Origin of the sequence: Ferrigenium kumadai (assembly GCF_018324385.1) — a bacterium.
Classification (GTDB): Bacteria; Pseudomonadota; Gammaproteobacteria; order Burkholderiales; family Gallionellaceae; genus Gallionella; species Gallionella kumadai.
Genome location: NZ_AP019536.1, coordinates 456,544 through 684,774, shown reverse-complemented (window position 1 = coordinate 684,774; position 228,231 = coordinate 456,544). Strand labels below are relative to the sequence as shown.

222 protein-coding genes, 1 tRNA gene and 1 pseudogene (2 of these 224 cut by a window edge) are annotated in these 228,231 nt (G+C 60.7%); 86 read left to right on the top strand and 138 right to left on the bottom strand.

Translation table 11 applies throughout. From position 1 onward, the window contains the following. A protein-coding gene (locus FGKAn22_RS03220; RefSeq protein WP_212786545.1) for an AAA family ATPase crosses the window boundary here: on the bottom strand, positions 1-813 show its 5' portion. The gene continues 372 nt to the left of window position 1, outside the view; 813 of the gene's 1,185 nt are visible here — the first part of the coding sequence; its start codon is at positions 811-813; the stop codon falls past the left edge of the window. Between the two features lie 322 nt (positions 814-1,135). Between FGKAn22_RS03220 and FGKAn22_RS03215 the strand changes: the two genes are divergently transcribed. Both FGKAn22_RS03215 and FGKAn22_RS03210 read left to right on the top strand, forming a co-directional pair. Then, positions 1,136-1,561 (top strand): helix-turn-helix domain-containing protein, encoded by a 426-nt coding sequence (locus FGKAn22_RS03215; protein ID WP_212786544.1) that lies wholly within the window; start codon positions 1,136-1,138, stop codon positions 1,559-1,561. 296 nt (positions 1,562-1,857) lie between these two features. Further along, entirely contained in the window at positions 1,858-2,877 is a 1,020-nt protein-coding gene (locus tag FGKAn22_RS03210) for an IS1595 family transposase (protein WP_425513854.1), read from the top strand. Here FGKAn22_RS03210 and FGKAn22_RS03205 read toward each other — a convergent pair. After that, a complete protein-coding gene (locus tag FGKAn22_RS03205) occupies positions 2,825-3,442 on the bottom strand; it encodes a hypothetical protein (RefSeq protein WP_212786543.1) in 618 nt (205 codons plus the stop codon). The genes FGKAn22_RS03210 and FGKAn22_RS03205 overlap by 53 nt on opposite strands. Before the next feature lie 117 nt (positions 3,443-3,559). After that, complete coding sequence (gene msrA, locus FGKAn22_RS03200) at positions 3,560-4,171, bottom strand: peptide-methionine (S)-S-oxide reductase MsrA (RefSeq protein ID WP_212786542.1); 612 nt, start codon at positions 4,169-4,171, stop codon at positions 3,560-3,562. A 286-nt stretch (positions 4,172-4,457) separates the two neighbouring features. Here msrA and FGKAn22_RS03195 point away from each other — a divergent pair, with 286 nt between their 5' ends. The 4 genes from FGKAn22_RS03195 to FGKAn22_RS03180 all read left to right on the top strand — a co-directional run bounded on the left by FGKAn22_RS03195 (position 4,458) and on the right by FGKAn22_RS03180 (position 8,129). Beyond that, the gene (locus FGKAn22_RS03195; RefSeq protein ID WP_212786541.1) at positions 4,458-4,973 is read left to right on the top strand and encodes a cupin domain-containing protein; all 516 of its coding nucleotides are present in this window, start codon (positions 4,458-4,460) and stop codon (positions 4,971-4,973) included. A 112-nt stretch (positions 4,974-5,085) separates the two neighbouring features. Then, a complete protein-coding gene (locus FGKAn22_RS03190) occupies positions 5,086-6,147 on the top strand; it encodes an RNA methyltransferase (protein WP_246487445.1) in 1,062 nt (353 codons plus the stop codon). A gap of 85 nt (positions 6,148-6,232) precedes the next feature. Continuing rightward, positions 6,233-6,889 carry a 3'-5' exonuclease gene (locus FGKAn22_RS03185; protein ID WP_212786540.1) on the top strand — a complete coding sequence of 219 codons (657 nt, stop codon included), beginning with the start codon at positions 6,233-6,235 and terminating at the stop codon, positions 6,887-6,889. Positions 6,890-7,394: 505 nt separating this feature from the next. Beyond that, complete coding sequence (locus FGKAn22_RS03180) at positions 7,395-8,129, top strand: ZIP family metal transporter (RefSeq protein ID WP_212786539.1); 735 nt, start codon at positions 7,395-7,397, stop codon at positions 8,127-8,129. Between the two features lie 143 nt (positions 8,130-8,272). Here the strand turns inward: FGKAn22_RS03180 and ku (FGKAn22_RS03175) are convergent, their stop codons facing one another. The 5 genes from ku (FGKAn22_RS03175) to clpB form a co-directional block, all read right to left on the bottom strand. Next, positions 8,273-9,163, bottom strand: a complete 891-nt coding sequence (ku, locus tag FGKAn22_RS03175) for a non-homologous end joining protein Ku (RefSeq protein WP_212786538.1) — start codon at positions 9,161-9,163, stop codon at positions 8,273-8,275. Between the two features lie 8 nt (positions 9,164-9,171). After that, the gene (gene ku, locus FGKAn22_RS03170) at positions 9,172-9,948 is read right to left on the bottom strand and encodes a non-homologous end joining protein Ku (RefSeq protein ID WP_212786537.1); all 777 of its coding nucleotides are present in this window, start codon (positions 9,946-9,948) and stop codon (positions 9,172-9,174) included. A 112-nt stretch (positions 9,949-10,060) separates the two neighbouring features. Then, complete coding sequence (ligD, locus tag FGKAn22_RS03165; RefSeq protein ID WP_212786536.1) at positions 10,061-12,634, bottom strand: DNA ligase D; 2,574 nt, start codon at positions 12,632-12,634, stop codon at positions 10,061-10,063. A 23-nt stretch (positions 12,635-12,657) separates the two neighbouring features. After that, the gene (locus FGKAn22_RS03160; RefSeq protein ID WP_212786535.1) at positions 12,658-13,206 is read right to left on the bottom strand and encodes an HPF/RaiA family ribosome-associated protein; all 549 of its coding nucleotides are present in this window, start codon (positions 13,204-13,206) and stop codon (positions 12,658-12,660) included. Between the two features lie 111 nt (positions 13,207-13,317). After that, entirely contained in the window at positions 13,318-15,903 is a 2,586-nt protein-coding gene (clpB, locus tag FGKAn22_RS03155) for an ATP-dependent chaperone ClpB (protein ID WP_212786534.1), read from the bottom strand. A gap of 114 nt (positions 15,904-16,017) precedes the next feature. Between clpB and nadC the strand changes: the two genes are divergently transcribed. The 4 genes from nadC (at position 16,018) to FGKAn22_RS03135 (ending at position 19,302) form a co-directional block, all read left to right on the top strand. Beyond that, positions 16,018-16,860: a carboxylating nicotinate-nucleotide diphosphorylase gene (gene nadC / locus FGKAn22_RS03150; RefSeq protein WP_212786533.1), complete on the top strand. Its 843-nt coding sequence runs from the start codon at positions 16,018-16,020 to the stop codon at positions 16,858-16,860. A 3-nt stretch (positions 16,861-16,863) separates the two neighbouring features. After that, positions 16,864-17,676, top strand: a complete 813-nt coding sequence (locus tag FGKAn22_RS03145) for a class II glutamine amidotransferase (RefSeq protein WP_281411897.1) — start codon at positions 16,864-16,866, stop codon at positions 17,674-17,676. 50 nt (positions 17,677-17,726) lie between these two features. After that, positions 17,727-18,161, top strand: a complete 435-nt coding sequence (trxC, locus tag FGKAn22_RS03140) for a thioredoxin TrxC (protein WP_212786531.1) — start codon at positions 17,727-17,729, stop codon at positions 18,159-18,161. Positions 18,162-18,276: 115 nt separating this feature from the next. Continuing rightward, positions 18,277-19,302: a GGDEF domain-containing protein gene (locus tag FGKAn22_RS03135; RefSeq protein ID WP_212786530.1), complete on the top strand. Its 1,026-nt coding sequence runs from the start codon at positions 18,277-18,279 to the stop codon at positions 19,300-19,302. A 3-nt stretch (positions 19,303-19,305) separates the two neighbouring features. Here the strand turns inward: FGKAn22_RS03135 and FGKAn22_RS03130 are convergent, their stop codons facing one another. From FGKAn22_RS03130 to FGKAn22_RS03085, 10 genes are all read right to left on the bottom strand, one after another. Next, entirely contained in the window at positions 19,306-19,914 is a 609-nt protein-coding gene (locus FGKAn22_RS03130; protein WP_212786529.1) for a class I SAM-dependent methyltransferase, read from the bottom strand. 16 nt (positions 19,915-19,930) lie between these two features. Further along, positions 19,931-20,725, bottom strand: a complete 795-nt coding sequence (locus FGKAn22_RS03125; RefSeq protein WP_212786528.1) for a tetratricopeptide repeat protein — start codon at positions 20,723-20,725, stop codon at positions 19,931-19,933. 16 nt (positions 20,726-20,741) lie between these two features. After that, a complete protein-coding gene (locus tag FGKAn22_RS03120) occupies positions 20,742-21,662 on the bottom strand; it encodes an MlaD family protein (protein WP_212786527.1) in 921 nt (306 codons plus the stop codon). Beyond that, complete coding sequence (locus FGKAn22_RS03115) at positions 21,659-22,279, bottom strand: ATP-binding cassette domain-containing protein (protein ID WP_212786526.1); 621 nt, start codon at positions 22,277-22,279, stop codon at positions 21,659-21,661. The genes FGKAn22_RS03120 and FGKAn22_RS03115 overlap by 4 nt, the downstream gene beginning before the upstream one ends. 1 nt (position 22,280) lies before the next feature. Next, entirely contained in the window at positions 22,281-23,051 is a 771-nt protein-coding gene (locus FGKAn22_RS03110; protein WP_212786525.1) for an ABC transporter permease, read from the bottom strand. Positions 23,052-23,213: 162 nt separating this feature from the next. After that, a complete protein-coding gene (locus FGKAn22_RS03105) occupies positions 23,214-26,276 on the bottom strand; it encodes an efflux RND transporter permease subunit (protein WP_212786524.1) in 3,063 nt (1,020 codons plus the stop codon). A gap of 16 nt (positions 26,277-26,292) precedes the next feature. Continuing rightward, complete coding sequence (locus FGKAn22_RS03100; protein ID WP_212786523.1) at positions 26,293-27,216, bottom strand: efflux RND transporter periplasmic adaptor subunit; 924 nt, start codon at positions 27,214-27,216, stop codon at positions 26,293-26,295. Between the two features lie 95 nt (positions 27,217-27,311). After that, the gene (locus FGKAn22_RS03095; protein WP_212786522.1) at positions 27,312-28,217 is read right to left on the bottom strand and encodes an AEC family transporter; all 906 of its coding nucleotides are present in this window, start codon (positions 28,215-28,217) and stop codon (positions 27,312-27,314) included. Between the two features lie 16 nt (positions 28,218-28,233). Beyond that, on the bottom strand, positions 28,234-28,902 hold the full coding sequence (locus FGKAn22_RS03090; RefSeq protein ID WP_212786521.1) for a response regulator transcription factor: 669 nt from the start codon (positions 28,900-28,902) through the stop codon (positions 28,234-28,236). Positions 28,903-28,911: 9 nt separating this feature from the next. Then, positions 28,912-30,369 (bottom strand): PAS domain-containing sensor histidine kinase, encoded by a 1,458-nt coding sequence (locus FGKAn22_RS03085; protein WP_212786520.1) that lies wholly within the window; start codon positions 30,367-30,369, stop codon positions 28,912-28,914. 207 nt (positions 30,370-30,576) lie between these two features. On the opposite strand from FGKAn22_RS03085, the gene FGKAn22_RS12500 reads away from it, so the two are divergent. The 6 genes from FGKAn22_RS12500 to FGKAn22_RS03055 are packed head-to-tail and all read left to right on the top strand — an operon-like array spanning position 30,577 to position 35,895. After that, positions 30,577-31,023, top strand: a complete 447-nt coding sequence (locus FGKAn22_RS12500; protein ID WP_281411896.1) for a type IV pilin protein — start codon at positions 30,577-30,579, stop codon at positions 31,021-31,023. Positions 31,024-31,031: 8 nt separating this feature from the next. After that, a complete protein-coding gene (locus FGKAn22_RS03075; RefSeq protein ID WP_212786519.1) occupies positions 31,032-31,484 on the top strand; it encodes a pilus assembly FimT family protein in 453 nt (150 codons plus the stop codon). A 14-nt stretch (positions 31,485-31,498) separates the two neighbouring features. Next, entirely contained in the window at positions 31,499-31,966 is a 468-nt protein-coding gene (locus FGKAn22_RS03070; RefSeq protein ID WP_212786518.1) for a prepilin-type N-terminal cleavage/methylation domain-containing protein, read from the top strand. Next, a complete protein-coding gene (locus FGKAn22_RS03065; RefSeq protein WP_212786517.1) occupies positions 31,959-32,675 on the top strand; it encodes a PulJ/GspJ family protein in 717 nt (238 codons plus the stop codon). Before FGKAn22_RS03070 ends, FGKAn22_RS03065 begins: the two co-directional genes overlap by 8 nt. A gap of 51 nt (positions 32,676-32,726) precedes the next feature. After that, the gene (locus FGKAn22_RS03060) at positions 32,727-33,533 is read left to right on the top strand and encodes a hypothetical protein (RefSeq protein ID WP_212786516.1); all 807 of its coding nucleotides are present in this window, start codon (positions 32,727-32,729) and stop codon (positions 33,531-33,533) included. A gap of 19 nt (positions 33,534-33,552) precedes the next feature. Next, entirely contained in the window at positions 33,553-35,895 is a 2,343-nt protein-coding gene (locus FGKAn22_RS03055) for a hypothetical protein (protein ID WP_212786515.1), read from the top strand. 44 nt (positions 35,896-35,939) lie between these two features. On the opposite strand, the gene thrC is transcribed toward FGKAn22_RS03055, so the two are convergent. The 3 genes from thrC to FGKAn22_RS03040 form a co-directional block, all read right to left on the bottom strand. Next, positions 35,940-37,373: a threonine synthase gene (gene thrC / locus FGKAn22_RS03050; protein ID WP_212786514.1), complete on the bottom strand. Its 1,434-nt coding sequence runs from the start codon at positions 37,371-37,373 to the stop codon at positions 35,940-35,942. Positions 37,374-37,472: 99 nt separating this feature from the next. Then, positions 37,473-38,786 carry a homoserine dehydrogenase gene (locus FGKAn22_RS03045; protein ID WP_212787137.1) on the bottom strand — a complete coding sequence of 438 codons (1,314 nt, stop codon included), beginning with the start codon at positions 38,784-38,786 and terminating at the stop codon, positions 37,473-37,475. 20 nt (positions 38,787-38,806) lie between these two features. Continuing rightward, complete coding sequence (locus tag FGKAn22_RS03040) at positions 38,807-40,036, bottom strand: pyridoxal phosphate-dependent aminotransferase (RefSeq protein ID WP_212786513.1); 1,230 nt, start codon at positions 40,034-40,036, stop codon at positions 38,807-38,809. 139 nt (positions 40,037-40,175) lie between these two features. Here FGKAn22_RS03040 and FGKAn22_RS03035 point away from each other — a divergent pair, with 139 nt between their 5' ends. The 8 genes from FGKAn22_RS03035 to FGKAn22_RS03000 all read left to right on the top strand — a co-directional run bounded on the left by FGKAn22_RS03035 (position 40,176) and on the right by FGKAn22_RS03000 (position 46,360). After that, positions 40,176-40,538 carry an Mth938-like domain-containing protein gene (locus FGKAn22_RS03035; protein ID WP_246487479.1) on the top strand — a complete coding sequence of 121 codons (363 nt, stop codon included), beginning with the start codon at positions 40,176-40,178 and terminating at the stop codon, positions 40,536-40,538. A 9-nt stretch (positions 40,539-40,547) separates the two neighbouring features. Beyond that, on the top strand, positions 40,548-41,480 hold the full coding sequence (locus FGKAn22_RS03030) for an AAA family ATPase (protein ID WP_212786512.1): 933 nt from the start codon (positions 40,548-40,550) through the stop codon (positions 41,478-41,480). A gap of 4 nt (positions 41,481-41,484) precedes the next feature. Next, positions 41,485-42,441, top strand: coding sequence for a DUF58 domain-containing protein (locus FGKAn22_RS03025; protein ID WP_212786511.1), 957 nt, complete (start codon positions 41,485-41,487; stop codon positions 42,439-42,441). Further along, positions 42,438-44,393, top strand: a complete 1,956-nt coding sequence (locus FGKAn22_RS03020) for a transglutaminase TgpA family protein (protein ID WP_212786510.1) — start codon at positions 42,438-42,440, stop codon at positions 44,391-44,393. Before FGKAn22_RS03025 ends, FGKAn22_RS03020 begins: the two co-directional genes overlap by 4 nt. Before the next feature lie 15 nt (positions 44,394-44,408). Then, on the top strand, positions 44,409-44,852 hold the full coding sequence (queD, locus tag FGKAn22_RS03015) for a 6-carboxytetrahydropterin synthase QueD (protein WP_212786509.1): 444 nt from the start codon (positions 44,409-44,411) through the stop codon (positions 44,850-44,852). Between the two features lie 201 nt (positions 44,853-45,053). Next, positions 45,054-45,143: transfer RNA gene (locus tag FGKAn22_RS03010), tRNA-Ser, on the top strand. 98 nt (positions 45,144-45,241) lie between these two features. Next, complete coding sequence (locus tag FGKAn22_RS03005) at positions 45,242-45,931, top strand: Bax inhibitor-1/YccA family protein (RefSeq protein WP_212786508.1); 690 nt, start codon at positions 45,242-45,244, stop codon at positions 45,929-45,931. Positions 45,932-46,009: 78 nt separating this feature from the next. Further along, the gene (locus tag FGKAn22_RS03000) at positions 46,010-46,360 is read left to right on the top strand and encodes a HopJ type III effector protein (protein WP_212786507.1); all 351 of its coding nucleotides are present in this window, start codon (positions 46,010-46,012) and stop codon (positions 46,358-46,360) included. 81 nt (positions 46,361-46,441) lie between these two features. Here FGKAn22_RS03000 and rlmD read toward each other — a convergent pair whose 3' ends face one another. The 21 genes from rlmD to FGKAn22_RS02895 form a co-directional block, all read right to left on the bottom strand. Then, positions 46,442-47,764 (bottom strand): 23S rRNA (uracil(1939)-C(5))-methyltransferase RlmD, encoded by a 1,323-nt coding sequence (gene rlmD, locus FGKAn22_RS02995; protein WP_212786506.1) that lies wholly within the window; start codon positions 47,762-47,764, stop codon positions 46,442-46,444. Positions 47,765-47,773: 9 nt separating this feature from the next. Beyond that, positions 47,774-48,151: a VanZ family protein gene (locus tag FGKAn22_RS02990; protein WP_212786505.1), complete on the bottom strand. Its 378-nt coding sequence runs from the start codon at positions 48,149-48,151 to the stop codon at positions 47,774-47,776. Positions 48,152-48,153: 2 nt separating this feature from the next. Beyond that, positions 48,154-48,927, bottom strand: a complete 774-nt coding sequence (locus FGKAn22_RS02985; RefSeq protein ID WP_212786504.1) for a 3'-5' exonuclease — start codon at positions 48,925-48,927, stop codon at positions 48,154-48,156. Positions 48,928-48,988: 61 nt separating this feature from the next. Beyond that, the gene (locus tag FGKAn22_RS02980; RefSeq protein ID WP_425513848.1) at positions 48,989-49,405 is read right to left on the bottom strand and encodes a YdbL family probable chaperone protein; all 417 of its coding nucleotides are present in this window, start codon (positions 49,403-49,405) and stop codon (positions 48,989-48,991) included. Continuing rightward, positions 49,402-49,602, bottom strand: a complete 201-nt coding sequence (locus tag FGKAn22_RS02975) for a hypothetical protein (protein WP_212786503.1) — start codon at positions 49,600-49,602, stop codon at positions 49,402-49,404. Before FGKAn22_RS02975 ends, FGKAn22_RS02980 begins: the two co-directional genes overlap by 4 nt. Positions 49,603-49,612: 10 nt before the next feature. Further along, on the bottom strand, positions 49,613-51,589 hold the full coding sequence (locus FGKAn22_RS02970) for a translocation/assembly module TamB domain-containing protein (protein ID WP_212786502.1): 1,977 nt from the start codon (positions 51,587-51,589) through the stop codon (positions 49,613-49,615). Between the two features lie 93 nt (positions 51,590-51,682). Then, entirely contained in the window at positions 51,683-52,804 is a 1,122-nt protein-coding gene (locus FGKAn22_RS02965; RefSeq protein ID WP_212786501.1) for an HD-GYP domain-containing protein, read from the bottom strand. 120 nt (positions 52,805-52,924) lie between these two features. Then, positions 52,925-54,745: an HD domain-containing phosphohydrolase gene (locus tag FGKAn22_RS02960; RefSeq protein WP_212786500.1), complete on the bottom strand. Its 1,821-nt coding sequence runs from the start codon at positions 54,743-54,745 to the stop codon at positions 52,925-52,927. After that, complete coding sequence (locus FGKAn22_RS02955; RefSeq protein WP_212786499.1) at positions 54,742-55,956, bottom strand: GGDEF domain-containing response regulator; 1,215 nt, start codon at positions 55,954-55,956, stop codon at positions 54,742-54,744. Before FGKAn22_RS02955 ends, FGKAn22_RS02960 begins: the two co-directional genes overlap by 4 nt. A 12-nt stretch (positions 55,957-55,968) precedes the next feature. Beyond that, positions 55,969-56,715 carry a response regulator gene (locus tag FGKAn22_RS02950; RefSeq protein ID WP_212786498.1) on the bottom strand — a complete coding sequence of 249 codons (747 nt, stop codon included), beginning with the start codon at positions 56,713-56,715 and terminating at the stop codon, positions 55,969-55,971. A gap of 59 nt (positions 56,716-56,774) precedes the next feature. Continuing rightward, positions 56,775-57,797 (bottom strand): two-component system sensor histidine kinase NtrB, encoded by a 1,023-nt coding sequence (locus FGKAn22_RS02945; protein WP_212786497.1) that lies wholly within the window; start codon positions 57,795-57,797, stop codon positions 56,775-56,777. A gap of 11 nt (positions 57,798-57,808) precedes the next feature. After that, positions 57,809-59,131 (bottom strand): ATP-binding protein, encoded by a 1,323-nt coding sequence (locus FGKAn22_RS02940; protein ID WP_212786496.1) that lies wholly within the window; start codon positions 59,129-59,131, stop codon positions 57,809-57,811. A 58-nt stretch (positions 59,132-59,189) separates the two neighbouring features. Then, the gene (locus FGKAn22_RS02935) at positions 59,190-60,983 is read right to left on the bottom strand and encodes a PAS domain S-box protein (protein WP_212786495.1); all 1,794 of its coding nucleotides are present in this window, start codon (positions 60,981-60,983) and stop codon (positions 59,190-59,192) included. After that, positions 60,980-62,956, bottom strand: a complete 1,977-nt coding sequence (locus FGKAn22_RS02930; RefSeq protein WP_212786494.1) for an ATP-binding protein — start codon at positions 62,954-62,956, stop codon at positions 60,980-60,982. The genes FGKAn22_RS02935 and FGKAn22_RS02930 overlap by 4 nt, the downstream gene beginning before the upstream one ends. A 24-nt stretch (positions 62,957-62,980) precedes the next feature. Continuing rightward, the gene (locus FGKAn22_RS02925; protein WP_212786493.1) at positions 62,981-64,201 is read right to left on the bottom strand and encodes a porin family protein; all 1,221 of its coding nucleotides are present in this window, start codon (positions 64,199-64,201) and stop codon (positions 62,981-62,983) included. Beyond that, entirely contained in the window at positions 64,170-64,607 is a 438-nt protein-coding gene (locus FGKAn22_RS02920; RefSeq protein WP_246487444.1) for a type 2 periplasmic-binding domain-containing protein, read from the bottom strand. The genes FGKAn22_RS02925 and FGKAn22_RS02920 overlap by 32 nt, the downstream gene beginning before the upstream one ends. A 212-nt stretch (positions 64,608-64,819) precedes the next feature. Further along, positions 64,820-65,899: an acetate/propionate family kinase gene (locus FGKAn22_RS02915; RefSeq protein WP_212786492.1), complete on the bottom strand. Its 1,080-nt coding sequence runs from the start codon at positions 65,897-65,899 to the stop codon at positions 64,820-64,822. An 81-nt stretch (positions 65,900-65,980) separates the two neighbouring features. Then, a complete protein-coding gene (locus tag FGKAn22_RS02910; protein ID WP_212786491.1) occupies positions 65,981-68,350 on the bottom strand; it encodes a phosphoketolase family protein in 2,370 nt (789 codons plus the stop codon). A 132-nt stretch (positions 68,351-68,482) separates the two neighbouring features. After that, complete coding sequence (locus FGKAn22_RS02905) at positions 68,483-69,067, bottom strand: superoxide dismutase (protein ID WP_212786490.1); 585 nt, start codon at positions 69,065-69,067, stop codon at positions 68,483-68,485. A 111-nt stretch (positions 69,068-69,178) separates the two neighbouring features. Next, positions 69,179-69,643 carry a ferritin-like domain-containing protein gene (locus FGKAn22_RS02900; protein ID WP_212786489.1) on the bottom strand — a complete coding sequence of 155 codons (465 nt, stop codon included), beginning with the start codon at positions 69,641-69,643 and terminating at the stop codon, positions 69,179-69,181. A 96-nt stretch (positions 69,644-69,739) separates the two neighbouring features. Continuing rightward, a complete protein-coding gene (locus FGKAn22_RS02895; RefSeq protein WP_246487443.1) occupies positions 69,740-70,804 on the bottom strand; it encodes a PA0069 family radical SAM protein in 1,065 nt (354 codons plus the stop codon). A gap of 84 nt (positions 70,805-70,888) precedes the next feature. Here FGKAn22_RS02895 and FGKAn22_RS02890 point away from each other — a divergent pair, with 84 nt between their 5' ends. Together FGKAn22_RS02890 and FGKAn22_RS02885 are read left to right on the top strand one after the other, a co-directional pair. Then, a complete protein-coding gene (locus tag FGKAn22_RS02890) occupies positions 70,889-71,497 on the top strand; it encodes an alpha/beta fold hydrolase (RefSeq protein WP_212786488.1) in 609 nt (202 codons plus the stop codon). A 178-nt stretch (positions 71,498-71,675) separates the two neighbouring features. Then, positions 71,676-72,176 (top strand): DUF2242 domain-containing protein, encoded by a 501-nt coding sequence (locus FGKAn22_RS02885; RefSeq protein ID WP_212786487.1) that lies wholly within the window; start codon positions 71,676-71,678, stop codon positions 72,174-72,176. 124 nt (positions 72,177-72,300) lie between these two features. Here FGKAn22_RS02885 and FGKAn22_RS02880 read toward each other — a convergent pair whose 3' ends face one another. Next, entirely contained in the window at positions 72,301-72,648 is a 348-nt protein-coding gene (locus FGKAn22_RS02880; RefSeq protein ID WP_212786486.1) for a winged helix-turn-helix transcriptional regulator, read from the bottom strand. 110 nt (positions 72,649-72,758) lie between these two features. Here FGKAn22_RS02880 and FGKAn22_RS02875 point away from each other — a divergent pair, with 110 nt between their 5' ends. After that, a complete protein-coding gene (locus FGKAn22_RS02875; RefSeq protein WP_212786485.1) occupies positions 72,759-73,415 on the top strand; it encodes a nitroreductase family protein in 657 nt (218 codons plus the stop codon). A 49-nt stretch (positions 73,416-73,464) separates the two neighbouring features. On the opposite strand, the gene FGKAn22_RS02870 is transcribed toward FGKAn22_RS02875, so the two are convergent. From FGKAn22_RS02870 to fdxA, 3 genes are read right to left on the bottom strand one after another with little or no spacing between them, the layout of a single operon-like run. Continuing rightward, positions 73,465-76,731, bottom strand: coding sequence for a UvrD-helicase domain-containing protein (locus FGKAn22_RS02870; RefSeq protein WP_212786484.1), 3,267 nt, complete (start codon positions 76,729-76,731; stop codon positions 73,465-73,467). Beyond that, positions 76,728-79,376: a PD-(D/E)XK nuclease family protein gene (locus FGKAn22_RS02865; RefSeq protein ID WP_212786483.1), complete on the bottom strand. Its 2,649-nt coding sequence runs from the start codon at positions 79,374-79,376 to the stop codon at positions 76,728-76,730. Before FGKAn22_RS02865 ends, FGKAn22_RS02870 begins: the two co-directional genes overlap by 4 nt. Then, positions 79,334-79,657, bottom strand: coding sequence for a ferredoxin FdxA (gene fdxA / locus FGKAn22_RS02860; RefSeq protein ID WP_212786482.1), 324 nt, complete (start codon positions 79,655-79,657; stop codon positions 79,334-79,336). The genes FGKAn22_RS02865 and fdxA overlap by 43 nt, the downstream gene beginning before the upstream one ends. 169 nt (positions 79,658-79,826) lie before the next feature. Here fdxA and trxA point away from each other — a divergent pair, with 169 nt between their 5' ends. The 7 genes from trxA to FGKAn22_RS02825 all read left to right on the top strand — a co-directional run bounded on the left by trxA (position 79,827) and on the right by FGKAn22_RS02825 (position 85,125). Then, positions 79,827-80,153: a thioredoxin TrxA gene (trxA, locus tag FGKAn22_RS02855; protein WP_212786481.1), complete on the top strand. Its 327-nt coding sequence runs from the start codon at positions 79,827-79,829 to the stop codon at positions 80,151-80,153. A gap of 145 nt (positions 80,154-80,298) precedes the next feature. Then, entirely contained in the window at positions 80,299-81,555 is a 1,257-nt protein-coding gene (gene rho, locus FGKAn22_RS02850) for a transcription termination factor Rho (protein ID WP_212786480.1), read from the top strand. A 75-nt stretch (positions 81,556-81,630) separates the two neighbouring features. Continuing rightward, on the top strand, positions 81,631-81,942 hold the full coding sequence (gene rplU, locus FGKAn22_RS02845) for a 50S ribosomal protein L21 (RefSeq protein WP_212786479.1): 312 nt from the start codon (positions 81,631-81,633) through the stop codon (positions 81,940-81,942). A gap of 21 nt (positions 81,943-81,963) precedes the next feature. Further along, the gene (gene rpmA / locus FGKAn22_RS02840) at positions 81,964-82,221 is read left to right on the top strand and encodes a 50S ribosomal protein L27 (protein WP_212786478.1); all 258 of its coding nucleotides are present in this window, start codon (positions 81,964-81,966) and stop codon (positions 82,219-82,221) included. Between the two features lie 67 nt (positions 82,222-82,288). Further along, the gene (obgE, locus tag FGKAn22_RS02835) at positions 82,289-83,353 is read left to right on the top strand and encodes a GTPase ObgE (protein ID WP_212786477.1); all 1,065 of its coding nucleotides are present in this window, start codon (positions 82,289-82,291) and stop codon (positions 83,351-83,353) included. 7 nt (positions 83,354-83,360) lie between these two features. Next, positions 83,361-84,479, top strand: coding sequence for a glutamate 5-kinase (gene proB / locus FGKAn22_RS02830; protein WP_212786476.1), 1,119 nt, complete (start codon positions 83,361-83,363; stop codon positions 84,477-84,479). A 280-nt stretch (positions 84,480-84,759) separates the two neighbouring features. Next, complete coding sequence (locus tag FGKAn22_RS02825; RefSeq protein ID WP_212786475.1) at positions 84,760-85,125, top strand: VOC family protein; 366 nt, start codon at positions 84,760-84,762, stop codon at positions 85,123-85,125. Between the two features lie 20 nt (positions 85,126-85,145). Here the strand turns inward: FGKAn22_RS02825 and FGKAn22_RS02820 are convergent, their stop codons facing one another. The 14 genes from FGKAn22_RS02820 to FGKAn22_RS02755 form a co-directional block, all read right to left on the bottom strand. Then, positions 85,146-86,117, bottom strand: a complete 972-nt coding sequence (locus FGKAn22_RS02820) for a diguanylate cyclase (protein WP_212786474.1) — start codon at positions 86,115-86,117, stop codon at positions 85,146-85,148. Positions 86,118-86,169: 52 nt separating this feature from the next. Continuing rightward, positions 86,170-88,548: a serine/threonine protein kinase gene (locus FGKAn22_RS02815; protein ID WP_212786473.1), complete on the bottom strand. Its 2,379-nt coding sequence runs from the start codon at positions 88,546-88,548 to the stop codon at positions 86,170-86,172. 54 nt (positions 88,549-88,602) lie between these two features. Next, on the bottom strand, positions 88,603-89,097 hold the full coding sequence (locus FGKAn22_RS02810) for a hypothetical protein (RefSeq protein ID WP_212786472.1): 495 nt from the start codon (positions 89,095-89,097) through the stop codon (positions 88,603-88,605). A 51-nt stretch (positions 89,098-89,148) separates the two neighbouring features. Next, positions 89,149-90,030 carry a D-alanyl-D-alanine endopeptidase gene (pbpG, locus tag FGKAn22_RS02805; protein ID WP_212786471.1) on the bottom strand — a complete coding sequence of 294 codons (882 nt, stop codon included), beginning with the start codon at positions 90,028-90,030 and terminating at the stop codon, positions 89,149-89,151. Between the two features lie 57 nt (positions 90,031-90,087). After that, positions 90,088-91,884, bottom strand: coding sequence for an ABCB family ABC transporter ATP-binding protein/permease (locus FGKAn22_RS02800; RefSeq protein WP_212786470.1), 1,797 nt, complete (start codon positions 91,882-91,884; stop codon positions 90,088-90,090). Positions 91,885-92,311: 427 nt separating this feature from the next. Continuing rightward, positions 92,312-93,472, bottom strand: coding sequence for a cardiolipin synthase ClsB (gene clsB, locus FGKAn22_RS02795; protein ID WP_212786469.1), 1,161 nt, complete (start codon positions 93,470-93,472; stop codon positions 92,312-92,314). Next, complete coding sequence (locus FGKAn22_RS02790) at positions 93,469-94,215, bottom strand: endonuclease/exonuclease/phosphatase family protein (RefSeq protein ID WP_212786468.1); 747 nt, start codon at positions 94,213-94,215, stop codon at positions 93,469-93,471. Before FGKAn22_RS02790 ends, clsB begins: the two co-directional genes overlap by 4 nt. Before the next feature lie 14 nt (positions 94,216-94,229). After that, entirely contained in the window at positions 94,230-95,327 is a 1,098-nt protein-coding gene (gene nadA, locus FGKAn22_RS02785) for a quinolinate synthase NadA (RefSeq protein ID WP_212786467.1), read from the bottom strand. Next, positions 95,324-95,779 (bottom strand): dihydroneopterin triphosphate diphosphatase, encoded by a 456-nt coding sequence (gene nudB, locus FGKAn22_RS02780; RefSeq protein ID WP_212786466.1) that lies wholly within the window; start codon positions 95,777-95,779, stop codon positions 95,324-95,326. Before nudB ends, nadA begins: the two co-directional genes overlap by 4 nt. A 3-nt stretch (positions 95,780-95,782) precedes the next feature. Beyond that, a complete protein-coding gene (locus FGKAn22_RS02775; protein WP_212786465.1) occupies positions 95,783-96,181 on the bottom strand; it encodes a barstar family protein in 399 nt (132 codons plus the stop codon). Continuing rightward, positions 96,178-96,558, bottom strand: coding sequence for a guanyl-specific ribonuclease (locus FGKAn22_RS02770; protein ID WP_212786464.1), 381 nt, complete (start codon positions 96,556-96,558; stop codon positions 96,178-96,180). Before FGKAn22_RS02770 ends, FGKAn22_RS02775 begins: the two co-directional genes overlap by 4 nt. A gap of 3 nt (positions 96,559-96,561) precedes the next feature. Beyond that, the gene (gene aspS, locus FGKAn22_RS02765) at positions 96,562-98,364 is read right to left on the bottom strand and encodes an aspartate--tRNA ligase (RefSeq protein WP_212786463.1); all 1,803 of its coding nucleotides are present in this window, start codon (positions 98,362-98,364) and stop codon (positions 96,562-96,564) included. Positions 98,365-98,391: 27 nt separating this feature from the next. Then, positions 98,392-99,021, bottom strand: a complete 630-nt coding sequence (locus tag FGKAn22_RS02760) for a DUF502 domain-containing protein (RefSeq protein ID WP_212786462.1) — start codon at positions 99,019-99,021, stop codon at positions 98,392-98,394. 3 nt (positions 99,022-99,024) lie between these two features. Next, positions 99,025-99,264 carry an FmdB family zinc ribbon protein gene (locus tag FGKAn22_RS02755; RefSeq protein ID WP_212786461.1) on the bottom strand — a complete coding sequence of 80 codons (240 nt, stop codon included), beginning with the start codon at positions 99,262-99,264 and terminating at the stop codon, positions 99,025-99,027. A gap of 275 nt (positions 99,265-99,539) precedes the next feature. Between FGKAn22_RS02755 and FGKAn22_RS02750 the strand changes: the two genes are divergently transcribed. Continuing rightward, positions 99,540-101,090 (top strand): DEAD/DEAH box helicase, encoded by a 1,551-nt coding sequence (locus FGKAn22_RS02750; RefSeq protein WP_212786460.1) that lies wholly within the window; start codon positions 99,540-99,542, stop codon positions 101,088-101,090. Positions 101,091-101,095: 5 nt separating this feature from the next. Here FGKAn22_RS02750 and FGKAn22_RS02745 read toward each other — a convergent pair whose 3' ends face one another. After that, a complete protein-coding gene (locus FGKAn22_RS02745) occupies positions 101,096-101,638 on the bottom strand; it encodes an rRNA large subunit pseudouridine synthase E (protein WP_212786459.1) in 543 nt (180 codons plus the stop codon). A 43-nt stretch (positions 101,639-101,681) separates the two neighbouring features. Here FGKAn22_RS02745 and FGKAn22_RS02740 point away from each other — a divergent pair, with 43 nt between their 5' ends. Continuing rightward, positions 101,682-103,904, top strand: coding sequence for an NADP-dependent isocitrate dehydrogenase (locus FGKAn22_RS02740; protein ID WP_212786458.1), 2,223 nt, complete (start codon positions 101,682-101,684; stop codon positions 103,902-103,904). A gap of 227 nt (positions 103,905-104,131) precedes the next feature. On the opposite strand, the gene FGKAn22_RS02735 is transcribed toward FGKAn22_RS02740, so the two are convergent. Next, positions 104,132-105,484 carry an AsmA family protein gene (locus FGKAn22_RS02735; protein WP_212786457.1) on the bottom strand — a complete coding sequence of 451 codons (1,353 nt, stop codon included), beginning with the start codon at positions 105,482-105,484 and terminating at the stop codon, positions 104,132-104,134. A 186-nt stretch (positions 105,485-105,670) separates the two neighbouring features. Next, positions 105,671-105,874, bottom strand: a complete 204-nt coding sequence (locus tag FGKAn22_RS02730; RefSeq protein ID WP_212786456.1) for a cold-shock protein — start codon at positions 105,872-105,874, stop codon at positions 105,671-105,673. 241 nt (positions 105,875-106,115) lie between these two features. On the opposite strand from FGKAn22_RS02730, the gene clpS reads away from it, so the two are divergent. From clpS to gluQRS, 3 genes are all read left to right on the top strand, one after another. Beyond that, positions 106,116-106,424: an ATP-dependent Clp protease adapter ClpS gene (gene clpS, locus FGKAn22_RS02725; RefSeq protein ID WP_212786455.1), complete on the top strand. Its 309-nt coding sequence runs from the start codon at positions 106,116-106,118 to the stop codon at positions 106,422-106,424. A gap of 1 nt (position 106,425) precedes the next feature. Continuing rightward, positions 106,426-108,681, top strand: coding sequence for an ATP-dependent Clp protease ATP-binding subunit ClpA (clpA, locus tag FGKAn22_RS02720; protein WP_212786454.1), 2,256 nt, complete (start codon positions 106,426-106,428; stop codon positions 108,679-108,681). Between the two features lie 175 nt (positions 108,682-108,856). Beyond that, positions 108,857-109,753 (top strand): tRNA glutamyl-Q(34) synthetase GluQRS, encoded by an 897-nt coding sequence (gluQRS, locus tag FGKAn22_RS02715; protein ID WP_212786453.1) that lies wholly within the window; start codon positions 108,857-108,859, stop codon positions 109,751-109,753. Positions 109,754-109,801: 48 nt separating this feature from the next. On the opposite strand, the gene glmM is transcribed toward gluQRS, so the two are convergent. The 4 genes from glmM to rlmE form a co-directional block, all read right to left on the bottom strand. Then, on the bottom strand, positions 109,802-111,163 hold the full coding sequence (glmM, locus tag FGKAn22_RS02710) for a phosphoglucosamine mutase (RefSeq protein WP_212786452.1): 1,362 nt from the start codon (positions 111,161-111,163) through the stop codon (positions 109,802-109,804). A 110-nt stretch (positions 111,164-111,273) separates the two neighbouring features. Next, entirely contained in the window at positions 111,274-112,095 is an 822-nt protein-coding gene (gene folP / locus FGKAn22_RS02705) for a dihydropteroate synthase (protein ID WP_212786451.1), read from the bottom strand. A gap of 56 nt (positions 112,096-112,151) precedes the next feature. After that, on the bottom strand, positions 112,152-114,056 hold the full coding sequence (ftsH, locus tag FGKAn22_RS02700; RefSeq protein WP_212786450.1) for an ATP-dependent zinc metalloprotease FtsH: 1,905 nt from the start codon (positions 114,054-114,056) through the stop codon (positions 112,152-112,154). 142 nt (positions 114,057-114,198) lie between these two features. Then, a complete protein-coding gene (gene rlmE, locus FGKAn22_RS02695) occupies positions 114,199-114,816 on the bottom strand; it encodes a 23S rRNA (uridine(2552)-2'-O)-methyltransferase RlmE (protein ID WP_212786449.1) in 618 nt (205 codons plus the stop codon). A 34-nt stretch (positions 114,817-114,850) separates the two neighbouring features. On the opposite strand from rlmE, the gene yhbY reads away from it, so the two are divergent. Further along, complete coding sequence (gene yhbY, locus FGKAn22_RS02690; protein ID WP_212786448.1) at positions 114,851-115,207, top strand: ribosome assembly RNA-binding protein YhbY; 357 nt, start codon at positions 114,851-114,853, stop codon at positions 115,205-115,207. Positions 115,208-115,261: 54 nt separating this feature from the next. On the opposite strand, the gene greA is transcribed toward yhbY, so the two are convergent. The 3 genes from greA to carA are packed head-to-tail and all read right to left on the bottom strand — an operon-like array spanning position 115,262 to position 120,114. Next, positions 115,262-115,738: a transcription elongation factor GreA gene (greA, locus tag FGKAn22_RS02685; RefSeq protein WP_212786447.1), complete on the bottom strand. Its 477-nt coding sequence runs from the start codon at positions 115,736-115,738 to the stop codon at positions 115,262-115,264. 23 nt (positions 115,739-115,761) lie between these two features. After that, positions 115,762-118,980 (bottom strand): carbamoyl-phosphate synthase large subunit, encoded by a 3,219-nt coding sequence (gene carB, locus FGKAn22_RS02680; RefSeq protein ID WP_212786446.1) that lies wholly within the window; start codon positions 118,978-118,980, stop codon positions 115,762-115,764. 12 nt (positions 118,981-118,992) lie between these two features. Next, positions 118,993-120,114 carry a glutamine-hydrolyzing carbamoyl-phosphate synthase small subunit gene (carA, locus tag FGKAn22_RS02675; RefSeq protein ID WP_212786445.1) on the bottom strand — a complete coding sequence of 374 codons (1,122 nt, stop codon included), beginning with the start codon at positions 120,112-120,114 and terminating at the stop codon, positions 118,993-118,995. Positions 120,115-120,500: 386 nt separating this feature from the next. On the opposite strand from carA, the gene FGKAn22_RS02670 reads away from it, so the two are divergent. The 3 genes from FGKAn22_RS02670 to FGKAn22_RS02660 all read left to right on the top strand — a co-directional run bounded on the left by FGKAn22_RS02670 (position 120,501) and on the right by FGKAn22_RS02660 (position 123,571). Beyond that, positions 120,501-121,016, top strand: a complete 516-nt coding sequence (locus tag FGKAn22_RS02670; protein WP_246487442.1) for a manganese efflux pump MntP — start codon at positions 120,501-120,503, stop codon at positions 121,014-121,016. A gap of 277 nt (positions 121,017-121,293) precedes the next feature. Continuing rightward, positions 121,294-122,217, top strand: coding sequence for a cation diffusion facilitator family transporter (locus FGKAn22_RS02665; protein WP_212786443.1), 924 nt, complete (start codon positions 121,294-121,296; stop codon positions 122,215-122,217). Between the two features lie 10 nt (positions 122,218-122,227). Continuing rightward, on the top strand, positions 122,228-123,571 hold the full coding sequence (locus FGKAn22_RS02660) for a magnesium and cobalt transport protein CorA (RefSeq protein WP_212786442.1): 1,344 nt from the start codon (positions 122,228-122,230) through the stop codon (positions 123,569-123,571). 54 nt (positions 123,572-123,625) lie between these two features. On the opposite strand, the gene dapB is transcribed toward FGKAn22_RS02660, so the two are convergent. The 8 genes from dapB to FGKAn22_RS02620 form a co-directional block, all read right to left on the bottom strand. Next, positions 123,626-124,429, bottom strand: a complete 804-nt coding sequence (gene dapB / locus FGKAn22_RS02655; protein ID WP_212786441.1) for a 4-hydroxy-tetrahydrodipicolinate reductase — start codon at positions 124,427-124,429, stop codon at positions 123,626-123,628. Positions 124,430-124,439: 10 nt separating this feature from the next. Beyond that, positions 124,440-125,546, bottom strand: coding sequence for a L,D-transpeptidase Cds6 family protein (locus FGKAn22_RS02650; RefSeq protein WP_212786440.1), 1,107 nt, complete (start codon positions 125,544-125,546; stop codon positions 124,440-124,442). Between the two features lie 43 nt (positions 125,547-125,589). Continuing rightward, entirely contained in the window at positions 125,590-127,251 is a 1,662-nt protein-coding gene (gene recN / locus FGKAn22_RS02645) for a DNA repair protein RecN (RefSeq protein WP_212786439.1), read from the bottom strand. Then, a complete protein-coding gene (locus tag FGKAn22_RS02640) occupies positions 127,251-128,123 on the bottom strand; it encodes an NAD kinase (RefSeq protein ID WP_212786438.1) in 873 nt (290 codons plus the stop codon). Before FGKAn22_RS02640 ends, recN begins: the two co-directional genes overlap by 1 nt. 103 nt (positions 128,124-128,226) lie before the next feature. Then, positions 128,227-128,808: a YIP1 family protein gene (locus FGKAn22_RS02635; protein WP_212786437.1), complete on the bottom strand. Its 582-nt coding sequence runs from the start codon at positions 128,806-128,808 to the stop codon at positions 128,227-128,229. 122 nt (positions 128,809-128,930) lie between these two features. Continuing rightward, positions 128,931-132,020 carry an efflux RND transporter permease subunit gene (locus FGKAn22_RS02630; RefSeq protein WP_212786436.1) on the bottom strand — a complete coding sequence of 1,030 codons (3,090 nt, stop codon included), beginning with the start codon at positions 132,018-132,020 and terminating at the stop codon, positions 128,931-128,933. Beyond that, entirely contained in the window at positions 132,017-133,048 is a 1,032-nt protein-coding gene (locus FGKAn22_RS02625) for an efflux RND transporter periplasmic adaptor subunit (RefSeq protein ID WP_212786435.1), read from the bottom strand. The genes FGKAn22_RS02630 and FGKAn22_RS02625 overlap by 4 nt, the downstream gene beginning before the upstream one ends. Beyond that, complete coding sequence (locus FGKAn22_RS02620; protein ID WP_212786434.1) at positions 133,045-133,680, bottom strand: TetR/AcrR family transcriptional regulator; 636 nt, start codon at positions 133,678-133,680, stop codon at positions 133,045-133,047. Before FGKAn22_RS02620 ends, FGKAn22_RS02625 begins: the two co-directional genes overlap by 4 nt. Positions 133,681-133,847: 167 nt before the next feature. On the opposite strand from FGKAn22_RS02620, the gene FGKAn22_RS02615 reads away from it, so the two are divergent. The 3 genes from FGKAn22_RS02615 (at position 133,848) to hemH (ending at position 136,579) form a co-directional block, all read left to right on the top strand. Then, complete coding sequence (locus tag FGKAn22_RS02615) at positions 133,848-134,390, top strand: glycine cleavage system transcriptional repressor (protein ID WP_212786433.1); 543 nt, start codon at positions 133,848-133,850, stop codon at positions 134,388-134,390. Positions 134,391-134,458: 68 nt separating this feature from the next. Continuing rightward, positions 134,459-135,478: a heat-inducible transcriptional repressor HrcA gene (gene hrcA / locus FGKAn22_RS02610; protein ID WP_212786432.1), complete on the top strand. Its 1,020-nt coding sequence runs from the start codon at positions 134,459-134,461 to the stop codon at positions 135,476-135,478. A gap of 12 nt (positions 135,479-135,490) precedes the next feature. Beyond that, positions 135,491-136,579, top strand: a complete 1,089-nt coding sequence (gene hemH, locus FGKAn22_RS02605; RefSeq protein WP_212786431.1) for a ferrochelatase — start codon at positions 135,491-135,493, stop codon at positions 136,577-136,579. A 76-nt stretch (positions 136,580-136,655) separates the two neighbouring features. Here hemH and FGKAn22_RS02600 read toward each other — a convergent pair whose 3' ends face one another. From FGKAn22_RS02600 to FGKAn22_RS02580, 5 genes are read right to left on the bottom strand one after another with little or no spacing between them, the layout of a single operon-like run. Continuing rightward, positions 136,656-136,910, bottom strand: coding sequence for a YfhL family 4Fe-4S dicluster ferredoxin (locus FGKAn22_RS02600; RefSeq protein ID WP_212786430.1), 255 nt, complete (start codon positions 136,908-136,910; stop codon positions 136,656-136,658). 26 nt (positions 136,911-136,936) lie between these two features. Next, positions 136,937-137,407, bottom strand: a complete 471-nt coding sequence (coaD, locus tag FGKAn22_RS02595) for a pantetheine-phosphate adenylyltransferase (RefSeq protein WP_212786429.1) — start codon at positions 137,405-137,407, stop codon at positions 136,937-136,939. Then, positions 137,400-137,942, bottom strand: a complete 543-nt coding sequence (gene rsmD / locus FGKAn22_RS02590) for a 16S rRNA (guanine(966)-N(2))-methyltransferase RsmD (RefSeq protein ID WP_212787132.1) — start codon at positions 137,940-137,942, stop codon at positions 137,400-137,402. The genes coaD and rsmD overlap by 8 nt, the downstream gene beginning before the upstream one ends. Further along, the gene (locus FGKAn22_RS02585; protein ID WP_212786428.1) at positions 137,939-139,255 is read right to left on the bottom strand and encodes a M16 family metallopeptidase; all 1,317 of its coding nucleotides are present in this window, start codon (positions 139,253-139,255) and stop codon (positions 137,939-137,941) included. Before FGKAn22_RS02585 ends, rsmD begins: the two co-directional genes overlap by 4 nt. Further along, positions 139,245-140,600: a M16 family metallopeptidase gene (locus tag FGKAn22_RS02580; protein WP_212786427.1), complete on the bottom strand. Its 1,356-nt coding sequence runs from the start codon at positions 140,598-140,600 to the stop codon at positions 139,245-139,247. Before FGKAn22_RS02580 ends, FGKAn22_RS02585 begins: the two co-directional genes overlap by 11 nt. A 73-nt stretch (positions 140,601-140,673) precedes the next feature. On the opposite strand from FGKAn22_RS02580, the gene ftsY reads away from it, so the two are divergent. The 4 genes from ftsY (at position 140,674) to rpoH (ending at position 144,138) form a co-directional block, all read left to right on the top strand. Beyond that, complete coding sequence (gene ftsY / locus FGKAn22_RS02575) at positions 140,674-141,633, top strand: signal recognition particle-docking protein FtsY (protein ID WP_212786426.1); 960 nt, start codon at positions 140,674-140,676, stop codon at positions 141,631-141,633. After that, positions 141,630-142,307, top strand: coding sequence for a cell division ATP-binding protein FtsE (ftsE, locus tag FGKAn22_RS02570; protein WP_212786425.1), 678 nt, complete (start codon positions 141,630-141,632; stop codon positions 142,305-142,307). The genes ftsY and ftsE overlap by 4 nt, the downstream gene beginning before the upstream one ends. Next, positions 142,304-143,209: a permease-like cell division protein FtsX gene (gene ftsX, locus FGKAn22_RS02565; RefSeq protein ID WP_343214993.1), complete on the top strand. Its 906-nt coding sequence runs from the start codon at positions 142,304-142,306 to the stop codon at positions 143,207-143,209. Before ftsE ends, ftsX begins: the two co-directional genes overlap by 4 nt. A gap of 68 nt (positions 143,210-143,277) precedes the next feature. Beyond that, on the top strand, positions 143,278-144,138 hold the full coding sequence (gene rpoH / locus FGKAn22_RS02560) for an RNA polymerase sigma factor RpoH (RefSeq protein WP_212786424.1): 861 nt from the start codon (positions 143,278-143,280) through the stop codon (positions 144,136-144,138). Positions 144,139-144,185: 47 nt separating this feature from the next. Here the strand turns inward: rpoH and FGKAn22_RS02555 are convergent, their stop codons facing one another. From FGKAn22_RS02555 to FGKAn22_RS02530, 6 genes are all read right to left on the bottom strand, one after another. Next, complete coding sequence (locus FGKAn22_RS02555) at positions 144,186-144,575, bottom strand: ClpXP protease specificity-enhancing factor (RefSeq protein ID WP_212786423.1); 390 nt, start codon at positions 144,573-144,575, stop codon at positions 144,186-144,188. Continuing rightward, complete coding sequence (locus tag FGKAn22_RS02550) at positions 144,575-145,171, bottom strand: glutathione S-transferase N-terminal domain-containing protein (RefSeq protein WP_212786422.1); 597 nt, start codon at positions 145,169-145,171, stop codon at positions 144,575-144,577. Before FGKAn22_RS02550 ends, FGKAn22_RS02555 begins: the two co-directional genes overlap by 1 nt. Positions 145,172-145,292: 121 nt before the next feature. Beyond that, on the bottom strand, positions 145,293-146,018 hold the full coding sequence (locus FGKAn22_RS02545) for a cytochrome c1 (protein ID WP_212786421.1): 726 nt from the start codon (positions 146,016-146,018) through the stop codon (positions 145,293-145,295). Between the two features lie 24 nt (positions 146,019-146,042). After that, positions 146,043-147,281, bottom strand: coding sequence for a cytochrome b (locus FGKAn22_RS02540; protein ID WP_212786420.1), 1,239 nt, complete (start codon positions 147,279-147,281; stop codon positions 146,043-146,045). After that, positions 147,281-147,874 (bottom strand): ubiquinol-cytochrome c reductase iron-sulfur subunit, encoded by a 594-nt coding sequence (gene petA, locus FGKAn22_RS02535; protein WP_212786419.1) that lies wholly within the window; start codon positions 147,872-147,874, stop codon positions 147,281-147,283. The genes FGKAn22_RS02540 and petA overlap by 1 nt, the downstream gene beginning before the upstream one ends. A 306-nt stretch (positions 147,875-148,180) precedes the next feature. Continuing rightward, entirely contained in the window at positions 148,181-148,927 is a 747-nt protein-coding gene (locus FGKAn22_RS02530; protein ID WP_212786418.1) for a Nif3-like dinuclear metal center hexameric protein, read from the bottom strand. Between the two features lie 42 nt (positions 148,928-148,969). Between FGKAn22_RS02530 and FGKAn22_RS02525 the strand changes: the two genes are divergently transcribed. Further along, entirely contained in the window at positions 148,970-150,121 is a 1,152-nt protein-coding gene (locus tag FGKAn22_RS02525) for a Do family serine endopeptidase (protein WP_212786417.1), read from the top strand. A gap of 135 nt (positions 150,122-150,256) precedes the next feature. On the opposite strand, the gene tatC is transcribed toward FGKAn22_RS02525, so the two are convergent. The 11 genes from tatC to hisC form a co-directional block, all read right to left on the bottom strand. After that, entirely contained in the window at positions 150,257-150,988 is a 732-nt protein-coding gene (gene tatC / locus FGKAn22_RS02520) for a twin-arginine translocase subunit TatC (protein ID WP_212786416.1), read from the bottom strand. Continuing rightward, positions 150,988-151,329 (bottom strand): Sec-independent protein translocase protein TatB, encoded by a 342-nt coding sequence (tatB, locus tag FGKAn22_RS02515; protein WP_212786415.1) that lies wholly within the window; start codon positions 151,327-151,329, stop codon positions 150,988-150,990. The genes tatC and tatB overlap by 1 nt, the downstream gene beginning before the upstream one ends. Continuing rightward, positions 151,322-151,534 carry a Sec-independent protein translocase subunit TatA gene (gene tatA / locus FGKAn22_RS02510; protein WP_212786414.1) on the bottom strand — a complete coding sequence of 71 codons (213 nt, stop codon included), beginning with the start codon at positions 151,532-151,534 and terminating at the stop codon, positions 151,322-151,324. The genes tatB and tatA overlap by 8 nt, the downstream gene beginning before the upstream one ends. Positions 151,535-151,554: 20 nt before the next feature. Beyond that, the gene (locus FGKAn22_RS02505) at positions 151,555-151,902 is read right to left on the bottom strand and encodes a histidine triad nucleotide-binding protein (RefSeq protein ID WP_212786413.1); all 348 of its coding nucleotides are present in this window, start codon (positions 151,900-151,902) and stop codon (positions 151,555-151,557) included. Between the two features lies 1 nt (position 151,903). Then, positions 151,904-152,227, bottom strand: coding sequence for a phosphoribosyl-ATP diphosphatase (locus tag FGKAn22_RS02500; RefSeq protein ID WP_212786412.1), 324 nt, complete (start codon positions 152,225-152,227; stop codon positions 151,904-151,906). Next, on the bottom strand, positions 152,224-152,616 hold the full coding sequence (gene hisI / locus FGKAn22_RS02495) for a phosphoribosyl-AMP cyclohydrolase (protein ID WP_212786411.1): 393 nt from the start codon (positions 152,614-152,616) through the stop codon (positions 152,224-152,226). Before hisI ends, FGKAn22_RS02500 begins: the two co-directional genes overlap by 4 nt. 142 nt (positions 152,617-152,758) lie before the next feature. Continuing rightward, a complete protein-coding gene (hisF, locus tag FGKAn22_RS02490) occupies positions 152,759-153,520 on the bottom strand; it encodes an imidazole glycerol phosphate synthase subunit HisF (protein WP_212787130.1) in 762 nt (253 codons plus the stop codon). Further along, positions 153,517-154,275 carry a 1-(5-phosphoribosyl)-5-[(5-phosphoribosylamino)methylideneamino]imidazole-4-carboxamide isomerase gene (hisA, locus tag FGKAn22_RS02485; RefSeq protein ID WP_212786410.1) on the bottom strand — a complete coding sequence of 253 codons (759 nt, stop codon included), beginning with the start codon at positions 154,273-154,275 and terminating at the stop codon, positions 153,517-153,519. The genes hisF and hisA overlap by 4 nt, the downstream gene beginning before the upstream one ends. Before the next feature lie 10 nt (positions 154,276-154,285). Continuing rightward, positions 154,286-154,921 carry an imidazole glycerol phosphate synthase subunit HisH gene (gene hisH, locus FGKAn22_RS02480; protein WP_212786409.1) on the bottom strand — a complete coding sequence of 212 codons (636 nt, stop codon included), beginning with the start codon at positions 154,919-154,921 and terminating at the stop codon, positions 154,286-154,288. A gap of 6 nt (positions 154,922-154,927) precedes the next feature. Beyond that, positions 154,928-155,515: an imidazoleglycerol-phosphate dehydratase HisB gene (hisB, locus tag FGKAn22_RS02475; RefSeq protein ID WP_212786408.1), complete on the bottom strand. Its 588-nt coding sequence runs from the start codon at positions 155,513-155,515 to the stop codon at positions 154,928-154,930. 8 nt (positions 155,516-155,523) lie between these two features. Next, a complete protein-coding gene (gene hisC, locus FGKAn22_RS02470) occupies positions 155,524-156,618 on the bottom strand; it encodes a histidinol-phosphate transaminase (RefSeq protein WP_212786407.1) in 1,095 nt (364 codons plus the stop codon). Positions 156,619-156,743: 125 nt separating this feature from the next. Here hisC and FGKAn22_RS02465 point away from each other — a divergent pair, with 125 nt between their 5' ends. The 12 genes from FGKAn22_RS02465 (at position 156,744) to FGKAn22_RS02410 (ending at position 168,765) form a co-directional block, all read left to right on the top strand. Then, the gene (locus FGKAn22_RS02465; RefSeq protein ID WP_212786406.1) at positions 156,744-157,883 is read left to right on the top strand and encodes a sensor histidine kinase; all 1,140 of its coding nucleotides are present in this window, start codon (positions 156,744-156,746) and stop codon (positions 157,881-157,883) included. Beyond that, entirely contained in the window at positions 157,880-158,521 is a 642-nt protein-coding gene (locus FGKAn22_RS02460) for a response regulator (RefSeq protein WP_212786405.1), read from the top strand. Before FGKAn22_RS02465 ends, FGKAn22_RS02460 begins: the two co-directional genes overlap by 4 nt. Positions 158,522-158,619: 98 nt before the next feature. Next, the gene (locus FGKAn22_RS02455) at positions 158,620-160,428 is read left to right on the top strand and encodes a GGDEF domain-containing protein (protein ID WP_212786404.1); all 1,809 of its coding nucleotides are present in this window, start codon (positions 158,620-158,622) and stop codon (positions 160,426-160,428) included. A gap of 189 nt (positions 160,429-160,617) precedes the next feature. After that, entirely contained in the window at positions 160,618-161,760 is a 1,143-nt protein-coding gene (locus FGKAn22_RS02450; RefSeq protein WP_212786403.1) for a flagellin, read from the top strand. Positions 161,761-162,080: 320 nt separating this feature from the next. Continuing rightward, positions 162,081-163,244, top strand: coding sequence for a flagellin (locus FGKAn22_RS02445; RefSeq protein ID WP_212786402.1), 1,164 nt, complete (start codon positions 162,081-162,083; stop codon positions 163,242-163,244). A gap of 63 nt (positions 163,245-163,307) precedes the next feature. Beyond that, positions 163,308-163,706 (top strand): flagellar protein FlaG, encoded by a 399-nt coding sequence (locus FGKAn22_RS02440; RefSeq protein ID WP_212786401.1) that lies wholly within the window; start codon positions 163,308-163,310, stop codon positions 163,704-163,706. Positions 163,707-163,718: 12 nt separating this feature from the next. Continuing rightward, entirely contained in the window at positions 163,719-165,731 is a 2,013-nt protein-coding gene (gene fliD / locus FGKAn22_RS02435; protein ID WP_212786400.1) for a flagellar filament capping protein FliD, read from the top strand. Positions 165,732-165,746: 15 nt separating this feature from the next. Then, entirely contained in the window at positions 165,747-166,220 is a 474-nt protein-coding gene (fliS, locus tag FGKAn22_RS02430) for a flagellar export chaperone FliS (RefSeq protein ID WP_212786399.1), read from the top strand. A 4-nt stretch (positions 166,221-166,224) separates the two neighbouring features. After that, positions 166,225-166,548: a flagellar protein FliT gene (locus FGKAn22_RS02425; protein ID WP_212786398.1), complete on the top strand. Its 324-nt coding sequence runs from the start codon at positions 166,225-166,227 to the stop codon at positions 166,546-166,548. 91 nt (positions 166,549-166,639) lie between these two features. Beyond that, positions 166,640-167,665, top strand: coding sequence for a flagellar hook-length control protein FliK (gene fliK / locus FGKAn22_RS02420; RefSeq protein WP_212786397.1), 1,026 nt, complete (start codon positions 166,640-166,642; stop codon positions 167,663-167,665). Next, complete coding sequence (locus tag FGKAn22_RS02415; protein WP_212786396.1) at positions 167,662-167,964, top strand: EscU/YscU/HrcU family type III secretion system export apparatus switch protein; 303 nt, start codon at positions 167,662-167,664, stop codon at positions 167,962-167,964. The genes fliK and FGKAn22_RS02415 overlap by 4 nt, the downstream gene beginning before the upstream one ends. Before the next feature lie 45 nt (positions 167,965-168,009). Beyond that, a complete protein-coding gene (locus tag FGKAn22_RS02410; RefSeq protein WP_212786395.1) occupies positions 168,010-168,765 on the top strand; it encodes a flagellar brake protein in 756 nt (251 codons plus the stop codon). Between the two features lie 51 nt (positions 168,766-168,816). Here the strand turns inward: FGKAn22_RS02410 and fliE are convergent, their stop codons facing one another. Beyond that, a complete protein-coding gene (fliE, locus tag FGKAn22_RS02405; protein ID WP_212786394.1) occupies positions 168,817-169,137 on the bottom strand; it encodes a flagellar hook-basal body complex protein FliE in 321 nt (106 codons plus the stop codon). Positions 169,138-169,352: 215 nt separating this feature from the next. Between fliE and fliF the strand changes: the two genes are divergently transcribed. From fliF to fliR, 13 genes are all read left to right on the top strand, one after another. Beyond that, entirely contained in the window at positions 169,353-170,978 is a 1,626-nt protein-coding gene (fliF, locus tag FGKAn22_RS02400) for a flagellar basal-body MS-ring/collar protein FliF (RefSeq protein WP_212786393.1), read from the top strand. After that, positions 170,975-171,970, top strand: a complete 996-nt coding sequence (fliG, locus tag FGKAn22_RS02395) for a flagellar motor switch protein FliG (RefSeq protein ID WP_212786392.1) — start codon at positions 170,975-170,977, stop codon at positions 171,968-171,970. Before fliF ends, fliG begins: the two co-directional genes overlap by 4 nt. Continuing rightward, a complete protein-coding gene (locus FGKAn22_RS02390; protein WP_212786391.1) occupies positions 171,963-172,604 on the top strand; it encodes a flagellar assembly protein FliH in 642 nt (213 codons plus the stop codon). The genes fliG and FGKAn22_RS02390 overlap by 8 nt, the downstream gene beginning before the upstream one ends. Beyond that, the gene (fliI, locus tag FGKAn22_RS02385) at positions 172,604-174,004 is read left to right on the top strand and encodes a flagellar protein export ATPase FliI (protein ID WP_246487440.1); all 1,401 of its coding nucleotides are present in this window, start codon (positions 172,604-172,606) and stop codon (positions 174,002-174,004) included. Before FGKAn22_RS02390 ends, fliI begins: the two co-directional genes overlap by 1 nt. A 9-nt stretch (positions 174,005-174,013) precedes the next feature. After that, positions 174,014-174,478, top strand: coding sequence for a flagellar export protein FliJ (gene fliJ / locus FGKAn22_RS02380; RefSeq protein WP_212786389.1), 465 nt, complete (start codon positions 174,014-174,016; stop codon positions 174,476-174,478). A gap of 15 nt (positions 174,479-174,493) precedes the next feature. Further along, entirely contained in the window at positions 174,494-175,618 is a 1,125-nt protein-coding gene (locus FGKAn22_RS02375) for a flagellar hook-length control protein FliK (protein ID WP_212786388.1), read from the top strand. Positions 175,619-175,735: 117 nt separating this feature from the next. Continuing rightward, the gene (locus tag FGKAn22_RS02370; RefSeq protein ID WP_212786387.1) at positions 175,736-176,350 is read left to right on the top strand and encodes a flagellar basal body-associated FliL family protein; all 615 of its coding nucleotides are present in this window, start codon (positions 175,736-175,738) and stop codon (positions 176,348-176,350) included. A gap of 5 nt (positions 176,351-176,355) precedes the next feature. After that, a complete protein-coding gene (gene fliM / locus FGKAn22_RS02365) occupies positions 176,356-177,342 on the top strand; it encodes a flagellar motor switch protein FliM (RefSeq protein WP_212786386.1) in 987 nt (328 codons plus the stop codon). Then, positions 177,335-177,745 (top strand): flagellar motor switch protein FliN, encoded by a 411-nt coding sequence (fliN, locus tag FGKAn22_RS02360; RefSeq protein WP_212786385.1) that lies wholly within the window; start codon positions 177,335-177,337, stop codon positions 177,743-177,745. The genes fliM and fliN overlap by 8 nt, the downstream gene beginning before the upstream one ends. After that, the gene (gene fliO / locus FGKAn22_RS02355; protein WP_212786384.1) at positions 177,745-178,218 is read left to right on the top strand and encodes a flagellar biosynthetic protein FliO; all 474 of its coding nucleotides are present in this window, start codon (positions 177,745-177,747) and stop codon (positions 178,216-178,218) included. The genes fliN and fliO overlap by 1 nt, the downstream gene beginning before the upstream one ends. After that, positions 178,208-178,960: a flagellar type III secretion system pore protein FliP gene (fliP, locus tag FGKAn22_RS02350; protein WP_212786383.1), complete on the top strand. Its 753-nt coding sequence runs from the start codon at positions 178,208-178,210 to the stop codon at positions 178,958-178,960. Before fliO ends, fliP begins: the two co-directional genes overlap by 11 nt. Continuing rightward, entirely contained in the window at positions 178,957-179,226 is a 270-nt protein-coding gene (fliQ, locus tag FGKAn22_RS02345) for a flagellar biosynthesis protein FliQ (protein WP_212786382.1), read from the top strand. The genes fliP and fliQ overlap by 4 nt, the downstream gene beginning before the upstream one ends. After that, positions 179,226-180,008 carry a flagellar biosynthetic protein FliR gene (fliR, locus tag FGKAn22_RS02340; RefSeq protein WP_212786381.1) on the top strand — a complete coding sequence of 261 codons (783 nt, stop codon included), beginning with the start codon at positions 179,226-179,228 and terminating at the stop codon, positions 180,006-180,008. Before fliQ ends, fliR begins: the two co-directional genes overlap by 1 nt. On the opposite strand, the gene flgL is transcribed toward fliR, so the two are convergent. The 11 genes from flgL to flgB form a co-directional block, all read right to left on the bottom strand. Continuing rightward, the gene (gene flgL / locus FGKAn22_RS02335) at positions 179,999-181,234 is read right to left on the bottom strand and encodes a flagellar hook-associated protein FlgL (RefSeq protein WP_212786380.1); all 1,236 of its coding nucleotides are present in this window, start codon (positions 181,232-181,234) and stop codon (positions 179,999-180,001) included. The two genes, fliR and flgL, sit on opposite strands and share 10 nt — an antisense overlap. A 13-nt stretch (positions 181,235-181,247) precedes the next feature. Then, positions 181,248-183,176, bottom strand: coding sequence for a flagellar hook-associated protein FlgK (flgK, locus tag FGKAn22_RS02330; protein ID WP_212786379.1), 1,929 nt, complete (start codon positions 183,174-183,176; stop codon positions 181,248-181,250). A gap of 114 nt (positions 183,177-183,290) precedes the next feature. Continuing rightward, positions 183,291-184,184 (bottom strand): flagellar assembly peptidoglycan hydrolase FlgJ, encoded by an 894-nt coding sequence (flgJ, locus tag FGKAn22_RS02325; RefSeq protein ID WP_212786378.1) that lies wholly within the window; start codon positions 184,182-184,184, stop codon positions 183,291-183,293. Beyond that, positions 184,185-185,282, bottom strand: a complete 1,098-nt coding sequence (locus FGKAn22_RS02320; RefSeq protein WP_212786377.1) for a flagellar basal body P-ring protein FlgI — start codon at positions 185,280-185,282, stop codon at positions 184,185-184,187. It lies immediately after the preceding gene. 15 nt (positions 185,283-185,297) lie between these two features. Next, complete coding sequence (locus FGKAn22_RS02315) at positions 185,298-185,972, bottom strand: flagellar basal body L-ring protein FlgH (RefSeq protein WP_212786376.1); 675 nt, start codon at positions 185,970-185,972, stop codon at positions 185,298-185,300. Positions 185,973-185,982: 10 nt separating this feature from the next. Then, a complete protein-coding gene (flgG, locus tag FGKAn22_RS02310) occupies positions 185,983-186,765 on the bottom strand; it encodes a flagellar basal-body rod protein FlgG (protein WP_212786375.1) in 783 nt (260 codons plus the stop codon). A gap of 29 nt (positions 186,766-186,794) precedes the next feature. Further along, positions 186,795-187,541: a flagellar basal-body rod protein FlgF gene (gene flgF / locus FGKAn22_RS02305; protein ID WP_212786374.1), complete on the bottom strand. Its 747-nt coding sequence runs from the start codon at positions 187,539-187,541 to the stop codon at positions 186,795-186,797. A gap of 31 nt (positions 187,542-187,572) precedes the next feature. Then, entirely contained in the window at positions 187,573-189,177 is a 1,605-nt protein-coding gene (locus FGKAn22_RS12580; protein WP_281411894.1) for a flagellar hook protein FlgE, read from the bottom strand. 15 nt (positions 189,178-189,192) lie between these two features. Then, positions 189,193-189,882 carry a flagellar hook assembly protein FlgD gene (locus tag FGKAn22_RS02290; protein WP_212786373.1) on the bottom strand — a complete coding sequence of 230 codons (690 nt, stop codon included), beginning with the start codon at positions 189,880-189,882 and terminating at the stop codon, positions 189,193-189,195. A gap of 30 nt (positions 189,883-189,912) precedes the next feature. Next, entirely contained in the window at positions 189,913-190,320 is a 408-nt protein-coding gene (gene flgC, locus FGKAn22_RS02285; protein WP_212786372.1) for a flagellar basal body rod protein FlgC, read from the bottom strand. A 13-nt stretch (positions 190,321-190,333) separates the two neighbouring features. After that, positions 190,334-190,738 carry a flagellar basal body rod protein FlgB gene (flgB, locus tag FGKAn22_RS02280; protein ID WP_212786371.1) on the bottom strand — a complete coding sequence of 135 codons (405 nt, stop codon included), beginning with the start codon at positions 190,736-190,738 and terminating at the stop codon, positions 190,334-190,336. 153 nt (positions 190,739-190,891) lie between these two features. On the opposite strand from flgB, the gene flgA reads away from it, so the two are divergent. From flgA to FGKAn22_RS02265, 3 genes are all read left to right on the top strand, one after another. Next, positions 190,892-191,572, top strand: coding sequence for a flagellar basal body P-ring formation chaperone FlgA (flgA, locus tag FGKAn22_RS02275; RefSeq protein ID WP_212786370.1), 681 nt, complete (start codon positions 190,892-190,894; stop codon positions 191,570-191,572). Positions 191,573-191,693: 121 nt separating this feature from the next. After that, entirely contained in the window at positions 191,694-192,008 is a 315-nt protein-coding gene (gene flgM, locus FGKAn22_RS02270; RefSeq protein ID WP_212786369.1) for a flagellar biosynthesis anti-sigma factor FlgM, read from the top strand. Next, a complete protein-coding gene (locus FGKAn22_RS02265; protein ID WP_212786368.1) occupies positions 192,009-192,479 on the top strand; it encodes a flagella synthesis protein FlgN in 471 nt (156 codons plus the stop codon). It begins immediately after the preceding gene. Here FGKAn22_RS02265 and motD read toward each other — a convergent pair. The 25 genes and pseudogenes from motD to FGKAn22_RS02140 all read right to left on the bottom strand — a co-directional run bounded on the left by motD (position 192,476) and on the right by FGKAn22_RS02140 (position 221,643). After that, positions 192,476-193,261 (bottom strand): flagellar motor protein MotD, encoded by a 786-nt coding sequence (gene motD, locus FGKAn22_RS02260; RefSeq protein WP_212786367.1) that lies wholly within the window; start codon positions 193,259-193,261, stop codon positions 192,476-192,478. The two genes, FGKAn22_RS02265 and motD, sit on opposite strands and share 4 nt — an antisense overlap. An 11-nt stretch (positions 193,262-193,272) precedes the next feature. Then, positions 193,273-194,013, bottom strand: a complete 741-nt coding sequence (locus FGKAn22_RS02255; protein ID WP_212786366.1) for a flagellar motor protein — start codon at positions 194,011-194,013, stop codon at positions 193,273-193,275. A 4-nt stretch (positions 194,014-194,017) separates the two neighbouring features. After that, positions 194,018-194,728, bottom strand: coding sequence for an RNA polymerase sigma factor FliA (locus FGKAn22_RS02250; protein WP_212786365.1), 711 nt, complete (start codon positions 194,726-194,728; stop codon positions 194,018-194,020). Between the two features lie 5 nt (positions 194,729-194,733). Further along, a complete protein-coding gene (locus FGKAn22_RS02245; protein ID WP_212786364.1) occupies positions 194,734-195,669 on the bottom strand; it encodes a MinD/ParA family ATP-binding protein in 936 nt (311 codons plus the stop codon). Continuing rightward, positions 195,659-196,900 (bottom strand): flagellar biosynthesis GTPase FlhF, encoded by a 1,242-nt coding sequence (flhF, locus tag FGKAn22_RS02240; RefSeq protein WP_212786363.1) that lies wholly within the window; start codon positions 196,898-196,900, stop codon positions 195,659-195,661. Before flhF ends, FGKAn22_RS02245 begins: the two co-directional genes overlap by 11 nt. After that, the gene (flhA, locus tag FGKAn22_RS02235) at positions 196,897-198,984 is read right to left on the bottom strand and encodes a flagellar biosynthesis protein FlhA (protein ID WP_212786362.1); all 2,088 of its coding nucleotides are present in this window, start codon (positions 198,982-198,984) and stop codon (positions 196,897-196,899) included. The genes flhF and flhA overlap by 4 nt, the downstream gene beginning before the upstream one ends. A 129-nt stretch (positions 198,985-199,113) precedes the next feature. Further along, on the bottom strand, positions 199,114-200,295 hold the full coding sequence (gene flhB / locus FGKAn22_RS02230) for a flagellar biosynthesis protein FlhB (RefSeq protein ID WP_212786361.1): 1,182 nt from the start codon (positions 200,293-200,295) through the stop codon (positions 199,114-199,116). Between the two features lie 92 nt (positions 200,296-200,387). Beyond that, positions 200,388-200,963: pseudogene (locus FGKAn22_RS02225) on the bottom strand (chemotaxis protein CheB); the annotation flags it as partial. A 53-nt stretch (positions 200,964-201,016) separates the two neighbouring features. After that, on the bottom strand, positions 201,017-201,856 hold the full coding sequence (locus FGKAn22_RS02220) for a CheR family methyltransferase (protein ID WP_212786359.1): 840 nt from the start codon (positions 201,854-201,856) through the stop codon (positions 201,017-201,019). Then, a complete protein-coding gene (locus FGKAn22_RS02215) occupies positions 201,856-203,697 on the bottom strand; it encodes a chemotaxis protein CheA (protein ID WP_212786358.1) in 1,842 nt (613 codons plus the stop codon). The genes FGKAn22_RS02220 and FGKAn22_RS02215 overlap by 1 nt, the downstream gene beginning before the upstream one ends. A gap of 66 nt (positions 203,698-203,763) precedes the next feature. Then, complete coding sequence (gene cheZ, locus FGKAn22_RS02210; RefSeq protein WP_212786357.1) at positions 203,764-204,495, bottom strand: protein phosphatase CheZ; 732 nt, start codon at positions 204,493-204,495, stop codon at positions 203,764-203,766. Between the two features lie 8 nt (positions 204,496-204,503). After that, positions 204,504-204,893, bottom strand: coding sequence for a chemotaxis response regulator CheY (gene cheY / locus FGKAn22_RS02205; RefSeq protein WP_212786356.1), 390 nt, complete (start codon positions 204,891-204,893; stop codon positions 204,504-204,506). Between the two features lie 56 nt (positions 204,894-204,949). Beyond that, positions 204,950-205,897: a chemotaxis protein gene (locus FGKAn22_RS02200; protein ID WP_212786355.1), complete on the bottom strand. Its 948-nt coding sequence runs from the start codon at positions 205,895-205,897 to the stop codon at positions 204,950-204,952. A 31-nt stretch (positions 205,898-205,928) separates the two neighbouring features. Beyond that, positions 205,929-206,873 (bottom strand): chemotaxis protein, encoded by a 945-nt coding sequence (locus FGKAn22_RS02195; protein ID WP_212786354.1) that lies wholly within the window; start codon positions 206,871-206,873, stop codon positions 205,929-205,931. A gap of 109 nt (positions 206,874-206,982) precedes the next feature. Beyond that, positions 206,983-209,058 carry a methyl-accepting chemotaxis protein gene (locus FGKAn22_RS02190; RefSeq protein WP_212786353.1) on the bottom strand — a complete coding sequence of 692 codons (2,076 nt, stop codon included), beginning with the start codon at positions 209,056-209,058 and terminating at the stop codon, positions 206,983-206,985. Positions 209,059-209,067: 9 nt separating this feature from the next. Continuing rightward, entirely contained in the window at positions 209,068-210,672 is a 1,605-nt protein-coding gene (locus FGKAn22_RS02185; RefSeq protein ID WP_212786352.1) for a methyl-accepting chemotaxis protein, read from the bottom strand. A 39-nt stretch (positions 210,673-210,711) separates the two neighbouring features. Beyond that, positions 210,712-212,343, bottom strand: a complete 1,632-nt coding sequence (locus FGKAn22_RS02180) for a methyl-accepting chemotaxis protein (RefSeq protein WP_212786351.1) — start codon at positions 212,341-212,343, stop codon at positions 210,712-210,714. Positions 212,344-212,376: 33 nt separating this feature from the next. Further along, positions 212,377-214,002 (bottom strand): methyl-accepting chemotaxis protein, encoded by a 1,626-nt coding sequence (locus FGKAn22_RS02175; protein ID WP_212786350.1) that lies wholly within the window; start codon positions 214,000-214,002, stop codon positions 212,377-212,379. A gap of 296 nt (positions 214,003-214,298) precedes the next feature. Then, entirely contained in the window at positions 214,299-215,288 is a 990-nt protein-coding gene (gene motB, locus FGKAn22_RS02170) for a flagellar motor protein MotB (RefSeq protein WP_212786349.1), read from the bottom strand. Between the two features lie 18 nt (positions 215,289-215,306). Beyond that, complete coding sequence (gene motA, locus FGKAn22_RS02165; protein ID WP_212786348.1) at positions 215,307-216,152, bottom strand: flagellar motor stator protein MotA; 846 nt, start codon at positions 216,150-216,152, stop codon at positions 215,307-215,309. A 195-nt stretch (positions 216,153-216,347) separates the two neighbouring features. Further along, positions 216,348-216,896, bottom strand: coding sequence for a flagellar transcriptional regulator FlhC (gene flhC / locus FGKAn22_RS02160; RefSeq protein WP_212786347.1), 549 nt, complete (start codon positions 216,894-216,896; stop codon positions 216,348-216,350). 13 nt (positions 216,897-216,909) lie between these two features. Further along, positions 216,910-217,227 (bottom strand): flagellar transcriptional regulator FlhD, encoded by a 318-nt coding sequence (gene flhD / locus FGKAn22_RS02155; RefSeq protein ID WP_212786346.1) that lies wholly within the window; start codon positions 217,225-217,227, stop codon positions 216,910-216,912. 356 nt (positions 217,228-217,583) lie between these two features. After that, positions 217,584-219,506, bottom strand: a complete 1,923-nt coding sequence (locus FGKAn22_RS02150) for a diguanylate cyclase (protein ID WP_212786345.1) — start codon at positions 219,504-219,506, stop codon at positions 217,584-217,586. A gap of 185 nt (positions 219,507-219,691) precedes the next feature. Then, positions 219,692-220,084 (bottom strand): YkgJ family cysteine cluster protein, encoded by a 393-nt coding sequence (locus FGKAn22_RS02145; protein ID WP_212786344.1) that lies wholly within the window; start codon positions 220,082-220,084, stop codon positions 219,692-219,694. A gap of 149 nt (positions 220,085-220,233) precedes the next feature. Beyond that, positions 220,234-221,643 (bottom strand): hypothetical protein, encoded by a 1,410-nt coding sequence (locus FGKAn22_RS02140; protein ID WP_212786343.1) that lies wholly within the window; start codon positions 221,641-221,643, stop codon positions 220,234-220,236. Between the two features lie 371 nt (positions 221,644-222,014). On the opposite strand from FGKAn22_RS02140, the gene FGKAn22_RS02135 reads away from it, so the two are divergent. Continuing rightward, on the top strand, positions 222,015-222,641 hold the full coding sequence (locus FGKAn22_RS02135) for a prepilin-type N-terminal cleavage/methylation domain-containing protein (protein ID WP_212786342.1): 627 nt from the start codon (positions 222,015-222,017) through the stop codon (positions 222,639-222,641). A 44-nt stretch (positions 222,642-222,685) separates the two neighbouring features. Here FGKAn22_RS02135 and FGKAn22_RS02130 read toward each other — a convergent pair whose 3' ends face one another. Further along, positions 222,686-224,659, bottom strand: a complete 1,974-nt coding sequence (locus FGKAn22_RS02130; protein WP_212786341.1) for a monovalent cation:proton antiporter family protein — start codon at positions 224,657-224,659, stop codon at positions 222,686-222,688. A gap of 86 nt (positions 224,660-224,745) precedes the next feature. Between FGKAn22_RS02130 and FGKAn22_RS02125 the strand changes: the two genes are divergently transcribed. The 6 genes in view from FGKAn22_RS02125 to FGKAn22_RS02100 are tightly spaced (at most 32 nt apart) and all read left to right on the top strand, a layout consistent with a single transcriptional unit that may run on beyond the window. Further along, on the top strand, positions 224,746-225,732 hold the full coding sequence (locus FGKAn22_RS02125; RefSeq protein WP_212786340.1) for a KpsF/GutQ family sugar-phosphate isomerase: 987 nt from the start codon (positions 224,746-224,748) through the stop codon (positions 225,730-225,732). A 9-nt stretch (positions 225,733-225,741) separates the two neighbouring features. Then, positions 225,742-226,260 carry a KdsC family phosphatase gene (locus FGKAn22_RS02120; RefSeq protein ID WP_212786339.1) on the top strand — a complete coding sequence of 173 codons (519 nt, stop codon included), beginning with the start codon at positions 225,742-225,744 and terminating at the stop codon, positions 226,258-226,260. Further along, complete coding sequence (gene lptC, locus FGKAn22_RS02115) at positions 226,257-226,838, top strand: LPS export ABC transporter periplasmic protein LptC (protein ID WP_212786338.1); 582 nt, start codon at positions 226,257-226,259, stop codon at positions 226,836-226,838. Before FGKAn22_RS02120 ends, lptC begins: the two co-directional genes overlap by 4 nt. Further along, complete coding sequence (gene lptA, locus FGKAn22_RS02110; protein WP_212786337.1) at positions 226,819-227,409, top strand: lipopolysaccharide transport periplasmic protein LptA; 591 nt, start codon at positions 226,819-226,821, stop codon at positions 227,407-227,409. Before lptC ends, lptA begins: the two co-directional genes overlap by 20 nt. Before the next feature lie 2 nt (positions 227,410-227,411). Beyond that, the gene (lptB, locus tag FGKAn22_RS02105) at positions 227,412-228,134 is read left to right on the top strand and encodes an LPS export ABC transporter ATP-binding protein (protein ID WP_212786336.1); all 723 of its coding nucleotides are present in this window, start codon (positions 227,412-227,414) and stop codon (positions 228,132-228,134) included. Positions 228,135-228,166: 32 nt separating this feature from the next. Beyond that, positions 228,167-228,231, top strand: the start of a protein-coding gene (locus FGKAn22_RS02100; RefSeq protein WP_212786335.1) for an RNA polymerase factor sigma-54. It continues 1,369 nt past the right edge of the window; the window shows 65 of its 1,434 coding nt (coding positions 1-65); its start codon is at positions 228,167-228,169; the stop codon falls past the right edge of the window.

Sequence of the window (228,231 nt, the reverse complement as noted above, 5' to 3'; positions counted from 1 at the left end):
AATAGCTTGTTTGACAGCGGGCAGATCAGGAGACTCGAATTTAACTACCAAGTCGAAACGGCGCCACAGCGCCGGGTCAATCAACTCTGGATGATTGGTTGCAGCCAACAACAAACCAGTGGCGGGCCATTCGTCTACCTCCTGCAGGATGACAGTAACCAGCCGCTTCAGCTCACCTATATCTGTGTCGTCACTACGACGCTTGGCAATGGCATCAATTTCGTCCAGCAATAGGACGCAAGGGGTGCGTTTGGCAAAATCTAGCGCGGTACGTAGATTGCTGCCGCTACGACCAAGCAGACTACTCATAACGGCGGTCAGATCGAGCACGTATAGTGGAACGCGTAACTGAGCTGCCAACCACCGAGCTGTCAATGTTTTCCCAACACCAGGTTGACCAACAAAGATAGCTGAGCGAGTCGGATGCAGCCCTAATGACGTTAAGCGCTCAGCTTGGCGACGCTCTTGTATCAACTGGATCAAGCTCTCTTCTAAATCATGCGCCAACAACGGTTGTTCGCAATTGGGCTCATCCTTAAACACCTTCAGGAGCGACAAACGCGATTCATCGTCAACCGGGAATGCTGGCTGGTCGATCACGGGGGGGCGAGAGACTTTGCGCAACGGAGGACCGGACCTTGGTGTTTTTGCGCGCAAATACAAATCCATCTGCTCAGCCAGTTCTGGGGCAGCATTGCGGTACTTGCGAACTAGCCTGGCGACAAATAACCGAACATCTTCAGTTTGCTCTGCCAGTGCCAGCCTCACAAGCTGGGCTAAATCATTTCTAACTTCCTCTACTTCGTCCGACATATTTGTAAGTGGCTAATTATTATGGATATAATATTTTTAATTAATGGACGATTAAATTCTCTCACGTTTCCATTGCTTTGCGCAAGCGTGTGACATTAGCGCCGAGCCTACTCGAAAGAAATCAGAGGGAGCAGAATCTGTTGCTAGCGTGGTTAATGTGAGTGGATTTATTCAGGGGGCATTCAACAATGAAAGCGTATGGACTGATATAGATATTGCACATTTACACTATTAATCAATGTGTTATATTGTTATTTGCTCTTGACTTCCGGGCTTGCTACTTATAACCTTCGGGCATAAATATTTATCCGAATGGTTTTCCTTGAACCCTTTCTCAATTTATTTCCACGACCTGCGCAGGCGCTATCGCATCAGCCAGAGGGAGCTCGCTAACCTGATCGGCTACGAGCAGGGTTACATTTCCGGTTTGGAAATAGGCAGGAAGGGACCGCCTAACGAAGAGTTCGTCTCCAAGCTCATCATGGGATTAAATCTGGATGCCGAAGAACAGGCGGCATTACGTCAGGTAGTACAAGAATCCCAACGCAAATACGTACTCCCTAGTGACGCTTCGGCAGATGTGTTCAGGATGGTCTATGAGCTCTGGGGTGAAATGGAAAGCCTTCATCCTGCACAAATCAGGATGATCCGCGACGTTTTGCACTTACGGAATGACCTAAGCGCGCCAAACCGGGCAGAGTCTGGCCGCACCCTACAAAAGGGAAAAATACAGGGGGCGAAAATGTAAAAGGGACAAACCTTTCGGCTTGTCCCTTTTGTTGGGCAGCTGACGCCACCCGCTCTCGCAAAGCAAGTATCGTTCAGCCCCCCTCCAAGCGTCAAGCCAAATTTCATTTCCAGCATCGCCTGAATTTCGGTGTAACTACCCGAAAGGGGATTCTTTACGCCTAAAGCTGGTGATTTTTATTCACGGATCAAGTGAATCGTGGCCTGTTGTTTTTGAGGGCGAGGCCGCTTACGCCCCTGAAATGGCATGGCTGCAGGTACGCATGCTTGGTAGCGAATGGCTCAACACTTTCTTAAATCATCTGGGTTGCGCGACTTCACTGTCGCCGATGGGGAGATCGCGATAAAGTCGTGTGCCCGCATTGCGGTGTTATTGGACGCCATTATTACCGCAGAACAAGAAGGCAATGGCGTTGCGCAGATTGTGATGGTTATTTCTCGGTTACAACTGGCACTCCGTTCCAGGATCGGAAACTTGAATTCAAGCGTCTACTGCTAGGCATAACAGAATATATATCCAGCGCAAATGGAATTTCCCTGCATGCGCTGTCGAGCAAAATGAATGTTCAGGTTAAGACCGCGCAAGCCTTTGTGGGCAAACTGCGTGAAGTAATGTGGGCATCGCGCCCACAAGTTCAACTTACAGGTGTCGTACAAATCGATGGCGGACATTTTGGTGGGCGTCCGCGTCATGGCCGGCTTCGGACAAACTCCAATGCAGCAATCACGGCCCATGTGGAGGATAAACTTCTGAAAAAGAAAAAACGTAAAGGTAGGAGCTTGGCCAATGCTCGTCGTTTCCAGAAGCGTCGTGTCGTCATGGTGCTACGGGAATTACACCCGGATCCCAAGATCGGTGCCACAAAAACTATTGTGGCAATCAGCATGTCGGAGAATGAAGTCGATGCCATCCAGCTTGCCCGGACCTATATCAAGCCAGGTTCGCTAGTGATGACCGATGAAAATCCAGCGTACAACCAACTCTCCTGTTGGTACGAACATAAGACGGTTCAGCATGCAGTGGAGTTTTCTACCGTCGATGGTATCAACGATAATCAGGCGGAGAGTTATTTTTCAAGGTTGAGACGCCATGTCAAAGGTGTGTCGCACCGAATAGAACCGAAGTATATGGCGGATATTGCTGTCGAAATGGCGTGGCGGGAGGATGTGCGGCGCAAAACACATGGGCAGAAGTTCGAGTCCCTGTTAAAGGCAACTTTTTCGCACGGACTGTCCAAGTGGTGGCGCGGATACTGGCAAGGTTTTAAGCGCGACGGTGAGTTACTTTGGGCTGCCATGCAGGCACCGGCTGCGTAACATCTCTGGGAAGCGCCCATAGCCCTTCTTTATTTGGTCCTTTCGTTTCATTTACACGTTCAACTTTACCTTTTGCACGCAAATTTTTTAGCCGATGGCGGACGCAATCGCCTAACGTTCGGAAGCTTTCGCCAGATAGTTCCAAGTCATTATTAGATGCAATGAACGCCGCTATTTCGAGTGTTGATAGTGGACCGCCCCCGGCATACTTGAGACAGTCAAATACGCATCTCGTAATTTCGCCATAAGGCAAAATCCTTTTAGTACTATGGGAACGTATTGGTGGAATGCTCGCAGGATTTATCAGAATTTCATGCATTCCGATGGTGGTATCGATCGCCTGCAAGTCTGCATGTAACGCTTGGATAATTCTGGCTTCAACTGTTTTCTCGTAGGCCAATTGCTCCTTAGCCTGCGCTAATCTAATTTCTGCTTGCGCAACCTCGAGTTGTGCTTTTTCTAGTCGCTCGGGGAGCGACTTTTGCAATTTATTTATTTCTCCAAGCAATCTGGCTCGCTTGTTGATAAGCCAATTCAGAGATGGGGGAGTTCTTGTTTTGCCCATGCCCGGCAGATTAATAAATCTGCCGGGGTACGGAAAGTGCAACAGCTACCACATAGCGCCTTCCATGAGAAAGCCCGGCATCACCGGGCTTTCTCTTTGGCAAACGATACGAACGTCCTATTGATACAACCCCGGGTATCGTTTGCGCAATTGTTCCACCTTGGGTCTGTCGTTGATCACGATGTACGGCTGGTAGGGGTGCTGGGCAAAGTAGTTCTGGTGGTAGTCCTCGGCGGGATAGAACTGCTTTAGCGGCACGACCTGGGTGACGATGGGAGCGGCGTAGGTGCGCGCGGCGGTGAGTTGGCCGATGTAGCCTTGCGCGAGTTGCTGCTGGTCCTTGCCGGCGTAGAAGATCGCCGAGCGGTATTGGGTTCCGTAGTCCGGCCCCTGGCGGTTGAGCTGGGTGGGGTCGTGCGCCACGCTGAAGAACACTTCCAGCAATTTCCGGTAACCGATCTTCGCCGGGTCGAAACTGACCTGCACGGCTTCGGCATGCCCGGTGTCGCCCCTGCTCACTTGCTCATAGGTCGCGGTCGCCGCGCTGCCCCCGGCGTAGCCGGACACCACTTTCGACACGCCCTTCACATGCTTGAACACCGCATCCACACCCCAGAAGCAGCCACCGGCGAACACCGCCGTCTGTTCGGCAGGCGCTGCCCATGCCGGCCCCTGGCTGGCCATGAGGCAAACGCATCCGAGCAGGTAATGTTTGAAGGTACGGTTCATGATCGTTCCTTTTCATTCTGAAAAGTTCACGTATTAGAACGAAGGCGGATGCATAGGTTTCCGCCCACTCGCCTTAAGCGCGATCCCGGCGCCAGGTCGGGCGACAAGGTAACGACTCGAGTCACTTGCTGATTCCATATACATGACAATGCGAATTGATATGTTTGCCGGTTCAACTATATTTCACGGGTGCAATGGCGTTCAGCAAATGCTGGTTACGCAAAGCGGTTGCCTGACCATGCGAGCAACCTTCTCAACCGAATCTCTCATACAGGAGGGAAAAGAAATGACTAAATCAAACCAATGGTCGTTCCCCATGCTGGCCGTGTCATTGGCCCTGTGTCTGCCAGGTCTTGCGCATGCGCAGGTGTCCGCTACCGAACCAGCGGCACGTAACATGGCGGAGATGAAGTTCGGACCGCTCCCCCCGCTGCCGACCTGCGCCTCAGGCTCCGTGCAGGCCGGTGATCCAGCGAAAGGAGCGTTCATCATCCTCGCCAAATTGACTACAGGATGTTCGCTCCCCTGGCATTGGCATACTGCAGGTGAAAATCTGATGATCGTGAGCGGCACAGCCCGAGTGGAGATAAAGGATGGCCCGTCGCAAACACTCCGGGCTGGAAGCTATGTCCAGTTGCCATCTCGGCACGTCCACCAATTCCAGTGCAAGGAAAAGTGCACATTCTTCTTCTATTCTGACGGTGCCTGGGACATGCATTATGTGGATGCGAAGGGAACCGAGATCTCGCCCGACGACGCGCTGAAAGCGGTAAGGGAAATGCCGGCCAAAGCGATGAAGTAGGATCCGGCGCGGTAAGATCGCGTGGCCCCAACACGGGGTCACGCGCCGCACGGCCGGTTGTAGCTTCAGGTAAAATCAGCACTGTTTTTCCCGCAACCCTCTCCAAGTCACTTTGATTCCCGCTTCTCCTTCCCTGACGCGCATTTCCCAGCTTCGCCAGCGCCTGCGCGATCTCGGCGCCAAGCCTTGCCACGAGGACCGTGTGCTGCGCGGCTGGAGCCAAGTCTGCTCTTACGACAGGAAAGGCAGCCCCGCAGAGACTTTCTTTCCGGCGACGCTGCGCAACGAGCTGCCCGCCATCGAGGCGGAGCTGGACGGGCTGGCGCGGCTGCACGGGGAATATCCCGCCGACGACGAAGTGGCGCGGCTGCTGGTGGAGCTGCACGATGGTCAGATGGTGGAGAGCGTGCTGCTGCCGCGCGGCGGGCTGTGCATCTCGACGCAGGTCGGTTGTGCCGTGGGGTGCGTGTTCTGCATGAGCGGCCGCGCGGGACTCTTGCGCCAGCTCGGCAGCGCCGAGATCGTCGCGCAGGTGGCGCTCGCACGCAGACGCCGCGCCGTGAGCAAGGTGGTGTTCATGGGCATGGGCGAACCGGCACACAATCTCGACAACGTGCTTGAAGCGATCGAGGTGCTCGGCATACAAGGCAACATCGGGCACAAGAATCTGGTGCTTTCGACGGTGGGGGATTTGCGGGTGTTTGAGCGCCTGCCGCAGGAGGCGGTCAAACCCGCGCTCGCGCTCTCGCTGCACAGCACCGACGATGCGCTGCGCGCGAAGCTGCTGCCCAATGCGCCGCGCATCCCGGTGGAGGAACTGGTGGAGCGTTGCGAGGAATATGCGCGCGCCACGCACTATCCCACGCAATACCAATGGACGCTGATCGAAGGCGTGAACGACAGCGACGCCGAGCTGGAGCGCATCGTGCAGCTGCTTACCGGCAAGTACGCCATCATGAACTTCATCCCGTTCAATGAGGTGGACGGCCTCGACTATCGTCGCCCTTCCCCTGAACGCCTGGCACGCATCGTCGGCACGCTCAAGCAGCGCGGCATCATCACCCAGTTGCGCGATTCGGCGGGACAGGAGATCGAAGGGGCATGCGGGCAGTTGCGCGCGCGGGCGGTGAAGGAAATGCCGAACAAGTCAAAATCCGTCCAGATAATCAGATAGGCTGGATACCCGCTTTCGCAGGCATGACGGCCTATTCAGCATTGCTATTAAGTAGCCCACTCAATTCAACACAACTATCCCCCATATGAAAAAAACCGCCCCGAGCAAACCTGAGATCGCGCTGATGGAGCCGTTTGCCGGTCTCACGCTGGAGCGCATCCATGTGCCGGCGTGCACGGAAGAGTTCGCGTCCGCCGCGGCCGAGATCATGGCTGCAGGCATCGTCGGATTCGATACCGAATCCAAGCCGACGTTCGTCGCGGGCGAAGTGAGCAAGGGGCCGCATGTGGTGCAGTTCGCGCTGCACGACAAGGCTTACCTGTTCCAGCTGCATCAAGCGGACGGGCATCCTTTCCTGATCGAGTTGCTGCAATCGGAACTTCTGCTCAAGGTCGGCTTCGGCCTGAGATCGGATAGCAAACATATCCACGCGAAACTGGGCGTGAATTTCAACGCGGTGGTGGATCTCAATACGGTGTTCAGCATGGACGGCTACCACAAGGAAATGGGCGTGCGCGCGGCGGTGGGACTGGTGTTGAAGAAGCGCTTCGCCAAGTCCCGGCATGTGACCACATCCAACTGGTCGCAGCCCCGACTCACTTCGCAGCAAATGCTCTACGCTGCAAACGACGCCTACGCGGCGCTCAAGGTGCTGGAAGCACTCGACTTACCACGCGAAGAGTTGCCGATCATGGGCGTGAGCCAGCCCAAAGGACATCCGCGCAATATTGGAGTAGCATGAGCCTTCCTTAACCACGATAAGGAGTTCAATCATGCCCAAGTCACATCACTCCATTAGGGATAAAGACATGAAAAAGGAGCCTCTGATGACGCCGAAGGAAAAGAGGATGGCTAAACGCGCGAAGAAACATGCGCACGATGTCCAACCCCTGATCGCTCCCGAAAATACTCATCATTGAACGCTGATAGCGAAAGCGACCATCGAAGACGGACCATAGTCAGTCACAAAGGAACGAGAAAAAGCCCGGCACTGCCGGGCTTTTTCTTCGTCGTCCCCGCGAATAACCAGCGACTATGCTGGCGTTGAATTGTGTCCTTCGCGGCGAAGCTACCTTGCCCATTACCCCGCAATGAGCAGTAGTGTGTAGGCAAGACTACAGTGGCGGCGCAGGGTAGCCCTACTTCCGTAGCGCCTCCAGTCGCGTAAGATATGTTCGTCCCCATCAAGTGACGCGAGGGCATCAAATGGCATCAAGTCCCCCCCGGATAAATCACTCATTGGTTCCATGAGCGCCATACTGTTTTCAATAGCGACCTTCTTCTCGACTTGTGTCGGCGGTTTTTTTGCGCTCAAGTTCCACGACCGCTTGCACTTCATTCTCAGTTTCACTGCCGGCGTGCTCCTGGGCGTCGTGAGCTTCGAACTCCTTCCTGAGATCTTCAGGCTTTCTCGCGACTCAGGAATTGACGCGACAGGATCAATGGTTGCATTGGTTGTCGGCTTTCTTCTCTTTCACAGCCTTGAGAAATTTCTGTTGATCCACCACGTCCATGAAGCCGATTACGCCACACACCATCATCCCCGGGTAGGTGTTCTATCGGCCCTTTTCCTTGCCGGACACAGCTTCATGGATGGCGTCGGGATCGGCCTCGGATTTCAGGTTTCCCAATCGACCGGGGTCCTTGTTGCCATTGCCGTGATCTCGCACGACTTTTGCGACGGCCTCAACACGGTGAGCCTGATGCTGGTCAACCGCAATACCACTCGTCATGCGATCGCCATGCTTCTGCTGGATTCGGCCGCTCCTGTCCTGGGAACGGTCTCCACCCTGTTTATCCATGTGTCGCCGTCCATGCTGATGCTCTATCTGGGATTCTTCACCGGCTTCCTTCTGTATATCGGCGCCTCGGACATTCTGCCCGAAGCTCACTCTCACAAGCATGCGCCCGTTACCGCAATTCTCATCGGGCTTACCTGTCTGGGGGCGCTCTTTATATTCATTGCATCACGCCTTGCCTGATTGCCCGGCCTTTTGCGCCGTGCAGTCCACTACGGAGTTGGGCAGGCATGGCTGGCTGGAAAAACACGATGTGCTGAACACCCGCACTTTGAAAAAATTGCGCACGCTGCTCAAGAAGACCATGTGAACCTCTAGTTCCCGTACTACCGGCCCCGCGGTTTCCCCCGCGTCGGAGCACGCTCCGGCTTGGATACATGAGCCTGCCGCCCCTGCAGCCGCTCCTTCAACACCTGCATCAGGTCGATCACGTTGCCGGCGGCTTCTGCCGGTGCTGGTTCCTCCGGCGCTTTCAGCACATCGGTGCCGGATTTGAGTTTCGCCTCGATGCGCTGCCTGAGGTTCACGGTGTGCGGGTCGCTCAGCAGTTCGGGATCGAGCTGTTTGTGCATCAGTTTTTTGATTGCTACACGCATTTGCTCCACCGCCTTCTTGTCGGCATGTTGCAGCTTAGGCAGCCCCACCTGCTCAGGCGTGCGCAGCTCGTCGTGGAAACGCAGCGTCTCCGCGCGCAGAATGCCACCCTCGGCGATGATCGCTACCAGGTAATCCTTGCCGTGCATCACGAACGTCGCGATGCCGGCCTTGTGCTCATCCTCCATGCTTTTCGCCAACAGGCGATAGGCCTTGGTCGTATCGCCGTCGGGGACGAGGAAATAGGCGCGCTCGAAATACACCGGGTTGATCGAGCTGAGCGGCACGAAGCGCTTCAAGTCGATCTCGCGCGACCGCTTCGGTTCCAGCGCTTCCAGCTCCTCGTCCTCGACCACCACGTAGTGGTACTTCTCGATCTCGTAGCTGCGCACGATGTCGTCCGGTTCCAGCGGCCGGTTGTCGTGTTCGCAGTAGAACTCCCGCTTGAGCGGCGTGCCTTTGGCGTCCACCATCTTCAGCGCGAGCTTGCCGCTGTGCGCGGGATACAGGCTGACCGGCAGGCTCACCAGGCCGAAAGCGATGATGCCCGACCAGAAGGCGCGCGGCTGCTCCTGCTCCAGTTCCTCTTCTTCGATGTGGTTCGTGTCGTCGTCTTTTGCCATGTCACACCTCACGCTTGTTTGCGCACTTGCCGAATGCTGCTCTCCAGCGCTTGACTCAAATCAATACTCGGTTCGCGCGGTTTGGGCACGTGTTTCTTCACCTGCTTGCCCTGCGCCTTGGCCGCCAGCATCTCCAGCACATGGTCGCGGAATTCGTCGTGGTACTCCTGCGGCTGGAACTCGGACTCCAGCATCTCGATCAGCTGGTGCGCCAGCCCCAGCTCGCGCTTGTCCAGCGGCGGCCCTTCGGGCGGCTTCAATGCCTCCACCGGGACGACCTCCTCGGCGTGGTGCAGCGACATCAGCATGGGGCAGCCCTGATACAACTGCAGCGCTCCCATATAAGATTTGTTGCGCATCACCCAGCGTGCAATGCCTTCCACCTGCATCTCTTCCAGCGCATCGGCCAGCGCGGAGAATGCCGCATCGTTCTCGTCCGGCCCCAGATAATAGGGGCGGTCGTACCAGCGATGGTCGATCGCTTGCAGCGGCACGAAGCTCACGATCTCGATGTCGCGCGAAGGCTGCGGCTCCAGCGCCTCCAGCTCCGCCTTGTCCAGCAGCACGCGATCGCCGGCTTCGGTGATGTAGGCGCGGCGTATCTCCTCATAAGGCACCACCTCGTCTGTCTCCGCGTTGACCAGGTGCTGGTGCACCGGCTCCATGTCCTGTCGGTGCAGCAGCCGGAAGTGCACGTTGCGGTCCTCGACGGCGCCGTACAGCTTCACCGGCACGCGGACCGAATCGAAACGGATCACGCCTTTCCACATGGCACGGATACTCATCTTGCACCTCCTTCCCTGACAAATTCATTTCGCCACGGCTCCACCTTGGTTGAACGACCGTAGGAGCGGGCCCTGCCCGCGACCAGGCAAATATCGCGGGCAGGGCCCGCTCCTACAACTTGCGGTGGTTGCCCCCCGCCGCCTTGAGCATCCCCGCACTCAGCGGCACCGCCGCCTCGAAGAACCCTTCCCACGGGTCCGCCTTCAGCGCCCCAAGCCTGCGCGGCAGCGTCTCCACCGTGTAGTGGTCGGAGCGCAGCGCAGGACTCAGTTCATCCCAGCGCAGCGGCACTGCCACCGGCGCGCGCGGACGGGCGCGCGGCGAGTAGCTGGCGATGGCGGTCGAGCCTCGCGTGTTGCGCAGGTAATCGAGAAAGATCTTCCCGCGGCGTTTCGCCATGGCCACGCTGGTGGTGAGCAGGCGCGGCTCCTCGTGCGCATGCCGTTCCACTACCGCCTTTGCGAATTCCTTGGCCGTGTGCCAGTCCGCGCGGGGTTGCAGCGGCACCACAAGGTGCAACCCCTTGCCTCCGGTGGTGCGGAGGAAGGCGGTCAGCCCCAGCTGCTGCAATCGTTCGCGCAACTCGCGCGCCGTGCGCACCACCTCGCTCCACGCCACCTCGGGCGCGGGGTCGAGGTCGAACACCAGGAGGTCAGGGTGCTCGATGTCTTCCACCCGGCAGCCCCAAGGGTGGAACTCCAGCACGTCGTGCTGCACCAGCGCCAGCAGGTCGGCAAGCGAACGCACATAGGCATAGTCGCGAACTTCATCCTCTTCGCGGATCGCGATGCGCGGCACCGAACCGGCCTGCGTCCTGGGCAGATGCTTCTGGTAGAAGCAGCCTTTTTGTCCATCTCCTTGTGGGCGTCCCTCGGGGCAGCGCACCAGCACCAGCGGGCGCTGCGCGAGATAGGGCAGCACCCATTCGTGGATGGATTCGTAATAGCGAGCCAGCGCCAGCTTGGTCACGCCCTGTTCCGGGTAGAGGATGCGTTCGGGGTGCGTGAGCTCGGCTCCTGCGACATCCACCGCGCCGGTGCCTGCGTGCCGCGCTTGCGTAGTGCTCGCGCGCGCGGCCTCTTCCAGCGTGGCGCCGCCGATGGATTCGATCTCGCCGGGCTCCACATCCTCGCGCACCGCAACGAAGCTGGGCTGGCGCAGCAGGCCATCGCGCGTGCGTTCGACGTACTCGACCGCGACGACCAGCGTCGGCTTCACCCAGTGCACGCCGCGCGAACTGAGCAGCATGGGCGAGGAAGCGAAGGGCGAGTGGTCGATCTCATCGTGCTGCAGTTGCGCATGCAGCTGTTCGAGCTGACGGGCACTGAAGCCGGTGCCCAACCGCCCCGAATATTCCAGCAGTCCATCGCGCGGCGTGCCAAGCAGCAACGCACCGAAGCCGCTGCGCGCACCCGCGGGTGGCGTGTAGCCGCCGACCACGAACTCGGCGTTCTGCCGGCCGCATTTCGCCTTGAGCCAGAGCTTGCTGCGCCCGCTGCGATAGGGCGCATCGGCGCGCTTGGAGACGATGCCCTCCAGACCCAGCATGCATGCCTGCTCGAAGAACTCCGGCCCCTGTCCCTGCACATGGTCCGAATAGCGGACCACTCCGCCGGGCTCGAACGCTGCCGCCTGCAGCAGCTGCGCCAGCGCCTGCTTGCGCTCGGCCAGCGGCAACGCAGAGAGATCGTGCCCGTCCAGATAGACCAGATCGAAGAGTTGATAGGTCAGCTGCGCGCTTTGCTTGCGGCTCAGCGACTCCTGCAGCTCGCGGAAGCTGCTGGCGCCGCCCGCGTCGAGCGCCACCAGTTCGCCGTCGAGGATGGCCTGCTGCACCGGCAATGCTTCCAGTTGCTTGGCCTGAGTTCGCAATCGCGCAGTCCAGTCGTGGCCGTTGCGCGTCATCAGGCGCGCCTTGCCGTGTTCGATGTGCGCCAAGATGCGATAGCCGTCGAACTTGATCTCGTGCAGCCAGGTCTTGCCGGACGGCGCGCTCTCGCTGGGGGTGGCTAACTGCGGGGGCAGGGTGGCGGGGGGAGGTACCTTGCGGGCGCCGGGGAGTTCTTTTGCGATTGGTGGAGCTGGGCGTTGCGGTGGGGATGTTCCTGCCTCGTGAGGATCGCGGTTCGCGGCAATCTCCTCCATGCTGCGGCCGCTTGCCACGCTCAGGTCATCGGGGTGCAGGGTGTGCTGCGGGTGGTCGGTGCGCTTGATCAACAGCCACTGCTTGTTCTTCCCGTGCACATCCCAGTCGCGCATGCGCACCAGGGTCCAGGCTCCCTTGAGCTTAGCCCCGGTGAGGATGAAGTCGATCTGCTCGTCGTCGTTGCGGCCATTGAGTTGCCACAGCCCCACATCCCACAGCATCACCGTCCCGCCGCCGTATTCGCCCTTGGGGATGGTGCCCTCGAACTCGGCATATGCAAGCGGGTGATCCTCCACCTCGACAGCGAGGTGCTTCTCGCCGCTGTCCAACGGCGGACCTTTGGGCAGTGCCCAGCTGCGCAGCACCCCGTCCTGCTCGATGCGCAGATCGAAATGCAAACGCCGGGCGGCATGTTTGTGCATGACGTAGAGATGGGGCTGCACCGCCGGAGCCGCGCCTGCCGGAGCCGTAACAGACGGTTCGGGAGTGCGACGGAAATCGCGCTTGCGCTGGTATTCATTGAGGTGGGGAGTAGCCATCGCCGGCCCCGGCTTAACCGTTGCTATTCAGGCTCGTGGTGATGGCCGATGCTCACGCGCTTCGCCTGCGCCCCCTCGCCCGCGATCTCCTCGATGAACTTGACCTCGTCGCCCTCCTTCAGCTGCTCGAAGCGCGGGCTCACGACATTCGCGCGATCGAAGTAATGCTCGGTGCCGTCCTGTCCGGCGATGAAGCCGATGCCCTCCTCCCGGGAGAGCCGCAGCACGCGCCCAACGCGCTCAGGTGCGTGCACCTTGGTCTCGCGCCGGTTGCGGCGGGCATACTCATCAAGTTGGCGCTTGGCGGCATCGAAGCCGTCTCGCAGGGCGACGAACACGTCCTCGTGATGGTCGCGATTGACCACGATCTCGTGGCCGGGCACGCCGATGTCGATGCGCAGGGTGTATTGCTTGCCTTGATGATGGTGCTTGTGCGGCGCCTCCACCACCACCCGGCAGGAGATGATGTGGCTGAAGAACTCTTCGAGCTTATCCACCTTTTGCCGGATGCGCGCCTCGACAGCCTCGGATTGGGGAACGTCACGTACGGTGATTTGCAAAGGGATCTGCATGATGACCTCCTTTTGATCGTTACATGGACCGGCGACGGTTCCTCGTTTCCTTCTTCAATTCCAGCTTCGCCGGTCGGACTAGTTCGGCCAATTCCCCGGGCAGGAGTTCCCTCACGCCTTGTCGAACCGCATCACCCCGCCCTTGCAGTCCACTTTGATGGTGTCCTTCGCAGCGAACTTCCCTTCGAGGATGGCCTTGGCGAGCTGATTCTCGATCTGCGCCTGGATCGCGCGCTTCAGCGGGCGCGCACCGTACACCGGGTCGAAGCCCGCGTTGGCGACTTCGGAGAGCGCTGCATCGCTCACCTCCAGCTTCATCTCCATCGCGGCCAAGCGTTTCTCCAGGCCGTGCATCTGGATGCGCGCGATGGACTTGATGTTCTTCTCGTCCAGCGCGTGGAACACCACCACCTCGTCGATGCGGTTGATGAACTCGGGACGGAAATAGGTCTTCACCTCGCCCATCACCGCGAGCTTCACCACCTGGTAATCGTCGCCCGACATCTGCTGGATCATCTGAGAGCCCAGGTTGGAGGTCATCACCACCACGGTGTTCTTGAAGTCCACGGTGCGTCCCTGCCCGTCGGTCATGCGGCCGTCGTCCAGCACCTGCAGCAGCACGTTGAACACGTCCGGGTGCGCCTTCTCCACTTCATCGAGCAGGATGACGCTGTACGGCTTGCGGCGAACGGCCTCGGTCAGGTAGCCGCCTTCTTCATAGCCCACATAGCCGGGCGGCGCACCGATCAGGCGCGCGACGGAATGCTTCTCCATGAACTCGCTCATATCGATGCGAATGAGGTGCTCTTCCGAGTCGAACAGGAAGCTCGCCAGCGTCTTGCACAGCTCGGTCTTGCCCACGCCGGTGGGGCCCAGGAACAGGAACGAGCCATACGGACGGTTCGGGTCGGACAGGCCGGAGCGCGAGCGGCGGATGGCGTCGGACACCAGGCGCACCGCCTCGTCCTGACCCACCACGCGCTCATGCATCTTGTCTTCCATATGCAGCAGCTTGTCGCGCTCGCCCTGCATCATCTTGCTCACCGGGATGCCGGTGGCACGCGAGACCACTTCGGCGATCTCTTCGGCCCCGACCTGGGTGCGCAGCAGTTTGTTCTTCTGCGCGCTGCCTTCGGCCTCGCGCTGCGCGGCTTCTTTCAATTTCGCTTCGAGCTGAGGCAGCTTGCCGTATTGCAGCTCGGCCACCTTCTCCAGCTTGCCTTCGCGTTGCAGGCGAATGATCTCGGCACGCACGCGGTCGATCTCTTCCTTCACGGTGGCTGCACCCTGTGCCGCCCCCTTCTCCGACTTCCAGATCTCTTCCAGATCGGCGTACTCGCGCTCCAGCTTCTTGATCTCGTCCTCGATCAGGCCCAGACGCTTTTGCGAGGCCTCATCCTTCTCCTTCTTCACCGCTTCGCGTTCGATCTTCAACTGGATCAGGCGGCGCTCGAGCTTGTCCATCACTTCCGGCTTGGAATCGATCTCCATCTTCATGCGCGATGCGGCCTCGTCTATCAGGTCGATGGCCTTGTCCGGCAGGAAGCGGTCGGTGATGTAACGGTGCGAGAGTTCCGCCGCCGCGACGATGGCCGGGTCGGTGATCTCCACGCCGTGGTGCACTTCGTATTTTTCCTTCAAGCCGCGCAGGATGGCGATGGTGGATTCCACCGACGGCTCATCCACCAGCACCTTCTGGAAGCGGCGTTCCAGCGCGGCATCCTTCTCGATGTATTTGCGGTATTCGTCCAGGGTGGTCGCGCCGATGCAGTGCAGCTCGCCGCGCGCCAATGCAGGCTTGAGCATATTGCCCGCATCCATCGCACCCTCGGCCTTGCCCGCGCCGACCATGGTGTGCAGCTCGTCGATGAACACGATGTTCTTGCCTTCGTCCTGCGCCAGTTCCTTGAGCACGTTCTTCAGGCGCTCCTCGAACTCGCCGCGGTACTTGGCACCCGCCAGCAACGCGGCCATATCCAGCGACAGCACGCGTTTACCCTTCAGCGTCTCCGGCACTTCGTCGTTAATGATCCGTTGAGCCAAGCCTTCAACAATCGCGGTCTTGCCCACGCCGGGTTCGCCGATCAGCACGGGGTTGTTCTTGGTCCGGCGCTGCAGCACCTGGATGGCGCGGCGGATCTCGTCGTCGCGGCCGATCACCGGATCGAGCTTGCCCATGCGCGCGCGCTCGGTCAGGTCGAGGCAATATTTCTTCAGGGCTTCGCGCTGACCTTCGGCTTCCTGAGAGCCCACCGACTCGCCGCCGCGCACAGCGTTGATGGCAGTTTCCAGCGGCGCACGTGTCACCCCGTGCTGCTTGAGCAGCCGCCCGGTCTCGCCCTTGTCGTTAGTGAGTGCCAGCAAGAACATCTCGCTGGCGATGAACTGGTCGCCGCGTTTCTGCGCTTCCTTGTCGGTCAGGTTCAGCAGGTTGGTCAGATCGCGCCCGACCTGCACCTCGCCGCCGTGGCCTTCCACCTTGGGCAGGCGCGACACGGCATCGGTCAGCGCGTTTTTCAGCGCATTGACGTTGCCTCCGGCGCGCGCCAGCAGCGATCCCGCCCCGCTGTCGCTGTCGTTGAGCAGCGCCAGCAGCAGGTGCTGCGGCTCGATGAACTGGTTATCGCTGCCGACCGCCACGCTCTGGGCATCGGACAGGGCTTGCTGCAGTTTGGTGGTGAACTTGTCGAAACGCATGGCGACGCACTCCTCGTGTATAGATTCGAATGTGCCCTAGGTGGGGAGCCAAGCCGGAATTTCAACCCCGCCCCTTCATCTACTATACTGCGCCTATCTTTAGAGGAATGCACCATGCCACTCACGAACCTTGCCCACCACATCCAGGCCAATGTCCGCACCGCTCTCGAGGAGGATATCCGCGACGGCGACCTGACCGCGCAGCTGATCCCGCCCGCCCAGACTTCGACGGCGAACATCATCACGCGGCAGGAGGCTGTGCTTTGCGGCTCGCTCTGGCTGGAGGAATGCTTCCTCACGCTCGACCCGAACTGCGAGATCCACTGGTCCGCGCAGGAAGGCGACCTGGTGCAGCCCAACCAGCAGCTCTGCAGGGTGCGCGGCAACGCCCGCGCGCTGCTCACCGCCGAACGCTGCGCGCTGAACTTCCTGCAGACGCTATCCGCCACCGCCACGCTGACGCGCCGCTATGTCGATGCCGTGGCGGGCACCCAGGCCAGGATCATGGACACCCGCAAGACGCTGCCCGGCCTGCGCATGGCGCAGAAGTACGCCGTGCATACCGGCGGCGGGCACAACCAGCGTACCGGGCTCTATGACGGGGTCCTGATCAAGGAGAACCACATTGCCGCCGCAGGCGGTATCCGCGCGGTGCTGGAGCAGGCGTTCCGCATCACACCGTCGGTCTTCCCGGTCCAGATCGAGGTAGAGAGCATGGCACAGCTCGACGAGGCGCTCAGCGCGGGCGCGCGGCTGATCCTGCTCGACAACTTCTCGGTCGCCGACATGCGCCTCGCAGTCGACCACACCGCCAAGCGCGCCGAACTGGAAGCCTCGGGCGGCATCTCGCTGGAGAACGTGCGCCTCGTCGCCGAGACCGGCGTGGACCGTATCTCCATCGGCGCGCTGACCAAGGACGTGCAGGCGGTGGATCTGTCCATGAGGTTCGGGGACTGACCCATGTGCCAGCTATTGGGGATGAACTGCAACGTCCCCACCGACATCTGCTTTTCCTTCACCGGCTTCCAGAAGCGCGGCGGGGCCACCGACGTGCATGCCGACGGCTGGGGCATCGCGTTCTTCGAGGGCAAGGGAGTGCGCCTGTTCCTCGACCCGCAGCCTTCGGCGCAGTCGCCCGTCGCCGAGCTGGTGCGCAACTACCCCATCCGATCGCTGAATGTCATCGCGCACATCCGCAAGGCGACGCAGGGTATCGTGTCGCTGGAGAACACCCACCCCTTCCAGCGCGAGCTGTGGGGACAGTACTGGGTGTTCGCGCATAACGGCAACCTGCCGCAGTTTCAGCCTGAACTCGACGGCAGCTTCCTGCCCGTGGGCGACACCGATAGCGAGCGCATCTTCTGCTGGCTGCTGCAGAGCCTGCGGAGCCGCTTCGACGACGTGCCGCCCGCCCGCGAGGCTCTATTCGATGCACTGCATGAACTGACCACGCCGCTTGCGGGCATGGGCATCTTCAACTACCTGCTCTCCAACGGCGACAGCCTGTTCGCGCACTGTTCCACCGAACTGAGCTACATCGTGCGGCATGCGCCGTTCGCGACGGCGCACCTGAAGGACGAGGACGTGATGGTGGACTTCAGCGAGGTGACCACGCCGAACGACCGCGTGGCGGTGATCGCCACCCAGCCGCTCACCGACAACGAGCCCTGGATCACCATGCCACCCGGCAGCCTGTGGCTGTTCCATGACGGCGAAGTCGTGGCGCACCGTCTTACCCTACCCAGCCCGTTCAAGTCTCTCTCCGGCAGTTGAAACCGGCCGAAGTGTCCTCATTTACGGGGCATTGCCACGAAAGGAACGCCATGAACGACTCCCTGCATATCGCCTGCCCGCATTGCGACGCGGTGAACCGCGTGCCGGCGAGCAAGCTGAAGTCCCACCCCGTCTGCGGCAAGTGCAAGCAGGCGCTGTTCCAGGCGCAGCCGCTGGAACTCACTGCGGCGAACTTCCAGCAGCACGTCACGCGCAACGACATCCCCGTGCTGGTGGATTTCTGGGCGCCCTGGTGCGGCCCGTGCCGAATGATGGCCCCTGCCTTCGCGCAGGCCGCGCATCTGCTGGAACCGGAGATGCGCCTCGCCAAGCTGAACACCGAAGCCGAACAGGCACTGGCAGGGCGCTTCAATATCCGCAGCATCCCTACCCTGGCGATCTTCAGGGGCGGCCAGGAGATCGCGCGTCAGCCCGGCGCCATGGACGCAACGAACATCGTGCGCTGGGCACGCTCGCAGATTTGATTGGTTTTTTCCGGCTCTGCTGCATGAAAACCTGTTTACTTGCCGGCCCCCCGCGGATAAAGTAGTGACTCGAATGACCACGCCGCAAACAAGGTGATTTCCACTAAGGTTCATCATGAAATATTCCCGTGAACGCGCCGCAAGCGCCGAGATTCTGCGCCTGGCTCTCCAGAAGATGGCGAGCCATCCCGCGGCATTCACTCCGCCGAATTACGCGGTGTGGTATGACTACCTGACCGGCATCAACCCCGCACTGAGCGAAGCAATGAACAATCGGCTCAGCAGCGACACCAAGCTCGACGACGACACCATCGAGAAGTTCTACGCCCAATATGTCTCGGAAAGCGGCGCGGACGTTCAGCAGGTATTGCGCAAGGACATCAAGCAATTGTTGAGCAAACTGGCCGGTTTTACGGCAGAGACCGACCGGCAGGCACTTCACTTCGGCAGCAGCTTGCAGACGTACGGCGACGCACTGAAGGGCAGCCTGGGCACCGAAGAGCTGGACTCCCTGATCAATACCATGGCGGACGACACCGACAAGATGCGCGGCTCGATGCAGCAATTGCAGGCGCAACTGGAGGCCAGCAAGCAGCAAGTGGAGAAGCTGAACCAGGAACTCGAATCGGCGCGCGGAGAGGCGGTGACCGACCCGCTGACCGGCGTCCTCAACCGGCGTGGCTTTGAAATCCGGACCCAAGCCCTCTTTGCCGACGAGATCGCGATCGCCAAGGGATTGTGCCTGCTGATGATCGACATCGACCACTTCAAGAAGATCAACGACACCTATGGCCACCTGTTCGGCGACAAGGTCATCAGCGCGGTTGCCAACACCCTCAAATCGAAGGTGAAGGGACAAGACGCCGTCGCGAGGCTGGGTGGCGAGGAATTCGCCGTATTGCTGCCGGAAACCAACCTGGCGGGAGCACTCGTCGTCGCGGAGCATATCCGCCAGTCCATCGAGAGCGGCAAGATCCGCCGCGTCGACGGCAACGACCAGATCGGTGGCATCACGATATCCATAGGCGTCGCCGCACACGCAAAGGGGGGCGGCCTCGTGGAACTGATGAACCGGGCCGACAAGGCCCTGTATGTCTCCAAGCAAAGCGGCCGCAACCGGGCTACCGTCTTCGGCCAGTAGCACTCAACCGACGGGCTTGCGCGCCACGAGATCGATCAGCGCCGACATTCCGAGGTGTCCCGTACCTTCGCTGATGAAGTCGTCGTGCTCGCGCAGCTGCAGGATTTCCATGTCGGCGAACGCCTCGCGCAACATCTCCTCGGTGTAGAGATTCTCGACCTGTGACGGCCCGCCGGTGCGGTATTCGAGCTGGCGCGGCGTGTATCCCTGCACCAGTAACAATCCTCCCGGCTTGAGGCAAAGCTTGATGCGCGCGAACATCTGTTCGCGCATCCCCGGCGGCGCGAACTGGATGAAGATGGCGACGACCAGGTCGAAGCGGTTCTCACCCCACTCCCATCGCATCAGATCGGCCTGCTCGAACTGCACTTTCATGCCGCGCTGCTCGGCCAGTCTCTTCGCTTTTTCCAGCGCCACCGGCGACGCATCCACCGACAGCACTTCCAGCCCCTGCTGCGCCAGCCACACGCCGTTGCGCCCTTCGCCGTCCGCCACCGCCAGGCAGTTCATGCCGGGCTTGAGCAACTCATGTTGCGACGCCAGGAAGGCGTTCGGTTCGGTGCCGAAATGGTAATCATCTCCCGCGTAGCGTTCGTTCCAGACGTTATTCATGGGTCTCTGCAGGTAATCAGGGGGCTGACGGAATTGGAGCGGGCGCATTCTTGCGTGCGGCTTCATGCACGATGAAAGCGCGACGTGCATGGTGCGCCGCTTCCTCGTCACGCCCAAGACGGGTCAATACGCGCACCATACCGTTCAGATCCTCTTCTATCCGGTTGCTCAAACCGAGCGACTTATCCAATTCGAGTGCGGCCCGGTAATGCAGCAAGGCCGCGTCATGCCGCGACAATCTCTCTTCGGCGGCGGCAACGATCCGCAAAGCATTGGCCTGTTCTTCCTTGCCTGCTTCCCGGGCTGACGCGGCAGGTTGCGCCAGCTCCAGTGCGGCAGCCGCATCGCCTTTGAGCAAAGCCAGGCGTGCCTTCAATACATCTATGCTCAAGTGCAATGCGCAATTCCCTTCGCACTGCTTGTCGGCGAGGGCCAGCACCGGCACGGCTTCGTCGCTTCGCCCCAGGTCTGCGAGTATGACTGCCTTGCGGAAGGCAGCAGTGATCCGCCACTCCGGAGGATACACACCTGTCTGGTCAAGCAATATCTGATCGAGCAGTTTTATTGCGGCGGCATCATCGTGCAGCCGGTGAGAAACCGTTGCGAGGCTGACCAGGGCACTCGCCGAACCATCCGCGTCATCCAGCGACTGATGCAGTGCAACGGATCGGGCAAACAATATCCGCGCATTGACCAGGTCTCCCGTCTGCAATGCGCGCCGGGCATCCTTATCCGCTGTCTGCGCCCGCTCCAATGCCAGCGGCAGGCGCGGCGGCGGGCTGCCGCATGCGGCCAGCAAGATAACAGACATGATCAGCACGAACGATCTAATCATGGCTGTCCATCTTTACCGGGCCGCTTTCCGGTACCGGCATCATGTTTTTTACGGGCCAACTCGTGCTCACCCCCTCCACAATGTCATGCGTTTCTCCTATCAATCCCGGCAGCTCGGGTGCCGATTGCTCCACTGCGCTCCTGATCGTCTCGCTGGTCTGCTTCAGGTTGTCCAGGGTGTCATCCGCCTTGCGAACCAGAACCGGCAGAGACTGTTCGAGTTGCGTTGCCATACTTTCGGCGCGCATGCTCGTTTGTCGCAACGAGCGCAGCATGGGCACCACCTCCCCGGTCACGCCGGCGTCTGCCTGTTCGAGCAAACTATCGAGTCGATTGCGCGTGGCGCGGACCTCCACAGAGAATTCCCGCAGGTTCTTCAGTGTCTGGCGCACATCCCCTTCGGGATCGTTCAGCATCTGATGCAGATCACCGAGGATCGGCAATAACCGGTCGCGCAGCTCCAGTGCCACATCTTCCACTCCACCCGTCCGCTCAAAGCGGATGGTCCCGCCGGGCGCCAATGCATTTTTGCGTTCCGAGCCGCGGCTGATCTCCAGGATGACATCGCCGCCGATCAGGCCCCCTTTTGTCAGCCGCGCCACGGCATCTTCCTTGATCAGCGGAAGATATTTCTGCTCGATGGCCGCCTCGACCTGAACGCGCCCGACTTCATCCAGAGAAAGATCCTTGACGGTGCCGACCTTGAATCCGCTCAATTTCACCGGCATCCCTTCACTCAGGTCCTGCCCGCTGTCTGCGACAAAATATACGGAGGATTTCGGGGTGAAGACCCCCTTCTTCACCCCCGCCATCACAAAGGTCAGCGCAATACCCGATACGGCCAGCACCAGGAAAATGGCAGCCCTGCCGAACAGGTTTTTAAAACGCTTGTCCTTGTCCGCCAATAACGTCATACCGGCCTCTCGATCATCTTCCAGGGCAATTCGGTTTCACTATCTGCCACGACCAGCACTGCCCGCCCCTGTTCGGCATAAGTCTCCAATGCAGCCGCCCACCTGGCACCCAGGCCTGGCTCGATGCCTTTGAACAGTGCGGCATCCACAACCAGCACCAGCGGACTTTGCACCAGCCCGCGCAACAAACCGGCCAATTTGCGCTGCCAGGATGTCAGCCTGTCCGGTGGAGACTCCATGAATCCCACCCATTCAGCCTCGACCATTCCCAGCGCTGACAGCCAGTGAGCGACCATCTGCTCCGTCTCGGCCACCGCGTGACTGGCGTGATACCACAATGGCAGCGTTACGTTCTCCCAGACTTTCAGGTTGCTGATCAGTCCGCCATTCGCGGCGACCCAACCAACGCTGCCCGCTCTGTTTTCATCCAGCGGCACGCCTTGCAGCAGTACTGTACCCTCAGCGCATTTTCTCTTGCCTAGCGCCACGCCTATCACCGCGTCCTTTTCGGCCTCCGAAGCCACTCGCAGCAGGCGAGTTTCGCCCTCATGCAAGGTGAAGGAATACGGCCCCAAGTCTGCGAACATCACTGCAGAAAACTGGAAAAGGGCCGTCATATCAAAAGAACAACATCGTGATCACGCCATCACACGCGAACACGGCCAATAGACTTCGTATCACCGCACGGGAGGCCGCTTTGGGTATCTCTGTCAGTGCGCGCTTGACCGCCAGACCGTAGTAGCAGGAAACCACTGACACAATGACACCAAAACAGATGCTTTTCAGGAGAGCGGTAGCTATCTCGAGAAAGCTGATCGTGTCGAAAAAATTGGCGACCTCGTTCATCAACGCAATGTCGAGCATCCAGGCAGTCACCGCCATACCGGTGCCGATCGACACCACCTGAAAATAGAAAGCCAGCGCCAGGCTGGCGAGGGTCATGCCCAGTATTCTCGGCATGGCCATATAGGAAACGGGGGACACCGCCATGCGCCGCAGATAGTCGATCTCGCCATTGACCTGCATCGCGGCCAGTTCGCTGGCAATGGCCGAACTGCTGCGACTGATGATGACGATGGCCGCCAGCAACGGTCCCAGTTCGCGCACGATTATCCAGATCAGCACATGCAACGTCAGCAACTCGTTATGCCCGACCAGGTTGTGGACCTGGATCACCAGGATCAGCCCGGACAGAAACCCGATGGCACCTACGTAACCTATGGACTGGATACCGCTGAAATACAATTGCTTGTAGAAGGCGTGGCGAACCGGCAGTTTCGATATCGCGGGCAGACTGCCGAAAGCTTGCCATGTCAGTGCCAGACCGTCTCGAACGAATAAACCCTGCCTGCCCAGCCTGTACTGCAATCTTTGCAGAGAGTTCTTCATGGATTGCCCCCGCGTTCCACAGAGTCAATGATGTTGCGCGTCGTCCATGCATCGGCGCAAACAGGACGGTGGCGTGCGGGACTAGTAAAGCATAGTGCTCAATTTGGGAGTAGTAGGTATCTCCCTCATATTGAGGTTGCGGACGATCGCAAGACTACTCGCTCATGCGTGTGCGTGCCTGCGTTTGAACCAGCGACTCAGGAACTGCACCACATCGTCCACGTAGGTGAACACCACAGGGATCACCAGCAGGCTGAGGAAGGTGGAGGTGATCAGGCCGCCGATCACGACGATGGCCATCGGCGCGCGGAAGCTGGGATCGACGCCGATGCCGAGCGCGACCGGCAGCATGCCGGCGCCCATCGCCATCGTAGTCATCACGATGGGGCGCGCGCGCTTCTTGCAGGCGTCGATCAGCGCCTCGGCACGGTTCATGCCGCGTTCTCGCCGCGACACGATGGCGTATTCGACCAGCAGGATGGAGTTCTTCGTGGCGATGCCCATCAGCATGATCAGGCCGATCATCGAAGGCATGGACAGCGCGGTATGCGTGACAAACAACGCGAGGAACGCTCCCGGCACCGACAAGACCAGGGCGGCCAGGATGGTCACGGGCTGCACGAAGTCCTTGAACAGCAGCACCAGCACGATATAGATGCACAGGATGCCGGTCAGCATCGCCAGCCCGAAACTTGCGAACAGCTCGGCCATCGCCTCGGCGTCGCCGACCGTGGCGACGGTGATGCCGCGCGGCAGTTCTTTCAGGGTGGGCAGCGCCATCGCCCGCGCCTCGACTTCGCCCAGCGGCTGCTGGTTGAGCTCGATCTCGAAATTGATGTTGCGCATGCGGTCGTAGCGGTCGATCTGCGCGGGACCGCTCTCGATGCCGATGTCGGCGACGTTGCCCAGCATCACCGGCCCGTGCTTGCCGTGCACCACCAGCCGCGACAGCAGTTCGATGTCCTGGCGAGCATCGGCGCGCAGCTTCACGACGACCGGTATCTGCCTGTCAGACAAGTTGAGTTTGGCCAGCGCCTGGTCATAGTCGCCTGCGGTGGCGATGCGCAGCGTGTCGGCGATGGCGGCCGAGGTCACGCCGAGGTCAGCGGCCTTGGCAAAATCCGGCCGCACCACCAGTTCGGGGCGCACCAGACTGGAGGTCGAGGTGACGTTGCCGATGCCGGGTATCGTGCGCAGGTCGCGCGCGACCTTCTGCGCATGCTCCTCCAATGCCTGCCCGTCCTCGCCCGCCAGCACCAGCACGTATTTCTCGTTCGACGAGGCCAGCCCGACCTTGATGCGCACGCCGGGCAACTCGGCCAGCGCCTCACGCAACTGTGCCTCAATGGCCTGCTTGCTGATGTTGCGCTCCCTGCGCGGCGTGAAGTTGAGGGTCAGCGTCGCCTTGCGCACATCGCCGCCGGCACGCGGCGCGAACGGGTCGCCGCCCGAGCTGCCGCCGCCGATTGCGGTGTAGATCAGTTTCACATGCGAGTTCTTCTCGATAAGATGGCGCGCCTGCTCTGCCATGCGGTAGGTGTCCTCGAAACGGCTGCCGGGAGGCATGGTGAGGGTCACCTGCGACTGAGACAGATCGTCCGGCGGCATGAAGCCGGTGGGCAGCAAGGGTACCAAGGCAAACGAGCCGAAGAAGAATACCGCCGCGCCGAACGTGGTGAGTACCCGGTGCTTCAGACAGAACGCCGCCCATTTGAGGTAAAGCACGATCCACGACGGCAGTTCGTGCGCCGCGCGCGCCCGCAGGATATAGGCCGACATCATCGGCGTCAGCATGCGCGCAACCACCAGCGAGAAGAACACCGCGATGGCCGCGGTCCAGCCGAACTGCACGAAGAACTTGCCCGCCACGCCGCTCATGAAGGCGGTCGGCAGGAACACGGCGATCAACGTGAAGGTGGTGGCGATCACCGCGAGCCCGATCTCGTCGGCTGCTTCCATTGCCGCCTGGTACGGCGTCTTGCCCATCTCCAGGTGACGCATGATGTTCTCGATCTCGACGATGGCGTCGTCCACCAGCACGCCGACCACCAAAGACAGCGACAGCAGCGTCACCACGTTGATCGAGAAACCCATGAGGTACATCACGGCAAAGGTCGGGATCACCGCCAGCGGCAGCGCGGTCGCAGCCACGACGGTGGCGCGCACGTTGCGCAGGAAGGCCAGCACCACCAGCACCGCGAGCGCCGCCCCCTCGTACAGCAGATGCATCGAACCTTCGTAGTTCTCAGCCACCGGATCGACGAAGTTGAATGCCTCGGTGATGACGACATCGGGATGGTCGGCCTTCAGGCGCTCCAGCACCTTCGCCACCCCCCCGGCGACCTCGACCTCGCCGTAGCCGCGCGCGCGGCTGATCTCGAAGCCGACGACCTCGCGGCCGTTGAGCAGCGCGGCAGCGCGCCGCTCGGCGATGCTGTCTCTCACTGTGGCGATCTGGTCGAGACGGACGCTGCGTCCGTCCGGCAGGTGTATCTGCATGGACGCAAGCTGTTCCGCGGTAGCGACCGTCGCGATGGTGCGCACCGATTGTTCGCTGCCGCCAATGTCGGCGCGCCCGCCGGAAGCCTCCTGCTGGATGTCGCGCAGCTGCTTGGAAACGTCCGCCGCGGTCGCATTCAGCGCCAGCAGCCGGGCGGGGTCGAGCTCGACGCTCACCTCCCGCGTCACGCCGCCGACGCGGCCCACCGCGCCGACGCCGCGCACCGCCAGCAGCGATTTGGTCACGGAGTTGTCGACGAACCAGGACAACTCCTCTTCCGTCATGCGCGGCGAAGAGATGGTATAGGTCAGGATGGGCAGGCCGCTCAGCTCGACCTTGGCGACGGACGGGTCGCGCAGGTCGCGCGGCAGGTCTGCACGGACGCGGGTCACGGCGGCGCGCACGTCGTCCACCGCCTCCTGCGTGTTCTTTTCCAGACGGAACTCGGCGGTGATGATGACGGTGCCGTCGAGTATCTTGGTGTACAGGTGCTTCAGCCCCTGCGTGTTCGCCAGCGAATTCTCCAGCTTGCGCGCGACCTCGGTCTCCATCTGCGCTGGCGAAGCGCCGGGCAGCGACGCATTGACCGTGACCATCGGCAGATCGATGTCCGGAAACTGCTGGATCTTCATCGCATTGAAGCCCATGATGCCCATCAGCGTGAGCATCACGAAGGCGAGCAACGCGGGGATGGGATTACGAATCGACCAGGAGGAAACGTTCATCGCCGTCTCGACGGTGCTATTGGGCGGAGGTGAGGCGAACGACATCGCCATCCGTCAGGAACGCCCCGCCCGACTCCACGACGGAGACACCGGGCTCCAGGCCGGAGGTGATCTCGATGCGGTCACCGGAGCGCTGGCCGATGCCGACCTTGCGCTCCTGCACCCTTCCGTCCGGCGCGATGACGTAGACATAGGCTGCGCCATCGTGCTGCACCACCGCAGATTGCGGGAGCGTCTGCGCGATCGTGTGCGCATCTCCCAGCATGATCTCGCCGCGCGCGAACAGCCCGGCGATCAGGCCGGCGTCGTTCGGCAGGTCGACCAGCGCATGGCCGTACCGGGTCTGCGGATCGACCGAGGGCGAGATCGCCCGCACGCGGCCCTTGACGGTGCGGCCCTCGCCCACGGTGATCTCCGCGGACATGCCCTTGCGCAGCAGCATCAGTTCGTCGGCGGTCAATTCGGCGCGCCATTCCAGGCGGCCCTTGCGGATCAGCCGGAAGAGTTCTGCACCGGGCTGGACCGTCGAACCCACATTGGCGTTCGCCGCCGAGATCACGCCGTCGTCGGGTGCTATGACACGGCCCTGTATGTAATCCCCGCCGGAATGCGTGCGGTTGCCCAGCGTCACCAGCACGTCACCCTGCCTCACCCGGTCGCCGATACCGGCCTTCACCTCCATGATGCGCAGGCCCGGCAGTTGCGCGCTGATGACGGCCTCCTGCCACGGAAGCACGCTGCCGTTGGCCGCCAGCACCCGCGTCCACTGTGCCGGCGCAGTCTGCACTGCGCGCACCGTCAATGCAGGTTTCGCGGCCGGTTTCGGCGCGGCCTGCGTCGCCTCTTTTTTCGAACAGGCGGACAGAGCGCCCACCGCCAGCAAGGCGGTCAGTGCAACGGCCTTGATGAGGCGGCCTTTATTCAACTTGAATATTGTCATCAGCATTTCGACTTGTCCTTACCAGTGCGTGGCGATGGGCCTTGCCAAGTGCGCAATTATGAAGCATCCCGATACCGAAAGTTATGCCGTTGCGATCAAACGCCGGAAAACCACCGCCACCAGCCATACAGCGTGACGAATGAAAGGAGCAGCCCCATCGCCACCATCAGGTTCGCCAGCGGCGGGTCGAGGTCGTGCTCCGAAGCCACGATGGCCGCCGTGATCATCGGCGGCATCGCCGCCTCGAACAGCGTGACTTGGATCGTCTGCCCGTGTGCGCCGAGCAGTTGCACGTAGAGCAGGTAGATCGCCAACGGCGCGAGGATCAATTTGAAGCCCAGCCCCAATGCCAGGTTGCGCCCGTGTTCCGCGACATGCCCCAGGCGCAGCTGCATCCCCACCGACAGCAATGCCAGCGGCGCGAGCGTATCGCCGAGACGTTTCAGCAAGGCAGTGAACCACGGCGCATACTCGACGGGGATCAGCAGCAAGGCAATGATCAGTGCGATGAACGGCGGGAACAGCGCGATGCGCTTGGCGATCTCCACCGCCGTCGGACGCCCCGACGAGTAAATGCCCGCTACGGTGATGCCCAGCACGGACAGTGCGAAGAACGAGCCGAGTTGGTCGGCCACGATGGCCGTACCAAGACCGCTTGCGCCGTAATACGCCTCGACCATCGGCAATCCGAAGAACGAGGTATTGCCCAGTCCGCCGACCACGATCAGCGCCCCTGTCGTGGCGCGCGGCAGTTCCAGCCAGCGCCCGATGAGCCAGAAGCATCCCGCCGATAGTCCGAACACCAGCCAGGCCATCGCCGCGACCAGCAACACGTCGCCTGACAATCTTAGATCGTGGATGTAAAGCAGCGTCAGCGCAGGCAGCGAGACGTGGATGATGAAGCTGTTGAGCGTCGCCGGTGCGTTGTCAGGCATGCGCCGGAAGCGGCGCAACAACACACCTGCGATGAAACAGAAGATGAGTAGAAGCAGGTTATTCATTGCGGCCGGAAGTCTACTACCCGACGCGCGATGACACCAGATTGATGGCAAATAAAGTAAGCTGGTTGCCGCTAACCAGATCGAGCTTTTTCTTGATATTGGCCTTGTGCGACTCGATGGTTTTGATGCTGCGCGCCAGCTTGTCAGCGATCTCGCCGGTTCCCATCCCGAGGCCGATCAGGTGCAACACCTCAAGTTCGGCCGGGGAAAGATTGCCGACCGGCGATTCCGCCTTCGCTCCGCCCATCATCTTCTTCAGCATGCGCGAATGCATCTGGTCGCTCAGATAGAGCTCCCCACGCAGGATCTTCCGTACTGCATGCAACAACACGTCGGTCGCCATCTGCTTCATCAGGTATCCGCTGGCGCCGGCTTTGAGCGCAGGCTCGGCATAGATGGATTCGTCGTGCATCGACAACACCAGAAGTTTCAATTCGGGAAACTGCACTTGGAAACGCCGCACCAGCTCCAAGCCGGAGGCATTGTCCAGCGACATATCCACGATGGCTATGTCATGCGGACAGGCTCGATTGGCTTCCACCGCCTGCTCGATGTCCGCCGCCTCGCAACAGGCATGCAAGTCCGGCTCGCGATTGATCAGCATGAACATTCCCTGCCGGACGATGGCATGATCATCCACCACCATCACTTTCGCCTTTCGATCCGCACTGAACGGGTACTGCATGCCTGCCTCCTATTGCACTGCAGGCAGACTGACTGCCACGCGCGTTCCACCGTTGCTGCGCTGCGCGACCTCAAGGGAAGCCCCGATCAATTCTGCGCGATAACGCATACTGCGTATTCCCAGGCCGGAACCATCCGTTGTGCTTGCATGCAAAATGCCGCAACCGTCATCCAGGATTTCAACCGATATGCCGCCCGAGGGCGAGGCCGACACTCGCAAGTCGATATGATTCGCATGCCCGTGCTTGACCGCGTTGGTGACCGCCTCCTGGACGATGCGGAACAAATTTATTGCCGCATCCGGATCGTCAATCTGGCAGCCCGGCTGACAGGAAAAGCGACATTCGACCTGATATATCCCTTCCACATATCCCGCGAACTTTTCCATCATCCGGCACACGCCCTTCTCTTTCAACTCGGCGGGATACAGGCCGTGGGCCAGCAACCGGGTCCTGGACATCGCCTCATTCACGAGCACGGTGATCTTTGCGGCATCCTGCATCTCTTCCTGTTTGGCATCCTTCAGTTTCTGGAACAGCACCTCGGACATGAAAGCCACCCCCATCAACTGCTGCCCCAGATCATCGTGCAGCTCGCGTCCGATACGTTGCTGAGTCTCCTCGCTGATGCTGAGCAGCTTTCGTTCGGCCACGCCTGCCCGGGCCCGGGCCACTGCGGCTTCCTTATCCGCTTGCTGTCTCGCATCCTCGGCCTTTTTATAGGCCGAGATGTCGGTCAATACCATCAGCAGATATGAGGTGTCCGCCCGCTTGATCTGCCTGACCGAGGCCACACACCACACTTCACGTCTGTCGGCTGTGTGCAATTTCGAGGTGAATTTCGTTTCCGCTCCGGTGCGCATCGTCTCCCGGGCAGCCGCAAGCAACTCCGGCGCAGGCCATGCGACATCGACCCGGTAGTCAAGGCGGCGCAATTGTTCCGCCGTGCCGCCGAGAATTTTTACCGCCGCACGGTTGGCAATGATGCACTCGCCGTCTTCCTTGAACACCATGATGCCGGAATCCGTATCGGCCACAATGGCCTCGCTCAGGCTCGATAGCTTATCCAGCGCCTCTTCAACTTCCCGGCGTCCGCTGAGTTGCGCATTCATCAGGTAGCAGAACAGGGTGTATACCGACAAACTCGAAACGAACTGCCATTGGCCTTGCCACCAGAGCGCCTCTCCGGGATAAAACCCGACCTTGATATACGTCCTGCCGGCAGCCGCTGCAAAGGCAAGCATGTACGAGAAATTCCCCCCCACGTATTTGGCGGCGAAAAACAGGTTCAGCAGGTAGAACAGGCTTAATGGAATCCATGGACCGGAAACCGTATAGGCGTAGAACAATAATGCCTGGATCAGGACTATCCCACTCGCGAGGTATGGCTTTGGGAAAGAAAAAAGCAGCCGATCTGCTCTTTTAAGAACGCCGTTACCGATCGTCATTGCCGAAAGGGCACTGTGCATATATGTGTCTCCGTAGGAAGAGTCGGCCTGCCCGCGACTCGCCGCGCACGCATTCTGACCGAGAGCATGAACCGCCGCAACCGATGCCTAGGGGAATCCCCTATGCGTCGATAATGGAACAACGCACATCATTTTCAGAGCCCCCCCGACAGATGACGAAACAACAGGTCACTATGATGTGCACCGTCTCTTACTCCGAATGGCACTATGGCTTACGCTTCACGTAGACGCACCATCTCCGGATTCACGTTGATTGAACTAATGATCGCTGTCGCTGTTATAGCCATCCTCGCCTCCATCGCCATTCCGGCTTACGGGAAATATGTACTCTCCAGCAAGCTCTCCGAATCCTTCGCCGTCCTGGGCGACTACCGCCTGAAGATGGAACAGTTCAACCAGGACAACCGCAGCTATACCGACCCGCTCAACGCAAACAACTGCGGAGTCGCACCGCCAGCCGCAAGCAAGTACTTCAGTTTCAGCTGCACCATCGCAGCCTCCGGCACACAGTTCACTGCCACTGCCTCCAGCAAGGCTGGCACAGGCATGGGTAGCGCGGCGGATTACAGCTACAGCATCGATCAGGCTGGTGTGCAAAACACGCTGACATTCGCCGGCAGCGCCGGCCCCAATGGCGTCTGGAAGAACAAGTAGGGAGCTCTATGCGCACCGCACACACGCAGCGTGGATTCTCCCTGTACGAACTGATGGTCGTGATAGCCGTCATGGCTATCCTGTCCGGCATCGCGTTGCCGGCGCTGGGAGCGATGTCGGCAGGCAACGACCTGAATACCGCGCAAGAGAACCTCATCGAGACCTTGAAGAAAGCTCGTGGCATGGCGGTATCGCACAGCACCTTCGCCACGGTCACCATCGATTCCGCCGCACGTACCGTGCAACTGAGCCTTGCAGACGGCTCTCGACCGGTCGAGAGCTTCAGCATGCGTCCCGACATCGGCATCGGTGCGGATGCCACGCTGGTGTTCGGCGCCATGGGGACGGTCACGGCACAAACGGGAACGACCGCGATCGTCCTGTCCGCACCGGGATATAGCGGCTTGCCACAACGCCGCATCGATATTTCTTCCACCGGCATTGTGACGGCCACTCGTTAGGCTACGGAGCAAACATGTCGGACAACAAACAACACGGCTTCACCCTGATCGAAGTCCTGGTCAGCCTGCTGGTGTTCTCGCTGGGATTGCTCGGCATCGCCCTATACACTGCCAGCGGCTTGAAGGCCTCCTCATCCAACCAGGCGCGAGCCACCTCGGTGTATGCCGCGTCCCTGGCGATGGAACCCGTCCTGTATCAGACACGCGCCGATTGCCTGTCTGCGGTACTGGGCACATTTCCACGCACTGTCACCAGCGACAACGGCAAGGACAACTACACCATCAACCTTGTTCGCGCCAGCGATGGCAGCGGCACACAGGTCGCAGCCAACAACGCCATCTCGGTTTCTTCCGGCACATGGGTTTCGCCGCTCACTATCACGCTGGGCGTACCCTACCCCGGCAGCGACAGCAAGATCTACACCGTCTATCCGAGCTACACCGTGGTACTGGAAAACTACACGGCGGCGTGCAATGCGTAAGCTTGGCGGATACACACTCATTGAAATGATGGTCGCGCTCACCATCGCGATGTTTATTTCCATCACGACGCTTTACCTCTACAGTGGCCAGGTTCGTACTTTCTTCCACACCGCGCGCAAACAACAGACCACCGAAGAAATCCAGGCCGCCTTCGAAGCCGTCACCGACCTGTTGCGCCAGGCCGAGATGTGCCTGACGTGCAATCCGGCACAGCAGATTTCCATCACCTACCCGGCCGGCATCGCCAATCCCAATGGCACACAAACGCCCTACCTGGCGAACGACAGCATCGACCTCGACTTCACCGTACCCGCCGGTTACGCCATCTGGCCTAACAACACCGCGCCGTATTCTGAAAACGCGATGCATCTGACCTGGTCCCAAGCCAACGGCGCATTATTACTGTCCAGCGGGACGGATGCGGCCGCCGCACAAGGGGCTTCCGCCGTCGCCATAGCCGGAAGCACCGGCAGGCTGAACACGCGCATCGTCAATTTCGACGTCTGGCCGCTGACTGTCGGCGCAAGCAATGTTCCGGCGACAGGAACTGCCGCAAGCGACAAACCGACGGCAGGCTATCACGTCGTGATGACCGCGCGCGTCGGCTCGCCCGATGGCACCTACACCAACAAGCTGGATCCGAATGGCGCGATGCGCAACTACCGCACCGTCACCTACGAAGCCGACATCCTGCCGCGCAACTGGTAATCCATCATGACCCCATGCCTCACGACCATGCCAAACGGGCATACATCACCGATGAGTACGCTGTATTCGCAGCGCGGCTACATCCTCCCCTTCGTGCTGGTCATGCTGGTCATGCTGATGGTCGGCTCGGCCGGCTTCTTCTACCGTTCCGCCCAGGGAACACAGCTTTCCGGCGCGACGCGCGACTACGATCAGGCGCGGCTGCTGGCCGAAAGCGGCATGAATCTCGTCCTGGGCCGAATCACCAATTTCTCCGCCACATCCGCGGTCGTCAGCACCAGCGCCGCCGTCATCCCGTGTATCGCGGCCGCCAGTGCACCCGCGGTAAACGATCTGAACTGCAATGACGTGCCGGACGCAAACGAGGCGAAACCCGCCAGCTTCACCCCGCCCCTGCCGCTCCCGGTCGGTTACGAGTACTTTCTCACCAATGCGGCCGGTGCCGGCATCACCGAAACCGCCCCCGGCATTCTGCAACGCGTGGCAAATGGCGAAGCGCGCAACAGCAGCAATGCGTTGACCGACCAATCGGTGTTGACCGGCACCACCAACCTGCGCGTCAACGACCTGTTCATCAGCAGCACCTTGCGCCCCCTGCTGCTCACCCAGAACAAAGACGGCCTGACCTTCAGCAGCAAGACATGGGACAAGGAGCCGTCCGCGGAAAAAACCGCCGTCTGGCTTGAAGTGTCGCGAGACCCCGATCCAGCCCATGCCAGCTGGTTCAGTCTGTATCTCTGCTCCGCCGCCCAGGTGAGTAATGCCAAGGCGTATGTACAGCGTTTCATCGGGGCCTACACCGACCAGCTCGGCGCCCAAGTCATTGCCCCCTTGAGCGAGGCATCCAACCATCCGTAACCAGCGCAAAGGGACCGTCATGCACAATCAGGACCGCATCTCACCCATCATAGTCGCCGTATTCCTGGCGTCCGCTTTCGCGCCGTCCGCCGCACACGCAGCCTGCGCGGCAGGAACCAAGGCGCCGCAGGTCCAGGACATACCCAGCATGCTCACCCCGGCGAACACCGGATTCACGCTGCAACTCGGGCAAGTGCAGAACAGCGTCGCACCGTTCGTGTTCACCGCGCTCGACCAAAACGGCACTCAGGCCTACGGGAGCACCGGTACCAGTGCGAAAGGCGGCTCAATCACCGTCGTGGATGCGGCCAAGGGGAAGTTCAGCTATACCCCGCCCACCGGATACATCGGCGCCGACTACATCACCATCGCTGTCGCGCCTAGCTGTGATACGACCCTGACCACGACCTATCGCATCGCGGTCAGCATCGGCAGCAACATCCAGGGGAAATTCACTTCCTGCTCGGCGGCCTCTTCCTGTGTCACAGGCGCAATCGGCGGCCCCGGCAACTCGGTCGTCATCATCGACAACACCCCCAATCCCGGCTCACCCGGCGTAGTCACCAACATGGCGACCAATGCCACTGCGGTGATGAAGGGCCTGGGCGAAGGCAACGAGATCGAGGTCAAGCTCGGCGGAGAGATACAGGTGATGCAACGCGACAACAAAGTCACGCCGCATGACCTGATCGACGAGATCGGTTCCAACAACGCCAACTCCACCAGCTACCAGAATTACTACAGCAAGACCAAAGCGACCTATTTCGCCAACGGCACGCAGCTGTTCGACCTGGACAAGATGCGCCGCGCATCGGAATGGGAAGCGCTGAACATCGCGCCTTCGGCTACCGGGATTGCCTGCACATATCCCACACTGGCGGGCGGCACTTACCGCGCCTACAAGGGGGCGAAGCCGGTCAACAACGGCGCCAACAGCATCGCCCGCGACGCCAACGGCACGCCGGTTCCCGGGCCTGTCGGCAGCTGCCATTTCGCGGCGAAATACACCATCGACCCGGCGTACGACCCGGCGACCGGCAAAACCGGCGGCAACTACGGCGCGATCAGCTGGGCGCAATTCGTCTATAACGTCGCCAACAACATCACCATGTACGGCATCGTGCGCGTGCTGGTTCCAGCAGAAGCAGGAAGCGCGACGACCACCAAGAACGCCTTGGGAAGCATCGTGACCAGCACCGTCGATCCGCTCTACGGCAAATGCAAGACCGCCACCACCAAGACGCTGTGCCTCAACCCGCCCAACGTCGGCATCCAGCCCGGAGCAAGCGTCGCGCTGACGGACTGGAAAGGCGTGAAGACCACCTATACGATTCCGGCCAATGCACAGGTGCGGGTGCGCGGCTCGCTGTTCTTCGATTTCGTCAATGGACAAAAGAGCTACGCCGGCGGCGTGATACCCGGCATCGGCCTGGGGCAGTTGCCTTCCGGCAAGGAACTCAAATTCAACATGTGGCTGCCGATCAGCGTCAACGCGAGCAACGACCGGGACGGCGACGGCATCATGGACAATCTGGAGTACATCGAGAGCGTCAGTGCCGGTGTGGTCTGCAGCAATGCGTCCGGCCCGAGCTTTCCCTGCAGCTACCGCTTCAAGACCACCGACCTGACCATCGATCCCGACCAAGTGCCGCAAGAGGCAGTGGATACCTATAACGCGCAATACAACACCAATTACCGCGACAGCGCCGATCCGGCTTTCGTGGCGAAGTTCAACAAACTGAACCTGCCCAACCAGTATCACCTTCTGATGCCTTCAGCCTATGCGCAAGGCTGGGCTGACGCATTTGCCGAGCTGAACATCAGCGCCACGCAATGGTCGGATCTCGGATTCACCGTCCCTGCAAAAAAGGCCACGCCGCTCAGCATCGCGGACACTCGCAGCAACGGATTCGAGGATCTGCCGGTGTATCTCTACAGCGGCGGCACAGCCGACCTGGGCAACCACATCAACATCTCCGGCCTGATGTACATCCCGCAATCCATCGAACTGGAGGTCAGCGGCGGAGGCACAACCTTCACCGGAACCCGCCAGTACATCATGGGCGGGGTCATCGTGCGCGACGGCTTCGAACTGGAATCGAAAAAGAACTCCATCCAGGTCATCAGCAGCGACCCCTTGAGTTTCGCCAGCGCACGCGTCAATCCCAATTCGGTGACCGGTTCCATCCTGACCACCGCCGGCGGGACGGTGCATGGCAACAACGGCGTACCGTTGGGCATAGGGATAGGCGGTGGAACAACGACCACTACAACGGGCACAGGAGATTCCACCGTGGTCGGCGGCTCCGGCAATGTCAGCAGTCCCGGCAAGGTGCGCTGGATAGAGGTGCGCCCGCAGTAGGGCGTTGAACGTCAGAGAAGCCGCCCGAAAAATGGGCGGCTTTTTTATTGCGGGACGTGTGCGGAGATATATGCCTTGAGCTTTTCCACATCCGCGTCCATCACCTCGCAGCGCTGAGGCAGGTTCTCGATGCCTTCCAGCTTGGCAGGACGCTCCGGCTGGCGGCCCAGCGCTTCCTGGATGGTCTCGGCGAACTTCGCGGGCAGCGCAGTCTCCAGGCAGACCAGGGGCAGGCTGGGACGGCGCTGCTCCAGGCCCACTTTCAGACCATCGGCGGTGTGGGTATCGACCATCACGCCGTATTCCTCCCACAGCTCGCGGATGGTCTTGAGGCGATCCTGATGCGTGCTCTTGCCGGAGGCGAAATCGAACTTCGGCAGATTGTCCCAGTACGGAGTGTCCTTGATGTCGAACGAGCCGCCCGCATCCACCTTGCTCCAGAACTCGCGCACCTTCGCGCCATCGCGTCCGACCAGATCGAACACGAAGCGCTCGAAGTTGGAAGCCTTGGAGATGTCCATCGAGGGGCTGCTGGTCTCGTAAGTGTGCCTGGTGTCGCGCGGACGATATACGCCGGTGCGGAAGAACTCGTCCAGCACGTCGTTCTCGTTGGTCGCGAGGATCAACTGGCCGATGGGCAAGCCCATCATGCGCGCGATATGTCCGGCGCAGATGTTGCCGAAGTTGCCGGACGGCACCGAGAACGCCACATGCTCGTCGTTGGATTGCGTCGCGGCGAAGTAGCCCTTGAAGTAGTAAACGATCTGCGCCGACACGCGCGCCCAGTTGATCGAATTCACCGTGCCGATCTTGTACTTGGCCTTGAAGGCGTGATCGTTGGACACAGCCTTCACCATGTCCTGCGCGTCGTCGAACATGCCGTTGATGGCGATATTGAAGATGTTCGGGTCCTGCAGCGAATACATCTGAGCGCGCTGGAAGGCGGACATCTTGCCGTTCGGCGACAGCATGAACACGCGGATACCCTTCTTGCCGCGCATCGCGTACTCGGCGGCGGAGCCGGTGTCGCCGGAAGTCGCGCCGAAGATGTTCAGTTCCTCGTTCTGCTTCGCCAGGGCGTACTCGAACAGGTTGCCCAGCAACTGCATCGCCATGTCCTTGAACGCCAGCGTCGGACCGTTGGAGAGTTCGAGGATGAACACATTGTCATCCAGCTTGCGTAGCGGCGTGATCTGCGAGAAGTCGGAATCCGCGCGGCCATTGCTATAGACGGCTGCCGTGTAGGTCTTGTCGACGATCGCCTTGAGGTCGGCCACCGGGATGTCGGTGGCGAACTTGGACAGCACCGCGAACGCGAGATCGGCATACGACAGCTTGCGCCACGCATCCAGCTCGGCGCGCGTCACCTGCGGATATTGTTCCGGCAGGTACAGGCCGCCGTCCGGCGCAAGACCGCCCAGAAGGATTTCGGTGAAGGTCTTGGCGGGTGCGTTGCCGCGGGTGGAGATGTATTTCATTTGTATAACCTCAACATCAGGTAGGTTGGGTGGAGCATAGCGATACCCAACATTGGGAATCCAGGCGATGGGTATCGCGTTGCTCAACCCATCCTATTCTTATTTTCCGAGTTCTTCCAAACGCAGCTTGGTCACCTTGCCCGCCACCACGCCCAGCGCCTCGATCTTCGCGATCGCGGCATTGATGCGCTTCTCGCGCGTCTGGTGGGTCAGCATGATGAGGTCGGTCTGCTCTTCACCTTCGCCCGGCTCCTTCTGGATCACGGCGTCGATGGAGATCTGCTCGTCGGCGAGGATGCGCGTGATGTCGGCCAGCACACCCGGCTTGTCCTGCACGCGCAGGCGCAGGTAGTAGCTGGTCGTCACTTCGTCCATCGGCAGTATCTTCAGGTCGGCCATCGCATCCGGCTGGAAGGCGAGGTGCGGCACGCGGTTCTCCGGATCGGAAGTCTGCATGCGCGTCACGTCCACCAGGTCGGCGATCACCGCGCTGGCGGTAGGTTCGGCGCCCGCGCCCTTGCCGTAATACAGCGTCGCCCCCACGGCGTCGCCTTGCACCAGCACGGCGTTCATCGCGCCTTCGACGTTGGCAATCAGGCGCTTGCTCGGGATCAGCGTGGGATGCACGCGCAGCTCCACACCTTCTGGTGTGCGCTTGGTGATGCCCAGCAGCTTGATGCGGTAACCCAGTTGCTCGGCATACTTGATGTCCGCCGCATCCAGCTTGGAGATGCCTTCCACATGCGCCTTGTCGAACTGCATGGGGATGCCGAACGCCAGCGCGGACAGGATGGTGATCTTGTGCGCCGCATCCACGCCCTCGATGTCGAAGGTCGGATCGGCTTCGGCGTAGCCCAGACGCTGCGCCTCTTTCAGCACGGTGTCGAAGGAGAGGCCCTTGTCGCGCATCTCGGACAGGATGAAGTTGGTGGTGCCGTTGATGATGCCGGCGATCCACTCGATGCGGTTCGCGGTCAGGCCTTCGCGCACCGCCTTGATGATGGGGATGCCGCCCGCGACCGCCGCCTCGAACGCGACCATCACGCCCTTGTCCTGCGCGGCCTTGAATATCTCGTTGCCGTGGGTCGCCAACAATGCCTTGTTCGCGGTGACCACGTGCTTGCCGTTGGAAATCGCCTTCAGCACCAGCTCTTTCGCCACGCCGTAGCCGCCGATCAGCTCGACGACGATATCGACTTCAGGATCGCTCACCACCGAGAATGCGTCGTCGGTGACGCGGCAAGCGCCGCCCGTGACCTTCTTCGCCAAGTCCAGGTTGCGGTCGGCCACCACGGTGATGCGGATGGGACGGCCGGCGCGGCGCGTGATCTCTTCCGCGTTGCGCTGCAGCACGGTGAAGGTGCCGCCGCCGACGGTGCCGATGCCGAGTAGACCTACGTTGATGGGTTTGATGCTCATATCGTTTACCTAAGTTAGTTGGTGCCGTGCTTCTTGCGATAGTTTTCCAGGAAGCGCGCGATGCGCCCCATGGCGTCGGTCAGGTCGTCCGTGTTGGGCAGGAACACCACGCGGAAGTGGTCGGTGTTCGGCCAGTTGAAGCCGGTGCCCTGCACCACCAGCACCTTCTCCTCCTCCAGCAACTCCAGGATGAACTGCTGGTCGTTCTTGATCGGATAGACCCTGGGATCGAGGCGCGGGAACAGATACAGCCCCGCCTTCGGCTTGACGCAGCTCACGCCGGGGATCTCGGTCAGCAGCTTGTGGGCGAGGTCGCGCTGCCGGCACAGGCGCCCGCCCGGCGCCACCAGATCGTTGATGCTCTGGTAGCCGCCCAGCGCGGTCTGGATCGCGAACTGTCCCGGTACGTTGGAGCACAGGCGCATCGAGGCGAGGATGGTCAGGCCGTTGATGTAATCCTGCGCATGTTTCTTCTCGCCGGAAATCACCATCCAGCCGACGCGGTAGCCGCAGGCGCGATAGTTCTTCGAGAGGCCGTTCATGGTGACGAACAGCACGTCGTCGGCCAGCGAGGCCATGGAGGTGTGCGTCGCGCCGTCGTACAGCATCTTGTCGTAGATCTCATCGGCGAAGATGATCAGCTGGTGCTCGCGCGCGATCTGGATGATCTCCTTCAGCATCTCATCCGAATACAGCGCCCCGGTCGGATTGTTCGGGTTGATGACGACGATGGCGCGCGTGTTCTTCGTGATCATGCTGCGCATGTCGGCCAAGTCGGGCATCCACTCGTTGGCTTCGTCGCAGATGTAGTGGCGCGGCGTGCCGCCCGCCAGCGTGACCGCCGCAGTCCACAACGGATAGTCGGGAGCCGGAACCAGCACTTCGTCGCCGGTGTTAAGCAGCCCCTGCATGGACATCACGATCAGCTCGGATGCGCCGTTGCCGATGTAGATGTCGTCCAGGCCCACGCCGGCGATCTTCTTGGCCTGTGTGTAGTGCATGATCGCCTTGCGCGCCGCGAACATGCCCTTGGAATCGGAATAGCCGGACGAATTCGGCAAGTTGAGGATCACGTCCTGCTGGATCTCCTCCGGCGCCTCGAAGCCGAACGGCGCGAGATTGCCAATGTTCAGCTTGATGATGCGCTGGCCTTCTTCCTCCATCTGCTTGGAGCGCTCCATCACCGGCCCGCGGATGTCGTAGCACACGTTGGAAAGCTTGGTCGATTTCAGGATGGGTTTCACGATCTCTCACTCAAATTGGTTCGGGGCGAAGCGCAACTGCCCGGTGTAGAATCCGGTCATGCACGCAATCACCGCAAGGGGCGGGATTTTACCTGTCCAGCCCCCCATGCGGCAAATCGAATGGAGAACGGCCTTGAAGATGCATTTGACCCGCCTGGGCGATACCAAAATGTTCACCGCGCACGGCGCCGACTACGTGACGGTCAGCGGCGAACGCTACGGCACCAGCGTCGTGGTGCTCGCCGATGAGGTGCGCAGCGACTGGCGGGTCGCCGGCTTCGATGCACTGACCGAGGCCGATTTCGCCTGGTTCCTCGCCCTCAAGCCGGAAGTGCTGCTGTTCGGAACCGGGGCGCGGCAGCGCTTCGCCCACCCGAAGTTGTATCGCGCGCTGACCGATGCGGGCATCGCCGTCGAGTTCATGGACACCCCGGCGGCCTGCCGCACCTACAACATTCTGGTGGCTGAGGACCGCAGGGTCGCCGCCGCTATCCTGCTCTAGGAGCCAGACATGAACCAGTCCCTCGAAAACGTCATTCGCCAGGCCGAACAGGTGATCGCCGGCAAGCCGCAGCAGATCCGCCTCGCACTCGCCTGCCTGCTGGCCCGCGGCCATCTGCTCATCGAAGACATGCCGGGCGTAGGCAAGACCACGCTGGCTCATGTGCTGGCGCGCACGCTGGGCCTGGAGTTCCAGCGCATCCAGTTCACCAGCGACCTGCTGCCCGCCGACATCCTCGGCGTATCGGTGTACCAGCGCGACGCAGCCAATCTGTCGGCGGGTGAATTCAAGTTCCACCCCGGCCCGATCTTCGCCCAGATGATCCTTGCCGACGAAGTGAACCGCGCCACGCCCAAGGCACAGAGTGCCCTGCTTGAGGCGATGGAGGAACGGCAGGTGACCATCGAGGGCTCGACGCGGCCGCTGCCCGTGCCGTTCTTCGTCATCGCCACCCAAAACCCGGCTTACCAGGTCGGCACCTTTCCGCTGCCCGAGTCTCAGCTTGACCGATTCATGATGCGCATCCGCATGGGCTATCCCGACGCACAGGCAGAACGCGGCCTGCTCTCCGGCGTGGACCGGCGCGAGATCGTCGCCCAGCTCAAGCCCCGCATGGAAAGCGCGGAACTGCTCGCCCTGCAGCAGCGCGTCAGGGAAGTGTTCGTCTCCCCCGCGCTGCTCGACTACATCCAGGCCATCCTGCGCCACACGCGCGAGGCGGACCGCTATGCCCACGGCCTGAGCCCGCGCGCCGGACTCTCCCTGCTCGCCGCTGCCCGCGCCTGGTCACTGATCGACGGGCGCAATGCCGTGCTTCCGGAAGACGTGCAGGCCGTGCTGCCCGGCGTGGTCAGCCACCGCCTACAGACCACCGGAGAGCGGGCAAACCGGGACGGTGACGCGCTGGCGCACGAACTGATCGAGGCGGTACCCATCCCGTAACGGCGTGCTGACCGCGCTCAGACAACGCTTCAATACTTGGCTGTTCCGCCCCAAGATCGAAAGCGGAACCGTCATCCTGACCCAGCGCCGCGTCTTCATCCTGCCCACCCGGCAAGGCTTAGGGCTCGGCTTCTTGCTGGTGCTGATGCTGCTGGGCGACATCAACTACACCCTTAGCCTCGGTTACGTGCTGACCTTCCTGCTGGCGATGATGGCGGTGATGTCCATGCTGTACGCGTTCCGCAACCTCGCGCACCTGGAAGTACGCGCCGGACGCGCCGAAGCTGTGTTCGGCGGCGAGGCAGCGCGCTTCGTTTTCCATTTCCGCAATCCGGGCGCTCTGGCTCGCTATCAGCTGGTACTGCGCCATGAGAACGGTGACACGCTCGCCTTCGATGCACCCGCGCAACAGGTCAGCGAGGTCGTCTTTCCAGTAGCGGCAACAAAGCGCGGCTGGCTGCAGCCGGGCCGGTTGACGCTGTATACCGAGTTCCCGCTCGGCTTGTTCCATGCCTGGTCATACCTGCATTTCGACACGCGCTGCCTGGTCTATCCCAGGCCTTTGGCGGAAGCGCCCTTACCTCCGGGCGAAGCACCGGACGGTGCGGGGAGGCGCAGTGTGGCGGGCGACGACGACTTCGCGGGGCTGCGCGGCTATGTCGAGGGCGACGCGCTGCCGCGCATCGCCTGGAAGGCCTACGCGCGCGAACGGGGCCTGCAGGTGAAGCAGTTCTCCGCGCAGGTCGGCGAGGAGCTGTGGCTGGATTTCGCCGCCACACCCGAACCCGATACCGAGGGCAAGCTGGCACGCATGGCGCGCTGGGTGCTGGACGCCGAATCACAGGGACTGCGCTACGGATTGAAACTGCCCGACAGCGAGCTTCCGCCCGGCAGCGGCAGTGGACAGCGCGACGAGTGCCTTCGCCGCTTGGCGTTATTCGGTCTAGGTGGAAAGCCATGAACAAACCGCTGGTCTATGGCCTGCTGCTCAGCATCCTCATGGTCTCGGCTCCGCATGCCGATCACCTGCCGCCGTGGGTCAGCGCACTGTGCGCCGCACTGCTGGGCTGGCGCGCCTACCTCACCTGGAACGGCAGCCCGCTGCCGCCGCGCTGGCTGCTGACGGCGCTCACCCTCGCCGGCGCGGGTGGCCTCCTGGTCGAGTTCCACACGCTGTTCGGCCGCGAGGTCGGCGTCACCCTGCTGATCCTGCTCACCACGCTGAAATTCATGGAGCTGCGCAGCGCGCGCGACGCGATGGTGCTGGTGTACCTCGCCTGCTTCATCGTCATCACCAACTTCTTCTACTCGCAGAGCATCCCCACCGCGCTGTACATGCTCGCCACCCTGCTGGTCATCGTCACCGCCTGGGTGCATCTGCATGCGCCGGGCATCGCACTCAGGCCGCGCCTGCGCGTCGCCACCACTTTGCTGCTGCAAGCGATCCCGCTGACACTGGTGCTGTTTGTGCTGTTCCCGCGCGTGCAGGGGCCGCTGTGGGGATTGCCGCAGGATGCCTTTGCCAGCAGCGGGCTTTCCGACAGCATGGCGCCGGGCAGCATCAGCAGGCTGTCGCTGTCCGAGGAGGTCGCATTCCGCGTCACCTATGCGGGCCAGCCGCCGCGCCGCGACCAGATGTACTGGCGCGGGCCGGTGCTGTGGGACTTCGACGGACGCACATGGTCGCCGGGCCAGACTGCCTCAACTGCCGCTCCGCAATTCACCGGGACCAGCCAGCCCGTCGACTACAGTGTGACGCTGGAACCTCACAACAAGCGATGGCTGTTTGCGCTCGAAATGCCAGATCGCATCTCTATTCCCGCCAGGCTGACCTACGATTTCAGGCTCTTGCAACAGGAGCCGGTGAAGGCCAGGCTACGCTACGAAGTGCGCTCGTTCCTGAGCTATCGCGCAAACGCGAACGAGGCCGAACGGCAGTTGAAACGCGCACTGCGACTGCCGCCCTCGCTCAACCCGCGTGCGAACGAACTTGCGCAGCAATGGCGAGCTGCCGCCGCGAACGATGAGGCCGTGGTGCGCAGCGCGCTCGACTACTTCGGCCGCGAGAACTTCCGCTACACGCTGGAGCCGCCTCCCCTGCCCGGCGTGAACAATATCGACGAATTCCTTTTCACGACACGGCAAGGGTTCTGCGAACACTATGCGTCCAGCTTCGTGTTCCTGATGCGCGCCGCGCGCATCCCGGCGCGCGTGGTCACCGGCTATCAGGGCGGGGAATACAACGACGTGGGCGGCTACTACATCGTGCGCCAGTCCGACGCGCACGCCTGGGCGGAAGTCTGGTTCGCCGGACAAGGCTGGGTACGCATCGACCCGACAGCAGCCATCGCCCCCGCGCGCATCGAGCACAACCTTGCAGCAGCGGTAACGGATGTCGCCGCGCTGCCGTTCATGGCACGCAACCCGCCGCAATGGCTGCACGACCTGCGCCTGAACTGGGACGCGCTGGCCAACCGCTGGAACCAGTGGGTGTTGGGCTACAACAGCGAACTCCAGTTCGCCTTCCTCACGCGCCTCGGCATGGAAGACATCACCTGGCAAAAGCTCGCGCTGCACATGACGTTGGGAGTGGGTTTGGTGATCGCGCTGTTCGCCCTATTCATGTTGCGCCACCTGATCAAACGCCAGCCGGACAAGGTGCAGGCCGCATGGCTCAAGCTGTGCCGCAAGCTGGCAAAAACCGGCCTGCCGCGCGCCGCGCACGAAGGCGCGCAGGACTATGCGGCACGCATCGCCGCCGCGCGCCCCGACCTCGCCGAGGGCATCCGCGACCTTGCGGATCGCTACAGCGCATTACGTTATGGCGGCAAACAGGATGAACAAGAGCGGAACGAATTCCTGCAGCGCGCCGCGACCTTCAAGAGCCGACGGGGTATAATCCGCGCCAGTTAAATAACCGTACCCATCATGTTCATCACCCGCCGCCTGGAATTCGATGCCGGACACCGCATTCCCAACCACAACAGCCAGTGCAAGCACCTGCACGGGCACCGCTATGCCATCGAGATCACGCTGTCCGGCAACATCATCACCACCGAAGGGCAGTCGGAACAGGGCATGGTGATGGACTTTTCCGACGTGAAACGCATCGCCAAGGAAAAGGTGGTGGATGAGTGGGATCACGCATTCCTCGTGTACCGCGGCGACCATATGGTGAGCGACTTCCTCGCGAGCATGCCGGGCCACAAGACCGTCGTGCTCGATGTGATACCGACCGCCGAAAACCTCGCGCAGACCGCCTTCGGCATCCTCAACGGCGCCTACCGCGATGTGTACGGCAACAACCTGCGACTGGAGCGGGTGCGCATCTACGAAACGCCGAACAACTGGGCGGACTGCGTGCGGTCATAATCGCCGGTCTGGACACCCCGCGCGGCTTGATTCAGAATGCGCGCCTCGTTAGAAACAAATTGGAAGCTTGGGTGAGTGGTTTAAACCAGCAGTCTTGACCATACGCTGCGCAGCAGCTTATGGCGGTGAAGACTCATATTGGCGTAGCCAATGTGATGCCGAAACCAAAACTGCCGCCCGAGTGCGAAGTAAATACAATCTGGAAGCTTGGGTGAGTGGTTTAAACCAGCAGTCTTGAAAACTGCCGAGGATGCGAGTCCTCCGTGAGTTCGAATCTCACAGCTTCCGCCAACACTCCCCTGCAGTCTTCACGATGATTGAAACTTTCATCGAACCCCGCTAGTCTTACGCCCGCAGTTGTTTGCACTGCTTAACTCAGGAGGCTATACATGCAATACCAGACTCAGACCGCAACCCCGATCGGTGCCATCGCGACCCAGCAGAACAAGGTCCTGCGCAACACCTACATGATGCTGGCTCTGACCATGATCCCGACGGTCATCGGCGCTTCCGTCGGCACTTCGATGAATTTCTCGTTCATGGCCGAACACCCGATCATGAGCGCGCTGCTGATGTTCGGCGCGATGTTCGGCATGCTGTTCGCCGTTTCCGCGCTACGCAACAGCGTCTGGGGCATTGCCGCCCTACTGGGCTTCACCTTCGTCGCTGGCGTGTTCCTCGGCCCGATCCTGCAAGTCGCACTGCACCTGAAGAACGGCGCACAACTGGTCGGCATGGCTGCAGGCGGCACCGGCATCATCTTCTTCTCGCTGGCCACCATCGCCACCGTGACGAAAAAGGATTTCAGCTTCATGGGCAAGTTCCTGTTCATCGGGCTGATCCTGCTGATCGTCGCTTCGCTGGCGAACCTGTTCTTCCAGATTCCCGCCCTGTCGTTGACCATCTCCGCCATCGCGGTGCTGATCTTCTCCGCCTACATCCTGTATGACGTGAGCCAGATCGTGCACGGCGGGGAAACCAACTACATCATGGCGACGCTGGGCCTGTTCATGAACATCTACAACCTGTTCATCAACCTGCTGCAACTGCTGATGGCATTCAGCGGCGAACGCGAATAAGGCTTTACCTCATCGAGCAAAAGGCGGCGTAAGCCGCCTTTTGTTTATCTGAACAACAAACGAACTGAACATGGATTTATGGAACTGAAGACTTTTCTGCAACGCCTGAACGACGCACCCGAGAGCATCGCCTTTAGCGACACCATGGCCGTCATCGACGCACACTACGACTTCACGCCAACCGCATTCACCAATGGCACAACACGCAACGAGGCCGGACAGAACAACGGCTCGTGCAAGCTGTTCTCGTTCGCCCGCCTACAAGGCCTGTCGCAACAGCAGGCCCTGGCGTGCTTCGGCGATTACTACCGCAAGGATGTGCTTGGCAATTCGGAGGGAACCGACCACCAGAACATCCGCAATTTCATGAAGAGCGGCTGGGACGGCATCGAATTCAACGGCAACGCGCTGGCACCCCAAAAGCCGTAGGATCAAGAAACCTTCGGCCGGTGCTGCTCCGGCCGAAGGCAGGGCACAAGCAGTGCCTCGACGATCAGGTCGTCGAACGGTTCAAGGTTTGACGAAGACGGCAATGGACTCGACGTGCGAGGTCTGCGGGAACATGTTCATCACGCCCGCCGCCTTCAACGTGTAGCCCTTCACGTGCACCAGTATCTCCGCATCGCGAGCCAGCGTAGCGGGATTGCAACTCACGTAAACAATGCGCTTAGGCGCAGTCTCCGGCGTGATCGCCTTTACCAGCTCCACCGCACCGTCGCGCGGAGGATCGACCAGCCATTTGTCGAATGTCCCCAGATCGGCGAGAGCCTTCTCGTCCATCTCGAACAGGTTCATCGCCATGAATTTCGTGTTGGCGGACAGGCCGTTATGTTCGGCCCCCTGCACGCCCCGCTTCACCAGCGCCGGGCTGCCTTCGATGCCCAGCACCTGCGCGCCGCTACGCGCGATCGGCAGGGTGAAGTTGCCCAGCCCGCAGAAGAAATCCGCGATTCGCTCATTCGATTGAGGATCGAGCAGGCGCAGTGCGCGATGCACCATCACACGGTTGAGACGGTGATTGACCTGGGTGAATTCGGTCGGCGCGAACGGCATCTCGACGCCGAACTCCGGCAATGTGTAAGTCAGTGGCGGCGCAACCGGCGGGTGGAACGGATGCACCGTTTCGGGTCCCTTGGTTTGCAGCCAGAACTGGATGTCGTAAGCATCGGCGAATGCGCGCAGTGCAGCTTCGTCCTTTTCGGTGAGCGGCTCCATGATGCGCAGTACCAGCACATCCACGTTATCGCCGCAGACCACCTCGATCTGGGGCAGACGCTCGCGGATGGATAGCCCGTCGATCAACTGGGACAACAAGGGAATCAGTTTGGATATCTTCGGCGGCAAGATCTCGCAGAGCGACATGTCCGCCACGTAGCTGCTGCGTTTCTCGTGGAAGCCAACCAGTGTCTTGCCCTTCTTCAGCACATGGCGCACCGACAGACGCGCGCGCTGGCGGTAGCCCCACGGCAGGCCGTAGATCGGCGGCAGAATATTGTCCGGCTTGACCTTGCCGATGCGTTCCAGGTTGTCTTCGAGGATGCGCTGCTTCGCCGAGACCTGCGCACGCGGTTCCAGATGCTGCATCGAACAGCCGCCGCACACGCCGAAGTGGATGCACTTCGGCTCCACGCGCATGAACGACGGCTTGAGGATGTCTCCCACCTGCGCCATCTCGAAATTGGGCTTCTTGCGGTAGGAAGAATAGGTGACGCGCTCGCCGGGCAATGCGCCCTCGATGAAGATCACTTTGCCTTCGTGGTGCGCGATGCCGCGCCCTTCCTGGTCGAGCGATTCGATGGTCACAACGGGTTGGGTATTCGTTTTTTCAGTCATATCGTTCAGCTATTTCAAAAATCTTGTTTCAAGCGCACGCCCGATGCGTCCCAATGAGGTGCGCGCCCACGCCCAGCCCAGCAGCACGCCGATGGAATTCGCCACCATGTCGGCGTATTGGAACGAGCGGAAGCCGGTCATGCCCTGCAGGAACTCCATGGCAATGCCCATCGCGATCATCAATGCCGCAGTGAACAGGCGTTGGGTGCGGCGCACGTACACCTGACTGAACCACAACATCAGCAGACAATATGCGAGCGCATGTTCCAGCTTGTCGGCATTCAGGAACCGCACGGCATCGGGCGGGTTGGGCGTGAGCGAGACATACACGAGAGCGGCGACCCACAGCCACCCGAGTGCGAGCCAGGGTTTGCGCAGTTTGTGCATGGTCACTTCCAGGCGGCGAGATACTCCGCCCAGTGAGGCTCGGCGGATTTCGCCAGCATGCCGCGCACCAGTTCCAGTTCATGCTCATAGCGCGCCTGGGTGAACTGGCCGCGCATCAACTGGAAGCGTGCGAATACCAGATACGTGTTCACCACGTCGGTCTCGCAATAGTTGCGAATCTCGTTCAGGCGTCCATCCCGGTAGGCATCCCACACCTTGCTGCCGTCCATGCCCAGTTTGCCGGGGAAGCCGATCAGTTTCGCCAGTTCGTCCAGCGGCGCGTTGGCACGGCCGGTGTACATCGCGAGCAAGTCCATCAGGTCGAGGTGGCGCGTGTGGTAGCGACTGATGTAGTTGTTCCACTTGAAGTCACGGTCGTCCTCGCCCATGTCCCAGTAACGCGGGCACTGGATGCCGTGGATCAGGCCGCGGTAGTGCAGCACCGGCAGATCGAAGCCGCCGCCGTTCCAGCTCACCAGTTGCGGCGTGTATTTCTCGATGCCATCGAAGAAACGCTTGATGATGCTGCCTTCGTCCTCGTCCGGCTCGCCCAGCGACCACACGCGAAAATTGTCCCCCTCGCGCAGCACGCAGGAGATCGCCGCGACGCGCTGCAGGTGATGTTGCAGGAAGTCGCTGCCGGTCCTCTGGCGGCGCATCTGGAAGGCCATCTCCGCCACCTCCTTGTCGCTGACCGCGCTATCAACTTCATAGAGCGCGCGCAGCCCGGCGATGTCAGGAATGGTTTCGATGTCAAAGACAAGGGTGGGATTCATTATGATCACATGGTGAAAAAGCCTCTCTCCCGCGAGGGGAGAGAGGCCGGAGAAAAGGAGATTACTTCTGAGTCCAGCCGCCGCCGCTTTGTACCCACCACCCCGGCTGTGCGCGCTGTATCCAGCGCTGAGCGAAGGTGCTGCGGATCTCGCCTTGCCATTCTGGATGGCCGTTGGCGTTGGCGATCTCGGCATACAGCGCGTTGCGGTCCTGATTCTCGGCGGCGACCAGCGCATTCACCGCCTGGCGCTGGGCAAGCGGCACGGCACCGGCATCGCGCAGGGTAATCATGCCGTCTGAGGTCAGCCCCACTGCGCCGCTGGCATAGAGCGGTGCCAGCTGCGCGTGGCGCGCCTGCATGCTCTGTTTGATGGCATTGACGCCCGGCGTGTTGATCTCGAGGTCCACAGCGAAGGCGTTCAGCGCGGCGGTGAGCGCAAACAGGGATACGATAAATTTGAACAGGTTCTTCATCATTTCTGCTCCTTCTCGGCAGGTTCTGCGGGTTTGTCGGCCTTCGGGGCAGGCTTATCGGCCTTCTGGGTCTGCCACACTTCCTCGATGATCTTGTCCGCGGCCTTTTCCGCCGCGGCGGCGGGGAAGTAGATGTTGATAGTGACGCAGGCGCTCAAGGCAAAAACTGCGAGCGGCATGACGATCCAAATTTTTTTCATAGTTGCTCCTTTATTTGACCACGGCCTGCATATTGCCCTGCGTCACTCGCTTCAGGCGGGTAACCAGTTCGTCCCATGAGACGGAGCGATTGTAGCCCATGACGGTGATTGCCGGAATGCCGCCGCCCTTCACGATGGCGTAAGCACCGCCGTTGCCGTTGTCCACGCCGCCCATGGCGCACACGCCGTTGCGCAATGCGCAGCGCCAGCCGATGCGGTCATAGCCGAAATTCTCGAAGAAACGCAGGTAACTGCGCTGGATCGCGGCCGCCGCGCCCGCGCCGCCCAGCGCGGAGATGTTCTGCACCGCCTTTTGACTGATCTTTTTGGGATAGTTTCCGGGGCTGCTTTCGATGCGCGCATCGAAACGCGCCGGCAGCCAGTCCTGCAACTCCAGGTTACTCACGTCCGCGTCGATGCGGCCCTGCATGTTGCCGAACGAAAAAGTGTGCGTCAGCAAGTCGAGGTCGAGCTCGCGCATGCTGAGGTTGCCATACAGTCGCGGCGCACGCCCGAACGGCTCGACCAGCCTGAGCTGGCTCGCCACTACCGTGCCGTCGAACACATTGAACAGCAATGCGCCGTCCGTCCGGATCTCCGCGCCGTCGTAGCTCACTCTGGGAATGCGCCCCGCCAGGGTGCCCAGCATCTCCGGCCAGCCCATCGCCCGGCTGACTTGCTCCATCGAGATGCCGCTCAAAGCCGCGCCGAATTGCCAGCGCCAGTCGTTGCCTGCGCGCCACAGGCGGAGATCTCGCAACTCCAGCTTGCCGTCCAGCAGCGGCAACACCGCCTGGTTCATGCCGAGCTCCAAGCCGTGCATCTGCACCTGCCATTTCGCGCTGCCGAACGGAACGCCGAGCAATTCCCCGCCCGCAAAGGCGATGTCTGCGGCACGCACCGCATCGGGCTGCCATTCGATTGCCGTGTTCACCCCGCGCCAGGCGAAACGCTGCTGCGCATCGGCGATACCCGCATCGCGCAGGGTCAGGCGCAATGCCTGCGTCGCACCGTCGCGATAGCTCCAGTCCACGTCAGCATGACCGGACAGTGTCGCTTCCGCCAGTGCGCTCTGCGCCAGGAAGGGTTTGGCGTAATCGGCGAACAACCGCTCCAGCGCAAGATCGTCGCCGTGCGCCGAGGCCTCGACCAGAGCACTTTGCTTGACGTCCCACTGTGCGGCGAACTGCACGCTGCCGATCTGTGGCAATACGGCAACAGCCCGATCGACCACGAGGTACGTCCCATCAAAGCTGCCGGATGCGCTCAGGCTGCGTCCGCCGCTACCGGCCAGATATAGCGGCTGCCAGAACAGCTCGCCGGACTGCCATGCGATGTCACCCTGCCAGTTCCACCGCTTTCCGCTGCGCGTCGCCGCCAATTTCATCGTGCCGCGCAGTTTCTCCGCCGCATGCAGTCCGGCCGCATCGCTGAACCCGACATCGGCGAGCTGCAAATCCGCGCCGAGTTCGCTCGCACCTGCGCCATCGCCGGCGGCGTGCAGGGTTCCGTCCAGCGCTCCATGGGTGGGTCGAGGCATATCCGCAGACAGGAAGGCCGCCAGCCCCTTGGCCGGTGCATTGTGCAACTGCGCCGAGAATCGCCACTCACCATTGCGGAACCGGTAGCCGAACTCCATCGCCACGCCCGGCAATTTGTCCAGACTGCCGCCGCGGCAGCTCATTTCCGTGGTGGACAAGTCGAAGCGCGCACAATGCAGCCGCGCGCGGCGAAACTCGTGACGCTGCACATGCAGTTCATCGAAACTCAGCTCGGCGGAACCGTCCTGCGGCAAGGTCAGCGCGATGCCGCGCGCGGAAAAATCCGGCGCAACGATATCGGCCACATTCAGGGAAATTTCGGCGGCATACGCCGCAGCAGGCAGCAGCCAGAGGAGCACACACCAGGCACGGCACTGCTTGATATAGGTCATCGCCTGACACAGCGCCCTGCTGGCGATGGCGTCATGCTGTTCGGACGCTGACATGGCGAAGCCCTTGAAACGTGGTTATGGTGAAAAAGTGTCACGCAACCGCACGGCTTCGTCAAGAAAGCAGACACCGTACATACGAAGGGAAAACTAGCCCAGACGATCCTCGTTGAACTGGCGCTGGATGGCCTCTACTTCCTCGCGGCGCTTTATCAGTGCGGCCACGCAATCGCTGTCGAACTTGCTCCCCGCCATCGACTGCAACATCTCGAACGCCCGGTCGTTGCTCCAGGCTTCCTTGTAGGGACGGCTGCTGGTCAATGCATCGAACACATCGGCCACCGCGACGATCTTCGCCTCGATCGGGATCTCTTCTTCGGTCAGCCCGTGATAACCGCTACCGTTGACCGCCTCGTGATGGTGCAACGCGATGTTGCGCAGAATCCCGGCATGCGGCAGGTCATCCAGCCCCAGATTGGACAGCATCGTGTCGATGATCTCGCCCCCCTTCAGGGTATGGGCCTTCATGGTTTCGAATTCCTCTTCCGTCAGCTTGCCCGGCTTGAGCAGGATGCTGTCCGGGATGCCTATCTTGCCGATGTCGTGCAGCGGGGAGAACAGGAAGATATATTCCACGAGCTCGTCGTCAAGGCTGTATTTGTTCGCCACTTCGCTGGCGATCAGGCGCGCATAGTTCGACATGCGGTCGAGATGGGAGCCCGTTTCGAAATCCCGCTGGTGGGCCATGCTGGTCGCCGTCTTGACCGAAGCCACCAGACTCCTGGTGCTCGACATCTCGTGTATCACCAGCAATGACAGCAAATGTCCGATGACATCCAGATAATGCAGTGCCGATTCGTCGAACACGTTCTTCTGGAACGAGTTGAAAAACAGGAAGCCGAAGAAGTCCCCATTCAGGTGCATCGGCATGGTGTAACTGGATTTGTACTGATGGGCGGCGATGCTTCTGGTGTGCGTGGCCGGCGCGTTGCCGAACACGTCGAGGTCGTTGATGACGCGGGGGCGCCCAACCTTCAGGATCTCCTGCAACGATGCCGAGTTGGAAAATTTGGCCGAATAGAGACTCAACGGCGTGTCTTCGCCGCTATGCACAAAAGTTCTCAGCAAGTCGGTCTTGCCCTCGTAGATCGCTACCGCGATGCGATCTACGAAACTAAAGCGATCCTTCAGCAAACCATGGACGCACTCGATTTTTTCCGGCAACGGCAATTTGCCGTTCAATGCGGCGAAGATATCCTGATGATCGAACATGTTTGTCGTGTATGGCCGATAGAAAAATCCTGTGGCGCGCAGTGTCTTTCAATCGCATGAACTCGTCAAGGAATCCGCCGAAACAAATATCACCATGCATCATGGAGTTCACACGACAGTTCAAAAACTGCTGTCGAACCTGAACCCTTTCACGTTGAACAAGCTGACGCAGGCATCGACCACATGCTCGTCGTATAACTTGCCACGGTTCGCGGTGATCTCCGACATCGCCTCCCTGAACCCGACGGCGGAACGATAGGGGCGATGACTCGCCATCGCCTCGACCACATCAGCCACCATCAGTATCCTGGCTTCGAGAATGATGTCCTGGGCATTGAGTCCCTGCGGATACCCCGAACCGTCGAGCCGCTCATGGTGCTGCAACACGGCCTGCGCCACCGGCCAGGGAAATTCCAGATTTTTCAGGATGTCATATCCGGCCTGGACATGCGCCTTGACCATGGATAGCTCGATATCCATCAGCTTGGTCGGCTTGCTCAATATCTCCGCAGGCACGGCGATCTTGCCGATATCGTGCAGGTAACCGATGACATACAAGCCCTCGACCCGCCGCTCGGGCAGCCCCATTTCCTTGCCGATGGCCCGGGCCAGCTGCGCCACGCGCCGCTCGTGGCCCGCGGTATAGGGGTCGCGCAACTCCACCATGCCGGCGATGGCCTCGACCGTGCTGTTCATCGAACGCCGCAGGTGATCGAGGGTGGCGTGCAGGTCTCTGTCCAGGCGCAACGAACGCACACCTATCGCGATATCGCTGGCTGCTTCCGCCAGGAAGTTGGTGGACTGCTCATCGAAGACATTGCGTTGCCCGGAATAGATCGACAGCACTCCAGTCACCTCGCCTTCCGCAACCAGCGGCACCGCCGCCGCGGATCCCAGCCCCCATTTCTGCACGACATGCAGCCAAGGTTGATAGCGCGCATCGTTCACGAGATCGTCGGCCACCATGGGCTTCCCGTCGCGGGCGGCAATACCCATGATCCCGCCCCCTGTCGCGGATTTATCCCAACGGAGATTCAGGGCGGATATCATCTCCTCACTGAATCCGGCCCAGGCGATAGGCTTCAGCACGTAGTCCGGCTGCTTGACGGCGATGATGACACCGACGATGCCCTCAAGCCCTTTCAGCACCTCGCACACGAAGCGATACAGCGCCTCCTCGCTCTCGGCGACCAGCAGATATTCGTTGACTTTTCGGATGGCGAGCAGCAACCGATTGATCCGGTTGAGCTTGATCTCATGCGCCTTGCGCTCGGTGATATCGAGCATGTAGATGCGGACGCGGTCGCTTTCCGGAACCGGGTAGAGGAATTGCTCAAAGGTTGAGCTTCCGACCATGACCTCGCGCACCACTTCCTTGCGCTCGCCATTCCCGATGGCTGGCGACAGGTCTCCCAGCATCTCGCGCACGGGCTGTGCCACGGCCAGATCGGGAAGAACCCGCGCGGCGGCCGGGTTGAGATAGGTCAGCTCACCCGCAGCATCGACCTCAAGCACGGGATTGGGATTCATCCTGGGAAAGGATGCCAGCCGCAGGATCTCCTGCTGCCCCTGCTGCCGGTCGACCGCACGGCGGATGTGCAGCAGCAGGTCGTCGATCTTGTAGGGTTTCAGCAGATAGGAGAATGCGCCCTTGTTGGTCGCCTCGATGGCGGTTTCCATGGCGGCATGGCCGGTCAGGATGATGGCCTCGGCTTGCGGAGAAATGGCCTTGATCTTTTCCATCACCTCGATGCCGGACATATCCGGCAGTTTGAGGTCGATCAATGCCACGCTTACAAAGGCGCGCCCTGCCTCCGCAATTCCCTCCGCTCCGCTTCCTGCGGCCGCCACCTCATAGCCCTTGAGTTGCAGGATGTCGGTGAGCGTCCTCCGAAGATTCGCGTCATCATCCACCATCAGGATTCTTGGATTACTCTTCATTTGAAATCCACTTCGGCGTCCAGAACCTCGACACGGTTCCGGCCCCGCTCCTTCGCCCGGTAGAGGGCATCATCCACCCTCTTCAGCAGCGAGTTGGAATCGTCCTGCGGCACAAATGCGGTCACCCCGAAACTCGCTGTGACTTCGCCGACCTTGTCGAAAGGGTGGGAGGCGACGGCCAGCCTCAGCCTCTCCGCCGCACTTCTCGCGACATCCAGGGCAGACTGCGGCATCATCACCATGAACTCTTCCCCCCCCCAGCGCGCGGCGACGTCAACCGTACGAATATTCTGTTTCACCAGTCCGGTGACGGTCTGCAAGACGACATCGCCCACGTCATGCCCGTAAGTATCGTTTACCCGCTTGAAGTGGTCGAGGTCATACATGACCAACGACAACGGGCTACCGTATCGTCTGGCGCGATTCATCTCATTTTCCAGAATGCCGAAAAACTCCCTGCGGTTGGCGATGCCCGTCAGGCTGTCCGTGGTGGCGAGCAGGTAGATCTCCTTCTCCGCGCGCTTGCGCTGGCTGATATCCAGCACATAGACACGGATGAGGTCGATTTCCTGGACGTAGGAAACATGAAGTTCATAGGTCGCTTCGCCGACAACGGACTCATGAACCACCTCGCTCATCGGCCTGTTCCGGCGCAGCTCGGCAATCGGTTCATTCAGACCATGCAACAGTGGATGTGACTGCCCAGCCTCAATCAGGCCTGGAAACAATTTCTCGGCCACCGGATTGGCATAGGTCACCTCGCCGGCAGAGTCGAGTTCGATCACCGGATTGGGGGTCAGCTTGGGGAATGACGCCAGGCGGAGTATCTCCTCCTGTGCCTGCTTGCGTTCTACGGCGTGCCGGATGTTCTGCAGCAATTCATCCATCTGGTACGGCTTGAGGAGGTAGGAGAACGCGCCCCGCCCGGTAGCCTCGATGGCGCTGTCCATGGAAGCATGGCCGGTCAGAATGATCACCTCCGTCAAAGGAGATATGGCCTTGATGCGCGCCATGACCTCAAGTCCGTGCATGTCCGGCAGCATCAGGTCTACCAGCGCCAGACTGACTATTCCATGTTCCGCCGCCGCGATCGCCTCGGCCCCATTGGCGGCGACAGCCGTTGCGTAACCTTTGACCGTCAGGATATCGGCAAGCGTCTTCCTGAGATTCGGGTCATCGTCCACTATCAGGATCTTTTCCTTGGTTTTCACGATGCCTCTCGCCTATGCCGACACCAGCAAACTCTGCAGTTTCTTGAGCCGGATCTCCTCGATCAGCCGGAACAAGTCGTCCATCTCGAACGGCTTGTACAGACAGGTGTAGGCCCCGATCTTGCGCGCCTGTTCGATCGAATCCGCCATTTCCTTGCGGTAGCCGGTTATCAGCACCACCGGCTTGCCCGGATACTTGGCCTGTATCTCCTTCAGCACTTCCACACCGTTCACCTCTCCCAACTTGAGGTCGAGCAGAACGATGGCCAGCCTGTAGTTTCCATCCAGGTGTCCCATCACACTCTTCGGCTCGGTTTCCGTTTCGACCTGAAGGCCTTTCAGGGTCAGGACATCCTTCAGCGTCTTGCAAAAGTCGGGGTCGTCGTCCACGACCAGGATGCTTTCCTCCTTGTCCAGCAGTGAAAGAAAGGAAAGGATGATGGGAAAGTTGAGCGGCTTGCTCAGCACCGCATAGGCGCCGGCTCGTTTCGCCTCTTCCATGAGATCGTCTGTCGCGTAGGCGCTGACCAGGACGACAGGTAGCGCGGGGGCGATCTGTTTCATCTGTTTCAGAGCTTCGACACCGTTGATGCCGGGCATCTTGATGTCCATCAGGACGCAATCCGGCAAATCGCTCCTGACTATCTCTACCCCCTCCTCTCCCGAGTAGGCACCGACAGGCTCATGCCCTTTGACTTTCAGGATGTCGCAAGTCGTCTTCACGATACGACGGTCGTCGTCCACCACCAGAATCTTCATAGCCTGCCCCAGTTCTTTTTGTTGATCAAAGGGTATGTCGTCTACCAGTCACATGCAACCTAACTCCCGCTTGGCAGCGTGATGGTGAACACGCTGCCCTTTCCCGGTTCGCTCTCCACCTCCACGCTGCCGCCGTTGGCCTGCGTCAGGTTCTTCACCACGACCAGTCCCAGCCCGACACGGCGCACCTTGGTAGTGAACAGCGGCTGAAACAGTTTGTCCATCTGTTCCGGTGTGATGCCGCTGCCGCTATCCTTGATACTGATGCGCAGCACCTGTGGTTCTTCGGCTGCGCGTATCTCCAGCGTGCCGCCTTCCGGCATGGCTTCAACAGCATTGGTGACCAGATTCCAGAACACCTGATACAGATGCATAGGATCGACACGGACGACGGGCAGCGTTTTCGGAATGTCCAGCTTGACGCTGATTGAGGCTGGGATATCGCACTTGCGCAGGGTCTGCCCGATCACGTCGGCCACGTCGACCACTGCCTGGTGTGGCTGTTTGGTGCGCACCGCATCCAGCAGGTCGGACACGATGCGCTCGGCGTTCGCGGTCTCGTCCTTGATGATGTCCAGATATTCCCTGACGGTTCCGTCCGCATCGGCAAGCACGGTCTGGAGGAAGTACGCCGCATTGTTGATCACGCCCAGCGGGTTGCGCAGTTCATGCCCTACCGTATCGGCGACCTGGCCGAGCAGCGCCAGCTTTTCCTTGCGCACCAGTTCTTCCTGCGCCGCGAGCAACTGACCGGTCCTTGTCTGTACTTTCGCCTCCAACTCCTCGTTCAGTTCGCGCATGGAATCTTCCGCCACCTTGCGCCGTGCCGCTTCCTTGCGAAGCTCCCTGAGCAAAGCCGCCAGCAGACCGACGATCAGCAGTGCATCGAAGAAGGGCGTGACGACGCCGGCGAATTCCAGTTCGGCATTGAGGCGCCCATCCCACGACAAGTCGATGACCAAAACGATCGCCATCGAAAACAGCACTGCCACCGTCACGAACAACACGGTCAGTTGCAGCATGCCCAGCTTGAGCAAATACTGAACAAGTCGTTTCAAGGCCTGTCGCAAAATCTCATTCATGCGCTTCCCCTTCATTCCGCTGCCGGAAGGATGACACGAAACACCGAGCCTTTGCCCGGCTCGCTTTGCACTTCCACCCTGCCGCCGTTAGCCTCGGTCAGGTTCTTCACCACCACCAGCCCAAGGCCGATGCCTCGCGCCTTGGTGGTGAACAACGGCTGGAACAGCTTGCCCAACTGTTCCCGCGTCACGCCGGCACCGCTATCTTGCACTCCGACGGAAACCGTGCCCGCTGACGTATCGGTCATGGCGCGTATCGCCAGTGTACCGCCATCCTGCATGGCCTCGATACCATTGGTGATCAGGTTACGGAATACCTGTTGCATCTGCAACGGATCCACCCGCAAGGGCGGCAACGTTTCCGGAATGTCCAGCTTGACTTGCACAACGGGCGGGATCGTGAGTTTTCCCAGGGTCTGGCCTATCAATTCCGCGATGACGACCTGCTGGATTTGCGGCGGCTTGGTACGCACCGAATCCAGCAGGTCGGACACGATGCGCTCGGAATTGGCGATCTCACTTTCGATGATGTTCAGGTAGTCCTTGGTCCCCTGGTCGGCGTCGCCCAGCACGGTTTTCAGGTAATACACGGCGTTGCTCATCACTCCCAGCGGATTGCGCAATTCGTGTCCGACGCTGCCGGCCACCTGCCCCAGCACCGCCAGTTTCTCCTTGCGCACCAGTTCATCCTGGGCTGTCATCAATTGGCGGGTGCGCTCCCTTAAAGTCCACAATGCCTGCTGCAGGCTGCGCATGTTCAAATAGGTCAGCATACCGACGGTTAAGGCCAGCATGATCAGCACCAGAGACATGTGGACATACTCGCGCCCAGCGGCCCCCGGAACCAAGAGCGGTGTGTAAAGACCGGCCTGGGACAGGAGCAACATCAGCAGATAGAAGGCCAGCACCCCCCCGGTCATCCAAAGAGCGGTTGCAGGTGTCAACAGGATGCCGCCTATGGTTACCGTCCAGAAATAGAGCACCCAGGCCGGCGAGACCAATCCATCGAATGTCCAGGCCGCAGCGCCGATGGCGACCAGGTTGGACCAGACGTAAAGACGAATCATCGGCCGGATATGACCGCGCCTGGCCTGCACCAGGCAGAAGATCGAAATGGGAATGACGGCAATGGGGAAAGCCGCCGCAAACCAACTTATCAGAGGGGGAAGAAAACCAAGTGGCTGCATCAGCAGAAAGACGATGGAAAGCAAAACGGAGATCCAGCTGCTGATCACCATCAGGGTATTGAAAAGACGCCCCAAGCGCTCCTCTTCTTCATCGCGCGCCTTCACCGCGATCAAGCGTTCCCATTCCGCAGAAAACCATGTCTGCAAACTATTCGCAGTACGGCACATCAATTCTGATTGGTCAGCCCTCATTGATTCCAACCTTTCATTCCGCCGCCACCGCCGAACTTTCACTCGGCAAAGTAATGGAGAACAGGGTGCCTTTGCCCACTTCGCTCTGAACCTCCACCCTCCCACCGTTGGCCTGCGTCAAGTTCTTTACCACCACTAGTCCCAGGCCGATGCCGCGCTCCTTGGTGGTGAACAGCGGCTGGAACAGTTTGCCCTGCTGCTCCGCTGTCATACCGCAGCCGCTGTCGCGGACGCTGACGGTCACATTTTTTCCTCCTTCGTCAGCTATGGCCCGAATTTCCAGTGCTCCGCCATTCGGCATGGCTTCGATGCTGTTGCTGACCAGGTTGCGCAACACCTGCTGAATCTGCAGGGCGTCCACCAGCAGAGGCGGCAGTGCCGCCGGGATGTCCAGCTGAACCGCGACGGAGGAAGGGATGGGAAGTTTATGTAGCGTCTGCTCGATCAACTCTGCGACCTCGACCGCTCCCGGCTGTGGCGGTTTGGTGCGCACCGAGTCGAGCAGGTCAGACACGATGCGCTCTGCACCGGATATCTCGTTTTCAATGATCTTCAGGTAGTCCTTCACGCCCTGGTCTGCATCGGCAAGCACAGTCTGCAAAAAATATACGGCATTGCTCATTACTCCGAGCGGATTGCGCAATTCGTGCCCCACGCTGCCCGCCACCTGCCCCAGCACGGCGAGTTTCTCCTTGCGCACAAGTTCTTCTTGCGCTTCCAGCAATTGGTGGGTGCGTTCCTGAACCTTGATCTCCAGTTCTTCGTTCAATTTTCGGATCGCCTCTTCCATCCGCTTGCGTTCGGAGATGTCGCGCACCACCCCGAGAATGACGAGGGAATCGCCACGGCGAATCGGGTTGGCCGCGATCTCCGCCTCCAGATAGCCACCGGCCTTCGTCTGGATGCGCACCTGAAAAACAGGCAGCGGCTCTCCCGCTTGCGCCTTCATGAACAACTCCTGCATGAAAGGCAGATCGTCCGGGTGAACGACAAGCGGAAACGGGCGGCCCATCCACTCGTCCGGCCGCCACCCGAGCATCCGTTCGCAGGACGGGCTGATGGAAGAAAAAGTGCCATCGGCCTCGAGGGTATAGATGATGTCGTCGACATTCTCGAAAATGCTGCGGAACTGCGCCTCGCTTTGGCGCAGATATTCCTCTGTCCGCTTGCGTCCGGCGATCTCCTTATGAAGGCGCTCCAGCGCATCCCGCAGGCTGCGCATGTTCAGATAAGTCAGCAGCCCGACGGTAGAGACCAGCATGATCAGCAGGAATGACATGTGGACGAACTCGCGTCCGCCCCCGAAAGTAAGTACCGGGGTGTAAACGCCCCATTGGGTGGCGAGCAGCAACAACATGAAGTACGACACTACTCCGCCGGTCATCCACAGCGCGTATTCCGGTGCCAACAATACGCCGGCGACAGTGATGGTCCAAATGAACAGAGGCCAGGCCGGGGAATAGACACCGTCGAACAGCCAGGCCGCAACACCGATGGCAATCAGGTTGACCCAGCTGTAGATCAACACCATCGGCCGGACATGGCCGCGCCGTGCCTGCACCAGACAGAAGATGGACAGCGGAACAAAGGCCAGCGGGAAAGCTGCCGCCGTCCAGCTCACTCGCGCACTGAGCAAGCCGAGAGGCTGCATCAGCAGAAAGACCGCCGACAGCGCAACAACGATTCCGGTGCTGATCACCATCAGGGTATTGAACAACCGCCCCAGGCGTGCCTCCTCCTCGTTTCCGGCCTTTGCGGTGACCAAGCGTTTCCATGCCTCGGCGTATCCTGTCCGCATGTTTCTCATGTCCCGCCGCCTTCCGGCCCCTCGCTCGGCAGGGTAATGGAAAACGTAGTGCCCTTGCCCGGCTCGCTCTGCACTTCCACCCTGCCGCCATTGGCTTGCGTCAGGTTCTTCACCACCACCAGCCCGAGTCCGATGCCGCGAGCCTTGGTGGTGAACAGCGGCTGGAACAGCTTGCCTAATTGTTCGGGCGTAATGCCGATGCCGCTGTCCTTTACATGAAGGGTGACAGTCTTTGCAGCTTCGTCTGCCACTGCCCGGATCTCCAGTACCCCGCCTTCCGGCATCGCCTCCATGCCGTTGCTCATGAGATTGCGCAGCACCTGGTGGATCTGCAGGGCATCCACCCGCAGGGCCGGCAGCGTTGCCGGGATGTCCAGCTTCACCGTGACGGACGGCGGCACGGTGCATTTGCGCAGGGACTGCTCGATCAATTCGGCCACACTGACCGCTTCCGGATGCGGCGGCTTGATACGCACTGAATCCAGCAGATCGGACACGATGCGCTCGGAACCGGTGATCTCGTTCTTGATGATGCTCAGGTACTCCTTGACGCTGTCGTCTGCATCGGCCAGCACGGTCTGCAAAAAGTACACGGCATTGCTCATCACACCGAGAGGATTGCGCAACTCATGACCCACGCTGCCGGCCACCTGGCCCAGCACCGCCAGCTTCTCCTTGCGCACCAATTCGTCCTGCGCCTCCAGCAATTGCCGGGTGCGCTCCTTCACTTTCCGGTCCAATTCTTCGTTCAGATTTCCCAGCAACTTGTTGGCCTCACTCAATTCGGCAGTCCGTTGGGCAACCTCGGCCTGAAGAGTCTCAAGTTGCTGCGAGACAGTGACAAGCGTGTCGTCGAGCATATCGAACTCGTCCCTGTACCGACCTTTGCGCAGGGGACGGCTCACAGCATTACGTATTTGCTCAAAATCGTTCTGGGCAAGCAGAGGTAATACGCCCGCGGTGCGTCTCAACCGCGAAAGAGGGCTCCAAAGAATCAACAACAACAGCGATTCAGAAAGGATCAAACCGACCACGCCGACGAGAATGTTTTTCCTGTTTACTTCCCGGATCTGAGAAACACTCCGGGTGATGTCATCGATCAGGACAAAATACGCATCACCGCTTGCGGAAAAGTTCCTGGCCGGCAACAGGTGTATTTCAAATTCCCGCCCATTGAAGATCTCTCTCCCAGCTGAAAGCTGATCGACGGATGGTTTCCTGGCTGACACCGACTGCAACAGAGATAGATTCTGTTCGAGACTGGTCAGCGCCGATACGCGGACGTGCCAATTGGCGATATATCTCGCATCTTCGGCTGCGGTCATGCGCTCGCGCCTTTCAACATTCAATATCCCGACGTCCGCGCCGGAAACCTCCTTGAAATTCACAATCCCCGCGGCCAGCGTCGTTCCCAGCACAATGACTCCGGCGCTCATGTCCCGGGCCAGCATGGGAGAGAGAGCAATCTGCATGCATTTGTTGGTGCAATCCAGGAACGTCAATGGGTGCTCCGTCTTGTTGACCTCCTGAACGTAGCCACGAATCAACATGGGATCGGGAAGATCGACGTCCTCTAATCTCCAGCTTTGAACCAACTCGTTGTTAGCGGAATATATCTGGGCCATATCGACCGCCGCCCCCAATTGCAGGGATTGCCAGTGCCTGTCAAAAGCTTGCGTGACGTTTCTGGCATTCCCGGTCAACAATTGAGCCTCCATCCCGCTCATGGAAGGGACGAGGTCAGCCAGAGTCAACAGCTTGGCCGAGGACTGACTGACCAGTCCATCGAGTTCCCTCAGCTGCTTTTCATAGCTGGACTTCCGCTCCAGTTCGAACTGGTTGGATAGATTGAAGTAGAAATAGAACGTGGAAAACGAAGTGATTGCCAGCAACAGCAGGCTGAATATGGCCAGCGCGCGCCACTTCAAGCTGAAGAAATGCTGCGCTGGTTTATTCGTTTTCGTTATGAGCATGTCCGCATATGCAGATTCGATGCGCTAAAAGTTATACGATGCCTGCAAAACGAACATATCCCAGCGCTGCTTGGTGTTCATGGGGATCGGGTTTTCCCTGGACGAAAGCCAACCGGTACCATCCACACGGTGATATTCAGCCCTGATCTTGGTGTCGGACCTCACGTTCCAGCCCAGGCCGACGGTCCAATCCTTGGCAAAGAACCGATGTGCAGGCGTCGTTGCCGTAGCATTCCTTATCCCAGATTTGTCGCTCTTGTCACTGTACTGAACGTCATAGCGCAACAGTGTTTCCCAATCCGGACTGATACGGTACGTGCCTTGCAGGTAATAGGACTCGCCGGTCTGCTTGATATCAGGCAGGATTCTCGGCGGTATGAACGGAAGCAATCCCGGGAACCACAATCCTGAAAGGGTACTTTTCAATTCCGGCACCCATTCCCCGGTGACGCTCCATCTATCCTCGTTGTACTGTGCCGAAAGGACATACGCTTTGAGGTTGAACTTGGCATCCGCGAAGGGACGCTGGAAGAAGGCCACATTGGCGTCGGCTGCAGTCAACGCTAGGCGCAGACGGCCGCCATCGCGTTCGTAAAGCAACCGGCCGACGTAGCTTGTCGCCGGCTTGGCGCTTTGCTTTGTGATGGAGTCCAGAATGACCTCTCCGGCGCCAACATCCAGAAAAAAATCTCCTACTGCTGTCCGGCTTTCCCCATAGAGTTGTGCGCCATCCAACGCGAGCAGCAGATTGCGGGACGCATCGCTGTAAATCGACTCAGGCAGAAAGATGCTCGGGCGGGTATTGGCCACATCCCGGGTCAAGTTGTAGAACCCGACGGGATTCCGGTGCCGACCTATCCGCACCCCGCCTCGGCTGTTGACGCCGTTATAGAAGGCGAAATCGACCAAGGCGTAATCGAAGCGTGGCCTGGCGTTAGCCTCCGTCCCGCCCGCCTTGCGGGAGCCTACCTGAGCGGCAAACTGCAGATTCGGCATTGCCTGCCAGGACAGGTTGACGCCCAGTTCCCGGAAATCGAAGCTGCCGGTATCGCTCGGACCGAAGTACCGGTTGGCCGTGGTCGAAACGTAGGCCTGGCTTGCGAAACCGTGAAGCTGCACGGTTTCGGAAAGATCGACTGCAGATACCGGCGAGGAAAACATCGCTTCTCCCAGCATGACCGCGAGCGCAGTCGTCTTGAGAGAGATTTTTGGCCTAGCGGACTTCCAGAATGCGAACGTTCTCATTCTTGCCTCCTTCGATCAAATAGTTTTCCGGCAGGTAACCGATGGCTCCGGGCGTCGAGGACACTTTTTGCAGCATTTCCTCGGGGGAACCGACCTCAATCGGCGCTTGCCCCGAACCGGAGTAGACCATGAGATCCCATGAACGCTTCAGTTGATACGGAAAAGTGTTGAGCACACTCTTGGAAAAAGACATATGGACGGTGTTTTCGCTGGGAAGGACAAACACCTTGATGGGCTTGCCGCTCTGCCACTGACGCATGCGCATGCTGAAGATGGCGCGCAGCGAACTCTGGGAAACCGTCCGATCCGCGACATCCGTATTGACGATCACCTCTTGCGCCATCACCGGAGTGCATACGGCCAAGCCCAGCACGAGCCACCAGCGGGATAGCATCGTTTTCAGCAACGCTCTTATCCTGCTTTTTGTCATAGACACTTACCTCCGTACATGCCGGCATCGGTAAATTATCGACATGTTAAAAATACAACATGCCCCACCTGAACAAGAAACTAAGTTGATACTGTGACGTTACTGAACCGCTACTCTTACCTCCCGCACCTTAACCAAATCCGGGATATTGAGCAATAGGCCAAAAGGCGTAGTTTTGGCCAGCTCGGTCATTGCCCGGTCAAGCACTGTTCCCGTGTCAACCTGAAGATGGTACGTTCCTCGTCCGCGGGGATCCGCAGCACGGGTTTGGAGTGAGAGGCCTGCAGCATCGTCGCGTGTGCACGGTTGGCCGCCCCGTCCAGCACGAACCCGAGGAAGCCCAGCGGCTCACATACCCATTCGCGCACCTCGCTGGAGTGTTCGCCAATGCCCGCAGTGAACACCAAGGCATCGATGCCGCCCGCCTTGGCCGCCAGCGCGCCGATGGCCGCGCGCACCTGGCGACAGAAACACTGCACGGCGAAACGCGCCACCTCGCTGTCACTGTTGAGCAACACCGACATCTCGCTGCTCTCTCCATCGGACAATGCCAGCAAACCCATGCGGTGGAACACCATGTCGGACAGCGTCTTCTCGTCGTACCGACGCGACAGTTCCAGCATCACGCCGGGATCGAGGTCGCCGCTGCGCGTTCCCATCACGATGCCGCCCGCAGGGGTATAGCCCATCGTGGTATCCACCGAACGCAATCCTTCCATCAGACAGAGGCTGGCGCCGCTTCCCAGATGAGCCACCACCACCCGGCCATAGGCGGCATCGCCGATCAGCGACGGTAACACATCGGCCACATGCGCATAATTCAGTCCGTGAAAACCGTAGCGGCGCAATCCGGTCTCCCGCGGAATGGGCAGCCGCCTTGCCGTTTCCGGCATGGTTGCGTGGAAGGCGGTGTCGAAGCAGACGACTTGCGGCACGCCGAAGCGTTCGCGGCACAGGTCCAGTCCCATGAGGTTGCCGGGCAAGTGCAGCGGCGCGAGCGGCACCAGCGCGCCTAGTCGTGCGCGCTCCGCATCGTCCGCCAGCCTGGCCTGCACGTCGACATCGCCTCCGTGCACGAAGCGGTGTCCGACGGCGGCGGGCCGAACATTCCCCAAATCCGACAGCAACGCATCGAAGGCTGCCGCATGATCCTTCGGGCCGCCGCGCCCGATATGCAGATAACGGAAGGGGCGGCGCGTGCCGTCCTCCATGAACAACTCGGCCTTGAGGCTGGACGAGCCGCTGTTGATGGTGAGAATGGTAGTCATGACTTCAGGAAATGGGATACAGGACACAGGATACGGGAGATCTGCCGGGCGGACTGAATCCTGTATCCCGTATCCTGACTCCTAATACGGCCAGACCCACGCGTCCTCCTCAGGCAGGTCCACGCCGTGCTCGTAGGCATAGTTGCGGCATTCGATCTGCCTGTTCAGCATCTTTTCCTTCACGTGCGCACCGGCCACGTGGAGGACGGGAATGCGATCGATCACGTCGATGACCAGGCTAAAGCGGTCGATCTGGTTCTGGATCGCCAGCTCCAGCGGAGTGTTGATGCTGCCCTTTTCCTTGTAGCCGCGCACATGCATGTTCTTGTGGTTAGTGCGGCGGTAGGCCAAGCGGTGGATCAGCCAAGGGTAACCGTGGAAGTTGAACATGACCTGTTTGTCGAGCGTGAACAGGCTGTCGAAATCGCGGTCGGAAAGGCCGTGCGGATGCTCGCTGGATGGCGCGAGCTTGTAAAGGTCGACCACGTTGATGAACCGTATCTTCAGATCGGGGAAGTGTTCGCGCAGCAGCACGGTCGCCGCCAGCGCTTCCTTGGTCGGGATATCGCCCGCGCTGGCCATCACCACATCGGGTTCGCCTCCCTGGTCGTTGCTCGCCCAGTCCCAGATGCCGATGCCCTTGGTGCAGTGCTTGATGGCCGCATCCATGTCGAGGTACTGCAGGTGTTTCTGCTTGTCGCAGACGATCACGTTGATGTAATCGGTGCTCTGCAGGCAATGGTCGGCCACGGACAGCAAGCAGTTCGCATCCGGCGGCAGGTAGATGCGCGTCACCGCCGGGCTCTTGTTCACCGCCACGTCGAGGAAGCCGGGGTCCTGATGGGTGAAGCCGTTGTGGTCCTGGCGCCACACGGTAGAGGTGATGAGCAGGTTGAGCGAAGAGACCTCGGCGCGCCAGTGCACGTCCCTGGACATCGCGAGCCACTTGGCATGCTGATTGAACATCGAGTCGATCACATGCACGAAGGCCTCGTAGGTGGAAAAGAAACCGTGCCGCCCGGTGAGCAGGTAGCCCTCGAGCCAGCCTTCCAGCGTATGCTCGGAAAGCATCTCCATCACGCGGCCGTCAGGCGACAGTTCGCCGCCGCCAGCGTCCTCCGGCAGCATGTCGGCCATCCAGGTCTTCCTGCTGGCCTCATACACATTGTCGAGCTTGTTCGACGAGGTCTCGTCCGGACCGAATACGCGGAAGTTGTCTGCGTTTTCGCGCAGGATGTCGCGCAGGAAACGTCCGAGGGGTCGCGTGTTCTCTGCCAGGGAAGTCCCCGGTTTTTCCACCCCGACCGCATATTGCTGACGGTCCGGCATGCGCAACGCCTTGCGCAACAAACCGCCGTTGGCATGAGGATTGGCGCTCATGCGCCGGATACCTTTCGGGACCAGCGCCTTCAACTCGGGGCGCAGCCTTCCCTTCTCGTCGAACAGTTCATGAGGGTGGTAGCTGTTCAGCCACTCGTTCAGCAGCGCGAAATGCTCCGGCGTCTTGACGTCACTGATCGGCACCTGGTGCGCACGCCAGAATCCCTCGACCTTCTTGCCATCCACTTCGCTTGGGCCCGTCCACCCCTTGGGCGAACGCAGCACGATCATCGGCCAGCGCGGGCGCACCGGCTTGCCGCTCGCGCGCGCCTTCTGCTGGATGCGGCGGATGTCCAGCACGCATCGCTCCATCACTTCCGCCATCTTCGCGTGCATTTCCAGCGGCTCGCTGCCTTCGACGAAATAAGGCGTCCAGCCGTAGCCCCTGAACAGGTCTTCCAGTTCCTCGTGGGAGATGCGCGAGAGAATGGTGGGATTGTTGATCTTGTAGCCGTTGAGATGCAGGATAGGCAGCACCGCGCCGTCGCGCACCGGATTGAGGAACTTGTTCGAATGCCAGGAAGTGGCGAGCGGCGCCGTCTCGGCTTCGCCGTCGCCGACCATCACGGTGACGATCAGCTCGGGATTGTCGTAGGCCGCTCCAAACGCGTGCGAAATGCTGTAGCCGAGCTCGCCGCCCTCGTGGATCGAGCCCGGCATCTCGGGCGTGCAGTGGCTGCCGATACCGCCGGGGAAAGAGAACTCCTTGAAGAATCGGCGCATGCCATCTTCGTCCTCACCCTTGTTGGTGTAGACCTCGCTGTACGTTCCTTCCAGATACATCGGCGCCAGCACGCCGGGCGCGCCATGCCCGGGACCGGCCATGAAGATCGCATCCAGGTCGTATTTCACGATCAGCCGGCTCATGTGAATGTAGGCGAATGCCAGGCCCGGGCTCGAGCCCCAGTGACCGAGCAGGCGGCGCTTGATGTGCTCCGGCTTGAGCGGTTCGCGCAACAGCGGATTGTCGCGCAGATAGATCATCCCGGCGGCCAGGTAGTTGCAGGCGCGCCACCAGGCATTGAGCGATTGGATTTCCGCATCGGAAATCGCCGGTGTCTCGTTGTTCATTTTTATGTCCCCGGAAACGATTCGTTGCATATCCGCCGCCACGCGGCATGGGCATATTCTGCCCCAGTTCAGACCGCCTCCGGCAAAAAAAATCCCGGGGCCAGCCCGGGATTTTTGGGGTACAGAAATTCGTTACGCGAAGCTCTTCGCCACGAAATCCCAGTTCACCAGATTGTTGAGGAAGGTCTCGACGAACTTGGGGCGCAGATTGCGATAGTCGATGTAGTAGGCGTGCTCCCACACGTCCACGCACAGCAGCGCCTTGTCGCCGGTGGTCAGCGGAGTGCCCGCCGCGCCCATGTTGACGATGTCCACGCTGCCGTCGGCCTTCTTCACCAGCCAGGTCCAGCCGGAACCGAAGTTGCCCACGGCGGAAGTCTGGAACGCCTTTTTGAATTCGTCGAAACTGCCCCACTTCTTGTTGATCGCGTCGGCCAGCGCGCCGGTCGGGGCGCCGCCGCCGTTCGGCTTCATGCAGTTCCAGAAGAAGGTATGGTTCCACACCTGCGCGGAGTTGTTGTAGATGCCGCCGGCGAGCGACTTCTTGATGATGGTTTCGAGGTCGAGGTTCTCGTACTCGGTGCCCTTGATCAGGTTGTTCAGGTTGGTCACATAAGCCTGATGGTGCTTGCCATAGTGGTATTCGAAGGTTTCCTGGGACATGTGCGGCTGCAGTGCGTCCATCGCATAGGGCAGCTTCGGTAAGGTGTGCTCCATTGTTTTTCTCCTTGTTTATATGCTCGATTGGTAAGGGGGAATGGCAAGGCCATTGGGCTGAAATATACCACAGTATTTGGCTCAACTATTAGCCCCACAATGTCCCGACACTCACGCCGGGCGCGACGTAAAGGACGCCACCTCGCCCGGCAGACGCAGCATCTTGTCCACCGCGCAGGCGTGCATCTCCTCGGTCAGGATCATTTCGCGGGCGAATTCCTCCAGAGCGATGTGGCGCCCTTCCACCAGTACGAGCAACTGTTTGTACAAGGCCTGCGCCGCGCCCTCGACTTCCAGCGAATCGCGCAGGATGACGCCGACGTCGGATTTAGGTACGTCCAGCAAGGGACCGATGCCCAGCGAAGGATACGCACCGAGGTTGGTGATCCATTCGCCCACCTTGTGCGCGTGCGTCAGCGACTCATCGGCCTGTTCGCGCAGCCACGAGATGATCGGGATGCGACTGTAACCGAACACCAGGAAGGAATAATGGGTGTAACGCACCACGCCGGCCAGCTCCGCTTCCAGCAGCCGGTTCAGCACGCCGACGACTTCTTCGGTATCGATTCCTGCCATCTTGCCACCTCAGGATAATCACGGAAACGCCGGTTGCGTTCCATTCAGCGGGCAAGCCTATGCCCGGCCCCATGTAGGGTCAATAAGCAAAAAACCTTAGAACAGCTGCATTTGCCCGCCCCGCACGGGCGGTTTGAAGTGCGAGGTGTTGAGCGCCGTATCCTCGAGGTTCAAACCCAGCCGCTCGCATGCCATGTGGAAACGTTTGGACAGCAGATCCGAGAACAGGCCGTTGCCTCGGAAGCGCGAGCCGAACTCAGAATCATTCTCCTTGCCACCGCGCATCTCGCGCAGCCGGTTCATCACATGCTCCGCCTTCAGCGGGTAATGAACGGAGAGCCAGTCCTTGAACAAATCCTTCAGCTCGTAGGGCAGTCGCAGCAGTTGATACCCCGCCGCCCGTGCGCCATGCTCATGTGCGGCCTGCAGGATGTTCTCCAGTTCGGCATCGGTGAGGAAGGGAATCACCGGCGCCGCCATCACCCCGCAAGGCACGCCCGCCTCATTCAGCCGCTGAATGGCTTGCAGCCTGCGGCGCGGCGAAGAAGCGCGGGGCTCCAGCTTGCGCGCGATCTCCGAGTCCAGCGTGGTGACCGAGATGAACACCTGCACTAGGTCGTCTTGTGCCAGTTGCGCCAACAGGTCGATGTCGCGCTCGACCAGTGCCGACTTGGTGATGATGGAGGCCGGATGCTTGCACTCAGCCAGCACCTCCAGAATCTGTCGAACGATCTTCAACTCGCGCTCGATGGGCTGGTAGGAATCCGTGTTAACGCCCAGCGCGATGGGCGAACAATGATAGGAAGGCTTCGCCAGTTCCGCACGCAGCAGCTTAGCCGCATCCGGCTTGGCGAACAGTTTCGTCTCGAAATCCAGGCCAGGCGAAAGATTCAGGTAACCATGCGAAGGCCGCGCGTAGCAATAGATGCAGCCGTGCTCGCAGCCTCGATAAGCGTTCAGCGAATAATCGAATGGCAGATCGGGCGAGGCTTGTCGTTGGAGGATACTTTTCGCTTTCTCGACTGTGACCGTGGTCCTGAGCGGCGGCAATTCTTCGTCCGCCGTGCCCCATCCGTCGTCGATTCGCTCGCGCGCCGCAATCTCGAAACGCCCATCGATCTGCAGCGTCGCGCCGCGGCCTTTTGCTACTTCATGTTTCACTGCTGTAATCCTGATAACGTTGCGCGCATTCCGGAGAATATTTACAGTAGCCGCTCGCCCCCCTCTACTCCAGCGATCGGAACCATGACTGCGCCATCCCAAATACTCTTTCTCCCCGGAGCATCTGCACGAACCGAGTTCTGGCAACCGGTCTCCAACCTGCTCACCCATCCCGCAAACAAGGTCCTCATGAGCTGGCCCGGCTTCGGCCCCGTGCCGCCCGATCCGGAGATCAACGGCATCGGTGACCTCGTCACCAGGGTGGTGTCCGAAATCGACCAGCCCACCGCCCTTGTCGCCCAATCCATGGGCGGTGTCGTCGCCATACTGGCGGCGCTTGAACGTCCCGAGCTCGTGACCCATCTGGTGCTTTGCGTCACCTCCGGCGGCATCGACACATTGGCCTTGGGCGCACAGGACTGGCGGCCTGACATGCTCCAGGCCAACCCGTCTTATCCCCACTGGTTCGTTGATTACAAGACGGACCTTTCGCCGAGGCTCGCCGCCATTACGGTTCCGGTCCTGCTCCTGTGGGGGGATGCAGACCCAATCAGCCCGCTCGCGGTCGGGATCCGTCTTTTCGAACTCCTGCCCCGATCCGACCTGCATGTCATACCGGGCGGCCATCACGATCTGGCCTACACGCACGCAACCATCGTTGCTCCGCTCATCGACAGACATCTCGACACGTAAGAGAGGCGCAGGAAGAACAGAACGTTCGTTCTGTTTGAACTATATGGGCAGAGGAAGGTATTGTCAAACCGGCGTCGTCAGGTAACCCTTCCGTCAAGAAAACCTCGATTCCAGCGATAGTGGAAGACAGGGTTTCTCCCTTTCAGCCATCCATTTGGTCCCTAGATTGGAGGGAAAAATGAAACGCTACAGTCTGTTTTTGGTAGCGATATTACTGTCGCTTACCGCATGCGGAGGTCCCCGCACCTATGCGGGGAAAGAGGATTTCCAGGCCGACCCGCGTCATCGCCGGGATTTTTCCGCCATGGCTGCCCCCGTATGCGACGCAGCCCGCCGCGTCTTGCAGGGGGATGGCTACATCGTGGAGAAGAGCATCGATCAGGACCTCATCGGCACCAAGGAGTTTCCGATCGAAGACGAGCGTCACGCGATATTGCGTCTTTACGTCACCTGCAGCCAACGCACCGGCGGTTCCACCCTGTTCGTGACCGCCACGGAAGAGCATTTCGACGTCAAGGCCAGCAGCGAGAGCACCTCAATCGGCGTGCCGCTGACACCCCTTTCCATCAGCAGCAAGCGCGAGATCGACACTACGGTGAAAACGCGCGGCGAAACGATAACGAACAGGAGGTTCTATGAGCGTTTCTATGAGGCCGTACAGAGGGAACTGGGACGCTAGCCTCAAACATCAATGAGAGCGCGGGACGAGGCGGCAACCCCTGCTATGCAAACAACAGCCCGCGTAAGACAGCAAAACAAGCCATCGTGCCGGGAACGAGTAAAGGCACTCGGCAAACCCGCAATCATGCCCCGAACCGGTTTTGCGAAAGTTTCTCCAAATACTGTCCGCCCCATTTTTCAAGTTCAGCCAGTATGGGCTGGAGTGTTCGGCCGAATTCGGTCAAATTGTATTCGACTCGCGGAGGCACCTCGGCATAGACGGTGCGCCGCACGATGCCGTCTTGTTCCAGTTCGCGCAACTGTTTGGTCAGGACTCTTTGCGTGACGGATGGCATCAACCTGTGCAGTTCGTTAAAGCGTTTGGTCGAACCGAGGTGATAAAGAATCACTCCTTTCCATTTTCCGCCAATGGCCTCAATTGCCGCTTCGACAGCGCAGCCGAAGCTACAACGGTAGTCCGCATGTTTCATTGAAAACTCCCATTAGTATACTTTTGGTAAGTATGGCACAGCTTGGTGCGTACTTGTCTAATTGGAATCTACAGCCATAATCGCCACCTCATTCACAAAAAGGAACAGCAATGACGCACCCCATCATTCAGGATTTGCAGTGGCGCTATACCACCAAGAAATACGACAAGACAAGGAAAGTGCCGCAGGCAGACCTCGATGTCCTGTTCGAGGCGATGCGCCTATCCCCTTCTTCGATCAACTCGCAGCCATGGAGATTTGTCATCCTCGAAACGGACGAGGCCAAGGAACGCATGAACCGCACCTTTGCCAACAAGTTTCAATTCAACCAGCCGCATGTTTTCGATTGTTCGCACATCATTCTTTTTGCGCACAACCCGCGCTACTCGCGGGCGAACTACGGCGAAGTCATCGACTGCGCCATCGCGGACGGCCGTACCAAACCCGAAGCGCGGGAAAGCGCGTTCGGTTCATTCATGTTCGCCGAACTCAATACAGACGAAACCGGGGACACGAGTGCCTGGACAAAAGCGCAAACCTATCTGGCGCTCGGCAACACCCTGCATGTGCTGGCGAGGCTCAAGATCGATTCCACGACGATGGAAGGGATCGATACCGAACTCGTCAACAAAGAGTTTGAAAAAGAGCTGGACGGTTATCGCTGCCAAGTCGCCCTGGCAATCGGCTATCACCACCCGCAGGAAGATCACAATGCCAAGTTGCCAAAGTCGCGGCGAAAGCTGGAGAGCACTTTGGTGCAGGTGTGAAAGGTAACCGCACTATGCTGTCGTGCCGGATGCTCTGGCATCCGGCGAATTACACTACCTCGCTCAGCACGCCATCCGCAAACACCAGCGCACAGCGCACCGTCTTGCCCGAATACACCGATTGCATCGCCGCCCGGTATTCCTGCATCTGTGCGCGGTAACGCGATGCGTCTTCGCTATCACCCAGCTTGTAATCGAGCACCCACACTTCGTCATCGAATTCCACCAGACGGTCGATCCGTTTCAGCTCGCCCTGCGCGTTGATATAGGGCATCTCGTTACAGGCGCTGCGGTGTTGTTGCGCATCGAAGAAGCGTAAGAGCTGGGGCGCAGCAAGCAGCTGCTGTGCCTGTTGCCAGAGGGATTCCATCTCGGCGGCGGAAATGCCGAGGCGTCGCCGGAGTTCGCCCCCGTCCGCCGCGCCCTCGGTCAGGTGCTGCAGCAATGCGTGCAGCCAGATGCCGCGCTGCTGTTGCACGGTGTTGCGGGCCGCGCGTTTGCCGGTGGAGACGACGGCCGGCAACGCCACTGTCTTTTCACCACGCTGTGTCTTCGTTTCCGAGACGGACACTGCCTTGTGCAACGGATTCGGCTGTTCGCTCACCACTGCCGCGATGCGGTCGTACCATGTCATCGATTTGTTTTCTTTACTTCCCTTGTTGCCGCTGACGATCAACGCCTGTTGGGCGCGGGTCATAGCGACGTAGAGCAGGTTCATCTCCTCGCGTGCCTGCTGGGCGGCATCCTGCTCGAACAGCGGCACGCGCTTCCTGCCGCGCGAGGCCTGATCGGCATACAGGGAGAAGTGCAGCGGCTGCGGCTCGTGGGTAGGCCAGTCGAGCAGCACGTCGTTGCCTTCCTTGTTCTTCTTTTCGACATTCGTATCCAGCAGCCAGACGATGGGGGCTTCCAGCCCTTTCGATTCGTGAACGGTGTAGATGCGCACGGCATCGCCCGCCGTGCCCAGCTTGCCTTCGTCCGGCGAGTCGTCCGTGCTGTCGCGCAATTCACGCAGTTCCTGCAGGAAGCGCGGCAGGCTGGGATAACGCCCGGCATCCACGGAGAGCGCGATCTCCATTAAGGCGTGCAGGTTGGCGACGACCTTGGCGCGCATCTCGGGTGGCAGCACGGCGGTGTAGCGCGCCAGCACGTCGCCCTCGAAATAGATGCGGTCGAGCAGGTCGTGTACCGGAAGCTTGTCGGCGAGCGCGAGCCAGCGTTGCAGCAGTTCGGCGGCACGTTGCAATGCGGGCGACGGGTCGGCGAGATGCTGCAGGCGTGACCACCATGACGGGGATACGGGATACGGGATACAGGATTCAGGAGAACCCTCTGCCCCCACTGTATCCCGTATCCTGTATACCGATAGCTGCATCAGGTCCGCGTCGCTGCACGCGAAGACCGGTGCGCGCAGCACCTGTGCGAGAGAGAGATCGGCGAAGGGAGTGATGAGGAACATCAATAGCGCCTGCACGTCCTCCGCTTCCAGCGTATCGAGCAGGCCGCCGCGCCGCGAACTGATGAAGGGGATGTGCTTCGCGCGCAAGGCTTCTTCGTAAATTGCGAGGTGAGTGCGGCTGCGCACCAGCACCATGATGTCGCCGTAGGTCGCGCGGCGCTCTTCGCCGCCCTCACTGACCGACCAGTCGCTGACGATGGTTTTCAGCAGCTCGGCTAATTGCCCGGCCTCTCTGTGGCGCGCACCTTCCTCAATTTCCTCTCTCGGCGTGGTCAGCGGGTCGCGCAAGGCTAGCGGCGCGTCCCCTGCCTCTTCTTCCTTGCTCGATTCGGCGATTGCCAGCGGCAACACCGCCACGTGACCTGGCAAGTCCCGCTGATGCGTCTGGTGCTCGACGAATTCGAAGCCGTCCGGCTGCGAGCGGAACACGGCATTCACCACATCGACGACAGGCTGCGAGTTTCGGCGCGTCATGCTGTTGCCTAGCATCTCGGCGGCAAAATGCTCTTGCAGATATTCGCGCGCCACACCGAACAGCCGCGCATCTGCACGGCGAAAACGGTAGATGGATTGTTTGGGGTCGCCGACGACGAACACGGTGGGCTGCGAGTCCACCGCCACTGCCGCATCGAACCATGCTCGCAATATTTGCCATTGCAGCGGATTGGTGTCCTGGAACTCGTCCAGCAGTACATGGCGGTATCGACTGTCGAGCTTGTACTGCATGGTCTCGGCGTGTTCGCTCTGCTGCAGCAACCGGCACAGCTGCCATTCCAGGTCGGAGAAATCCATCTGCTGCTTTTGCGTCTTCAATGCCTGATAACGCTCCAGGAACGCGACGCCGCAATGCAGCACCGCTTCGTTCAGGCGGTAGGCTTGCTGTTCGGCGAGTGTGTAGCGAACCTCCTGCAAGCTGTCCTGCAACGTTGCCAGGGTAGCAAGGAAATCTGTCTCGTTCTGCTTCTTGGTAGGCGCAATCGGCTTGCCAACTCTCGGCTCGTTTTTCTGAGTGAACAATAACGGCCATAGCCTTCCAAATCGTGATTCAGGCGCCGAGTCGGTCCAGGCGCGTTCCATCTCACTCGCTTTGTTCTTCTGAGCATCAGTACCGTTGTCCACCAGCTGCCGTATGAAGGCGAACAACAACTCCTCGGTGTTGCCGCACATACCCCAATCCGCGACCGGATCGAACTCCATGTCCACGGCGAGGTCGGCGCGCAGGTTGTCCAGCGCGAAGCTCAGCGCATCATCCTGTCCTTGGGTGTAAGCCCACCACTCCGCGCGCTTGCCGAGGAAGTTGAATAGCAGCTTGCGCGTGGTGAACAGGCCACAATCTTCGAACAGCCATTGCATGTGCTGCGCTTCAGCCCCCTCAGGCTGCTTGCGCATCTGCTCCAGCATCTCTTCCCAGGCCTCTTCCTGCTCGCTGCCTGCGCGCTCCAGCAATGACATTCCCTGCATCACGTTGGCGTTCAGCGGCGCGCGCTGCATGACCTGCATGAACCAGCCGTGGAAGGTGCTGATGGTGATGCCGGGCTGCGCGAGCAGCACGCTGCTGTACAGGCTGCGGGCGCGTTGCAGTTGCGCATCGCTCAGGTTTTCCACGCCGCGTTCGGCGAAGAACTTGCGTACGAAATCTTCGTCGCCCATCGCCAGGTCGCGCAGCCAGAGTTGCAAACGCGCCTGCATCTCCTGCGCCGCCTTGCGCGTGAAGGTGATGGCAAGGATCTGCGAAGGCTGCGCACCGTCCAGCAGCAAGCGGACTATGCGCGATACCAGCAGCCAAGTCTTTCCGCTGCCCGCGCAAGCCTCTACGACGATGCTGCGCCTGGGGTCGAGGGCGATATGGTTGGTCATTGCCACTCTCCCTTGCGACACACGCCACGCATCTCGCAATGGGTACATACCGCATCGATGCCGTTCGCCGGCAAGCCTGCCCCGCCGCGGATACGCCCCATCACCTGCTCCAGACGCTCGGCATTGAGCTGCGCCAGCAACGGCACATCCTGTTTGGGTTCCACCAGTTTCACCTTGCCGTTCTCGATGCTGACGAAGGCGGCATCCGCTGCTTCATGCGCGTAGGCATAGCAGGCGAGCTGCACGTCCTCGCCCGGTTCGCGCAGCTTGTTGCGCAACGCCTGCTCGCTCTGTGTCTTGTAATCCAGCACGAGTTTTTCTTCTGCCCTGACATCCAGCCGGTCGATGCGGCCGCGCAGGCGCACGCCTTCTAGCTGCCAGTCGAATTTGCTCTCCGCCTCGGCATAGCGCCAGCCTTCGGCTTCGTTCTCCGTCTGCCATTCCAGATAGGCAGGCAGCGACTGGAACCAGCGCGCCAGCCAGGCGCGCGCGGCGAAGTCCTGTCGCAGCAGGTCGGCGAACACCTCTTCGCTTATCCGGCGCAAGGCGACTTCCATCTCTTCGACGTTGTGCCCGCACACTTGCGGATAGCGTTCGTGGAAACGCTGTAGGACGTCGTGCACGCGCTCGCCGTAATCGCGTTTCTCGATGCCTTCCTGCACTTCGTCCAGCTCATTCAGGTGCAGGATGTGCCGGGCATAGAATTGATAGGGACAGGCCACCATACTGTTGTAGCCACTGATGGATACGCCCTGCGGCACAGCCTCAGACGCCACGCTCGGCGCGGGCTGTACGGCTTGCGGCAGTTCAACCTTGCGCGCATCTTCCGCCGCGAGGTACGCATGCAATTCGCTCTCGCTCAGGTCGTCGCCGTAAGTCAGCGTGTGCAGGTCGCGCAGCATCTCCAGATAAGGGCTGAGCAAGCCCTCTTCACCATTTTTATCCTTCTGCCAGGTGACCAGCACGCAGTCGTTCAATGCGAGCAGTGCCAGCAGGTCGTCGCACTGACGCGCGGCATGCATGCCGCGTGTGGGCAGGTTCAGGCTGCTGCGCACGCTGTCGTTGAACCAGCGCCCTCCGTCCGCCACGCTGGGCAAGTGGTCGGCATCGCAGCCAAGCAGGACCACCGCATCAAAGGCGCGCCAGCGCGTCGCCGCAAGATGGGTGAAGCGCACCGTGCTGTCGATGCTGCTGTCACGGTAGGTCTGCGTGTCCAGTTGCTGCGCCAGCCAGCGCCGCCACTCGGAGAAACGGTAACGCCCTTCGTCGCCCTCCAGTTCCTGCTGCCAACCCTCCAGCGCGCGCAGCAATTGCTGGCCTGCATCGTCCTGTTGCAAGCCGGTGTCGATGCCCAGCACGCGCAGGCTCTCGATCAACGCGGCCAGCCATTCTCCCAGACCTTGCTTCTTGCCCTGCTCCAGCAGGATCGCAGCCTGGCGCAGGCGTGCCAGCGGCCGATGCAGGTCCGTTTCGTGTTCGGCGAGGGCGATGAACTTCTCCAGACCGGAGACTATTCCGTGCTTGCGCAGCAGTTGCTCCAGCTGATACACCGCCGACTTGCGCTCACCGGCCGCCATGTCGGCAAAGATATAGGGAGACTTGAGCAGGTCGAGCAGGTCGTGGTGGTAGAAATCGCTTTGCAGCGCCGTGAACCAGCGGTCCAGCACGGCGCTCACCGACAGCGTGGCGAAGGTCCAGCCGGTCTCATCCGCCACCAGCACCTCGGCACGCTCCAATAGAGCTCGCATCCGCCGCGCCACCACGCGGTCCTGCGCGACGATGGCGATGTCGCGCTTGCCCTCTTGAAGCCAGCGGCGCACCTGCATCGTGGCGGCACGCGCTTCCTGTTCCAGGCTGGTGGCGGCAAAGAAGCGCAGCCTGTCGCCGAACGGCGGGGTAGACAGGGTATTCAGGGGGATAGTTTGGTCGCGCAACAGGCCGCTCCATCGGGTTTCCATCTCCCGCAGATCGAACACTGTCACCTCGGCGCGTTCCGCATATTGGTCGAGGAAACGCTGCTCCAGTGCGGTCCAGTCGGACGTGCGCAGCACATACAGCGGCTTGTCGGCCTGCTGCGCCAGTTTCGCCAGGCGTTGCTGGTAAGCGCGCGCGGCATCCGCTTCGCCGCCGGCCTGCATCGCGTACCACAGCTCGAACACCAGCCGCGCCTCGAATTGCAGCGTGCTGTTCTGCCGCGCGTTGTATGCCTGCTGCACCGCAGCGGCGAATGCGTCCGCATCGGAAGGCAAGGTGCTGAGCGAATGGGTCAGTTCGTCGAACAGGACCAGCAGTTCCTGCGCCAGGCTCCACAGGTCTGCCTGCCCGAACCATCGGCGCGACTGCAAAGCCTGGTACAGCAAGGCGAGGCGTCGGCTTTCCGGCACGAAGTCCGCCGTGAGGCTGCTCGCCCAGTTGTTGAGCGTCACCATCTGCGGCAACAGCAGCGCGGGCACTTGCGCCTCGCGCATCAGCGCCTGCGCCAGCGGTTGGGCGGTATGGAATCCGGGAAGGAGGATGACGATGCCGCGCAGATCGGGCAGCGCGGCGGCTTGCGCCGTCAGGATATGACGGGCGACCCGGTCGAAATAGGGTTGTGCGGCGTTCAACGTTCCAGCAGGCGCAGCTTGTCCTTCACGTTGCGCCATTCGTCGGCATCGGCCGGGGCGTCCTTCTTTTCGACGATGGGTTTCCACAGCTTGGCCAGTTCGGCGTTCAGCGCGATGAAGTGGCGCTGGTCCTCCGGCAGGTCGTCCTCGGCATAGATGGCCTCCGCCGGGCATTCGGCCACGCACAGGGTGCAATCGATGCACTCGTCCGGGTCGATCACCAGGAAATTGGGGCCCTCGCGGAAGCAATCCACCGGGCAGACGTCCACGCAATCGGTGTATTTACACTTGATACAGGCTTCGGCAACGATATAAGCCATGGCAGTCACTCCAGAAAAGGTCGATTTATTCTAACAGAGAGGGGCGGATTAATTCACTTCACAGCCTTGCCGTTTTTGGTTAGGATGCCGCCACGAGCTAGGCAACCTGTCACGAATCAACCGCACGTTTCATTCCGAATCAACAATATCACCAAGCGAGAACAAGACAATGAGCGAACACATCCATTACGTTTCCGACGCGACTTTCGACGCCGAAGTATTGCAGGCTCCGCTGCCCGTGCTGGTGGACTACTGGGCCGAATGGTGCGGTCCCTGCCGCATGATCGCCCCCATCCTGGACGAAATCGCCAAGGAATACGCCGGCCGTTTGAGCATTGCCAAGCTGAACGTGGACGAGAACCAACAGACTCCTCAGAAGTACGGCATCCGCGGCATCCCGACCCTGATGCTGTTCAAGAACGGCAACATCGAGGCGACCAAGGTCGGCGCCCTGTCGAAATCCCAATTGACCGCGTTTATTGACAGCCATATCTAAAGCGTTTACTGTCGCACCCGCATCGCCTTCCTGTTTCGTCCCCTGACAACAACACAAACGAACACGCTTCAGGCATGCGGGTGGTTTCTTCCACCCGGTAGATCCTAATCCCTTCGTACTTCTCAATCACCATTCCTGCATAGCCATGCACTTATCCGACATAAAAACCAAACACGTCACCGAACTTGTGGAAATGGCCGCGGCCAACCAGATCGAAAACGCCAACCGCATGCGCAAGCAGGACTTGATGTTCGCGCTGTTGAAGAGCCAGGCCAAGAAAGGCGAAAGCATCTTCGGCGACGGCACGCTGGAGATTCTGCCGGACGGCTTCGGCTTCCTGCGCTCACCGGACACTTCGTACCTGGCCGGCCCGGATGACATCTACGTCAGCCCCAGCCAGATCCGCCGCTTCAACCTGCACACCGGCGATACGGTCGAGGGCGAGATCCGCACCCCGAAGGACGGCGAGCGCTATGTCGCACTGGTGAAGGTGGACAAGGTCAACGGCGAGCCACCCGAGAATACGAAGAACAAGATCCTGTTCGAGAACCTGACCCCGCTGTTCCCGACCGAGCCGCTGCGCCTGGAGCGCGAGATCAAGGCCGAAGAGAACATCACCGGCCGCATCATCGACATCGTCGCCCCGATCGGCAAGGGCCAGCGCGGACTGCTGGTGGCCTCGCCGAAGTCGGGCAAGACCGTGATGCTGCAACATATTGCGCACTCGATCTCCTCGAACAATCCCGATGCTACGTTGATCGTGTTGCTGATCGACGAACGCCCGGAGGAAGTGACCGAGATGAGCCGCACCGTTCGCGGCGAAGTGGTCGCATCCACCTTTGACGAACCGGCCAGCCGCCACGTGCAGGTTGCCGAGATGGTGCTGGAAAAGGCCAAGCGCCTGGTCGAGCACAAGAAGGACGTCATCATCCTGCTCGACTCCATCACCCGCCTGGCGCGCGCCTACAACACCGTGGTCCCTTCCTCCGGCAAGGTGCTGACCGGCGGCGTGGACGCCAATGCCCTGCAGCGCCCCAAGCGCTTCTTCGGCGCGGCGCGCAACATCGAGGAAGGCGGATCGCTGACCATCATCGCCACCGCACTGGTCGACACCGGCTCGCGCATGGACGACGTGATCTATGAGGAATTCAAGGGCACCGGCAACATGGAGATCCACCTGGATCGCTGCATGGCCGAGAAGCGCATCTATCCGGCGATCAACGTCAACCGTTCCGGCACCCGCAAGGAAGAGCTGCTGATCAAGCAGGACATCCTGCAGCGCATCTGGCTGCTTCGCAAGCTGCTCTACCCCATGGACGAGCTGGAGGCGATGGAATTCCTGCTGGACAAGATCAAGGCGACCAAGAACAACGCCGAATTCTTTGATTCCATGAAGCGCTAAAAAAGCATTTTGACCGGCGCGGATATTTATGTATAATCCGCGCCTTCGCAAAAATCGTAAGCAATCGAGGTTGTTATGTACGCAGTCATTAAAACCGGTGGTAAGCAATATCGCGTTTCTTCCGGCGAAACCCTGAAAATCGAAACCATTCCCGGCGACGTAGGCAGCGCCATCGTGCTGGACAAGGTGTTGATGGTAGCCGACGGCGACAAGCTGTCCGTGGGCAAGCCGTTGCTGACCGGCGCGTCCGTGCAAGCAACCATCGTTTCGCACGGCCGTGGCGACAAGGTGCACATCTTCAAGATGCGTCGCCGTAAGCACTACCGCAAGTCGCAAGGTCATCGTCAAAACTACACCGAGATCCGCATCGACGGCATCTCCGCGTAATTCTGTTAAGGAGCATATAACATGGCATCAAAAAAGGGCGGCGGCAGTACCAGTAACGGACGCGACTCACACTCAAAACGACTGGGCGTGAAGAGCTACGGCGGCGAACTGATCAGCGCGGGCAGCATCATCGTGCGTCAGCGCGGCACCGAATTCCATCCCGGCGAAAACGTCGGCATGGGCAAGGATCACACCTTGTTTGCTAAAATCACCGGTAAGGTGGTGTTCGCCATCAAGGGCGCGCAAAAGCGTAGAACAGTTTCCATCGTCGCCGCGTAAGCAGCGCCGTTCGGAACGAATCAGCCCTATCGCAAGGTAGGGCTTTTTTATTTGTGGCATAGACGACATGAAATTCATCGACGAATCCAAAATCGAAGTATTCGCAGGCAAGGGCGGCAACGGTGTGGCCAGTTTCCGCCGCGAGAAGTACATCGAGAAAGGCGGCCCGGACGGCGGCGACGGTGGCCGTGGCGGCAGCGTCTATGCCCTGGCGGACCGCAACATCAACACCCTGGTGGACTACCGCTTCACGCGCAGCCATCGCGCCAAGAACGGCGAACCGGGCCGCGGCTCGGATTGCTACGGCAAAGGCGCGGATGACGTCATCCTGCGCATGCCGGTCGGCACGGTGATCACCGACATCAACAGCGGCGAAGTCATCGCCGACCTGACCCGCGACGGCGAAAAGGCCCTGTTGGCGCAAGGCGGCAAGGGCGGCCTGGGCAACCTGCATTTCAAGTCGAGCACCAACCGCGCGCCGCGCCAATGCACGCCCGGCGAACCCGGTGAAAGCCGCGAACTGCAACTGGAACTCAAGGTGCTGGCCGACGTGGGCCTGCTCGGCATGCCGAACGCAGGCAAGTCCACCTTCATCCGCTCGGTTTCCGCCGCGAAACCCAAGGTCGCCGACTACCCGTTCACCACGCTGCACCCGAATCTGGGCGTGGTGCGCGTCTCGCACGAGAAGAGCTTCGTCATCGCCGACATCCCCGGCCTGATCGAGGGCGCAGCGGAAGGCGCGGGCCTCGGGCATCAGTTCCTTCGGCACCTGGCGCGGACGCGCCTGCTGCTGCACCTGGTGGACATCGCACCGCTGAACGAAGAGACCGATCCGGTACAGGAAGCGAGCGCCATCCTCAACGAGTTGAGGAAATACGACGAAGAGCTGTACAACAAACCGCGCTGGCTGGTGATGAACAAGCTGGACCTGCTGGAAGACCGCGAAGAGAAGGTGGCTGCATTCCTCAAGGAATTCTCCGACTATGATCGCCACTTCGCCATCTCCGCGATCAACGGCGATGGTTGCAAGGAACTGACTTACGCCATCATGGAACACCTGCTGGAAGTAGCGGCACGCGAACAGGAAGAAGCCGCCGACAGCGCGCAGGAAACCGACACAGATACGATCTGAACGACCTATGGGAACCCTACTCGACCAATGCAAGCGCATCGTCGTCAAGGTTGGCAGCAGCCTGGTGACGAACCAGGGCGCGGGACTGGACCTCGACGCCCTTGGCAACTGGGCGCGCCAGATCGCCGCGCTGAACGCCAGCGGCCATGAGGTTGTGCTGGTCTCCTCCGGCGCGATCGCCGAAGGCATGCAGCGCCTCGGCTGGAACACCCGCCCCACTTCGATACACGAATTGCAGGCCGCAGCTGCCGTCGGCCAGATGGGCTTGGTGCAGGCCTACGAGAGCTGCTTCCGCCAGCACAGCCTGCATGCCGCACAGGTGCTGCTGACGCATGCCGACCTGGCGAACCGCGAGCGCTACCTGAACGCGCGTTCCACCCTCACCACCCTGCTTTCGCTGCGCGTCATCCCCATCATCAACGAGAACGACACGGTGGTCACCGACGAGATCAAGTTCGGCGACAACGACACGCTGGGCGCGCTGGTCACCAACCTGATCGAGGCCGATGCACTCGTCATCCTCACCGACCAGAGCGGCTTATACACCGCCGATCCGCGCAAGGACCCGAGCGCCACGCTGGTATCGCAGGCTCAGGCGGGCGATGCGACGCTGGAGCAGATGGCAGGCGGCGCGGGCAGCAGCATCGGCCGCGGCGGCATGATCACCAAGATCCTCGCCGCCAAGCGCGCGGCGCGCAGCGGTGCGCACACCGTCATCGCCTCCGGCCATGAGCGAGACGTGCTGTTGCGCCTGCTGAAAGGCGAATCCATCGGCACCCTGCTCACCGCGACCACCCCGACTCTGGTGGCGCGCAAGCAATGGCTGGCCGGTCACTTGCAGGTCGCCGGCAAGCTGGTGCTGGATGCGGGAGCCATCAAGGCGCTGCGCTCCGGCGGTAAGAGCCTGCTGCCGATCGGCGTGGTGGATGTGTTCGGTGAATTCGAGCGCGGCGCAGTGGTGGCTTGCGTCGGTGAAGACGGCAGCGACATCGCCCGCGGCCTGACCAACTACAGCGCCGACGAAGCGCGCCGCATCGCGCGCCACCCCAGTCAGGAAATCGAAACCCTGCTCGGCTACGGCGGCGACCAGGAACTGATTCATAGAGATAATCTGGTTTTGCTGTAAAACAGCAAAACCAGATTACGGCGTAGGCTAACTTGCGAAGCAAGTTAAGCCGCGCAGCGGCGGCCGAAGCCACAACCTGCTGTGAAACACAGCAAGACTAGGTTGCGGCGAAAGCTTATCTCAGCGTAGCCAAGCCGCTGGTTAAGCAGACAACTACTCAGTTTTTCCATCCTGAAATACAGATTCCCCCGTATCCATACGGACTGGAAATCCCAATAAAGTTCCAAGCGAGTGATGCGCGATAGCGCAATTCCAGACAACCCTTTGGGAGGAAACTCGCATGATCGACCACATCGGCATTGATGTCAGCGATTATCAGCACAGCAAACAGTTTTACGCGTCGGCGCTTGCTCCGCTAGGCTATAAGGTGGTTGCCGAATACGGCGAAGCGGCGGGCCTGGGCGCGGCAGGCAATCCGGATTTCTGGATCAGCCAGGGCAAGGCCACCAAACCCAAGGTCCACGTCGCCTTCCAGTGCAGTAAACGCTCGCAGGTCGACAAGTTCTACGCGGCCGCGCTCAAGGCCGGCGGCAAGGACAACGGGCCGCCGGGAATCCGGGAGGACTATTCCCCCACCTACTATGCCGCGTTCGTATTCGATCCGGATGGGCACAACATCGAGGCGGTGTGCCACGCGCCCAAATGAAAGGGAAGTAAGAACTGCCTTTAGCTCCCCTGTCCGTACCCCAGATAAGCCACCCCGTTGCGCCCGCGCTCCTTGGCCAGATACAAGGCCTTGTCGGCGGTCTTGACCAGCTTGTCGACCGCCAACGAATCACTCGGCAGCACGCTGCAGACGCCGCAACTGACCGTCACGTAGTCGTGCGGCGAATCCTCGTGCATCATCTTTAGGCCGAGCACATGGCGGCAGATGCGTTCCGCCACCCAGCGCGCGCCGCCTTCATCCGTCTCGCCCAGCACCAGCACGAATTCCTCGCCGCCGTAGCGTGCCGCCAGGTCGCCTGCGCGCGGCGCGGCAGCAGCCACTTCCCTGGCCACCACCTTGAGGCAGTCGTCGCCGGCCTGGTGGCCGTAGCGGTCGTTGTATTTTTTGAAATAATCCACGTCCAGCAACACCACGGACATCGGCTTTCCGATGCGGGCACAGCGCCGCCATTCGCGCACCAGCAAGTCGTCGAACAGCCGGCGGTTGGCGATGCCGGTCAGGCCGTCGGTCATCGACAGCCGCTGCAATTCCTGGTTGGCCTCGTTCAACTGCTCGGTCACCTTGACCAGCGCCCGCTGCATGCGCACCAGACGGTACATGGCCGACACCTTGGCCTGCACCACCACGCGGCCCACCGGCTTCATCAGGTAGTCGTCACCGCCTACCTCGATGCCTCGGGCCAGATCCTCGTCCTTCGACATCACGGTCAGGAAGATGATCGCGGTCCAGTCGTCCTTGCCCTGCAGTTTGCGTATCTGCCTTGCGACGTCGTAGCCGTCGACGTCCGGCAGGATGATGTCGAGCAACACGATATCGGGACGCTCCCTGCGGTAGAGCTCGACAGCAGCCTGTCCGGATTCCGCGACCAGGGGATGCACGCCGATGTCTTCAAGATAGCCGCTGATGGCCTTGATCGCGACCTTGCTGTCCTCCACCACCAGCACTTTTACCTTACCCAGCTTCTTGTTCATAACATCCTTCCGGCGGCGATCGCCATCACAAATTCCGATTCCAGACTGCCCATCATATCTTCTGCTTGATGGCGAGCACGGCCTGATTGCGCAAAGTCCGCAGCAACGACAGTTGCTGCTTGGAAATGTTGAGTCCGTTGGCCTCCGGCATATCGGCATAGAACAGCCCGATCGCCTTGTCCTTCACCATCACCGGCAGCAGCATGAAGCAGGGGGCATTGACCGAGGAACGGTACCAGTCCGGGATCTTGTCGGTGATGTTCTGCGCCCGGGTATCCTCGATCAGGATATCGGCCCCCTTGCTGATCGACAGATGGAACACGTCCGCCGAGAACGACAACGGGAACTTGAAGCGCGGGATCACCGCCCCCACGCCGTTGCCGAAACCGATGCGCGCGGTCATGGCATTCTGCTTGTTATCGCGGATCAGGAAGATGGTCCTCTCGAACCCCATGCCGCGATAGATCGTTTCCAGCACCATCTGCAACACATCGTTCAGGCTGTAGTCGCTCACCAGCGAAGTGGTGACATCCTGAATGCCCGCGCCGAGGATGTCTTCCGGACTGCGCCGCGAGCCTTCCTCATCGGACTTCCCTGCATTCTGCTGTTCGACAACCTCCTCAAGGCTGGCGACCCCGTCCATCTCCCCGTCCTGCTGCTTGCCTTGCTGGATCAGCACGGCATGTCCGCTCCATCTGCTCACTTTCTGCAGCAAAGCGCTATTGCCCGGGCTGATGCCCAGAACGGCCGCCCGGTTCGCCAATTCATCGAGACCGACATCCAGAGCCTTGCCCATCTCGCGCTCCGATACCTTCATCGCAGCGCTGTATCGAGCGGAAAGCTCGCGCAGCGCCTTGCCCTTCTCTCCGATCTCGGTGGTCGCGGCAGCCGCACACAGCTCATTGGCCAAGTTCACGGTTGCAGTCAGGTAATCCATGTCGCCGTGCAGTGCGCGCAGCTTGCCTCCGCCGAGTTTGCGCATCCCCGCCAGCAAACGCGGCGGGAAGTTCCAGGTGCGCGCCACGCCCAGTCCGAGTTCCGAGTAGGAAATGCCCAGTACCTTGAAAGCGGCCTGTTCCTCGTTCGCGCCCTGCTCGACCATACGGAGAACTTCCTGGCTCTCTTCGAAGAAATAGAAAATGACCAGCATGCGCCCCAGGTTGTGGAACATCGAACAGACCATCGCCTCTTCGGCGTCGCGGACGTGCTCGCCCGTGGACAACTGCGCTGCGACAAGGCCGGCAAAGATCGCCAGCACCACCTCATCCTTGAGGCGCGCGGATTGCGCCTTGTTCTGCATGAACTCGAACAGGATCAGCGTCATCGCGATATTGCGGACGGTCTCGAAGCCCAGAATCACGACGGCTTTTGAAATGGTGTTGATGTTGCCGCCGAACTGGCCGTAGGTAACTGTGTTCACCAGCCGCAGCAACTTGTTGGTCAGCGCAAAGTCCTGAAGGATGACACGGGCCAGCTTGTTGGGACTCTCCGAATCGGACGAGACGATGCGGTTGATTTCGGAAATGACGTTGGACAGGGCCGGAAAGTCATTCTTGCTGCGCATCCGGCGCAACAGGAATTCCAGCGTGCTGTGCGCCTTGCGCCGTTCACCCTCTGCTGCGGCGGCCATCTTGCCGAGGTAGCCTTCCAGGGCCTGCTTCATCGCGGAGGCATTCCGGTAACGATCGTCCGGATTTTTGGCGATCGCCTTGAGGATGATCGCCTCCATCTGCGCATCCACCTGCTCGTTGATCGCAGAGGGGGCGGCAACCTCTTCATGTGCCGCACGATGGAGCACCGCATAGACGCTTTCGCCGCTCACCGCCGGCTCGCCCGTCACCATCTCGTACAGCATCATGCCGACGGAATAGATATCGGCAAGGGAATCGACCGGCTTTCCGGAGATGCGCTCGGGTGCCATGTAGAGAGGCGTGCCGCTAATGGCATCGCCGGCAAGCCGCTCCTGGCCGTTGATCGCCTGCGCCAGGCCAAAGTCCATCACCATCGGCTGTCCGGTGCTGGACAGCATCACGTTGGATGGTTTTATGTCCAGATGCATCACGCCTTGTGCGTGGGCATATGACAGCCCCTCCAGTACGCCGCAGGCGATTTCTGCAGCCTCCACAAGAGGCAATGTCTTGTCCTGCTTGAGCTTCTGGGCGAGAGTCCGCCCCTCGATGTGGGCATAAACCAGGTAAGGGCTGCCTTGATGCTCCCCCGCGTCGTAAAGCGGAATGATATTGGGGTGTTGCATCTTGCTGACGACTCGCGCCTCGCGAACCAGCAGCTCGGCACTACGTCCCAGATTGCGCAGCGTCTTGATCGCGATCTGGCGGTCGAGCTGGGGATCGTAAGCCAGATAGACTGTCCCTTGGCCTCCCTTGCCCAGTTCGCGCAATACTTCGAATCGTCCTATTTTCTGCTTTGCCATGATAGTTCTAGCTTTTTATGCTCCCGCCCATAAGCCCGGGCGAGCCCCCCCCTGTTAAGCGACCAGTTTGCTGACCACGATTCCAGATTGCTGCGCAACCTCCTCGACCGAAGCATCTATCCTCTCCGCCCCGGCCGCATCGAACGGCGGAACCGGCGGGTAGTTTAACAGCACCGCATCGGAGAATTCACGCAGAGCGGCCAGATGGCTCTCCGAATCGCGCAAGGGGCGCGGCACAATGGCCTGGATGAAAAACACGCCCTTGCGGAATGCGATCGCCAGCAAATAGAAATTTTCGGCCTGACCGCCCGCGCGGCGCACCTGGAAAAAGATGGTCGGCGTATCTCCGGCCGGCTGGCTGTCGCCAGCCAGCCGCTGTGCCACAGCCTCGATGAATCCAAGCGAGGAATCGAGCTGCGGCGCAAGCGTGATGTGGTATTGCCCGGGGCGCTGCACGATGAGCGGCTCGACAGGCACCGCGGCACCGCCCTTGCGTATTGCCAGGATCACGGTCGCGACGACGACAGCGAGTAGGACCAGCTCTATCATCGGAGATAAATAAAAAGAGGGGCTACGCCCCTCTCTCCATGAATCCTGCCATCAACCGCGCCGCGTCGTGCGCGCAATGGAGCTTTCCATCCATTTCTTGATGCGGTTGGCATCGCCGATACGGGTACTCTTCCCCCAGGAATCGAGCAGCACGATGATCACCGGACGCTGGTTGATCTTCGCCTCCATCACCAGGCAGCGGCCCGCCTCGTTGATGAAGCCGGTCTTGCTCACGCCGATCTCCCACTTGGCGTTCCTGACGAGGGGATTGGTGTTGTTGAAGCGCAGATCACGCCCGCCCCACCCGTCTACGGTATGCGAAGCCGTGGTCGTGTACTGATGTATCAGTGAGTAGTTGTGTGCGGCCGCAACCATCTTGACCAGGTCGCGCGCAGTGGAGACGTTGTCGCTGTTCAATCCCGTGGGATCGAGGAAACGTGTGTTGTACATCCCCAGTTCGCGCGCCTTGGCGTTCATCGCGGCAACCGCCGCATCCCGCCCGCCCGGATAGGATCGTGCCAAGGCAGATGCCGCGCGGTTCTCCGAAGCCATCAAGGCCAGCTTGAGCAACTCGCTGCGTGTAAACGTCATGCCGATGCGCAGACGCGAATGCGTGCCCTTGAGGGTATCGATATCCGCCACGTCGATGCTGATCTCGTCATCCAGCGACTGATGCGCGTCCAGCACCACCATCGCCGTCATCAGCTTGGTGATGGAAGCGATAGGAGCAAGCGCATCGGGCTTTTTGGTGTACAGCGGGGTCTGCGTCTGCTGGTCGTAAATCAACGCGATTGAGGAATGCAGTTTGGGCGTGGAATTGACCTTGAACACCGGAGCGTAACGGGCGCCTTCCGATTTTACTGTGCCATAGTCCCCCGCCTGTGCCGCGAGCGTGTAGCCAACCAGCAGACCTGTCAGTAATACCTTTTTCATGTGCAACCCTTTCAACCACATCCAATGCTGCGTAGGATACCTCAATATCGATATAAATCAATACACAGAATCACTCATCTCCTCTTGTTTCTGAAGATTCCACATCTGCGCGTAAACCCCGTTCAGCATAAGCAATTCTCGATGCGTGCCGCGTTCGATGATCCGCCCCTTGTCCATCACCAGTATCTGGTCAGCCTCGACCACGGTGGACAGGCGGTGCGCGATGATCAGTGTGGTGCGGTTCCGGGCGATGCCGTGCAATTCGGCCTGTATCGCTTTCTCGGACTTCGAGTCGAGCGCGGAAGTCGCCTCGTCGAAGATCAGGATCGCCGGGTTCTTCAAAATGGCACGCGCAATCGCCACGCGCTGCTTCTCGCCACCGGACAGCTTCAGGCCGCGCTCGCCCACCATGCTGTCATAGCCCTGCGGCAATGACTCGATGAAGCCGTGGATGTGCGCGGCCTGCGCCGCCGCCATGATCTCCGCGCGCGTCGCTTCGGGACGGCCATAGGCGATGTTGTAGTAGATCGTGTCGTTGAACAGCACAGTGTCCTGCGGCACGATGCCGATCGCCGCGCGCAGGCTGGCCTGCGTCACCGCGCGGATGTCCTGGCCGTTGATCAGGATGCGCCCCTGCTGCATATCGTAAAAGCGGAACAGCAGGCGCGACAGCGTGGACTTGCCCGCTCCGCTCGCGCCGACCACGGCGACGGTCTGCCCCGCGAGGATCGAAAAATCCACGTCGAACAATATCTGGCGGTCCGGCCCATAGCCGAAACCGACATGCTCGAAGCGCACCTCGGCCTGGTCCGGCTGCAGGATCCGGGCATCGGGGGCGTCGGCGATCTCGCGGTGCTCGTGCAGCAGGCCGAACATCTTTTCCATATCCGCCAGGGCATGGCGGATCTCGCGATACACGAAACCGAGGAAGTGCAGCGGCATGTAGAGCTGGATCATGAACACGTTGACCAGCACCAGGTCGCCCAGCGTCATTGTCCCCTTCACCACCTCGTCGGCCGCCAGCAGCATCAGCGCAGTGATGCCGATGGCGATGATGAAGCTCTGGCCCGCATTGAGCAACGCCAGCGAGGTGGCATTGCGCACTGCCGCCACCTCCCAGCGCTGCATGTTCTCGTCGTAGCGCCGCGCCTCGTAGCGCTCGTTGCCGAAGTACTTCACCGTCTCGTAGTTCAGCAGGCTGTCGATGGCGCGGCTGTTCGCCTTGGAGTCGAGGTCGTTCATCGAGCGGCGCACCACCATGCGCCACTCGGTGATGAACAGCGTGAACGCGATGTAGACGATCAGGGTGACGAAGGTGATCACCGCGAACCAGACGTTGTATTTGCTGAACAGGATCGCCGCCACCAGCCCGATCTCAAGCAGGGTCGGAAGGATATTGAACAGCATGAAGTTCAGCAGGAAGCCGATGCCGCGCGTGCCGCGCTCGATGTCGCGTGACACCCCCCCGGTCTGCCGGTCGAGATGGAAACGCAGGCTGAGACTGTGCAGATGCTCGAACACCTGCAGCGCCACGCGCCGGATCGCTCGCTGCGTCACCTTGGCGAACACTGCATCGCGCAACTCGCCGAACAGCGTGCTGAAAAGGCGCAGCACCCCGTAGCCGACGACCAGTGCCACCGGCACCACCAGCACCTTATGCGACGAGTCCAGCGAGTCGATGATCTCCTTCAGCACCAGCGGTACCGACACGTTGGCGAGCTTGGACACCACCAGCAGGCTCAGCGCGATCACAACGCGCCACTTGAACTCCCACAGGTAGGGCAACAGGGAACGGATGGTCTGCCAGTCGGCACGGTTGGCGGCGTGCTCGCTTGAGGATGAGGATGGTCGCATGTCGGAGCGGTGAGAATGACAGGGTGCAAATTATAGCCGCGCACACCTTGATGAAACCGGCAAAAAAAACGGGCACCCACAGGATGCCCGAAAGAGGATGAGAAACATGAAAGGAAGAGCGGGAAGTCCCGCGATCGCTTTCGCTTACACTGTAACAAGCATCTGCCGGACAAATATTTTATTTTTGTTAACAATTGTATCCGGCAGAAGATCGGCCCACACGGTACGAGGGGCGGCACGGATCACGCCGGACGGCAAAAAAACGGGCGTCCACAGGACGCCCAAAATGAGGAGAGGAAATGCATGAAGGCATGGGGCAGGAGCCCCGAAGATCGCCATCAATCACGTTTCGCCAAGCATCATGCCAAACCGATGTTTCATTATTATGAAACAGACTGGAAATTCCTCCGACGCCCCGTGCCTGGCATCACTGCCTTCTGGACATGCCCAGCATCCCCACCAGGAATCGGACGATGCCATAGCTCATGCGCGCCAGCACATGAACAAAGACGCTTTCCCGTGCAAACTCCACACGCCGCGCCTCGCTGGCAAGGGCGGCCATCAGGCTCTTGCGCACTTCTCCGGCGAAGGCGGCATCGCGCACCACCAGGTTGGCCTCGCGTGCCAGCAGCAGACTGAACGGATCGATGTTGGAGGAACCCACCGTCGCCCACTGCCCATCGACCACGGCCACCTTGGCGTGCAGATAGCTGGGGAGGTATTCGTAGATCTCGATGCCTGCCCCCAGCAACTCCTCATACAGCGCGTGCGTCGCATAGTGTTGCAGGCGGTACTCCACCTTCCCCTGCAACAGCAGCACAACGCGCACCCCGCGTTGAACGGCCAGTTTCAGCGCGCGACGGAACACGCGGCCGGGCAGGAAATAGGCGTTGGCGATGATAATCTCGTGTTGCGCCGTGGCGATCGCCTTGAGGTAGGCGCGCTCGATATCGCGGCGGTGGCGCAGATTGTCGCGCAGCACCAGCGCGACGTCACCTGCGGCCTGCGGCCTCTTCGCTTCTCTCAGCCTCCAGTGGATGCGCCTGCTATGGTGGTGGACATTGGCCCACGACACCATGCCCCACAGATGCCTCATCACCGCGTGGATCTCGCCCGTCAGGGCTCCCTTCAGGCGCACCGCATAATCCAGCCGCGGCGCAGCCAAACCACGGCGCTGCGGGATATCGTCGGTGATGTTGATTCCGCCCACGAAGGCGATCTCCCCGTCTATCACCACCAGCTTGCGGTGCAGGCGTCGCAGGCGGCTGCGGCGCAAAGTCAGCGGAGATATCTTGCGGCGGAACCACTGCACCTCGACGCCCGCACTGCGCAGGTCATCCACCCATCGCTGGGGCAATTCCGCCGACCCGAAACCATCCAGCATCAGGCGCACCGTAACCCCGCGCGCGGCAGCGCGGCGCAGCGCCGCCGAGACCATATGACCGGTCTCGTCGGCGGCAAAGATGTACGTTTCCAGGTAGATGGAATGGTGCGCGGCATCGATATCGGCGCACAACTGCGGGAAATAGGCCGATCCGCTCTGCAGCAGCATCAGATTGTTTCCGGCAATCTGGAGGATGCCGTTCATGTTCTCTTCACTTGAGCGGAAAGCGCGGCATGGTCTGACAGACGCTGCCATGCCGCACCGAAATGCACATCGCTGTGCAGCACGCCGAAGCCGCGCACGTAGATGCGGTCAAGGCGGAACAGGGGTAGCGCGGCGGGATAGCTGCGCGCCAGCTTGCCGCCGTGCATCTGGAACACGTCATGCATGCCCAGCTCGCTGGCCAGGGTCCGGCTCGACTGGTTGCTCCAGTCGTTGAAGTCTCCGGCAACGATCAGCGGCATGCCGTCCGGGATATTCTCCTTGACGTGCTCGATCAGCGCGCGCGTCTGCACGCGCCTCCCCTTGGCGAACAGGCCGAAGTGCACGCACAGGCAATGGACGCGATAACGCCCGCCGATGTCGACCTCGCAATGCAGCAGGCCGCGGCTCTCGAAACGGTGCGCGGAGACGTCCTTGTTCACCGAGCACAGGATGGGGAAACGGCTGAGGATGGCATTGCCGTGGTGGCCGAGTTGATACACCGCGTTCTTGCCATAAGCGTGATGCGGCCATACCTCGCCCGCGATGAACTCGTGCTGCGGCTCGTCCGGGTAGTTATGGTAACGCTCGGGGTGGCGCACATGCTCGCCCTGCACCTCTTGCAGGAACACGATGTCGGCGTCCAGCTCGTGCAAACGGTCGCGCAGTTCGTGCAGCACCACGCGGCGATTGAAATGGGAAAAGCCCTTGTGGATATTGTAGGTGGCGATCTTCAGGGCTGGCACCGGAACCCCGCAGCCTAAGCGTTGCCGATGCCGCGTGTCGGCAGGTTGATCTGCTTGGCGAAATCCAGCATGCGCTGGATCGGCCTGACGGCGCTCGGGATGATGGCCGGATCGACGTAGATCTCGTTTTTTCCCGTCTCCAGTACATCGGCGAGATTGATCAGGCCGTTCATCGCCATCCACGGACAATGGCTGCAACTGGTACAGGTCGCGCCATACCCTGCGGTGGGCGCCTCGAGGAAAATCTTGCCCGGACACAGCGCACGCATCTTGTGCAGAATGCCGTTGTCGGTGGCGACGATGAACTCCTTCGCATCGGAATGCTGTGCGGCCTTGATGAGTTGCGTGGTGGAGCCGACCACATCCGCCAGCTTGACCACCGCGCGCGGGGATTCGGGGTGCACCAGCACCAACGCGCCGGGGTGTTGCGCCTTGAGTTCCTGCAGCTCTTTCGCCTTGTATTCGTCATGCACGATGCACGAGCCCTGCCAAAGCAGCATGTCCGCACCGGTCTGTTCCTGGATGTAACTGCCCAGATGGCGGTCTGGCGCCCACAGGATCTTCTCGCCGCGCTCTTTCAGGTGCTTGACGATGGGCAGCGCGATCGAGCTGGTCACCATCCAGTCGGCGCGCGCTTTAACCGCCGCACTGGTATTGGCGTACACCACCACGGTGCGGTCCGGATGCGCATCGCAGAACGCGGCGAACTCGTCCGCCGGACAGCCGAGGTCGAGCGAACATTCCGCCTCGAGGTCCGGCATCAGCACGCGCTTCTCCGGATTGAGTATCTTCGCGGTCTCGCCCATGAAGCGCACGCCCGCGACCACGATGGTCTTTGCCGGATGCTGGTGGCCGAAGTTCGCCATATCCAGCGAGTCGGACACGATGCCGCCCGTCTCCTCGGCGAGATCCTGCAAGTCTGGATGCACGTAGTAATGCGACACCAGCACTGCGTCCTGCTCCTTGAGCAGGCGCTTGATGCGCGCGATCAACTCGGCCCTCTGCTCCGGCGCCGGCTCCAGTGGCCGCTTCGCCCACGCCCGTGCCGTGCTGCAACCAGACTGTGCGACATCGGGATGGTCGTAGGGTATGGAGATGACGTTTTTGCTCATTTAACTGGCCTTTGTGCGAGCACCGGTAATTGGAGTATCGCCGCACGGTTGCTCGGTGAAAATACTTTATTCGCCGCATCCTGCCACGGTAACCACTCGAAGTTCAAGTGCTCGCCCGGCGCGAGTTGGACATCGACACGATGCGGCAGTTGCAGGCCGAACACATGCTCGGTGTTGTGGGTGACGCCGGGCGGGTAGCGGTGGCGCCAGTGCGGATATATCTCGTAGACGTTCTGCGACTGCCAGTCGCTCAGCGCATATTGCAAAGCATCCAGACCGGTCTCCTCGCTCACTTCGCGGATCGCCGTGTCGCGCAAATCCTCACCCGGTTCGCAGCTGCCGGTGACCGATTGCCAGTAGCCGGGGTAATCGGCTCGCTCCAGCAACAACACATCAAGATTGGAAGTGTAGACCACCACCAGCACCGAGACCGGCCGTTTGTAGGTCGTCATGCCTCAGATGAAGAATATCCAGAAAGCCTTGTTGCGCTGCCGCCAGTACACCACCGTGTCGGCGAGGATGTCCTGCGCGATCTCGCGGTCGTTGGCGGACAAGCCGAAGGTATCGCTGACGTTGCGCAACAGCAGCACGTAACCGGCCTTCTCGCCGCACCACGACAGGTCGCACAGGTCATCCGCCAGCGCATCCCAGTTCGCGCCGAATTCCGGCGGGAAACCGGCGGCGCGCGCCAGCGCGTTGAGCAGGTTCGCCTTGCCCTTGACGCCTTTGAGGTCGGCGTCGAACAGCGCGAAGTTCGCCTCGGCAACTGCAGCGAGCAACTCATCCACGCTGCATGTCAGCATATAGCTGCCCGCCCTGGATGGACTGTTCAGTTGTTGTGCCAGCAGATTCATGGCTGTTCCCGGATACGCTTGAAAGTCTTGTAGTGATCGCCGGTGTAATAACACTCCACCGGCTGCCCGCACACGATGCGCCGCGCACCGCGATTGCGCGCCCCCGGCGTCTTCACCGTGTATTCATGATAATAGCCGCGCCGCTGCTTCGGCAGCACCCGCTCGTAGTTCTTGAACACCACTCCGTCGCGTTCATAGGCGAACGGCCCGCCCCGCTCGATCGCGCGCAACGTGTCGCGTGCTTCGGCGGGCAGCGCGGCCGCCGCGATGACGGGCAATCCGCTTGCAGCATCGATCTGCTCCGATGCTGCCGCCGCCGGCACCTGCGGCAGCCACAGCAGCGCCGCAAGCAGCAATGGACGTAGCGAACGCGCCATCGTTTATTCCTTGGCGACTTCCACGGTAGCCTGAGTCTGCTGGCGCAGGCGGATGTGCAGGTCGCGCAGCTGCTTCTCGTCCACTGCGCTCGGCGCATGGGTCAACAGGCACTGCGCGCGCTGGGTCTTGGGGAAGGCGATCACGTCGCGGATCGACTCGGCGCCGGTCATCATGGTGACGATGCGATCCAGGCCGAAGGCCAGGCCGCCGTGCGGGGGCGCACCGTATTGCAACGCATCGAGCAGGAAGCCGAACTTGAGCTGTGCTTCTTCCGCACCGATGTTGAGCGCGCGGAACACGGTGCTCTGCACCTCTTCCTTGTGGATACGCACCGAGCCGCCGCCGATTTCCCAGCCATTCAGAGCCAAGTCGTAGGCCTTGGCCAGACACTTACCCGGATCGCTTTCCAGCAGGGCGACATGCTCGTCCTTGGGCGAAGTGAACGGATGGTGGCAAGCAGTCCAGCGCTTGTCTTCGTCGTCGTATTCGAACATGGGGAAGTCCACCACCCACAGCGGCTCCCATGCCTTGCCGTTGGTGTAGCCCTTCTCGTGGCCGATCTTGCTGCGCAACGCGCCCAGCGCGTCGTTGACGATCTTCGTCTTGTCCGCGCCGAAGAAGATGATGTCGCCATTCTGCGCACCGGTGCTCTCGACGATGGTCTTCAATGCGGCCTCGTGGATGTTCTTCACGATGGGCGACTGCAGACCGGTCTCGTTGAGTTGTGTGATGTCGTTGACCTTGATGTAGGCCAGGCCCTTCGCGCCATAGATGCCGACGAACTTGGTGTACTCGTCGATCTCGCCGCGTGTGAACGCCGCGCCGCCAGGCACGCGCAATGCAGCCACGCGGCCGCTATCGGAATTCGCCACGCCGGCGAACACCTTGAACGCGACATCCTTCACCGCGTCGGTCACTTCTGTCAGTTCCAGCGTCACGCGCAGGTCTGGCTTGTCCGAACCGAAGCGCGCCATCGCCTCGGCGTGGGTCATGCGCGGGAACGGATTGGGCAGGTCCACATCCATCGTTTCCTTGAACACGGTGCGGATCATCTCTTCCATTATCGCGGTGATCTGCGCCTCGTTCAGGAACGAGGTCTCGATATCGACCTGGGTGAATTCGGGCTGGCGGTCGGCGCGCAGGTCTTCGTCGCGGAAACACTTGGTGACCTGGTAGTAGCGGTCGAAGCCGGCCACCATCAGCATCTGCTTGAACAGCTGCGGCGACTGCGGCAGCGCGAAGAACTCGCCCGGATGCACGCGCGACGGCACCAGGTAGTCGCGTGCGCCTTCCGGCGTGGACTTGGTCAGCATCGGCGTCTCGATATCGATGAAGCCGCGGCTGTCGAGGAAGCGACGGAATGCCATCGCGACCTTGTAGCGCAGCATCATGTTCTTCTGCATCTGCGGACGGCGCAGGTCGACCACGCGATGGGTCAGGCGCACGTTCTCGGAGAGGTTCTCGTCGTCGAGCTGGAACGGAGGCGTCACCGCGCTGTTCAGCACTTCGATCTCGTGGCACAGGATTTCGATTTCGCCGCTGGTGATGTTCGAGTTGGTCGTGCCTTCCGGGCGACGACGCACCTTGCCGGTGATGCGCAGCACGAACTCGCTGCGCACGGACTCGGCGATCTTGAACATCTCGGCGCGATCCGGATCACACACGACCTGAGCTAGGCCTTCACGGTCGCGCAGGTCGATGAAGATCACCCCGCCGTGGTCGCGGCGGCGATGCGCCCAGCCGCAAATGCTCACGGTCTGGTCGAGTTGGTCGGTGTTGAGGAGTCCACAGTAATGAGTTCGCATGATTCGGCTTCTTGGTAAAAAACGGGATTAGTCTTGCTTGGAAATCTGGCCGGCCGCCTGGGCATGTGCGGTCTCGGGCGTGGCGACCACGCCCATCGACACGATGGTGCGCAGCGCCACGTCTACGGTCATATCCAGTTCGATGGTGTCGGCACGGCGCACATAGAAATAGAAACCATTCACCGGGCTGGGCGTAGTGGGAATGAACACTGCCACATATTCTTCATCGAAGCGGCTACTCACCTCGCCCGGTACGCCGGTCTGGAACGCCAGCGACCATGCTTGCGGATGCGGATAGCGCACCAGCAGCACCTTGCGGAACGAATTGCCGCTGCCCGACAACAAGGTGTCGCTGACCTGCTTCACGCCCTTGTAGATGCTGCCCACGAACGGCACATGCAGCATCGCCTTCTCGGAAGCGTCCCACAGCCGCTGACCGAACACGTTGCGGATCAGCAGGCCGGTGAGCAGCACCACAGCCAGCGTCAGGATGATGCCCAGACCGGGAATATGGATGGGCAACAGATTGTCCGGCCGCAATTGCTCTGGCAGCAGCAACAGGGTCTGGTCCATCGTGGTGATGGTCAGGTTCAGCACCCAGAGGGTGATGCCGAGCGGAACCCAGACCAGCAGCCCGGTGATGAGGTATTTTTTCATCGATCAGCTAGCCATCGGGCAGGAGCCCGCGCTGGCACAGGGCGCGCACTCAGCCTTGGGCTTGTTCTTGAAGTCGGTGACGTAGTAGCCGTTACCCTTCAACTGGAAGCCGGCGGCAGTCAATTGTTTCGTAAAGGTTTCCTTGCCGCACTCCGGGCAAACGGTGAGCGGCGCATCGCTCATCTTCTGCATCACGTCCTTTTGCACGCCGCAGCTGGAACAGGCATAAGCATAAATAGGCATAACATCCTCCTATCGGGTAATTTCAAAGGCGCGCATTATACCCGATGAACCCCGGCAAAGCCCACCCGCGCCCAGCCCAAGCGCTGTTTTCTGCGCGCCGCCGCCCATACCTCGCTTCGAAAGTCGCAGTATGGGTATATAATGCGCGCCGCCCTGCTCCCAACCAATCGGTGCAGCGGCCTTCCCGAACACTCCCGATCGTTCCGATCGCTTAATCCGTCTGCCTCGATTGGTGTGCCCTGTAGGGCTTCAGGCCGTCGCTGGAGTCATAAAACTTGTCTAATGAAATTTCTTTTGCCGGCCTGAACCTGGCCGAACCCATCCTGCGCGCCATCGCCGATGCCGGCTACACGCACCCCACCCCCGTCCAGGCTCAGGCCATCCCGCAGGTGCTGAAGGGCGGCGACCTGCTGGCCGGCGCACAGACCGGCACCGGCAAGACCGCCGGCTTCACGCTGCCCGTCCTGCATCGCCTGTCCGAAAAGCCCGCCGCGAATCCGCGCGCAGGCTGCCCGCGCTGCCTGATCCTGACGCCGACGCGCGAACTCGCCGCGCAGGTGGAGGAATCGGTGCAGACCTACGGCAAGTATCTCCCGCTGAAATCCATGGTGATGTTCGGCGGCGTGAACATCAATCCGCAGATCAAGGCCTTGCGCGGCCAGGTGGACATCCTGGTCGCCACGCCGGGCCGATTGCTCGACCACGTCGGACAAAAGACGCTGGATCTGTCCGGCGTCGAGATCCTGGTGCTGGACGAAGCCGACCGCATGCTGGACATGGGCTTCATCCGCGACATCAAGAAGATCCTCGCGCTGCTGCCGAAACAGCGCCAGAACCTGCTGTTCTCGGCGACCTTCTCCGACGAGATCAAGGCGCTGGCCGACGGCCTGCTGCACAACCCAGGTTATGTCGAAGTAGCGCGCCGCAACACCACGTCCGAACTGGTCGAACAGAGCGTGCACCTGATCCCGCAGAAGCTGAAGAGCCACCTGCTCGCACACCTGATCAAGCACAACGACTGGAAGCAGGTGCTGGTGTTCACCCGCACCAAGCACGGCGCGAACCGCCTGGCGGAAAAGCTGACCGGTGACGGCATCCCGTCCGCCGCGATCCACGGCAACAAGAGCCAGTCGGCGCGCACCAAGGCGCTGTCGCAGTTCAAGGACGGCACGCTGCCGGTGCTGGTCGCCACCGACATCGCTGCGCGCGGACTGGACATCGACCAGCTGCCGCATGTGGTGAATTTCGAATTGCCGAATGTGCCGGAAGACTATGTGCACCGCATCGGCCGCACCGGCCGCGCGGGCAGTAACGGCGCGGCGATCTCGCTGGTGGACAGCGAGGAGTTCCCGTACCTGAAGAGCATCGAGCGCCTGATCAAGCACGCGATCCCGAAGGTGACCATAGACAGCTTCGTGCCGCCGACGCACATCCCGCCGGAAGCGCCGCGCCCACCGCGTCCGCAACACGGCCAGCGCCGTCACAGCAACACCACCGCCAGCGCACCGCGCGCAGGCCAGGGCCAGAAACCTCGTGACGGCCAAAAGTCACATGACGGTCAGAGCCAGAAGCCGCGCAATCCGCAGCAGCGTGATCAACAGGCGCGCAACGGCCAGCAGCCCCGTAGCGGATCACAGCCCGGGAAACCGCGCCAACCCCAAGCGAAGAAGGCCGGCGAACCGCTGCTGTCCGAAGCCGCGCGCCATCAGGCGATGCCGCAACCGGGATTGTTCCAGCCCGCGCCTCACGCACGCCGCGAGCGCGGAGCCGGACAAGGCACTGGGCAAGGGCGCGGCGCACCGCGCGGTGGACGCGGTCGCGGCTGATCCGTTTACGCCTCTTCCTGGCGCCACAGCCCCGGCGACAGACCGTCCAGCGTCCAGTCGCCGATGCGGTAGCGGATCAGGCGCAAGGTGGGAAAACCGACTGCGGCGGTCATGCGCCGCACCTGGCGGTTCTTTCCCTCGCGTATGGTCAGCGCTATCCAGCTCGTCGGGATGCTCTGCCGGAAACGCACCGGCGGATTGCGCGGCCATAGTGCGGCGGGCTCTTCCATCGCCCGCACTTCGGCAGGCAGCGTCATCCCGTCCTTGAGTGCAACGCCGCCCCGCAATTGCTGCAGCGCAGTCTCGTCCGGCACGCCCTCGACCTGTACCCAGTAGGTCTTGGGCAGCTTGTGTTTCGGGTCGGTGATGCGGTGCTGCAGCTTGCCGTCGTCGGTGAGCAACAGCAGGCCTTCGCTGTCAGTGTCCAGCCTGCCCGCGGGATAAACCTCGGGAACGGCGATATAATCGGCCAGCGTCGGGTGCATCCCGTCACGGCTGAATTGGCAGATCACCCCATAGGGTTTGTTGAACAGCAGGATGCGACTCATTTCATTTTCTTTGTTAACAAAGTTTCAAATCCCGAAAACAGACATGACGACTTCCAAAATCATTTACACCCTGACCGATGAAGCGCCGAGACTGGCGACCTACTCTCTGCTTCCCATCGTTCAAGCCTTCACCAAGGCGGCCGGCATCGCCGTCGAGACGCGTGACATCTCCCTTGCGGGACGCATACTCGCGAACTTCCCCGAGAATCTGACCGCCGCCCAGAAGATCGGGGATGGACTGACCGAACTCGGCGAGCTGACGCTGAAACCGGAAGCGAACATCATCAAGCTTCCCAATATTAGCGCATCGCTCCCCCAGTTGAAGGCCGCGATCAAGGAATTGCAGTCTCAGGGATACAACATTCCCGACTATCCGGAAGATCCGAAGACGGATGCCGAGAAGGAGATCAAGGCACGTTACGGCAGGATTCTCGGAAGCGCCGTGAACCCGGTGCTGCGCGAAGGCAACTCCGACCGCCGCGCCGCCGCCTCGGTCAAGCAGTACGCACGCAAGAATCCGCACAAGATGGGCGCATGGAGCGCCGACTCGAAGACTCATGTGGCATACATGAATGCCGGGGATTTTTACGGCAGCGAAAAGTCTGTCACGGTTGCCGAGGCGGGCAGCTTCAGGATCGAATTCATCGGCCAGGACGGCAATGTGACCGTGCTCAAGGACAAGACGCCGCTCAAGGCGGGCGAGATCATCGACGCCTGCGTCATGAGCCGCCGCGGCCTGCGTGAATTCTACGAGACTCAGATGCAGGACGCGAAGAAGCAGGGCGTATTGCTGTCCCTGCACCTCAAGGCCACCATGATGAAGGTCTCCGACCCCATCATGTTCGGTCACGCGGTTTCTGTCTATTACAAGGACGTTTTCGAGAAGCACGCCGCGGTCATCAATCCACTCGGCGTCAACGTGAATAACGGCCTGGGCGACCTCTATGCCAAGATCGCGACTTTGCCCGAAGCCCAGCGTGCCGAGATCGAAGCCGACATCCAGGCCTGCTACAAGTCCAGGCCGGAACTGGCGATGGTCAATTCCGACAAGGGCATCACCAACCTGCACGTGCCGAGCGACATCATCGTCGATGCCTCCATGCCCGCGATGATTCGCGAGTCCGGCAAGATGTGGGGGCCGGACGGCAAGCTGCACGACACCAAGGCGATGATCCCCGACCGCTGCTATGCGCGCATCTACCAAGTGGTCATCGACGATTGCAAGAAGCATGGCGCATTCGATCCCAAGACCATGGGCTCTGTGCCCAACGTCGGCCTGATGGCGCAACAAGCGGAAGAGTACGGCTCGCACAACAAGACCTTCGAGATTCCGGCCAACGGCAAGGTGCGTGCGGTGGACGAATCCGGCAAGACCTTGCTGGAACAGGATGTGGAACAGGGCGACATCTTCCGCATGTGCCAGGCAAAAGATGCGCCGATCCAGGACTGGGTCAAGCTGGCGGTCACGCGCGCACGCCTGAGCAACACCCCTGCCGTGTTCTGGCTGGACAAGAACCGTGCGCACGATGCGCAGATCATCCGGAAAGTGGAACGCTACCTGAAGGATCACGACACCAGCGGCCTGGATATCCGCGTCATGACGCCGGAAGAAGCCATCCAGTTCTCGCTGGATCGCATCCGCGCAGGCAAAGACACCATCTCCGTCACCGGCAACGTGCTGCGCGACTATCTCACCGACCTGTTCCCTATCCTCGAGCTGGGCACCAGCGCCAAGATGCTGTCCATCGTACCGCTGATGAATGGCGGTGGATTGTTCGAGACGGGTGCCGGTGGTTCTGCACCGAAGCATGTGCAGCAGTTCCAGCAGGAAGGCTATCTACGCTGGGACTCCCTGGGCGAGTTTCTGGCACTGGGCGTGTCACTGGAACATCTGGCGCAGACCTTCAAGAACGAGAAGGCGCAAGTCCTCGCGGATACGCTCGATCAGGCCAACGGCAAGATACTGGACAACAACAAATCGCCTGCCCGCAGGGTCGGCGAGTTGGATAACCGGGGCAGCCATTTCTACCTCGCACTGTACTGGGCTCAGGCACTGGCCGCGCAGACCAGGGACAAGGAGCTGCAGGCGCGTTTCGCCCCGTTGGCCAAGGCATTGACGGACAACGAAGCGAAGATCAATGAAGAGCTGATCGCGGCACAGGGCAAGCCGGTCGAGATGGGCGGTTACTACCACCCGGATTTTGACAAGACATCGCAATCTATGCGCCCGAGTGCAACATTCAATGCTGTTTTGAACGCCATTTGAGCACAGCCACGGAGAGAACGCTCCGCCTTCGGTGACGCGATCATCCTGCACTTGTTGATCCGGCCCACGTCCGACAAAAGCCCGGCATCCGCCGGGCTTTTTTATTGGGCGCGCCCTTTTGAAGCCACGGCAGGATCACCGCAATGGATATGCCCGGATTCCGGCTATTGGGATGCAGTGACAGCCAATCTCCTAGTTGCGCGCAACGGCCCTGACAATCACCGAGCTTATTTTTTGGGCTTTTTCTCTTCCTTGCCGAACAAGCCTTCGACCCAGTTTCCGACTTTTACGCCAACCGAAGTACCGACTCCCGGCCCCATTATGGCCGTGCCGACCGCCGCGCCCGCCATGGTCCCGCCAGTGGGATAGAGTAACGGTGCATCGACCGTACCCGAAACGTTGAGTGGTACGGTTGTGCTGGTACCCAACGCTTTGACCTGAGCGTTGACACGTCCCGACAGTGCCTTCTTCGAAGAGACGTTCACCTCACCGTCGACAGCCAACGCACCCGAGGCGATCCTGAGTTGTGAGAAACGGTAGCCGCCGTGCTCCATGAGGAGATGCCCGGACAACTGATCGAAACGGGTTTCTCCGCTGGCCTTTCCCTGCTTGTTCAAGCTGGTGGCAGCTTTCTGGATATCGACACCGTGGAGCGCGCCGTTCTGGACGTTAAAAAGCGTTGCCAGCCGCAACACATTCATAAGCTGATCTGCGGATGCCGCCGAGGCGGAGAAAACCGGTTTGGCGCTGAGCTTGCCACTGACGTGAGTGCCTGGTGACAGCATGGAAGCGATTTTTTGCGTCTCCACCTGTTTGATGTCGAGATTGCCGTCGAGATGCAGCCCGTTCTGCCAACTGATGGCCATTTTGCCAATTGCTGTGCCACCGTAGAGCCTGGCGCTCACCTCACCCAAGTTGGCATCGTGGCGTGTCGCTACTCCCTTGATGATCAACTCGTCGAATACGAGCGCCGGCCCGACCGGCAATGTCCACGATTTTGCGCTGGCATCGATCAGATATTTTGAATTGTCAGACTTGATGATCGCCTTGAACTTGCCGTCCTGCGTGGTAATCGATGCGTCCTCGGCTTCGCCCTTGCTGTCAAGGCTTACGCGTGCATCAAACGGGCCGAAGTTCGCCTTGCCGAAACTGACTAGGGCTTTATTGAGACGGATGCTCTCGACCCGGGCTTGCGGCGGTTGTTCCGGCAACTTGCCGGTATCCGACTTGGCCAAAGCCGCAATCTTGTCGATCCCCTTCTGCGACAGTGCCAAAGAATCGATCTCGATGCTCTTGATGACCTTAGTCGACTGCAGCAATGAGAAAAGTGCGGGGGTCACCTGCACCTTGCCGAGCTTGATGTCATCGGTTGTGCCGACCGCGATACCGTCGATCGTGACATGCGGCAATGGCAATGCGGCGAACCTGATGCTCTTTATCGACACCGGCTCCTGGAGTCTGGTCGAGGCCTCTTTTTCGATCTGGGGAATGTAAGCGTTGAGCGTGATGAAAAACGGCGATGCCCCCGCAATCACGAGCAGTACCGCAAGTGTGATCAGTATGCGTTTAAACCATTTCATGATCAGTTATTGTCCCGTTCTGCAATGGCGCCATATTACCAATGGCTGGCTGGTCCGTGTTTTCAGCAGCCTGCCAGGCGCAAGCAAGGGGCGGCAGACTGGAAAGGATGCCCCCTAGGAAGATGGCAAATAAAAAAGCCCGCCGGAGTCCGGCGGGCTTTTTAAACAACAAAAAAACCGCTTGAATTAGGCGGCTTGAATGTTGGAAGCTTGCTTGCCCTTCGGGCCTTGTACCACTTCGAAGGAGACCTTCTGGCCTTCTTTGAGGGACTTGAAGCCGCTCATGTTGATAGCGGAGAAGTGTGCGAACAGGTCTTCGCTGCCATCATCGGGAGTGATAAAACCAAAACCCTTTGCGTCGTTGAACCACTTTACGGTACCAGTTGCCATGTGTTTACTTCCTTACAAAAAACCCGGGAGAGTGTTCCCGTTAAACTGTTTGATTTAAGACCGCACACGGCAAGACCGGTACTGCAGAAACTTTGAATCAAACACCCGCGCGCTTTTTACTATCCTTTTATTGATATCGTCAAGAGGGTGAGCAAAAATATTTTTCGATTAGGGTTGAAAAAGTAGCGCTAATCATCAACTATGCTTTGCAGACAAGACATCAGAATACGCATCAGGAACTATGGCAACCAAACAACACGGCAGCACCGCACTCGCGCCGGAACGGGCCGCAACAAAGCCCCCACGCATGTATAAGGTAATTCTGTTCAACGACGATTACACCACGATGGATTTCGTGATCGAAGTGCTGGAACGTTTCTTTGCAATGAACCGTGAACGCGCGATGCAAATCATGCTCAAAGTTCACAATGAGGGTTCTGCGGTATGCGGGGTGTATTCATACGACGTCGCCGAAACCAAGGTGGCACAGGTATCTGAGTTTGCAAAGCAACACGGGCATCCGCTACGATGCGGCATGGAGGAAAATTGAAATGATTGCGCAAGAATTGGAAGTCAGCCTGCACTTGGCGTTCGTCGAGGCCCGCCAGAAGCGCCACGAGTTCATCACCGTCGAGCACCTCCTGCTCGCGATGCTGGACAATGCCTCCGCCGCGCAAGTGTTGCGCGCGTGCAGCGTGAACATCGACGAATTGCGCGATGTCCTGACTGCCTTTATCGACAGCCACACCCCCACCGTCCCCGGCGACGGCGAGGTGGACACGCAACCCACCGTCGGCTTCCAGCGCGTCATCCAGCGCGCGATCCTGCACGTTCAATCCACCAACAAGAAGGAAGTGTCCGGCGCCAACATCCTCGCCGCGCTGTTCGGGGAAAAGGATTCCCACGCGGTGCACTTCCTCACCGAGCGCGGCCTCAACCGCCTCGACGTGGTGAACTACATCTCCCACGGCATTGCCAAGAGCGAGGCCGGCAGCACCGCCCAAGCGCAAGGCGAAACCGAGAACGAGCAACAGGCCGGCACCGACGAGGGCGTGCTGAAGAGCTACACGCAGGACCTGAACGCCCAGGCACTGGCTGGCAAGATCGACCCGCTGATCGGGCGCGACCTAGAACTGGAGCGCGTGATCCAGACCCTGTGCCGCCGCCGCAAGAACAACCCGCTGCTGGTCGGCGAAGCCGGCGTGGGCAAGACCGCCATCGCCGAAGGTCTGGCGCGCCGCATCGTCGAGGAGAACGTGCCGGACATCCTGAAAGATGCCCGCGTCTACTCGCTGGACATGGGCTCGCTGCTGGCAGGCACCAAATATCGCGGCGACTTCGAGCAACGCCTGAAGGCGGTGCTGAAGGAATTGAGCGACGCACCGAACGCGGTGCTGTTCATCGACGAGATCCACACCCTGATCGGTGCAGGCGCAGCCTCCGGCGGCACCATGGACGCCTCCAACCTGCTCAAGCCGGCTCTGTCGAGCGGCGCACTCAAATGTATAGGTGCAACTACCTATCAGGAATACCGCGGCATCTTCGAAAAAGATTCCGCGCTGTCGCGCCGCTTCCAGAAGGTAGACGTGGCCGAACCTTCGGTGGAGCAGACCATCGAGATCCTGAAAGGGCTGAAGACGCGCTTCGAGGAACACCACAGCGTCAAATTCAGCGCGGCCGCGATCACCAGCGCCGCCGAACTTTCCGCACGCTTCATCAACGACCGCCACCTGCCGGACAAGGCCATCGATGTGTTGGACGAGGCCGGTGCAGCGCAGCGCATCCTGCCGAAATCCAGACAGAAGAAGACCATCGGCAAGCACGAGATCGAGGAGATCATCGCCAAGATCGCGCGCATCCCGACCCGCACCGTGTCGCACGACGACCGCAACGCGCTGAAGAACCTCGACCGCGACCTCAAGACCACCGTGTTCGGCCAGGACAAGGCCATCGACGTGCTGGCACGCGCCATCAAGATGTCGCGCAGCGGTCTCGGCAACCCGCAGAAGCCCATCGGCAGCTTCCTGTTCTCCGGCCCCACCGGCGTCGGCAAGACCGAGGTCGCACGCCAGCTGGCCTATGCGATGGGCATGCCGCTGCACCGCTTCGATATGTCCGAATACATGGAACGCCACGCCGTCAGCCGCCTGATCGGCGCGCCTCCCGGCTATGTGGGTTTCGACCAGGGCGGCCTGCTCACCGAAGCGATCAACAAGCAACCGCATTGTGTGCTGTTGCTCGACGAGATCGAGAAGGCGCACCCGGACATCTTCAATATCCTGCTGCAGGTGATGGATCACGGCACGCTGACCGACAACAACGGCCGCAAGGCCGACTTCCGCAACGTCGTCGTCATCATGACCACCAACGCTGGCGCAGAAGCGCTGAACAAGGCCCAGATCGGCTTCACCAAGACCGCCGCTGCCGGCGACGAGATGGCCGACATCAAGCGCATGTTCACGCCCGAATTCCGCAACCGCCTCGACGCCATCGTCTCCTTCGCACCGCTGGACCACGAAGTCATCTTGCGCGTGGTGGACAAGTTCCTGATGCAGCTCGAGGAACAGCTGCACGAGAAGAAGGTGGACGTCACCTTCACCGACGAACTCAAGGACTACCTCGCCGACAACGGGTTTGATCCGCAGATGGGCGCCCGTCCGATGGCGCGCCTGATCCAGGACACCATCCGCTCCGCGCTGGCCGACGAACTGCTGTTCGGCAGGCTCTCGAATGGCGGCAAGGTCACCGTGGATGTGAAGAACGGCAAGGTGGGACTGGAATTCGAGAAAGAGGCTGTCCCTGCCTGATCTGGCAAATAGGATGGGCATACCCATCCTACAACCCCAACTCTAGAGAACGTTTCAGTGCCGTCACGAGCAAGCCAATATGCAAGGAGCCGCGCAGCGAATGACGAGACATACCTCATAGGTAGGCGAGGAATGAGCGAGCACGCGACACCGCAGATTGGCTGCGCAGTAGGCAATGCAACGTTCTAGCTACAGGGGGCGATTTGCCCCCTCCCCCACCGGCCCCCTGCACTTCGGTTCACTCGTCGCCGCCATCGGCAGCTACCTCGATGCAAAACATCACCACGGTACCTGGCTGGTGCGCATGGAAGACCTCGACATACCGCGCTGCATGCCCGGTGCGGCAGAAGACATCCTGCGCACACTTGAAGCCTACGGCCTGCACAGCGACGAACCCGTCATCTACCAGAGCCAGCGCACCGCCGCTTATGACGAAGCGCTGCACAAGCTGCGAGCCCTCGACGCGGTGTATCCCTGCTGCTGCACGCGCAAGGAAATCACTGACTCGGCGCTGCACGGCATCGAGGGATTCGTCTACCCCGGCAACTGCCGCAACGGACTGGCGCACCCGAGAGCGACGCTGGCATGGCGGGTGCGCACGAACGACACGCCCGTCAGGTTCGACGATGCCTTGCAAGGGCTCCAGTCGCAGCGACTCGAGAGCGAGATAGGCGACTTCGTGGTGAAACGCGCCGACGGCCTGTTCGCCTACCAGCTGGCGGTGGTGGTAGACGACGCCTTCCAGAACATCACCCACATCGTGCGCGGCGCGGACCTGCTCCACTCCACCCCGCGCCAGATCCACCTCCAGCGCCTGCTCGGCCTACCCACCCCGCACTACCTGCATCTGCCCGTCGCGGTGAATGCACAGGGCGAGAAGCTTAGCAAACAGACCCTCGCCCCTGCCGTTGCGACCTATAACATCGTCACGACATTGATTTCGGTATTGGATTTCCTGCGGCAGCGACCGCCTGCTGAATTGCAGGATGGAAGCGTAAAAGAAGTGTTGGGATGGGCGGCGAAGAACTGGCAGCCGGAAGTACTAGCCGGTCAATCGCATATCCCCACATGATCCGTAGGGGCGGGTTTGAAACCCGCCCCTACAATCGCATAACGTAAATCAATTGGCCGAAGCTGCCACCCGCACCGCTTCGGCAATGCGCTGTGCGGACTGTTCGACCAGCGGCCCATCCTCGCCTTCCACCATCACCCGCAACAACGGCTCGGTACCCGAAGGCCGCAACAGCACCCGCCCCTTGCCGTCCAACTCGCGCTCGGCTTCCGCCACCGCATCCTTCACCGCCTGAAGCTCCAGCAAGGCAGCAGCCTTGCCCGTCACCTTCACGTTGACCAGCACCTGCGGGTACATGCGCAGGTCCGCCGCCGCTTCGGCGAGCCCCTGCCCGCTCGCGCGCAGCGCGTGCAGCACCTGCAGCGCCGAGACGATGCCGTCCCCGGTGCTGTGCTTGTCGAGGCAGATGACATGGCCCGAGTTCTCTCCGCCGATCTGCCAGCCCTTTTCCAGCAACTGCTCCATCACGTAACGGTCGCCGACCTTGGCGCGCGAAAAAGGGATGCCAAGCTTCTGCATCGCATGCTCGAAGGCGAGGTTGGTCATCAATGTGCCGACCACTCCCCCCTGCATCCTGCCCTGCGCCTGTCGGTGTTTGGCGATGACATAGATCAGCTGATCGCCGTCGTAGAGCTTGCCTGCCGCGTCCACCATCACCAGCCGGTCGCCGTCGCCGTCCAGCGCGATGCCGAGATCGGCCTTATGCTCGACCACGGCCTTCTGCAGGTTCTGCGGCTTGGTCGCACCGTAGCCGTCGTTGATGTTCTTGCCGTTCGGCTCGGCGCCGATGGCGACCACGTCGGCGCCGAGCTCGTGGAACACGTGGCGCGCGATGTGATAGGTCGCGCCGTGCGCGCTGTCCACCACGATCTTCATGTCGCGCAGGTTCATATCGCACGGAAAGGTGCTCTTGCAAAATTCGATGTAGCGCCCGACCGCATCGTCGATGCGCTTGGCCTTGCCCAGGTTCTCCGAGGCGTTGGTCTGCATCGGGTTGTCCAGTTCGGACTCGATGGCATGCTCGGTCTCGTCGGGCAGCTTGGTGCCGTTGCCGGAGAAGAACTTGATGCCGTTGTCCTCGAACGGATTGTGCGAGGCGGAGATCACCACGCCTGCCTGCAGGCGCAAGGCGCGCGTCAGGTAGGCCACCGCCGGGGTCGGCACCGGACCGGCCAGGTACACGTCGATGCCCGCAGCGATCAACCCGGCTTCGAGCGCGGATTCCAGCATGTAGCCGGAGATGCGAGTGTCCTTGCCGATCAGCACCGCAGGGCGCTCGCCGCGCGTGTGCTCGGCGCCCGCCAGCACCTTGCCCGCCGCATAACCCAGATGCATCACGAACTGCGGGGTGATGGGGTACTCGCCCACTTTGCCGCGCACGCCATCCGTACCGAAATATTTTCTACTCATTGCATTTCCCTAATGTGATGCGGATCGATACATTTCCCGTTCGTCCTGAGTGGCGCGCATAGCGCGCCGTATCGAAGGATCGAACGGGAAATACTCACCGCGAACGGTATCTATTTCGCACAATTATTTACTGCATCCCAAACCTTCAACGCATCCACCGTCGCGCGCACGTCGTGCACGCGCACGATGGACGCCCCGCGCTGCACCGCGATCAATGCCGCCGCCACGCTGGCGGATACGCGATGCTCCACATCCTGCCCGGTGATCGCGCCCAGCATGGACTTGCGCGACAGTCCCGCCAGCACCGGCACTCCCAGTTCGCGCAGTTTTTGCAGCCCGCGCAACAATTCGAGATTATGCGCCAGCGTCTTGCCGAAACCAAAGCCCGGATCGATCGCGATGCGCTCGCGCGCGATCCCCACGGCTTCTGCCGCGGCGATGCGCTCGCGCAGAAATTCGCTCACTTCGGTGAGGGCATCCTGATAATGGGGGCGCTTCTGCATGGTCTGTGGGTCGCCCTGCTTGTGCATCAGGCACACGGCGGCATCGGATTGTGCGACCGCATCCAGCGCCCCTTCCGCGAGCAGCGCATTCACGTCGTTGACCATGCAGGCGCCCGCCGTCAGTGCGGCTCGCATCACCTCGGGTTTCCAGGTATCGATGGAGACGGGGACGCCGCGCAGCGCCTCGACCAGCGGCAGCACGCGGTCCAGCTCTTCCCGCACACCGACCGACGCGGCGCCGGGACGTGTGGATTCGCCGCCGATGTCGAGGATGTCCGCGCCCTCCGCGATCAGCTCATAGGCATGGTCTATCGCTTTGGCAGGCGAAAAAAAACGCCCGCCGTCGGAAAACGAATCGGGCGTGACGTTGACGATGCCCATCACAAGTGGGCGATCGAGTTTGAATTGGTATTTGCCGCAATGGAGCATTGAGGATACGGGATACGGGATACAGGTCACTGAATCCTGTATCCCGTATCCCTGCTTCAGGTTTCCTGTGCAGGCTCGTTCGGTGTAGTCGCCGGAGCGGTCGGCGCCTGATCCTTGGGCGGCTCCGGCGCCTTGGTGCTCTGGCTGGGTTTGGGCTCGCGCGGAGGGTTGCCGGCCATGATGTCGTTGATCTGGTCGGCATCGATGGTTTCCCATTCCAGCAGCGCCTTGGCCATCGCCTCGATCTTGTCGCGGTTATCTTCGATCAGCTTGCGCGCCAGTGCGTACTGCTGGTCGATGATGCTGCGGATCTCGGCATCCACCTTCTGCATGGTCGCTTCGGAGATGTTCTTGTGCGTGGTCACCGAGCGGCCGAGGAACACTTCGCCTTCGTTTTCGGCATACACCATGGTGCCCAGCGCATCGGACATACCCCATTGGGTGACCATCTTGCGTGCCATGTCGGTGGCGCGCTCGAAGTCGTTGGAGGCGCCGGTGGTCATCTGATTCATGAAGATTTCCTCGGCGATGCGCCCGCCGAACAGAACCGCGATGGTGGACAGGATGCGCGCCTTGTCCATGCTGTAACGGTCTTCCGTCGGCAACTGCATGGTCAGGCCCAGTGCGCGGCCGCGCGGGATGATCGTGACCTTGTGCACAGGATCGGTCTTGGGCAGCAGCTTGGCCACCAATGCGTGCCCCGCTTCGTGGTAGGCCGTGTTCTTGCGCTCCTCCTCCGGCATGATCATGGACTTGCGCTCGGCGCCCATCATGATCTTGTCCTTGGCGGATTCGAAGTCGTCCATCTCGACGAAGCGCTTGTTGCGGCGCGCCGCGAACAATGCAGCCTCGTTCACCAGGTTGGCCAAGTCGGCGCCGGAGAAGCCCGGCGTGCCGCGCGCCAGCACGTCCGCCTTGACGTCGTTCGCGACCGGCACCTTGCGGATGTGCACCATCAGGATCTGTTCGCGGCCGCGGATATCCGGCAGCGGCACCACCACCTGACGGTCGAAACGGCCCGGGCGCAGCAGCGCCGGGTCGAGCACGTCGGGACGGTTGGTCGCGGCGATCACGATCACGCCGCTGGAACCCTCGAAACCGTCCATTTCCACCAGCAGGGCGTTCAGTGTCTGTTCGCGCTCGTCGTTGCCGCCGCCGAGGCCAGCTCCGCGCTGGCGGCCCACCGCGTCGATTTCGTCGATGAACACGATGCACGGCGACTGCTTCTTGGCCTGCTCGAACATGTCGCGCACGCGCGCCGCGCCCACGCCGACGAACATCTCGACGAAGTCGGAACCGGAAATCGAGAAGAAAGGCACCTTGGCTTCGCCGGCGATGGCCTTGGCCAGCAGGGTCTTGCCGGTACCCGGGCTGCCCACCATCAGCACGCCGCGCGGAATGCGCCCGCCGAGGCTCTGGAACTTGGAGGGATCGCGCAGGAAGTCCACCAGCTCGCTCACCTCTTCCTTGGCTTCGTCGCAACCGGCCACGTCGGCGAAGGTCACGCGCTCCTTGGTATCGTCCAGCATGCGCGCCTTGCTCTTGCCGAAGGAGAACGCGCCGCCGCCCTTGCCGCCCTGCATCTGGCGCATGAAGAATATCCACACGCCGATCAGCAGGATCATCGGGAACCAGGACACGAAGATGTTCATCAGCATGGATGGTTCTTCTTCCGGCTTGGCCTCGATGGTCACGCCGCTCTTCAACAGGTCGGAGATCATCCACGGGTCGCTAGGCGCATAGCTGGTGATGCGCTTGCCGTCGCTGGTGACCGCCTTCAGGGCGTGCCCCTCGATGGTCACTTTGGTGATGGTGCCCTTCTTGACTTCATCCAGGAATTGGGAATATTCGAGCTGCGCCTGCGCAGTCTGCTGCTGGCGTGCATTGAACTGGTTGAACACGGTCATCAGCACGAGGGCGACGACCATCCAGATGGCGATACTTTTAAACATGTTGTTCAAGATAACTCCTTAACCGGCGCATCACGGCTGCCGAACGGTCATTAGACTATGTATTGCCCGATTACTCAAGGGCACATCGATAAACCTACTGCGCGACTTGATTGCGGCGTTGCGTGGTAGGTTTATCGATGTGCCGCAACTACTAATGTGGCCCAGTCGCCAACAAATACACTTCGCTGCTGCGGTCGCGCGAGGCCTTGGGCTTGCGCGAAACCACTTTGGAAAAACGGCTGCGCATCTGCTTCAGGTACTCCTCGAACCCCGCGCCCTGGAAGACCTTGACGAGAAAACTCCCTTCCGGCGTCAGGTGTTCGAGTGCGAACTCCATCGCCAGTTCCGCGAGGTGCATGGCGCGCGCCTGGTCGGCGGAGACGATGCCGCTGATATTGGGGGCCATATCCGAGATTACAAGCCCGACCGGCCTGCCCTGCAGCAGATCTTCCAGCTGTTTCAGCACGGCATCGTCGCGGAAATCGCCCTGGATAAAATCCACTCCAGCAAGATGGTCTAATGGCAACAGGTCAAGGCCGATCACCTTGCCGCCGCGCCCCACCTTGTGCGCCGCCACCTGAGACCAGCCGCCCGGAGTCGCCCCCAGGTCCACCACCACCATGCCGGGTTTCAACAAATGGTCCTTGGCATCGATCTCCAGAAGCTTGTAGGCGGCGCGCGAACGATAGCCCTCCTTCTGTGCAAGTTGCACAAAAGGGTCATTTACATGCTCACGCATCCATTGTTTGCTGGTTTTGGAAGGCTTCATCGATTAAAATCCGACCTCACTTGAAAGGCTCACCATGTTATCCCTGACTGTATCCGAACGCCGCGACCTCAAAGCACGCGCCCACGCCCTCAACCCTACCGTGATGATCGGCAATGCCGGACTGACCGAAGCGGTGCTGAGAGAGATCGCCATTACCCTGAAGAACCATGAGTTGATCAAGATTCGTGTGATGAGCGACGAGCGCGCACAACGTGAAGCCATCCTTGAATCCATCTGCACCCAGCTCAACGCAGCCCCGGTGCAACACATCGGCAAGATCCTGGTCGTCTACCAGCCCAACCCTGAGGCGAAACAGATTGAGATCAAGAAGATGCCGCGCCACAAGGGCAAGAAGCCGCTGACCAAGAAGCAACTCGGCAGCCGCACGTAGGGGCGCAATTTATCGTGCCCAAAGGGCGTGATGAATCACGCCCCTACAACCCGATCAGATGTACTGAACGTCCACCACTTCGTATTCACGCACCCCGCCCGGTGCCTGCACCTCGGCGATGTCGCCGCTGTACTTGCCGATCAGCGCACGCGCGATCGGCGAGCTGATGGAGATCTTGCGCTCGCGGATGTTCGCCTCGTCGTCGCCGACGATCTGGTAAGTCACCACGTCGCCGTTGTTGACATCTTCCAGCACCACAGTCGAACCGAACACGCAGCGCCCGTCGGCGCTGATATTCTTGGGATCGATGATCTGCGCGCTGCCCAGCTTGAACTCCAGCTCGACGATGCGCCCTTCGACGAAACCCTGCCGCTCCTTGGCGGCGTCGTATTCGGCGTTCTCCGACAGGTCACCCTGCGCGCGCGCCTCGGAAATGGCGTTGATGACCGCCGGGCGTTCCACCGTCTTCAGGTGGTGCAACTCCTGGCGCAACAACTCTGCGCCGATGAAGGTCAAGGGGATCTTGCTCATAACGAAAACTTCCTTATTCCTGATTAAGCCAGACGCTGGTGCAGCGTCTGGACGTCGTACACCTGCAGCTCGGCGAGATGCTGCATCCCGACGCAGGCGGCACGCGCTCCGGCGAGCGTGGTGTAGTAGGTGACACGGCCTTGCAGCGCCGCATGGCGGATCGAATACGAGTCGCGCATCACGGATGGCCTGCTGTCCACGGTGTTGACGATGAGGCTGACCTCGCCGTTCTTGATCATGTCCACGATATGCGGACGGCCTTCGGCGACCTTGTTCACCGCCGTCACCGCCACGCCCGCCCCAGCGATCACCGCCGCCGTGCCGCGCGTCGCCAGCACGGTGAAGCCAAGCTCGACCAGGGAGCGCGCCACTTCCACCGCACCGGACTTGTCCGCGTCGCGCACGCTGATGAACACCTTGCCGTCCTTGGGCAGCTTCACGCTGGCCGCCAGTTGCGACTTGACGAAAGCTTCGGCAAAGGTATCGCCCACGCCCATCACTTCGCCGGTGGACTTCATCTCGGGGCCGAGGATGGTATCGACGCCCGGGAACTTGATGAACGGGAACACAGCTTCCTTCACCGAGTAGTACGGCGGGATGACTTCCCTGGTCACGCCCTGCTGCGCCAGCGATTGGCCGGCCATGCAGCGTGCAGCGATCTTGGCCAGCGGCACGCCGGTCGACTTCGACACGTAGGGGACAGTACGCGAGGCACGCGGGTTCACTTCCAGTACATACACTGTCTCGCCCTGGATGGCGAACTGCACGTTCATCAGGCCGACCACGTTGAGCTCCTTCGCCATCGCAATGGTCTGGCGGCGCAACTCGTCCTGCAGCTTGGCGGACAGCGAGTACGGCGGCAGCGAACAGGCCGAGTCGCCGGAGTGCACGCCCGCCTGCTCGATGTGTTCCATGATGCCGCCGATGATGACCTGCTTGCCGTCGGACACCGCATCCACATCCACTTCGATCGCATCGTTCAGGAAGCGGTCGAGCAGGATAGGCATGCGCTCCGGATAGGTCTTGGACATCTCCTCGGCGTCGCGCATGTAGCGCTCGAGGTCGGCCTGCGCATGGATGATCTCCATGGCGCGGCCACCCAGCACGTTGGAAGGACGCATCACCAACGGATAGCCGATTTCTTCGGCGCCGGCGACCGCATCGGCCACATTGCTCGCCGTGCGATTGGGCGGCTGCTTCAGTTCCAGCTTGCGCAGCATGGCCTGGAAACGCGCGCGGTCTTCCGCGCAGTCGATCATGTCCGGCGTGGTGCCGATGATAGGCACACCGTTCTTTTCCAGCCCGTGCGCCAGTTTCAGTGGAGTCTGACCGCCGTATTGCACGATCACGCCGACCGGCTTCTCGACGGCGACCACTTCCAGCACGTCCTCCAGCGTCAGCGGCTCGAAGTACAGACGGTCGGAAGTGTCATAGTCGGTCGACACAGTCTCCGGATTGCAGTTGACCATGATGGTCTCATAACCGTCTTCGCGCATCGCCAGCGCGGCATGCACGCAGCAATAATCGAACTCGATACCCTGACCGATGCGGTTCGGACCGCCGCCCAGCACCATGATCTTCTTGTTGTTGGTCGGCTGCGATTCGCACTCTTCCTCGTAGGTCGAGTACATGTAAGCGGTGTTGGTCGCGAATTCTGCGGCGCAGGTATCCACGCGCTTGAACACGGGACGAATACCCAGTGCATGACGGTAGGCGCGCACGGCCGCAGCATCGGTATCCAGCAAGGTCGCGAGACGTGCATCGGCAAAACCGCTGCGCTTCAAAGTGCGCATGTGGTCCGCATCGAGGCTTTCCAGCGTGCGGCCGGACAGTGCCTGCTCCTGACGGATCAGGTCTTCGATCTGAACCAGGAACCACGGATCGATCTTGCTGACGTTGAACACTTCTTCGACGCTCATGCCGATGCGGAAAGCGTCGCTCACCGCCCAGATGCGCTCCGGCCCCGGGTTGCCGAGTTCGGACACGATGGCTTCGCGGTCGCTGTATTTGGCATCCAGACCGTTCACGCCGACCTCGAGGCCGCGCAGGGCTTTCTGGAAAGATTCCTGGAAGGTGCGGCCGATGGCCATCACCTCGCCCACCGACTTCATCTGCGTGGTCAGGCGGTCGTTAGCCTGCGGGAACTTCTCGAACGCGAAACGAGGGATCTTGGTGACCACGTAGTCGATGGTCGGCTCGAACGAGGCCGGAGTCGCGCCACCGGTGATGTCGTTCTTCAGTTCGTCCAGCGTGTAGCCGACGGCCAGTTTGGCCGCGACCTTGGCGATCGGGAAGCCGGTGGCCTTGGATGCCAGCGCCGAGGAACGCGACACGCGCGGATTCATCTCGATCACCACCATACGCCCGTCGTTCGGGTTGATGGAGAACTGCACATTGGAACCGCCGGTCTCCACGCCGATCTCGCGCAGCACCGCCAGCGAGGCATCGCGCAGGATCTGGTATTCCTTGTCGGTCAGTGTCTGCGCCGGAGCGACGGTGATGGAATCGCCGGTATGCACGCCCATCGGGTCGAGGTTCTCGATGGAGCAGATGATGATGCAATTGTCGTTGCGGTCACGCACGACTTCCATCTCATATTCTTTCCAGCCAAGCAGCGATTCCTCGATCAGGAGCTCGTGCGTAGGTGAGGCTTCGAGGCCGCGCTCGCAGATCTCGACGAACTCTTCGCGGTTATAGGCGATACCGCCGCCGCTGCCGCCCATCGTGAAGGACGGACGGATGATGGTCGGGAAGCCCATCACCTGCTGCACCTGCAGCGCCTCTTCCATGCTGTGTGCGATGGCGGAGCGTGCGGAAGACAGGCCGATGCGGGTCATCGCCTGCTTGAACTTCTCGCGGTCTTCCGCCATGTCGATGGCGTCACGCGAAGCGCCGATCATCTCGACGTTATATTTCTCCAGCACGCCATGCTTGGCCAGGTCCAGCGCGCAGTTCAGCGCGGTCTGCCCGCCCATGGTCGGCAGGATCGCATCGGGACGTTCCTTGGCAATGATCTTCTCGACCATCTTCCAGGTAATCGGCTCGATGTAAGTCGCATCCGCCATGTTCGGATCGGTCATGATGGTGGCCGGATTCGAATTCACCAGGATGACGCGGTAGCCCTCCTCGCGCAGCGCCTTGCAGGCCTGTGCCCCGGAGTAGTCGAACTCGCACGCCTGCCCGATGACGATGGGGCCGGCGCCGATGATGAGGATGCTTTTTAAGTCAGTACGTTTTGGCATTTATCACAACCATTACTTGCGCATCGAATCTACGAAGCGATCGAACAGATAGTCCACATCGTGCGGACCGGGACTCGCCTCAGGGTGACCCTGGAAACAGAACGCGGGCTTGTCGGTCAGCTCGAAACCCTGCAGCGTGCCGTCGAACAGCGAAACGTGAGTGACACGCGCATTCTTCGGCAGCGTCGCCGCATCCACCGCAAAGCCGTGGTTCTGGCTGGTGATCATCACGCGCTTGCTCTGCAGGTCCTGAACCGGATGGTTCGCGCCGCGGTGACCGAACTTCATCTTCACCGTCTTCGCGCCCACGGCCAGACCCATCAGCTGGTGCCCGAGGCAGATGCCGTACAAGGGGATGCCGACCTCGATGAATTTCCGGGTCGCCTCGATGGCGTAATCGCACGGCTCGGGATCGCCGGGACCGTTGGACAGGAACACGCCGTCCGGATTCATCGCCAGCACCTCGGCAGCCGTCGTCTTCGCCGGCACCACGATGACTTTGCAGCCGCGCTCGGCCAGCTTGCGCAGGATGTTGCTCTTCACGCCGAAGTCGTATGCGACCACATTGAATTTCGTTTCGGTCGCATCGCGGTAGCCATGCCCCAGAGCCCACTCGCGCTGCATCCACTCGTAGGGCTTGTCGCACGACACAACTTGGGCCAGATCCATACCCGCCATGCTGGGGAATCCCCGCGCAGCCGCCAGCGCCGCATCGACGTCGGTGCCGGTGGCGATGCAGCCGTTCTGCGCCCCCTTCTCGCGCAGGATGCGCGTCAGCTTGCGGGTATCGATCCCGGCGATGGCGACCACATTATTGGCCTTGAGATAGTCGGGCAGCGACTGGGTTTTGCGCCAGTTGCTCACCGTCAGCGAAAGGTCTCGGACGATCAGACCGCTGGCGTACACCTGGCGCGACTCGACATCCTCGGCGTTCACGCCCACGTTGCCGATATGCGGATAGGTCAGCGTGACGATCTGCTTGCAATAGGAAGGGTCGGTGAGGATTTCCTGATAGCCGGTCATCGAGGTATTGAACACAACCTCGCCGACGCTGCTGCCGGAAGCCCCGATAGCAACGCCTCGAAACACTGTCCCATCGGCTAACACTAGAATGGCAGGGCTCGTTTGCGACACCGGAATACTCCCAAAATCGTGGATGAATGACTTATTTGATGCCTCTGGAAATTCAGGGTTCGGAGTGCCGCGCGCGACACGCAGACCCAGAGACAGTACGCGCGGTACAGCTAGGGTCCGGGCACCGCGTAACGCCGCGATGCGTCCGAAGAATGAATTTGCAGGGGTATCCGTAAAGAAGCGGGACGAACCGTTGGCCCATCCCGCTCTGAATTGGTGCGCATTATAGCCGATTAGAGGGGCGGCATCAAACGGACGCGCAGCCCTTGTGGCTACTAAAGGGAAGGGGCGCTACCGTATAATGCCGCCCCTTCCGCCCCTCCGGTTGAAGGGCGCGATCTTGTCCAACCTCATTGAAAGTACCCCATATGTTTGAAGTAATCGTTTTGGCTGTAGCACTTAGCATGGATGCCTTTGCCGTTTCCATCGGACTGGGCTCCAAAGGCGACACCCGCGGACTTGGATTAAAGGCGGGTCTGTACTTCGGCACCTTCCAGGCGCTGATGCCCTTCATCGGGTACCTCGGCGGCGAGAGCGTATTGGGCTGGGTCCAGGCCTACTCACACTGGATCGCATTCGGATTACTGGCGCTGATCGGGGGCAAGATGCTCTACGAAGGTCTGCAGGAAGGCATAGAAGAAGACATCGCGGCCATCACCAACAAGATGATGCTGACGCTGGCCATCGCGACCAGCATCGACGCCATGGCCGCAGGGTTCAGCCTGACCCTGCTGGACATAAACGCCTACCTGGCCTGCCTCATCATCGGCGTGACGACCTTTGCCTTCAGCTGGGCCGGCGTCGAGATCGGCAAACGCAGCGGCACCTGGCTGGAGAACAAGGCCGAGATCTTCGGTGGTGTGGTACTGATCCTGATCGGTATCAAGATCCTCGTCTTTTAGACATAAAAAACTCGCGACCAATTGCGCATAACATCGGCAGCAATCGAGAAGCCCGGCTGACCAGCCTTAAGCCTGTCAGCCGAAAATAATTGCCCGAAGCGGGAACCAACCGGTCACTTTACTTTCCATACCGCCTTGCCCCGGAACCCGCCAGTTTTTTGCGGCGGTGGTTTTTGGCATGAGTGACGATCACCGCCAAATCATTCTCGACCAAATTTCACACAGGCATTATTCTGGCGCCGATGTAACCCAACGATTCAATTAGTGGAAAATGAATATGAATAACCTCCAAGACATGGCCGAACTCGACAGCGAAGAAAACACCCCTGAACGCGAGGCCGCCACCAAGCGCAGCACTTGGGTCAGCGTGGTCGTCAATCTGGGCCTGACCATCACCCAGGTCATCGCCGGCGTAGTCGCAGGCTCCCAGGCGCTGATTGCCGACGGCATACATTCCCTGTCCGATCTGGTGGCCGATTTTGTAGTACTCCTGGCCGTGCATCACAGCAAGAAGCAGGCGGATGAAGACCATCACTACGGCCACCAACGCTATGAGAACGCAGCCTCATTGGTCCTTGGCGGATTGCTGCTGGCGGTGGGGGTGGGCATGATCTGGTCCGCCGTCCACAAGCTGCAGGCGCCGGAGTCCATCCCTACTGTTCATCTGATGGCGCTTTGGGTGGCCTTGGGCGCCCTGGTCGTCAAGGAGACGCTCTTCCGCTATATGCTGGCCGTTGCCGAGCGAGTTCGCTCCAGCATGCTGGTCGCGAATGCCTGGCATGCCCGTTCCGATGCCGCTTCCTCGCTTGTGGTCGCGATCGGCATCGGGGGCAATCTTCTCGGGTTCGCACTTCTCGACCCCATAGCCGCGCTGATCGTGGGTTTCATGGTGGGCAAGATGGGCTGGGAGTTCTTCTGGGATGCGCTCCATGACCTGATGGACCGGGCCGCCACCGAGGAGCAGGTCGAAGGCATCGCCGCCGAAATCCTGGCGACTCCCGGCGTTCTGGGGATGCATGAACTGAAGACCCGCAAGGCGGGCGACATGATCCTGGCCGATGTCCATCTGGAAATCGATGGCAGCATCACGGTCGCGGAAGGGCACGACATTGCCCGGCAGGCAAAACTCAATGTGATGGCCCGCCATCCCGTCCTCTATCTGATGACTCACGTCGACCCGGTAACCCCCAAAGCGAACTAGGAGTCCCCCGATGTCCCTCGAGAAGATTACCGATTTGCTCAACAAGCAGAAATTGGTGGAGAGCATGGTCCATAGCCAGAGCATGCCCCGTCAGGATCTTGTAGCAACCATTGTGCACAGGCAGCATCTGGCCGAATTACAGAACTTGATCGCCAAACTGCCGACGCAGGAAATCGGCAATATCCTCGAAGCCTTGCCGACAGAGGAGGCTGTGCTTCTCTGGAAGCAAATCCCCGAAGAACGGGAAAACGATATTCTGTGGGAGGTTTCGGACTCACTCCGGGAACAGTTGGCTGGCAGCCGGGAACCCGGCTTTGCCGAAAGCCAGCTGAACGCCTTTGAGCTGTTCGAGGGACGGTTGCGGCAGATCGCGATCACCGGCCGCAAAGACCTGGAGGGCGTTCGCCCGATATGGGTCGACCTGCTCAATGCCACCGAAGCAGAACGCGCTTATGTGGGCAAGCATTTCGGATTGGAGCTTCCGGACCCGGGCGACACCACCGACCTGGAGGTCAGCTCACGTTTCCATGTCGAGGAAAACAACGAGATCCACCTCCACTCGAACTTCCTGCTCGATCGCGAAGGCAATTCACGCAGCGTTCCCGTGGCGTTCATCCTGCATGACGGCATCCTGTTTTCAGTGCGCCACGAAGAGTTGCCGGTATTCCGTTTGCAACGACGCCGCGCCCGCACACAGCCGGGCTATGTCTCGGACTGCAACGACCTGTTGCTCGACCTGTATGGGGCGGATGTCGAATACTCGGCGGACTCCCTGGAGGACATTTACAACACCCTTCGCAAGGTGGGGCGCCATGTACTGAGCGAAACGATGAGCGACACGGAGGCGGCAGCCATTCTGGCGGACATCGCGGAAGAGGAGGACCTCAACGGGCGCATTCGCAGCAACATCCTCGATACCGACCGCGCACTGACCTTCCTGATGCGATGCAAGATCCTGTCTTCGAACCAGTTCGACGATGCAAGACAGACGCTGCGGAACATCGAGTCCCTCAACAGCCATACCGCATTCCTGTTCGACAAGATCAACTTCCTGATGGATGCCACCATCGGCTTCATCAACATCAACCAGAACAAGCGCGTTTCCCAACTGACCGTATTCGGTGTGGTGTTCATGCCCCTCAACATCCTGGCGGGTGTCGGCGGCATGTCCGAATTTTCGATGATGACCCAGGGAATCCCCTGGCCTATCGCCTACGGTTCATTCGTGGCTGGCATGGGACTGATCGGCTGGGCGACTTATGTTGCGCTGAAATATTCCGAGAGCCGGAAGCTGAAAAGCCGAGCTAGGGCGACTCAGGTCAAAGTAGTGCGGGATTTGCTCGACCTGAAATGAATCCTCCCGGGAAGCCTGAATTTCCAGCTTCCCGATCAAGACCCCAAACAACCGTTACTTCAGCCCCAACACGTCCTGCATGTCGTACATGCCTGCAGGATTCGCCTTCAGGAAGCGGGCAGCACGCAGCGCGCCAAGCGCGAAGGTGGCGCGGCTGCTGGCCTTGTGGGTGATCTCGATGCGCTCGCCTATGCCAGCGTATAGCACGGTGTGGTCGCCGACGATGTCGCCGCCGCGTACCGTGGCGAAGCCGATAGTGGACGGATCGCGTTCGCCGGTCACGCCTTCGCGGCCGTAAACAGCGCATTGCGAGAGGTCGCGGCCCAGCGTACGCGCCACCACTTCGCCCATGCCCAGCGCGGTGCCGGACGGCGCATCGACCTTGTGGCGGTGATGCGCTTCGATGATCTCGATGTCATAGCCATGGCTCAACACGCGCGAAGCGGTCTCCAGCAGCTTGAACACCAGGTTCACGCCCACGCTCATGTTGGGCGCGAACACAACGCCGACGTCCTGCGCCGCCGCGCCCAGCAAGGCCTTTTCCTGCGCATTGAAGCCGGTGGTGCCGATCACCATGTTCACGCCGAGCTTGCGGCAGATTTCCAGATGATGCAGCGTACCCTCGGGACGGGTGAAGTCGATCAGCGCATCCGCGCCCTTCAACGCAGCCTCCACATCCGCCGTGATGGCAACGCCGCGCGTGCCGCCGAACTCGCCGGCATCGCGTCCCAGCAGCGCGCTGCCGCTGTGCTCCATCGCGGCATGCAGCACCAGGTCGTCTGATTGCGCCACGCCTTCCAGCAAAGCGCGCCCCATGCGTCCGCCGCAACCGGCGATGGCGATTTTGATCTTGCTCATGTTCTGTCCTTTACTTTGCAGCCTGTTCGGCGACGATCAGCCATGCGCCGCCGACCTTTTCCAGTTTCAGCGTCTTGCGCATACTGTCCTGATGGGTGTCGGAGCGGTAGTCCTGTTTAAAGGTCGCGCTGGCATGGCTGTCATCGCTCAGCTTGACCTTCAGGTCGCTCACATCCACGGCGATGGAGTTCGCCTTGCCGATGCGTTCCTTGCGCTGCGCCTCCCACTTGGCCCGGCTCATCCCGGCGGGCTTGAAGCCGACGGCATAGCTGGACAGGTATTGCGCCACGTCACGCGCCGCCCAGGCTTCGGCCCAGGACTTGACGGCGCGCTGCACGTCCTCCTCTGAGGCACCGGTCGCGGCGGGCTTTTCCGCCTGTGCTTTTGCCACAGGCTTGCCCACGCGCTCGTCGGCGATCAGCCAGTTGTCGCCTTGCTTGACCATGCTCAAGGTCTTCTGCACCTCATCGCGGTAGGCATCAGAACGGTAGCTCTGGGTGAAGGTGACCGTCGCATGGCGGTCATCCTGCATGTTCGCGCTGACATCGCTCAGCGCGACCTCAATCACCTTGGGCTTGCCGATGCGCGCCTGGCGCTGTTTCTCCCAAGCCTTGCGAGTCATGCCTTGCGGTGCATAGTCCGTCGTGTAAGCCGCCAGATAGCCGGCCACATCCTTCGCCGACCATGCCGCTGCCCAAGCCTCCGCACGCTTCAGCACATCTGCCGCGGGATCGGCCTTGGCGACAGGCTGGGCTTCCTCGACCGGCTGTTTCGCCACCACCGGCATATCCTGTACGGTCTTGCCGTTGTCATCCACGCGCACCAGGTTGTCGCCCTCGAAATACAGCGTCAGGTTCTGCTTCTCGACGATCTCGCCCTCATGTTCCAGGCGGTACGCGTAGTCCCAGCGGTTGCCGTGGAAGGCGTCGCTGACCATGGGCGTGCCCAGCACGTAGCGCACTTGCGACCTGGTCATGCCGAGCTTGAGCTTTTCGCGCATCTCCGGCGTGACGTAGTTGCCCTGGCGGATGTCCATTTTGTATGGCGTCAGGGCGGGCGTGTGGAGATAGCCGCACGAGGACAGCAAGAGGGAAGCCAGAATCAGTTTGGTGCGCATAGTGATCTCGTCGTTTCAATATTCAAAGCCGCGGCATGATACCTCAACCCACCGCACCCAACATCTCCGCCGCATGCTTGCGCGTGGTCTCGGTGATCGTCACCCCGCCCAGCATGCGCGCGATCTCCTCGATGCGCTGTTCATCGTCCAGCACCGCGATGTGGCTCAGTGTGACGCCGCCCTCCACCGCCTTGCTCACCTGCCACTGGTGATCGGCGGCAGCGGCGACCTGCGGCAGATGGGTGACGCACAGCACCTGATAGTCGCGCCCCAGCTGCTTGAGCAGATGCCCGACGATCTCCGCCACACGCCCGCCGATGCCGCTGTCCACCTCGTCGAAGATCAGCGTCGGTACGCTGGCGACCTGGCTGGTGGCAACCTGGATCGCCAGGCTGATGCGCGACAACTCGCCGCCTGAGGCGACCTTGGCCAGACTGCGCGGTGGCACGCCGGGATTGGCCGCGACCTGAAAGTCGATGCTCTCCAGCCCGCAGGCATTGCCCTCTGCCAGCGGCAACAACGCCACGGCAAAGCTGCCGCCCTGCATCGCCAGCGTCTGCATCGCGGCGGTGATCTCATGCGCCAGTTTGTCGGCGGCCAGCTTGCGCCCCGCACTCAGTTTTCGCGCCTCCGCCAGATATCCCTGCTGTGCAGCTTGCTCCTGTTTTTCCAGTTCGGCCAGATCGGCATCGCCGCCCAGTTGTTCCAGACGAGACTCGATGCGCTGCAACACCTCGTGCAACTGCTCCGGCGCAACGCGGTATTTGCGCGCGGCGTCCATCACATCCCGGATGCGCTGCTCCAATTCACGCAGGCGCTGCGGATCGTTGTCGAGGCGCTGCTGGTAATGGCGCAGCGCGTACACCGCCTCCTGCAGCTCGGCCTGAGCGCTCTCCATTATCTTCAAAGTGTCGCCCAGGCTCTCGTCATGCGCCATGCCGTCGCGCAGGCGCGAAGTCAGCGCGTTGAGCTGCGCCAGGCAGGCGGAATCGGATTCACTCAGGGTTTCGATGCCGAACGCTGCAGTCTCCAGAAGACTCGCGGCATGGGCGAGACGCGCATGGTCGACCTGCGTCTCGGCCCATTCCGCCGCATTGAAGTTCAGGCTGAGCAATTCGTCGCGCTGGAACTGCAACAGTTCGCGCTCGGATGCCAGCGCGCCGGCGTTCTCGCTCAGGCTGATGCGGCTGCGGCGCAGCGCCTGCCAATCGCGGTACAGCGTCGCGACCTGCTCCGCCGCACCCTCCATGCCCGCGTAGCCGTCCAGCAACACGCGCTGTGCATCGGGGCGCAACAATGACTGGTGGGCATGCTGCCCGTGGATATCGAGCAACTGGTCGCCCGCCTCTCGCATCTGCTGCAGGGTGGCAGTGCGCCCGTTGATGAAGCCGCGCGAACGCCCGCCCGCATCCAGCACGCGACGCAGCAGGCAGACACCCTCATCGCCTTCCAGCTCCTCCTCGCGCAGCCATGCGCGCATTTGCGGCAGCGCAGAAATATCGAACTCGGCGGAGATCTCGGCGCGCTCGCTGCCATTGCGCACCATGGCGGCATCGCCGCGCTCTCCAAGCGCCAGGGACAAAGCATCTATAAGTATGGACTTGCCCGCACCGGTCTCGCCGGTGAGCGCGGTGAAGCCGGAAGAAAAATCCAGCTCGAGCGAGGAGACGATGACGAAATCGCGGATGCTAAGAAATTTGAGCATTACAGCGTCTGGTTCCAGAGCAGCTTTTCGCGCAGGGTATGGTAGTAGCTATGCCCAACCGGATGCAGCAGACAGGCAGGCTCGGGATAACGCGTGACCACCAGTTTGTCGTGCAGCTCCAGGTCGTAATGGGTGTGGCTGTCGTAGCGCACGCGGATGTCGCCGGTGCGGTGCATCAGCAGTTCCAGCACCGAGGTGCTCTTCACCACCAGCGGGCGGTTGCTCAGCGTGTGCGGGCAGACCGGCACCAGCTCCAGCACGTCGAGGCCGGGATGAATGATCGGCCCGCCCGCCGACAGGGCGTACGCCGTCGAGCCGGTGGGGGTCGAGATGATCAGGCCGTCTGCGCGCTGGTTATAGAGGTATTCGCCGTCGATGCGCACCTCGAACTCGACCATGCTGCTGATGCTGCTGCGATGCACCACCACTTCGTTGAAGGCCAGTCCGCTGAATATCTCCTGATCGTTGCGCAACACGCTAGCCGTCAGCAGCAGGCGCTGCTCGGTGACGAACTTGCCCTCCAGCATCGCCGAGATGGTGTCCTGCATGTTATCCAGCGTCAGGTCGGTAAGAAAGCCCAGCCGCCCCTGGTTCACCCCGACCAGCGGGATACGGTAGGGAGAAAGGGTGCGCGCGATGTTCAGCATGGTGCCGTCGCCGCCGATCACGATCGCCAGATCCATCGTGCTGGCCATTTCATTCAGCGCCATCACCGGGTAGGGATTGTCCTCGATGTGCTCGGCAGTCAGGCTGTCCACCACCACATTCAATCCCCTGGACGACAGGAAGGCAGCCAGACGCAGCAATGGCTCCGCAATATCCGGGGCCTTGTGCTTGCCGATCAGCGCGACGTTCTGGAAGGGGAATTTCATGGGCGCGATTAAAGCATATCGCCCCATGAAAGACAAAGACGGACAGCGAAAGCGGGGAAGACTTTCATCTTCCCCTCTCTCCAGCCTGAAGAGGCTGCCTGGTTCAGATCACGAGCATCAGGCTGGCGCCAACAAAGCTCCAACTCAGCAGCGTGATATACATCATTACGGCCCATGCCACCGCTCCGGCGGCCAGGATAGAGCCTGAAAGCAATATGGCATGGCCCTTTTCCTCGACCTTGAGGATAGCCGGCACGTTATAGAAGATCAGCATGCCGGAGAATATCAACGCCAGGGAAATGACCGTGAGGTTGAGCATGAAACTGGGGATGAACAGGAACAGCGGCGCAAGCCATAACGGCGTCGGCACCACCACTGCCAGCTTGTAGCAATCCTCAAAGGCGGGCTTGATGTCTATCACGTCGCCCAGTCGCTGAATGACGTATGCGACCACGAAGGTCATCGCCAATTCGGCAAGGAAAAACACCATGCCGATGGCTTCAAGCTGTACAAGACTCAGCGCAGGCAATAAATGCCCGCCATACGTGATTCCGGCGTAATAGATCATTGCCGGCGGAACCACGGACAGCGGCACTGCATAGAACAAGAACAGCGTCAGCACCGACATATGACTGTGCGTGAAGGTATCCCACATCGTAGAGTGGGGAGTATGAAGTTGTGCCATGATAAACCTCCTATTCCGGAAGTATTAAGTGACACTTTAGGTCCCAATAACCGACAATAGTTTCAGGGTATTCATAGGTAAAAATAACTAGATAGAGTCCCGTTCGCTTGGGCGAACGGCGATCAACCTTGGGAAACCTGCGGCTCATGCTCGCGGACCCTGAACCACGCCGCATATAGCGCCGGCAGGAACAAGCAGGTCAGCAGCGTGGCGACCACCAGGCCGCCCATGATGGACACCGCCATCGGCCCCCAGAACACCTGGCGCGTCAGCGGGATCATCGCAAGGATGGCCGCGCTTGCGGTTAGCACGATGGGCCGGAAGCGGCGCACGGTGGAGCCGACGATGGCGTCCCATTGCGTCTTGCCCGCCGCTTCGTCCTGGCGGATCTGGTCCACGAGGATCACCGAGTTGCGCATGATCATCCCCGCCAGCGCGATGAAGCCGAGGTTGGCGACGAAGCCGAACGGCACCCGGAACACCAGCAGCGCGAGCGCGACTCCGATCAGACCAAGCGGCGCGGTGAGCAGCACCATCACGGTGCGGCTGATGCTCTGCAACTGCACCATCAGCAGGGTGATGACGCCGACCAGCATCAGCGGCATCACGGCGGCAATGGCGGTCTCCCCCTTGGCGGATTCCTCGATGCTGCCGCCCATCTCGATGCGATAGCCCGTCGGCAGCTTCGCGCGCAGTTCGTCGAACTGCTTGTCGAGCTGCACCGACACCGTCGCGGGCTGTACCTTGTCCGTTATGTCGGCGCGCACGGTCATGGTCGGCAATCGGTTGCGCCGCCAGATGATGCCCTCCTCCTGCACCGGCACCAGCTTCGCCACCTGTGCCAGCGGCACATGGCGTCCGCCCGCGAGCGGAATGTCGATGTCGGGCAGGCGCTCCAGCGAACGGCTATCGCTGTCCGCCCCACCGCGCCATACCACGTCGATCAACTGGTCACCCTCGCGGTATTGGGTGAGCGCGACGCCGTTAAGCCAGCCCTGCAAGGCCTGCGCGACCTCCTGACTGGAAGTACCCAAGCGCCGCGCCTTGTCCTGATCGACCTCGACACGCACGCTCTTGACCTTCTCGTTCCAGTTGAAATTGACGTTCTGCAGATGCTCATTGGCGCGCATCATCGCCGCGACCTGTTCGGCAATCTCGCGTATCTTCCCGAGGTCGTCGCCCATCACGCGGAACTGCACCGGGTAGCCGATAGGCGGGCCGTTTTCGAGGCGCACGACGCGCAGGCGCAGGTGCGAGTAATCGTCGGCGGCGAAACGTTCTTCGAGCCGCTTCTTCAGGTCCTCGCGCTCCTTCAGTCCCTTGGTGACGATGACGAACTGGCCGAAGTTATCGGCGAACAGCTGTTGATCGAGCGACAGAACGAAGCGCGGCGCGCCGTTGCCGACGTAGGCCGAGTAGTAGTCCACCGCCGTGTCGCCCTTGAGCAGTTGCTCGATGCGCTCGACTTCGTGCGCTGTGGCCTTGAGCGACGCGCCTTGCGGCAGCCACACGTCCACCATCAGCTCCAGCCGGTTAGCTGAGGGGAAGAACTGCTTCTGCACGAACTTGCCGAACAGCGCCATCGACAGGATGAAGATCAGCACCGTGGCGAGGATGACCTTCCAGCGGTTGCGCAGACACCAAGTTACCAGCGCGCGGAAGCGGCGGTAGAACGGCGTGTCGTAGATATCCTCGCCGTGGCGCTGCGCACGGGCGATCAGCTTCTTGGGGTCGAGCAGCTTGTAGCCGAGGTATGGCGTGAACACCACCGCGACGATCCACGAAGTCAGCAGCGCGATGGTCACCACCTGGAAGATGGAAATGGTGTATTCGCTCGCCGCCGACTTGGAGAAGCCGACCGGCGTAAACGCCGCGGCAGTGATCAGCGTACCGGTGAGCATGGGGAACGCAGTCGAGGTATAGGCGAATGTCGCCGCCTTGAAGCGGTCCCAGCCCTGCTCCATTTTCACCACCATCATCTCCACCGCAATGATGGCGTCATCCACCAGCAGGCCGAGCGCGATCACCAGCGCACCCAGCGAGATGCGCTGCAGATCGATACCGAACACTTTCATCAGGAAGAAGGTGATCGCCAGCACCAGCGGAATGGACAGCGCCACCACGGTGCCGGTGCGCCAGCCCAGGCTCAGGAACGACACCGCCAGCACGATCAGGATCGCCTCGGTGAGCGAGCTCTCGAACAGGTGGATGGAACCGTGCACCACCTCCGGTTGGTTGGCGACCACGTGCACGTCGATGCCCGCCGGCAGATCGGCCGAAATGTTCTTCATCGCCTGTTGCAGGTTCTCGCCGAGGTCGATCACGTTGCCGCCCTTGGCCATCACCACGCCGAGGCCGATCGCGGGCCGGCCCGCGACGCGCATCTGCGGCGCGGGCGGATCGGCCAGGCTGCGGCTCACCTTGGCGATGTCGCCGAGGCGCAGGTGCTGGCCGTTCACCAGCAGATCGGCATCGCGCACCCGCTCCACGCTGTCGAACGCGCCGCTCACGCGCAGCCGGATGCGGTCGCTGGCCGTCTCGATGAATCCTGCGGGGCTTACCGCGTTCTGTTTCTGCAAAGCCTCGGCTATCTGCTGCACGCTGACTCCCATGCTCGCAAGCCGGTTGGGCGTCACGTCGATGTAGATCTTTTCGTCCTGCACGCCGATCAGTTCGACGCGCTTCACGTCGGGCACTCGCCTAAGTTCTAGCGCGATATGGTCCGCATGGCGGCGCAGCGCGGCGACATCGAAGCCGTCGCCGGTCAAAGCAAAGATGTTGATCTGCACGTCGCCGAACTCGTCATTGGGGAACGGCCCCTGTACGCCCGCGGGCAAGGTGTGGCGGATATCGTCGAGCTTCTTGCGTATCTGACGCCAGGCTTCGGGCACCTCGGGCTTGGGTGTGTAGTCCTTCAGGATCACGAACACCAGCGACTCTCCAGGTTTGGAGGCCGACTGCAGCACGTCCACCCACGCCGTCTCCTGCAGCTTCTTCTCGATGCGCTCGGTCAGCTCGCGCTCCACTTCCTGCGCCGAAGCGCCCGGCCACAGCGTGCGCACCACCATCACCTTGAAAGTGAAGTCGGGGTCTTCCGCACGCCCGAGCTTGAAGTAGGAGATCGCGCCCGCCGTCATCAGCACGATGATGAGATACAGCACCATCTGCTGGTGCGTCAGCGCCCAGCTGGAAAGGTTGGGCAGTCGCTTCATTTCGCGCCGCTTTCGACGATACGGATCTTCTCGCCCACGCTGAGCTTGTGCACCCCGGCGCCGACGATGCGTTCTCCGGCTGCGAGGCCACCGGCGATCACCGCGCCGTCATCGCGATAGGCCGCAACCTGTACCGGGCGCAGGCTGAGGCTGCGGTCTGCCTCGACGATCCATACCGCCGACTTGTCGCCCTGCTGGAAGATCGCCGTGAGTGGCACGATGAAGCGGCCGTTCTTGTCGGCGCCACCGAAGCTAACACTCGCCGTCATGCCCAGTGCCAAACCCGCGGCGACCTTATCCAGCGCAACGCGCGCCGGATAGGTGCGGCTGACCGAGTCGGCGGCGGGCGCGAGTTCGCGCAAGCGCCCCGTGAAACGCGTTTCGCCGTCACTCGCCCACAGGGTGATCTCCGCGGGTGCTCCCAGCTTCAGTCCCGCCAGTTGCGACTCCGGTATGGAGATCGCCACTTCGCGCTCGCCCTCCTGCGCCACACGCAGCACCGGCTGACCGGCGCTCACCACCTGCCCTGCTTCCGCCAGTGTCGCCGCGACCACGCCGCTGCGATCGGCCCGCAATGTGGTGTAGGCAGCCTGGTTGCGAGCCAGACCGGCCTGCGCGGCGGCGGCCTTGAGCGCGGTCTCTTTCGCGTCGAGCGCGGCCTGGCTGACGAAACCTCGTGCGCGCAGTTCGCGATAACGTTTCGCATCGGCCTCGGCCAATTGGTATTGTGACTCTGCCGCACTCGCCTGCAGAGCAGTGTCGGCAGCATCCAGCCGTGCCAGCGGCTGCCCAGCCTTGACAGTCTCGCCCGCATCCACCAGCCGCTCGACGATCTTGCCGCCGATGCGGAACCCCAACTGCACCTCGTGCCGCGCGCGGATCTCGCCGCTGTATATGTTGCCGGCATGAGCCGCCTGCGTACCCACCACATGGGTCAGCGCGGGGCGCTCGATCTTGGCGGGCGGAGCTTCTTCCTTGCCGCAGGCGGCGAGCGCGACAACGATCAGGAACGGGAGTGTCTTCTTCATTGTTTCTTCTCCAATCCATTCAACAGCAAATCCAGGTGGGTACGCAGATAGGTTTCCGGATCTTGTCTGCCGCAACCGCAAGGGGCCAGCGAATAACGCCAGATTGTCAGCATCATCACGGGCGCAAAGATCACGTCGATAGCCGATTCAATGTCCACGGCACGGAACTCTCCGGCCGCGATGCCGCGCTCCAGCGCCTGGCGCAGCAGATTGCGGCCGCGCACGATGACGTGCTCGTAGTAATATTGAGCGACATCGGGAAAGTTGCCCGCCTCGGAGATCATCAACTTGGAGATACCGCCCAGCGGTGTCGCGCCGACCAGCTCCCACCAGCGCAACAGCAACCCCTGCAACAGCGAACGCGCGTCACCATCGTGCTGCACCAACATCGCCTCGCCCTGATCGAGCACCGGGAAGATGCCTTGGCGGATCACCGCCTTGAACAGCTCTTCCTTGCTGTCGAAGTAAAGGTATAAAGTGCCCTTGGACACGCCGGCCTGGGCCGCGACGTCATCCAGTTTCGTGGCGGCGAAGCCGCGCTCGACGAAGTGGTCCAGCGCCGCCGCGAGCAGTTCGGCGGGACGCGCTTGCTTGCGGCGCTGGCGTGGTGAAGTTGCAACATCCTGATTCATGGTGAAAAGATACTGACTGACCAGTCAGTAATGTAAAGACCCGCCCGGAGTCTGTCAACGCCGATTATCTTTAAATTCATGCCGGATCAATTGCTTGCCGCCCATCCAGGCAAACCATCTACAATCGAGGGCTTCTCAACTCGAATCGAAATGCCATCCAGCCAACCATGAACACGGAAACCGAAAACAATTACCTGGTTATCACCGCCTCTGGCGAAGACAAGATCGGCCTCGTCGAGCGGCTGTCAGGCAGGATCTCCGACAGCGGTTGCAACATCGAAGAGAGCCGGATGTCCGTGCTGGGTGGGCAATTCGCCCTCATCATGCTGGTATCCGGCCCCTGGCATGCGCTATCCAAACTGGAGACGCAAATGACGTCCCTGGGCGCGCAACTGGGCCTCACCATCATCCACGAGCGCACCCGCAAGCGCGAGCGGACCAAGCCTGCTGTCCCTTATAGCGTGGAACTCGTGACCGTAGATCGCCCTGGCATCGTGCGCAGCCTGTCGGCGTTCTTCTCCCGCAGCGGCATCAACATCGAGGAATTGCAGACCAGCATCTATCCCGCGCCGCATACCGGCGCGCCGATGTTCTCCGTCGTCATGACGGTGGGTATCCCGGCCGATGTCCACATCGCCAACCTGCGCGGCGATTTCCTCGATTACTGCGACGATCTGAATCTGGATGCGACCTTCGAGCCGGTACGGTGATGCTTGCATAAACTCGGACTGGCGCGGGCCAATCAACGCCAAGAATCCGCTGGTGATAGAATCCCGCCATGCTTAACGAACGCGCACAGATCCTGCTCAAGACCCTGGTGGAACGCTACATCAGCGACGGCCAGCCGGTCGGTTCGCGCACCCTCCAGCAGTACTCCGGCCTCGAAGTCAGCTCGGCCACCATCCGCAACGTCATGTCCGACCTCGAGGACATCGGACTGGTCAGCAGCCCGCACACCTCCGCCGGACGCATCCCGACGGGCATGGCCTACCGGCTGTTCATCGACACCATGCTGGTGACCCAGCCGCTGGACAGCGCGCGCGTGCTGCAGCTGGAGAACCAGTTGCAGCCGGACAATCCGTCGCGGCTCATCGCGCAGGCCTCCAACATCCTCTCCGACCTGACGCAGTTCGCCGGCGTGGTCGCCACGCCCCGTCGCGAAGCACTGACCGTGCGCCAGATCGAGTTCCTGCGGCTCGGCGAGAAGCGCGTGCTGCTCATCATCGTGATGCCGGACGGCGAAGTGGAGAACCGCGTGCTGCTGATGGAGAGGGATTACACCCAGTCGCAACTCACCGAGGCGGGCAACTTCCTCAACCAGAACTACATCGGTTGCAGCTTCTCGCAGATACGCGAAAAACTGCGCGGCGAACTGCGCCAGCTGCACCAGGACATGAGCGCGCTGATGGCCGCGGCGCTCGCCGCCGGCGACGAGGCGGCGGCGAAGAAATCCGAGGACTACGTCATCAGCGGCGAGCATCGGCTGCTGCACGTGAACGACCTGTCCACCGACATGAACCGCCTGCGCGGCCTGTTCGGCCTGTTCGAACAGAAGACCGAGCTGCTGCAACTGCTGGAAGCGGGCCGCAAGGGACAGGGCATCCACATCTTCGTCGGTGCCGAATCCGGCCTCGCCTCGCTGGAGGAATGCAGCGTCATCACCGCCCCCTATTCCGCAAACGGCCAGATCGTCGGCACCCTCGCCGTGGTCGGTCCCAAACGCATGGACTACCAGCGCGTCATTCCCATCGTGGACATCACCGCGAAGCTGCTGGGCAATGCGCTTTCCCAAAATTAACCGCAATCAGACATGCCATATTTGCCCGAACCCAGCTTCACCCACGGCACGCCGGAAAAGACCGGCATCCTGCTGGTCAACCTCGGCACGCCTGACGCCCCCACCACACCGGCGGTACGCACCTACCTGAAGGAATTCCTCGGCGACCCGCGCGTTGTAGAGATGCCGCGTGCAATCTGGTGGCTGATCCTCAACGGCATCATCCTCAACACGCGCCCGAAAAAATCCGCCGCGAAGTACGCCAGCATCTGGCTGAAGGAAGGCTCGCCGCTGCGCGTATACACCGAAAAACAGGCTGCGCTGTTGCAGGGCTATCTGGGCGAGCGCGCCCAGGCGCCCTTCGTGGTGGACTATGCGATGCGCTATGGCAATCCTTCGATACCCGCCGTGCTGCGCAAACTCAGGGAGCAGAACTGCCAGCGCATCCTGGTCGTGCCGATGTATCCGCAATACGCCGCCAGCACCACCGCCACGGTCACCGACATCGTGTACGGCGAGTTGCAGAAGATGCGGAACACGCCGGCGCTACGCACCATCAAGCACTTCCACGACCATTCCGGCTACATCAAGGCACTGGCGGGCAACATCAACGATTACTGGATGAAGAACGGCCGCCCGGAAAAACTGGTGATGAGCTTCCACGGCCTGCCCCGAAAATCGCTGGACCAGGGCGACCCCTACCACTGCGAATGCCAGAAGACCGGCCGCCTGCTGGCGTGGGAACTGGGACTGAAACCCGAGCAATACGCAGTCACCTTCCAGTCGCGCTTCGGCCGCGCCGAATGGCTGCAACCCTACACCGGCGCGACGCTGAAGGAACTCGGCAAGCAAAAGCTGAAACGCATGGACATCGTCTGCCCCGGCTTCGTCGCCGATTGCCTGGAGACACTGGAAGAGATTGCGCAGGAAGGCAAGGAAACGTTCCAGCATGCGGGCGGCGGCGAATACCACTACATCCCCTGCATCAACGATCGCAACGACTGGATGCACGCACTCACCGACCTGGTGATAGACAACCTGCAAGGCTGGCTCGTCAAGCCGGATGCGGCGGAACTGGAACAGGGCCGCTTGCGTGCGCTGGAGATGGGGGCCCCCAAATAGCCTCATTCCAGCGAATTGGATAGACAACAAAAAGCCCGCCGTTCCGGCGGGCTTTTTACTACGACAAGGCTATGGATTAGCCCTTTGCCGCGACCAGCTTCTCGTACTTGGCACGCAACTGATCCTGGGTTTCCGCATGATCGGGATCCTTGGGGATGCAGTCCACCGGGCACACTTCCACGCATTGCGGCGTGTCGTAGTGGCCGACGCATTCGGTACACTTGTTCGGGTCGATGACGTAGATCTCTGCGCCTTGCGAAATCGCGTCGTTCGGGCACTCGGGCTCGCACACGTCGCAGTTGATACATTCGTCGGTAATCATCAGTGCCATGGTTCTCTCCTCAATTAAAAATCAATCTAATATTTTTGCTGCAATCTTGCCGCCACCAGGGGCGAAACGAACTTGCCGACATCTCCGCCGAAGCGCGCCACTTCGCGCACCATGGTGGCCGAGATGAAGGTGTACTGCTCTGCCGGCGTCAAAAACAGTGTTTCGACCTCGGGATAGAGGTTGCGGTTCATTCCCGCCAGCTGGAATTCGTACTCGAAATCCGAAACCGCGCGCAAACCGCGCAGCACCACCCGTGCATCGTGTTCTTTCACGAAATTCATCAGCAGGCCGTTGAAACCTTCGACGCGCACATTGGTAAATTCGGCGAATACCTCGCGCGCCATGTTCACGCGCTCCTCCCGCGTGAACAGGGTCTGCACGCGGCTTTCCGCCACCGCGACGATGACCTCGCCGAACAGTCCCGCGGCGCGACGCACCACGTCCTCATGCCCGCGCGTGATGGGATCGAACGTCCCGGGATAAACCACCTTAATCATTGTTGCGTAAACCTATCAATTGGTAATGCACCTGCCCCGCCTTGCCCGACTTGAGCACCTGCCAGGGCTGTGGCACGTCCAGCCCCGCGCCGGCTTCCATATACACCACGCCGTTTTCGCTGAGGCGTTGCGGCAGGATTTCCAGCAGTTTGGGGAGGTAATCACTGTTAAACGGCGGGTCGAGGAAGATCACATCGTAGCGCTGCGTTTCACGGCGCGCGAATTCTAGCCCATCCTGCCCCCGTACGGCTACATTGGCGCAGCCCAACTTACGGATATTGTCCCGTAACACCCTCTCGACGACAGGGTTTTTCTCCACCATGACCACTTGCTCGGCGCCGCGCGACGCGGCCTCGAAGCCCAGCGCCCCGCTGCCCGCGAACAGGTCGAGGCAGGTACGCCCGTACAAAGTCTGGCCCAGCCAGTTGAACAGCGTCTCGCGCACGCGGTCCGGCGTGGGGCGCAGGCCGACCGCGTCGGGAAAGGTGATGACGCGGCTGCGCAACTCGCCGCCGATGATGCGTACCTTATTTATTTTCGTTCTCCCTGAGGTGCGCCGACGATCACCGTCGCCATGGCCTTGGGGTCGAGGTGGCGCGCAAACGCCTCGCGGATCTGCGCCACGCTGACCTGCTCGACCTTGCGCGGGAAGTCGTCCAGATAGGTCAGCGGCAGGTCGTAGAAGCCGATCATGCTCAGGTAGTCGAGTATCTTGCGGTTGCTGTCGATGCGCAGCGGGAAGCCGCCGACGATGTTCTGCTTGGCGGCGACCAGCTCCTTCTCGGTCGGGCCCTTGGCGATGAATTCCGCCAGCGTAGTGCGCACCAGTTGCAGGGCTTCGTCGGCCTGCTCCTTCTTGGTCTGCAGACCGATCTGGAACGCGCCGGGCTGCTTCATCGGCATAAAGTAGCTGTACACGCTGTAGGCCATACCGCGCTTCTCGCGCACTTCGTTCATCAGGCGCGAGACGAAGCCCCCGCCGCCAAGGATGTAATTGCCGACATACAGCGGGAAGTAGTCCGGGTCGCTGCGCGCCATGCCCGGAGCTCCGACCAGGATGTGGCTCTGGCTGGCCGGATGGGCGATACGCTGCTCGCTCGCAGCGATCTTCGTCGCGACCGGTGGCAACGCGGCCGGGGCGCCCCCCTTCGGCAACTGCGCGGTCAACTGCTCCGCGATGGCCTCGGCCTGCGCGCGCGATGCATCGCCCATGATGGCGACCACCACCCCGCCGGCCTGATAGTGAGCATCATAGAAGGCACGCAGATCCTGCACGAAGGTCTGCTCCACGCTGGCGACCTCGCCGGAGACCCGCAGTGCATACGGGTGCGTGCCATACACTGCCTTCTGGAACGCCTTGTCGGCGATGCTCTCCGGCTGGGTCTCGGCTTCCTTCAGCGCCGCGATCACGCGTGCCTTCTCGCGCGCCAATATCTCCCCGCGGAACAGCGGGCGCTGCAGCACACGTGCCATGATGTCCAGCGCCTTGTCGCGCTGGGCGGCGCTGCTCAGCGTACGCAGCGACACGCTCGCACGATCCTGGTCGAAGCTGCCGCCGAACTGCGCACCGACGTCCGCCATGCCGCGCGCGATCTCGTCCTCGGTCAGCCCCTCCGAACCCAGGTCGAGCAGGTGGTGGGTCAGCCCTGCGACGCCGGATTTGTCAGCCGTATCGAAGCTACTGCCGGCGGGGAAGCTCACCGCCACGTCCAGCATCGGGATGTCGTGATCCTCGACGAACAGCACCTTCGCACCGCTGGCGCTCTGCCAGTGCTGGATGCTGGGCGTGGCGAAGGCGACGGACGCGACACAGCACAAGGCCGCGGCGAAGACAGATTTAACGAACATGGGTGGCTCCTTGGGAGGGGCGTTTCGGTTTTCCGGAAAGTGGCTGCGGATCGAGCACCGCAACGGTGAGGTTGTCGTCCAGCAAGAACTCCTCGGCAACCTGGCGTACCTGATCGGCTGTGACCGCCTGAAGTTTCTTCAGCATCAGCGGGATGGCGCGATGCCCCAAGCCGATGCTTTCCATCTGGCCGATCTGCATCGCCTGGTAGAACACCGAATCCAGCTTGTACACTTCGCCCGCCGTCACCTGAGCCTTGACGCGCTGCAGCTCCTCCTCGCTCACGCCATCCTTCACCAATTGCTCGATCTCCTTGCGCAGCGCGACTTCGACGTCGATCACCGTCTTTCCCTCGGTGGGCGTCGCTTCAAGAGTGAACAGGCTGGGACCGCGCGACACCGAGTCGTAACCCGCGCCCACGCCGCTGGCGACCTGCTGCTCACGCACCAGGTGCTTGTTCAGGCGAGCCGATTCGTTGCCGTCCAGCACGCCCGCGAGTATTTCCAGCGCGTAGGGTTTCCAGTCCTGCGCCGGATCCTTGATAGTCGGCGCGTGGAAGCTCATCACCAGGTGCGGCAGTTCGGCGGGCGCCTTTACCACCAGCCGCTTGATGCCGCGCTGCTTCGGCTCGTCGTAATTCCGGCGCGGCTGCATGGTGCGCTTCGGGATCGCGCCGTAATAGCGCTGCGCCAGCGCGAACACCTCTGCGGATGTCACGTCGCCAGCCACGACCAGTGTGGCGTTGTTCGGCGCATACCAGCGGTCATACCACGCCTTGGCGTCGCCCACGGTGAGCAACTCCAGGTCGTTCATCCAGCCGATCACCGGATGATGGTAGGGGTGCTCTTCATAGATCGTCGCCATCATCGTTTCCTGCAGCAGCGCATGAGCCTCGTCGTCGGTGCGCAGGCGGCGCTCTTCCATCACCACCTTGACCTCCTTGCCGAATTCGCCGGCGGACAGGCTCAGGTTGCGCATACGGTCGGACTCGAGCTGCATCGCCAGCGGAAGCTTCGACTTGTGCAGCTGCTGGAAATAGGCGGTGTAGTCGTAACTGGTGAAGGCGTTCTCGCGCCCGCCCGCGGCGGCGATACGGCGCGAGAATTCGCCCGCCGGCACGGTGGCCGTCCCCTTGAACATCAGGTGCTCCATCACATGCGCGATGCCGGTCACACCGGTGCGCTCGTCCATGCTGCCCACCTTGTACCAGATCTGCTGCACCACCACCGGCGCGCGGTGGTCCTCCTTGACGATGACCTTCAGGCCGTTCGGCAGGGTGCGCTCGAACACCTCGGCCTGCGCGGCGGCCCCCAGCAGCAGTGCGAAGCAAAACAGATAAATCCTCATAGTCCCTAGCCCTTTAAGGTGTAATCGGCATAAAATGCCGCGCGCATTATGCGATATTTTCATCCTCACCTAAATGTTTAGTTTCCTGAAAAAGAATTCATCCGCAACCGCCGAAGCCAAGCCTGACGGCGGCTGGATCGCGCGCCTCAAGTCCGGCCTGGCGCGCACCGGCAACCAGATCACCGACCTGTTCAGCCGCGGCGGCAAGATCGACGAAGACCTGTACGAGGAACTGGAGACCATCCTCATCACCGCCGACGTGGGCATGACCGCGACCAACGCGCTGCTCGCCGACCTGCGCCACCTCGTGCGCGAACGCCGCCTGAGCGAGGCCGAGCAACTCAAGGAAGCGCTCGCCGAATGCCTGCTCAAGCTGCTCAAGCCTCTGGCACAGCCGCTGCAGGCCGACACCCACAAACCCTACGTAATCATGATGTGCGGCGTCAACGGCGCAGGCAAAACCACTTCCATCGGCAAACTGGCCAAATACCTGCAGGGACAGGGCCTGTCGGTGCTGCTCGCGGCGGGCGACACCTTCCGCGCGGCGGCGCGCGAACAGCTGATGACCTGGGGCGAACGCAACAACGTCACGGTGATCGCGCAGCAAAGCGGAGACGCCGCGGCGGTGATCTACGACGCGGTGCAGGCCGCGCAGGCGCGCAAGATCGACGTGGTGCTGGCCGACACCGCCGGACGCCTGACCACGCAGGCTCACCTGATGGAAGAGATCAAGAAGGTGAAGCGCGTGATCGCCAAGGCGCTGCCCGAGGCGCCGCACGAGGTGCTGCTGGTGCTGGACGCGAACACCGGGCAGAACGCGCTCTCCCAGGTCAAGGCATTCGACGAGGCGCTCGGCGTGACCGGCCTGATCCTGACCAAGCTGGACGGCACCGCCAAGGGCGGCGTCATCGCGGCGATCGCCAAGGCGCACCCGATACCCGTGCGATTCATCGGTGTGGGCGAGGGACTGGACGACCTGCGCCCATTCGACGCCGAAGACTTCGTCACCGCCTTGCTGGGGCTGGAGGCGTGATCCGCTTCAACCAGGTATCCAAGCGTTATCCCGGCGGCTACGAGGCGCTGAGGAACGTCTCGTTCGACATCGCCGAAGGCGAGATGGTGTTCCTGACGGGCCACTCCGGCGCAGGCAAGAGCACGCTGCTCAAGCTTGTGGCCGCCATCGAGCGCCCCAACTCCGGCAGCGTGCTGGTGAACAACCAGAACGTCGGCGTGCTCAAGGGCGGCGCGCTGCCCTACCTGCGCCGCAACCTCGGCATCATCTTCCAGGACCACAAACTGCTGTTTGACCGCAGCGTGTTCGACAACGTGCTGCTACCGCTGCAGATCTGCGGCTTCGATCACCGCGAAAGCGCCAAACGTGTGCGCGCCGCGCTGGACAAGGTTGGACTCCTCAAGCGCGAGAAGGCCAATCCCATCGCATTGTCCGGCGGCGAGCAACAGCGCCTGTGCATCGCACGCGCCATCGTCAACCGGCCATCCATCCTGCTGGCCGACGAACCGACCGGCAACCTCGACGCAGCCTATGCGCAGGAGATCATGGACATCTTCCGCTCGTTCCATCAGGTCGGCGTCACGCTGCTGATCTCCACCCACGACGAAAGCGTGCTGCAGGATGCAGGCGTACGCCGGCTGGCGCTCAAACAGGGGGAGTTGCAACCCACTTCGACAGGCTCAGGACCGGCATGATGCACGCACTCACCCAACACCTTGCCGTGCTACGCAGCGTCCTGCGCCGCATGTTCGCCTCGAAGCTGGGCGGATTGCTCAACATCCTGGTCATCGGCATCGCGCTCAGCCTCCCCGCCGGCATGTATGTGCTGCTGAAGAATGTGCAGGGACTGGTCGAGCAGCTTTCCGGCACACCGCAGATCAGCCTGTTCCTGGCGATGGATGCGAAGGCGGACAACGTCGACTCCCTCCGCCAGAGACTCTCTTCCCACCCTGCCGTCGCCAGCGTCGAATTCGTCGCACGCGACCGTGCGCTGGAGCAGCTCAAGCGCAGCACCGGGCTGGCCGACGTGATCGGCGGGCTGGACCGGAACCCGCTGCCGGATGCCTTCATCGTCTCGCCCAAACCGGACGAAGCTCAGTCGCTGGATGCCTTGCGCGCCGAACTGGCGAAGCTGCCCAAGGTCGAGCAGGCGCAACTCGATTCCGCCTGGGCCTACAAGCTCGAGGCCCTGCTCAGGTTCGGCCGCCTCGCCGTACTGATCCTCGCCAGCCTGCTCAGCCTCGCGCTGATCGCCGTCACCTTCAACACCATCCGCCTGCAGATACTTACCCAGCGGGATGAGATTGAGGTCTCCCGACTGATCGGCGCGACCGACGGCTTCATCCGCCGCCCCTTCCTGTATTTCGGGGCGTTGCAAGGATTGCTTGGCGGACTTGCGGCCTGGCTCATCGTGAGCGCCGGCCTGTGGCTGCTCAACCGGCCGCTGGGCGAGCTGTCGCAGCTTTACTCCAGCCAGTTCGTGCTGCACCCGCTCAGCCCGGGCGACAGCCTGTCCCTGCTGCTGTTCTCGCTCTATCTCGGCTGGCTGGGCGCCTGGCTGTCCGTGGCACGCCACCTGTCGCAGATCGAGCGCTAAGGAACCCATTCCCCCGGTTGGCACTCTTATTTCGGGAGTGCTAGAATTCCCGCAAAGGAGGAAACGCCATGAATACTGCTATGACATTTCCCGTACCGTCTGCCGTCGGCAGTCTGGAGAGTTACATCCAGGCGGTGAACCGCTTCCCTGTCTTGTCACAGGAAGAAGAGTTCGCCTTGGCGACGCGTTTCAAGACCGAGAGCGACCTGAATGCTGCGCGGCAGCTCGTGCTGTCCCATCTGCGCGTGGTGGTCAGCGTGGCGCGCGGCTATGCTGGTTACGGCCTGCCGCAGGCCGACCTGATCCAGGAAGGCAACATCGGCCTGATGAAGGCTGTGAAGCGCTACGACCCCGATCGCGGGGTGCGCTTGGTGTCGTTCGCGCTGCACTGGATCCGTGCCGAGATCCACGAGTTCGTGGTGCGCAACTGGCGGATGGTGAAGATCGCCACCACCAAGGCGCAGCGCAAGCTGTTCTTCAACCTGCGCAGCATGAAACAGGGGCTGGAGCCGCTCAAGCCTCAACAGGTGAGCGAGATCGCCCAGCAGCTCAACGTGAGCGAACGCGACGTAGTGGAGATGGAGATGCGCTTTGCCGGCCACGATGTCGCACTGGAACCAAGCGGCAGCGACGAGGACGACAGCTACGCGCCTATCCAGTATCTGGCCGACAGCGAGGAGCATGAACCGTCGCGCATCCTGGAGACGGTGGAGCGTGAGCGCCTGCAAACATCCGGATTATCCGGCGCGCTGGCTGGGCTGGATGAACGCAGCCGCCGCATCATCGAGGCGCGCTGGCTGAGCGAAGGCGAGACCGCAACGCTGCACGAACTGGCTGCCGAATTCAACGTGTCGGCCGAGCGCATCCGCCAGATCGAGCAGAAGGCCTTGAGCAAGATGCAGGCGACGCTGGCATTGCCTGCTGCGTGAATCAGTAAGTAGTGCAATAAAAAAGCCGCAGAAATCTGCGGCTTTTTCTATTTCACGACCCTCAGTTGCGGACGCTGCTTGGACTTGGAATCCTCGCCATCACTCTCCGTAGCCGGAGGCGGCGGCTCGCCGCCCTGGAACACCAGCCCCTGCCCGGTCTCCTTGGCGAAGATGCCGATGACCGCCTCGATCGGCACAAGCAGGTCGAACGGCGTACCGCCGAAGCGGCCGTTGCAGGTGATGAACTCGTTGCCCATCTCCAGGTTGCGCACCGCACCCGCGCTGAGGTTCAGCACGATCTCACCGTCCTTCACGTAGGCCATGGGCACATGGGTGCGGCTGTTGACCCGCACCGCGAGATAGGGCGTAAGGCCGCTATCCACGCACCATTCGTAGATCGCCCGGATCAGGTATGGACGGGTCGACAGATCGCCCATTACTTGCGCATCGCCCTTTCGGAGGGAGTCAGCGCGTCGATGAAGCCCTGGCGCGAGAACAGGCGTTCCGCGTATTTCATCAGCGGCGCGGCTTCCTTGCCCATCTGGATGCCATAGTGGTCGAGGCGCCACAGCAGCGGTGCGATGGCCACATCCAGCATGGAGAACTCATCACCCAGCAGGAACTTCTGCTTGGTCAGGATCTGCGCGATCTGGGTCAGGTTGTCGCGAATCGCGGCGCGCGCCTTGTCGGCGCCCTTGCCGTTCTGCTCGATGATGTCCACCTGGCTGTACAGTTCCTGTTCGAAACGGTGCAGGAACAGGCGCGCACGGCCACGCATGACGGGATCGGGCGGCATCAGTTGCGGATGCGGGAAGCGTTCATCGATGTATTCATTGATGATGTTGGCCTCGAACAGGATCAGGTCGCGCTCGACCAGCACCGGCACCTTGTTGTACGGGTTGATCACCGCGATATCTTCGGCCCGCCCCATGAGGTCGACATCGATCACTTCGAAGTCCATGCCCTTTTCGTACAAGACGATACGGCAGCGGTGGGAATATGGGCACGTGGTGCCCGAATAGAGTCGCATCATAAAAACAACCTGCTAAAAACGTGGCAAACAAAAAACCAAAAGGCGGAGCCGACGGCTCCGCCATGATGGCACTCAATCAAACAGGTGCGAAACTACCACAAACGAATGGGGTAATTCAACCTTAGTGGATGTCCTTCCAGTATTCCCGCTTCAGTGCAAAGACCAGCACGAAGAGGACGAACAGGAAGCCCAGCACGATCAGGCCGAGGTCATAACGCACCAGTTTGGCGGGTTCTCCCATGAACACCAGGTAATTCACCAAGTCGGCGACCGCCGCATCGTACTCCGCGGGCTTCATCGAGCCCGGCTTGACCAGCGACACCTTCTTGACCTCAGCTCCCTCGTATTTCTCGATGCGCAGTTCCTGTTCGCCCTGCATATCGGCCAGCACATGCGGCATCCCCACGTTCGGGAAGATCGCGTTGTTCCAGCCGCTCGGACGGGAGCTGTCCACATAGAAGCTGCGCAGGTAGGTGTAGAGCCAGTCCGGGCTGCGCGAGCGGGAGATCACGCTGAGGTCGGGTGGCGCCACGCCATACACCTGTTTGGCGGCTTCCTTGTCCATCGCCGCCGGCATGGTCGAACCGAGCTTGACGCCTTCCGGCAACACGATCTCCTTCTTGATCTGCTCTTCGGTCATACCGATGTCCCGCAGGCGGTTGTACCGCATGTAGGAAGCACTGTGGCAGCTCAGACAGTAGGAGGTGAACAGCTTTGCGCCGCGTTGCAGCGAGACCTTGTCCTTCAGGTCGACCGGCGCCTTGTCCAGGTGTTCTTCGGCCGGGTTGGCGATCGCCATCGCCGGCAGCAACAGCGCCAGCATCCATAGTTTCTTGATTGCATTCATGTCAACGAACCTTTCTCAATTGTTCTATTTGAACGTCACACGACTTGGCTCGGGCTTCGTCTTGTCGATCTTGGTGTACCAAGGCATCAGGAAGAAGAAGGCGAAATAGACCACAGCCAGCACCCGGGAGATGAGGGTGTAGGTCGGCGTAGCCGGCATCAAGCCCAGATAGCCGAGGCCGATGAAGCTGATCACGAACAGCGTCAAGAAAGTTTTGTAGATCGGACCGCGGTAACGGATCGACTTGACCTTGCCGCGATCCAGCCACGGCAGGAAGAAGAAGATCACCGTTGCCACACCCATCGCCACCACGCCCGGGAACTGCGAACCGAACATCGGGGGCACTGCACGCAGGATCGCGTAGTACGGAGTGAAATACCATACGGGCGCGATATGCACAGGGGTCTTCATCGGGTTGGCCGGCACGAAGTTGTTGTACTCCAGGAAATAGCCGCCCATGTCCGGCGCAAAGAAGATGATCGCGCAGAAGATGATGAGGAAGCCCACCACGCCCACGCCGTCCTTGACGGTGTAGTACGGGTGGAACGGGATGCCGTCCAGCGGCTTGCCGTTGGCATCCTTGTGCTTCTTGATCTCGATGCCGTCAGGGTTGTTCGAGCCGACTTCATGCAAGGCCACCAGGTGCGCAACCACGATCAGCACCAGGATCAGCGGGATCGCGATGACGTGCAGCGCGAAGAAGCGGTTCAGCGTCGTGTCGGAAACCACGAAGTCGCCGCGGATCAGGATGGACAGGTCCGGACCGACAAAAGGCACGGAAGAGAACAGGTTCACGATCACCTGTGCACCCCAGAACGACATCTGGCCCCATGGCAACAAATAGCCCATGAACGCCTCGCCCATCAGTGCCAGATAGATGATCATGCCGATGATCCACAGCAGTTCACGCGGTTTGCGGTAGGAACCGTACATCAGGCCGCGGAACATGTGCAGGTAGACCACCACGAAGAACATCGAGGCGCCGGTGGAATGGATATAGCGCAGCAGCCAGCCCCATTGCACGTCGCGCATGATGTACTCGACGGAGGCAAAGGCGAACAGCGCATCCGGCTTGTAGTTCATGGTCAGGAAGATGCCGCTGACGATCTGGATCACCAGTACCAGCAGCGCCAGGGAACCGAAGAAATACCAGAAGTTGAAGTTCTTCGGCGCATAGTATTCGGAAACATGCGCCTTCCAGGTCGCGGTCAGCGGGAAACGCTCGTCGATCCAGTTGACCAATTTGCCAGGCAACGTTTTCATTATGCAGCCTCCTTGCTGTCGTCGCCGACCAGGAGTCGGCCGTCACTGAGGTATTTGTGGGGGGGGACGATCAGGTTGGTCGGAGCAGGCACGCCCTTGTAGACGCGAGCCGCCAGATCGAAACGCGAACCGTGGCATGGGCAGAACCAGCCGCCCGCCCATTTCTCGCCCAGATCGACCGGAGCGACTTCCGGACGGTAGGTCGGCGAGCAGCCCAGGTGGGTGCAGATGCCGAGCACGACCAGGTATTCGGGTTTGATCGAACGGTATTTGTTATTGCAGTAAGCGGGTTGTTGCGGGACGGCAGATCCCGGATCGGCCAGCTCGTCATCGTGCTTGGCCAGCATATCGAGCATTTCCTGGGTGCGGTGCACGATCCACACCGGCTTGCCCTGCCACTCGACGCTTATCATCATGCCGGGCGGGATGGTGCTTACGTCCACCTCAACCGGGGCGCCTGCGGCCTTGGCGCGCTCGCTGGGCATCAAACTCAATACGAATGGCGCGCCAGCTCCTGCCGCGGCAACGCCGCCCGCCGCCGTGGTAGCAGCGATCAATAGACGCCGCTTGCTGCGATCAACATGCTCAGTCATAACCTCTCATCCCTTCTTTATAACGCGTTATTTTCTATAAATAAAAACGACCCCCGGCAAAAGGCATTTGCCAGTTTTCGTTGCTACCTAAGGGTGGAAAAGCACAGCTTGCCCCAACAAGTGGAGGCCCCGGGATTACGGGAACCAGGGCAAGTAAAGGTTCAGCTCCCCAACTAAACCTTAAGAACCTGATATATGTTTTTTTGGTGGTCCCTTGATGCCAGCCACGAATACTACATAGCTAAATTGGCTGCGGCAAGCATTACAGCCGGAAAGACCATTTAATGCAACGGGTTATAGCCTCGACTACACCGGATTGGCTTGATCGATGAAGCGATGGGTCAGATCGAAGTGTGCCGCCAGATGCTCGCCCAACGCCTGGATGCCGTAGCGCTCGGTGGCATGGTGCCCTGCGGCGATGAAGGCCACGCCGCTTTCCTGCGCCAGATGGAAGTTCTGCTCGGAAATCTCTCCAGTGATATAGGCATCCACACCCTGTGCGATGGCCGCCTCGAAATAGCCTTGAGCCCCGCCGCTGCACCACGCCACCGCGGAGATGCGTTTGGACATATCGCCGATCACCTGTGGGGTGCGCTGCAAGCCATGCTCGACCTGCTGCACGAACTGGGTGAGCGTCTGGGAATGTTCGAGGCTGCCGACGCGAGCGATGCCCTGGTCGCCGAACCGCCCCTGTTCCACCAGCCCCAGCAGCTTGCCGAGCCGCGCGTTGTTGCCCAGCTCCGGATGCGCATCGAGCGGCAGATGGTAGGCCAACAGACTCACGTCCTCTTTCAGCAGGCGTGCGATGCGCCGCTTCTTGATGCCGGTGATCGCGGAATCCTCGCTGCGCCAGAAATAGCCGTGGTGCACCAGGATCGCATCCGCGCCCCATGCGATCGCCTCGTCCAGCACCTGCTGCGAAGCGCTGACCGCCGTGGCGATGCGCCGCACATCCGCGCGCCCCTCCACCTGCACGCCGTTCGGACAGTAATCCTTGAAGAGGGCGGTTTGCAACAGGCTTGCGTTATAATCGCGCAGTTCATTGAGCAGCATGAGTTTCCTTTAATTTTCAGACACAACCGAATTCATCTTACCATGCGCAAACATTGGCTATTGTTCTCCCAGGCCGTCACCATCGCACTGGCACTGCTATTCATCGTCCATACCCTCAAGCCTGAGCTGCTGCCGAACGCCGCGCGTAGCGGCGTGGTCACCCTGTACGAAAACATTCCGCAAATCGGCGGTCAGCAGGTACCTGCAACCGGACTGAGTCTCGCGGCGCAGAAAGCCATGCCCGCAGTAGTAAACGTATTCACCAGCACCGCAGTCAAGAGCCCGATACACCCCTTCGCGGACGATCCTCGTTTCCGCTTTTTCTTCGGCGACCCGGAAAACGAGCCGCAGGACAACTCCAGCCTTGGCTCCGGGGTAATCGTCAGTCAGGACGGCTACATCCTCACCAACCATCACGTCGTCGAGGCCGCAGACCAGATCGAGGTCGCACTGGCGGATGGCCGCAAGGCCAAGGCCCATGTCGTCGGTTCCGATCCGGAAACCGACCTCGCCGTCATCAAGATCGACCTGCCCGGCAACCTGCCCGCCATCACCTTCGGCCATCCCGAACAGGCCCACGTAGGCGACATGGTGCTCGCCATCGGCAACCCCTTCGGCGTGGGCCAGACGGTCACCATGGGCATCATCAGCGCGCTGAAACGCAATCACCTGGGGCTGAACACCTTCGAGAACTTCATCCAGACCGACGCCGCCATCAATCCCGGCAATTCCGGCGGGGCGCTGGTCGACGTGAACGGCGACCTGCTCGGCATCAACAGCGCCATCTATTCGCCCAACGGCGGCTCGCTCGGCATCGGCTTCGCCATCCCGGCCAGCATCGCCAAGAAGACCATGGAACAGATCATCCAGCACGGCTCGGTGACGCGCGGCTGGATAGGCACCGGGGTACAGGAACTCACCCCGGAACTGGCCGAAACCTTCAAGCTCGGCCATACCCAGGGTGTGCTGATTACGGAAGTGATACGCAACAGCCCGGCCGATCAGGCGGGGATCAAGCCCGGCGACATCCTGGTGTCCATCGACGACACACAGATCAGCGACTGGAATAACATGCTGGAGACCGTTGCCAACCTCCCTCCCGGCAAGATCGTGGCGGTCAGGCTGGTGCGCAACGGGGCAGAAACATCCGTGCAGGTCAAGATCGGCAAGCGTCCGAAACCGACTCAACAGTAGTCTTCCATCCACGCCGGATTTTGCGCCGCCCAATGAAAATGGTGGGCCGGGATGATTCCCGGCTCGCCATTTTTCTGTCAGTTCAACGTTAGATTAACGCAACAGCCTCAGTACGCTGTTCGGGATGGGATATATTTAATCCGCGCTCGGCGGAGCCGCGACTTTGAAGCAGCCCGCCACCACGATGCCCGCCTCATAAAGCAGCCATAGCGGCACAGCCAGCATGAATTGGGACACCACGTCGGGCGGAGTGAAGATCGCGCCGATGATGAAGGCGCCGACGATCACGTAGGAACGTATCTCGCGCAGCTTTTCCACCGACACCATGCCCATACGCACCAGCACCACCACTGCCACCGGCACCTGGAAGGTGACGCCGAACGCCATGAACATGCCGAGCACGAAGCTGAGATATTTGTCGATGTCGGTCATCACCGCCACGCCTTGGGGCGCGGAGGCTGTGATGAAGCCGAACACCACAGGGAACACCACGAAATAGGCGAACGCCATGCCGCAGAAGAACAGCAGGGTACTGGCGACGATCAGCGGCAGCACCAGGCGCTTCTCGTGCGCGTACAGGCCCGGCGCGACGAACCGCCACCCCTGATACAGGATGTAAGGGAGTGCAATGAGGAAGGCCGCCATCATCGCCACCTTGAGCGGCACGAAGAACGGCGTGGTGACATCGGTGGCGATCATCTGACCGCCCTTGGGTAGCTTCGCCAGCAACGGTTGCGCAAGCAGGGTGTAAAGGTCAGATGCCCACGGGAACAGGCAGATGAACACCAGTAGCAAGGCCACTACGGCATTCAATATACGGGAGCGCAGCTCGATCAGGTGTGCGATCAGGCTTTCACTGGTAGTCATCAGTCGTGCTTGTCGGGTGAAAAAGATGCCTGAGGTGGCACTGGGGTTTCGGGTGCTTTTTTGTATTGCGCCTGAAGCAGGCTCTGCTCCAGGGTCAGGCCCGTTTCCTGCACGACCTTTCCGGCGGCAGCGACATCCTGCTGGAGGTTGCTGTGCAATTTTCGCGCTTCCTCAATAGCCATGTCGTGCGCGATGTCGCTCTTGACGCCCTGCACGTAGCGCTGCACCCGCCCCCACAGATGCCCGGCGGTGCGCGCCACTTTCGGCAGGCGCTCCGGGCCGATGACGATGAGCGCCACGAGAGCGATCACCACCAACTCGGAGAAGGCAATGTCAAACATTGCTGTTCGACTTGTCCTTCACTTCGCCTTCGATGGTCTGCCCACCCTGCTGGACCTGCTTGGGTTCGTCCTCGCGCATGCCTTCCTTGAAGCCTTTCACCGCGCCGCCCAGATCGCTGCCGATGTTGCGCAACTTCTTGGTGCCGAAGATCAACACCACGACCAGCAACACGATCAGCCAATGCCAGATACTCAATGAACCCATGACTTTCTCCTGTAAGACTGCTAACTGCGCCTAACCATCGGTGGCAGACTGCCGCCGCCGATGACGTGAATATGCAGATGAAACACTTCCTGCCCGCCGCCTTTGCCGGTATTGATCACGGTACGGAAGCCATTGTCCAGCCCCTGTTCTTTCGCCAGCTTCGGCGCCAGCAGCAGCATCTTGCCGAGCAAGGCGGCATGCGCCTCTTCCGCCTGCATCAGCGAAGCGATGTGCAGCTTGGGCACCAGCATGAAGTGCACCGGAGCCGCCGGGTGGATGTCGTGGAACGCCAGCACGTCGTCGTCCTCGTACACCTTGCGGCAGGGAATCTCGCCGCGCGCGATCTTGCAAAAGATACAGTCGCTCATCTCAGTCCTTGCTCCTGCTTTCCTTTTCCGCGATGCCGGACAATCCTTCGCGCCGCGCCAGTTCGTTCAGCACATCGTCCGCGCTCAGGCCGTGTTTCGCCAGCAGCACCATGCAGTGGAACCACAGGTCGGCAGTCTCATACACCAGATGACTGCTGTCGCCACCCTTGGCGGCCAGGATCACTTCGGTCGCTTCCTCGCCTACCTTTTTCAGGATGGCGTCTTCGCCCTTGCTGAACAGTTTGGCGACATAGGAACTCTCCGGCGAAGCCTGTTTGCGCGCCTCCAGCGTTTCCGTCAAGCGTTGCAGAATGTCATTGCTCATCTTTTATATATCTCGTCGGGGGATTTCAGCACTTCATCCACTTCCACCCAGCGCCCCTGCTCCAGGCGGCTGTAGAAGCAGCTCTCGCGTCCGGTGTGGCAGGCGATGCCGCCCTGTTGTTCGATCTGCAGCAGGATCACATCGCCGTCGCAATCCAGCCGGATCTCCTTCACCTTCTGGATGTGTCCTGACTCCTCGCCCTTGTGCCACAGCTTCTTGCGCGAGCGCGACCAGTACACCGCCTCGCTCTTCTGCCAGGTCAGCTTCAATGCCTCGCGGTTCATCCAGGCGACCATCAGCACGCGTCCGGTCGCGGCGTCCTGCGCGATGGCCGGCACCAAGCCGTCATCCGACCAGTTGACCTTGTTCAGCCAGGTTTCATTATTCATAAAACCCTCCGTGCAACGTTACGAGCGCAGGTCAGACTAGGAGAAACCCGGCGAGAAACCGGAGTGTACAAGCAAGTACATGAGGATTTCGAGCCGGGTTTCGACAACGTATCACCAAGCGCAGTAGTTGCACGGAGGGTTTTCATAGCCGCACCTCGATGCCCTGCTCTGCCATGAACTGCTTGGCCTGCTGCACGGTGTATTCGCCGAAGTGGAAGATGCTCGCCGCGAGCACCGCGTCGGCGCCGCCTTGTTTAACGCCATCCACCAGATGTTGCAGGTTGCCCACGCCGCCACTGGCGATCACCGGGATCTCCAGCGCATCGGTCACCGCGCGCGTCAATGCCAGGTCGAAGCCGCTCTTCTGCCCGTCCCGATCCATGCTGGTCAGCAGGATCTCACCCGCGCCCAGACTCTGCATCTTCTTCGCCCATTCCACCGCATCCAGCCCAGTGGCCTTGCGTCCGCCATGAGTGAACACTTCCCAGCGTCCCGGCGCAACCTGCTTGGCATCGATGGCGACCACGATGCACTGCGAGCCGTAACGCCCAGCCGCATCCGCAACCAGTTGCGGATTCATCACGGCTGAGGTGTTGATGCTGACCTTGTCGGCGCCGGCATTGAGCAGGTTGCGCACGTCCTGCACTTCGCGCACGCCGCCGCCCACGGTCAGCGGGATGAACACCTGTTCCGCGACCTGTTCGATGATGCGGAAGATGATGCCGCGGTCGTCCGAACTGGCCGTGATATCGAGGAAGGTCAGCTCGTCCGCACCTTGTTCATCATAGCGGCGCGCGATCTCCACCGGGTCGCCCGCATCGCGCAACTCGACGAAGCTGACGCCCTTGACCACGCGACCGGCGGTTACATCCAGGCAGGGAATGATGCGTTTGGCGAGCATCAGATTTTCGGAGACAGTTCGTCCGCCAGCTTCTGCGCGGCGGCGAAATCCAGCGTGCCTTCGTAGATGGCGCGGCCGGTGATGGCGCCGGTGATGCCTTCGGAGCGCACTGCGCACAGTTTGCGCACGTCGTCCAGGTTGGTGATGCCGCCGCTGGCAATGACCGGCACATGCAATGGACGCGCCAGTTCGACGGTCGCTTCGATGTTCACGCCGGTCATCATGCCGTCGCGGCCGATGTCGGTGTAAATGATCGCTTCCACGCCGTAGCCCTCGAAACGCTGCGCCAGATCGGCGACATCGTGGCCGGTCAGCTTGGACCAGCCGTCCACCGCCACCTTGCCGCCCTTGGCATCGAGGCCGACCATGATGTGGCCGGGGAAGGCATCGCAGGCTTCATGCAGGAAGCCCGGCACCTTCACGGCGGCGGTGCCGATGATGACGTAGGTCACGCCGAGATCGAGATAACGTTCGATGGTCTCCAGGTCGCGGATACCGCCACCCAGTTGCACGGGGATCTCGCTGCCCACCGCTTCGATGATGCTGCGCACGGCCGCTTCGTTCTTCGGCTTGCCGGCGAACGCGCCGTTCAGGTCCACCAGATGCAAACGACGCGCGCCTTGCGCCAGCCAGTGTTTGGCGGTTGCCGCGGGGTCGTCGGAAAACACCGTCGCGTCTTCCATCACGCCTTGCTTGAGGCGCACACAGTGGCCGTCTTTCAGGTCGATGGCAGGGATGATCAGGGTCGAAGTATCCATGATTGAGAGATTACACAGGATTCCAGTTGATAAAATTCTGCAGCAGCTTCAAGCCCGCCGCAGCACTCTTTTCGGGGTGAAATTGCACCGCGAACAAATTGTCCTTCGCCACCGCGCACACGAAAGGCTGCGGGTAGTCGCTGGTCGCTTGAGCAAGCGACGCGTCGCGCGGCTGTACGTAGTAGCTGTGCACGAAATAGAAACGCGCATCCTGCGCGATACCGTTCCACAAGGCGTGATCGGCGTGATGCACCTGGTTCCAGCCCATGTGCGGCACCTTGAGCTTGTTGCCCTGCGCGTCCTTCAGGTCGGAAGCGAAACGCACCACCTCGCCCGGCAACACGCCCAATCCAGGCACATTGCCCTCGGCGCTGTGTTCGAACAGCATCTGCAAGCCGATGCAGATGCCGAGGAAGGGTTTGTTGCGCGCCGCATCCAGCACTGCTTGGCGCAGGCCGCGCGAGTCCATCTCGCGCATGCAGTCCGGCATCGCTCCCTGCCCCGGGAACACCACACGCTTAGCGGCGGCGATCACACGAGGATCGTCCGTGACGGCAATTTCGCTGTTGGGCGCGACCTTGCGCAAGGCCTGTTCGACCGAGCGCAAATTGCCCATTCCATAATCTACGACTGCAACATCGACCATTTGGGCTTACAGTGTTCCTTTGGTGGAAGGCATCACGCCCGCCATGCGCGGATCGAGCTCCAGCGCCATGCGCAGCGCGCGACCGAACGCCTTGAAGATGGTCTCGGCCTGATGGTGGGCATTGTTGCCCGCCAGATTGTCGATGTGCAGCGTCACCAGGGCGTGATTGACGAAGCCCTGGAAGAATTCGTTGATCAGGTCCACCTCGAACTCGCCGATACTGCCGCGCACGAATTCGCAGTTGAATACCAGGCCGGGACGACCGGAAATATCCAGCACCGCACGCGACAGCGCCTCGTCCAGCGGCACGTAGGCGTGACCGTAGCGGCGCAGCCCCTTCTTGTCGCCGACTGCCTGGTTGAATGCCTGCCCCAGGGTGATGCCGATGTCTTCCACGGTGTGATGCGCGTCGATGTGCAGATCACCCTTGGCGAGGATGTCGATGTCGACCATTCCGTGACGGGCGATCTGGTCGAGCATGTGCTCGAGGAACGGCAGCCCGGTGTCGAACCTGGCCTTGCCGCTGCCGTCCAGATTCAGCTCGACGCTGATCTGGGTTTCCAGTGTATTGCGAGAGACTTTCGCGCTGCGCATGATTTGCCTTATGCGGGTTGAGTAATAGTGTCCTGCAGTGCCGCCATGAACTTCGCGTCCTCATCTTCAGTGCCGACCGTGACACGCAGACAGTCGCGCAGCATCGGATGCCCGCCGTTCAGGTTCTTGATCAGCACGCCGCGTCGCTTCAGTCCGTCGAATGCAGCCGTCGCGTTCGCCACGCGGAACAGCAGGAAGTTCGCCTCGCTGGGATAAACCTGCACACCGGCGACCGCCTCCAGCTGACGGTACAGCCTGGTGCGCTCCAGCTTGAGCTGCTCCGCCTGCCGCAGCAACACATCGTGGTGATCGAGCAGCTTTTCGGCGACCAGTTGCGGCAAAACGCCGACATTATACGGCAAGCGCAGCTTTTCCAGCTGATCCAGCCATGCCGCGCTGCCCGCCAGGAACCCCAGCCGCAAGCCGGCCATGCCCAGCTTGGAGAAGGTGCGCATCACCAGCAGGTTCGGGTAGCGCGCCAAGTGAGGAATGAAGCTGTCGCGAGCAAAGGCGTAATAGGCCTCATCCACCACCACCAAGCCGGGCGCGGCCTCGATGATCTGCTTCACCGCGTCCGCGGAGAACAGGTTGCCGGTGGGATTGTTCGGATAGGCCAGGAACACCAGCGCGGGTTGCTCGCGCTCGATCGCCGCGAGGGTCGCGGGCAGGTCCAGAGAGAAATCCCCCGCCAGCTGCACGCCGACGTAGCGCATGCCGGTGAACGCCGCGATCATCTTGTACATCACGAACGACGGCTCCACGCTCAACAGGGTCGCGCCCGGCTTGTTGAGCGCCAGCGCCAGCAGCTGGATCAGCTCGTCGGAACCGTTGCCGAGCAACACGTCCATCCCCTGCGGCAAGCCGGTCACCGAACGGATCTTTTCCTTGAGCGTGGCCGCACCCGGATCGGGATAACGATTGATGGGAGCGTCCGCAACAGCCCTGGCGATCTCGTCGCGCAACTCGGGCGGGATGGAATAGGGATTCTCCATCGCATCCAGTTTGACGTAACCCGCGCTATCCGGCACGTGGTAGGCATGCAAATCAAGAATCTCGCGACGCAGTAGTGCGTTCACGAGAGAAGGTGCCGGAATGGAAGACATGAAACGAAATAAAACGCGGTGTAATAGCAACGGCTCGGAGCTTATCACAACCTTGCGATTGCTGGCAGTTATGATGATATAGTAGCTCTGTTTGAATTAGGAAAACTACCGATTCAGTAAAGCCGATGCCCAATATCCCTCGCACCCAACCGAGCAAGCCATCCCCGGACAAACTCCAGGGATTCATTGCCAACTTGCCCGGAATGGCCTGCCAGATGGAACTACAGGAAGATGGCTCCCTCATCTTCCCCTACGTCAGCGAGGGCTGTTCGGCACTGCTCAATATCGCCCCCTCCGACCTGCAAAGCGATGCTTCGCGCCTCTTGAGCATCATCCACCCGGAAGATGTCGCCTCTTTTCTGGACACACTAAAACAGTCGGCACAAACCATGTGCTTCTGGAACTGGGAAGGACGCATCAACTTACCGCACGACGAAACCAAGTGGCTCAGCCTGGGTGCCACGCCGCAGTCCATGCCCAACGGTCTGCCGCGCTGGGAAGGCATATTGCTCGACATCACCCAGAGCAAACTGGGCGAACTCGAGGTCAAGCGCGCCCAGCAGCAGTTGCAGGAACTTTCTTCCCACATTCAGGATGCCAAGGAACAGGAACGGCTGCGTATCGCGCGCGAAGTTCACGACGAGATAGGCAGCCTGCTCACCGCGATCAAGATCGACTTCCTGTGGCTGAGCCAGCGCCTGCCCAAAGACAACCTGCAGCTCACCGACAAGGCGAAAACCATCGAGGATCTGGTCAACAAGGTGATCATCTCCGCCAGCAACCTGGCGCACAGCCTGCGCCCCGGCATCTTGGACTGCTTCGGGCTCATCGCGGCGCTCGAGATCGAGGCGCAGGAATTCAGCAAGCGCAGCGGCATCACCTGCACCATCACCAAATCGCAGGACTATATCGACCTGCCCGAGACCCACTCCATCACGCTGTTCCGCATCTTCCAGGAAGCGCTGAACAACATCCTGAAACACGCCAAGGCGAAGAATGTCCAGGTCGAGATCGTCAAGGGCGAAGACCACCTGGAACTGATCATCGAAGACGACGGCGTAGGATTCAGCGACGACGCCCGCCTGAAGCCGCGGTCTTTCGGCCTGCGCGGCATCCACGAACGCATCGAACATCTCGGCGGTACGGTCAGGATCAGCAGCACGCCCGGCGAAGGCACACATATCGCCATATTCCTCCCGCTCGAAGGCGAGAACGGTAATGGCAACACCCACCAGCAAGCCCTCTTTGACGCCCCTTCGCCATGATTAACATTCTCGTAGTCGACGATCACGCGCTGATCCGCAAGGGGCTGAAGATGCTGCTCGAGGAAACCCCCGACTATCGCATCACAGGGGAAGCGGAAAACGGCCTGCAGGCCGTCACCATGATGCGCGAACACCACTACGACTTGGTGCTGCTGGACATGTCGCTGCCCGACAAGCACGGCATGGACGTGCTCAAGCAACTCAAGATCGAACAGCCCGACGTCAAGGTGATCGTCTTGAGCATGTATCCGGAGGACCAGTTCGGCGTGCGGGCGCTGAAGGCCGGGGCGGTAGGCTATATCAACAAGCAGAGTGCGCCGGAAAACCTGGTCGGGGCGATCCAGCAGGTCATGAGCGGCAAGAAGTACATCAGCGCGACGCTGGCCGAACAGCTGCTGAGCAACCTGATGGGCGATTCGCAGGAGTTGCTGCATCAGAGCCTGTCCAACCGCGAATACCAGACGCTGTGCCTGATGGCATCGGGCAAATCGCTGACCGAGATCTCCGAGATCATGATGCTCAGCCCCAAGACCGTCAGCGTCTACCGCGCCCGCATGCTGGAAAAGATGGGCTTCAAGAACAATGCCGAGGCGGTTCACTACGCCATCGCGCACAAGCTGGTGGAAAGCAAGAGCTGAACTGCGGGAATTGAAATAGCGGGATACCTGCCCGCTATTTGAATCATCGCCGATTTGGGTATGCCGGATAATTCACGCAACGAAACAACCCTTGAATCATGAGCAATCAACCCTCCAACCCTTCCGAATTCGCCCGCGAAACGCTCAAGACTCTGGCCGCGCGCAAATTCCCGCCGACACCCGACAATTACGCGAAGATCTATGCCGAGATCAGCGGGACCACCACCGAAGAGAACAGCGGTGCGGAGAAGGTGCTGCGCGCCATCGCCGAGCGCTTGGCCGAAACGCCAAAGTCGGCGTCCGCCGGTATCGCGCTGAAGAAAGCCATCGGAACGGACGACTGGGAGCAATGCCTCAAGGAAATCGACAAGGCCTTGCCAAGGAGCGGTGACGAGCCGGTCAATTCCTGGTCCGACCTCATTCGTGACCTGTTGCGCCAGCTGGAAACCCCACACAAGGGCCTGACCATCACCCGCAAGAAGGAAGGCCTAGAGACCGTACTGGCCCGATTCGGCGCCAATCCGGACACCCTGTTCGAAAAGATCAACGGCCTGGTGCGCTCATGGTCTGCCGGCTCACCTGCCGCCGCCAGCATCATCGAGGTGGAGGGCGCCGCGCCGGCCGCCTCCACCACACCGGCGAAGGGAAGCGCCGCGGCAGCTCCGGCCACCTCCGGCACGCAGATTCCTGCGACACCCTCTGGTTCGAACGAACCCTTGCTGCAGCTCGCCGAACTGCTGGCCCAGACGCTGGAAAGCATCCTCAGCGCGCAACCGGAATTGAAGCCGGAGGTTCAGGTACTCGCCCAGCAGGCCCGCACCATCAAGACGCCCGAGCAAGTCACCGCTCTGACCAAACAATTGCGCCAGTTCTGGATCAAGGCCGAACTGCGCGGCGGCGACAAGGCCAAGATCCACGAGGGCTTGGTGCGCCTGCTGCGCCTGCTCGTGGAAAACATCGGTGAAATGGTCGAAGACGAAGAATGGCTGCACGGGCAGATCGTCATTCTGACCGAGATCATCGCCAATCCGATCGACCGGAACGTCATCGCCGACGCCGAACGCAGCCTGCGCAATGCCATCATCAAACAGGGCATCCTCAAGCAGAGCCTTACCGATGCCAAGTCCACCCTCAAGAGTCTGATGACCACGTTCATCGACCGGTTGGGCGAGATCACCGCGAGCACCGGCGAATACCACCACAAGATCGAGGGCTACAGCCAGAAGATCAGCAAGACCGACAACCTCACCGACCTCAGCCACCTGCTGGAAGACATCATGCAGGATACCCGCGTCATCCAGGCCAGCGCGATGCGATCGCACGAGGAGCTCGTTTCGACGCGCAAACAGGTGGAAGAATCCGAAGCCAAGATCAGACTACTGGAGCAGGAGCTCACCCAGGTCAGCGAACTGGTACGGGAAGACCAGCTCACCGGCGCACTCAACCGGCGCGGCATGGACGAGGCGTTCGAGCGCGAAGCCACGCGAGCCGACCGCAGCCAGTCGCCGCTATGCCTCGCACTGCTGGACATCGACAACTTCAAGCGGCTCAACGACACACTCGGCCACCAGGCTGGCGACAGCGCCTTGATTCATTTGAGCAAAGTCATCCAGGCAGCCCTCCGCCCCAGCGACTCGGTGGCCCGCTACGGCGGCGAAGAGTTCGTCATCCTGCTGCCCGACGTCAGACTGGAAGAAGCTGCAGCCACGATAGAGCGCCTGCAGCGGGAACTGACCAAACAATTCTTCCTCCATGCCAACGAACGAATCCTGGTAACCTTCAGCGCCGGCGTGGCGCAACGCGCCCCACAGGAATCACAGGAGGACATCATCGCGCGAGCCGACAAGGCGATGTACCGCGCCAAGAAGGAAGGCAAGAATCGGGTGATCATGGCGGCGGAGCTCTGAATGAGGAATTCAGTACATCCTAAATGCAGAACCAGAGACGTCCCATCGAAATTTTCACAAACAGGACTAAAGTTTTCCCGACATTTCCCGATAACTGGGCTAACGGTGGTTAATGAGCTTAGCAGCAACAGGCCAACCACTGTGAACGGCAAGCAAGCCGGAAATGAATCCAGTTAAAGGAGAATCAAAATGCCTTCCATCATCAATACCAACATCGCCTCGCTGAATGCACAGCGCAACATGAACGGCTCCCAGGGCGCGCTGCAAACCTCCCTGCAACGCCTGTCTTCCGGCCTGCGCATCAACAGCGCAAAGGACGACGCAGCCGGCATGGCGATCGTTGACCGCATGACCGCACAGGTGCGCGGCAATCAACAGGCATCCCGCAATGCGAACGACGGCATTTCCGTGGCGCAGACCGCAGAAGGTGCGCTGAACGAAGTGGGCAACAACCTGCAGCGTATCCGCGAACTGGCCGTGCAGTCCGTCAACGCATCCAACAGCGCAGCCGACCGCACCGCACTGAACACCGAAGTGCAGCAGCTGATGGCTGAAATCGGCCGTGTAGCTTCCACCACCTCGTTCAACGGCGTGAAATTGCTGGATGGCTCGTTCACTGGTCAGTCGTTCCAGGTTGGCGCCGATGCCGGCCAAAGCATCTCGATCACCTCGATCACCAATGCCTCCGTTGCAAAGTTGGGCGTCACATCGACCGCTGAAACAACTGGCACCGCAGCAACAACCTTTGCTGCAGTTGTCGCGGGCGGCTTGACTATCAATGGCGTCGATGTTGGGCCGATTGCCGTAGCAACCAACGCGGCAGAGCGTGGCGCTCAAATCGCAGCTGCAATCAACAGCACCTCCAGCCAACACGGCGTTGTGGCGGTGAGCGATGCTGCAGGCGCACTGACGCTGGCCAACTACGGTCAAGTCGCGGGTAAAGTTGGTATTACGCAGGGTGGCACAGCGACAACCGACGTTGGAGCAATCACCACTGTTGCAGCACAAACTGCCGGCACCGGCTTTGCGGCGACGGACATCACTACCGTGATGGGTGCCAACAAGGCCATCGCTCAGATCGACAACGCACTGAGCGCGGTCAACACGGCACGAGCCAACCTGGGCGCGATCCAGAACCGCTTCACCTCGGTGATCTCGAATCTGGCCGGCACGGTGGAAAACCTGACTGCTTCCCGCAGCCGTATCAGCGACACCGACTTCGCAGCTGAAACCGCGCAATTGACCCGCAACCAGATCCTGCAACAGGCAGGTACTGCGATGCTGGCACAAGCGAACCAGTTGCCGAACAATGTGCTGACCCTGTTGCGCTAATCTGCAGGAGATTAACCCCAGCCGGGCAACCGGCTGGGCTTTTAGGACATAAGGAGAGGTAAAATACCTATCCGGGACGCAAGCAACATGGCTCAGGCCCTCCGGCCTGCAAGGCTCGCCAGCAATGGCGGGCCTGTTGCCATTTTTGCGGCCACTTTGAATATTCAAGCTCGCCTAGCGAAATTTTCACGGGCAGGGCTAAAGTTTTCCCGACTCCTTCCGATAATAGGACTAACGGCGGTTGATGAGCCTGGCAGCAAGAGGCCAGCCACTGTAAACGGCGACAGCCGGAACTGACATCCAGTTAAAGGAGAATCAAAATGCCTTCCATCATCAATACCAACATCGCGTCGCTGAATGCACAACGCAACATGAACGGCTCTCAGGGTGCGCTACAAACCTCCCTGCAACGCCTGTCTTCCGGCCTGCGCATCAACAGCGCCAAGGACGACGCAGCCGGCATGGCGATCGTTGACCGCATGACCGCTCAGGTTCGCGGCAACCAACAGGCATCCCGCAATGCGAACGATGGCATTTCCGTGGCGCAGACCGCAGAAGGCGCGCTGAACGAAGTGGGCAACAACCTGCAACGTATCCGCGAACTGGCCGTGCAATCCGTCAACGCGTCCAACAGCGCAGCCGATCGCACCGCACTGAACACCGAAGTGCAGCAGCTGATGGCTGAAATCGGCCGTGTAGCTTCCACCACCTCGTTCAACGGCGTGAAATTGCTGGATGGCTCGTTCACTGGTCAGTCGTTCCAGGTTGGCGCCGATGCCGGCCAAAGCATCTCGATCACCTCGATCACCAATGCCTCCGTTGCAAAGTTGGGTGTCACATCGACCGCTGAAACAACTAGTGCCGCAGCAGCTACCGGTACCGCCGGGGTTTGGGCTGCAATCGCCACGGGCGGGGTGACCATCAACGGCATCGATATCGGTCCAATCGCTGCAGCAACCAATGGAGCGGAACGTGGAGCCCAACTCGCAGCCGCGATCAACAGCACCTCCAGCCAACACGGCGTTGTGGCAGTAAGTGATGCCGCAGGCGTGCTTTCTTTGGCCAACTACGGCCAGGTCGCAGGCAAGGTGGGCATCACTGCAGGCGGCGCTAGCCACACGGCAGCAGATACCGGGCTGATTACCGCTGTCGCAGCACAAACTGCCGGCACCGGCTTTGCGGCGACGGACATCACTACCGTGATGGGCGCCAACAAGGCCATCGCTCAGATCGATAACGCACTGAGCGCGGTCAACACCGCACGAGCCAACCTGGGCGCGATCCAGAACCGCTTCACCTCGGTGGTCTCGAACTTGGGCGGCACGGTGGAGAACTTGACCGCTTCCCGCAGCCGCATCCAGGACACCGACTTCGCCGCGGAAACTGCGCAGCTGACCCGCAATCAGATCCTGCAACAGGCAGGTACTGCGATGCTGGCACAAGCGAACCAGTTGCCGAACAACGTACTGACCCTGTTGCGCTAATGCGTTAGGTGATTAACCCCAGCCGGGCAACCGGCTGGGTTTTTGAGATAAAGGAGAAGCAAGATGCTAATCCAGAATGTAAGTAACATGGCACAGGCTCCCCAGCCTGCTAGGCTCGCCAGCGATGGCGGGCCTGTTGCCGTTGTTGCAGCGCCCTCAAATGTCCAGACCCCGCCCGCTGTGTCGCTCGAGTTGCCGCAGACTGCGGTAACACCGGTGGCCGATCAGCAAGCCACTGCCGCCCAGCTGCAAAACGTGGTGGATGGAATCAACAAGGCGTTGAAGCAGTCAAACAAGAATCTTGAGTTCTCGATCGACTCGGATACCAATCGCTCCATCGTCAAGCTGGTCGATTCGGAGACGGGCGACGTGATCCGCCAATTCCCTTCGGAAGAGGCGCTGGCGATCTCCAAGTCGATAGATCGTATCCAGCAGGGCTTATTGTTGAAACAGCAGGCTTAAGGCAGAAACATCATGGCGACCACATCGGCAACCTCATCGGGCAATCTGGATGTCAACGGCATCGTCAACCAGCTGATGACTGTCGAACGGCAGCCGATCGCCAAACTTAATACCCGGGAAGCCAGCTACCAAGCCAAGGTTTCCGCCTACGGCAGCGTCAAGGGTGCTCTGGCCGGCTTTCAAACGGCTCTGCAAGGCCTGAACAGCGTGAGCAAGTACCAATCGCTCACGGCGACCCCTTCCGACACCACCGTATTTTCCGCCTCAGCCACCAGCAGCGCGGTGGCGGGCACTTATTCTCTGGATGTGACCAGCCTGGCGCAAGCGCAAAAACTCGTTGCCGCCGGACAAACCAGCAGCACCGCCGCCATCGGCAGTGGAGCCGCGACAACGGTCACTTTCGATTTTGGTACCATCAGCGGCGGCGCGTTCAATGCGGGAACCGGGAAATATACCGGCGCATCGTATCTCTCGAACGGCAGTGGTACCAAGAGTATCACTATCGACAGCAGCAACAATTCTCTGCAAGGCATAAGCAATGCAATCAACGCAGCCCAACTGGGGGTGACTGCCACCGTCGTCAATGACGGTAGCGGCACCCCTTATCGCCTCGCGCTGTCTTCCAGCAACAACGGTGTGAGCAACAGCCTCAAGATATCCGTGAGTGGAGATGCGGCCATCAGCAGCCTGCTGGCGCATGACCCTGCAAATAATGCGGGACAGAGTCTCGCAGAGACCGTGACCGCGCAGAACGCCAACTTCAAGGTGAATGGCGTGACGGTAACCAAGACCTCCAACACGGTTTCCGATGTAATCCCGGGCGTCACCCTGAACCTGAACAAGGTCACGACCTCCGCGGCCACGTTGACCGTGGCACGAGACTCGGCAGCCGTCAGCGGCTCGATTTCCAGCTTTGTAAAGGCTTACAACGATCTCAACACGATGTTGAAAGCCGTTTCCTCTTATGACGCCGCCAACAAGAGGGGTGCAATCTTGCAAGGCGACAGCACCGTGCGCGCCTTGCAGTCGCAACTGCGCAGCATGCTGAGCACGCCGGTAACAGGCACGACGGGCGCGGTAACCTCGCTGTCCAATATCGGCGTTTCCTTCCAGAAGGATGGCACTCTGGCTCTCGATCAAGCCAAACTGGACAAGGTGATCGCCAGCAACTTCAGTGACATCGCCGGCTTGTTCACCTCCGTCGGAAAGGCATCCGACAGTCTGGTGGCTTACAGTTCTGCCACTTCTGCGACCAAACCCGGCAGCTATGCCGTAAACGTGAGCTCGCTGGCAACGCAGGGCAGCGCCACTGGCGACCTTAACTTGAATGCCCCGCCATACACCATCGCCAACGGCACCTCGATAAATGTGACAGTGGACGGCATAACCGCCTCGGTCGCCCTGACGGCAGGAGCCACCTATAGCGCAGCCCAGTTGGCATCGATGATCCAATCGGCCATCAATGGCACCTCCGCCTTTTCCTCCGTGGGTGCTTCCGTAGCCGCCACCATCACGCCCAGTGGCTTCATGAGCATTACGTCCAGCCGGTACGGATCGGCCTCCAATGTCAGCCTGACCAGCAGCGCGGGCACCCCCGTATCGGCTTTCATGGGCACGATAACCAGTGGCACCGCCGGAACGGATGTCGCAGGCACGATCAACGGAGTGTCCGCTACCGGGTCAGGACAGCGGCTTGTCTCCGGCGCGGGAGACTCGACGGGGCTCGGCCTCACCATCAGCGGCGGAACAACGGGTGCGCGCGGCACGGTGAATTATTCGCAAGGCTACGCTTCTTCGCTGGACAAATGGGCCACCTCCATCCTAGCCAGCGACGGAATATTGGCCAACCGCACCAGTGGCCTCGACAAGACCATCAAGGATATCGGCAATCGCCGTACTGAGTTGGAAACTCGTCTGGTCGCTGTCGAAAAACGTTACCGGACGCAATTTACCTCTCTGGACACCATGCTCAGCAGCATGAACCAGACCAGCACTTATCTGACACAGCAACTCGCAAGACTATAAGCGAAGGAATGAATCATGAAGACAACCGCAGCCATCAAGGCCTATGCAAAAGTCGGCGTCGAATCAGGCGTAACTGCTGCTGACCCGCACAAGCTGATTTCGATGTTGTATCAGGGCGCACTGCAAGCGATCACCAACGCCAAGAGCAGCATCATGCGCAAGGATATCCCCGCCAAGGGTGCGGCGATTTCCAAGGCCATTCTGATCATCGAAGATGGGTTGAAGGCCTGTCTGGACAAGGACGTAGGCGGCGAGCTGGCCCACAATCTGGCTTCGCTGTACGACTACATGGCCTCGCGCCTGCTGACCGCGAACATGAACAATGACATCGCCGCACTGGATGAGGTGACCCGTTTGCTGACCGACCTGAAAGGTGCCTGGGACAGCATCCGCCCGGGTAGCGCAGCTCCGGCGGCTGCACCCGTCGCAGCCGCCCCGCTGCCGGCGGCGGCAAGCAACAAAGTTCAACTGACCTATGGAAGAATGTAAGTCCATGAGCGCCTCGCAAGTCATCAGCAATTACGAGTCGCTGTCCGCCATCACCACACGGATGCGCGATGCGGCCGTACACGGCGAATGGGATACGCTGGCCGATCTCGAGCAGCAGTGCAGCCGGCATGTTGCCACCATGAAGCCGGCGGATGCTGCGACTACGCTGGACGAAACCTCGCGGCAGCGTAAAATCCAGCTCATCAAAAAAATCCTCGCCGACGATGCCGAGATCCGCAACCATACCGAAGCATGGATGGGACAATTGCAACGCATCATGCAAAGCAATCGCCAGGAGCAGCGTTTGCATCAGGCATACGGCGCCTAGGTAAAACTCGCAAGATCTACCCGCCATTCCCGCGCATAACCATCGATTTTCCGGTTATGCGCGGGAATGGCGTATTTGACGGGGTGTCGATATGCTGCCAGCGAATCTGATTAGCGCACTTCGAGTCCTTTCCCGCTCGGACAAACCTCTGGTTGCGGGAGCTACCGATGCGCCCGCAGCCATCGCCAAGGTCGAGCTTGGACAGAAGTTGCAGGCCTCGGTCCAGTCGGAAATCGGCCAAGGCATATTCAAGGTCCAGATCGCCGGACAATCCATTCAGATGCGGCTGCCGGAGAACATCAAGAGCGGCGATGTGCTGGAACTCGAGGTGATTGCAACCCAGCCCCGTATCACCTTCCGCATGGCCGCGTCGACCAATCCGCTCTCCACTCCCGAGCAGATCGGCGGCACGGCACGCCTGCTTTCCAACCTCACCGAACGCCCGCTGGAACGGCCTGTCGTTCAGCAACTCGGCAGCAAGGCTGTTTGGCCGGCTGAGCAGCAGGTACCGGACACCAAACAGCTTGCCGGTGCATTGCGCGAAGCGCTCGCCAACAGCGGCCTGTTTTACGAATCGCACCAGGCGCAATGGGTACGCGGAGAACGCAGCACGGCGCAATTGCTGGTCGAGCCGCAAAACCAGCTCACCGGCAAGCAGTCTATTTTGACCGAGCCCAATCAACCGTCGCCCCAGGAGCCGACAACGACTCAGTCCTCCCAGCCGACCAAGGTTTCCGGCGATACCGGCCTGCCCATCGCCAAGGAATTGCTGCCACTGGTTCAGCAACAACTGCACACACTGGAAACGCACCAGCTCACCTGGATCGGGCAAGTCTGGCCGGGACAGGAGATGCAGTGGGAGATACAAGGACAGCCGGAACACCAGGCTCCCCGGCAGCAGAGCGAGCGCGAGTGGAGCACCGAAATGGAACTGGCCCTGCCCAGACTGGGCGATGTCCATGCCCGGCTGGTCTTCGCCGAGAGCGGATTGAGGATGACGCTGCATGCTGCCGACGCCGGCACCATCGAGTTGTTCAACCGCGCCCTGCCCCAGCTCAGGAACGCACTGGCCGATGCCGGCATTCCTCTGACCTCCGCCTTGGTGGAAAAACCGTGAAGCGCCCCCCGCTCACTCCGCAACAAACCGCCGTCGCGCTAAGCTACGGCCAGAACCAAGGGGCGCCCAAGGTGGTGGCGAAAGGACGCGGACTGATCGCACAGGCGATCATCGAGCGCGCCAAGCAACACGGCGTTTATGTACATGAATCCGAGGATTTGGTCGGATTGTTGATGAAAGTCGAACTCGACCAGGAAATCCCCCCGCAACTCTACCTCGCGGTGGCCGAACTGCTTGCCTGGCTATATCGCCTGGAGCACCCCAACACCCCCGCTATTCCGCCTTTTGTAAAACCGTAATTTTGCTATCATGCGCGGCTATTGGCTATTAGCAGCACTGAGAACATGGAAAAAGACATTCCTCTAAAAATCGAGATATTTTCCAGCGAGGATGACGACAAACACCGCATCACTTCCGCCAAAGAAATCGAGTTCATCCTGCACAAGATCGCAGAGAAAGAGTCTCGTGTCGCACTTTATTACGGCAACTCGAACGAGTTCATCCTGGTCACGCTGCTGGGTGTCGACAACAAGGGCTTGTGGCTGGAACAGAGTCCGAATGAAGCAGACAACCGGCGCGTTATCGAAAGCAAAAGGCTGATATTTGTCAGCTCTCACCAGCAGGTCAAGGTGCAGTTCACCGCCCATCAGGCCGGCAGCGTGGAATATCGAGGCTATCCCTCCTTCTATCTCCCCCTGCCGGATCACATTTACCGTCTGCAGCGGCGCGAATACTACCGGCTCTCGACCCCGGTGAGTTCGCCGTTGCGCTGCATCATCCCGATGGGCAGGACGCCCGCCAGGAAACCATGCGAGGTCACCGTCATGGATATCAGCGGCGGCGGGGTGGGCTTGACCTGCTCGGAAACGGACATCGACCTGGTTCCCGGTGAAATCTATCCGGATTGCAGGATCGACTTGCCAGAAGTGGGCACGATTTACGCAACGATAGAAGTAAAAAGCCTGGCGGTGCTGACCTCGCCATCGGGACGAACGCACAAGCGCGCCGGCTGCGAATTCAAGAACCTCGACGGCCAGTCCACCATCTTGCTGCAGCGTTATGTCACGAACATGCAGCGCGAGCGAAGCAAAACCCAGTAAATCCAAGGAGGTTGTCTTTCTTCCGGACAACCCTTCTGGTTGAAAACCTGCCTACACCTGCATGTTCATGATGTCGTTGTAGGCCTGCACGACCTTGTTGCGCACCTGAACGGTGGTCTGGAAACTGATGCTGGCCTTTTGCATGGCAATCATGGTGTCGCTCAGGCTGACCCGGTCGTCGCCCAGCACGAACGCCTTTTGCATCTCTTCCGACTTGGACTGCGTCTGCGCGACGCCATCGAGGGAGGACTTCAGCACGTTGGCAAAGTCCACTTTGCTGGTCTGCGCCACTTGAGGGGGCTCGCGCAATCCAGCCGCCGCCGCTGCAACGCGCATTTGCGCCAACAAGTTGTCTACTGCTGAAGTGTTCATGGTACCTCCTTTGGTGGAACGCCGACCGGTCCTCGCTGTCTCATTGGCGGCCTAGTCGGCGGTTTCTCAGGTGAAGGCACGATACCCGATACCCTGCAAGCCCTATGAACAGAAAAGGCATGGGTTTCCCCCCTTATTCCGGTTTTCAAAAAGCCTGCAGCCACTGATAATGCGCTCACTGCCCTAGTGGCTTTTTGGTGTGGTTATGAATCATCATGGCTGAACAGGAAAAGAAGACAGCAAGCCTCCTCGACCAACTCACCCTCCAGCAGAAGTTGGGGTTGGCGGTTGGCGTTGCGGCGTTGTTTGCCCTTCTCGCCGGCCTGTGGATGTGGGGCAAGACGCCGGATTACCGCGTCCTCTACAGCAACCTGTCCGACCGTGACGGCGGGGCCATCATCGACTCGCTGACACAGATGAACATCCCCTACAAGTTCGCCGAAGGCGGCGGAGCGCTGCTGGTCCCTTCCGACAAAGTACACGAGGCCCGCCTCAAACTCGCTTCGCAAGGCCTGCCCAAGGGCGGTAATGTCGGTTTCGAGCTGATGGAGAACCAGCGCTTCGGCATCACGCAGTTCGCCGAACAAGTCAATTACCAGCGGGCGCTGGAAGGCGAGCTGGCGCGCTCGGTGCAAAGCATCGGCGCAGTGGCCGCCGCCCGCGTCCACCTGGCCATTCCCAAGCCCAGCGTGTTCGTCAAGGAACAGCAGAAGCCCAGCGCATCCGTGGTACTCAGCCTGCAAGGAGGCAGAACGCTCGATTCCGCCCAGGTCAGCGCGATCGTGCACCTGATTTCGAGCAGCGTGCCGGAAATGTCCGCCAAGGACGTGACCGTAGTGGACCAGAACGGCACCCTGCTGAGCGCCAGCCATGACGGCAACCTCAATGGGGGGCTGGATGCCAACCAGCTCAAGTACGTCCAGCAGATCGAGCAAGACTACATCAAGCGCATCGAGTCGTTGCTGACCCCGTTCCTCGGCCCCAACAATTTGCGTGCCCAAGTGGCAGCCGACATCGATTTCTCGCGCACCGAGCAGACCGCCGAGATCTTCAAACCGAACCAGGATCCGGCCGAAAGCACGATCCGCAGCAAGCAAAGCTCCGAGTCGATGAACGGCACCGGACTCAATGCCACTGGCGTTCCCGGCGCATTGACCAACCAGCCACCGGTACCGGCAACCGCGCCTATCGTCGCCGGCGGTCCGGCAAGCGGTGTTGAAGCGGCAAACGCCGGCGTCTCCAACATGCAAAAGGACTCCACGGTCAACTATGAGGTCGACCGCACCATACGCCACACGGTCTTGCCGGTCGGTTCGATCAAGCGCCTGTCCGTCGCGGTGGTGGTGAACGCCAACCGCAAGGTCACCGACGCCAAGGGCAAGACCAGCAGCAAGCCATTGACCGATCAGGAGAAAGAGCAAATCAACAACCTGATCCGGGATGCCATTGGCTTCGACCAGACTCGCGGCGACAGCCTGAACGTGCAGGTAGCCGCCTTTACCGAAAGCAAGGAAACCGTCGAAGAACTTCCCTTCTGGGAACGAGCCGATGTGATCGAACTTGCGAAGGAGTTGCTCAAATATGGGTTGATTGCGGCGGTGATGTTCCTCGTCATCTTCCGCATCATCAAGCCGGCATTCCAGTCGCTGCTGACTCCTTCGAGCCGCACCGGCGGTTTCGAGGCCGTCGTCGAAGGTGGTGAAGGAGAACAAGCCGGAGGGGGGGTAAGTTATAGCCCCACCGTTCCGTCATATGAGCAGACTCTTCAAACTGCGCGGCAGATCGCCCAGCAGGAGCCCAAGATCGTCGCCAGCGTGATCAAGGAATGGGTGGGCGAATGAGTAACGGCGTCGAAAAAAGCGCGATCTTCCTGATGACGCTCGGCGAAAGCGAAGCCGCCGAAGTGCTGAAGTATCTCGAGCCCAAAGAGGTGCAGAAGATCAGCGCGGCCATGATGACGCTGAAAAATCTCAGCCGCGAAGAGATCGCCCAGGTGTTCCATGACTTCCTGGTTTCCGCGTCGAGCAAGACCACCATCGGCATGGACTCGAACGATTACATCCGCAGCATGCTCACCAAGGCACTGGGCGATGACAAGGCTGCCGGCTTGCTGGACCGCATCATGCACAACAGCGACACCAGCGGCATCGAGAGCCTTAAGTGGATGGACCCGGGTGCGGTAGCGGAAATGATCGGCAACGAGCATCCGCAGATCATCGCCACCATCCTGGTGCACCTGGAGCCTGACCAGGCAGCCGACATCCTCAAGATGTTCTCCGAGCGCACCCGCAACGATGTGCTGTTGCGCATTTCCACGCTGGACGGCGTGCAGCCCGTGGCCCTGCGCGAACTCAACGACGTGCTGGGCAAACTCATGTCTGGCAGCGCAACCGGCAAGAAGAGCCTGCAAGGCGGTGTCGGCGCCGCCGCTGAGATCCTCAATTATCTGGGCGGCACACTGGAATCCCAGGTCATGGAAAACGTGCGCAACTTCGACCCGGAGCTGGCACAGAAGATCGAGGACAAGATGTTCGTCTTCGAAAACATGCTGGATATCGACGATCGCGGCATCCAGCTCGTTTTGCGCGAAGTCCAGTCGGAGTCCCTGATCGTCGCGCTCAAGGGCGCCAGCGAAGAGTTACGCGAAAAGATCTTCAAGAACATGTCGCAACGCGCTTCCGAAATGATGCGCGAAGACCTCGAAGCCAAGGGACCGGTCAAGCTCAGCGAAGTCGAGGCCAACCAGAAGGAAATCCTCAAGATCGTGCGCCGCCTGGCCGACGAAGGCCAGATCGCGCTAGGCAGCAAGGGCGAGGAGGACGCTTATGTCTAACAGCGTCATCATCCCCAAGGAACAACTGACCGCATTCGAGCGCTGGGAGCTGGCTTCGTTCGACCCGCATGCCGGCCACAAACAGGCAGAGGCGCAACAAGCTGCCGCACTCGCCACCGTCGCCGAACTGGAGAACCTCCGCCAGCAAGCCCATGACGAAGGATATACCCAGGGGCGCGAAGCGGGCTATGCCGAGGGCATCCAGCAGGCACGCAACGAAGCGGCTCAAATGCACACGCTGATGCAGAATCTGCAGACCGCGCTCAACGAAGTGGATGAGCAGGTGGCGCAGTCGCTGCTCGACCTGTCGCTGGAAGTCGCCCGCCAGATGGTGCGCGAGACGCTGCATACCAAGCCGGAAGTCATCCTGAAGATCGTCAGCGACGCGATCAGCGGCCTGCCGCACTTCAACCAGAACGCCCATCTGATCCTGCATCCGGACGATGCTGCACTGGTGCAAGAACACATGGGAGAGCAACTGGCGCACGCCGGCTGGAAGATCTTCACCGATACAAAGATCGAGCGCGGCGGATGCCGCGTCGAAACCGCGCACAGCCGCGTGGACGGCACCACGGAAGCGCGCTGGAAGCGCATCGTCGAATCGATCGGGCAGGACAAATCATGGCGAGCCTGATGCCATCCCCAAACACAAGGTGGCAGAACCTCCTCAAGGACGGCAAGGAATATGTCGCCGACTGCAACACCCTGCCCACCAGCGGCCATCTCACCAAGGTGACCGGCCTGGTGATGGAGGCGGTCGGCCTGCAAATGCCCGTCGGCAGCACCTGCGCGATCCATCTGCCGAACAACACGATCGAGGCCGAGGTCGTCGGCTTCGCCGGGGAAAGACTGTTCCTGATGCCGGAACATGACGTGTACGGCCTGGTGCCCGGCGCACGCGTGACGCCGGTCGAACCTTCCCGCCACCTGACGCTGGACAGCAAGCGCAAAGCGCCGCGCCGCCGGGTCTCGGACCTGGCCAAACATCTGCCGGTCGGCAACATGCTGCTGGGCCGCGTGGTGGACGGCACAGGCAAGCCGCTCGACCAGCTCGGGCCTTTGGTAGAGGCCGAATCGGCTCCATTGCAAAGCCGCCCGTTCAACCCGCTGGAGCGCGCGCCCATCGATACCGCACTGGATGTCGGGGTGCGCGCGATCAACAGCATGCTGACCGTAGGCCGCGGCCAGCGCATGGGCCTGTTCGCCGGCTCAGGCGTCGGCAAGAGCGTGCTGCTCGGCATGATGGCTCGCTACACCAATGCCGACATCACCGTGGTCGGCCTGATCGGCGAACGCGGCCGCGAGGTCAAGGAATTCATCAACGACATCCTCGGCAAGGAAGGCATGGCCCGCTCGGTGGTCGTCGCCGCCCCGGCAGACACCTCGCCGCTGGTGCGCCTGCAAGGCGCAGCCTATGCCACCACCATCGCCGAGTATTTCCGCGACCAGGGCAAGAACGTCCTGCTGATCATGGATTCGCTCACCCGCTACGCCATGGCGCAACGCGAGATCGCGCTGGCTGTCGGTGAACCGCCAGCAACCAAGGGTTATCCGCCTTCCGTGTTCGCCAAGCTACCGCAACTGGTGGAACGGGCCGGCAACGGTCTGGAAGGCAGCGGCTCGATCACCGCTTTCTACACCGTGCTAACTGAAGGCGACGACCAGCAGGACCCGATCGCCGACAGCGCACGCGCCATTCTGGACGGCCACATCGTGTTGTCGCGGCGACTGGTTGAACAGGGGCATTACCCGGCGATCGACATCGAGGCCTCGATCAGCCGGGTGATGTCTCATCTGGCATCGCCGGAACACATGGCCATCGTGCAGCGCTTCAAGCACATGTATGCCCACTATCAACGCAACCGCGACCTGATCAGCGTCGGCGCCTATGTCAGCGGCAGCGATCCGCTGCTGGACGAGGCCATCAGGATTTACCCGAGAATGGAACAGTTCCTGAAACAGGGCATGTTCCAGCGCGAGACCTACCAGTCCAGCATCGAACAACTTGGCGCGCTATTCGCGCCGGAAGCATAACGGGACATCATGACCAAGCCATTCACCTTGCAGCCCCTGATCGACCTGACGCAGCACCAGAACGAGTCTGCGACACGCAAGCTTGGCCAGTTGAACCAGTTGCAACAGAGCGCGCAGCAAAAGCTGGATACTTTGATGGAATACCGCAAGGACTACCAGAACCGCCTGCAGGAAGCCACCCTTGGCGGCATGGATCCGGCGCAGTTGCGCAATTTCCAGCACTTCATCAACAAGCTCGATGAAGCGATCAACCATCAGCGCAAGGTGGTCGAGCAAAGCAAGATATCGACGCAAATCGGCCGCACGGAATTCGACACGACGCAACGCAAGCTGAAATCGTTCGACGCGCTGCAGCAACGCCACTTCGAGGCTCAGAAGAAAATCGCCGAGAAGGCCGAGCAGAAAATGCTGGATGAACATACCGGCAGGATGGCGGCCTACAAGATGAACAATCCGGGAAACCAGACCAAGTGACGAAGGAGAACCACCATGACTAACCTGCCGATCACCAGCAACAGTCCCCAGTCCGCCGGGAATATCACGAACACGGCGCTGGCAAACAGTGCGCCTGACGATGCCCAGACTGCGGCAGGTCCAGGGGGTGCCGACCCGTTTGCAGCCTTGCTCGCGCGGCAGATCGGCGGAGCCGACTCCGCCTTGCTGAACCTTGCGCAAATCTCCATCGCCGCCAACGCGGCGGACAGCAACGCAACGGCGAACGGCAAGAAGGATGCGCAAGATCCGGCAGCCATCACCGCCGATGCCGGTGCGCCGAGCGATGCGGCGAACTCGGTGATGGCCATGCTGCTGCAAATCCCTCAGGAGATACGCACCCCGGCCACCCAGGAAGCGACAGGCAATGCAGCGCTGCAGCCAACCGGCAAGAACAATACGGCGACGCCCGACATCGCCATGATTAAAACGGCTTCCCGCGGCGATGCACAGCCGGGTGGCCCGGCGAACATGTCATTGGGCAAGACGGATATGACCGCAGCCAACCAGCCAATCACCCCGGACGCCTTGGTTAAGGATATGGTTAAGCAGGCTGAGTTGCCGGTCAGCCTGACGACACCAGCCCCGGCCAATGCGGCCCAGGCGATCGCGCCATCGGTGCTGGCCGCCGCCATGCCCAACATGCAGCCCGGCAAGGTCGGCGATAACCCGCAGACCATCGCCACTCCTCTGGGCAACAGCGGCTGGGCAGACGATTTTTCGCAGAAGATCACCTGGATGAGCACCCAGCAAAACCAGGTTGCGGAGCTGCACTTGAATCCGCCGGATCTGGGCCCGCTGGATGTGGTGTTGAAGATTTCCGACAGCCAGGCCACGGCCCTGTTTACCTCGCCGCATGGAGCTGTACGCGAGGCGGTGGAGAATGCCCTGCCTAAACTCCGTGAAATGCTGGCCGATAACGGCATTACGCTGGGCAATACCACCGTCAGCGACCAGGCGCCTCGCGACCGCGATACGCAAGGCTTCATGGGCCAGGGTTCCGGCACGGCAGCGCAGCAAGGTGGCGGGGGAAGCGCCGCCCGATTGGAAGGAGCATCGACGGCAGCCGCACAGGTCGCAACTGTGCGCCGCCACAACGGGATGGTGGACACTTTCGCCTGAGCGCCTGCAATCCTGAAGGTTGGCAAAAGCTTAAGTTAATGGGGAATTCCGGCGTTAATCGAGTTATCATTCGCACAGTTTTTTTCCCATAATCCAACCATCAACAAGGAATCGAACATGGCCAAAGCCGCAAAACCAGCCGCCCCGCAAGAAGCTGAGGCGCCACCGAAGAAGAGCAAGAAAATGCTCATCATCATTATCACAGCCGTGGTGCTGCTGATAGGTGGCGGGGCGGCTGCATTTTTGTTGCTGAAGCCACATCCGCCAAGAGAGGGCGAGGCCACCGAAGTCGCGGCACACATCGAAGAAGTGCCGCCGAAATTCGTCGAGCTGGGCACATTTACCGCCAACCTGATGCACGAAGACGGCGACCGCTACCTGCAAGTCGCGATCTCGCTCAAGGTGAGCCGGCCGGAGCTGGAAGAAAAGATCAAGGCCAATAACCCGGAAATCCTGCACCGCGTGAACATGGTGCTGCAGAGCAAGCGGCCTTCCGAACTCGCCACCTTCGAGGGCAAGGACAAGCTGGCCCAGCAAATCAAGGGGCAAGTGGAATATGTGTTGGGCCTGCGCAAGGTTGCGCCGGCAATCGTAGCGACCGAAGAGGCGGCTGCCGAAGCGGTGTCCGCAGTGCCGGGGATGCCTGTTGCCGCATCGAACCCGTCACCGGCAGAGGCCAAAGCCATCGGCGGTATCGCCGAAGTGCTGTTTACCTCATTCATCATTCAATAGGCGAAATGAGCGAATTCCTCTCACAAGACGAAGTCGACTCCCTGCTCAAGGGAGTGACCGGCGAATCCGATGAGCCGCAAGAGGCTCCGGATGCCGGGGAGGGAGTTCGCCCGTATAACCTTGCTTCGCAAGAACGCATCGTGCGTGGGCGCATGCCCACCATGGAAATCATCAACGAGCGTTTTGCCCGCTTGTTCCGCATCGGTTTGTTCAATTTCATCCGCCGCACGCCGGAGATCTCCATCGGCCCGGTGCGCGTACTGAAATTCGCCGAATTCATCCGAAACCTGCACGTCCCCACCAACCTCAACATCATTCAGGCCAAGCCGCTGCGCGGCAACGGCCTGTTCATCTTCGACCCGAACCTGGTGTTCCTGGTGGTGGACAACATGTTCGGCGGGGACGGGCGTTTCCACACCCGTGTGGAAGGCCGCGAATTCACCCAGACCGAGCAGCGCATCATCCAGAAGATGCTGGCAGTGGTGTTCGAGACTTATGGCAAAGCCTGGGAATCAGTCCACCCGCTGGAATTCGAGTTCGTGCGTTCGGAAATGAATCCGCAGTTCGCCAACGTCGCCACCCCGAACGAAGTGGTCATCGTGACCACCTTCGACATCGAACTGGGCGGCAACGGCGGCGCGTTCCACGTCTGCATGCCCTACTCGATGCTCGAGCCGGTCAAGGATCTGCTCTACAGCCCCATGCAGGGCGACCATCTGGCGGTGGATCAACGCTGGTTGCAGCTGATGTCCAAACAGGTGCAGTCCGCCACCATCGAACTGGTCGCCATGCTCGGCCACGCCAATGTGACGTTCGATCAAGTACTGAAGATGCGTGCCGGCGACGTCATCCCGCTGGAAGTCGGCGAGACCATTACCGCCTCGGTAGATGGCATACCCGTGATGGAATGCAAATATGGGGTATTTAATAATCAATACGCGTTGAGAGTCGAAAAAATGCTCTCGACTCACGAAGGAGAAAATCATGCCTGACGATACGATCACCTCCGATGAAATCTCCGCGGACGATTGGGGCGCCGCAATGGCGGAACAGGCTGCGGCCATCCCGGCCGCGGAACCCGCCAAACCGCATGTGTTCGAGCAATTCGGTTCTGCGGGGGGCGCAACATCCCAGAACGACCTCGACATGATCCTGGACATCCCGGTACAACTGACCGTCGAACTGGGACGCACCAAGATGCCGATCAAGAACCTGCTGCAACTGGCGCAAGGCTCGGTCGTCGAACTGGCCGGCATGGCCGGCGAACCGCTGGACGTGATGATCAACGGCTTCCTGATCGCGCAGGGCGAAGTCGTGGTGGTGAACGACAAACTCGGTATCCGCCTGACCGACATCATCACCCCCTCCGAACGGCTGCGCCGCCTGAACCGATAATGCGCGACGTATTCAGAACTTCCATCGCCGCCGTCGCGCTGGCGATTCCCACGCTGGCGGCTGCCGTAGACGGCACCCGTCCCGCCTATACACCCCCTCCTCCCGCGGTCAGTTCCGGCAGCATCGTGCAGATCATCTTCAGCCTGCTGCTGGTGCTGGCTGCCATCGTTCTGGTCGCTTGGCTGCTCAAGCGCATGAACATGGTGCAACAGGGGCAAGGTAACCAGCTCAAGGTCTTGGGAGGCGTCGCGATCGGTCAACGCGAACGCATCGTGCTGGTCGAAGTGAACGATACCTGGCTGGTGGTCGGCGTAGGCCCCAATCAGATACGCACCCTGCACAGCCTGCAGAAACCGGAGGGCGGCAGCGTGAACAACGCCCCGGATGATGCACAGCTTGCCGGCAACAAATTCGCTGCCGTGCTGTCTTCCGCTCTCAATTCGCTGTCCTCAGGGAAACGCAATGCACCGTAGTTTCATTAGCCTGCTGTTATTGCTGCTCGCACTGTTCGGCATTACGCAAACCGCATGGGCGGAAACCGGTCTGCCCGCTTTCACCAGCACCCCCGCGCCGGGAGGCGGCCAGACCTACAGCCTGAGCATCCAGACCCTGCTGATGCTCACGTCGCTGAGCTTTTTGCCCGCGGTGCTGCTGATGATGACCGGCTTCACCCGCATCATCATCGTGCTGAGCCTGTTGCGTTCGGCCATCGGCACTCCCGCTTCGCCGCCCAATCAGGTACTGATCGGCCTGGCCTTGTTCCTCACCTTCTTCGTGATGTCGCCGGTATTCGACAAGATCTACACCGATGCCTATCTGCCTTACAGCGAGAATAAGCTGGATTTCGTCCAGGCCGTCGAAAAGGGCAGCGTGCCGCTGAAGACCTTCATGCTGCGACAGACCCGCGAGACGGACCTCGCCCTGTTCGTCAGGATATCCAACAGCGAGCCGCTGCAAAGCGCCGATCAGGTGCCGCTGCGCATCCTGGTGCCGGCCTATGTCACCAGCGAGCTCAAGACCGCGTTCCAGATCGGTTTCGTGGTGTTCATCCCCTTCCTCATCATCGATATGGTGGTCGCCAGTGTGCTGATGTCCATGGGTATGATGATGGTGTCGCCGGCGATCATCTCGCTGCCCTTCAAGATCATGCTGTTCGTGCTGGCCGATGGCTGGAACCTGCTGATCGGGTCACTCGCGCAGAGCTTCTACACATGACTCCGGAAACCGTCGTCACCATCGGGCAACAGGCCATCGAAATGACCCTGATGATCGCCGCCCCCATGCTGCTGACCGCGCTGGTCATCGGCCTGGTGGTCAGCATCTTCCAGGCCGCGACCCAGATCAATGAAATGACCCTGTCCTTCATCCCCAAATTGCTGGGGATGTTTGCGGTGCTGATCATGACGGGGCCGTGGATGGTCAACATGATGGTCGATTACATCCAGCGCTTGTTCGGCAACATCCCCTGGATGATCGGATAATGGTCAGCTTCACCAGCGCGCAACTGGATGCCTGGCTCGCCGCACTGATCTTTCCCCTGACGCGCATCCTGGCCATGATCGCCAGCTCACCGGTGCTCGGCAACAAGCAAGTGCCGGCGCGGGTCAAGATCGGCCTCTCGGTCCTGCTCGCCATCATCATCGCCCCGACCATAGACGCAATGCCGCCGGTATCCGTCGGTTCGCCGCAGGGATTGCTGATCATGGTCCAGCAGATCATCATCGGGGTGGCGATGGGCTTCACCATCCGCCTGGTTTTCACTGCCGTGGAGATGGCTGGCGAACTGGCCGGTTTGCAGATGGGTCTGGGGTTCGCAACTTTCTATGACCCGATCAACGCGTCTAGCACGCCGGTCATCGCGCAATTTTGGGGGATGATCGCAGCGCTGGCCTTCCTGGTACTGAATGGGCACCTTTATCTGCTTTCCGCATTGGCGGAAAGCTTCCGGACGCTGCCGGTCGGCGACATGATGTCCACTCAGGGGTTGCACGGAGTAGCCAGCTGGGGAGGAAGCATCTTTGCCTATGCCCTGCAAATCTCGCTGCCCATCCTGGCTGCGCTGCTGATCGCCAACATCGCCTTGGGGATACTGACCCGCGCCGCACCGCAACTCAACCTGTTTGCAGTGGGTTTCCCCATCACGCTGTCCATCGGTTTTTTCGTGCTGGTGCTATCCATGCCCTATTTCGTCCCCCTGCTGGACAGGCTCATCCAGGAAGGGATCGGGACGGCGCTACACCTGGTGCAGCCGGCTCAGAGATAATTGAACAACGAAAGGCCGGAGACTTTCACAAACGACTGTTGCGCCGCCTGCAAAGACATCTGCTGTTGAGTCAAATCGCTCAGTGCCTTGGCGTAATCGACATCCTGCAACTGCGACAGCGCCTGCTTGAACTGCAAGCCTAAGTCGTCGCCAGTCGTCTGCAGCACGTCGAGCTCGTTAAGGCGCAACCCCAGCGAGGACCGGGTAGTCAGCACCTTGTTCAGGGCATTATCCAAGTTGTTTAGGCCCCGGCTCAGACTGCCCGCCAACAATGCCGAACTGCCGGGAGCGACGTTCGACACGGGCGTTTTCAAGGCAGTGATCAGGTCAGAAATGGTCTTGAACACACTCTCGTTGGCACTGGGCGTGACCGTAAAGCTGTCGCCATTGGCCGGCGCCCCCTGTATATCGAACTGTATGCCGTTGAAACTGATGTTCTGTCCGCTGACATACGGCGCATTAGGTGGCGGCAGGCTTGCTGCAGGAAGAGCCCCCCCCATGGCATCCGTGCCGGTAACCGTATAGGTCGTCGCACTGGTGAATGTCAGCGTGTAGCTGTTGCCGGTTTGCGCAGCGGTTGGCGGCGGGTTGGCTACTCCTCCCAGGCTCACGATGCCACTACCGGTATTAGTGGCTGCGGCTTGGGTAACGAACGTGCCGTTGCCGTTCTTGATGCGCATGAAAATGTCGGCCCCGCTGTCGCTGGATGACATTTGACGCGATGCACTAACCTGAACCAGGCGTTGCCCGTCGTCGCCGGCATAATTCATGCCGGTGGCGGTGCTCACAAACGGCTGGGTCTTGGATTGAAATCCGGCAAACAGATAATTTCCCGCACCGTCGGTGCTGTTCGCCAGCCCCACCAGTTCCTGCAGTCTGCCGGCAAGTTCGGTGGCATAGGTCTGCCTGTCGCTGTTATTGAGGGTGCCGTTGCCGGCGGCAACCGTGGCCGTTTTGACATCCTGCAACAGCGTAGTAACGCTCTGCAAGTTGCTCTCCGCCAGTGACAGCGTATGGCGAGCCGCGTTGCGGTTCGAGGCATACTGTGTGTTCATTGCGTCGGCCTGGCTAAGATCCAAAGCCCGTGCCGCCGCCACAGGATCCCCCGCCGGGGTCAGGATGCGCCGGCCGGTAGATACCTGTTGTTGCGTCTGCATCAAGCGGGTCTGCTGCTGCCCCATGGATGCAACATTGCTGTCAAATAAAGTGCTGGAACTTACGCGCATGGCTCACTACCCCCTAACCTAACGCCAACAAGGCATCAAACATGGTGTTGGCAATCTTCATCGCCTGAGCTGAAGCCTCATAGGCCCGTTGATAGCGCAACAGATTGGCCGCTTCCTCGTCCAGATTGACACCCGAAATCGATTGCTGCTGCTTGATGGTCTCATTAAGCATGCTGGTTTGGGCCGTACTGGTGACGGATAGTTCATTAGTCTTGGCGCCAATCTGCCCTACCAATTGACCGTAAGCCCCCTGAAAACTGGCCGTGCCGTTCGCCAGGATGTTCTTGGTCTGCAACCCCGCCATCAGCAACGCATTACGGTTATCGCCGGTCGCATTGGTGTTGCGGTCCACGGTAAAGGTGTCGTTCACGGCCGGCGCGCCGGCGATTTGCACCGTCCAGCCGTTGAACGACAAGGTCGCTCCTGTAGCCGGGTTATATACCGTCCCGGGAGGGCCAACCAGCGTTGTTCCCAAGGTGTTATCGGTAACCGTGAAGTGGGTCGCATCGACAAAGGTCACCGTCACCTTGTTCTGCAGATTGGGGTTAAGCGGGAGGGGGGCGTTCACCGTGCCCGCGCTGATGGTCCCCGTACCCGTGTTAGCGATGGCGGCATTCCCGCGGATCGGGGCTGCAGCTGCAATTTTGGATGGGTCGCTAATCGCCACGGAGATGTCTCGCGCACCATCGGCGGTGGGACGAATCATGAAAGTGTCGCCCTTCATCATCCCAGCAGACAGGGTGACGCTAACACCATCCACCACTTGTGTCAGCGGCACGGTCGTGCCGAGATTGGTCGTAGTGTTGTCCGACAAGCGCAACATCGTATAGCTGGTTCCGTCGAACCGAACCTGGTAATCGCTGGTGGTCAATGCGGCGACATCGGTAATCGAGGCGGTCACAGTTGCCGTGCCGCCGTTGTTGGCGCCTTGGGATACGCGCGGAACGGCCGCAGTAAAAAGATCGCCCCCCAGCACCCCGGTAAGGTCCTGCCCCATCCGGTTCTGCTGGTTCATGCTTGCCGCCAGTCCCAGGGCGACCCGTCCCAGCGCGTTGCGCGCAGGCTCAAGGGTCTGGTCGCGGAACGTCAGGTAAGCCCCCACGTTCCCCCCCTGCAAACTGCTCTGCGGCAAGGGAATCGTATTGCCGCGAGTCTGGAAACCGATATCCAGCTTGCTCGGATCGCTGCTCGACTGGAGCACAGCCAACGAGTATGCCTGCTCATCCACCACCAACCCCTGCCCATTGCCGATGAACACGTTAACCGAACCGTCTGATTGCTGCTGCACCGTAGCCTTGACCTCCATGTTCAGTTGATTGATCAACTGATCGCGCTGGTCGAGCAGGTCATTGGGCAGCTGTCCCGGTCCGGCATTGGCTGTAGCCCGCTTGATGTTGCCGTTCAAGGCCGCAATTTGCTGCGCATAACTGTTGATCGTAGTTACGCTGCTGGTCAGTTGGCCGTTGAGCCCATTCGTAATATCGGTCAGACGCTGATCGATGGCCTGGAAGCGATTCACGGCGAATTGAGCGTTACTCAACAAAGTCTGGCGCGCCGGCAGGGATTCGGGACTGCTGGCGACCCCGTTCAATGCGTCGAAGAATTGTTGCATCGCGGGCGATGCACCCGCCGCCGGGTCGGCGAGCAGATTGTCGATCTGAGCGATCGACGTGTGATAAGTCGTCAAATAGGAGGCCTGCGTCTGCTCCTGCATGACCTGGGTAGAGATGAACTGGTCGTAGAGGCGTCTCACCGCGACAACATCGACCCCCTGGCCGAGGAAACCCGCTCCGGTCAGCTGCCCTGGCCGTGCCGCCTGGTCAACGACCTGCCGGCTAAATCCCGGCGTATTCGCATTGGCGATATTGTGCTGGGTAGTCGCCAAACCATATTGCGCGGCGTTCATCCCACTCAATGCCGAACTGAATATGTTGCTTCCCATGATATGTCCTTTAGTTCGCCCGACAGCAGCTTCATCCGGATTATCGGCAGGCAGGCCGGATTCTTTAGGGTCTACTCCCTAAATCCGTTGCACCGCCCAACTCCCAATGCGCAATTACCCTGTCAGATTCATCATCCCCATCACACGTGCCAGCTTGTCGGCGTATTTCGGATCGGTGGCATAACCCGCCCTCTGTATCGCTTGCGCCATACCTGCCGCATCGCCGCCCTGCTGCAACACCTCGGCGTAACGCGGGTTCTTGCCGATCATGTTGGCATGATCCTGGAACGCCTCGGCGTAGGAGGAATAGGCGCGGAATTTTTCGACCTGTTTATAGGCCACTCCGTTCCTGTATTCGGTGGTCATCACCTCGGCCACCTTGCCGTTCCAGCCGGCATTGGCCTTGATTCCAAACAGGTTATAGCTGTTGCCGCCATCCGCCGTGCGGATCTCGCGTCGCCCCCAGCCGCTCTCCAGCGCCGCCTGCCCCAGCATCAGCTGCGGCGGCACTCCGGTGGTCCGGCTGGCTTGCATGGCGTGCGGCAACATGCGATCGACGAAATCCTGCTGGGTGCTGCCGCTATAGGCCGAGGGCAGTACGGAAACCGGCTTTCCCGGAGCCGCTGTTGATGGCAATGACACCGGCATTTCCAACGGCTGCGCCCCAGACTTCTCCACGCCGCCTGCAGCCGGTGGCTGCCCGCCCATGTTGCGGCTCAACTGCTGAACCATGATGTCGGCCAGACCCACGCCGCGGCTGGACATGCTCTGTGCCAATTGCTGATCCAGCATGCCGGTAAACATCCGTGTCTGTTCGCTGTCGAACATGCCTTCCTGTGGCGTCGCTTCGCGCATGCTCTTCAGCATCATGTTCAGGAACACCGACTCGAACTGCTGTGCCGCGGTCTTGAGCGCCTGATCCGGCGAGTTCTTGGCCTGTGCGCGCAACTGCGCCAGGCTCTGGGTGTCCAGAGCCAGCTTGCCGGAGATGTCCAACCGGTCAACCATCTAAATGATCTCCAGTTCGGCACGCAACGCGCCTGCCGACTTCATCGCCTGAAGAATGGCCAGCAAGTCCTGCGGGGTCGCCCCGACCGAATTCAGCGCCTTGACCACGTCACTCAGGGACACGCCTTTTTCAAGCTGCACCAAGCCCCCCTTGTCCGTCTTGACGTCTATCGTGGTCTGCTCGGTCGTCACGGTCTGCCCCCGAGACCTTGCGGCCGGCTGGCTGACCTGGGTCTCGGTGTTGATCACCACGGTGAGGTTGCCATGCGCTACGGCACAGGCGTCCAGCGTGACCGCCTGGTTCATCACCACCGAGCCGGTGCGGGCATTGATGATGACCCTGGCAATGCCCTGCCCCGGGTTGATCTCCAGGTTCTCGATCCTGGAAATGAACGCCACTCGCTCATTGCCTGCCGGCGCGCGCACCTGGATCACCCGCCCATCCAGAGCGGCAGCAATATCCGGTGAGACTTGCCCGTTGATCGCCTCGACGATGCGGGTCGCCGTAGTGAAATCCGACGCTCTCAATTCCAGGTGGATGAATTCGCCTTGCCCCAACAGTGTCGGCACGGCACGCTCCACGGTCGCGCCCGCGGGAACACGCCCGACGCTCAGGTGGTTCACCTGCACCGATGCCCCACCGGCCGCAGCGCCCACACCGCCGACCAGCAGGTTGCCTTGTGCCATCGCATACACCTGCCCATCCGCCCCCTTCAGCGGCGTCATCAGCAGCGTGCCGCCGCGCAGGCTCTTGGCATTACCGATGGAAGACGCGGTCACGTCGATGGTTTGCCCCGGCTTGGAAAAAGGCGGCAAGGTAGCCGTCACCATCACCGCTGCGACGTTCTTGAGTTGCAGACTGGTGGCAGCCGGCAGATTGACGCCCATCTGCGTCAGCATGTTGATGATGCTCTGCACGGTGAACGGTGTTTGCGTCGTCTGGTCGCCGCTGCCATCCAGGCCGACCACGAGACCGTAGCCGATCAGCTGGTTGTCGCGCACGCCCTGGATGCTTGCCATATCCTTGATGCGGTCCGCCCCTGCCGCGAACGGCCACAGCACCGATATCATCAACAGCGTTACAAGGATTCGTTTCATTGCACAGTCCTTTAATTAGAACGGCAGCACCGACAGGAACAGACGCCCCAGCACATTCATCACGGAGGAGGTATCGAGGACCCCACTCCTGCCCTTGTATTCGAGATGCGCATCCGCCACTTGCGTCGACTGCACGGTGTTGCCGGCCGCGATGGTCGTCGGGTTCACTACGCCGGAAAAACGGATGTATTCATTGTTGGTATTGACCGCCACCTGCTTCTCGCCGCTCACCAACAGGTTGCCATTGGACAACACTTCGATCACCGTCACCGTGATGGTGCCGGTGAAGTCCACTGCGCCGGTACTGGCTCCGTTGTCGGCATACTTGCCGCCGGTACTACCGGACAACGTCATGCCAGTAAGCAACAGCTTGGGCGTTGCAGCATTACGCGTGATCGACGGCGTCGTGGCCGCCAGCGTGCTGCTGTGATTCGCACTGGCGCTCGATTTGTCGTTCGCCGAGGTCTTCTCCACGATATTGATGGTGATTGTGTCGCCGACATTGCGCGCACGGTAATCCTCGAACAGCGGATGCTGGTTCTGACCGGCATGGAAAATCGCCCCGTCATTGTATGCCACCGGCGCTTTTGCCACCGGTCTGGCCGTCATCGGTTGCTGGATGTTGGTCGAGGGTGCCGCACATCCGGCCAGCATCAGCATCATGGAAACGGCAATCAACAAATTACGCATTACTGCTCTCCTACATTTGCGACAAACGCTGCAACATCTGATCCGACGCCGAGATCGCTTTGGAATTGATCTCGTATGCACGCTGCGTTTGTATCATATTCACCATCTCCTCCACCACATTCACATTAGAGGTTTCCACATAATTCTGGTTCAACAGCCCCGCACCATTGGTGCCCGGCACATTGGTGCCGGGCGTACCGGAAGAAACGGTTTCCTGATAGAGGTTTTCGCCCTGGCTCATCAGACCGGACGGATTGACGAAAGTCGCGAGCTGCAGACTACCCACCTGCACCGGCGCAGCCACGCCAGGCTGAGTGACGCTGACCACGCCGTCGCGCCCGATGGTGACCTTGAGAGCATTCGGGGGGATAGTGATCGCGGGCTGGACCGGAAAACCGCTGGCGGTCACCAACTGGCCCTGGGCATCCATCTGGAACGCGCCATCGCGGGTATATGCGGTCGAACCGTCCGGCATCAGCACCTGAAAGAACCCCGCCCCCTGGATCGCCACATCCAGCTCGTTACCGGTCAGCTGCAGATTGCCCTGGGTGTGGATGCGTTCCGCAGCCACCGGGCGCACGCCGGTACCGATCTGCAAACCGGAGGGTATCTGGGTCTGCTGAGAAGACTGCGCGCCGGGCTGGCGAATGGTCTGGTACAGCAAATCCTCGAACACCGCGCGCGAACGCTTGAAGCCGTTGGTGCTGACGTTGGCCAGGTTATTGGAAATGACATCCATCTGGGTTTGCTGAGCGTCCAGACCGGTCTTGGAAATCCACAGGGAACGTATCATGATCCTATCCTTTCATTGGGTGCATCGTGTTAGCCGGCAAGGCTCATTATCTGGCTGGCCCGTTGCGCGTTGTTGTCCGCGCTTTGCAACATCTTCATCTGCATATCGAACTTGCGCGCCAGCGAGATCATCGAGACCATCGCTTCCACGGTGTTCACATTGCTGCCTTCCAGGTTACCCGCCACCACTTCCACCTTGTCGTTCGCGGCAGCTGCGGGACCGCTCTTCAGGCGGAACAGGCCGTCGCCGCCGCGCTCGAGCTGGGCCGGGTCCGGACTGACCAGTTTCAGCCTGCCCAACGTGACCGCCGATTTGGCCTGAGCCGGATCGGTCGGAACCGTGGATATGGTGCCGTCCTTGGCGAAGGTGACTCCTGTGTCGGGAGGGATGGTGATCGGGCCAGCGTCGCCGACCACGTTCAGGCCGGTGCGGGTCTGCAGCACGCCGTTCGGCGTGATCTGGAAACTGCCGTTGCGCGTGTAGGCCTCCTTGCCGTCCGGCCCCTGCACGACGAGCCAGCCCGCCCCGTTCACCGCCACGTCCAGCTCGCGTCCGGTCGGCTGAAAGGCCGCCGGAGTGAAATCCGAACCCGCGGTAGAGTCCACCACAAAGGTGCGGGTCGGCAAACCCTCGCCCACCAATGGCACGGCACGGAAGGTGTTCAGCGTGGCACGGAAACCCGGCGTGTTGGCATTGGACAGATTCTCCGACACCGCAGCCTGCTGCTGCAGCACATGTGAAGCACCGGTCATCGCGGTGTAGATCAGTCTGTCCATATCTCCCTCCTAAACCGTCCATTCAATCGCGTTAGCGCAAGTTAACTATGGTCTGCAGCACCGCGTCCTGCGTCTTGATGGTCTGCGCGTTCGCCTGATAGACGCGTTGTGCGGTGATCATGTTCACCAGCTCTGCGGTCAGGTCCACGTTGGAATCTTCGGTCGCGGAAGACTGCAGCACCCCGAGACTGCTCGAACCGGGCGCGCCGACCAAGGGGCCGCCGGAAGATGCAGTTTCCGCCCAGGAATTGTTACCCAGTGGCTGCAGGCCTTGCGGACTGGTAAAGTTCGCCAATGCTATCTGCCCCAGAGGGCGCGTCTGACCGTTGGTATACCGTCCCAGTATCGTGCCATCCGAGCTGGTGGCAAAGCTGCTCAAACGGCCGGAGGTATACCCGTCCTGGGTCATGCTGTTCACACCGAAATTGCCGCCGTATTGCGAGGATTTTGCAAAATCGAACGTCAGTGTTTGCGGTGCCGCGCCGGCCGGGGTGAACGATGCCGAAGTCACCTGGCCAATCGAGAGCGGAGGCACCGCAGCAGGGCCGGTCAATTGCCCCAGGGTATTGAAGGTAAGCGTCGTCATCGGGGTTCCCGCAGCCGGGAGTTGAGCACCGTCCACCGTGAGGTAAGTGTTCCAGGTGTTGGATGCAACCCTCTGGAAGTACAGCGAAGCTATGTGACTGCTTCCCAGACTGTCATATACCGTCAACGAAGTGGAATTGTTGTAGGTTGCCGGATCGAGAGGATTGAACACGCCGGTTCCAGTGGCAGTTAACACGGGGGCTGCGCCGAACAGCGTAGCCGCCGCCGTACCGGCCGGTGCGGTGATGGTAGATGCGGTGCCGGCAGAACCGGATGCCATGGTAAGGATGCCGGCCGCATCCGCCGTCACTACTACCGTCTTGCCTGCAGCGACCAGCGCTGCGCTTGCATTCATTGCCGTCTGCACCGCGCTCGCCAAAGCTGCGCTAGTAGTATAGGTGCCCGCCGGAATGGTCACGGCGCCGGATGCCACGCCATCCACCGTGGCACTGAGCGTAGCGCCTGCCGGGATGGTCAGGCCGGCGGCGGCGTTTCCCACCACCTTAGCCTGAGTAAGGCCGGTCGGGAAAGTTGAGCGCGAGTCCAGATTCAAACCGGCCCCGATCGGCACACCGCCGGCAGCAAGATTAGAGGTCTGTTTAGGTGTCAGATCGGCAGAGGAAATCTGTATCGGTGTCGGCTGTGCACCGCTAATCCTGCCGTTGACGGCTGCAAACCCGGTCACCTGATGGCCCTGGTTATTGACGATAAAACCGTTCTTGTCCAGCTGGAACTGGCCATTGCGGCTGTACACGATGGCGCCGTTCTGGTCCACCATGCGAAAGAACCCCTGGCCGCTGATTGCAGTATCCATGGAGTTGCTGGTATTGGTGATATTGCCCTGGGTGAATTGCTGGGTAATGTTGGCGACCTTGACCCCGGTCCCCACCTGTAACGCCCCCGAACCTGCGAGGGAAGTCGCATACAAATCCGCAAATTGCGCCTGGGATTGCTTGAAACCGACGGTATTGGCGTTTGCCACGTTATTGCCGATGGTATCCAGTTGCTTGGCCGATGCATTCAGTCCGCTTAATCCTTGCTGAAAAGCCATGATGTTCTCCTTGTATTAAACAATTTGCCTGACTTGTGACATCGCAATGCCGTCCAGCTGCCCAACGCTCAACGCCAACCCCTGTGCGTCCTGCGTAACGCTATTCACCATGCCGAACTGCAACGTCGCCGCATCCACCTTATTGCCTGACTGCGTGGCATTCACGGTGAAGGTGTAGCTGCCATCCGCCACCTTGATGCCGGCATCGTTACGGCCATCCCACTGCCAGTTCACCAAACCCACCGGCTGCGAGCCCAGGCTGATGTTGCGCACCAGCGCACCGGCCTTGTCGTAGATGGAAACGTCCAGCTTGTCCACGGACTGTGTCAGATCGGCGCCGCCGTAGGCCGTGCCATTGCTCAGATCGACGCCCTTGCCCGGCACCAGCACGCCATGGCCAATCATGCCGGCCGCCGCCTGCATCGACTGGCTGGACATCATGCTGCTGCTCAACGCCTGCAGGGTGGCATTCAGCTTGTCGATGCCGCTCACCGTGCTGAGCTGCGCCATCTGCGAAGTCACCTGGGCGTTATCCATCGGGTTCAGCGGATCCTGGTTCTTCATCTGCGTGACCAGCAGCTTCAGGAAACGGTCCTGTGTATTCGCCACGCCGGACGCGTCCGTGGTGGAACCCGCTTTCGCCTTTGCGTTGATTGCAGCGTATATATCCGCTGCCGAACCGCTATTTTGTACATTGTCGACCATGTCGTTCTCCTGTCATTGACTTTTCATCTATCACTGGCCGATGGTCAGCGTCTTGAGCAACAGCGTCTTCGAGGTATTCATCACATCCACGTTGTTCTGGTAGGCGCGCGAGGCGGAGATCATATTCACCATCTCGTCCACCACGTTCACATTCGGCATCGCCACGTAACCCTGCGCATCCGCCATCGGGTGCTTGGGGTCGTAGACCATCTTCATGGGCGAATTATCCTCGACCACCGACGCGACTTTTACGCCCTGGGAGCTTCCGCTCCCCGCCACGGGCGTCGCACTGAACACCACCTGCTTGGCCTTGTACGGCTGACCGTTGGCACTGGTGGTGCTGTCGGCGTTCGCCAGGTTGCTGGCCACCACGTTCAGGCGCTGCGATTGCGCCGCCATTCCGGAACCCGCCACATTAAAGACATTGAACAGAGACATGATCTACCCCTTTTTAGCCTTGAATCGCAGTCATCATCGACTTCATCTGCTCGCTGACGAATCGGACGCTGGCTTCATAACGCAATGCATTGTCGGTAAATTGCGCGCGCTCCACATCCATATCCACCGTATTGCCATCGGCGCTCGGCTGGATCGGCTTGCGGTACATCATCTGGGCGCCCAGAATCGAACCTCCCGCATTGCCCTCCAGATGCTGCGGCGAAGTCTTCACCACCGGCAATTCGGTAGATGTCCCGGCCATCGCGTTTTGCAGCGCGCTGGCGAAATTGATGTCTCTTGCCTTATAGTTCGGCGTATCCGCATTCGCGATGTTGGAAGCCAGCACCTCCTGCCGCGCCGCACGCAGGCTCAGCGCAGCTTGATGAAAGCGCGTCAAATCGTCCAGTTTGTTGACCATCTTGCCCTCCATCCGGCCACTTTGCCTATTTACATGGACGGCATACTAAATCCGCACCTGTCGCGACTATCTGCCGATAAGCGGCAGATTTCTGCCTCAATTCCGGCTTATCCGGCCCTTCCCTAAACCGGCCGCGCCCCGCACAATACCGCCATGAAAAGAATGCTTATATTTGTCAGCTTGTTGCTGGCGTGTGCCGTGGCATCGGCCGCGCCCCAAAGCCATGCGCAGATCAGGAGCGTCGCGGACGCCTTCGTACAGCAGCAAACTGCCGCACTGCCCGGCAAAGCCACCTACAAGATAGAGGAAATCGACCGGCGTATCGCGCTGCCTGAATGCGCCAGGCTCGAAGCCTTCCTGCCGGCCGGCAGTCAGCTCATCGGAAGGACGGCGGTGGGGGTGCGCTGCCTAGAACAGAACGGCTGGAGCATCTTCGTCCCGGTGCAAGTTAGGTTGAGCCTCGACCTGCTGGTCACCACGCGCCAGTTGCCCTTGGGGCATACGCTGCAGGAAAGCGACATCGCCACACAAGCGACCGAAACCTCGCAGACCGCCTCGGGATACACCGACCCCAAACAAGTGATCGGCAAAGTGTTGCGCTACGGCATCACCGCCGGCCAGGTGTTGCGCGAGGACATGCTGCGCGCCCCTTACAGCGTGACGCAGGGGCAAGCGGTACAACTGACCGTGCAAGGCAAGGGTTTCAGCATACGCAGCGAAGGCGTCGCCCTGAACAATGCAAGCGAAGGACAGCCCGTACAGGTTCGCGTCGCCGCCGGGCGCGTGGTCAGCGGCGTGGCGCGCGCCGGCGGCGTGGTCGAGATCACCCCCTAGTTGCAAGTGCGCTACAATCGCCACCGAAATAAAAATCGCGAACACCCTAAAGTTTTTCCTATGCCTGCCGATATGAGGTCAACGACAGGATGTTGAGTGTCGTCAGATTGAGAGGACAACCGTGAAAATCGACAAATCCAATAATGCGCTGCCCGGCAAATCCGTAGGGGACGGGGCATCGCGCACTGCCAACAAGGGCAAGGCCGAGTCATCCCCGGCGCCGCAACAAGGCAGCACCAGCGTCTCGCTCGGCACGACGGCGACGCAATTGCGCAGCATGGAAAGCAGCATGGCCGGCTCCCCGGTCGCCGATTCGGCGAAGGTGGCGGAAATCAAGCAAGCCATCAGCGATGGCCGCTTCAAGGTCAATTCCGAAGTCGTCGCCGATCGCCTGCTTCAGACCGTGCGCGACCTGATCGACAACAGGGCACGATAGTTGAAACACGCTTCACCATTGCTTGCCGCGCTGACCGCCGAACGCGCGGCGCTGCAGAAGTTCGTGGCCTTGCTGGAACGCGAGCAAGTCATGCTGGTGGAGAACCATACCGACCAATTGCTCGAACTGTCCGAGCAAAAATCCCAGGATGCGCTTGAGCTCAACAAACTTGCCGAGGCGCGTCGCGCCTTGCTGAAACAGCATCTCCCGCAACTTACCGTCGAAGCGATTCGCGCCTGGCTGGAAACACACAGCCGGGAGGGATTGGCAGTCTGGCAGGAAGTCCTCTCCCTGGCAGAACGCGCCCAGCTGCTCAATAACGCCAATGGCGCGGTAATCCAGATGCAGTTGCGCCATAACCAGCAAACGCTTGCCGTATTGAGCAACGCGGTGAACAAGGCCAATCTTTACGGCCCCGATGGGCAGCCCAGCTTCTCCCCGGGCAGCGGAAGATCGCTGGGCAGCGGTTAAGGCGCGGCTCCCCCTGTCGCGCCATTCCCGGGCGCACCCACCCGTTCTACATCAGGCGACACGATAGTGATGGTCACGCGCCGGTTCTTCGCCCGGTTTTCCGGATTGTTGTTCGGCGCCAGGGGCTGATTCGACGCCAGCCCCACTACCGTCAGGCGTTTTGCCGGTACACCGTTATCGATCAGCAGCCTGACCACGCTGCTGGCGCGCGCGGAAGACAGCTCCCAGTTGGAAGGGAACTGCGCAGTGGCGATCGGGATGTCGTCGGTGTGCCCCTCCACCTCGATGGCATCTTCCTCCTGGGCAAGCACGGCAGCGACCTGTTTCAGCACACCAACCGAAGCCGGCTGCAACGTGGCCTCGCCCACCCCGAACAAGGCGCTCGCGCTGATATCCAGCACCACCCCGCGCCGGGTCTGAACGATATTCACCTGCCCCTGCCTGACCATCGACGCCATCACCTGGTTCAGGTTGCCGGCGAGCTTTTTCATGCGCTCCTGTATCTTGCGCTGCTGCTCGCCCAGGCGCGCGGTGCGCCGGTCCACCAAGGCCCGCAGTTTCTGCTCCTCGGGGCTGAGCATCTGGATATCGGAACTGGTTTTAGGCTGATTGGTGAAAGCGATGCTCAGTGAATCGCTGAACACCTTGTACTTGCCCTCGTTCACCGAGGAGATGGAATACATCACCACGAAGAAGGCGAACAGCAAAGTGACGAAATCGGCATAGGAGATCAGCCAGCGGTCGTGGTTGTCATGGTCGACCCGTTTTTTCCGGCGTGCCATAGATAGCGAGCCTAGGTGAGATAGCTCTGCAGCTTGATTTCGAGCAGCCGCGGGTTATCCCCGTTAGCGATGCCCGCGAGTCCATCGACGATCATTTCGTACACGTGCCCCTGCTGCATCAGGATGGATTTCAGCTTGTTCGCGATCGGCAGGAACAACAGGTTGGCAAAAGCCACGCCGTAGATGGTCGCAACGAAAGCCACGGCGATACCTCCACCCAGCTTGCTCGGCTCGGCCAGGTTCTGCATGACGTGCATCAGGCCCAGCACCGCACCGATGATGCCGATGGTCGGAGAATAGCCCGCAGCGGCCTCCCACACCCGCGCCGACTGCCAGCGCAGCTGTTCCCAGGAATGGATATCCACATCCAGCACATCGCGGATCTTTTCGGCATTATTGCCATCCACCAGCAGCTGCAGCCCCTTTTTCAGGAACGGATCGGAAACCGTGGCGATGCGGCTCTCCAGCGCGAGGATGCCCTCCTTGCGGGCCAGGATGCTCCAGTCCGTCAATTGCCTGGCTATCTCGCGGCTGCGCAGTTGCGGCGTGACGAATGCCCAGCGCGACATCTTCATCGCCGTGACGAACACTTTCCGTGGGGATTGAACCATCACCGCCCCAAGCGTGCCGCCGAACACGATCAGGAAAGCCGCGACCTGGAACAGGATGGAAATATCTCCCCCCTCCAGTATCTGGCCGGTCATGATTCCGACCACCCCGATCACCAGACCGAATACCGTGAGCTTGTCCATCGATTCAATATCCCTTCATCCAGCTGCGCAGCCTTGCCACCGCCTGGCTGTGCAACTGTGAAACACGTGACTCGCTCACCCCGAACACCGCGCCGACCTCGCGCAGATTCATCTCCTGCTCGTAAATCATCCCCATCAACATCCGCTCCCGCTCCGGCAGGTTCTCGATCGCGCGTATCAGTTCGACCCTGAAGCGCTCATCCGCGAGCAGCGCCAGAGGATCGGCATCGCTGTCGAACTCGAAGCGTTCGAAGAAATCGTCGTGATCCTCGTCGTGGAAATCCTCGTAATACACCAGTTGCGCGCCGCGCGATTCCTGCAGCAGCTGCTGGTATTCGGCAAGAGGCATATCCAGCTCCTTGGCGATCTCGGTCTCGTTCGGCGAGCGCCCCAGCTTCTGCTGCAATCGGCTGATCGCGGCTTCGATGCGGCGCATGTCGCGGCGCAGGCTGCGCGGCAGCCAGTCGGCCTCGCGCAACTCGTCCAGCATCGCACCGCGGATGCGTTGCGTCGCATAGGTCTCGAACTGCGCACCGTGGAATTCGTCGTAGCGGCTGGCCGCATCCAGCAACCCCATCATGCCTGCCTGGATGATGTCGTCGATCTGCACGCTGTAGGGCAGCTTGACCATCATCTGATGTGCGATCCGCTTCACCAGCGGGGCATAATCCCGCAGGCATTGTTCCTTGTCGTTTAATCCGATAGCCGTGTACATGCCCGCTAGTTTACAACGTGTGCCATTTCTCTGCTGTGCCGCTGTAGGGGCTGGGCCACTTGCCGCACCAAGCTCTGGATGATGGCGCGCACCCCGGTTTCCGCCTCATCCTGCTGCACCGGCAACCGCAACAGCTTTTCCGACATGGTCAGGCAGGCACGAGCCGACACGGCGGTGGGGAATGCCTCGACCACCGGACGTCCCAGCTGGGTAGCGCGCATCAGCCTCTCGTCCTGCGGTATGCAGCCCAAGTATTCCAGGCACACGGCGAGGTTGCGCCGCGCCACCTTGGCCATGTTTTCGAACACCGTCAGCGCCGCCTGTTCATCGGCGACCTTGTTCACCACGATCTCGAATCGCATGCGCGCATTCTCGAGCGCCAACCGCTTGATCAGCGCATAACTCTCGGTGATGCCGCTGGCGGTGGCGTCCACCACCACCAGCAACGCCGCGCCATTCGCCAGGCTGGACGACACGGCGGTCCGGCCGGCCAGCCCTTCGGCGCGGCTCAGGGAAGGCATCGCGGCATCCACCAGCATCACGTCAACGCCGTTGCTAAGGCCGGTCAGCGCGTCCTCGAGACGCTGCTGCTCGTCGCGACTCAGGCACGCCAACTCGTGCATGGCGCGTGCGGCGGGCACCACGCCGAATCCCCTGGTCTTCAGCAGCGCCTGTTTGGGATGACACTTGCCCTGCGCCACATCCAGCAGGTCATGGCCGGCAAACAGGCCCAGGCGATCCAGCAGATTGTCCGGCGCATGGTTCTCGTCCAGCACCAGCACGTCCTTGCCGGAGCGCGCCAGGGCTGAGGCCAGATTGATGGTCACGCTGGTGCGGCCAATGCCGGACTTGCCCGCCACCACAGTGATCACCTGCGTCTGGTTACGCAGCAGCAAACGACGCAGCCCTTCCGCCTGATCGATCCCGATCTCAGAGCGCATAAGCGGCCTCTCCGGTCGAGACGCCGGACATCAGCGCCGGAAACTCCAGTTCATGCAAAGTGAACGGGGTCTTCTCTTCCGCCGGTTTGAGGGCGCGGTGCAACAGGTAATCCGGATTGACGGGGTACAGGTCCTCCGGCACGCGCTGGCCGTTGGCGATGTAGTGCATCACCAGGCGATGGCGCACCGCCACGTCCAGCACGGCGCCGAGGCTCGCGGCTTCGTCGAGTTTGGTGGCGATGCAGCCGATTACTTTTTCGCTGTGATACATGCGTGCCACGTCTTCCAGGGTGTCACCGCTGCTGGTCGCATTCAACAGCAGCAAACGCTGCACGCCGGTCGCGTCGAACATCTCGTTCTGGTCGCCCACGCGCTCGTCGCGCTGCCCCATGCCCACGGTGTCGATCAGTACCAGATGCTTGTGCTTGAGCGCGGAAAGCGTCAGGCGCAGGTCGTCGGTGTCCTTCACCGCATGCACCGCCACACCGAGGATCTTGCCGTAGATCTTGAGCTGCTCGTAGGCGCCGATACGGTAGCTGTCGGTGGTCAGCAGCGCCACCTTGTCCGCGCCGTAGCGCACCACCGCGCGCGCCGCCAGCTTGGCGGTGGTGGTGGTCTTGCCCACCCCGGTCGGGCCGATCAATGCATACACGCCGCCCTTGGCGACGATGTCGTCCGACTCGCCCGCCACGCGCAGATTTCGCTTCAACACCTGCTTGATCCACGACTCGCCCTGCTCTTTTCCGGCCGGCAGCTTGTCCATCAACTGGCGTGCCAGCAACGCGCTGAACCCGGAATTCAGCATCCGGCGCAACAGCCCGGCGCGCTGCGGATCGCGCTGCTGCACGTCGTTCCACGACATTGCGGCGAGCTGTTGCTGCAGCACGCTGTGCATGTTCTTGATCTCGCCGAGGATGCTGTCGGCAGACTGGGGCGCCGCGATCGCGGATTGAGGAACGGCGACAGGCTTGACCGGCTCACTCTGCGGTTCAACGGACTTGGCGATGGCCAGCAGGCCGGCATGAGCGACCGGCTTGGCCGCAGACTTCACGCCTTTCTGCGCCGGAGCATGATCGGTCAATTGTTCGATCGCCTCGTTGGCCATCGCGATGATCTCCACGCCCTCGGCCACCTTGCGATTGGACAGGATCACTGCCTCGTCGCCCAGCTCGTCGCGGATGTCCCTCAATGCCTGACGTGCCGTCGGGGCGATGAATTTTCTCATGTTCATGCTCTACCTCCTACCATTGCGGTCACCCGGATCGATTTGAAATCCGGGACCTCATCGTGCGAAATCACCCTAATGTTCGGTACGGCCCGCTTCAGGAAGCGCGCCAGCAGGTCGCGCAACTGCGACGGCACCAGCATCACCGTCGGCAAGCCCATCTGTTCCTGCACCTCGGCGGCTGCGCGCGACTCGCGCAGCACGGTGTCGGCCAGTCCCGGCTCGATGCCGACGCCGCCTTGCGCGGACTGCATCGCCTGCATCAGGACGTATTCCAGATCCTTGTCCATGCCGATCACTTGCAGCTCCTGCGCACCGTTGTAGAACTGCTGCACGATGGCAGGGCCGAGCGCCACGCGCACCAGCGAGGTCAGCTGGAAAGGATCCTGGCTGCGCGGCGCATACTCGGCCAATGTCTCGACGATGGTGCGCATGTCGCGGATGTGCATGCCCTCGTCCAGCAGGTTCTGCAGCACTTTCTGCACCACGCCCAGCGGCAGCGTCTTGGGCACCAGGTCCTCGACCAGCTTGGGCGAGACCTTGGCGAGGTGGTCGAGCAGCTGCTGCACTTCCTGGCGGCCGAGCAGTTCGGCGGCGCGCGTGCTGATCAGGTGGCTCAGATGCGTCGCCACCACCGTACCCGGATCGACCACGGTGTAGCCCATCACCTGCGCCTGGTCGCGCATTGCAAGATCGATCCACACAGCAGGCAAACCGAAGGCCGGATCGCGCGTCTGCATGCCCGGCAGTTCCCCGCTCACGCTGCCGGGATTGATCGCCAGCAACTGGTTCGGGTAAGCCTCGCCGCTGCCCATTTCCACGCCCTTGAGGGTGATGCGGTAACCGTTCGGACGCAGGTCCAGGTTGTCGCGGATGTGCACGGACGGCGGCAGGAAACCGATGTCCTGGGTGAATTTCTTGCGAATGCCCTTGATGCGGCGCAACAGATCGCCGTCCTGAGTCTTGTCCACCAGCGTGATGAGGCGATAGCCGACTTCCAGTCCCAGCACATCGACCTGAGCGACGTCTTCCCAGCTTGCCTCGGGCGATTCGGTGACGACCGGCGCCGCCGCAACCTCGGCCTGCTCCAGCTCAACCGCCTTCTCGCTCTTTTGCGTCAGGTACCAGGCCAGGCCGCCCATCGAGCCGGCCAGCAGCAGGAAGGCGAAGTTCGGCATGCCGGGGATCAGGCCCATCGAGCCGATGATCGCGGCGGTCAGCATGATGACCTGCGGTTGCTTGAACAATTGGCCGACCAGTTGCTGGCCGATGTTCTCCTCGCTGGAAACGCGGCTGACCACGATACCAGCCGCGGTCGAGATCACCAGCGCCGGAATCTGCGCCACCAGGCCGTCGCCGATGGTCAGCAGCGTGTAGTTCTTGGCCGCCACGGAAATATCGAGGCCGTGCTGCACCACGCCGACGATCAGTCCGCCGACGATGTTGATCAGCAGGATGATGATGCCCGCCACCGCGTCGCCGCGCACGAACTTGCTGGCACCGTCCATCGAACCGTAGAAGTCCGCTTCCTGCGCGATCTCGGCACGGCGCTTGCGTGCCACGTCTTCGCCGATCAGACCCGCGTTCAGGTCCGCATCGATCGCCATCTGCTTGCCGGGCATCGCATCCAGGGTGAAGCGCGCGCCCACCTCGGCGATACGTCCGGCGCCCTTGGTGATCACCACGAAGTTGATCACCACCAGGATGGAGAACACCACGATACCGACGGCGTAGTTGCCGCCGACGAGGAAGTGGCCGAACGATTCGATCACCTTGCCCGCGGCGGCAGGGCCGGTGTGGCCTTCGAGCAACACGATGCGGGTGGAAGCCACGTTCAGCGACAGGCGCAGCAGGGTGGTGATCAGCAGCACGGTGGGGAATACCGCGAAATCCAGCGGCTTGGTGGTGTTCATGCTGACCAGCAGCACCATGATGGCAATCGCGATATTGAACGTGAACAGGATATCCAGCAGCATCGGCGGCAACGGCAGCACCATCATCGCCAGGATCATCACGATCAGCACGGGGCCGGCCATACTGACCAGTCCGGCGCGCTTGATATAGTTTTGCAGTGTGAGCAGTAGGTCCATTTCGCACTTCCTGTTGTTCCGTCATCCCGATGACGGGAATGACTCCTTGGTAGTGCCTATTATCTGGAACTGCCGCGCAAGCGATGATGTGAATAAGGGGGGTTTTCCGCTGCTATTTGCCGCGCCGGGCTACCAACCCGGCAGTTCGCGCTTTTCCTGCTGCCCTGGCGGCTGGGGCTGGCTGGCCGGATCGAGCTCCTTCGGCACCGGCAATTCACCCGGCTCCTGCGGACGCGCTCCGCCCTGCTTTTCGTAGCTGCGCAACTGGAAGACATAAGCCAGCACTTGGGCGACGGCGGTATACAGCGCCTCGGGGATGGATTCGCCCAGGTCGGTATGCTTGTGCAACGCACGCGCCAGCGGCGGCGCTTCGAGGATGGGCACATGGTTCTCCCGGGCGATCTCGCGGATGCGCAATGCCATCAGATGCGAGCCTTTCGCCACCACCACCGGCGCGCGCATCCCGGTCTCGGCGTACTTCAGCGCCACCGCATAGTGCGTCGGGTTGGTCACCACCACATCGGCGGTCGGGATCGCAGCCATCATGCGGCGACGGGCAGCCTCGCGCTGCAACTGGCGGATGCGTCCCTTGACCATCGGGTCGCCCTCGCTCTCCTTGGATTCCTGGCGCACCTCTTCCTTGGTCATCATCAGCTTCTTGTTGTGATCCCACAGCTGGAACGGCACATCGATCAGCACGATCAGCAACATCGCGCCGACGATCATCATGAAACTCGAACCGACCAGGTGGCCCATTTCCGGAATGGCATCGACCGCAGATTGCGCACCGAGCGCCATCACCGCATCCTTGTTGTGCCAGATCACCCATGCGGCAACGCCGCCGATCAGCAGCGACTTGGCGATCGCCTTGGCCAGCTCGACCAGCGAATTCGCGGAGAACATCCGGCCGATGCCGGAGATCGGATTCATTCGGGAGAACTGCGGCTGCAGAGCCTGGGCACTGAAGATCCAGCCGTTCAGCAGCATCGGGGAAAATGCCGCAGCCAGCAGTACCGCCAGCAGCAACGGCGCGAAGGTGATCAGCACTTCCAGAGAAAGATCATACAGACGCAAGGTCATCAGGCTGGGATTGAACGCCATCTCGCGGTCGAGCGTCAGGCCGTCGTGCAGCAGCTTGACCATGTGCTGGGTGAACGTATCGCCCATGAACCACAGCGTCCCGCCGCCCGCCAGCAGCACGGCGAAGGTGGACAGCTCGCGTGAGCGCGCGACTTGACCTTTTTCTCTTGCCTGGTCAAGTCGCCGCTGTGAGGGCTGTTCTGTTTTTTCTAGATCGCTGTCTTCTGCCATGGGGGCCGTCCCTGCCGCAATGCGGCGTCATGGCGATTATCGGCAACCCGTGCAAGTTCGATCGCGCGAATAGCGGGGGTATTCGAAGGCTATTAGCCGATTTTCAGGTGGGCCAGCACGCGTTCCATCATTTTTTCCAGCGGCACGACCTCGTCCACCGCGCCCAGCGCGATGGCTTCGCGCGGCATGCCGAACACCACGCAACTCGCCTCGTCCTGCGCGAAGTTGTACGCCCCGGCGCGGCGCATCTCCAGCATCGCCGCCGCGCCGTCCTTGCCCATGCCGGTCAGCATCACGCCGACGGCATTGCTGCCCAGCAACTTCGCGGCGGAATGGAACAGCACCTCGACCGAAGGCCGGTGTCGATTCACCGGCGGGTCCTTGCTCAGCGCCGTGCAATACCCTGCGCCGCAGCGCTCCAGCAACAGGTGGGAATGGCCGGGGGCGAGGTAGATATGCCCCGGCTGGATGACCTCGTGGTGCTCGGCCTCCTTCACCCGCATCCGGCACAGGCCGTCCAGCCGCGCGGCGAACGAATGTGTGAACGATTCGGGCATATGCTGCGCGATCAGGATGGCCGGTGCATGCGCCGGCATCCCCGTCAGGAACACCTTGAGCGCCTCCGTACCGCCGGTAGACGAGCCGACCACGATGATGCGCCGCCCGCTCCCCAGCAAAGTGCCGTGAGTACTGCCGGACGATGGCTCGGCATCATGATCCATCATGCGCGAAGGCCCCTGGCCAGCTCGTACACGGTGTGGCCGCGCAGCTTGAACCAGGCATCGGCGTGGTAGAAACTCTCGGAGTGGCCCGCGAACAGCAGGCCGTCGCTCCGCAACAGGGGAGCGAACTTTTTCAGTATCGCCAGTTGCGTATCCTTGTCGAAATAGATCATCACATTGCGGCAGAAGATCGCATCCAGTTGTTCGCGTATCGGCCAGCTGCCGTCCAGCAGATTGATGCGCTGGAAGCTGACCATGCGCTGAAGCTCGGGGAGCACCTGCACGAAGCCGGCATCCTCGCCCTTGCCGCGCACGAAGAATCTGTCGATCTGCGCTGGCGACATCTTGATCACGGATTCCAGCTTGTAGCGGCCGGTGCGAGCGCTCTGCAACACCCTGGTATCAAGGTCGGAGGCGATGATCCTGACCGGACAGTCAAAGCCGCCGAATGCCTCCACCGCGGTCATCGCCATGGAATAGGCCTCTTCCCCCGTCGAACAGGCGGAGCACCACAGCACGATGGGCCTCGCCGTGCCCAGTTTGCGCAGGTGTTCGGCCAGAACGGGGAAATGGTGCGCCTCGCGGAAGAACGAAGTGAGGTTGGTGGTCAGCGAATTGGTGAATGCCTCCCACTCCGCCTCATCGCCCCGTTGCAAGCGCTCCAGATACTCGGCGAAGGTCTTGATGCCGGTCGCGCGCAGCCGCCTGGCGAGGCGGCTGTATACCAGTTCCTGCTTGGTGTCGCCCAGCGCGATCCCGGCATGCTCGCGGATCAGCTTGCGGATCAGCTGGAAGTCCTGCGCGGTGAAGTGGAATTCGCGCGTTAGCGGCGTAGTCATCAATGTCCGCGCACGTCGCTGAGCAGCTCCTTGATGTCGAGGATCAGCACGATGTCGCCCTCGCTGGACATGGTCACGCCCGCCACGCCCTTGGGCCGGAAGGTGTCCAGCGACTTGATCACAACATCATCGTGCCCGGCGAAGCCATCCGCCGACAGGATGAAGCTGTTGTTGCCGAACTGCATCAGCACGCCCACTTCCGGTGAGCCGCTTTGCTCCCAGCCGATCAGCTGCGCCAGCGGCAGCACCGGCAGCACCTCGCCGCGCACCACCATGGTCGCCCTGCCGGAAACCTGCTGCAACTGCTCCGGCGTCACGGACAGGATCTCGCGCACCATCGACAGCGGCACGGCGAACGACTGCTCGCCCAGGCGCAGGATCAGCACCGGCAGGATCGCCAGGGTGATGGTGAACACGCTGCCCTTGCCGGGCTCGGAGTGGATGGCGATAGAGCCGTTGAGCTTCTGGATGTTGGTCTTCACCACGTCCATGCCCACGCCGCGCCCGGACACGCTGGATATCTCGTCCTTGGTCGAGAAGCCCGGCAGGAAGATCAGTTCCAGACACTGGCTCTCGTCCAGAGTATTGGCGATCTCGTTGGTGATCAGTCCTTTTTCGACCGCCTTGTTGCGGATCACTTCGGGACGCATGCCGCGGCCGTCGTCCGCGATGGTGATCAGGATGTGGTCGCCTTCCTGACGCGCGGAAAGTTCGACCATGCTCTTCTCCGGCTTGCCGGCGGCGATACGGCCTTCCACCGTTTCCACGCCGTGGTCCACCGCGTTGCGCACCAGGTGCACCAGCGGATCGTTGAGGTCCTCGATCATGGTCTTGTCCATCTCGGTCTCTTCGCCGGACAGCACCAGTTCCACGTCCTTGCCCAGCGAGCGAGCCAGGTCGCGCGCCAGGCGCGGGTATTTCTTGAACAGCCGGCCAATGGGCTGCATGCGCGTCTTCATCACCGCGTTCTGCAGGTTCACCACCAGCATGTCCAGCTGACTGACCGACTGGTCGAGTTCACGCAGGGTGTCCGCGTCGTTGCGGCCCTGCATGATGTTGGAACGCAAGTGGGTCAGGCGGTTCTTGGTCAGGCCGATCTCGCCGGACAGGTTCAGCACCTGATCCAGCCGGTCGGTGTCCACGCGGATGGTGGACTCCTTCGCTTCCTTCGCCGGAACGTCGCCCTCGCGGCGGCCCACAGTCGCGCCGGGCACGTCGCTGGCGCGGCGCCCGAAGGCCTTCTTGGTGGACTCTTCCTCGTTGATCGCCTGCTTGATCTCTTCCGGGTCGCGTTTCGCACCAACCTGCGCGACGATGTCGCTGCCACCGGTCAGCGCGTTATACAGTTTTTCCCAATCCACGCCATCCGCCCCCGCTGGAGCCGATGCACCTGGTGCTGGCGCCGGAGCGGCTGCAGGTGCAGCGCTCTTCGCAACCGGCGCGATGGCCTTCCCGCTCAATGCGGCCTTCAGGCCGTCGATCACGTCGGCCGGAGCCGCGCTGGGTTGCAGGCTTTGCTGCAACGCGCCGAACATCCTGCGCACCTCGGCGGTTGCGGCGAAGATCACATCCATCAGTTCCGCGCTCAGGGTGAGTTCACGGTTGCGCAGCTTGTCGAACAGGTTCTCGGTGAGGTGGCACAGGGTCACCAGCTCGGTCGCATTGAGGAAGCCCGCGCCGCCCTTGATGGTGTGGAAACCGCGGAATATCTCATTGAGCAGCTTGCTGTCCTCGGGGTATTTCTCCAGATCCATCAGCTTGCTGTCCACCTCGGAGAGCATGTCCCCGGCTTCCAGCAAGAAATCCTGCAGCAGCTCTTCCATTCCAACGAAGTCGTTCATGTTTACACTCCTTGTAGGTCGGGTTTTAACCCGACGCACCTTGTCGGACTGAAGTCCGACCTACAGTTAAAATCCCAGACTTTCCAGCAAATCGTCCACCTGATCCTGGTTGCTCACCACATCCGTGCGCCCTGCCGGATTGATGACCGGGCCATTCAGCAGCCCGGTGTTGATCTCTGCCTTGACCGAGGCCGGCGCATTTTCCAGCAACAGCGCCAGCAGCTGCTGTTCCATGTTCTGCGTCACCTCGATGATCTTCTTGATGACCTGCCCTGTCAGGTCCTGGAAATCCTGCGCCATCATGATCTCCATGAGGTAGGTATTGGTCACCTTGGTCTGCTTCGGCACTTCATACAGGAAGGCATGGGTCTGCGTGACCAGATTCTTGAACTGCTCGACATCCAGCTTCTTCTCGAACAGCAATTCCCATTGTTTGGACAGGCGGTGCGCCTCGACTTCCATCTTCTCCACCACCGGCTGCGCCGCCTCGGTCGCGTTCAGCACGCGCTCCGCCGCCTGTTGCGTCAGCGTCGCCACGTAATTCAGGCGGTCGCGCGCATCGGGGATGGTGGAGGCGGCCTTCTCGATCTCCTTCTGCAAGCCCAGTTCGCGCAAGGTGTCGTGCAGCGTGCGCGCCATCTGGCCGATCTGGTTGATCACCTTGCTGTTGTCCGCGCTGCCGGCCGGGCTTTCGTTGGCGGCGCCCTGCGGCGCGGATTCCGCAGTGTTCGCGGCGACGATGCTGTCGAACAGGGCCTCGAGATCGTCGGAATCTTGGGTTGCAGTATTGGTAGCCATGGCATCACTCACTTTTGCATGTTTTGAAAAATTTTCTTCAGCTTCTCATCCAGCGTCGCCGCGGTGAACGGCTTCACCACATAACCCGAGGCACCCGCCTGTGCCGCCTCGATGATGTTCTCCTTCTTCGCCTCAGCCGTCACCATCAGGACCGGCAAGTGCTTGAGATTGGCATCCGCGCGGATGTTGCGCAACAACTCGATGCCAGTCATGTTCGGCATGTTCCAGTCGGACACTACGAAATCGAATTTATCGGCGCGCAACTTGGCCAGCGCATCGACTCCGTCTTCCGCCTCCTGGACGTTGACGAACCCCAGCTCCTTGAGCAGGTTGCGCACGATGCGGCGCATCGTGGAGAAATCGTCCACCACCAGAAATTTTGTATCTTCTATTCCCACAACCTTCTCCTTATGTACGGGCGGATCTGAAACCCGCCCCTACGCAACCTGCGGCATCAAACCAGCAACGGACGCAACGTTTCCGACAACACCAGCGAATCGAACTTCGACACGTAATAGTCCACCCCGACGCGCTTGCCCATTGCGCGGTTCGCATCCGAGGACAGCGACGAATGCATCACCACCGGGATGTCGTCGAAACGGTGGTCGCCCTTGATGTTCTGGGTCAGCACGTAGCCGTCCATCTCCGGCATCTCCGCATCGGTCAGGATCACCTGGATCTGGTCGTGCAGGTTGGTTCCGGCGCTTTGCGCGGCGTCCGCCATCGCCTTGAGCCGGTCCCAGCCCTCGCGGCCATTGTTCGCCTGGATGTGCTTGACCCCCATCTTGTCCAGCACCTCGCCGATCTTCCTGCGCGCCACCAGCGAATCGTCAGCGAAGAAGATGCACAGTTCGCGGTCGGAATGCACCCGCTCCACGTTGCCGACCACGCCCTCGCCGAACGCATTCGCCAGTATCTGCTCGACATCGAGGATGGACACCAGCGAGCCGTCCTCCAGTTCGGTGATGGCGGTGATGAGCGCGCCCTTGTCCGAGAGCATCCCCTCGGTAGCGCGCACTTTGTCCCAATCGACGCGGATGATGCGGTCTACCCCTTTCACCAGGAATCCGAGGATATGGCGGTTGTATTCGGCGACCAGCATGGTCTGGTTGCTCTCGCCCCCCGGCGCCCCCATGAATTTGGCCAGGTTCAGCACCGGCATCACGTGGCCGCGCAGGCTCACGATGCCGTCCACGCCGTGCGGCATGTTCGGCGTGCGGGTGATCTTGCCGGCCTGGCACACCTCCTTGACCTTGAACACGTTGATGCCGAATTTTTCGTCGCTGCCCAAGCCGAACAACAGGATCTCCATCTTGTTGGTGCCGGCCAGATTGGTGCGTGCATCGATATGGTCCAGCAAACTATCCTGATTGCCACCCAACATGTCTTCTGTATAACTCATCATTCCTCTCCTCGCATGCGTTGCCGGGATATCAAGCCAACAACCGCGCTAACGTCTGAGCCAGCTTCTGCGGCTCGAACTTCGGCACATACTCGTCCACCCCGACGGTCTTGCCGAGTTGCTGGTTAGACGAACTGGAAAGCGACGAGTGCATCAGCACCGGTATGCCGCTGAATCTCTTGTCCGACTTGATCTTGCGCGTCAGCATGTAACCGTCCATCTCGGGCATCTCCACGTCGGTGAGGATCACCTGCACCATGTCCCTGACCTGCGTATGGGTCGCATCCGCGTAATCCGCCATCTTCGACAGTTCCAGCCACGCCTGGCGGCCGTTGATCGCGGCGATGTATTTCACGCCCATCGCGTCCAGGGTGCGCGCGATCTGGTGCCTGGCCACCGAGGAATCGTCGGCGAAGAACACCGTACGGTCCTCCTTGTCCAGCGGCTTCACGCTCTTGAGGATCAAATCGTCGGCATCGAAACGGCTGGTCTCAGACAGCACCTTTTCCACGTCCATCATCATCACCAGGCGGCCATCCTTCAATTCGGTGATCGCCGTCACCAGTCCGCCCATTTGCGCCACCAGCATCGCGGGCGGCACGCGCATCGCCGACCAATCCAGGCGCAGGATGTTGTCCACCGCCTTGACCAGGAAGCCCTGTGTATGGCCGTTGTATTCGGTGACGATCATGATCTCCGGCTTGTCCTCGGAATCGACGCCCGCATATTTGGCCAGGTCGATCACCGGCACCAGCGCACCGCGCAGGCTGACCATGCCCTCTACCGACTCCGGCATCTCCGGCGCACGGGTGATCTGCGGGATGCGCATCACCTCGCGCACCTTGAATACGTTGATGCCGTAGGTCTCCTCGCGCCCGGTGCGCTTGTCGTGCCCGAGCGTGAACATCAGAATCTCCAGCTTGTTGGTTCCCGCCAGCTTGGTTCGCGCATCAATATTTTTTAACAGGTCCGACATTTCTCATTCCTCTCTTGAAGCTCCACATCCGTCACCCGGTCTTCCCCGGGCATCCATCGCTTCGCCGCCATGGCACGGTTTAATGACAAAACCATCTTGTAAATGTCCCTCACCCAAGCCCGCACTTGGTCAACGGATACCCTGCCTTCCGCAATTCATCGGCCGAGCTGGCCAGCTCTTCCGCTGCGGCCTTGGCATCCTTGGCGGAATGGGTATTGTTGTCCACCAGGCCGGTGATGCGCTCCAGGCTGTTCGCCACACTCTCGCCGGCAGCCGATTGTTCGCGGGACGCCATGGCGATGTGGTCGACGCGTTCGGCGACATTGACCGAGGCGCTCATGATCTCTTTCAGCCCCTCGCCGTTCTTGCGGATCAGGCCTATGCTGCTTTCGACTTCGGACACCGCACCGTGCATGGATTGCACCGCCGCTTCGGAGATCGCATTGATCTCGCCGATGGTCTTGGCGATGTCCTTGGTGCTGGTGGCCGTGCGCTCGGCAAGCTTGCGAACCTCGTCCGCCACCACCGCAAAACCGCGCCCCTGCTCGCCGGCACGCGCCGCCTCGATAGCCGCATTCAACGCCAGCAGATTGGTCTGGTCGGCGATATCCTTGATGGCATTCGCGATCACACCGATCTTCTCGATGGACGCCCCCAGATCGGAGATCGTCTTGCTGGAAGACTGCACGGTATCCGACACCTTGCTGGTTGCGGCGATGCTGAGCTCCATGTTGCGATTGTTTTCCTCGACGATCTTTTGCATCGCCCGCGCGTCCTTGAGCGAATCGTCGGCCATGTTCGCCACTTCGGCGACCGACTGGCTGAATTCCTCCATCGTGCTGGCGATCTGCTGGATATGATCCTGCTCGGTCACCGCATTGTCCGCCACACCGGACACCCTGGCGTCCATGTCCTCGATGCGTTTCTGGATCTGCGCCACCGGCGTCACAATCTCGTCCACCATGGTGCGCAGATAGGTCTGCATGGTCTGGATCTCGCACAACAGGAAGCCCATCTCATCCCAGATGGAGATATCCAGCTCGCTGTCGAGATTGCCCTCCATGACGTTCCTGAACTCCCGCTTGACCGCATTGGCCGGGCGGTCGACATAGCGATTGACGCAATAGCCGATGAAGAAGAACAGGAAGATGTGCAAGGCGATCTGGCCGCCTATCGTCTGCATCTCCATACGGTGGATGCGATCATAGTCCGGCTTCATGTCGATCACCACGTCGGTCGCCCCGAGCACCGTGCCTTCCGCCACGGCATGACAGCCGGTGCAATCGGTGCCGTGGAAATCCTTGCTCGCCACCACCGGCGTCACCACCCGCAAGATCGGCAATCCGTTGGCGTCCTTGGTAAAGGCCACGCTTTGCTGCTTGCTCTCGATCACCTGCCGTTGCACTTCATCCTTGATCTGCTCTTCAGCCAGGCCGGGACCATACATATCCACCACCGGCTTGGTGCGAACGATCTGCGCCGATTTGACGTCGCTGGACGAATCGATCTTTTTGATCAGCAACTGGCGGTTGCCCGCGTCGCCGATCTGCCCCGTCACCATCAGCATGTTCGAGCTGTCGATGATCTCGTTGGCCAGTTGCTCCCCCTTCTCGGTGGCCAGCAGTTTCGATTCGCTCCTGAGATTCGAGGAAATATAAACCTGCGCCATACTCAACACGATGATCAGCGTCGCCTGGATCAGCAATTGCATCTTGGCGGTCAGCGGCCAGTTCTTGAACTTCAGCCGCTCGTATTTCGACATGACCGGCGCGCCGCTCGCATTCAGCTTCCGGTACAGCGCTTCCGCATCGGTAACCTGTTCGCGCGTGGGCGGACGGCGCACTGACACGTAGCCGGTGATGCTGCCGTTCTCGATGATGGGCGCGATGGTGGCGCGCACCCAGTAGTGGTCGCCGTTCTTGGAACGGTTCTTTACCACGCCGCGCCACGGGCGCCCCGCTTTCAGCGTGTTCCACAGCCACTTGAATGCCTGCGGCGGCATGTCGGGGTGGCGCACGATGTTGTGGTTCTTGCCGAGCAGCTCCTCGCGCGTGTAACCGGAGATGGCCACGAACGCGTCATTGGCGTAGGTGATGATGCCCTTGATGTCGGTCTTGGAGATCAACACCTTCCCTGGCGGGAAAGGCACCTCCTTTTGCGTAACGTGTGCGTTTTTGTTTTGCATGATAATCACCTAGACCCTGAACACTTCTACCGCACCGCGCACCTGCGCGGCCTTTTCTTCGAGCGCATTCGCCAGCTGCAACAGGCTTTGCGCCGCACTGGAATTCTCCTCGGACATCTGCGCCACGCGCTCCGTGCTCTTCGCCAGATCGGTCGAAGCGATGTTCTGTTCGGCAAGCGCGGCGGAAATATCGTCGATCACCCCGGACACCTCGCCGAAGCTCTGCTGGATGGATGCGATCGAGCCCTGAGCCGTTTCGGCATCGGCCACACCCTGGCGGGTCGTATTCACCACCTTGTCCATGCCGCCCAGGGCGTTGTTCGCCACTTCACCGATCCTGGCGGACATCTCATTGATCTCGTTGGTCGCATTGGCGGTGCGCTCGGCCAGCTTGCGCACCTCGTCCGCCACCACGGCAAAACCGCGCCCCTGCTCGCCGGCTCGCGCCGCCTCGATCGCTGCATTCAACGCCAGTAGGTTGGTCTGGTCGGCGATCTCCTTGATGACATTCACCACATCGCTGATGCGCGACGCATTTTCGCCGAGGCGAGACACCTCGCCGGAGGCACTCTCGATCTCCTGCGCAGTCGCCAGCAGCCCCGATACCGTCCGGTTGACCACTTGCGCGCCCTGCGCTGCGCTGCTGCGCGACTCGTCGGCGATACGCTTCGCGTTTCCGCCCTGATCGCTGATATGCGTGGTGGACACGCTCATTTCCTCGATCGCGGCTGCCATGCCGCTCACCGCATCCGACTCATGGTTGACGTTCTCGGCGATCTGCTTGGCCGAGGCCGCGAGGCTGTGCGCCATGTCTCCGACCTGATCGGCCTGGTTCTTGATCTTGCCTATCATGTCGCGCAACGCCGCCTGCATCTGGTAAGCATCCGCCAGCAAGCTGCCCGCGACGGGCCGATGACGGGACGCCATCGCAAAGTTGCCGGAGGCCATCGTGTTCACCACCTGAGCCACCTCCGCAGGATCACCGCCCAGTTGGCGCAGGACATTGCGTGTTATACCCAGACCGAACAGAACTGCCGCGACCAGGATTGCAATGCCGATCACGAGCAACTCGGTTGTGGTCGTATTGTGAGAGGAAACGAACAATTCCTGTGCGGCACGGCCTTCATTGTTCAGTGAGTCCCGAATCTTGTACATGTTTTTGTCGATCACGGTTTCCTTGGCATCCAGCCTGTCATCAACCGCCGCAACCGCCGTCATGTCTTTTTGCGCCGTACGCAACAGCGGCAGCATCTCCTTTTCGTAAATATCGACGAAATCGCGGTAAGCCTGCTGCGCGTCCTTGACCAACTGCCGCTCCTCGTCGGTATCGACGATTTGCGCAATGGCCTCCAGCCGTTTGGCTGCGGCCCCCTTGGTTTCCTGCCAGGCTTTGGTGCTTGCTGCCAGATCGATATTGATCACACTTTCGGCGGCAGCCTGGTACATCTCCAAGCCTATAGAGGCAGCCGCTGTCGCCTGGGCGCTCTCCTCGGCACGGGCATAACTCTCTTCCTGGAGCTTGCCGAGCTTGTTCATCCCGATCCAGGACAACGCGATGATGGCGACGATGGAAAGGGCGAACAACCCGACCAAAGCTAGCATTTTCTTTTGCATGATTCGCTCCTCCTGTACCTCGACTGGCGCTCTCGGACGTTACACCCGGAACCGCGCGACCGCGCCCTGCAACTCGACACCCATGCGCTCCAGCTCGCCGATGTCCCGCCCCGTTTGCTCGATCGCAACGTAATTGTTCTCGGCCATTTTGGCGATCTGCTCGATATTGCGCGCGATCTCGCTGCTGGCCCTGCCCTGCTCGGCGACCGACACCGCGATCTCCCCGACTCCCACGTTCGACTCCCTGACCGCCGATCCCGCCTCGCTCAGCACAACGGACATCTTCTCGACATGCTTGTGCGTGGTTTGCAAGGACTGCGCTCCGGAGGCGATGGCCTGTTCGACGCGACTCGACTTCTCGTCCAGCTTGCTGGTCACCTTATCGATCTCGGTTGCCGACTGTGCGGATTTCTCCGCCAGCTTGCGCACCTCGTCGGCCACCACGGCGAAGCCGCGTCCCTGCTCGCCGGCGCGCGCCGCTTCGATCGCCGCGTTCAGCGCCAGCAGGTTGGTCTGGTCTGCGATGTCCTTGACCTGCTGGGTCATGCTGGCGATGGTGCGAGCGCTCTCGACGAACTCGTCGGCCGCCTGCGCGATCTGCTGCACGGTATTTTCGATGCTCTGGATCTCATGCACCATCTCCGCCACGCTGCGGTTCCCCTCCTCGGTCTGTTGCAGGCTTTTCTCGGAGAGGTTGTGCACGGCCTCGGTATTTTCCGCCACCGAATTGATGCTGACAGTCACGGCTTCCACCGCGGCCGCGGTGGAAGAGGCCGCCTCGCTCTGCGCCTGCGAACTGCGGGTGATACCCGCCGACGTAGCGGCGATGCGGCTGGCCGTCTTGCTCACATTGTCTGCATTGCCGAGCACCTGCCGGATGATGGTCGTGAAGCTGTCGATCAGGGCATTGAACGCAACCGCCATCTGCCCCACCTCGTCCCTGCTGCGCACCGTGACGCGGCGCGTCAGGTCGCCGTCGGCCTGCATCGCCAGCATGACCTGCTGCAACTCACGGGTGGGCCGGGTCACCTGGTTGATCAGCCAGCCGATCACGAAGAACAGTACCAGCTGGATCAGCAACTGTCCGCCCCACAGGATTGCGCTGGCACGGTTCATCGCATCGTATTCTGCGGTCATGTCCAGGCTGACGCTGACCGCACCGATCACCGCGCCATCCTCGACGGTGTGACACTGCAGGCAATTGGTGCCGGTGCCGCGAAAATCCCTGGCCGCCGCAAACGGCTCGACCACGCGCAATATCCGTTTCCCCTCATGGTCGACCAACTCGCTCTGCCGCTGGCCGGTCTGCAACGCAGAACGATCGAGTTCGTCCTTGGCCTGCTCGTCGGGCTGCGCCTGCCCGAACTGTTCCTGAACCTGCTTGCCGCGGATGGTACGCAGCTCTTCCGCATTGGTGGAAGCCGCCATCTTCTTGACGAACAGACGCCGTTGCTCGGCATCGCCGATGGTGCCGTTCAGCATCATCATGTTCAGGCCATTGAACACCCCGTCCGCGGGGATCGCCGCTCGGTTCTTCGCATCTTCCAGCACACGTGCCTCGTACTGGTCGAAAGCCCAGCGCTGCGCGCTGATCAACACCACCAGCAATATCAGCTGGATGGGAATCTGCAGCTTGTTCTTGATCGAAAGGGCACTCCACCAATTATTCATTTCATTCACCTGTACGGTTGATCGCCTATAGTTCTAAACCTTGAAACGCCTGACAGTCTTGCTGAGATTTTCGGAGAGCGACTCCATCGATTTCACCGCCTCCACCGTGCGCTTGACCACGTCGTTGCTGCGGCTCGCCATCATGGCGATCTGATCGACGTTGCGCGCGATCTCCTGGCTGGCATCGCGCTGCCTGTTGATGGAAACGGAGATCTCCTCCAGGCCGCGATTGACGCTATCCACCGATGTGTTCGCCTCGACCAGCACCCCCGTCACCTCGCGGATGTGCTCCTGACTGCTCTGCAATGCGCTCATGCCGCGCTGCACGGTCTTTTCGACCTGGCCCGATTGCGCCCCCAACGACTGCGTCACCTCGTCGATCTGCGTGGCCGATTGGGCGGACTTCTCCGCCAGCTTGCGCACCTCGTCCGCCACCACGGCGAAACCGCGGCCCTGTTCGCCGGCACGCGCCGCCTCGATCGCCGCATTCAATGCCAGCAGGTTGGTCTGCTCGGCAATGTCGCGCACCTGCTGCGTCATGTTGGTGATGCTCTGGGTGTTGCTGACGAATTCGCCCACCGAGGTCGCTATCTCCTTGACCGCGCTCTCCACACGCTCCAGCTCCTGCACCATCTCCTGCAGGCTCTCCTGCCCGCGATTGGCACGCTCCAGGCTCTCGTGCGACAGCCGGGCCACATGATTGGCCCCCTCTGCGACCTGAGCGATGCTCGCGCTCACCTGCTCCACCGCACTTGACGTGGCGGCAGCCGCATCGCTCTGTGACTGGGCGCTTTGAGCAAGCTGCTCGGCATCCTGCGCCAGGGAGTGCGCGGCGCTGGCCACCTGGGTGGCATGCCCTTCGACCTGGCTCACGGCGACCTGGAAACTGCCGGTAAGTTCGTTGAATGCCTGCGCGGTCTTGCCGATCTCGTCTTCGCTGCGCACCGCGACACGCTTGGCCAGGTCGCTATCGGCCTGCATGGTCTGCATGGCTTTTTGCAACTCGCGGGTGGGGCGAATGACGAAACTGATCAGCCAGCCGATAAGGAAGTAGAGGAATATCTGCACGACGACCTGCGCCCCCCAAAGCACCATGTTGGCCTTGCGGATCACTGCCAGCTCATCGGAAATATCCACGGTGATGCTGGCCGCGCCATTGACCGTTCCTTCCGGGACGGTATGGCACATCAGGCAATTGGTGCCGCGGAAATCTTTTCTGGCGATGAACGGCACCACCACGCGCAAGGCTTGCGCGCCATTCTTGCTCTGCAAGCTGGTCTGCTCCTTGCCGGAGGCCAAAGCGAGTTTGTCCATCTCATCCTGTGCCTGCTCGGAAGGCAGCCCAGGGCCGAACTGATCTTGCACCGGCTTGTTGCGGATGACACGCAAGTCCAGCACTTTGTCAGACGCGCCCATCTTGTGGACGAACAGCGCACGCTGGTCGGCATCGCTAATGATGCCATTGAGCATCAGCATGTTCAGCCCGTTCAGCACACCGTCGGCGGCGACTGCGGCTTTTTGCCTGGTTTCCTCAAACACCCGCGCTTCGAACTTGTCCAGCGCGGCGCGCTGCGCGATCACCATGATCGCCAGCAGAATCAGCTGGATGGGAATCTGCAGCTTGTTCTTGAGCGAAAGCCTGCTCCACCAATTATTCATTTTTGTCCTCTCCTGAGTGCCGGACTGCATGGGGGAATCCCGTTATGGTCTGTACTCTAACGGCAACAAATCAATTTTCTTTAGGCGAACAGCGATAAAAAACCTCTTCAATTCGGATGTTTAGGCGAGCTTCCTACAACTCGTGTAGGCAAAATTCCTACATCCCGGTTCATGATTAAACCTGCCGTTTGGTTGCTCGCCCGACCGGAACAACACAGGCGGAATTCAGGGAAGGGATGCCCCCGCGACAATGTCGCCAGGAAGTTGGTTCAGAACGGGGAATCGGCAGCAGCGCGTCAATTGACCTTGGCAGGAGGCATCGGCGCAGGTGGAAGCGAGCCCACGCCTTGCTTGATGGTGTCGCCAAGTTTTTCATCGTTCGCTTCGGCTTCCACGCCGACCTTGCCGCCATCGTGGCGCGCAGCCTCTTCGGCCTTCTTGTTCATCACGATCATGCTGATGCGGCGGTTGACCGGACTCAGCGGATCGTCCTTGTTGAACAGCACGGCCGACGACAAGCCCACCACGCGCACGATCTTGTCCTCCGCCATGCCGCCCGCGATCAACTCGCGGCGCGATGCATTGGCCCGGTCCGCGGACAGCTCCCAGTTGCTGTAGCCCTTGCCACCTCCACTGTAGGGAGCAGCGTCGGTATGGCCGGACAGGCTGATCTTGTTGGGCACCTCGTTCAGTGTCTTGCCGATCTCGTGCAGAATTTCCCTGGTGTAGGGTTCGAGCTGTGCGCGTCCGCTCTGGAACATCGCGCGGTTCTGCTCATCAACGATCTGGATGCGCAGCCCTTCGCTGGTGATGTCGAGCAGGATCTGGTTCTTGAATTTCTGCAGCTTGGCGTTGTTCTCGATCACCTTCTCGATGTTGGTCTTCAGCTCCTTGAGCTTTTCGACTTCCTTCTCGCGCTCGATACGCAATATTTCCTGCTGCGCCGCCTTGATATCGACGACTTTCTTTTCTTCGACCTGCGCGCCGGACTTGACCTGCCCCTCGCTGCGCGTCAGGTCTTTTCCGCCGCCCTTGATGATGCTGGTGCTGTCGCCGCTGCCCTCTCCGCCCATCAGGGCAACCTTGAGCGGCGTTTTGAAGTATTCGGAGATCCCCTGCAGATCGCCCTTGGCCGTCGAACCCAGCAGCCACATCAGAAGGAAGAACGCCATCATCGCCGTCACGAAGTCGGCATAGGCGATCTTCCATGCACCGCCATGATGCCCGCCCACCACCTTCTTGATGCGCTTTACGACGATGGGTTTCTTGTTCCTGTCATCGGCCATGCCGGTCTCCGCGCTCGCTTAGCGTTTCTGTTTGACGTGCTGTTCCAGCTCGATGAAGCCCGGACGCTCGGTGGAGTTCAGCACCTTCCGGCCGAATTCGACGGCCATCGCCGGCGCATAGCCATTGAGGTTGGCCAGCAACGTGACCTTGATGGTCTGGAACATCTTGGTGCCCTCTTCGGCCTTCTGCTCCAGCAGCGTGGCCAATGGACCCACAAACCCGTAAGCCAGCAGGATGCCGAGGAAGGTGCCCACCAGCGCGTGGGCGATCAATATCCCCAATTCGGAGGGAGGGATGCCGACCGACTCCATGGTATGCACCACGCCCATCACCGCCGCGACGATACCGAAGGCTGGCATCGCATCTCCCAGTTTGGCGATCACATGGGAGGACACCAGCGCTTCATGGTGATGCGTCTCGATCTCGACATCCATCAGATTCTCGATCTCCATCGCATTCAGGTTGCCGCTGACCATGATGCGCAGATAATCGGTCATGAATTCGACCACATGATGATCGGAGAGGACTTTGGGGTATTTGGCGAAGATCGGGCTTTCTTCGGGTTTCTCGACATCGCCCTCGATCGACATCAACCCTTCCTTGCGCACTTTGCCGAGCAGCTCATACATCAGCTCCATGTATGTTTCTTTGGTGTATTTGGGGCCTTTGAGTACCGACGGCAGATCTTTCAACGTAGCCTTGATCGCCTTGCCGGAATTGCCCACAAAAAAGGCGCCTAGCGCGGCTCCGCCGATCATCAGCAACTCCACTGGCTGGAACAGTGCGCCCAGATGCCCGCCGGCCAACGCAAAGCCTCCGAACACCGAGCCCAACACCACGACATAACCGACGATGACTAGCATATACTCTTCGCTCCCTGTTATTTTTTATCCCTGCCAAGGGGGCTCGCCGGCGCCATCATTGTCAGCTTGCGAGCCGTGCCTCATACGCATTCTAAAGCAAATCTGCAATACGGGCAGCCACTTGGATGGCATATGGGAAGCCGCCGCCCCTTGACAATCGATAGCGAAGTCAGCTTGGCGAAGGAGTTATGGAATTCAGGCTGCGGCGGCGAGGTCAGCCAGCTTGGCCGCCTTGGTTTTTCCGGCTCGTGCGGGAGGATGGCAAATGCCGCACACGTAGTTGTTATGCAAGTCATCCGCATGCGTCACAAAGTGGCCGCCGCACTCCTTGCATGGAACGAGTTGCAGCATCCCTGCCTTGAAGAAGCGCACCAGAAACCAGGCACGGGTGATGCTCAGCACCGGCTCGGCGCCGTCGATGCCCTGCATCTGGTCGAGATACAAACGGTAAGCGGTGATCAGCGCCTGCACGCCGTCGATCCCGGCGTTCCTGACCAGGAACTGATAGATATCCATGAACAGGGACGAATGGATATTCGGCTGCCAGCTCATGAACCAATCGGTCGAGTAAGGCAGCATCCCCTTGGAAGGCGATTCGCCCTTAATTTCCTTATACAGCCGGAGCAAGCGCTCTCGGCTCAGCGAAGTCTCTTCCTGCAACAATTGCAAGCGCGCGCCCAGCTCGATCAGCTCGATCGCGACCTTGACCTGTTGAGCCTCGCCCAATACGGTTTTAGCAGCCACGGCAACCACCTTTCTACGCCAGTTCTTCGACGGGTTGGGCCGACATCAGGATCGCCGCATGCGCCTGGGACATCATGCGATCCTTGCTGAAGCCGGTGACCATGTTGAGCAGCAGATTCTCGTCGAAGCGGAAACGGCACAGCAGCATGTTGGACGCGGCCATCTTGATGACTTGCGCAGGCGTCAGGCTGGCAATCACGTCCACCATATCCTGGCTCAGCCCCAAACGGAAAATCGCGGACGGCTTGTCTTCCTTGATCATCTGCTGAGCCAGCATCAGATAAGTCAGATTCATTTCGCGGATGCCTTCTTGCAATTGCATGGTGTTCATATAGCCCCCTTGTAAGCCAGTGAAGAACGGGTGAATCAAAGTGATTCATTCGATGATTGAGGTAGCGCATGCATACCGAATCTCGACGGTTGCATTATTCCGGGCGGGGCGATGGGAGGAAATCAGAAGCGTGCCGTTTTTTTTGTAAGAATTCCAGAATGGAGCCTGTAGGAATTTTCCTTACAAAACGCAACCCTCCGCCTCAGGGTGAGAGCGGAGGGTTGGGGTGAGGCGCCGGCTTGCAAGGGGTCAAAACCAGCGCTCTTAGTTGAGTTATCGGCAGCATCAAGGGAAACTTTAGGGCGATTTGCGAAAATTTACTTGCCCAATATCAATGAGTTATAAATTCTGTCGATTTATTTTTCAAAAATCACCCGATTCCGCCCCGCCTCTTTCGCCGCATACAAACGCTCGTCGGCGCGGATCAGCAAATCCTCGATCGAGTCGATGCCCTCTTTCTTTTCCGCCACGCCGATGCTGACGGTCAAATGGATATTCCCCGTTTGGCTCTTGAGGGGCTGCGCGGCCACATTCAGCCGCAGCCGCTCGGCGCACTGGCGAGCCGCCTCGATATCGGTGTCCGGACAGATCACCACGAACTCTTCACCACCATAACGACACACCACATCCTGGGTGCGCGCCGACTGACGCAAGGTATCGGCGACGAATTTCAGCGCATCGTCCCCCGTCTGATGCCCGAACTCATCGTTGATTGACTTGAAATGATCGATATCGACCATCATGCACGACAATGCGCGCTCACCGCGCTGGGATAACGCCCACTCCTGCTCGAGACGCTCCCTCGCAAACCGGCGGTTGGGCAATTCGGTAAGCGCATCGGTCAACGCCAGGCGTTGCAGACGCTCATTGGACTCGGCCAGTTCGCGGGAAAAACGCACCAGTTGTTCGCGGTCGAAAGCCAGCTCTTCCTGCAACTGCACCACCCGCTGCGCGGCACGCAGCCGTGCGAAAAATATCTTCTGCGTGAGCGGCTTGACCAGGTAATCGTCCGCGCCCGCCTCGAATGCCTCGACCAGCCGGTCCACGCTTTCCTGCGAAGTCAGGATGGTCACATACACATTGCGCCGCTCGGCGCTTTCGCGCAGCTTGCTGCACAGCTCGATGCCGCCCATTTCCGGCATCCTCCAGTCGGTGATCACCAGCTGCGGGCGCACCTGGTCGAACAAGCGCATCGCCTCTGCGCCGTTGCGAGCGACCGTTACATCATGTCCGGCCGACTTCAGCATCGCCTCCAGCAACACCCGCATGGACCGGTCATCCTCTACCACCAGCACCCGCAGCTTATAGTGCGCCTGGTCGGCATGTGGCCATTGCGGTACCTCGATCGCCACATCGGCGCTATCCGACTGGCGCAGCAACTCGGCAAACGAGGGAATATGCCAGCCCCCCATATTAAGCAGGGACGTCCACTCCCCCCATTCGCGCGCGCAGGCATCGCCGACCTCAGCCAGAAAATCCTCCTCCACGCCTACGCGCGCGGCCTGCACACGCAACTTCGCCAGCAATACGCCGCGCCCGGCCTGGCCGGACATGCTCACATCAGCCATCAGCGACGCCACGTGCAACAAATTCAACAGGCGCCACTCGCGCGATCCCTCGACCACCTTGCTGGCTTCCGGTCGGGGAAAATCGCGAACCAGCATCTGAAAGATCTTCGGGAATTGCAATTCGGCTAGTATCGCCTCGCTCATCTCCGCCCGATCACAACCGAACCTGTCGTACTCCAACCGGTATTGCTCAGTCAACGCCTCGTCCTGAGCCTGTTCGAGCAGCGTCCCGTAGTCATCCGGGTACACCGTCGCCAGCGCCAATTGCCCGATATGCCCAAGCAGGCCCAGCACGAAGATCTCCTCGGCGGCGGCCAGGCGCGCCCGCTGCGCCAGATGCCGCGCGGCGATAGCCGTCAGCAACGAATGCGCCCAGAAATAAGGGTAGTCGAACTTTTCGCAGGGCCCATGCCGGTAATCCACGATCAGAGAAATGCCCAGCACCAGCTGGCGCAAGGCGCGCGCACCCAGCACCGTCACGGCATCCGCGATGCCGACTATCGGCCTGACGGGATTGGCGAGCAACATATTGGCCGCCTTGATGACCCGCGCGCTCAGCGCGGGATCGCTGCCGATCAGACGGGCGATCTCATGATTGGATGCATTCTCGCGCTGAGTCAGATTGATCACCTCCAGCGCCACTCCTTTCGGGGTGGGCAGGCGTCCGCTGATCTTCAAACGGGTCAACACCGGATTTTCGGGAACAGACATCAATACACTCCAAGACTCAAGTCCGAGTGTACCGCAGCTGCGCACACCATATGCTACGAATAGATGCAAAAAAACAGGGGAGACCGAAGTCTCCCCTGTTCGAACTACTAGCCATCCGACTAACTAGCAAACGACGCTAGGCAAGTCGTTGGTTATGCACTGGCAAACATGCCTCGGCCCTTGAATCACATTCCCAATTCTTCGACCAGCGCCAGGATCTCGCGAGCCCTCTCATCGCTCAGCTGCACCGCCGCATCGGGAGCGCAGCCATGCGGACAAGGCATCCTGTCCTTGACCACACCGAACAACCTGCAGATTGCCGGGCGCACGGCATACACCGAGCAGCGATTGGTCTTGCGATCAAGCAATGGGCAATGGTAATCGCCACGCTTGAGGCCGGATTGCATCTGTCGCTTCACATCCTCAGAGGTTCGGCCGGAAGCCTTGATCACGCGGTGATACTCCAGTCGCGTCATCTCGACGGGACCGCAACAATCGGCACAGCCGGGCTTGCAGGGAAAGCCCGGGATCGTGCTTAGCAACTCATCGATCCGGGCAAGTTTTTCGGCGTTCGTCATATTCGATTGAAGAGATACGAAAAGGCCGGCGAGTGTAGCGGCTCCAGACAAAAAAAAACAGGGGGGACCGAAGTCCCCCCTGTTCATTAGTCAGCAGTTTCTTGGATCGCCACCTAAGACATCAGATGGCTCTCCTCGATTCCGTCAACTTACCATGCAGCTTCCAGCATCATCAGAGTTTCGCTCTTGCCAACCGGTGCAGCAACGTTGTAGAAGCTACCGCTGCGTGCGCTCTGGTTCAGGTGCAGAGCAACGTTCTGGGCCAGGTCATACACCACGGACACCATGAAGCTGTTGTCCTTGGATGCCACGCCAGCGAGCGGACGAGTACCGGAACGGTAAGCCGCGCCGATGTGCAGGGCATTCGGGATCACGCTGTACTCAGCACCGAGGGTCCAAGCGCTCTTGGCGACGGTAGTCGAGCTGTTGTACAGGTTACACTGGTTGTTGGTAGCGGTACCAACCACGCAGGTTGCGCCGGAAGCCGGAGACTTCGCCCAAGTTGCATACACGCCCAGGTCCTTGCCACCCACGGAGCCGTGAGCCTGCAGGTCTGCGAAGGTAGCCTTGGTCTGGTACACCGCACCGTTGGCAACGCCGAGGCCCAAGAGTGCGGGGCCAGCTGCAGCACCGCCGTCACCGGTCGGGCCAGCTTCGGAGGAGCCGCTGATGAAGCCGGCGCCGATGTGGGTAGCCCAGTCGCCCAGAGTCGGAGTAGCTGCGATACGCAGATAGTTGGACTTCATGTCGTACGAAGGAACAGCCTGTCCATTCGCGCCAGGCGCGAAGTTAGGAGTCCAGCGAGTGAAGTTGATGTAGCCGAAGTCGTTCTGAGCAATGAGCGCAACGCCGGTTGCAGCGCCGGTGTAATTGCCGCCGAGACCGTCAGCAGCCGCGTACTGAACCGCAGAAATGTCGCGGCGCTGTTCGGCCCAACGGTTAGCACGCAGCACGCCGGTGCTGGACAGTTCGAAGCCGTAGGAAGCGCCCAGTGTATCGGTAGTGAACGGAACTGCGCCGACCTTGGCGCTGCCCACGTCGAAAATCACCGGCAGCTTGAAGCCGGCCAGCATGCCACCGGTACCGGCGATGACGTTGTTGGTCGGAGTGCCAGCAGTAACGGTATCAACACCAGCAGTGTGGTTAGCCAGGTTGCCTTCGAGCAGGAAGCCGATGTTCTCAGCCACGCGGCCACCGAAGAACAGGCTGAATTCGTCGCCGAATTGCCATTGGCCGCCGCCCACGGTCTGACCCAGACCGTTGCCGGTACCGCTAGCCACGCCGCTGCGCTTCACATAACGCACCTTGGCCAGGATAGCAGCGTTCAGGGTGTCGGGAATGGACAGGTGCTCGCCTTCAACCTTGCCTTGTGCACCCATCATGGTGTAGCCAGCTGCCTTGAATGCGCGGCCGAAACCATTCAGGATCGGGAAGTGTTGTTGGTGACATGCGCTACATGCCATGCCGGTTTGACGAGCAAACGCGGGCAAAGCGGACGCTTCTGGAGCAAATGCGGTTGCTGCCAACACGCCTGCCAGAGAGAGAACGATCTTCTTCATGTGTTTTCCTCTATTTAAAGAAAGTTGATTGATGTTATACAACTTCAAGTGACTGCAAGACCTCCCTGCCATCACTGGGGACGCACTTTATAGAGACGCGCAAAGGGCTGTCAAAAGTTTAGTGGAATGGTGTTGTTTTTTTGCAACAGACCTCCAAGACGGAGGCATCCCATACTTGTCGTTTCATTCGCCGACGCTCTATGCAAGGCCTTTGGGTTGCTAACGGAGCACCCTCCGGAATCCCGGTTGCTCCTCTCGACCCTATGGACAATTAACTTCACCGGGTTTAATCTGCGCGCGACACCCAGACCGCGCTGGAACGGCGATTGCGGTGGTTTCGCTTAGGGCACAACAAAAAGGGGACAATAACAATGAATCGCAATCAATCCGGCTTCACCTTGATCGAAATCGCCATCGTGCTGGTGATCATCGGCCTGCTGCTCGGCGGCGTGCTGAAGGGGCAGGAACTCATCAACAGCGCGAAAGTCAAGAATCTGGCCACGGATTTCAAGAACGTTCCGGTGTTCATCTACGGCTACCAGGACAAGTTCAAGGCATTGCCGGGGGACGACTCTCGGGCGACAACCCATGTAACCGCGACCACCAACGGCAACGGCAACGGCATCATCGAGGGCAACTGGAATGCGACCAGCGGGGAGTCCTTCGACTTCTGGCAACATGTCCGCCTGGCCGGCCTGGCTCCCGGCCCCACATCCACTACGGCGGCCGATTACCTGCCCAAGAATGCGGTGGGCGGAAATATCGGGGTCACCAACAGCAGTGCCACCAACAATCCGGTCACCGGGTTAAAGGGTTCGTATATCGTCTGCTCCAACGCCATCGCCGGAAAATTCGCCAAGCAGCTCGATACGACGCTGGATGACGGCAATACGGCTACCGGTTCGATGATGGCAACTACAGTAGGCACCGCCACCGGAGGAACGCCGAACGGCAACCTCGACGACGACACCACTTATCTGGTGTGCATGGGCTTCTGACGGAATACCCGGCGTGACATTCAGCCCGCCTCGGCGGGCTTTTTTTATTCCCCTTCGCGCAACCGCTTTTCCGCCGTAGCCAGCATCACCGGCTGCCCCAGCAGCACCAGCACATCCTCTGCCTGCAACAGCATGTCGCCCGCCGGCTGGTGACCGCGCACATTGCGGCGGCGCACCGAATTCACCTCCACCGCCAAGGCATCCAGCTCCATCTCTCCCAGCGTCCTGCCCACCGCGTAATCGCCTTCGCGCAGCATCACGCTCTGGAATCGCGGCATCAAGCTTTCCGTGATCTCGCCCACGTCGTCGGCCGCGGTGCGGAAATAACCGCTGAACACGCTGTAGCGGCGCGCACGACTCTCCTGGATGCGGCGGATGACGCGATTGAGCGGCACACCGGACATCAGCAGCGCCTGCGAAGCAAGCATCACGCTGCCCTCCAGCACCTCCGCCACCACCTCGGCCGCGCCCGCTTCCTTGAGTAATTCGAGATTGGTATCGTCGGCGGTGCGCACGATCACCGGGAGGTCCGGGCGAGTCTGTTTGACGTGGTGCAATATCTTCAGCGCGGAGTGCTTGTCGTCGTAGGTGATGACCAGCGTCCTGGCGCGCATCAGACCTGCCGCCTGCAACACCTCGTGTTTGGCGGCATCGCCATACACCACACTCTCCCCTGCGGCCGCCGCTTCACGCACGCGGCGCGAATCGAGATCGAGTGCGATGAAGCTCAGCCCTTCCTCCTCCAGAAACCGCCCCAGCGACTGCCCGCTGCGACCATAGCCGCACAGGATGACGTGCCCGCTGCTCGACATGCTCCGAATGGCGATCTGATGAAGCTGCATCGCACGGCTGGTCCATTCCGCGGCAGAAAAACGGCGTGCGATCGCCTCGCCGTGCTGGATCAGGAAAGGCGCGGCCAGCATGGACAACAGCATCGCCGCCAGGGTGATCTGCATGGCCTCACCGCCGAGCAACTGCGCCCCGTCCGCCAGCGTCAGCAGCACGAAGCCGAACTCGCCCGCTTGCGCCAGGCCGATCGCGCTGCGCAGGGCCACCCCCCAATCGCCCTCGAATACCCGCGCCAGCAACGCCACCACTATCGCCTTGAGCAGGATCAGGCCCAGCAATGCCAGCAGTATCCAGCCGAAGTCGGCCACGACCGCCCCCAGGTTCAGCTTCATGCCGATGGTGACGAAGAACAAACCCAGCAGTACATCGCGGAATGGCTTGATGTCCTCTTCCACCTGGTAGCGGTATTCGGTTTCGGAGATCAGCATGCCCGCCACGAACGCGCCCAGCGCCAGCGACAGTCCCGCCATCTCGGTGAAATACGCCAGTCCCAGCGTGATGAGCAGCACGTTGAGCATGAAGAGCTCGGAGGACTTTTGCTGCGCCACCACATGGAACCAGCGGCGCATGATGTGCTGCCCCACGAACAGCAACAGGAACAATACCAGTATCGCCTTCAGCGTCGCATAGGCGAGCGTGGAAGAAAGGGCGGAGGCACTGGACGCCAACGCCGGAATGATGATCAGCAGCGGCACCACGGCCAGATCCTGAAACAGCAGCACGCCCATCATCTGCTGCCCGTAGGGCAGATTCAGCTCGGCGCGCTCGACCAGCATCTTGCTGACGATCGCGGTCGAGGACATCGCCAGCACGCCGCCAAGAGCCAATCCCGTGCGCCAATCCAGCCCGAACAGTGCGGCCACCGCCATGACCAGCAGGATGGTCACCACCACTTGTGCGCCGCCCAGTCCGAACACCGTGCGCTTCATCGCCCGCAACCGTGTCAGGCTGAATTCCAGCCCGATGCTGAACATCAGGAACACCACGCCGAATTCCGCCAGATGCCGGGTCCCCGGCGCATCCGGTATCCAAGCCAGCGCGTGCGGTCCGATCAGGATGCCGACCGCGAGGTAGCCCAGCATCACCGGCAAATGCAGGATGCGGCACAGCACCACCACCAGCACAGCGGTTGCAAGCAGAATGAGGACGAGTGAAAGGGCGCTATCCATCTATCAAGTGCGTTGTATATGTTGGCCCCCGATAATGCCGCAAGTTGCATGGTTTGCAAAATTTTGCGCTGATATAATCCCTTTCCATGAACAAGCACATTTCCGCCGCGCCGCGTGCGCTCGACCTCGCCCGCGAAGTTTTGAACATCGAAGCAGCCGCCGTACAGGCGTTAAGCACCCGCCTCGACGAAAAATTCCTGCATGCGCTGGACCTCATCCTCAGTTGCGAAGGCCGCGTCATCGTCAGCGGCATGGGCAAGTCCGGGCACATCGCGCGCAAGATCGCCGCGACCATGGCCAGCACCGGCACCCCCGCCTACTTTGTGCATCCGGGCGAGGCCAGCCACGGCGACCTCGGCATGATCACCGACGAAGATGTCATCATCGCGCTGTCCTATTCCGGCGAAAGCCAGGAACTGATGACCATCGTGCCCGTGATCAAACGCCAGGGCGCGAAACTCATCAGCATGACCGGCAATCCGAAATCGAGCCTGGCACTGGCGGCCGACGTGCACCTCGACGCGCACGTGGACAAGGAAGCCTGCCCGATGGGACTAGCTCCCACCACCAGCACCACCGCGACACTGGCGCTGGGCGATGCGCTGGCGATGGCACTGCTGGATGCCAAGGGGTTCGGCAAAGAGGATTTCGCGCGATCGCATCCCGGCGGCAGCCTGGGAAGGCGCCTGCTCACCCATGTGCGCGACATCATGCGCAGCGGCGAACGCGTGCCGATGGTGCGTGAGAACGCGATGCTGGGCGATGCGATCCTGGAGATCTCGAAAAAGGGCGTGGGCATGACCGCGATCGTGGACGACCAGGAACGCGTGCTGGGCATCTATACCGACGGCGACTTGCGCCGCACGCTGGAAAAGAGACTGGATTTCGGCACCACCCCGGTGCGCAGCGTGATGTCCGCCAACCCGCGCTGCATCGGGCCGGACAACCTCGCCGCCGAAGCGGTGCAGATGATGGAGCAGTACAACATCAGCCAGATGCTGGTGGTGGACGAGAAAAACAGGCTGGTCGGAGCATTGAACATGCACGACCTGTTACATGCAAAAGTTATTTAGGGGAAAACCATGATGTTGAGCCGCGCAAAACTGATTCGCCTGATGGCCTTCGATGTGGATGGCGTCATGACCGACGGCGGGCTGTACCTGTCCGACTCCGGCGAGGAATTCAAACGCTTCAATTCGCTCGACGGCCACGGCATCAAGATGCTGCGCGCCAGCGGCGTGGAAGTCGCCATCATCACCGGCCGCACTTCTCGTTGCGTCGAGTTGCGCGCCCATAACCTCGGCATCACCCACGTTTACCAGGGCGTGGAGCGCAAGCTGGACGCGATGCTCGACCTGCTCAACAAGCTCAAGCTGTCGCGCGATGCCGCCGCTTACATGGGCGATGATGTGGTGGATCTGTGCGTGATGCGCCATGTCGGCCTGTCGATCTGCGTACCGGAATCCCCGCGTCTGGTGCGCGAACATTCCGACTACGTCACGCAACTCGGCGGCGGTCGCGGTGCGGTACGCGAAGCCTGCGAGATGATCATGTCGGCGCAGGGTACGCTGGACGCACAATTGGCCACTTACTTGAAATGACCCTCGTCTCCCGCGCCCGCTACTGGCTGCCGCTGCTGCCGCTGCTGGGGTTGCTGGGTGTCACCTACTGGCTGAACCTGCAAGTTAAGCCCGAGGCCGCGAAACCGGATAGCGGCAAGCGCCACGATCCCGACGCCATCATGGAAAACTTTTCCGCCGTGAAATTCAACGTACAGGGCGCGACGCGCTTCATCATGGCTGCAAAGAAGATGCAGCACTATCCTGACGACGACAGCACCACGCTGGAAGTGCCGCGCCTGACCACGCTGTCCGCAGATCGCCCGGCGATCCACGTCATCGCCAAGCGCGGCACCGTCTCGAAACGCGGTGATGAGGTCTTCCTGTACGATGATGTCGAGGTTCTGCGCGAGGCCAGCGCCGACCGGGAGGAACTCACCCTGCAAACCGAATTTCTGCATGTTGTCCCGGACCGGGACTGGGCAGACACCGGCCGCCCGGTCACCATCGTCGATGCGCACAACACCATACATGCGATCGGGCTGGAAATGGACAACAATGCACGCACCCTGAAACTGTTATCGCAGGTAAGAAGCGAACATGTACCGACCCCTAAGTAAACTGACGCTCACCCTTCTGCTGTTGCTTATTGCACCGGCCTGTTTCGCCGAACGCGCCGACCGCGACAAGCCGGTGCACATTGAAGCAGACCAGGTGCTGGTGGACGACGCACAGCAGATCAGCACCTTCATCGGCAACGTGCAAATGACCCAGGGCACGATGGTGATCCGCGGCGACAAGATCATCGTCGTGCAGGACAACGAGGGCTTCAAGCACGGCACGGCTTACGGCAAGACCGCCAGCTTCCGGCAAAAGCGCGAGGGGCTGGATGAGTACGTGGAAGGCTACGGCGAACGCATCGAGTACGACACGCGCGCCGAGACTGTGGACTTCTACGTGAAGGCGCGCGTCAAGCGCAACCTCGACGAGGTGCGCGGCGAGCACATCACCTACAACCAGAAGACCGATATCTTCCAGGTGAACAGCAGCGATGCTTCATCCGCGAGCACCCCACCCAAGCGGGTGCGGGCGATATTGCAACCCAAACCCAAGGATGGCGCGGCCAAACCACCCGCGCCCGATGCGCTGCCCATCAAACCGAGCGAATCGATCTCCCCGACGGAAGAATAGACATGAGCGAATTGCGCGCAGTTGGCCTGAAGAAAAAATACGGTTCTCGCATCGTGGTGCACGATGCCTCGTTATCACTGAACAGCGGTGAAGTCGTCGGCCTGCTTGGCCCGAACGGTGCGGGCAAGACCACTTCGTTCTACATGATCGTCGGATTGGTCGCTGCCGACGGCGGGGATATCTTCATCGACGGGCAGAACATCACCCATCTGCCTATCCACCGCCGCGCACGCCTGGGGGTGGGCTACCTGCCGCAGGAAGCCTCGATCTTCCGCCGCATGACCGTGGCGCAGAACATCCAGGCGGTGCTGGAACTGCAGGGATTGTCCGACGACGACCTCCAGAACCGCCTGGAAGAATTGCTGGAAGACCTGCACATCACCCATATCCGCGACAACCCCGCCATCAGCCTGTCCGGCGGCGAGCGGCGGCGCGTCGAGATCGCCCGCGCCCTCGCAACCGATCCGCGCTTCATCCTGCTCGACGAACCGTTCGCCGGCGTGGATCCCATCGCCGTACTGGACATCCAGAAGATCATCCGCTTCCTCAAGGAGCGCAACATCGGCGTGCTGATCACCGACCACAACGTGCGCGAAACGCTGGGTATCTGCGACCGCGCCTACATCATCAATGCCGGCGCAGTGATGGCCGAAGGCAAGCCGGATGAAATCATCTATAATGAGGGCGTGAGGAAAGTATATCTGGGTGAACATTTCAAGCTGTAATAGAAAATGAAGCCCGGAAAAAAACACCAGGCATGAAGGCATCTCTCCAACTCAGGCTGTCCCAGCAACTGACGCTTACCCCGCAGTTGCAACAGGC

Excerpts from the sequence above, each read along its gene's own strand:
- FGKAn22_RS03205 (WP_212786543.1), bottom strand. The coding sequence starts at position 3,442 with ATGGGCAAAACAAGAACTCCCCCATCTCTGAATTGGCTTATCAACAAG.
- msrA (WP_212786542.1), bottom strand. The coding sequence starts at position 4,171 with ATGAACCGTACCTTCAAACATTACCTGCTCGGATGCGTTTGCCTCATG.
- FGKAn22_RS03195 (WP_212786541.1), top strand. The coding sequence starts at position 4,458 with ATGACTAAATCAAACCAATGGTCGTTCCCCATGCTGGCCGTGTCATTG.
- FGKAn22_RS03185 (WP_212786540.1), top strand. The coding sequence starts at position 6,233 with ATGAAAAAAACCGCCCCGAGCAAACCTGAGATCGCGCTGATGGAGCCG.
- FGKAn22_RS03180 (WP_212786539.1), top strand. The coding sequence starts at position 7,395 with ATGAGCGCCATACTGTTTTCAATAGCGACCTTCTTCTCGACTTGTGTC.
- ku (WP_212786538.1), bottom strand. The coding sequence starts at position 9,163 with ATGGCAAAAGACGACGACACGAACCACATCGAAGAAGAGGAACTGGAG.
- ku (WP_212786537.1), bottom strand. The coding sequence starts at position 9,948 with ATGAGTATCCGTGCCATGTGGAAAGGCGTGATCCGTTTCGATTCGGTC.
- ligD (WP_212786536.1), bottom strand. The coding sequence starts at position 12,634 with ATGGCTACTCCCCACCTCAATGAATACCAGCGCAAGCGCGATTTCCGT.
- FGKAn22_RS03160 (WP_212786535.1), bottom strand. The coding sequence starts at position 13,206 with ATGCAGATCCCTTTGCAAATCACCGTACGTGACGTTCCCCAATCCGAG.
- clpB (WP_212786534.1), bottom strand. The coding sequence starts at position 15,903 with ATGCGTTTCGACAAGTTCACCACCAAACTGCAGCAAGCCCTGTCCGAT.
- nadC (WP_212786533.1), top strand. The coding sequence starts at position 16,018 with ATGCCACTCACGAACCTTGCCCACCACATCCAGGCCAATGTCCGCACC.
- FGKAn22_RS03145 (WP_281411897.1), top strand. The coding sequence starts at position 16,864 with ATGTGCCAGCTATTGGGGATGAACTGCAACGTCCCCACCGACATCTGC.
- trxC (WP_212786531.1), top strand. The coding sequence starts at position 17,727 with ATGAACGACTCCCTGCATATCGCCTGCCCGCATTGCGACGCGGTGAAC.
- FGKAn22_RS03135 (WP_212786530.1), top strand. The coding sequence starts at position 18,277 with ATGAAATATTCCCGTGAACGCGCCGCAAGCGCCGAGATTCTGCGCCTG.
- FGKAn22_RS03130 (WP_212786529.1), bottom strand. The coding sequence starts at position 19,914 with ATGAATAACGTCTGGAACGAACGCTACGCGGGAGATGATTACCATTTC.
- FGKAn22_RS03125 (WP_212786528.1), bottom strand. The coding sequence starts at position 20,725 with ATGTCTGTTATCTTGCTGGCCGCATGCGGCAGCCCGCCGCCGCGCCTG.
- FGKAn22_RS03120 (WP_212786527.1), bottom strand. The coding sequence starts at position 21,662 with ATGACGTTATTGGCGGACAAGGACAAGCGTTTTAAAAACCTGTTCGGC.
- FGKAn22_RS03115 (WP_212786526.1), bottom strand. The coding sequence starts at position 22,279 with ATGACGGCCCTTTTCCAGTTTTCTGCAGTGATGTTCGCAGACTTGGGG.
- FGKAn22_RS03110 (WP_212786525.1), bottom strand. The coding sequence starts at position 23,051 with ATGAAGAACTCTCTGCAAAGATTGCAGTACAGGCTGGGCAGGCAGGGT.
- FGKAn22_RS03105 (WP_212786524.1), bottom strand. The coding sequence starts at position 26,276 with ATGAACGTTTCCTCCTGGTCGATTCGTAATCCCATCCCCGCGTTGCTC.
- FGKAn22_RS03100 (WP_212786523.1), bottom strand. The coding sequence starts at position 27,216 with ATGACAATATTCAAGTTGAATAAAGGCCGCCTCATCAAGGCCGTTGCA.
- FGKAn22_RS03095 (WP_212786522.1), bottom strand. The coding sequence starts at position 28,217 with ATGAATAACCTGCTTCTACTCATCTTCTGTTTCATCGCAGGTGTGTTG.
- FGKAn22_RS03090 (WP_212786521.1), bottom strand. The coding sequence starts at position 28,902 with ATGCAGTACCCGTTCAGTGCGGATCGAAAGGCGAAAGTGATGGTGGTG.
- FGKAn22_RS03085 (WP_212786520.1), bottom strand. The coding sequence starts at position 30,369 with ATGCACAGTGCCCTTTCGGCAATGACGATCGGTAACGGCGTTCTTAAA.
- FGKAn22_RS12500 (WP_281411896.1), top strand. The coding sequence starts at position 30,577 with ATGGCTTACGCTTCACGTAGACGCACCATCTCCGGATTCACGTTGATT.
- FGKAn22_RS03075 (WP_212786519.1), top strand. The coding sequence starts at position 31,032 with ATGCGCACCGCACACACGCAGCGTGGATTCTCCCTGTACGAACTGATG.
- FGKAn22_RS03070 (WP_212786518.1), top strand. The coding sequence starts at position 31,499 with ATGTCGGACAACAAACAACACGGCTTCACCCTGATCGAAGTCCTGGTC.
- FGKAn22_RS03065 (WP_212786517.1), top strand. The coding sequence starts at position 31,959 with ATGCGTAAGCTTGGCGGATACACACTCATTGAAATGATGGTCGCGCTC.
- FGKAn22_RS03060 (WP_212786516.1), top strand. The coding sequence starts at position 32,727 with ATGAGTACGCTGTATTCGCAGCGCGGCTACATCCTCCCCTTCGTGCTG.
- FGKAn22_RS03055 (WP_212786515.1), top strand. The coding sequence starts at position 33,553 with ATGCACAATCAGGACCGCATCTCACCCATCATAGTCGCCGTATTCCTG.
- thrC (WP_212786514.1), bottom strand. The coding sequence starts at position 37,373 with ATGAAATACATCTCCACCCGCGGCAACGCACCCGCCAAGACCTTCACC.
- FGKAn22_RS03035 (WP_246487479.1), top strand. The coding sequence starts at position 40,176 with ATGCATTTGACCCGCCTGGGCGATACCAAAATGTTCACCGCGCACGGC.
- FGKAn22_RS03030 (WP_212786512.1), top strand. The coding sequence starts at position 40,548 with ATGAACCAGTCCCTCGAAAACGTCATTCGCCAGGCCGAACAGGTGATC.
- FGKAn22_RS03020 (WP_212786510.1), top strand. The coding sequence starts at position 42,438 with ATGAACAAACCGCTGGTCTATGGCCTGCTGCTCAGCATCCTCATGGTC.
- queD (WP_212786509.1), top strand. The coding sequence starts at position 44,409 with ATGTTCATCACCCGCCGCCTGGAATTCGATGCCGGACACCGCATTCCC.
- FGKAn22_RS03005 (WP_212786508.1), top strand. The coding sequence starts at position 45,242 with ATGCAATACCAGACTCAGACCGCAACCCCGATCGGTGCCATCGCGACC.
- FGKAn22_RS03000 (WP_212786507.1), top strand. The coding sequence starts at position 46,010 with ATGGAACTGAAGACTTTTCTGCAACGCCTGAACGACGCACCCGAGAGC.
- rlmD (WP_212786506.1), bottom strand. The coding sequence starts at position 47,764 with ATGACTGAAAAAACGAATACCCAACCCGTTGTGACCATCGAATCGCTC.
- FGKAn22_RS02990 (WP_212786505.1), bottom strand. The coding sequence starts at position 48,151 with ATGCACAAACTGCGCAAACCCTGGCTCGCACTCGGGTGGCTGTGGGTC.
- FGKAn22_RS02985 (WP_212786504.1), bottom strand. The coding sequence starts at position 48,927 with ATGAATCCCACCCTTGTCTTTGACATCGAAACCATTCCTGACATCGCC.
- FGKAn22_RS02980 (WP_425513848.1), bottom strand. The coding sequence starts at position 49,405 with ATGATGAAGAACCTGTTCAAATTTATCGTATCCCTGTTTGCGCTCACC.
- FGKAn22_RS02975 (WP_212786503.1), bottom strand. The coding sequence starts at position 49,602 with ATGAAAAAAATTTGGATCGTCATGCCGCTCGCAGTTTTTGCCTTGAGC.
- FGKAn22_RS02970 (WP_212786502.1), bottom strand. The coding sequence starts at position 51,589 with ATGTCAGCGTCCGAACAGCATGACGCCATCGCCAGCAGGGCGCTGTGT.
- FGKAn22_RS02965 (WP_212786501.1), bottom strand. The coding sequence starts at position 52,804 with ATGTTCGATCATCAGGATATCTTCGCCGCATTGAACGGCAAATTGCCG.
- FGKAn22_RS02960 (WP_212786500.1), bottom strand. The coding sequence starts at position 54,745 with ATGAAGAGTAATCCAAGAATCCTGATGGTGGATGATGACGCGAATCTT.
- FGKAn22_RS02950 (WP_212786498.1), bottom strand. The coding sequence starts at position 56,715 with ATGAAGATTCTGGTGGTGGACGACGACCGTCGTATCGTGAAGACGACT.
- FGKAn22_RS02945 (WP_212786497.1), bottom strand. The coding sequence starts at position 57,797 with ATGAATGAGATTTTGCGACAGGCCTTGAAACGACTTGTTCAGTATTTG.
- FGKAn22_RS02935 (WP_212786495.1), bottom strand. The coding sequence starts at position 60,983 with ATGAGAAACATGCGGACAGGATACGCCGAGGCATGGAAACGCTTGGTC.
- FGKAn22_RS02930 (WP_212786494.1), bottom strand. The coding sequence starts at position 62,956 with ATGCTCATAACGAAAACGAATAAACCAGCGCAGCATTTCTTCAGCTTG.
- FGKAn22_RS02925 (WP_212786493.1), bottom strand. The coding sequence starts at position 64,201 with ATGAGAACGTTCGCATTCTGGAAGTCCGCTAGGCCAAAAATCTCTCTC.
- FGKAn22_RS02915 (WP_212786492.1), bottom strand. The coding sequence starts at position 65,899 with ATGACTACCATTCTCACCATCAACAGCGGCTCGTCCAGCCTCAAGGCC.
- FGKAn22_RS02910 (WP_212786491.1), bottom strand. The coding sequence starts at position 68,350 with ATGAACAACGAGACACCGGCGATTTCCGATGCGGAAATCCAATCGCTC.
- FGKAn22_RS02905 (WP_212786490.1), bottom strand. The coding sequence starts at position 69,067 with ATGGAGCACACCTTACCGAAGCTGCCCTATGCGATGGACGCACTGCAG.
- FGKAn22_RS02900 (WP_212786489.1), bottom strand. The coding sequence starts at position 69,643 with ATGGCAGGAATCGATACCGAAGAAGTCGTCGGCGTGCTGAACCGGCTG.
- FGKAn22_RS02890 (WP_212786488.1), top strand. The coding sequence starts at position 70,889 with ATGACTGCGCCATCCCAAATACTCTTTCTCCCCGGAGCATCTGCACGA.
- FGKAn22_RS02885 (WP_212786487.1), top strand. The coding sequence starts at position 71,676 with ATGAAACGCTACAGTCTGTTTTTGGTAGCGATATTACTGTCGCTTACC.
- FGKAn22_RS02880 (WP_212786486.1), bottom strand. The coding sequence starts at position 72,648 with ATGAAACATGCGGACTACCGTTGTAGCTTCGGCTGCGCTGTCGAAGCG.
- FGKAn22_RS02875 (WP_212786485.1), top strand. The coding sequence starts at position 72,759 with ATGACGCACCCCATCATTCAGGATTTGCAGTGGCGCTATACCACCAAG.
- FGKAn22_RS02870 (WP_212786484.1), bottom strand. The coding sequence starts at position 76,731 with ATGACCAACCATATCGCCCTCGACCCCAGGCGCAGCATCGTCGTAGAG.
- FGKAn22_RS02865 (WP_212786483.1), bottom strand. The coding sequence starts at position 79,376 with ATGGCGCAACGTGAAGGACAAGCTGCGCCTGCTGGAACGTTGAACGCC.
- fdxA (WP_212786482.1), bottom strand. The coding sequence starts at position 79,657 with ATGGCTTATATCGTTGCCGAAGCCTGTATCAAGTGTAAATACACCGAT.
- trxA (WP_212786481.1), top strand. The coding sequence starts at position 79,827 with ATGAGCGAACACATCCATTACGTTTCCGACGCGACTTTCGACGCCGAA.
- rho (WP_212786480.1), top strand. The coding sequence starts at position 80,299 with ATGCACTTATCCGACATAAAAACCAAACACGTCACCGAACTTGTGGAA.
- rplU (WP_212786479.1), top strand. The coding sequence starts at position 81,631 with ATGTACGCAGTCATTAAAACCGGTGGTAAGCAATATCGCGTTTCTTCC.
- rpmA (WP_212786478.1), top strand. The coding sequence starts at position 81,964 with ATGGCATCAAAAAAGGGCGGCGGCAGTACCAGTAACGGACGCGACTCA.
- obgE (WP_212786477.1), top strand. The coding sequence starts at position 82,289 with ATGAAATTCATCGACGAATCCAAAATCGAAGTATTCGCAGGCAAGGGC.
- proB (WP_212786476.1), top strand. The coding sequence starts at position 83,361 with ATGGGAACCCTACTCGACCAATGCAAGCGCATCGTCGTCAAGGTTGGC.
- FGKAn22_RS02825 (WP_212786475.1), top strand. The coding sequence starts at position 84,760 with ATGATCGACCACATCGGCATTGATGTCAGCGATTATCAGCACAGCAAA.
- FGKAn22_RS02820 (WP_212786474.1), bottom strand. The coding sequence starts at position 86,117 with ATGAACAAGAAGCTGGGTAAGGTAAAAGTGCTGGTGGTGGAGGACAGC.
- FGKAn22_RS02815 (WP_212786473.1), bottom strand. The coding sequence starts at position 88,548 with ATGGCAAAGCAGAAAATAGGACGATTCGAAGTATTGCGCGAACTGGGC.
- FGKAn22_RS02810 (WP_212786472.1), bottom strand. The coding sequence starts at position 89,097 with ATGATAGAGCTGGTCCTACTCGCTGTCGTCGTCGCGACCGTGATCCTG.
- pbpG (WP_212786471.1), bottom strand. The coding sequence starts at position 90,030 with ATGAAAAAGGTATTACTGACAGGTCTGCTGGTTGGCTACACGCTCGCG.
- FGKAn22_RS02800 (WP_212786470.1), bottom strand. The coding sequence starts at position 91,884 with ATGCGACCATCCTCATCCTCAAGCGAGCACGCCGCCAACCGTGCCGAC.
- clsB (WP_212786469.1), bottom strand. The coding sequence starts at position 93,472 with ATGAACGGCATCCTCCAGATTGCCGGAAACAATCTGATGCTGCTGCAG.
- nadA (WP_212786467.1), bottom strand. The coding sequence starts at position 95,327 with ATGAGCAAAAACGTCATCTCCATACCCTACGACCATCCCGATGTCGCA.
- nudB (WP_212786466.1), bottom strand. The coding sequence starts at position 95,779 with ATGACGACCTACAAACGGCCGGTCTCGGTGCTGGTGGTGGTCTACACT.
- FGKAn22_RS02775 (WP_212786465.1), bottom strand. The coding sequence starts at position 96,181 with ATGAATCTGCTGGCACAACAACTGAACAGTCCATCCAGGGCGGGCAGC.
- FGKAn22_RS02770 (WP_212786464.1), bottom strand. The coding sequence starts at position 96,558 with ATGGCGCGTTCGCTACGTCCATTGCTGCTTGCGGCGCTGCTGTGGCTG.
- aspS (WP_212786463.1), bottom strand. The coding sequence starts at position 98,364 with ATGCGAACTCATTACTGTGGACTCCTCAACACCGACCAACTCGACCAG.
- FGKAn22_RS02760 (WP_212786462.1), bottom strand. The coding sequence starts at position 99,021 with ATGAAAAAATACCTCATCACCGGGCTGCTGGTCTGGGTTCCGCTCGGC.
- FGKAn22_RS02755 (WP_212786461.1), bottom strand. The coding sequence starts at position 99,264 with ATGCCTATTTATGCTTATGCCTGTTCCAGCTGCGGCGTGCAAAAGGAC.
- FGKAn22_RS02745 (WP_212786459.1), bottom strand. The coding sequence starts at position 101,638 with ATGAGTCGCATCCTGCTGTTCAACAAACCCTATGGGGTGATCTGCCAA.
- FGKAn22_RS02740 (WP_212786458.1), top strand. The coding sequence starts at position 101,682 with ATGACGACTTCCAAAATCATTTACACCCTGACCGATGAAGCGCCGAGA.
- FGKAn22_RS02735 (WP_212786457.1), bottom strand. The coding sequence starts at position 105,484 with ATGAAATGGTTTAAACGCATACTGATCACACTTGCGGTACTGCTCGTG.
- FGKAn22_RS02730 (WP_212786456.1), bottom strand. The coding sequence starts at position 105,874 with ATGGCAACTGGTACCGTAAAGTGGTTCAACGACGCAAAGGGTTTTGGT.
- clpS (WP_212786455.1), top strand. The coding sequence starts at position 106,116 with ATGGCAACCAAACAACACGGCAGCACCGCACTCGCGCCGGAACGGGCC.
- clpA (WP_212786454.1), top strand. The coding sequence starts at position 106,426 with ATGATTGCGCAAGAATTGGAAGTCAGCCTGCACTTGGCGTTCGTCGAG.
- gluQRS (WP_212786453.1), top strand. The coding sequence starts at position 108,857 with ATGCAACGTTCTAGCTACAGGGGGCGATTTGCCCCCTCCCCCACCGGC.
- glmM (WP_212786452.1), bottom strand. The coding sequence starts at position 111,163 with ATGAGTAGAAAATATTTCGGTACGGATGGCGTGCGCGGCAAAGTGGGC.
- folP (WP_212786451.1), bottom strand. The coding sequence starts at position 112,095 with ATGCTCCATTGCGGCAAATACCAATTCAAACTCGATCGCCCACTTGTG.
- rlmE (WP_212786449.1), bottom strand. The coding sequence starts at position 114,816 with ATGAAGCCTTCCAAAACCAGCAAACAATGGATGCGTGAGCATGTAAAT.
- yhbY (WP_212786448.1), top strand. The coding sequence starts at position 114,851 with ATGTTATCCCTGACTGTATCCGAACGCCGCGACCTCAAAGCACGCGCC.
- greA (WP_212786447.1), bottom strand. The coding sequence starts at position 115,738 with ATGAGCAAGATCCCCTTGACCTTCATCGGCGCAGAGTTGTTGCGCCAG.
- carB (WP_212786446.1), bottom strand. The coding sequence starts at position 118,980 with ATGCCAAAACGTACTGACTTAAAAAGCATCCTCATCATCGGCGCCGGC.
- FGKAn22_RS02665 (WP_212786443.1), top strand. The coding sequence starts at position 121,294 with ATGAATAACCTCCAAGACATGGCCGAACTCGACAGCGAAGAAAACACC.
- FGKAn22_RS02660 (WP_212786442.1), top strand. The coding sequence starts at position 122,228 with ATGTCCCTCGAGAAGATTACCGATTTGCTCAACAAGCAGAAATTGGTG.
- dapB (WP_212786441.1), bottom strand. The coding sequence starts at position 124,429 with ATGAGCAAGATCAAAATCGCCATCGCCGGTTGCGGCGGACGCATGGGG.
- FGKAn22_RS02650 (WP_212786440.1), bottom strand. The coding sequence starts at position 125,546 with ATGCGCACCAAACTGATTCTGGCTTCCCTCTTGCTGTCCTCGTGCGGC.
- recN (WP_212786439.1), bottom strand. The coding sequence starts at position 127,251 with ATGCTCAAATTTCTTAGCATCCGCGATTTCGTCATCGTCTCCTCGCTC.
- FGKAn22_RS02640 (WP_212786438.1), bottom strand. The coding sequence starts at position 128,123 with ATGAAATTCCCCTTCCAGAACGTCGCGCTGATCGGCAAGCACAAGGCC.
- FGKAn22_RS02635 (WP_212786437.1), bottom strand. The coding sequence starts at position 128,808 with ATGGCACAACTTCATACTCCCCACTCTACGATGTGGGATACCTTCACG.
- FGKAn22_RS02630 (WP_212786436.1), bottom strand. The coding sequence starts at position 132,020 with ATGAAGCGACTGCCCAACCTTTCCAGCTGGGCGCTGACGCACCAGCAG.
- FGKAn22_RS02625 (WP_212786435.1), bottom strand. The coding sequence starts at position 133,048 with ATGAAGAAGACACTCCCGTTCCTGATCGTTGTCGCGCTCGCCGCCTGC.
- FGKAn22_RS02620 (WP_212786434.1), bottom strand. The coding sequence starts at position 133,680 with ATGAATCAGGATGTTGCAACTTCACCACGCCAGCGCCGCAAGCAAGCG.
- FGKAn22_RS02615 (WP_212786433.1), top strand. The coding sequence starts at position 133,848 with ATGAACACGGAAACCGAAAACAATTACCTGGTTATCACCGCCTCTGGC.
- hrcA (WP_212786432.1), top strand. The coding sequence starts at position 134,459 with ATGCTTAACGAACGCGCACAGATCCTGCTCAAGACCCTGGTGGAACGC.
- hemH (WP_212786431.1), top strand. The coding sequence starts at position 135,491 with ATGCCATATTTGCCCGAACCCAGCTTCACCCACGGCACGCCGGAAAAG.
- FGKAn22_RS02600 (WP_212786430.1), bottom strand. The coding sequence starts at position 136,910 with ATGGCACTGATGATTACCGACGAATGTATCAACTGCGACGTGTGCGAG.
- coaD (WP_212786429.1), bottom strand. The coding sequence starts at position 137,407 with ATGATTAAGGTGGTTTATCCCGGGACGTTCGATCCCATCACGCGCGGG.
- FGKAn22_RS02585 (WP_212786428.1), bottom strand. The coding sequence starts at position 139,255 with ATGTTCGTTAAATCTGTCTTCGCCGCGGCCTTGTGCTGTGTCGCGTCC.
- FGKAn22_RS02580 (WP_212786427.1), bottom strand. The coding sequence starts at position 140,600 with ATGAGGATTTATCTGTTTTGCTTCGCACTGCTGCTGGGGGCCGCCGCG.
- ftsY (WP_212786426.1), top strand. The coding sequence starts at position 140,674 with ATGTTTAGTTTCCTGAAAAAGAATTCATCCGCAACCGCCGAAGCCAAG.
- ftsX (WP_343214993.1), top strand. The coding sequence starts at position 142,304 with ATGATGCACGCACTCACCCAACACCTTGCCGTGCTACGCAGCGTCCTG.
- rpoH (WP_212786424.1), top strand. The coding sequence starts at position 143,278 with ATGAATACTGCTATGACATTTCCCGTACCGTCTGCCGTCGGCAGTCTG.
- FGKAn22_RS02555 (WP_212786423.1), bottom strand. The coding sequence starts at position 144,575 with ATGGGCGATCTGTCGACCCGTCCATACCTGATCCGGGCGATCTACGAA.
- FGKAn22_RS02550 (WP_212786422.1), bottom strand. The coding sequence starts at position 145,171 with ATGATGCGACTCTATTCGGGCACCACGTGCCCATATTCCCACCGCTGC.
- FGKAn22_RS02545 (WP_212786421.1), bottom strand. The coding sequence starts at position 146,018 with ATGAATGCAATCAAGAAACTATGGATGCTGGCGCTGTTGCTGCCGGCG.
- FGKAn22_RS02540 (WP_212786420.1), bottom strand. The coding sequence starts at position 147,281 with ATGAAAACGTTGCCTGGCAAATTGGTCAACTGGATCGACGAGCGTTTC.
- petA (WP_212786419.1), bottom strand. The coding sequence starts at position 147,874 with ATGACTGAGCATGTTGATCGCAGCAAGCGGCGTCTATTGATCGCTGCT.
- FGKAn22_RS02530 (WP_212786418.1), bottom strand. The coding sequence starts at position 148,927 with ATGCTGCTCAATGAACTGCGCGATTATAACGCAAGCCTGTTGCAAACC.
- FGKAn22_RS02525 (WP_212786417.1), top strand. The coding sequence starts at position 148,970 with ATGCGCAAACATTGGCTATTGTTCTCCCAGGCCGTCACCATCGCACTG.
- tatC (WP_212786416.1), bottom strand. The coding sequence starts at position 150,988 with ATGACTACCAGTGAAAGCCTGATCGCACACCTGATCGAGCTGCGCTCC.
- tatB (WP_212786415.1), bottom strand. The coding sequence starts at position 151,329 with ATGTTTGACATTGCCTTCTCCGAGTTGGTGGTGATCGCTCTCGTGGCG.
- tatA (WP_212786414.1), bottom strand. The coding sequence starts at position 151,534 with ATGGGTTCATTGAGTATCTGGCATTGGCTGATCGTGTTGCTGGTCGTG.
- FGKAn22_RS02505 (WP_212786413.1), bottom strand. The coding sequence starts at position 151,902 with ATGAGCGACTGTATCTTTTGCAAGATCGCGCGCGGCGAGATTCCCTGC.
- FGKAn22_RS02500 (WP_212786412.1), bottom strand. The coding sequence starts at position 152,227 with ATGAGCAATGACATTCTGCAACGCTTGACGGAAACGCTGGAGGCGCGC.
- hisI (WP_212786411.1), bottom strand. The coding sequence starts at position 152,616 with ATGAATAATGAAACCTGGCTGAACAAGGTCAACTGGTCGGATGACGGC.
- hisA (WP_212786410.1), bottom strand. The coding sequence starts at position 154,275 with ATGGATACTTCGACCCTGATCATCCCTGCCATCGACCTGAAAGACGGC.
- hisH (WP_212786409.1), bottom strand. The coding sequence starts at position 154,921 with ATGGTCGATGTTGCAGTCGTAGATTATGGAATGGGCAATTTGCGCTCG.
- hisB (WP_212786408.1), bottom strand. The coding sequence starts at position 155,515 with ATGCGCAGCGCGAAAGTCTCTCGCAATACACTGGAAACCCAGATCAGC.
- hisC (WP_212786407.1), bottom strand. The coding sequence starts at position 156,618 with ATGTCTTCCATTCCGGCACCTTCTCTCGTGAACGCACTACTGCGTCGC.
- FGKAn22_RS02465 (WP_212786406.1), top strand. The coding sequence starts at position 156,744 with ATGCCCAATATCCCTCGCACCCAACCGAGCAAGCCATCCCCGGACAAA.
- FGKAn22_RS02460 (WP_212786405.1), top strand. The coding sequence starts at position 157,880 with ATGATTAACATTCTCGTAGTCGACGATCACGCGCTGATCCGCAAGGGG.
- FGKAn22_RS02455 (WP_212786404.1), top strand. The coding sequence starts at position 158,620 with ATGAGCAATCAACCCTCCAACCCTTCCGAATTCGCCCGCGAAACGCTC.
- FGKAn22_RS02450 (WP_212786403.1), top strand. The coding sequence starts at position 160,618 with ATGCCTTCCATCATCAATACCAACATCGCCTCGCTGAATGCACAGCGC.
- FGKAn22_RS02445 (WP_212786402.1), top strand. The coding sequence starts at position 162,081 with ATGCCTTCCATCATCAATACCAACATCGCGTCGCTGAATGCACAACGC.
- FGKAn22_RS02440 (WP_212786401.1), top strand. The coding sequence starts at position 163,308 with ATGCTAATCCAGAATGTAAGTAACATGGCACAGGCTCCCCAGCCTGCT.
- fliD (WP_212786400.1), top strand. The coding sequence starts at position 163,719 with ATGGCGACCACATCGGCAACCTCATCGGGCAATCTGGATGTCAACGGC.
- fliS (WP_212786399.1), top strand. The coding sequence starts at position 165,747 with ATGAAGACAACCGCAGCCATCAAGGCCTATGCAAAAGTCGGCGTCGAA.
- FGKAn22_RS02425 (WP_212786398.1), top strand. The coding sequence starts at position 166,225 with ATGAGCGCCTCGCAAGTCATCAGCAATTACGAGTCGCTGTCCGCCATC.
- fliK (WP_212786397.1), top strand. The coding sequence starts at position 166,640 with ATGCTGCCAGCGAATCTGATTAGCGCACTTCGAGTCCTTTCCCGCTCG.
- FGKAn22_RS02410 (WP_212786395.1), top strand. The coding sequence starts at position 168,010 with ATGGAAAAAGACATTCCTCTAAAAATCGAGATATTTTCCAGCGAGGAT.
- fliE (WP_212786394.1), bottom strand. The coding sequence starts at position 169,137 with ATGAACACTTCAGCAGTAGACAACTTGTTGGCGCAAATGCGCGTTGCA.
- fliF (WP_212786393.1), top strand. The coding sequence starts at position 169,353 with ATGGCTGAACAGGAAAAGAAGACAGCAAGCCTCCTCGACCAACTCACC.
- fliG (WP_212786392.1), top strand. The coding sequence starts at position 170,975 with ATGAGTAACGGCGTCGAAAAAAGCGCGATCTTCCTGATGACGCTCGGC.
- FGKAn22_RS02390 (WP_212786391.1), top strand. The coding sequence starts at position 171,963 with ATGTCTAACAGCGTCATCATCCCCAAGGAACAACTGACCGCATTCGAG.
- fliI (WP_246487440.1), top strand. The coding sequence starts at position 172,604 with ATGCCATCCCCAAACACAAGGTGGCAGAACCTCCTCAAGGACGGCAAG.
- fliJ (WP_212786389.1), top strand. The coding sequence starts at position 174,014 with ATGACCAAGCCATTCACCTTGCAGCCCCTGATCGACCTGACGCAGCAC.
- FGKAn22_RS02375 (WP_212786388.1), top strand. The coding sequence starts at position 174,494 with ATGACTAACCTGCCGATCACCAGCAACAGTCCCCAGTCCGCCGGGAAT.
- FGKAn22_RS02370 (WP_212786387.1), top strand. The coding sequence starts at position 175,736 with ATGGCCAAAGCCGCAAAACCAGCCGCCCCGCAAGAAGCTGAGGCGCCA.
- fliM (WP_212786386.1), top strand. The coding sequence starts at position 176,356 with ATGAGCGAATTCCTCTCACAAGACGAAGTCGACTCCCTGCTCAAGGGA.
- fliN (WP_212786385.1), top strand. The coding sequence starts at position 177,335 with ATGCCTGACGATACGATCACCTCCGATGAAATCTCCGCGGACGATTGG.
- fliO (WP_212786384.1), top strand. The coding sequence starts at position 177,745 with ATGCGCGACGTATTCAGAACTTCCATCGCCGCCGTCGCGCTGGCGATT.
- fliP (WP_212786383.1), top strand. The coding sequence starts at position 178,208 with ATGCACCGTAGTTTCATTAGCCTGCTGTTATTGCTGCTCGCACTGTTC.
- fliQ (WP_212786382.1), top strand. The coding sequence starts at position 178,957 with ATGACTCCGGAAACCGTCGTCACCATCGGGCAACAGGCCATCGAAATG.
- fliR (WP_212786381.1), top strand. The coding sequence starts at position 179,226 with ATGGTCAGCTTCACCAGCGCGCAACTGGATGCCTGGCTCGCCGCACTG.
- flgL (WP_212786380.1), bottom strand. The coding sequence starts at position 181,234 with ATGCGCGTAAGTTCCAGCACTTTATTTGACAGCAATGTTGCATCCATG.
- flgK (WP_212786379.1), bottom strand. The coding sequence starts at position 183,176 with ATGGGAAGCAACATATTCAGTTCGGCATTGAGTGGGATGAACGCCGCG.
- flgJ (WP_212786378.1), bottom strand. The coding sequence starts at position 184,184 with ATGGTTGACCGGTTGGACATCTCCGGCAAGCTGGCTCTGGACACCCAG.
- FGKAn22_RS02320 (WP_212786377.1), bottom strand. The coding sequence starts at position 185,282 with ATGAAACGAATCCTTGTAACGCTGTTGATGATATCGGTGCTGTGGCCG.
- FGKAn22_RS02315 (WP_212786376.1), bottom strand. The coding sequence starts at position 185,972 with ATGCGTAATTTGTTGATTGCCGTTTCCATGATGCTGATGCTGGCCGGA.
- flgG (WP_212786375.1), bottom strand. The coding sequence starts at position 186,765 with ATGATACGTTCCCTGTGGATTTCCAAGACCGGTCTGGACGCTCAGCAA.
- flgF (WP_212786374.1), bottom strand. The coding sequence starts at position 187,541 with ATGGACAGACTGATCTACACCGCGATGACCGGTGCTTCACATGTGCTG.
- FGKAn22_RS12580 (WP_281411894.1), bottom strand. The coding sequence starts at position 189,177 with ATGGCTTTTCAGCAAGGATTAAGCGGACTGAATGCATCGGCCAAGCAA.
- FGKAn22_RS02290 (WP_212786373.1), bottom strand. The coding sequence starts at position 189,882 with ATGGTCGACAATGTACAAAATAGCGGTTCGGCAGCGGATATATACGCT.
- flgC (WP_212786372.1), bottom strand. The coding sequence starts at position 190,320 with ATGTCTCTGTTCAATGTCTTTAATGTGGCGGGTTCCGGAATGGCGGCG.
- flgB (WP_212786371.1), bottom strand. The coding sequence starts at position 190,738 with ATGGTCAACAAACTGGACGATTTGACGCGCTTTCATCAAGCTGCGCTG.
- flgA (WP_212786370.1), top strand. The coding sequence starts at position 190,892 with ATGAAAAGAATGCTTATATTTGTCAGCTTGTTGCTGGCGTGTGCCGTG.
- motD (WP_212786367.1), bottom strand. The coding sequence starts at position 193,261 with ATGGCACGCCGGAAAAAACGGGTCGACCATGACAACCACGACCGCTGG.
- FGKAn22_RS02255 (WP_212786366.1), bottom strand. The coding sequence starts at position 194,013 with ATGGACAAGCTCACGGTATTCGGTCTGGTGATCGGGGTGGTCGGAATC.
- FGKAn22_RS02250 (WP_212786365.1), bottom strand. The coding sequence starts at position 194,728 with ATGTACACGGCTATCGGATTAAACGACAAGGAACAATGCCTGCGGGAT.
- FGKAn22_RS02245 (WP_212786364.1), bottom strand. The coding sequence starts at position 195,669 with ATGCGCTCTGAGATCGGGATCGATCAGGCGGAAGGGCTGCGTCGTTTG.
- flhF (WP_212786363.1), bottom strand. The coding sequence starts at position 196,900 with ATGAACATGAGAAAATTCATCGCCCCGACGGCACGTCAGGCATTGAGG.
- flhA (WP_212786362.1), bottom strand. The coding sequence starts at position 198,984 with ATGGACCTACTGCTCACACTGCAAAACTATATCAAGCGCGCCGGACTG.
- flhB (WP_212786361.1), bottom strand. The coding sequence starts at position 200,295 with ATGGCAGAAGACAGCGATCTAGAAAAAACAGAACAGCCCTCACAGCGG.
- FGKAn22_RS02220 (WP_212786359.1), bottom strand. The coding sequence starts at position 201,856 with ATGACTACGCCGCTAACGCGCGAATTCCACTTCACCGCGCAGGACTTC.
- FGKAn22_RS02215 (WP_212786358.1), bottom strand. The coding sequence starts at position 203,697 with ATGAACGACTTCGTTGGAATGGAAGAGCTGCTGCAGGATTTCTTGCTG.
- cheZ (WP_212786357.1), bottom strand. The coding sequence starts at position 204,495 with ATGGCTACCAATACTGCAACCCAAGATTCCGACGATCTCGAGGCCCTG.
- FGKAn22_RS02200 (WP_212786355.1), bottom strand. The coding sequence starts at position 205,897 with ATGAGTTATACAGAAGACATGTTGGGTGGCAATCAGGATAGTTTGCTG.
- FGKAn22_RS02195 (WP_212786354.1), bottom strand. The coding sequence starts at position 206,873 with ATGTCGGACCTGTTAAAAAATATTGATGCGCGAACCAAGCTGGCGGGA.
- FGKAn22_RS02190 (WP_212786353.1), bottom strand. The coding sequence starts at position 209,058 with ATGCAAAACAAAAACGCACACGTTACGCAAAAGGAGGTGCCTTTCCCG.
- FGKAn22_RS02185 (WP_212786352.1), bottom strand. The coding sequence starts at position 210,672 with ATGCAAAAGAAAATGCTAGCTTTGGTCGGGTTGTTCGCCCTTTCCATC.
- FGKAn22_RS02180 (WP_212786351.1), bottom strand. The coding sequence starts at position 212,343 with ATGAATAATTGGTGGAGTGCCCTTTCGATCAAGAACAAGCTGCAGATT.
- FGKAn22_RS02175 (WP_212786350.1), bottom strand. The coding sequence starts at position 214,002 with ATGAATAATTGGTGGAGCAGGCTTTCGCTCAAGAACAAGCTGCAGATT.
- motB (WP_212786349.1), bottom strand. The coding sequence starts at position 215,288 with ATGGCCGATGACAGGAACAAGAAACCCATCGTCGTAAAGCGCATCAAG.
- motA (WP_212786348.1), bottom strand. The coding sequence starts at position 216,152 with ATGCTAGTCATCGTCGGTTATGTCGTGGTGTTGGGCTCGGTGTTCGGA.
- flhD (WP_212786346.1), bottom strand. The coding sequence starts at position 217,227 with ATGAACACCATGCAATTGCAAGAAGGCATCCGCGAAATGAATCTGACT.
- FGKAn22_RS02150 (WP_212786345.1), bottom strand. The coding sequence starts at position 219,506 with ATGTCTGTTCCCGAAAATCCGGTGTTGACCCGTTTGAAGATCAGCGGA.
- FGKAn22_RS02145 (WP_212786344.1), bottom strand. The coding sequence starts at position 220,084 with ATGACGAACGCCGAAAAACTTGCCCGGATCGATGAGTTGCTAAGCACG.
- FGKAn22_RS02140 (WP_212786343.1), bottom strand. The coding sequence starts at position 221,643 with ATGAAGAAGATCGTTCTCTCTCTGGCAGGCGTGTTGGCAGCAACCGCA.
- FGKAn22_RS02135 (WP_212786342.1), top strand. The coding sequence starts at position 222,015 with ATGAATCGCAATCAATCCGGCTTCACCTTGATCGAAATCGCCATCGTG.
- FGKAn22_RS02130 (WP_212786341.1), bottom strand. The coding sequence starts at position 224,659 with ATGGATAGCGCCCTTTCACTCGTCCTCATTCTGCTTGCAACCGCTGTG.
- FGKAn22_RS02125 (WP_212786340.1), top strand. The coding sequence starts at position 224,746 with ATGAACAAGCACATTTCCGCCGCGCCGCGTGCGCTCGACCTCGCCCGC.
- FGKAn22_RS02120 (WP_212786339.1), top strand. The coding sequence starts at position 225,742 with ATGATGTTGAGCCGCGCAAAACTGATTCGCCTGATGGCCTTCGATGTG.
- lptC (WP_212786338.1), top strand. The coding sequence starts at position 226,257 with ATGACCCTCGTCTCCCGCGCCCGCTACTGGCTGCCGCTGCTGCCGCTG.
- lptA (WP_212786337.1), top strand. The coding sequence starts at position 226,819 with ATGTACCGACCCCTAAGTAAACTGACGCTCACCCTTCTGCTGTTGCTT.
- lptB (WP_212786336.1), top strand. The coding sequence starts at position 227,412 with ATGAGCGAATTGCGCGCAGTTGGCCTGAAGAAAAAATACGGTTCTCGC.